This window comes from Tenacibaculum sp. TB-56 (assembly GCF_059716275.2).
Genome location: NZ_CM201367.1, coordinates 718,700 through 949,385 on the forward strand (window position 1 = coordinate 718,700; position 230,686 = coordinate 949,385).

Consider the following 230,686-nt stretch of genomic DNA (forward strand, 5'->3'; position numbering starts at 1 on the left):
TTGTTGGAATTGGACCGCCTTTCGGAACTTCTTGTGCATACAAATGCCATTCGCCCTCAATCGTTGCGGTGCTTACTAAATTATACGTTGTTTCTGAAACCTTTTCGACACTTGTTTTCCATTGAATCGGATCATGGATTTGACCAAGAGCTGAAAATCCAACAGTAAAACAAAGCAAAAATGCTAGTATTTTTTTCATCATGTTAATGGGGTAAGGGGATTAATTTACGTTGAAAACTAATTCTACTTCTTTTGGAGGTAAGCAGTTTTCTCCTGTACAAACCATGTATTCAACAGCTCCTTTAACCGTGAACTTTTCCGCAGTTTTTAAACGGATTTTTTGAGTAAAAACAGCTTTGGTATCGAAGTATTTAATTTTCATTTCAAAAATAGGGTCGTCAACTACATGTCCTTCTGGCTCTGTTGTATTTCCTTTTTTTAAGTAACGTGAGTCACCTTCAAAAGTAAATAACGTCGGAATTGGTCCGCCTTTTGGAATTTCTTGTGAATACAAGTGCCAATCTTTTTGAATCGTGGCAACGGCAATTAACTCAGCTTCTTTATCAGAAATCTTTTTTACTGAAGTACTCCATTTTACAGGATCATGTACCTGTGCGTAAGAAATACTACCGATTGCCAACAACAAGATAAAAAGTATTTTTTTCATTGGTTTTAATTAGTTGTATTATGTTTAATCGGTAAATGTAATGTCTTTATTTACTAAAACACAAAAGATTAAAAAAAGTTTAACATTCATTTATAAATAGTTCAAAACAAAAAAGAGCAACCATTTCTGGCTGCTCTCACTTAGATTCAAAAGATTTACATCTTACTGTATCTTTATCTTCTTTAAAAATTATTCTATAACATACTCTTTAACCTCATCACAAACCGACTTAAAATTTGTAGTATCATATTTTTCTCCTGTTGATTCATTAATCAATGCAAAAGAACTATTGAAAACATCACTTGTAGGGAAATAATCTATAATTTTTGTTTCATTACTTGCAATTACCTCTACAATATTCCCTAAAATATTAACATAATAGTTATTTATACTCTTGTTGGTTATTTTAATAGTTCCCGTCTCATATATACTAAGTCTTAATGTACTTAATTCTCTATCATATGAATCTTTTGGAGTAATAGTATATAATTCCTCAAATCCAAAATCTATACTCAAATAATTATTACTACATCCTTTTGTAACATCTATGTAGTATTTTTGATCAAACCTCACATTATTGGTAATTTCTACTTCACCTTCTTGATCTGTAGTTCCTTCAGCTATTACATTGAATTTATTTTTTAAATCTAATAGGCTTTCATAAACCAAAACTTTGGCATTGGCTACTTTTTCACTTGGAGCAGTATTATCAATCCAAGTGTTCTTTACTTTTACTATTAATTTTGGTCCTCTTTCCTTCTCTAACTCATCTTCACTACTGCAAGACAAAAAAAACAAACTCAAAACAATTAAACTTAAAACTCTTACTTTTTTCATAAAATTTTTATTCATATCTAACTTAATCCTTAAGAACTTTATTAAAGATAATGCTTTCTAAGCTCTTAAATTATATAATAAAAAAAGAGCAACCATTTCTGATTGCTCTTATCTAGTAGCGGGAGCAGGACTCGAACCTGCGACCTTCGGGTTATGAGCCCGACGAGCTGCCTACTGCTCTATCCCGCGATTTGCGTTTGCAAAGATACGTCCTTTTGTTTGTTTTATCCAAATAAAAAAGCATTTATTTTTAAAATATTTTTTAAACCACTCAATAACAAGCTTATAAAATTCAACAATTCTTACTCAAAACAACTTATCTTTGCCCTATGACACATAAAGCAGGATTTGTAAATATTATCGGAAACCCTAATGTTGGGAAATCAACCTTGATGAACGCATTGGTTGGTGAAAAATTATCAATCATTACCTCTAAGGCACAAACTACAAGACATCGTATTTTGGGGATTGTCAATGGTGAAGATTATCAAATTGTGTTTTCTGATACTCCTGGAATCATAAAACCTGCTTACGAGTTACAAGAGTCTATGATGGATTTTGTAAAATCTGCCTTTGAAGATGCCGATGTTCTTATTTATATGGTAGAAGTTGGTGAAACAGAATTAAAAAATGAGGCTTTTTTCAATAAAATCATCAATAGTAAAATTCCTGTAATTTTATTATTAAATAAAGTTGACAAATCTACTCAAGAGGAAGTTGCAACTAAAATTGATTATTGGAAAAAGAAAGTCCCAAATTCTTTTGTGTATGTAATTTCTGCTCTTGAAAACTTTAATGTAGAAAGCGTTTTTTATAAAATCATTGAACTTTTACCAGAATCACCTCCTTTTTATCCAAAAGATCAGTTAACCGATAAACCTGAACGCTTTTTTGTAAATGAAAAGATTCGTGAAAAAATTCTTCAACACTATAAAAAAGAAATTCCTTACTCAGTAGAAGTAGAAACTGAAAGCTTTGTTGAAGAAGATAATATCATCAAAATCCGTTCTGTTATCATGGTAGAACGTGAAACTCAAAAAGGAATTATTATTGGGCATAAAGGAAGTGCCATTAAACGTGTTGGAACTGAAGCCAGAAAAGACCTTCAACAGTTTTTTGACAAGAAGGTATTTTTAGATTTACATGTAAAAATCAACAAAAACTGGCGTTCTAACGAGCGTCAATTAAAACGATTTGGTTATAAAGATTAACGTTCTTTAATGGTTCGTAACAATTCTTTGGTGTACTCTTTTAGTTCATCCATTTGTTTTTTTCCGGTTGATTTTCCTAGGCTCCCCACTAAATAAAGTGCTACCCAAACAATAGGCAATACAACCAACATTACTATGGGCAACATACTAATTTGTTTTAATGACCAATTGCTATAAGCAACGATTCCAAAAATTACAAATGCAGTACCCACCAAAAAGTGTAAAAACATGAAGAAAGTCCACACTTGAGGTTTCGGACCAAATAATCCTTTAATGTGCGAAGTGCTTTCAGAAGTTTCTTCTATTTCAATATGCAGTTGTGGCGACCATAAATGCGACTCTTTTTCGGGTACATCAACCACCACATGATTATCTACAACCTTCATTTTATACTTAGAAACATCGTTTAAGTGCTTCTTAATTTCTTCCAATAAAACCTGAGAATTCATCTCATATTCTAACTGAAATCTAGGTTTTAAAAAAATCTGGTTGTATAATTTATCATCCATTAAAATAAAATATTAAACGCCAACAATATAGCAAAAACTATATACTATCTAAAATTCATTATAAATCATTTGCGAAATTGTATCTTTGCACAAATTTTTTTGCAAAATGAGTATTATTGCGATTGTAGGAAGACCTAACGTAGGAAAATCTACCTTATTTAACCGACTAGTAAAACGTCGTGAAGCTATTGTTGACTCTGTTAGTGGAGTTACTAGAGATAGACATTATGGAAAATCTGAATGGAACGGAAAAGAATTTTCTGTAATTGATACTGGTGGGTATGTAATTGGTTCTGATGATATTTTTGAAGGAGAAATACGTAAACAAGTTCAGCTAGCTATTGACGAAGCTGATATTATTGTTTTTGTAGTTGATGTTGAGCAAGGAATTACTCCTATGGATGCTGAAGTTGCTAAAATTTTACGTCAGGTTGAAAAACCTCTATTTATGGCAGTAAACAAGGTTGATAATGCAATGCGTGATGCTGATGCTGTTGAATTTTACAATCTTGGATTAGGTGAATACTACACAATTTCTTCTATTAACGGAAGTGGAACTGGCGAATTACTAGATGCTATAGTTGAAGAAATTCCTGAACCAGACGAAAACGAAGATAAACAAGACGAATTACCTCGTTTTGCTGTAGTTGGACGTCCAAACGCAGGAAAATCATCATTTATTAATGCTTTAATTGGAGAAGACAGAAATATTGTAACCAATATTGCAGGAACCACTCGCGATTCCATCGATACTAAATATAACCGTTTCGGGTTTGAATTCAACTTGGTTGATACAGCTGGAATCAGAAAAAAATCAAAAGTAAAAGAAGACTTAGAATTCTATTCGGTAATGCGTGCTGTTCGTGCTGTTGAACATTGTGATGTTGCGGTATTGGTTATCGATGCAACTCGTGGATTTGAAGGTCAGGATGAAAAAATATTCTGGTTAGCAGAGAAAAACCGTAAGGGAATTGTAATTCTAGTTAATAAATGGGATTTAGTTGAAAAAGAAACCAACACTATGCGTGATTTTGAGGCTAAAATCCGTCAAACAATTGCTCCTTTTACTGACGTTCCAATTATTTTTATTTCTGCGTTAACTAAACAACGTATTTTTAAAGCTATTGAAACTGCTGTTGATGTTTTTGAAAACAGAAAACGTCGTATTCAAACCAGTAAATTAAACGAAACGATGTTGGAGATTATGGAGCATAATCCACCTCCAGCAACCAAAGGTAAATTTATCAAAATTAAATACTGTATGCAATTACCTACGCATACACCTCAGTTTGCCTTTTTTGCTAATTTACCACAGTATATTAGAGATCCTTATAAGCGTTATGTAGAAAATCAATTACGCGAACACTATAATTTTAACGGAGTACCTATTAGTATTTATTTCCGTCAAAAATAATTTTAACAAAATTTAACTTTCAGAAAGTAGTTTTTTCTCTTTATTTGTAGCCAATTGAAAATCAAATTGCTATAAAAAATGAAAAAACTACTTTTTATTTTTACGCTATTATTAACTAGTTCAATTTTAGCACAATCTTACCAGTTCAAAATTACAGGAACTATAAACTCTGAAAAAGAACAAACACCTATCGACGCTGCCACAGTTCATCTTGAAAGAGTTAAAGACAGCACTATTGTTACCTACACAATTACAAATGACAAAGGAAAATTTTCTTTAGAAGGAAAATCATACGATAAGAATGTAAAACTGTTTATTTCGTATGTGGGAATGGACAGCTATTCAAAACAAATTCAACTTGATAAATCTTCTACTTTGAATTTAGGAACCATTTCATTAAAAGAAGAAAGCAATATTTTAAGTGAAGTTGTTATTCAATCTAGGGCTCCTATCACAGTTAAAAAAGACACTTTAGAGTTTAATGTAAAATCTTTTAAAACTAAAAAAGATGCTAACGTTGAAGACTTGTTAAAAAAACTCCCTGGTGTAGAAGTAGATGAAAATGGTAAAATTACCGTAAACGGAAAAGAAGTAAATAAAATTTTAGTCAATGGTAAACCTTTCTTCGGAAACGATCCTAGTATCACAACTAAAAATCTAACAAAAGACATTATTGAAAAAGTTCAAATTACTGATACAAAATCTAAATCGGAAGCTTTTACGGGCGAAAATGGAGACGCTAACAATAAAACTATCAACTTAACCATTAAAAAAGAAAACAATAAAGGTTGGTTTGGTCGAGTATCTGGAGGGGTAGGTACTGACAAACGCTACGAAGGAGCTGCTATGGTAAATCGTTTTGACAACAATCAACGTTTTAGTGTATTAGCTAGTACAAACAATATTAACTCTCCTGGATTCAGTTTTGGAGAAATTCAAAAAATGTTTGGTGGCGGTGGTAATATTTGGATTGGAGGAAACGGAGGTTTTAGTATTAACGGAAGACGATTTGGTGGTGGAAGTGGAATTATAAAATCGAAAACAGCAGGAGCAACCTATGCTGATGAATTTGGTAAGGGATTAGATGTAAATGCTAACTATTTTTATTCTGGTAGTACTTCTAATAACGAATCAAAAAGCAATAGAGAATACACACTACCTGATAGAAAATATTTTTCAAATTCTACTACTTCTTCTGATGATGAAAACCACAATCATAGTTTTGATACTGAGTTTGATATCGAAATAGACTCTACCTTATTGATTAACATTAGACCTACTTTCGTTTTTAATAAACGTGAAGGTAGTAGTCGTAGGCAAGAAGAATCTTTAGATGAAAATAATACACTTACAAATAACTACACCAGTACAGCTTATGATACTTCCGAAGCTAACAACTTTGAAAACAGGTTAGACATTACAAAAAAGATGGGAAGCAAAGGTTCCTTTATAAAAGCCTCGATCACCAACCGAATTGATAAAGCAGATACAGAAGAAATTAACAAATCTACCATTGAAGTTTTTGGGAGTTCTCCAAGTACAGAAATTAGAGATCAAAAAAGCTCTATTGAAAACAACCTAACGGGAATTACTACACGATTCGTATATCGTTTCCCTTTAGTAGCCAATAAATTCTTTTTAGACGCAAAATACCGCTACCAACGTGATGAACGAGAAAACAAAGAAAACACCTTTGATTTTGACGACACAACACAACAATACAGCAACTTTAATACTGACTTAAGTTCTGACTTTACTTATAACGACATTACTAAAACTCCTGCGGTAGAATTAGTGTATAGAACCAAAAAATGGCGTTTTAATTTCGAAACTGGTTTTGTAAACAGAACATTAGAAAACAACGATCAATTACGTCCTCAATTAAGTTTACAAAAGGATTACAACAACTTAGACCTTAACTCTAGTTTCAGATATCGATTTGACTCTAAAGCATCTGTTTATTTTGATTACCGTTTAAGTAATAACGCACCTAATATAAACCAGATACAACCTTTTTCTGACGTAACCAATCCATCTAATATTACTACAGGTAACCCGAACCTAAAGCCTACTCAAAACCATACGGCTTATATCAATTTTAATAAATTTAATTGGCAAGCACGAACAGGTTTTTGGGTTTATATGAGAGGTAGTCTATACAATGATCAGGTAATCACTAATACATCTATTGATGATGACTTAGTTAGAAATACTACATATGAAAACACAAACGGGGGTTATGATTTTGTAGGAGGAGGTAGCTATAGCAAAAAAATAAAATTAGATTCTATTGTAAGCCTTCAACTTAGAGCTGGTGCACATATTAGAACGGATAAAAACTTCAATATTTTAAATGATATAAAAGAAGGAGCTAAAACAACATCTCTTAGTCCTACGTTCAGAGCGACTTTAGAATGGGATAAAATCGCTTCAATTGAAGGTAGTTACGATATCGATTTTTCAAACACGAAATATGATATAAACACCACACAAAACAGAAATTTCACTAGACATTCTGTTGATATCAGAACCAAAACAAACATTCCGAAGAAATTAGAATGGATAAACGATATCCGTTACACCTACAATCCAAATGTAATTGGTTTTAACAAAGCTTCATGGTTTTGGAACGCTACCCTAGCCTACTCGGTATTAAAAGATCAAGGGACTATTAGTTTAAAAGCTTATGATTTATTGAATCAGAATACCAATGCACAACGTAGAGCAACATCAAACTACATAGAAGATTCTGAAAGCACAGTATTACAACAATATTTTATGTTAGGTTTTAGCTGGAAATTTAATAGCCTAGGAAAAAAAGGTAAAATTCGAGATTATAATTTCAGATTTTAATTTTTAAACAAAACGTAAAGATTATTCTTGATTTTTTGAAAGGGAGTACAACTAAAAACGACTATTTAGTTAGCAATTTCGTAAATTTGTATAGATTCATTTTCTTGCTTTATGAACATAAGACGAACTAGAGATATTCAGAATATAGACCTCCCTTTTAAACTTAAAATAAGTTTTGAAAAGATTGTTGCTTTATTTCAAAAATATGCGGGTGAAGAGTTTAAAGAACATCCATATCATCAATCTTCAATAAATATAGTTCGAGAAACAGAAAAAGCTCCTGAGTTGATTGATGGTTTTTCTGATGAATCTTTATTAGAAAAACACAAGGATACTATTGAGTTACTACTAGAACCATTATTTCCTGAATTACTATTAGAAAATGAAATTAAAGCGGTTAGTATTCCGTTTACTTTTACATCTTTTAAGTTCACTAGCCGTTTTGAAAAAATTTTACAAAATGCTGGAGATGACTACGAATTAAAAGTTCGTCATTTTGAAAGTGATTTAATGTACAAGTATGCCTGTAGTATCATTTTAACTGACGTGTACAACTACTCTATTGATATAAAACGTCCCTTTTATTTTGATATTCCAGATAAAACAACCAACACACTAAAAAAATATCGGGCAGCATTTAATGCTGACTTTATGGAGATTTATCCAACCGAAAAAGCTCCAAAAATAACTGAAGAAGACATTAAGTTTTTACTTGACAACTTTGACGATATTGACGTTTGGAAAGAAAAATTCCCTCCTGAATCCTATATTTTTAAGGGCTTCGGAATCATGAACTTATTCGATGTTACAACCGATGAAATGATTTCAGAAATAAGAACTAGTCTCATAAAAAAAGATGATGACTTAGTTCATACGCTACAAGAAATATTTCGTAGATTCTTTGGAATAAATGATTTGTCTTTAGGGTTTTCCATTTTTGAAACAGACTCTAACAATTTTTCTTCTTCGCATATTAACAAACAAGAAAGTCTAGTTTTAAACTATGAAAAAGATGTTTCTTGCGATTGTATTTTCTGTAATTATCTTTTAGAAAAACTCTTCATAAACAACGAGACTCTTGCTATTTCTGATGTAGAAAAGTATGGTAAAAAAACTGAAAACAAAAACTTTTACCAGCGATTAAAAAACAGAAATATTGGTAGTATTATTTTAGTACCTATACTAGCTTCAGCTAAAAACAGCTTAGCCATTATTGAGCTTGCTTCACCAAGACCTTTTGAGCTAAACTCGATTAATCAAAATAAACTACAAAACTTAATTCCGTTGTTTAAAATAGCGGTTGATCGTTTCTCAGAAGAACATCAAAACATACTTGAAGCTACAATTCAAGAAAACTATACCTCAATTCATCCAACGGTAAAATGGCGTTTTTATGAGGCTGCCGAAAGATTCCATAGAGAATCATATGAAGCCAAGGAAAATGTTAAAATTGAAGATATTATTTTCCCTGACGTTCATCCTTTGTATGGTCAATCAGATATTAAAGATTCATCTACTGCAAGGAATAATGCAATTAAAGAAGATTTAAATACTCAACTTTCTTTAGCTATTTCTGTTTTGTTAGAAGCCTGCAAAGTTGAAAGCCTACCAATTTATAAAGAATTAAGATTTAGAGTTGAAGAATATTTATCTGAAGTAAAAAAAGGATTGAAAGCTGGTGATGAAATAGCCATTTTAGACTTTTTGAAACGCGAAATCTACCCTGTCTTTAATCATATAAAAATGGTTAATAATGATTTAAGTTCCTTGGTAGAATCATATATCAATCGTTTAGACCCTAATTTACAAGTAGTATACGAAAAACGTAAAGCCTATGAAGACAGTGTTACTTTACTAAACGATAAGTTGGCTTCTTTTATTGATGCCAGACAAGAAGAAGCACAACAAATGTTCCCTCATTATTTTGAACGTTATAAAACTGATGGTGTTGAGTACAACATGTATATAGGACAGTCATTAACAAAAGAGAAAAAATATGACGATCTATACTTGTACAACCTTAGGTTATGGCAATTACAAGTAATGTGTGAAATGGAAAACATTGCCTTAAAAGCTGCTGAAAAAATGGAACACAAGCTTAGAGTTGCTTCTTTAATTTTAGTTCACAGTAATCCATTAGCCATAAAATTCAGAATGGATGAAAAGCAGTTTGACGTTGATGGCGCTTATAATATTAGATACGAAATCATAAAAAAACGTATTGACAAAGCTCATATAAAAGGAACCGAAGAGCGACTAACTGTTCCTGGTAAAATAGCAATTGTATATTCTCAAGATAAAGATGCTGATGAGTACAATAAATACATTAAATACCTTCAATCTAAAAAATTATTAGGTAAAGTAGAAAAATTAGAGGTTGAAGACCTACAAGGAGTTTCTGGATTAAAAGCTTTACGTATAGAGGTTATTTATCAAGAAAGTTTTGACGCTAAAAAAACAATAACTATTGATGAGTTAATCCAAGAGTTTAAATAATCGTCTATAACAATCCTGATACTAACTCCGCTACTTTTGAAGCATTATCTTGTATATTAAAGGCTACAGCAAAAGCTATTACACTTACCAAAATACCAATCATAAAAACTGTATAGGTAATTCGTAATAACTTATATTTTCTATTTAAAACCAATCCTAAAAAGTACAAATCTTTAGTTAGTGAACCATACAAATAGTCGCGGTCTTGCATCATTTCACTCATTGCCCACTCAAATTCTGGCAACTTCATTTGATGAAAATTTCCGAAGAATAATAAATTAACTTTTTTATTGGTTACATCTTCTTTTGTAAATTTTCCTTCAGTAACATTTGGTCTGGTTGCTAAAACTGATAAGACTATTGAAATCACTGTAAAAATCACAAAAATTATCGTAGGAATAATTAGGTAGTGATTTGACGGGTTGTCTAACTTAGGAATTAAAGTAGACAAGGTCATTGAAATAATAATTGCATTTACCGAGAGTAAGATATTTGCTTTTGTATCGGCAATATCACTTAATGTTATGTGATTACGCATCGCTACGCGAAACATCGTTTCTATCCCCCTTTCTGGTAGCTCTATTTTATTTTTCTTGTACGCTAACTCTTCTTTTTTCTGTTTTAATTTAGCAGCTTCTTGTGCTTGTTTTTGCTTTTTCTTTAAAAGCTGTGCTATGTTTTTACTTTTTTGTTTTTCCCAAAGTTTAGAAGCTTTACTCGTATAAAAGCGATGTTTAGTTAAAAAATTAAGGTTCGCGTCATCCCATTCAACATCTTTTATTGTTCTACCACACATCAATTCTCTTTCTTTACGTAATAACTCGTTAAAATCAGAATAGTTTTTACTACCCACATGAGAACAATCAGCATCCTTTAAAATCTTTTCTACTTCGGTGCTAGGACTAACTCCCATTTTGGTAATAGCTATCAATCTTGACACCTCATCAATTATCTCTTCTGAAACCCCTTCGTTTTTTAAAAAGTTAGTAGCAATAACTACACTTTCTTCTTCATGATTGTCTGGGTTTACAGTGTATCCTACATCATGAAACCAAGCCGCTAAAATTAACGCTTGCTTCTCTACTTCTGAAAAAGCTTCTCCCTCAATTAATTCAAGTGTTTTTTCAACCACTCGTTGAGTATGCGCAATGTTATGGTATACAAAATTCTTAGCTAAACTTTCATTTAATAAATCCACCACAAACTGCTCTGTCTTTTCTATCAAACTATTCATGAAAAAGGTTTTTGCTAAAATAATAAATTATTAACCAGTATTATTTTTTTAATAACATCATAAAAAAACGTACTTTTAAAAGAGTTTTTCAATATAAAAATGACGCACGAACTTAAAGAAATACTACAACAAGCTACTATAAACCAACAACAAGGAATACAAAATGTACTGGCTACTGTCGTCGATTTAGATGGGTCTTCTTACAGAAAACCAGGAGTTAGAATGTTACTTTCTTCTGACGGAAAAATAATTGGAGCCATTAGCGGAGGCTGTGTTGAAAAAGAAGTACAACGTAGAGCTCAATCGGTTTTTGAAAACAACAAACCTAAAGTAATAACCTATGATGGTCGTTATCGTTTAGGTTGCGAGGGAATATTATATGTTCTTTTAGAACCTTTTAATCTTTCTTCCGAATTTATTCATGCTTTCTCAGAAAACAACATTCAAAGAAAACCGTATAACATCATATCTTATTTTCAAAAAGAAGATGAGTCTTATGGTAATTTTGGTTCTGTAATTCAATTTAACAATCAACAAACCTACTCTTTCAATAAAGAGTTTTATCCTGAAAAAACAGATCAACTGGTTACTTTCCAACAAACTTTACAACCACTATTTCGCTTACTTATTATTGGCGGCGAACATGACGCTGTGAAACTTTGTGCGCAAGCTACCCAGTTAGGATGGGAAGTTGATGTTGTTACTTCTATTAAAGATCCAAAAGAACTATCTGATTTTCCCGGAGCTAAATCGGTAGTTGCACAAACTCCAGAATTAATTCAACTTTCTCAAGTAAATAACAATACTGCTATTGTTATTATGAATCATAATTTCACTTACGATTTACGCTGGTTGATTAAGTTACAAGAACAGAATCCTGTTTACATTGGTATTTTAGGAGCTGCTAAGCGTCGTGAAAAGCTTTTTGATGAGTTCTTTGAATTTTCTCCAAATGTTTCTGATGAGTTTTTAGATAAGATTCATACACCAGCTGGTTTAAATATTGGGGCTGAAACTCCTGAGGAAATAGCTTTATCAATCTTAGCAGAAATATTATCAGTAATTCGTAACAAAGAAGTTTTTTCTCTAAAAAAGATTACTGGACGAATCCACAATTAACACAATGCAAAAAACAGCAATTCTCATACTAGCTGCTGGTAATTCTTCCCGAATGGGAAAAACAAAGCAATTGCTTCCTTATAAAAACGCTACATTATTAGAATGGGCAATTGAACAAGCTCAAAAATCAGTCGTAAAAAATGTATTTTGTGTATTAGGAGCTAATAAAGAAGTGATCGAAAAACAACTCACTTCAAATATTCTTGAAATCATTTACAACCCAAATTATAAAGACGGATTAAGCACTAGCATTGTAAAGGGAATAGAGTTCTTATTGAATTACAACTTTGATAGTGTTTTAATAATGCTAGCGGATCAACCTCATGTTACTTCTGAATATTTGAATTCTTTAATTGAGGTTTCAAAAAATAATCCTTCCAACATAATTGCCTCTAACTATCAAGGCAGTGTTGGAGTTCCTGCTATTTTTCCGAAGAACTATTTTAATGATTTATTGGATTTAAAAGGAGACAAAGGCGCAAAGAATTTTCTACTACAACAAAACAACAATGTTATCAAAGTAAACTCTACTAAAAACTTGCTAGACATTGACACTCTTGAAGATTATCAACATTTATTAAAACAATAATTTTAGCTTAAAAAGCCTTATTTTTACATAACCAAAAAACTGAACATGAACTTAACCAAGTTTTGCATGTATCTAGCTATAATTACTATAGTTAGTGGTTGCGCATCCTATAAAGCTAAGTACGCTGATAAAACCTCTCCTAAAACAATTCAAACAGATAAAGAGCTAATACACTCGTTCTATTTAATTGGAGATGCTGGTAATGCCGAAATGGGGCAAACAACACCTACACTAACCTTTTTTCAAAAAGAGTTAGCCAAAGCTTCTAAAAGCTCGACTACTTTATTTTTAGGAGACAATATTTACCCTTACGGAATCCCCAATAAAGAACATAAAGATAGAGCCTTAGCTGAACATCGTTTGCAAGCACAAATTGATGCACTGCAAGGCTTTAAAGGAAAAACAATTTTTATTCCTGGAAATCATGATTGGTATAATGGTGTTGATGGTTTAAAAGAACAAGAACGATTAGTTGAACAAGCTTTAGGAAAAGATTCTTTCCTACCTGAGGGAGGCTGTGGATTGGATAAAGTAGAAATCAATGATGATCTTACCTTGATTATTATTGACAGTCGTTGGTTTATTATGGATTGGGATAAAGAGCCAAAAATGAACGACAACTGTGAAATTAAAACTCGCGAGCGTTTTATTCATGAAGTTTCTAGTCTTTTCAAAAAAAACAGATACAAAAATGTTGTGGTTGCTGTACATCATCCATTATATAGTAACGGTTCACATGGTGGAAGTTATTCTATAAAAGACCACATGAAACCAGCGCCAATTTTAGGTACTTTGAAAAATGCGCTACGCTCACATGCAGGAATTCAAACTGATATTTTTAATAAAAACTATAGTGACTTCATTAATCAAATACAAGCAGTATCTGATGATTTCACCGATAATATTGTTTTTGTTTCTGGTCACGATCACAACCTACAATACATAGAGCAAGACGGATTTAAGCAAGTAATTAGTGGTTCGGGTTCAAAACAATCAGCTGCTTTAATTGGTTATGGAGCTCAATTTACCTACGGTAACCACGGATATGCAAGATTGAATTATTATAAAGACGGTTCTGCTGTTATTGAATATTATGCTGCCAACACCAAAGATGGACATAAACTCCTTTTTAGTAAAGAAATTGTAAAACCAAAACAAACTAAAACTTATTCTGACTTTCCTGAATATGATGATCATAAAGAATTTATAGAAACTTCTATTTATCCTTCGGAAGCTACTGAAGTAAGCGGATTTCATAAATTTATGTGGGGAGATTTACACAGAGAAAAATATGGAAAAACCATTAAAGTTCCTGTGTTAGAATTAGAAAATGTTTATGGAGGTTTAACTCCTATCAGAAGAGGTGGTGGTAACCAAACCAATTCGTTACGATTAGAAAATCCTGAAGGAAAACAATTCGTATTACGTTCAATGATAAAAGACGGAAGTCGCATTATGGGTGGTATTTTAAAAGGGACGTTTTTAGTTGATGTGGTTCAAGATATTTTTACAATGTCTCACCCATATGCTGCTTTTGTACTTCCTGATATGGCAGACGCTGTAAATATTTATCATACAAATCCAAAGCTATATTACATGCCTAAACAACCTGCTTTAGGAAAACATAACGACATCTTTGGAGGACAATTATACTTATTAGAAGAACGACCTGCTGGTGACCGAAGTGAATTAGACAACTTTGGAAATTCAGAAGATATTATTAGCACATTTGATGTGTTAGAAAAAATCAGAAAAAACGGTAAACACTCTATTGATCAAGAATGGGTGGTTCGTTCACGTTTGTTTGATATGGTAATTGGTGATTGGGATAGACATGAAGACCAATGGCGTTGGGCTTCTTTTAAAACCGAAAATGGCAAAACCTATTATCGTCCTATTCCTAGAGATAGAGATCAACCTTTCTCTAAGTTTGATGGAGTTATGATTCCTTTGTTTCAACAATTTGCACCCTTAGTAAAGAACATGCAAACTTTTGATAACGATATCAAAAACATGAAGTGGTACAACAACTATGCTCGTTTCTTTGATGCTGCTTTTTTAAATCAATTAACACTAGATGACTGGAATAAACAAGCTGAGTACATTCAACAACATTTAACTGATGAAGTAATTGAAAAATCAATTCAGCAATTACCAAAGGTTATTTATGATATTGATGGAAAAGAAACCATTGCTAAAATAAAAGCTAGAAGAGATAAATTAAAAGAAATTGCAACACGCTATTACACCAAACTAAACAAAGTTGTACATGTAGTTGGTACAGATAAAGACGATAAATTCATCATTAAACGTTTAAATGATGACGAAACTAGCGTTACTGTTTTTAGAAAAGAAAACGAAATTTATAACCGTATTTTCAAAACAAAAGAAACGAATGAAATACAACTTTATGGTTTAAATGGAGATGATGAGTTTTTAATTTCTGGTGATGTACACGATGGAATTTTATTACGAATTATAGGTGGTCAAAATCACGATATGTATACAGATAAATCATCCGTTGCTGGATGGAGAAAGAAAACAAAAATTTACGATTTTAAATCAAAGAATAACACCATAAATCCGAGTTCTGAAACTGTAGATTTACGCTCAAACAGCTACTTTAAAAATACTTATAATTTTAGAGATATTAATAATAATACAACAGTAGTGTATCCTAGTTTAGGAAGCAATCCAGATGATGGTTTCTTCTTTGGCGCTTCTGTAACCTATACACAACAAGGTTTTAAAAAACACCCTTTTGCTAGTCAACATACCTTAGCCGCTAATTACTATTCAGCCGTTGGAGGATACGATCTTGAATACAACGGTGAATTTACCGAACTAATTGGTAATTGGAGCTTGCACTTGCACGCTAAAGCTACAAGCGATAATTATTCTTTTAATTTCTTTGGATGGGGTAATGAAAGTGTATACGATCAAAGCTTTGACTTGGATCATTATCGTGTTAAAAAAGAAGAAATAAGCTTCTCTCCTTCGTTATTAAAGCGATTACGAGGAGGAAGTATTTTTAAAATTTCAGGAATTGTTGAAGCTATTGAAGTGGAAGATACTCCAAGTCGATTCATCAATAATTTTGACAATCAACCTACCGCTATTTTTGACACTAATTATTTCTGGGGAGGTGAATTAAACTTTAATCACAACCGAGTAGACAATAGTAGTTTTCCTATCAAAGGGATGAACTTCGATTTGGTTATTGGAGCTAAAGCCAATGCAGAAGATTTCGACAGACGCTTTGGTTACATTAAAAGTTCTTTGGCTATGTATCAAAATTTAGTATCCAATAGCTCCTTAGTTTTTGCTTCTGAAGTTGGAACTCAAATTAATATAGGAAATCGTTTTGAAATTTACCAAGCAGCTACATTAGGTGGTGAACGTAGTTTACGTGGATTTAATAGAGAACGTTTTTCTGGTACCGAAAGTTTTTATCACAGTAACGATTTACGTTTGCGTTTCGGACGCATTCGTACAGGAATTATTCCTGTAAAAATTGGTATTACTGGTGGTTTTGATTACGGTCGTGTATGGTCTCCGTATTCTCCTAATTCAAAGAAATGGCATACTAGTTATGGGGGTTCTATATGGTTAAGCGGAATCGACTTATTCACTGCAAATGTTTCTTATTTCAAAGGAAACTCACAAGAAGACAGAGTAGCTTTAAGTATTGGTTTCTCTTTTTAATTCATTATAAACATGACACAACAAATTGTATTAATAACAGCAGCTTTATTTGGAATGTTTGCTGTGATATTTGGAGCTTTTGGAGCTCATGCTTTACAAAAAATTCTAAACGTAGATCAACTGAAATCATTTGAAACGGGTGTAAAGTATCAAATGTATCATGCACTCGTTTTATTATTCATTGGAAGTTATTTTGAAACACCTAGTTCAGCAATATATTACGCTTTTGTAGTTGGAATTATACTGTTTTCCTTCAGTATTTATGGTTTAGTATTATCAGACGCAAAAGGTAAAAAAATGAAGTTTTTAGGTGCCTATTACTCCTTTAGGTGGCTTGCTACTAATTGTTGGATGGGCACTTTTATTATACAGACTAAGCCAAACCATACATAATTAGCATGTATAGTTTGACTAGCATGGTAAACAAAAAATCATTTTGTTAATCAACACCTTGGGCGTCGCTGATAATTCTATCAATAAATTCAGTTTTTATATACAATTGTCTTGCTAAGTTGTACAACACCTCAACTTCAGCAGCATCTATACTTCCATCAGCATAAGAAATAATAGATAAATCTCTTAGAATATTTAGTTTTTGCATCACAGAAATTACGATATCTAATTCTTTAGCCAAAGCTATAATTTCATCAATAATATCTTGCTCTGTTAATCCTTTAATCGTTAACATACACTGTGCAAAAACTGATGGAGACACCACACTACTCAACGCCTGTATTTCAGAATCATCCACAACGCCATCTGCCTTTGAAATCATATAACCACCTAAAAACATAAAGCGTTGTATTTTTTCTGAATGCTCAGTTTCATTTCCTAAATCTTCTGGCTCCATTAAAGACATAATTCGCTGTATTTCTAGCTCCATCGCTTCTTCTGTTATTTCTCCGTTAATTTCAGGATTGAATAACTCATACGTTTTACTCTTATTGAATAACTCTAACGCTTTAATACGAAGTGGGCTAAACGGATGACTGCTATACCAATCTGATGGATCGTGTGTATCGTCATTTAAAACTTCTTCTAAATCTGAAAATTGATTAATGTACTCGGTTAATTTAAAATCTAAAGAATCAGAAGTTACCCCTGACGATAACTTAAAGAAGGTTCTTGCTGCTGCCTCAAAACTCTTACAACATAATAAACCAGCTCTGTCGGCACTAATTTCTGCATTACGATTCCACGCATATAATTTCATTGCATGAATTGGCGCTAAGTCGTTTGCACCTTCGTCTAAAATATGTTTTACTGGATAATTGAAATGCTCAAATAAAACATGTCCGATTTCATGACCAATAACAAAAGCTAGTTCATCTTTTGTAAAACGTTCTAAAATTCCTGAAGTTAAAATAATATACAATTTATCTTCATCTGGTGGGTAGCATGATGCGTTGAATTTATCTTCCTGGTAAACAAAAAACTCAATATCTGCTTTCAGTTTTAACACCTCTTTACAATGATCTCCAATTTCATGAAGTACAGGCGCTAGCATTTTTGTTAAGCGTAAACTTGATTTTAACAAGTGTCTTCTCGATTGAAAAACTGGATTGTTTTCCTTTATTCTTTCCAACGTTTTTTGAATTAGCTCATCTTCTTGAAACTCCAAAACATAATCTCGATCGCCGTCATACACCAACGCATTTAAATCGATATCTGCTCTCGAATTATCATACACCTCTTGAATGTTTTCAGTAACATTTTTAAGGTTTAACTCGTTAATTTCTTCAATACGTTTAGTGTATTGTTCAGCTAATTCTTTAGCTACGTTTTGAAAATGAACACTTGCTTGGTGAATTAAATCGTTATCCCCGTTTTGTTGTGCAAGGTTTAAGTCATCCATCATTTTATTTTGCGCTTGCGTTAACGCATCTTGATGTTCTTTTTCTAATTCTGATAATGTGGTAGATTGATACATACTTTTTCTTTTTAAGCTCCTACTGGAACTGTTGAGTTAGACAACTTTAATAATCTTCCTTTTAGGTCAAAAATTCCTAAAATTTGATCTTCTCCTTTTTTAGCAACGATATTATTTCCTGATACCTCAACTTCATATCCTTTTTGAACTAAATAACAAAACAATGCGTGCTTGTGTTCAAAATCCATACGAGTAGTTGTTTTTGAGAAGTGTGAACAAATTAAAGCAGGAATGTTTATCTCTTTTTCATCAACTATATCCGTATATAATAATACATACACAGTAAGCCCTTTAAAAGGTAATGGAGCATAACAACTTGCTTGATTTATTCCTGTTGCTACGAATGAGAAATAATGCCCCGGATCGTGTTCTGTTTCTATTTTTGAGGAAAGTAAGTCTTCTATCCCATGTTGCTCTCCTAGAGCTTTCATTTGTAATGAAGCTTCTAAAAATTGTTCTGGAATACCGCTTTGTTTATTTGCCCAAGCCCATAACCAAGATTGCTCATTATGAGAATACGTTCCTAGTACCTGCATTTTAAAGGTAAGACCACCATAAGTCACCGTTCCTTGAAGCATATCACAAATCCAAGGTAAATCTTCAACAATATCAGCTAAATTATCTTGCTTTTCAAAAGCTAAAGCTACATATTGATTGTGCAACTGAGGTAAACTTAATTTTATAGTGTTATCTACCTTTCCTCCTACAATATTATTCGGATTTTCTGTACTCTCAACACTGGCTTCACTTCCTGCAAATTCTTCTAAATGAATTTCTAAAAGATGTACAATTCTTTCTGTTTTCTCTTCAACCTTATCAGCATTCATAATTGGACTATGATTAATGGTTAACACCCCATCTACAAAAGTGATTGCTCTTTCTAAGTTATGTTCGTTATTTTCATTAACAATCTTTACTTCTTTTAATCCATTCTTTAGCAACTCTCCCCCAATTTCATCAATATTAATAGCACTAATTGCTTCTATTAACGGTTGAAAATATATTTTTGGAAACGTATCATTGTAAAGGTGCGAAAACTTATCTTCTACCAGTGTATCCCATGCTATGTTTAGTGATACGTTAAACCCTGCTTTATTGTTTATTTCCGCTTCTAATGCTGGAAATGATTCGTTTTTAAATGTTTGAACTGCTCTTTTTTCTTTAAGACCCATTTTTTAATAATTTTATTATTCTACAATACTTTTTCTATCTTTTCAATAAAAAGATTCTCTAATTCTTTTGGCAATACTTTAGTAATTTCAATACCAATTTTTAATACACTTCCTTCTCTAGTTACCTGTAATGTTCCTGTATTAGTAATAGCAACTGTTTTTATTTCTTTCCATGCTGCTAACCCCATTTCATCCTCTACTATTAATTGTTTTGCTTTTAATAAGCTTGCAATAACATCTTTACAATTTAATCGAGTGTTTGCTTCTTGTAATGCTGATTTTTCAAATGATAAATTAATCGTTGCCTCTAACAAAGGTTCTTGCTCAAGAGTCCATCTTTTTAATTGTAAAACACTTATGGGATCTTCTCCTAATGGACGACTAATATTTCCTTTAGATAATGAAACTGCCATTTTTTTAGGATGCTTAATTCGTAAAACAGATACCTCTTGAAGATCTAAAAACAATACTTCTTGTTCTTCGGTTTTCATACACACAAATGTTTGGTATTCTTCTTTGGTAATGTCTACTATAAAGCCTTCTACATAAAGTCCGTTTTTTAGTGATAAAGCAATTTTTAATTGCTTTTTTTCTCTAAACATACTCTGAATTATAGCTGCTGGTGATTGTGCTTTAAATTGATTAATATAATCTGTTTCCATAGCAATTTTATTTTTGTTATAGGCTACTAGACTATAAGTTGTTCTCTAATAAATCAACAAGCACATCTGTTCTATCCTGAACTTTATCTGCGTTTAAAATTGGGCTATGGTTTACTTGTAAAACTCCTTCTTCAAAGGTGTAAGCATGCGTTGGGTTGTGGTGATCGTCTTTATTGGTAATTACCACTTTTTTTAACGATTCTGACAATGCTTCTTTCCCCATATCATCAGTTGCTATGGCTGAAAAAGCATCAATAAGTGGTTGGAAGTAAATTTTAGGGTAACTGTCATCATATAAGTGTAAAAACTTATCCTCGAACATGGTATCCCATTCTACATCAATTGTTACATCGAAACCTGCTGCATTGTTTATTTGTTCTTTTAATGCAGGATATTTTTCTTCTTGAAAAGTCTTGGTGAATCTTTTTTCTTTAAGTCCCATGGTATGATAATTTGTTTAGGTTTTTAACTATTTACCTCAAATCTACATGGAACTTTTCTTCTCTTTTAATGAGTTTTATATGTGTTACTTCTTATTTTGTATTCGTATTAAAATTCTCTAAAAACTGTTTTAAATACGTTTTCTTTCTTGATGATAAAGGAACATTTTCGCCACTTGACAACTTAACTGTATTAGCACTTACTGAAGCTAAATATTTTATATTAATTAAGTGAGATTGATGCACTCTAGCAAAAGCGTGTGTGCTTAAAATATTTTCGTAATACTTTAAGTTTCGAGCACTCATTATTTTTTTATCTGTAGTATAAAAAAGCGTATAACTTCCGTCTGATTGGCAACGTACAATATCATCTACATGTAAAAAATGTTGCTCTTCGGTAGTTTTAATAAGCAATGTTTTTTGAGCCTCTTTTTTATCAAACTCATTTATTTTACTTAGTGCTTGCGTGTATTTTTTCTCTTTTTCAAAGTCCGCTCTAAAACGTTCTATGCAAGCATTTAATTCGTCAGAATCTATAGGTTTTAATAAATAATCTACCGTATCAAACTTAATAGCTTTTATTGCAAATTCATCGTACGCTGTGGTAAATATCATCTTAAAGTTTATGGTTTCTAAGTCTTCTAATATTTGAAAAGCATTTCCTCCAATCAACTCAATATCTATAAACACTAAATCTAAATCATTGTTACTCAAAAAGTCGATTGCTTCATCTACATTATCAATTTTAGCTACAATTTCTATATCTTTTTGCGTGTATTGCAACAGTTTTGTTAAGGTATTTAATGCATTAAACTCATCTTCTATTATAGCAGCTTTTATCATTTTATAACTTTAATTTAAATACAACTTTTGTTCCTGATGGGTGTCCATCCTTATCGTGTAAATCTTCTATGGTAAAAGATTTTTCTTCTCCTTTATTTCTTATCTGTAATCTTTCAATAAAAATATCGGTAGCGTGTAAATCTTTTGCTATTTTTTCTTGACTCTTTTTTTGCTTCCTTCCTACTCCATTATCTTCAATTTCAAAAAACAGTTCTTCACCTGTTTTTCGAATATTTAAGTTCAATATTCCTCCTGATTTCTTTTCTTTTAAACCATATTCAATAGCATTTTCAACAAAAGGCTGTAACAACATAGGCGGTACTTTTACTTGTTTTGTATCACAGTTTTCAGAAATATGTATATGATAACTAAAACTATTATTGAAACGTAGCTGTTGTGTGTCTATGTAATTAGAAATCATAGCTAGTTCTTCTTCTAAGCTAATTTCTTCTTTTCGAACATAATCAAAATTTTGTCGAATAAGTTTTGAAAACTTAGCTATATAGTTTGAAGATTTTACTGGGTTTCCTTCTAACGTTATATTTTGTATCGCCGCTAAGGTGTTGAATATAAAGTGTGGATTCATTTGGGCTCTAAGCAATCGCTGTTCTAATTTAGATGCTTTATTGGCTGCTCTTAATTTATTATTATATCCAATAAACAATGCTATAATTAAAATAAGTACCAACGATACAATTACACTAATTCCTAACCACCTATTTTGTTTGTTTATTTCTTTTTGATGGGTTAATGCTATTTCTTTTTCTTTAATTTTATAGTTCACATTAGCAAAATGAAGAAGTTTTTGGTTTTGCTTTTTACTCTTAACCACTTCTATACTATCTCGTATTATTTGATGGTTTAATGCTTTTTGGTACTGTTTCTTTAAAATAGCGATGGATATTAACTTATCTCGTATTTCTAATTCTTCTGTAAGATTTTTCTTACTCTTATAAATCGACATGGCTTTATTGTAATTTACCTCCGCCGAATCTAACTTATTCGTTACCAAAAACAAGGTACCTAAACCTTTATATGGAGCTCCATTAAGTGTTTTTATATTTTTGTTAAGTTGTACTGCTCCTCTTAAAAATTTTTCTGCTTCGTCAAACCGTTTTGCCTCTAAATAAGTATAGCCAATATTATTAAGAATGCTTACAATTGTTTTTGGATCTTTAGCAGACTCTCCTAAAGCCAAGGCTTCAGAAAATTGTTGTAAAGCTTTATTGTATTGATTTAATTTTAAATAAACCCCAGCTATATTACCTTTTATTGCAATTATAGAATTAGGATCGTTCGGATCGGTAAATAATTCTTCAGACCTTTTTATGTAAAACAATGCCTGTTCGTAATCTTTTAATATAAAATGAAGATTAAATAGCTGATTATTTGCCTTTGCTTGTAGTCGGGTGTTTTCTATTTTTTCGCCTATTTCTAAAGCCTCTAACGCATACTTTTGAGCATCTTCTAGCTCATTTAGCTTCATACAAGTAGCACTTAATGTTATTAAGCTCCTTCCTTTATTATAATCATCTTTAAGGTTTGTAAATAATTTATAGGTTTCTAAGTGTATGTTTTTTGCCTCTATTAACTTATCGTTCAGGTAAAAAAGTTCTCCTTTGCTAAACAACAATAAAGCCCTGTTTTTAGAATTTTGTTTCTTTTCTAATAAACTATCTATTTTTCTTAATCCTTCTTTTGGTTTTTGTTGAGAAATACTATCAACAGCTAATAAATATTCTTGTAAATCTTTATCTACATCATTTCTTTTACAGGCTGAAAAAACTAAAAGGGTACAGACGATATATAAAAAGTAGCTTCTTTTAAACAATGGCATTTTTTTGTAAGTAATTAGCCAACTAAAATAATTATATATTTTCATTTCACCTCCTTATCCTCCACTTTAACAAAACGTTTATAAAATAATAGTATGCGTTTATAAAACACCTAAAAGCCATCCCCAAATTTCTAAGATATTTGACTAAAAAATTAAATTATTAATAATGAGTACAGTTGAAACTATAGAAGAAGTTATTAAAACAGGATCTTGTAATTTAACGAGTTTTGAAAAGATTGAGGAAATTTCTAAACCAAAAGTTAGTATTGATGGGGCTTATCTTTTAATTTATAATTGGCCAGACGATCCCAGTGGTGCTAACACTACTATTCACGTTGATCTTACCTATTTATTTATCCATAACGATCAAGAATACAAAGCTGTTACAAGAACCAAATTTTATGATTTTGATGTTGCTAAGTTTGAAAACTTACCTAAAAAATACTTTATAACCGAATATCATAAATTGGTAGAGCACGCATTGATACTTTCTAAACAAACAATAGAAGAGAAGCTTGAAGAGCCTTTAAGCTCTGTTATTCCTTTTAACTTTAACCGTCAAGATAGTATATTATTGGCTATAAATGCAGGATATTCTAGACAGATAGATTACGTATAAACACCCAAAATAGGTATTGATGATTCCCCTAACTCTCTCAGTTATCAATGTGCATACATTGGTAACTGATTTTTTAGTCCTTTAATACATACTCATACAATTTACTACTTCCAATTTTGTCCGCTTCATCAGTTATATAAAGCGTTGTATCATCCTTAAAATCAACTCCTTCTTTTTGAGATATATGATTGAATATATATTCTTTTACATCTCCACTAAAAAAGTCGTCTCCCTTAAAATTTGTGAATATTAAGACCGATTGATGTGTTAACAAAGCTATCTTCTTTTTATCTGGAGAAATGGCTGATGCGGTTATTACACAATGAGCATCGCTGCAATTAGTATAATCAGAAATGTATGTCGCTATATGTTCTCCTGTTGTGGCAGGAACTTTATATAAGCTTGTTTTCCCGTATTGATCTTTTACTCTACTTTTTGTGAAAATATATAGAGATCCATCTTTGTAAATTAAGGATTCTGCATCAAAAAAACGATCTTTCTTTTTTGGCGGAAACTTAGTTTGATTAGGATATGAAAATTGTATTTTTTCTACCTCTATATTGTTTCCATTTAGCAAGTCTTCTTTCTTAATTTTTAGAATTACTAAATTCTTTCTTTTATTATCATTATTTCCGAAGTCTGCAATATATAAGTTACCATTATCATCAGAAGTTAAATCTTCCCAATCGTAATTTTTAGCGTTTATTGATATCGTTTTTTCAATTTTACCTTCAGAAGTTACTTTGTATAATTCTGATTTGTTACCACTATCATTTATCATCCAAATTTTATCTGAATTAGCTTCTTTTTCAATTCCAGAAACCTCATCAAGTAACTTAGGTAAATTCGTGACAACCTTAAGCTGTCCATAGTTTTGACAACCTAAAAGAATAAATAAAGAGAAAAATATACTGAGCTTTTTCATGTACAAATTACCAACCTCCTGTGGCACCACCACCACCGAAACCTCCGCCGCCAAAGCCTCCTCCGAAGCCACCGCCACCGAAACCTCCAGACGATCCACCTCCAAAGCTTCCGCCACCAAATCCGCCTCTTCCTGCGTTGCTTAAAATGATGATATCTAGTAAATCTCTAACAGAATCTGTTTTTCTATAATTTCTTCCTCCACCGCGATTCCCCTTATTTCCGCTAGAAATAACAATAAAAAATACTATGAGAATAATTATAAAAACAATAAAGCTAAAACCACCACTTCGTTTGGTTTGTTTTCTACTACCTTTATACTCACCGCTCATTACTTTAAAAATGGCTTCTACTCCGCTATCTAATCCTGCGTAATAATCTCCTTGTTTAAAGTAAGGAATTATGTCATATTCTATAATTTGACGAGAAACATAATCGGTAAGTAAGTGTTCGGTTCCGTAACCTGTTCTAATGGTTATTTTTCGATCATTTTGAGCAAGTAACACAAACACTCCATTATCCTCTTTTTCTTGTCCTATTCCCCATTCATGCGCCCAATTGGTTGCTAAATAGCCTATATTCTCCCCTTCAGTAGAATTAATAATTGCTACTACTACTTGTGTTGAAGTAGTATCTGAATATTTAATAAGTTTATTTTCTAAACTTGCTTTTTGACTTGGAGATAATAAATTAACGTAGTCGTAAACACTTGTTTGAAATTTTGGCTTTTCAGGAATTTGAAAACCTTGTGAAAAAAGAGTTTGTCCACATAAAATTGCAATAAAAAAAAGAACAACTTTTACCTTCTGTAACTTGTTTGTTCTTTTATATAATGACGTTATATTGTTTATCATATTTCTTCCTTCAATGAAGGTTTTAGCCTTTTGATATTTCATTGCTTAGCTCATTCTCATCATCTGTAGTCCATGGAAAGTGAGCTTGTAATTCTTTTCCTGCTTTTAGCACACCATCTATAATACCCTGTTTAAAATTCCCTTGTTTAAACTGATTTTGGATGGCTTCTTTGGTTGTTTCCCAAAAGTTTTCTGAAACAACATTGTTAATACCTTCATCTCCATAAATTACAAATTTATGATCGTCAACGGCTATGTAAAGTAACACTCCGTTTCGTTGTTGTGTATTAAACATTTTAAGCATTTGAAATACTTCTAGTGCTCTATCATAATGAGAAATGGCAGTAGTTTTCTCTATATGTACACGAATTTCACCAGAAGTATTTCGTTCAGCTTGTTGTATAGCTAGAACAATTTCTTCCTCTTCTTTAGATGTAAGAAAATCTTCTACGTTAGACATACATTAGTTTTTAAAATCGAAATCTACGTCTGGTGCTTTTTCTGATCCTGCGTCTGCTTTATAACGTGCCATTTCTGTTAAATTAAACATTCCTGCTAATAAATTTCCAGGGAACATTTTAATATGCTTGTTATAAATATTTACCGCTTCATTATAACGATCACGAGCTACATTGATACGATTTTCTGTACCTTCTAACTGACTTTGTAATTCTAAGAAGTTTTGGTTTGCTTTAATATCTGGATAACGCTCTACAGATACTAATAACTTTGATAAAGCACCGCTTAAACCTGTTTGCGCTTGTTGGAATTGCGCCATTTTTTCTGGCGTTAAATCACCCGCATTTATATTTACAGAAGTTGCTTTTGCTCTTGCATTGATAACCTCTGTTAACGTACTCTTTTCAAAATCGGCTGCTCCTTGAACTGTTTTTACTAAGTTACCTATTAAATCGTTTCTTCGTTGGTAAGAACTTTCTACATTAGACCAAGTTGTTTTGGCGTCTTCTTGATAGGTAATTCCTGTATTATAAAACCCTTTTGCCCATGAGTAAATACCAAATACTAGAACTCCAATAACAATTAAAGGCACTAACCATTTTTTCATAATTTTTGATTTTTTATAATTGATTTTTAATTTTTATTAATTCAGCTTTCACTGCTTCTAATCTACTAATAATTTCCTGATTGCTCACGACTTTCGTCGGATTTTTCTTTAGCTTTTGTTTTGCTCCATCTAAGGTAAAACCTCTTTCTTTCACAAGATTATAAATAATCTTGAAATTGTTCACATCTTCTTTTGTAAACAACCTGTCTCCTTTCGCATTCTTTTTAGGATTGATAATTTCAAATTCTTTATCCCAAAATCGAATTAAGGAACTGTTTACTCCAAAAGCTTTGGCTACTTCTCCTATTTTATAATAACGTTTATCTGGTAAGTCTATGTGCATTTTTCACAGCTTCTATAAAATTAGTCGTACGATTGACCTTTTTGTTGCGAAGCTTTTTGCATAGCTACAAATTCTTCAGGTGTTAAATCTCCGTAGTAATAATAAATCGGGTTTACCGGTCTACCATTTTTATGTACTTCGTAATGTAAGTGAGGTGCTGCTGAACGCCCTGTATTACCAACATATCCTATTAAATCGCCGCGTTTTACTTTTTGTCCTTTTTTGGCTATAATCTTATTCATGTGTGCATAAATAGTTTCATAACCATAACCATGATTGATATACACTACATTACCGAAGGTTGAACTTCTATGGGCTTTCTTAATAACTCCATTTCCTGATGCAAAAATTGGGGTACCTGTAGGCGCAGTAAAATCCATACCATTATGCATACGCCACGATTTTAAAATTGGATGTAAACGCATACCATACCCAGAAGCCATTCGCGTTAGATCTTCATTCTTTACTGGCTGAATTGCTGGTATAGAAGCTAACATTTTTTCTTTAGCTTTTGCTAACTCAACAATTTCATCTAATGATTTTGATTGTACAACCATTTGTTTTGATAAAATATCAAGTTCTTTGGTTGCATTTTTAATCATTGAACTGTTATCAAAACCGTCTAAATGTCTATATCTATTTACACCACCAAAACCCGCTTTTCGCTGCTCTTCAGGTATTGGGTTTGCTTCAAAATACGTTCTATAAATATTATTATCTCTATTTTGTAACTCTCCTAAAATCTCAGCGCTTTCTTCCATCTTTTTAGAAAGTAACTCATAGTGAAGTTTTAAATTTTCTAACTCTCTTTTTTGGGTACGTTCTTTAGGAGACATTAAAAATTGACTAAATCCTATAAAACCAAAAAAAGCAATTAATAAAACACTTAATAACCCTAAAAACGTTTTTTTATACTTTTCGCTTCTTTTTACTTCTATCTTTCGATAGGATAAAGTCTCTGGATCGTAATAATATTTTACTTTTGCCATAATGCTAAATGTACTATTTTTGTGCTTTTTAAATTAAGCATCCTTAAGGGGATGTACAATTTGGAAACTCACAAATTTACAAAATCTTTTAAAACTTCTTTTTTCAAGTAGTTTTTTAGAAATATTTTAACAAAACCCAGACACTAAGAGTTGTATGAAATCTCAAGATATTAGAGCTAAATTTTTAGAATTTTTTAAATCAAAACAACACGATATTGTTCCTTCTGCACCTATGGTGTTAAAGAACGATCCTACTTTAATGTTTACCAACTCTGGTATGGCACCGTTTAAAGAGTACTTCTTAGGAAACGCCACTCCAAAAAACAATAGAATAGCCGACTCTCAAAAATGTTTACGTGTTTCTGGTAAGCATAACGATTTAGAAGAAGTTGGTTATGACACCTACCACCACACCATGTTTGAGATGTTAGGTAACTGGAGTTTTGGTGATTACTTTAAAAAAGAAGCTATTGCTTGGGCTTGGGAATTGTTAACTGAAGTTTACAAAATAGATAAAGATATTTTGTATGTAACCGTTTTTGAAGGAGATGAGAAAGATGGTACAAAAATGGACCAAGAAGCATATGACATTTGGAAACAATACATTTCTGAAGATCGTATCTTAATGGGCAATAAAAAAGATAACTTCTGGGAGATGGGAGATCAAGGTCACTTGTGGTCCATGTTCAGAAATCCATGTAGATATTCGCTCAGCAGAAGAAAAAGCTAAAATTGATGGAAAATCGTTAGTAAACGAAGATCATCCTCAGGTTGTTGAAATCTGGAACTTAGTTTTCATGCAATACAACCGTAAAGCTGATGGTTCGTTAGTTGAACTTCCTGCAAAACATATTGATACAGGAATGGGATTTGAACGTTTATGTATGGTACTACAAGGGGTTCAATCTAACTACGACACAGATGTTTTCACTCCATTAATCAGAGAAATTGAAACAATTACAGGTATTGATTACGGTAAAGACGAAAAAATAGACATTGCTATTCGTGTTATTGCCGATCACGTTCGTGCTGTAGCTTTTGCCATTGCAGACGGTCAATTACCAAGTAATAACGGAGCAGGATATGTAATTCGTCGTATTTTACGTCGTGCAGTTCGTTATGCGTTTACTTTCTTAAACAAAAAAGAGCCTTTTATTTATAAGTTAGCTGAAACATTGGCTCACCAAATGGGAGATGCTTTCCCTGAAATTAGAAAACAAAGTAATTTAGTTAGTAATGTTATTAAGGAAGAAGAAAGTTCTTTCTTACGTACCTTAGATCAAGGTTTATTATTACTAGACCAAGTTATTGAAACAACCAACGGAAAAGTAGTTTCTGGTAAACGTGCTTTCGAGTTATATGACACTTACGGATTTCCTTTAGATTTAACACAGTTAATTGCTCGTGAAAAAGGATATGAAATCAATGAGGAAGAATTTAATGCAGGAATGAAAGCTCAAAAAGAGCGTTCTCGTGCTGCTTCTGCAAGTGAAACTGGTGATTGGATTGTTTTAATTGAAGATGATGTTGAAGAATTCATCGGATACGACCTGTTAACAGCTAATGTAAAATTAACGCGCTACAGAAAAGTTACTACAAAAAAAGACGGAGATCAATACCAACTAGTATTTAACATGACTCCTTTTTATCCTGAAGGAGGAGGACAAGTTGGTGATAAAGGATACATTCAAGCTCCTAATGGAGATATTATCCATATTCTTGACACTAAAAAAGAAAATAATGTAATTATTCATTACGCTAAGAATTTACCTAGTAATTTACACGAAACATTCAAAGCAATTGTTAGTGGTGAATTTAGAAGGTTATCAGCAAGTAATCACTCTGCTACACACTTGCTACACCAAGCGTTACGTACTATTTTAGGAGAACATGTAGAGCAAAAAGGGTCATTAGTAAATCCTAACTACTTACGTTTCGATTTTTCTCATTTTTCTAAAGTTGACAACGATCAATTAGAAGCTATTGAAGAGTTTGTAAATGCTCGTATTCGTGAAAATCTTCCTTTAGAAGAAAAAAGAAACGTACCAATGCAACAAGCTATTGACGAAGGTGCTGTAGCTTTATTTGGTGAAAAATATGGTGATAGTGTTCGTACCATTCGTTTTGGACAATCAATGGAATTATGTGGTGGTACACACGTACAACAAACAGGAGATATTTGGTATTTCAAAATAAAATCGGAAGGAGCTGTTGCTGCTGGTATTCGTCGTATTGAAGCAATTACAAATGTTGCTGTTGGTGATTATTTTGAAGATGTTGAACGCAATTACGATGCTGTAAAACAGTTATTAAAGAATCCTAAAGATGTAACCAAGTCAGTTAGTAGCCTACAAGATGAAAATACCGCTTTAAAAAAGCAAGTTGAGCAGTTACTAAAAGATAAAGCTAAAAACATGAAGGGAGACCTTAAAAACCAATTACAAGAAGTAAATGGAGTTCAGTTTTTAGCAACAAAAGTAGATTTAGATCCAAATAGCATTAAAGATTTACTATTTGAATTAGGAGGAGAAATAAACAATTTATTTGTGGTATTTGCTACTGCTCCATCAGAAGATAAAGCAATGCTAACTTGTTATATTTCTAAAGAATTAGCGAGTGAAAAAGGGTACGATGCAGGTAAAGTTGTTAGAGAATTAGGAAAACTAATCCACGGCGGTGGTGGTGGACAAAATTTCTTTGCAACTGCAGGTGGAAAAAACCCTGGAGGAATTCCAAAAGCATTAGAGAAAGCAAAAGACTATATCGCTTAATATATACTAAAAAAGGTTCAGAAAATTCTGAACCTTTTTTTTATTGTAACGCTTTCTTATAGGTATCAATTGCTCGCTCTCTTGCAAACTTATGCTCTACCATAGGTTGTGGATAGGTGAGTTCATCGAAGTCTTTCACCCATTTTCTAACATAGTGTAAATCTTTATCAAACTTTTTGAGTTGTTCTGCTGGATTGAAAACTCTAAAATACGGAGCTGCATCGCAACCCGTACCTGCTGCCCATTGCCAATTTCCGTTATTTGCTGACAAGTCATAATCCAACAGCTTTTCTGCAAAGTACGCTTCTCCCCAGCGCCAATCAATCAATAAATGCTTACATAAAAAACCTGCGGTTATCATACGAACTCTGTTATGCATGTATCCAGTTTCATTCAACTCTCGCATGCCCGCATCAACCATAGGGTACCCAGTTTTACCTTCACACCATTTTTTAAATTCTTCTTCGTTATTTCTCCAAGGAACAGCATTATATTTTTCTCGAAAATTCTCAGTAACTACTTTCGGGAAATGATATAAAATTTGCATAAAAAACTCACGCCAAATTAACTCACTTAAAAAAGTTTGATTGGTTTTTAACGCAAAACGAATCATTTTTCGTGTACTTACCAATCCGAAGCGCAAGTATGGCGACAAGTATGACGTTTTATCTTGCGAGGGAAAGTCTCTCACCTCATCATACGAATCCAAACTAGATAGGTTGTATGGTTTTACTTTAATCGTACTTTCTTTAAAACCTATGGAAGCTAAGGACGGAAACTCAAAAGTGAATTGATAGAAGTTAGTAAAATTTATGGTAAACTCTTGTGTATCTTTCTTTTCTGAGAAGTTTTGTAACCATTTATTCTTATACGGAGTAAAAACTGTATACGGAGTTCCATCATTCTTTAAAACTTCGTTTTCTTCAAAAATTACTTGATCTTTAAAAGCATTATATATTATTCCTTTTGATACTAAAAAGTCTTGTACTTCCTTATCTCTTTTAGTCGCGTAAGGTTCGTAATCTTTATTTGTGTAAACTGCTTCAATTATAAATTCTTCAGTTAGTTTTTTCCAAATTGCTAATGGTTTTCCTTTTTTAACTACCAGAGAAGATTGATGCTTTTTCAGCTCTTTATCTAAGTTTTGCAAGGTTTCGTAAATAAAAGTTACTCGAGCATCATTTTTAGGAAGGCTTTCTAAAATATCTTCATCAAAAACAAATAACGGAACTACTTTATTACCTGATTGTAGCGCTTCATGCAACCCATTATTATCTTCTAAACGTAAGTCACGACGAAACCAAAAAATCGATACTTTATTTTCCATTAAATAGTTTTTCTAACGTACTATAACGATGTTCAAAAATTCCTTTTAACTGCCTTTTTATAAAGATTGATTGGGCGATATGCCCTAAAAAACCAAAAGGTATTTTGTATGATATTTTATCTTTCATCAATGTTTTTCCATTTGGCAACTCTTCAAACCAGTGTTCGTGATGCCACATGCTATAAGGACCAAATCGCTGTTCATCTATAAAAAATTGTTGTTCTTTTACTTGTGTAATTTCGGTAACCCAACTAGACTTAATACCTGGTAAAATTCCTACTTTGTAGGTAATTATTTGTCCTGCATAGGCTTTTTTATCAACCTCTGAAGTAATTTGAAACCCCATATGTGAAGGGGTTATTTTTTGCAAATTTCCTGGAGCACTGAAAAATTCCCATGCTTTTTCTAACCGAACGTTTAATATTTGTTCAGTAGATAAGGTATAAATACCCGAATGCTTTTTAAATAGTACCATTGTTTATTTTACTTTTTTCCAGACTTTGTCTGAGTTAAGTTTAAAACTACCTACAAAATTGAAACCACATTCATTAGGGCTTAATATTGATAAAAATAACGTGTTTTTTTCTTTTCTATACAAATGATAGACCTTACCTACAATTGGCTCAAAGTTAAATTTAGCACTATAAATAAGCTCATTATATTGATACTCTTTTACAAGATTGTTGTATTGTTGTTTTATTTCTTCAAAAGATGCTAAAAATTGAGCATTTGCCTGGTAAATGTTTTGTTTTTTCCAGCTTATTGAATTACTTTCTTTAATAACTGGTGCTGTAAAATTAGTTGCATATGGTTTTAAATACGCATCATATTCATTTGTTTCCTCATTAAAAACTACATTATCTGGTTTTTTCTTCATTTTTATATTAATTTGGTAATTTTCTTACTCATTGGTTTGGTTATTGAGTAAAAAACATCAATTAACTTTCCTTCTTCATCTACCAAGTATTTTTGAAAATTCCATTTTACTGAAGAACTCATTTTTCCATTTTTATCTTTTTGTGTTAACCATTGATATAAGGGGTGTTGATTTTCTCCTTTAACTTCAATTTTTTCTGTCATAGGAAAATCTACTCCATAGGTTACACTACAAAACGATTGAATTTCTTTTATTGTTCCTGGTTCTTGGCCTCCAAATTGATTACAAGGTAATCCTATGATTACTAATTTATCTTTGTGTTTTGAATACAGTTCTTGCAAACCTTCATACTGATTGGTAAAACCACATTTTGATGCTACATTTACAAATAATATTTTTTTCCCTTTAAACTTGTTAAGGTCTAAGTTTTCTCCATTAATACCTTCAATATTTATGTCGTATAACGATTCTTTAGGAGTTACTGTTTGCGCTTTACCTGATAAACTAAATAGTGCCATAATTAAAAATATTTTTACTGTGTTCATTTTATTGAATTGCTATTTTTATGATTTCTAACGAAAAGTTTTCGTCCTTTTTATTTCCTATTAAAATTGCTACCTCTTCTATTTGGTTATCAGAGAAATTACCAAAATTTAACTTTCTACCCCTAAAGGTAGGATAAAATCCTGTTAATGGTAATGTAATTTCTTGTTCTTGTGTATTTGTTCTAAATGCTTGTACATATGAGTAACGTTGAGACTCATTTGATTTTAATCGTAGTTGATATTGTTTACCATCTCCTTTTACTTTTAATACAATTTTTGAATGTTGTTTGTTTAAACCTATGGCTATTGGCATTCTCGTCATCGAAAATCCACCATTATTTTCAGTAGATACTTTCCCCGAAAAGATTAAGTTTCCCTTATCATTAATTTTTACAGCTGATGTAGAAATTCCTCCCATCACAGTATCATTAACAACATACCAATTTTGAGTGTTATTATCTTTATCAAAAATTATAATTTCATCATTTAAACACATAAGAAAACTTAAAATTAAAAGCCATTTCATTATTTACTTTTTAAATTTTTACACTTACAATTCCGGCATCTACTGGAATTACTTGTCCAGTAATTGCTGATGCTTCGTCTGAAAGTAAATAGGTAGCTAAACTAGCTACTTCTTCTGCTTTTAGGTATTTTTTTAATGGGTGTCTGTTCTGCATACTCTCTTGTTGTTTTTCATTTCGTAATAAGCGAGCTGCTAAAGGTGTATCAGTAACCGTAGGAGCAATTGCATTGAATCTAACTTTCGTAGCGTATTCTGCTGCCAACGATTTGGTTAACCCTTCTACTGCTGATTTACTTGTCGCGATACTTGCATGAAAAGGCATTCCTAAAAACGAAGCTACCGTACTAAATAGCACAACGCTTCCGTTATTTTTTGCTAACGAGCTTTCGTAAGCTTTTAAAGTTTTAATTGCTCCAAGAACGTTGATATCTAAATCGGATTGAAAGTCTTCTAATTTTAATCTTGAAAAGGATTTTAGATTGATACTACCAGGACAATAAACTAATCCGTGAACTTCTTCTAATTCTGGAAGCTCCTCTTTGGTAACATCGCATGCGTAATGTTTTATATTTTCAATATTAGACGGTGCTGTTCTACTAATGTTAATTATTTTATGTGTGTGTTTTAATTTGGTTATTATCGCCTTACCAATACCACTACTACCACCAACTACAACAATTGTTTTCATAATCGTCCTTTTAATCGTTTTTCTACTTTTTGTTTAATAGTTGTTATGCGTTTCATAACATCCATCAACTGTTTATCTTTACTCTTTTTATACACTTCATTAATTGATAAAATAATTTCTTTCGCTTTCCTTGATGCTAAAATTTTTTCATTTCTTGTTTTAAAAGATTTGTAATTTTTCTCAAATTCTAAAGCTTCTTGAAGTAAGTTTATTGTACTCATTTTAAATAATTTTGAAGTTCAACAATTTTTTCTGAGGTATTAAAAATGCCTCCATAAAAACAGGTAACTGTTGATGACGAATCATCTTTAACTCCTCTAGAAGAAACACATAAATGCTTTGCATCTATAATTACAGCTACGTCTTCTGTTTGTAATATCTCTTGTAAATCTCTGGCTATTTGATTAGTTAAGCGTTCTTGTACTTGGGGTCTTTTAGCATAAAACTGAACAATTCTGTTTAATTTTGATAAGCCTATAACTTTTCCTGATGAAACATAAGCCACATGTGCTTTTCCTATTATTGGTACAAAATGATGTTCGCAATTAGAATAAAACTGTATATCTTTTTCTACCAACATTTGGTTATATTGGTACCTATTTTCAAACAATGCTATTTTAGGCTTATTGGCTGGATTTAAACCTGAAAAAATTTCATCTATATACATTTTAGCTACTCTTTGTGGAGTACCTTTAAGAGAGTCATTATTTAAATCAAGCCCAATAGTTTGCATTATTTCTGAAAATAATTGTGCTATTTTTTCTTTTTTTTCCTCATCAGAAATTAAAAAAGCATCTTCTACCATAGGCGTTTCAATTCCTGTATAAATATGATCATCTCCAATTTCTTCAACCGATAAGTTCTTTATATTATCGCTAACAGGGGTATTCAACAAAGTTTCTAGGTGTTTCATAAAGTTTTATTTTAATTTCTAAATGATTATTTATCACTAACCTTAGTTTGTTATAAATTACAATTGCTATATTTTCTACTGTTGGATTGAGTGTTTTAAATTCTTCTACTTCTTTATTTAAGTTTTTATGATCTAAACAATCTATTATTTCTTTTTGTATATGGTTAGATAAAACTTTTGTATCAATTACATATCCTGTGTTTTCATCTACTTCTCCTACAATAGTTACTTCTAACTCATAATTATGGCCATGAAAATTTGGATTATTACATTTGCCAAAAACTTCTTTGTTTTTTGCTTCAGACCATTTCGTATTATGCAACCTGTGGGCTGCATTAAAATGTTCTTTTCTCGTAATAGCCACCTTTGCTTGCTTCATTTATCGTTTTGCTATTTTATTATTACTTATACTTCTTTGTCTGGTACATTTAAACCTTCCTTTATTAAATATTCTTTTTGCTTGATGTTTTGTTCTTCTACCCTGTACTCTTTTCCTCCATAATTTAAAACTTGATGATTTTAATTCTCTTCGCATTAAATTAATTACTTCTTGTTCTTTTAAGTCAAATTGAAGTTTTATAGCGTCAAAAGTTGTTCGATCTTCCCAAGCCATTTCAACAACTCTATCTATCTCTCTTAATGTCATAAAAAATAACTTTGTGTTGATGTCATTTTCAAATCCATCATTTTTTTTATAAATTTTTTATTCTGATTATATTTATTATCTTTTCTAAACCTAATAAAGTGGTTATCGGAATGAATACTAAAGAATTCATGATTAAAAACCACTATTTTATAAAAAGGTATTACCCAACAAAAGCGTTGTAATTTATTAGTTATGTAAACTATAATTCCTTTAGGACGTATTTCTATACTTCCATAATTTAAATCGCTAATTGTTGTTAAAATACTTTTAAAGCTTTCACTTACTCCTTCAACAATCATTCTACTCGAACCAACTCCTTTAATTTTTATAGATTGTAAAAAAGACATAGGCTCACCTATTAATTCATTGATTTTTAATACACTTTCTTTATTATTGTATGTTATATCAAACAACATTTTTTTATTTAACTACATGTTTGTTTAAAATTCTATAGCTTTCTTTTATCACCTCTGGATCTTTACGCATTTTCCAAATAGTATCTGAGGCATTTTTTCTAGTTACACCTATATCTACTATTGGTTTTGGGTAATCATTACCAAGAGTAAACCCATACATTTTTTGTTCTAAAGCTGTCATTTTGTATGGTTCGTGCTTAAACGCTAATGGTAATTCTTTAAGTTCTGGTATCCATTTTGAAATAAAAACTGCTTCAGGATCGTGCTCTAAACCATTTTTTACTGGGTTATAAATTCTAATCGTATTAATTCCAGTTTCTCCTGCCTGCATTTGCAACTGAGGAAAGTGAATTCCTGGTTCAAAATCTAAAAACAATTTTGATAAATATTTTGATGCTTCTTGCCATGGTTGCCAAAGATTATGTGTAAAAAAAGACACTAACATAGCTCGCATTCTAAAATTCAAATATCCTGTATGAATTAAACAACGCATACACGCATCAATAAATGGAATACCTGTTTTTCCGTTTCTCCATGCATATATGTATTTTTTAATAATATTTTTCTTTAACTTATGAAACCCTTTATTGATACTTTCTTGTTCCATTATACATTCCATTTCGAATTTCTGGATGAAATGTGCCTGCCATTTAAGTCTTGAAATGAAAGCATCTATTGCTCTTTTATTTCTTGAACTAGAACGAATACTTATTGCTAACTGATACACCTCTCTTACTGAGATATTCCCCCAAGCAATATAAGGTGACAGCCTGCTACAGCTCTCTCTTGCTTCTGTTGGTTTTGAAATATTTTTTGCATACCCCTCATACCTTTTGTTAAAAAAACTATGTAAATACTTAAGAGCCGTAGCTCGTCCTCCTTTTTGAAATAGCTTTTCTTCTTCTGTATCTAAATTTACAATTGTCAAGTTTTTTGCTATTTCTTTTATTTCTGTTATTGTTACAAAAGAAACATTTGTTGAATCAAATATTATCTGACTTGATTTCATGTAGTTTTCCCAATCCTCTTTCCAACCTTCTCTGTTTTCTCGCCCTCTAAATACTCCATTATGAATATTTTCTTTCCATTCTATTACATTATTCTTACAAAACCTTTTAAAGGTTTTATCTCTATTATAAGTTGCAAGAATCCCTGTTTCTATATGAGAGTAGACATTAGTAACATTTGACACCGACATTAAATACCTAAAAAAAGAAAGTACCTCTGAGTTTACTGTTAAAACCTGTGTATTATACAGCAATAACTCTTGGTTTATATCTCGTATAGATTCTTTAACAAAATCCCAATGTCTTTTAGAATAATGTTCGTCTTGTATAATGCTTTCTTCAAAAATATAAACAAATAATATTTTCTTACCTGAAGTTATTGCATTAAAAACAGCCTCGTTATCCTGCAACCGAAGATCTCTTTTAAACCAAACTACTGTTATTTCTCCTGTTATTTTCAATCCAATGTGCGCTTTGAATCAAAAATACAATTTTTGTTTAACTAATAAAAGAAATAATTAAACAAAGAGTTAATAGCTATTAATTTTTTGCTTAATTGTTTTTGCTTTTTCTAGAATTTCTGAGAAGTCTTTTGATATTTCCATTTTTTGCAATAAAGTATACATCATACGCATTCGGTGGTTATTTTTCAACTTCTCTTTATTTTTATAAAGAAACTCCCAATACAAAGTATTATACGGACAGGAATCTTCTTCTGTTTTTGTTTTGTAATTATAAAAGCATTCTTTGCAATAATTACTCATTTTATTAATATAACTTGCGCTAGATACATAAGGTTTTGTGGCCACTATCCCTCCATCCGCGTACTGACTCATCCCTCTTGTATTTGGTAATTGCACCCACTCTACAGCATCTATATATACTCCTAAATACCAAGCATCTACCTCATCTGGATGAACCTCTAACAATAACGCTAGGTTACCTAAAATCATAAGACGCTGTATATGATGCGCGTATGCGTTATTTAACGAGTTTTTTAGCGATTGCTTCACACAATTCATTTTTGTTTTTCCTGTCCAAAAAAAATCTGGCAATGAAACTTTATTATTAAAAAAATTCTTTTTTTTAAAATCTTCTCCTAATTGCCAATAAACACCTCTCATATACTCTCTCCATCCTAATACTTGACGAATAAAGCCCTCTGCCTGAGAAACGGCTATTGAAGGTTTCTTATAAAACACATCAACAACCTTCTCTACAACTTCTCTCGGGGTTATTAATTTTAAATTAAGGGCAAATGATAATCGAGAATGAAACAGAAAATCTTGTGATGAATGCATTGCATCTTGATAATCTCCAAAAAACTCTAACAAGTTGTCACAAAAAAAATCTAGTTGCTTTATTGCTTGTTCTCTATTTATTGGATAAGTAAAAGTTAATGTTTCTTCTCCAAATGTAACCACTTCTGCTTCGTTAAGCTCTTTTAATAATGCTTTACAGTCAATATTAGTCTCATAAGGCAAAGGAACTAATTCATCTTGATTCCATTTTTTTCTGTTAGATGCATCATAATTCCATTTACCGCCAACTGGTTCATTATTTTCTACAAGTATCTTATGCTTTTTCCTCATATAGCGATAAAAATCTTCCATAACTGTTTTCTTTCTACCTTCAAAAAACTCTTTTAACTCATTCCTTGTAGTGTAAAAATGTTCTGTATCATACGATTTAATTGGTATCTGTAAGTTCTTGAGTTCATTTTTAAATTGCACATCTAAACGAAACTCGTCAGGCAACTGGTATTCAATTTTTTTAATTGAGTATTTTTTTTGTAATACTTTAATATTTTTTATAAGATTGTGCGTGTTATGCGAATCTGATATTTTAAAATACTCTACTGCGTGACCTTTCTCTTCTAGTTTTTTAGCAAAACTCCTCATTGCTAAGAAAAACCCTACAACTTTTTGTATATGATGTTTTACATACTCCGTTTCTTGCTTCATTTCAAACATAGCATACACTACTTTTTTGTTTTTTTGCTTAAACCAGCTATGAGATTCGTTTAACTGATCACCTAAAAGCACTCTAAGTATTACGTCCACTACTTATCAATCCATTTAGCTCTAAATTCCCCATACTTATCATATGTATTAGCTTGCCATTCTATATCAAACTTTTTACTCTCAGAACTATTTCCTACTCCTGCTATATACATCCAGTTACCATAATTACTGTGCGGATCATAATCTACTAACAAAGATTCAAAGTAGGCTGCCCCAATCCTCCAATCTTGCTGTAAGTTATGTACAAAATAAGATGCTACGTTTTGCCTTCCTCTATTACTCATCCAACCTGTTTTTCTTAACTCTATCATATTAGCGTTTACAAAATCAGATGTAGTATTACCTAAAACCCAATTTTTTATCACCTTATTATCATGAATACTTAGTATCGTTTTTTTCTGAATCCCCCCTAATTTGAAGAAGTTATTTTTGTGATAACGAACTGCATGTTTAAAGAACTCTCTCCATAACAACTCAAAATACACCCAATATGTTGATGAATTTGCCTCATATTCGTCTTCAAATCTCTTTAGTTCTTTATAAATTGTTTTTACACTAATAGATCCATTAGATAACCAAGGTGAAAATTTTGTACTACAATCTATTCCTAATAAATTATTTCTTGTTTTCTTGTAGTCAATCACTTTTTTTGTTTCAAAAAAATAACTTTTCAACCTTACTAACGCTTGCTTTTCTCCTCCTTTAAAAGGAAAAGAATTTCCTAAAACTTTTTCTGCACGAGAACAGTTTGGTATTTCAAAAAATACCTGAGAATATATATCCTGATAGGGTAAATGATAATTTAACTCTGTGTCTATATCTAATTTTTTTTCAACTTTATTTCTAAAAGATGAAAAAGACAACGGGTATTTTTTGTTAAATAACGTATCTATTTGATGTGGCTCATACAAATATTGATTTGTTACCCTTATCTTTTTTACCTTACTACCAACTACTTTTCTTACTCTCTTTTCTATATCTTTTTCATCACTAGTTTCATCTTCTTGATAAACTAGCGTAGTAATTAAGAAATCGTTTTGAATCTCTCTAACAACGGTTTCTGTTTTTTTAACCCTACATAAAAAGGTATATTATATTTAGCTAAATTCTCTTTTAATTCTTTTAATGTTTCAATTAAAAAACGAAGACGGAATTTTCCTGTTCTCTCAAAAGAATATTGACGTTTAAAAAACACAGGATCTAACGCATAAAAAGCCACCAAATAACGTTTAGTCGCTATTGCTTCTTTTAACAGTTTGTTATCACGAACTCTTAAATCGTTTCTAAACCAAATTAAGGTGCATTCTTGTTTTTGTTTTTCCTGCATTTTTTACTACAGTATTTTACTTCACTCCAACTAGCTTCCCATTTCTTCCTCCATGAAAAAGAAAGCCCACAAACTTTACAAATTTTGGTTGGTAAGTGCTGTTTTTTCAATTTTAAACAAATTATTTTGACAAAAAATTAATGAGTTGCTTAAATATAAGTCCATGAAACGGTAAAACAGCAAACCAATAAACTCTACCCCATATTCCTTTAGGTCTGAATACTGCTTTTTGATAAAGTAAGCCGTCTTTAATAACATACTCTAACCATGCCTCTCCTGGTAGTTTCATTTCTGCAAAGAGCAATAAACGTTTATTATCTTTATCCGCTAATAACACACGCCAAAAGTCAAGCGCATCTCCTGGCTCTAACTCAGTCGGATCTCTTCTTCCTCTTCTTAAACCTACACCTCCAAAAAGTTTATCTACATATCCTCTTATCTTCCAAAGAAAATTGAACTTATACCATCCTGATTCTCCTCCTATACTCCAAATTTTATGTAATGTTTCTGTTTCATTTTGCACTTCTCTAACTCTAATATCTTTAAAACATCCGTATTGAGGTATTTGAATATGTTTTGCTAGTTGGTCATGAAAAACACCACTACTCATTGCATCTTTCCAACTAGAAATTACTTCGTTTTGTTCTATTTTTTGAAAAGCTAATGCTACCGCTTCTTTATAGGTTATTGGCGCTACATTAAGTAACATATTAATAGCACTTGGTTTTGCGATTACTTCAACCTTCATACTATCCACTAAGGCTTGCGCCAGATTAAAAGAGGTTGATGTTACAAAATATAACCAATAGGAAGACAGCTTTGGTGTTAAAACTGGGAGTGTGTAAATATATCTTTTAAAACCTCTTACCTCAGCAAACTGCAATAACATTTCTTTATAGGTTAATATTTCAGGACCGCAGATATCAAAAGATTTATTGTGTGTTTCTTTAACCTGTAAACTATTTTCTAAAAAAGCTAATACGTCTCTAACCGCAATAGGTTGTGTTTTCGTTTTTAACCATTTAGGAGTTACCATTACTGGAAGTTTTTCTACGATATCTCTTATAATTTCAAAAGAAGCACTTCCGCTTCCTACAATAATTCCTGCTCTAAAGGTTGTTAATGCATAACTGTTTGATTGTAGCTTTTTTTCTACTTCGTATCTTGACTGCAAATGTTTAGATAATGAATTATCATTTACAATTCCGCTTAAGTATACAACTTGTTTACAGTTGGTAGGCTCTATCAAACTTTTAAAGTTTTCTGCACAGGTTAACTCTAAGTTTTCAAAGTTTTCTGATGTCGTAGCCATCGAATGTATTAAATAATACGCAGCATCGATATCTTTAGGAAAACTTGTATTTTCTATATTTAAAAAATCAACTTTTATAAAAGTAACATTCGAATTGTTTTCAAACTCATCTGGTATTCTGTCTAAATCACGAACACAACAAACTAACTGGTGATTACTTTCTAGTAACCTAACAATTAATCGTTTTCCTATATAACCTGTTGTGCCTGTAACTAAGATTTTCATTCCTTTGGTCTTTGATAAGACAGTCTTTTATAATTCTCTGCTACCATATAGGTATCCAACCCATTAATGGCAGCTACTTTTTCAGTAGACAAGTTTAACAAACCATCTTCTGACAACATAGAGTCTTTAAAATACAAATCAGTTACTTCACCTAACACTAAAATAGTTCCGTTAGCTTTTATATGATGCTCTTCTAAAAACTTCATTCCTATTTGTAAGGGTGACTCTGCTACAAATGGAGCATGGAAGTTATTTTTAAATTCTTCCGAAAGTGTTGTTTTATCAAATTCTGAAATTTCCGAAGGATATTTAGCCGAAGTATGATGCGCTTCCTCAATTATTGATTCATTAATAGCATTGATTGTATAATATCCTGTTTCTTTTATATTGTTATACGTATTTCTAACAACGGTTGTAGGACGTAATACAAACCCTAAAATTGCTGGACTTGAACCATAATGCACCACCGAACTAAAAACTGCAACATTGGTTATATTATCAGTTGATTTTGTTGCAATAAGGTTTGCTGGTTTATAACCAGAAATACTGTTCATCAAATTTATTTTATACAGATGAGGAAACTCGTCTATTTGTTGACGTGTAATGTGCATTATATCGTATTAAAATTATTGATTTTTACCTTATTTGCTTTTAAATCGTGCATTAGGTTATACAAACCAAAAAATGTTCGGTTGATATAAATGAAGTGTTTTGAACCTCTGTTTCCGTTCATCTTTTTTAGTTCTGTACTCTTGGCATATTTCTGACCTAAATCTGCTATTTTCCCGAAGAACTCCTCATCTGAAAAATCAAATTCTTCTTGCTGAAAAGGCTGTGTAAAAAGTGATAACATTTCATAAAATAATGCTTTAAAAAAGGTTATTTCTTCTGGTGTATCATCTTTTCTCAAGATTTCTAACTCATAGAGTTTACTTTCAAAAAAAGCTGGATTATCTATATTTTCTCTTTTCGCTAGTTCGAAATAAGGCACATAAAAACTTTCAGGAACTTCTTTCATACATCCAAAATCGATAACAATCAATTCATTTGATTTGGATACTAAAAAATTCCCTGGATGCGGATCTGCATGTACCTTTTTTAGCTTGTGCATTTGATACATGTAAAAGTCCCACAAAGCTTGCCCTAGTTTATTTGCAACATCTTCAGGTTGCTCATTTTTAGTAAACTCTGACAGGTGAACTCCATCCATCCAATCCATCGTTAAAATTCTATCTGATGACAAATCTGAATAGTATTTTGGAAATTTTAAGTTTGGAATATGTTTACAGGCATCTGCAATTTCATTACTCTGCGCAAGTTCTAATTCGTAATTAGTTTCTTCCAAAAGCTTTTCTTCAACTTCTTTAAAATATTCATCTGAACCTTCTCCTCTAATGTTAAACATTTTCATCGCAATAGGTTTCACCAATGCTAAATCGGTTGAAATACTATCAGCAACCCCTGGATATTGAATTTTTACAGCTAGTTCTTTTCCATCTTTAGTGGCTTTATGAACTTGTCCTATACTTGCTGCATTTACTGATTCTGCTGTAAACGTATCAAAAACTTCGTTTGGTGTTTTACTGAAGTATTTTTTAAACGTTTTGATTACTAAAGGTGCCCTGATAATGGTGGAACTGAAAACTGTGATAATGAGAATTTTTCCACATAAGCATTGGGTAAAATATTTTTTTCCATGCTTAGCATTTGTGCTACTTTTAATGCTGACCCTTTTAGTTCTTTTAATCCATCGTAAATATCAGCAGCATTATCTTCATTGAGCTGTTTTTTTGCTTCTTCTTCTGATTTGGTGATTTTATTTCCGTAGTATTTAGCATAATTTACACCAACTTTCACTCCTGTTGAAACTAACTTAGTAGCTCGTTCTATTTTTGACGTAGGTATTTTGTTTAAGGTTTTCATGTCATTGGTGATTTTTCTTTCCACAAAAATTTCGCTAAATCAATCACACTTTTTACAGGTGCTATTTGTTGAATATCAAAACTTGCCTTTACTGACTTCTCTATAAATAGATCTGTTTTCTCAAAGTTTGGCGACTCATCTTCTACCCAAAATCTTAGAATGAGCAATAGCTGCATCCAATACCCTTCTGCAATAGTTTTATCTTGAATTTTGTTGATTTTATCATTTTTAAAATCAATTTTTTCAAGGCTTATTTCATCTGCAAAATGAATAAACTCAGTACGCAGTTCTTGCAATACTTTTAATTTCGAAAAATCTGTTTTTATTCTTTTTAACTGTGCCAACACATACGACCTGTTTACTGTCAACAATTCAAAAAAGGTAAAATAAAAGCTCAGTAGTTTATCTTTCGATGAATAGTCTTTATAAGCTTCTGTTTTGTGTAGTAAATGAATGGTTTCTTTAGCGAAAATTCCGAAAACAGCTTTTTCTAAGCTTTCAAAGCTTGAAAAGTGTTTATAAAATTCCGCTTCTTCAAAGTTATTTTCTTTCGCAAAAGAAAATATTGAATTCGGTTGACCTGATGATAGTACCGTATTCATATACCATTCTATTATTTTCTCTTGTGTTATATTCTTTTTTTTTGCCATAGTTTAATTATTTAATACAATATATGCGTTGAGACTAGTTGCAATCGTCATCCATATTAAATATGGAAGTATAAATAGCGTATACCACCTTACTTTTTTTACATACTCAAAAGTGAAATAACCAATAAGTAGCCATAATAAAGCGATTACAACCAAGCCTAATTTTGTTAAATGTTGATTAAAGAAAATATAGTTCCAGCTTACGTTTAAAACCCACTGATCTATATACAAAATGAGTACTTTTTTATTTAAAAACTCATACTGAAAACTCACTTTAGTCATATATACAGAAAACAACACCATAATGGTTGTCCATGCTGCTCCAAAAACCCAACCTTCTGGTGTCCATGGAGCTTTATTTAAAGACAAGTACCAATCTGTTCTTGGTCCTTCATTCATTAACCAAGCCCCAATAGCTAAAGCTGAAAGGTTAGCTATTAGAAATATTAAAAACCGTATGTATTTATTTTCTTTCAAGTTTTTTCCCTTTTAAATAGTTGAAGATTAACTGTGCCGAAAACAACATTGTAAATGCATAAAAAGCATCTTCAATAGGTATGGTAAAAATTCTAAAATCTAAGTTTTCAGCATTATTGTACCAAACTACTGGTTCTTCTATAAAACTTCCTGTTAAAATTCCGTTGACAAGTAAAAAAGGAATTAATATCACCAAGAAACTAGGGTAGTATTCTTGCAATGTGTTTAAATGATTCTTTAATGCATAACCTAACAATAGTAAAAACAGCACAAAATTTACTGTGGTATACCACTTTCCGAAGTTAAAAATCAACAACAAACTCGCTAAAACAATGAGGAAAAAGCTTACAATTACTGTCGCGGATTTTGACATTTTAAACTTTGGATATAAAAATTTTAATGCTTCATGTGTAAATAAACATGCATAAGGAATACAAAAGAAAAACATCCATTCTTCTATTGGCATGTGCAGTAGTTTTAGCGACAAATGATAGTCTGGATTAAACCCCCAAACTCCCATTTGTGTAAACCAACTGTCCCAAATCAAAAAAAATAAAGCAACTGATAAAATACTAATAGCTGCTTGTTTGAAATATTGTATAAAGTGTAGTTTTTTTTCAAAAATACTATACAGTAATGGAATACTTAAACTTCCTAGATTTAATATTAAATATAAATACTGACTCATTGTCTTTTATTAAAATATTTAAAGGGCACAAACAACATTCCGAAACATTCTCCGTCGTGTTTTCCCAAATGCTTATGATGAATTTTATGTGCTTTTCGTAATCCTTTTAAGTATTGATTATTTGTTTTGTCGAACCACTTGAACCTTCTGTGAATTAATACATCGTGTACCAAGAAATAAGCAATACCATAAAATAATATTCCCAAACCAATAAAGAACAAAACATTTAACTCTGGTCGAATTCCGAAGTAGAATAATAGAATGCTTGGAATTGCAAAAACCACGAAAAAAGCATCGTTTTTTTCAAAAACATGTGGATATCCTGGTTGATGGTGATCTTCATGTAAATACCAGCCGAAACCGTGCATCACATATTTATGTGTGCACCAAGTAACACCTTCCATAACAATAAACGTTAGTGTAGTTACTGCTATGTAAATTGCTATATTCATAATGATGTATTGTTAATTATATATGTATGTAAATAACTTAAACTGTCTTTTTTTTGAAGCACTTCTTTTAAAAACTGCTTGTCTTTTTTAATAGAAGATGTATATCCTAAAATACCTGGTGTGTTTTCTTGTATTACTAACCTTATATACCTTAAATGGACATTGTTAGGATTCTTTAAAATCAACTCTTCTAATTTGTTTTTATTAGTGTTAAAAACTTTTAGTTTACTCCAAGGCATTGTTTTATATTTTGCCTGTTTCATTTGTAAAGAAACTACATAGGCTTGTATACTTACTTCTTTACTGTTTTTATAGTTGGCTATGTAAGCTAATTCAGCTTCTTTAGTAGCTAACTCATGGTATTCTATAACAAAATCAGGTGCATTATTGAAGCCTATAATCGACATAAAAAACAGTACTCCTAAGATACCACTTTTAATCATATTAAATTCAATTTATACCTTACATAACTTCTTGCTAGAAGATTAATTTTCATAGGGTTTGAAATTCGAACTCTAGTATCCATGATTTTTGTTGAAGGTGTGTCTTTTAGCTTTTTTAATAGTTTTTTGTAATACCTGTATGCCATATACACTCCAAATTTTGCTTCAACTGGTAACTTTAAAATTCCGTTTTTATAAGCAAAGTCAAAATCGTCTTCTATTTCTTTAATAATTGTATTTTTTCCTTCCGCACTTAAATCCCCAAAATTGATATTTGGAAAATAAGATCTATTCAATTCGTTAAAATCTTCTTTTAAGTCTCTTAAAAAGTTTACTTTTTGAAACGCTGACCCTAAACGCATTGCGGGCTCTTTTAGCTCCTCATATTTTTGTTCATCTCCATTTACAAAAACCTTTAAACACATTAACCCAACAACATCTGCAGAGCCATATATATATTCATTATACTCTTCTGTAGTTGTATATGCTCTTTTGTACAAATCAGCTTTCATACTTTTCAAAAACGACTGTACTAAATCATCAGAAATTTTATACTTGTTTACAGTGTGTATAAAAGAGTTTAAAATAGGGTTCAAGCTAATTCCTCTATTCTTAGACTCGTAATAATCTCTTTCAAATTTTAGTAATAATTGCTCCTTATCATATTCGTGAAAGGTGTCTACTATTTCATCTGCAAAGCGTACAAAACCGTAAATATTATAAATATCTGTACGTATTTTTGGTGATAACATTTTCGTAGCTAACGAAAATGAGGTACTATACTTTTGAGTTACCAACTTACTACATGCGTAAGAAACCTCATCAAACAATTGTTTCATCTTTGTACGTTTTTAAAATTAAATCTGAAGCTATTTTTCCTGAAATTAAAGACGGGGGAACTTCCTGGTCCTGGTACCGTTAATTGTCCTGTAAAAAACAAATTCTTCACTTTTTTACTTTTTATCTTAGGTCTTAAAAATGCCGTTTGTGTTAAAATATTAGCTAAACCATAAGCATTTCCTTTGTACGAATTATACTCTTTCACAAAATCATTTACACAAAAACTTTCTTTAAAAAGCACATGCTCTCTTACTGATTGGTTTGTTAATTTTTCTAACCTCTCTATTATAATGTTGAAATAACGCTCTCTTAACTCTGGAGTATCTTCTATACCTGGCGCTAATGGAATTAAAAAAGTAGCAGCTTCTTTCCCGTTAGGCGCAAAAGAACCATCTGTAATTGAGGGAAAGCTCGCATAAAACAGAGGTTCTTTAGGCCAACTAGGAGCATCATATATTGTTTTTGCATGTACATCGAAGTCTGTATCAAAAAATAATGTGTGATGACATACATTTTTTAATTTCTTATCAAAACCTACATAAAAGAGTAATGATGAAGGTGCAAATGTTTTTTTATCCCAATAACTTTCTGAATATTGTCTGAGGTATGAAGGCAACAAGGTTTCTGTATGATGATAATCTGCTCCACTTAACACTATATCAGATTCCATTAGTTTTCCATCTACTGCAACACCAATTGTTTCTCCTTTATCATTTACTACAATCTCTTCAACATTTGCATTAGTTTGAAACGTTACTCCTAAACTAGTAGCTAGTGTAGTCATAGCCTCAATAACTTTGTACATTCCTCCTTTTGGATGCCATGTACCCAAGCCAAAATCAGCATAATTCATAAAATTATAAAAAGCAGGTGTATTACTAGGCTTAGCACCTAAAAACAATACTGGGAACTCTAAAATTTGAATTAGCTTTTTACTTTTTATTTTCTTTCTTACTTCATGTCTAATTGTAGAGAAAAACTGAAATATTTTCCCCATAGTAACGGGAGTAACCAGCTCTAAAGGAGAAATTCCTGGTTTATAAACTAAGTCGTTTATAGAAACATCGTAATTATATTTTGCTGATTTTAAAAAAGACTTCAGGTGTTTTGAGCTTCCTTTTTCTTCTTTTTCAAAAACCTCATAAATCTCTTCTAATGTTCCTGGAATTACAATTGAGTCTTTCTCTCCAAAGTATACCTCATAAGCAGGATCTAACCTTTCTAACTCGTAATAATCTGAAGGTTTTTTACCAAAATCTGCAAAAAACTTTTCAAAGACATCTGGCATCCAATACCATGTAGGCCCTATATCAAAAGTAAAACCATCTCTTAATAGCTGTCTTGCTCTACCTCCAATTATTGCATTTTTTTCTAGCACGATTACATTATATCCTGCTTTTGCTAAATAACACGAGGCCGATAAAGAAGAGAAACCTGAACCTATTATATATACTTTTTTTTTCAAAATATTTCTTATAAATATAATTAAAATAATCATAAGCGAGAAATTAATCTCGCTCACGATCAACTGTTTAACCTAAATATTATGGTAAAAGAACACTGCTCACTACGTGAACCACCCCATTTGTTCCTTGCACATCGGTTAAAGATATTGTTACTGATTGCCCCGAAGTTGTTTCTAGCTTAGCTCCGTTAGTCAAATCAACAGTCACTATGTTTCCATCAAACATTGTGATTTCCTGATTATCGGTTAATTCATCTGATTGCACATTTCCTCCAGCAAATACATGATATTTCAATACTGCTTCTATTGTTGCGATTGGAATATCTGCTAACGAGTTCCAAGAATCATTACTATCTAACAATTCTTGAAAAGCATCATTTGTTGGAGCGAATATTGTATAAGGTCCTTCTTGACTTAATAAAGAAACAAAATCCGTAGTATGACGATCATCTGTTAATGCTGCTACTAAAGAAGTAAAACCACTATTATTTAATGCTAAAGTCACTACATTAGGAGGTAACATCACCTTATCGATTGTATGAATAACCCCATTAGAAGCCATAATATCTGTAGCAATCGGTTTAGAATCTCCATTAAACTCTACTGCTCCATCAACTTCTACTTGCAATGACAACTTCTCATCATTTGGACCTGTTGACAACGTTTTTACATAGGCATTGGATAAATCGGCTGCTTTTACTTCTCCACTTATCACATGAAACAACAACACTGATTTTAATGTTTCTACCGGAATATCATCTAAAGAACTCCATGAGTCATTACTATCTAACAACGCTTGAAATGCTGCATCTGTTGGGGCAAAAACCGTAAATGGTCCTTCGGCTTGTAAAGCGGATACTAAATCAGCCTTTTGTAAAGCAGATACAAGAATACTTAAATTGGAATCTGCAACTGCTACATCAACTATAGTTTTAGGCTTTTCTATCACCGGATCATCATCATCACTACATGACGTTAACATACCAAAACTTAAAAACAATCCTAAAAACAACAATGAAGTTAAATTCTTAATTTTCATAATTACACACTTTAAATTAATGCTTACTCTTTTTACTTTTTATAGTCTATTTTTCAGCTTCGATAGACTTTGTTTATTTTTTTAAAAAAATAGTTAAACAAAATAAGTTTGACTAAAAAAATATGCCTTGAAAACCAAAACATTATCCAAAATTACATTTTTTGTTTAATAAAAACAAAAAATAAATAAACAAAAGTTGATTAGGTAAAATTTTTTAATATTTATTTAAGAACTCTTTTAAAGAAGGATGAACTGATATTTTTGCTTTAAAATCAACATTATCAACAGTCATAGCTTTATTCCCTATTGCTATTAACTCATGTTCTGTATTCATAAGCGCTCTTTCAATTTCTGAAAAATATTCTTGCACCTTATCATCATAGGGTTGAACTGTCATAGAAGTAATAAAACAAATTTTCGCATCACTTTTAAAAAAGTGATCTAAATTATCTAAAGGCAAACTCTGTCCTAAATAAATTGTATTATACCCCCTTAATGTAAGTTCATAATTTAGATATATTAAACCTAATTCGTGCACTTCATTTTCTGGCAAGAACAACACATAAGTAACTTCCGAATTGTTATTAGAATACTCTAACTTCTCTATATTGATTTGTATTTTTTGAACAATTAAGTTAGAAATAAAATGCTCATGCGCCGGTAATAAAGTATCTGTTTGCCACAAGAGCCCTATATGATTTAGAAAAGGAACAAAAACATCTTTAAAAATCTCTCTAAATGTTTTTCTTTTCAACAAACTGTTGTAAGTATTATTAAACAATGTTTTATCGAACTGAAACATTGCCATTTTAAAGGAATTTATTGCCTCGTCATTTACCGCCATTTTAAAAGCCAACTCTCTCGCCTTTAAAATTATAGTATTATCAGACATTTCTGCTATCTTGGAAATTTTGATATTGTTTTGATTCAACAAAACAACATTTAAAAGTTTCTGTAAATTCTCAGAAGAATAGTAACGAATATTTGTATCAGTTCTTTCAGGCGACAGCAAATTATAGCGCTTCTCCCAAATACGGATTGTATGCGCTTTGATTCCTGAAATATTTTCTAGGTCTTTAATCGTAAATGTCGACTTAATATTGTTCAATGCTTTTTGTTTTCTATTAAACAAATATACAAATTTCTTTAAATTAAGAATCAATACTCTACTTCTGAACTATATTATCACTATTTTTGATTAGATTTTTCACAATTTACCTATGATTTTTCAAACTCATATTCCTTTAAAAAAACAAAAAAACCATTTAATTAATTACAATTCTAAACTGTTATTGTTAGGGTCTTGTTTTTCTGAAAACATTGGTAATAAATTGTCGTATTACAAGTTTCAAACACAACAAAACCCTTTCGGAATTTTATTTCACCCCAAAGCCATTGAGACCTTCATTACAAAAGTCATCAATGAAGAGAAGTATACCGAAAGTGATGTCTTTTTTCACAATGAACGCTGGCACTGTTTTGATGCACATTCGGTAGTGAGTTCGACTTCAAAAGAGGAATTATTAAATACTCTTAACACCAATATTAACTCTACATATCAGCATTTAAAAAATACTTCTCACATAATTATTACATTAGGAACTGCATGGGTATATCGTGAAATAGCTACAGATACATTGGTTGCTAACTGCCATAAAATTCCGCAGAAAAAATTTTTGAAAGAATTACTAACTGTTGAAGAGGTTTCAGAAAGCTTGGAAGCGATTAATTCTTTAATCAAATCTATAAATCCAGAAACAACAATTATTTATACAGTTTCACCCGTTCGTCATATTAAAGACGGATTCATAGAAAATCAACGTAGTAAAGCGCATTTACTTTCGGCTATTCATCAAGTAGTTGAATCAAGAAACAATACTCATTACTTTCCCTCGTATGAAATTATGATGGATGAATTGCGTGATTATCGTTTTTATGCTGAAGACATGATTCACCCAAACCAAACAGCAATCGATTATATTTGGGAAAAATTCTCAGAAGTTTGGTTTAGCGAGCAAGCTATAGAAACTACGAAAGAAGTTGAAACTATTCAAAAAGGATTAACGCACAGACCTTTCAACCCTAATTCTGAAGCGCATCAATTATTTTTAAAAAAATTACAACAAAAAAAGGAAACACTTTTACAAGCATTTCCTTTTATGAATTTTTAGTTCGTTTGTTACTTACTCACTAAGTATTGATCTACATTTTGCCATGGACCACCGTTAATTACATCTACTCCATGATTTTGTAAAAACTGAGTTGCTTGTCCGCTTCTACCACCACTTCTACAAACTGCAATTACTGGTTTATTCCACGATTTAATTTCATCAACATTTAAAGGAATTGTTGCTAACACGATGTGTTTAGCTCCTTCACTATGCCCTTCATTCCATTCTGCTAAAGTTCTTACATCTAATACTACCGCTCCTTTAGCTAAATATTCCTGTATTTCGTTACTCATATCTTTCTTTCTAAATAAATTAAATAATCCCATGTTATGCTTCTTGGTAATTTTCCAACAAAAGTAAGCCGTTTTCAATTAACGTTGTGTAACTCTTGTTACTTTTCATCGATTCAAGGTAGTTACGTAACGTATCTTTTATTGAAAAATTATTCATTACGGCTAACTCCAACAATTCTAAAGGCAGTAACCAATCGTTTTTAAACTGAGAGCTTACTTCATTTAAAATTCCTTGAACTTTCTCCTCAGAAACTGTACCAGCCTCTCTCATCATCCTCACTTCATTATACAAACTATATAATTTTTTATCTGATTCTGAATACTGAATCTTATGAGTTTTTGTTTCTGACACTTTTCCTACATCACCAAACGAGGTTATATCTGCAGGTCCTGCAAAAGCAGAAACGACATCAACTCCAACCGCCATATCATACACTCCCCAATCTGGATGAAACAATACAGTATCACCATGAGTTACGGTACAGTCTTTAAAAGATATCAATAAAATTCTACCTCGTAAATCTCTGGTTCCTGTAATTACTTCTCCTTCTACTTTTATTCCGCCTTCAAACTCTAAAGTAACCTGCTCTCCTTCATAAATCCCGTAGGCTTTCAAATCACGAGGACTCATATTTTCTATCGGAATATTAATTCCTTTTAGCTTCCCTATCGGACTTCCAAAACCTTCTGCGTGGTAATTTATTCCGTGACCTATTAATTCTTTATCTCTATTTGCTAACGCAGTAGGACCTGTTGTTTGTATATAAATGGCTTTATTATTCTCATCAGTTATTACATTAGAGAAAACTCCAGACACTTGAATACCTGTACTTAACTCGATAGTTCCTAAATTTTTAGAATCAATCAGTTTTTCAATTCCTTTCAACCCTCCTGTTCTGATAGCCATTTTATTAGCAAATTGCTCCAATACTAAACTTAAATGAGCAAAATCTGGCGTTACAAATAATTGAGGTTGCGGCTTCGTGATATCAAAGTTTACATTAGCAGCATCTAATGTATATGCTACTTTTTCTACCTCATCTTTCATACACCATTTACTCTCTCCTATTGAAGATAACAATCCCGCTCCATAAATTTTCGGATTTTCGAGAGTCCCTATCAATCCATACTCTACTGTCCACCAGTGAAGATTTCTAATCTGAGCCATTTCCGAAAGCTCTCCCATATTATCTTGTAACCATTCTACTTTCTCTTGCGCTTCATCAATCTCTTCTTGGGTAGAATTTGGATCTTCCTTTAGAATAGATAATAAACGAATAGCTTCATACATTTCATAGTCTTTCGCTGATGAAATTGCCTTGGCTCCTATTTCACCAAAGCGACGTAAATACTCTGCATATTCTGGATTTGCAATAATAGGTGCATGGCCAGCTGCTTCGTGAATAATATCAGGTGCCGGTGTATATTCTATATGGTCAATCGTACGCATATCTGATGCGATTACCAGTACATTGTATGCTTGAAATTCCATAAAAGCATTTGGCGGAATAAATCCATCTACCGATACTGCCGCCCAACCTATTTCTTTCAAAATACGGTTCATTCCTTGCATATGAGGAATTTTTTCAACTGAAATTCCTGTTTTTTTCAGTCCATCTATATATGAAGCATGCGCTACTTTACCAAGGTAATCTACATTCATTCGCATTACATAACGCCATACGGCTTGGTTTTGCGCAGTGTACTCGTCATATGGTTGTTTTACTACGAATTTATGTAAGTGCTTGGGTAGCTTTTTGGTAACTTCGTTTAATTCAAAATGAGGTTCCATAATGTTGTTTGTTTTGCTCTGTAAATTTAGGATTTTTATAGTTTACAAAAAATTGATATCCGTTAAATTCTAAATTTCTTATATTTACTAATGCACAGTAGTTCTAAAAAAAATTAGAACCTACTATATTTAACAGTTAAAACAATTTGCTATGGGTTTTGGAGGATCAGTATCAGCAATGATAACCAGTTTAAAAAACAACAAAAGAAAAAGAGTAAGTGCTTTTGAAAAGCTTGAACGATTTCAAAAAGAAAATAATGATACGCTACACTTTAAAAAATCTGCTAGTAAAAAGCAACTGGAAGAAATCCGTATAAAAACAAAAAGAGAAAATCAGATTGTATGGATAAAAAACCTCGTTTTTCTAGTTGTCATCTTTTCAATATTGTTTTACCTTATAAACCTACTATAATAAAAAAGTGACACCTGCTAGCAAGTGTCACTTTTACTTTTATTTATCTAACTGTATTATTTACCTTGAACGATATTATAGTTAATTCCAATTCCAATCGAAGTCGGCTCAATACCATCTGTAGCTACACTTTGGTAGTATCCGTAAATATTCCATTCGTCATCATGGTATCCTATTTCTGGTCTGTAATAAAAACCTCCTTCATCTCCTTCGGTTAAGAAACCATAACCAATATCGGTTCCTAAGAAAAAGTTTTCTGTAGGGTAAAATCTGAACAGACCTGCTAATGGAATAATTCCCATATCTGAAGCTTCAACTAACCCAAAATCTTTACCAAAATAATGAGTATATCCTGTCGATACTCCAATAGCAAAACTTTCAGTATCTAAGAATTGGTATTTTAAATCTGCTCCTAATGCAAAAGACGAAATATCAGACATATCACCTACTGGTAAACCACCATGAATACCCATCTTTAACCAATTTGTTCCTTCTCCTACCTGAGCTTTTACCATTGTAAAACTTGTTATTGCTACTACTAATAAAACTATTTTTTTCATAATATTGTTTTTAAGTTACACCGCAAAACTACATAGGTAACAACTTCACGATTATCTCTTTTCATTCAAATATTAACTCAAATCATTTTTTATGTTTAATACATATTCATTACAGGTATTTTAATTCAAAGAAGTAAATTTGCAACATGAACAAGAAAGTAATACTTATGATTTTGGACGGTTGGGGAATTACCCAAGATCCAAAAGTTTCAGCTATATACAATGCTAAAACTCCTTTTATAAATTCTTTATACGATAAATTTCCGCATGCACAATTAAGAACTGATGGTGAGTATGTTGGTTTACCTGAAGGGCAAATGGGAAATTCGGAAGTAGGCCACATGAATTTAGGAGCTGGTAGAATTGTGTATCAGAATTTAGCTAAGATTAATAAAGCAGTAAAAGAAGGAACACTTGCCAAAGAAGCCGAATTAGTAAATGCTTTTGAATATGCAAAAGCAAACAACAAAAACATTCACTTTTTAGGATTAGTTTCTAATGGAGGAATTCACTCACATATAGATCATTTAAAAGGGTTGCTAACAGCGGCAGATAATTATGGTTTAAAGAATGTGTATTTACATGCTTTTACTGACGGACGTGATTGCGACCCAAAATCAGGAAAATATTTTATTAACGATATCCAAGAACACATGCAAGAAACCACAGGTGAGCTGGCAACAATCACTGGTCGTTACTATGCGATGGATCGCGATAATCGTTGGGAACGCGTACAGCTTGCTTACGATGCTTTAGTTAACGGAAAAGGCTCACTTTCTTCAGATGCTATAGCAAGTATTCAACAAAGTTATGACGCTAATGTTACCGACGAATTCATCAAACCAATCATAATGGTTGACGAAAACAATAAACCAAAAACAACCATTAAAGAAGACGATGTTGTAATCTTCTTCAATTTTAGAACCGATAGAGGTCGTCAATTAACCGAAGCCTTAAGTCAGAAAGATTTCCCTGAATTCAACATGAAAAAATTACCATTGTATTTTGTTACACTAACAAATTATGATGATACTTTTAAAAACATCCATGTTGTTTACGACGGAAAAAATATTGAAAACACCTTAGGCGAAGTCTTAGAATCAGCAGGAAAGAGTCAAATTAGAATTGCTGAAACAGAAAAATATCCACACGTAACTTTCTTTTTCTCTGGCGGAAGAGAAGAAGAATTTAAAGGTGAAAAACGTTTGCTATGTCCATCACCAAAAGTGGCAACCTACGATTTACAACCAGAAATGAGTGCTTATGATATTCGTGACGCCATTGTTCCTGAATTACAAAAAGGCGATGTGGATTTCGTTTGTTTAAATTTTGCCAATGGTGACATGGTTGGACACACAGGTGTTTTTGATGCGGCTGTAAAAGCTTGCGAGGCTGTTGACGCATGTGTAAAAGATGTGGTAACTACTGCTCTCGATAACGATTATACAACAATTTTAATTGCCGATCACGGAAACTGTGAAACAATGATTAATCCAGACGGAACACCACATACAGCGCACACTACCAATCCTGTCCCTATGATTTTAATTGACAAGGAGTTAAAATCAATAAAAAGTGGTATTTTAGGCGATGTTGCTCCAACTATTTTGAAACTAATGAACGTTGAGCAACCTGAAGAAATGACACAACATTCGCTTATTTAAAATATATTTTATGAACAAAATCGTGTATTTGCTTATTACTGCTTTAGTAGTATCATGTGCATCAGCACCTAAAAATCTTGCAACCAAAAACGAAAATGGAAATTTAGTAGGCATTGCTACAAAACAAGATTTTCAGCAAGAACCATACGGCAGTGAATGGTTTAACGATTTTTATTCCTATTACGAAACTGACAAGAATACGGTTGAACAACTAAAACCGTATTTGAAAGATATAAAAATCAAAGCTTTTATGGGAACTTGGTGTGGTGATAGCCAAAGAGATGTTCCTAACTTTTATAAAATTTTAGACGAAGCTAACTTCAACTATAAAAATCTTGAGTTAGTTACAGTAAACCGTCAGAAAAAAGCAAACGGATTAGAAGAAGGATTCGATATTACTCATGTTCCAACCTTTATTTTTTATAAAGAAGGAAAAGAAATAGGTCGTTTTGTAGAACATGCTTTAGACGACAGCTCTGTTGAAGAAGATTTCTTAAAAATACTTTCTGGTCAAGAATACAAACATCCATATCAAAAATAACCGTAAATTTGCGCCTCAATATTTTTAACATGATTATTCAAAAAACTAGAGAAGAAATAGAATTAATGCGCGAAAGTGCTTTAGTAGTATCAAAAACCTTAGGTATGCTTGCCAAAGAAGTAAAACCTGGAGTTACTACATTATATCTTGATAAACTTGCTGAAGAATTTATTCGTGAGCAAGGTGCTATTCCTGGTTTTTTAGGCTTGTACGATTTCCCAAACACGCTTTGTATGAGTCCTAACTCTCAAGTAGTTCACGGAATTCCAAACAACACGCCATTACAAGAAGGTGATATTATTTCTATTGATTGTGGCGCTATAAAAAATGATTTTTATGGAGATCACGCTTACACATTTGCTGTAGGTGAAGTATCACCAGAAGTACAAAAATTATTAGACGTTACTAAAGAAAGTTTATACGTAGGTATTCGTGAATTTAAAGTAGGAAATCGTGTAGGCGATGTAGGATTTGCGATTCAAAACTTTACCGAAAAACATGGCTATGGAGTTGTTCGCGAATTAGTAGGACACGGATTAGGTCGTAAAATGCACGAAGATCCTGAGATGCCTAACTACGGAAAAAGAGGTCGTGGTAAAAAGTTTGTTGAAGGTATGGTAGTTGCTATTGAACCAATGACAAACTTAGGTACTCAAAAAATTCGTCAACACAGTGACGGATGGACTATTACTACTTTAGACAACAAACCTTCTGCACACTTTGAGCACGATGTTGCCATTATTGACGGAAAACCTGAGTTATTATCAACCTTTAAGTATATATACGATGCATTAGGTATTGAAAGTAACGAAGAGGATGAATTCAGACAACAACCTTTAGTTATATAATTTGTGTCTTTATTCAAAACGATACTAAATACCATCCCAAGACCAATTTTAATTAAAGCTAGTTATTTAGCTAGACCTGTAATTACTTGGTGGTTAAAAGGAGATAAATTTACTGATCCTATTGATGGAAAATCGTTTCGTAAGTTTTTACCTTATGGATATGGTGTACAACGAGAAAACGCACTTTCTCCCTCAACTCTATCGCTAGAAAGACATCGCTTACTATGGCTTTTTTTACAACAAGAAAGCAACTTTTTTTCTTCAGAGAAAAAACTAAAAGTATTACATATTGCTCCTGAACAATGTTTTTTTGATCTTTTTAGAAAACAACAAAATCTAGAATACATTACTTCCGATTTAGAATCACCTATTGCAGATGTAAAAGCAGATATTTGCGATCTTCCTTTTAAAGACAACTCTTTTGATGTAGTGTTTTGTAATCATGTACTAGAACACATCCCTGATGACACTAAGGCAATGCAAGAATTGTATCGAGTAATGAAAGTTGGTGGATTTGGAATTTTTCAAATTCCGCAGGATTTATCTAGAGAAATCACTTTTGAAGACGATTCAATAACCAACCCTAAAGAACGTGCAAAAATCTTCGGTCAGTACGACCATGTTCGTGTGTACGGACGTGATTACTTTAATAAGTTACGCTCTATAGGATTTACAGTTGATGAAATAGACTACACAAAAAAAATCGCTCCAGAAAAACTAGAACGATTTGCTTTAATGAAAGGCGAAATTTTGCCTGTATGTTATAAAAACTAGTTTTCATATTCTGCTAGTTCATCTGTATCGCTATGATACAACAACACTACTTTTAATTCTGGATGTTCTTTGAGAAACTCTTTTGTTTTTTCTAGTCCCATTGCTAAAAAAGCAGTTGCATACGCATCTACATCCGCACAATCTCCTTTTAAACGAACTGACACACTTAACAAATTACTTTCCTCTGCTAATCCTGTTTTTGCATTTACAGTGTGTACTATTTTTTTCCCTTCAGCATTTACCTTATACTTTCTGTAATTACCCGAAGTAGCCATAGATTCATTATCTAAGTCAATTATTTTTTGAACAGAACGTGTTCCGTCAACGTTAGGTTTTTCAATAGCCACTTTCCATAAACTGCCATGTTTTGTTCCTCTAGCTCTAATCTCACCTCCTATTTCCACCAAGTAATCATGAATGTTTTTTGACTCTAAAAACCTTCCAACAACATCTACTCCGTAACCTTTTGCAAAAGCATTTACATTAAACTCTATGTTTTCACTTTCTCTGTAAACCCTTCTATCTTTCAACGAAACTTTATCGAATCCAACATTCTCCATCAAAGCTGCAATTTCTTCCGAAGTTAAATCTTTCTTTTCTTTTCCTGAACCGAATCCGTAAGCATCTATCAATCTACCAATCGTCGGATCAAAATACCCGTCAGTCTCTTTGTATATTTTTTTAGCTTTTTCAAACACTTCAACAAACATGTCATCAACCACTACCGTAGTATCACCTTGATTAATTTTTGAAATATCAGAAGTGGGCATGTAAGTTGAAAGTGACTTATTGACTAAATGAAACAAACTATCAATAGATTTTTGATAATTTTCACTGCTCATGTAGGTTATATGATACGTGGTTCCAAAAACACCACCTTCTAATTTAGTCTCCTCTATTTTTTTTTCTTCTTTACAAGATGTAAACAACAATAATGAAACTATTATAAACGTTACTTTTTTGATCATGGTTAAAAATTTTGCCACAAAATTAGTGCTTTCAATCTTCATAAAAGATTGTTAATTCTCTTTTTTGTGTCTTCATTTTTATAAATTTGCTCAACTATTAATTATTAATAATACATCTAAAACATAGAATCAAAATGAAAAAAGTATTCTTATTCCTTAGTGCCGCTCTTTTATTAGCATCGTGTGCTTCTACAAAAGAATTAGAGGCTGTTAAGGCTAAACATGAACAAACGAAAGAAGAATTATTAGCGGTAAAAGCTAACTTAACGAAGTGCTTGGTTGAAAAAGAAAATTGCGAAGAAAAAGCGTTCTCTTTAGAATCTAGAGTAACTGAATTAAAGAAAGACAAAGAAAACACTTTACAACAAGTAGAAAACTTAACTGTATTAACAAAAGGAGCTAATGACAACATTAAAGAAACCTTATCTCAGTTAAGCAAAAAAGACAAGTACATCAACAAAATTAGGGAGGCTGCTTCTAAAAAGGACTCTTTAAATTTAGTCGTTGCATTCCACTTAAAGAGAGAATTACAAGACGGTATTGATGACGAAGATATTGAAGTAAATGTAGAAAAAACAGTAGTATTTATTTCAATTTCTGATAAATTATTATTTAAAAGTGGTAGCTATACAATTAACGACAAAGCTTCTAAAGTGTTAGAAAAAGTTGCAACCGTAGTTAACGGACAACCTCAAATGGATGTAATGGTAGAAGGACATACTGATAACACTCCTGTTGCTGCTGGTTCTGCATTAAAAGACAACTGGGGATTAAGTGTTTTACGTTCTACTGCTATTGTTCGTGAATTACAAGGAAAGTACAATGTAGCTCCTGAAAGATTAATTGCTGCCGGTAGAAGTAGCTATGTTCCTTTAGTAGAAAACAACAGTCCTGAAAACAAAGCTAAAAACAGACGTACAAAGATTATTATTTTACCAAGATTAAATCAATTCTTTGATTTGTTAGATCAAAAAGTAGAATAGTCTTTAAAAACATATTTATTAAAAACGTGCTTAAAGCACGTTTTTTTTATGCTTTAAAATACAGGATATTAAAAAAGAAAAAAATTAAACTAACACGCTATTTGTCAATCAAATAATTAATTGTACATTTGCAGACCTTTTTAAAGGACAAAAAATTATTAATTATAAACAAAAACTAATCGTGTAATTATGAGCACATTAAGTTACAAAACAGTATCGGCTAACAAGAACACTGTAAACAAAGAGTGGGTTTTAGTTGATGCGGACGGGCAATCATTAGGTCGTCTAGCTTCTAAAGTTGCAAAACTTATTAGAGGTAAGTACAAGCCAAATTATACTCCTCACGTAGATTGTGGAGACAACGTTGTAATCATCAACGCTGAAAAGATCAACTTAACTGGAAACAAGTGGGCTGATAAAACTTATATCCGTCACACAGGCTACCCAGGAGGACAAAGATCATTAACTGCTACAGAAATGTTTCAAAAAGATCCTACAAGACTTATTGAAAAAGCAGTAAAAGGTATGTTACCTAAAAACCGTTTAGGTAGCGCGTTATTCAAAAATTTATATGTTTACGCAGGTACAGAGCACGGTCAAGAAGCTCAAAAACCTAAAGCTATTAACCTTAACGATCTTAAATAATTATGGAAACTGTACACAAAATAGGTAGAAGAAAAACAGCTGTTGCTCGTGTTTATGTTTCTCAAGGAAGTGGAAACATCACTATCAACAAAAGAGAGTTTAAAAACTATTTCACTACACCAACATTACAATACAAGGTTCAACAACCTTTAATGTTAACTGAAAACCTTGACGCTTACGATATTAAAGTAAACGTTTACGGTGGTGGTGTAACCGGTCAAGCTGAAGCTATTCGTTTAGCAATTACTAGAGCTTTAGTAGCTATTAACGAAGAAAGCAAAGCGGTATTAAAACCAGAAGGATTATTAACTCGTGATCCAAGAATGGTTGAGCGTAAGAAATTCGGTCAGAAGAAAGCACGTAAGAAATTCCAGTTCTCTAAACGTTAATCGTTTATTGGAACTGTTATTTATAAATCAATTTTTAACAGTTTAGTATCTAAATATTTCAGACTTAATAACTACTGAAATATTGCGAAAACAGAACGTAAACACATTTATTAAAATGGCAAACATTCAAGAATTATTAGAAAGTGGTGTTCACTTTGGACATTTAACTAGAAAATGGAACCCAAACATGGCTCCATACATCTATACAGAGCGTAATGGTGTACACATTATCGATTTGTATAAAACTTCAGCTAAAATTGACGAGGCTTCTGCTGCGTTACAAAAAATAGCTAACTCAGGGCGTAAAATCTTATTCGTTGCAACTAAGAAGCAAGCTAAAGATATCGTTGCTGAAAAAGCGAAAGCTGTAAACATGCCTTACATCACTGAAAGATGGCCAGGTGGTATGTTAACAAACTTCGTTACTATTCGTAAAGCCGTAAAGAAAATGGCTTCTATTGATAGAATGAAGACTGATGGTTCTTTCGACGCTTTATCAAAAAGAGAAAAATTACAAATCAACCGTCAACGTGAAAAATTAGAAAAGAACTTAGGTTCAATTTCTGATATGACTCGTTTACCAGGAGCTTTATTTGTAATTGACGTAAAGAAAGAACACATTGCTATTGCTGAAGCACAAAAATTAAACATTCCAATCTTTGCAATGGTTGATACAAACTCTGATCCAAGACCGATTGATTTTGTAATTCCTGCAAACGATGACGCTTCAAAATCTATCGATAAAGTATTATCGTATGTAACTGATGCAATCGCAGAAGGCTTAACTGAAAGAAAAGCTGACAAAGAAAAAGCAAAAGCTGATAAAACAGTTGACGCTCCAGCATCTGAAGAAGCATAATAATTTTAATTTAAAGGTTTCATTACATTGAAACCTTTAAATTTTTATACCTTACAACAATTAATTACAATTAAAAAATAACGATAGAAATGTCAGTAAAAATTAGCGCTGCAGACGTAAAAAAATTAAGAGAAACTACCGGAGCTGGTATGATGGATTGTAAAAAAGCATTAGTAGAAGCAGAAGGTGACTTTGATAAAGCTATTGAAATTTTACGTAAAAAAGGACAAAAGATCGCTGCTAAAAGAGCAGATCGTGAGTCTACTGAAGGTGTAGCTATTACAAAAATTAGCGATGACAATACTTATGGAGTTGCTATCGTATTAGCATGTGAAACAGATTTCGTAGCTAAAAATGATTCTTTCAAAGAATTAGCTCAAGAATTTGTAGACATCGCTTTTAACTACAATACAAAAGAGGAGTTTTTAGCTGCTGATTTTGGAGGAATGACTGTTGCTGAGAAATTAATCGAGCAAACAGGAGTTATCGGTGAAAAAATCGATATCACTGCTTTCGAAAAAATCGAAGCACCATACGTAGGAGCTTATACTCACGTTGGTAAAATTGCTGCAATGGTAGGTTTAACTGCTGCTGTAGATAACGCTGCTGAATTAACTAAAGACTTAGCTATGCAAGCTGCTTCAATGGGAGCTGTTTCATTATCTTACAAAGATTTTGATCCTGCTTATGTAGCTTCTGAAACTGAAGCTAGAATCGCTGCAATTATTAAAGATAACGAAGAGTTAGCTCGTTTAGGTAAAACCTTAAAGAACGTACCTCAATTCGTATCTAGATTACAGTTAACTGATGAAGCTATGGCTGAAGCTGAAAAAGAAGCTAAAGAGCAATTAAAAGCTGAAGGTAAACCAGAGCAAATTTGGGACAAAATCTTACCAGGTAAAATGGAAAGATTTATCTCTGATAACACAACTTTAGATCAAGAACAATGTTTATTAGATCAAAAGTTCATCAAAGATGAAAAGAAAACTGTTGCAGAATATGTTTCTTCTTACGGTGACGTTGAAGTTAAAAACTTCGTAAGAGTTACTTTAGGTTAATTCTCAACAATCATATTATAGAAAACCATCCATTATTTGGATGGTTTTTTTGTACCGCTAATTTAGATTCATTTTCAATTCAATTTTAAATACATTAGCGCTTCATCTAAAAAAACAGCTATGACAAGAGAAGAACATTTAAAATTTTGTAAAATTTGTAATAATCAAAAATTTGATAGTCAAAAAGGAATTATTTGTGGACTAAGAAACTCTATTGCGGATTTTGAAAATACTTGTGAATCATTCGACGAAAACACACAGCTAAAAGAAAAACTTTTAGCAAAAAACAGTAAAAATGAATTAGACAGTCAAATTGCGAGTCAAGGTACGCGCTTTGCTAATTATCTTCTGGACAGAATATTCATATTAATAATCAGCTTTTTCATAGCTTTTTTACTTACTCTTGTTCTTGCTCTTATTTCTCCAACTTCTGTAGGGTATTTTGATCAAATCGGAAAATTAGAAGAATATATATGGGCATTTATTATAGGAATGTTTTACTATTCTTTTTTTGAAGCTTTAACAGGTAGATCAATTGCTAAATTTATAACAGGAACAAAAGTTGTAGATGAAAACGGTAACAAACCTACATTTGACGCTATTATATTAAGATCATTATGTAGATACATTCCTTTTAATGCTTTCTCATTTTTAGGTTCTGATGCAGTTGGTTGGCATGATTCTTTATCAAAAACACGTGTTATCAAAATTAAACAAAGAGAGTAGCACAATACTTACCCTCCAACATTTTCCACATAAAACTCTCAAAAAAAATATGTAGCTTTGCACAACTTTCAACAAAACAAATGCAATACAAAAGAATCCTTTTAAAATTAAGTGGTGAAGCACTTATGGGAGAGCGCCAATACGGTATAGACCCAAACAGACTTAAAGAATACGCTCAAGAAATTAAACAAGTTATAGATAAAGGTGTAGAAGTTGCCATTGTAATTGGTGGTGGAAATATTTTTAGAGGAGTTGCTGGCGCTAGCCAAGGTATGGATCGCGTTCAAGGAGATCATATGGGTATGTTAGCAACTTGTATTAACGGTTTAGCCTTACAAAGTGCTTTAGAAGACGAAGGTATTCACACCCGTTTACAAACCGCTATCGAAATTAAAGAAATTGCAGAGCCTTACATTAAGCGTCGTGCAAACAGACATTTAGAAAAAGGACGTGTTGTTATTTTTGGTGGAGGAACTGGAAACCCTTACTTTACTACAGATACAGCTGCAGTTTTAAGAGCGATTGAAATTAATGCTGACGCTATTTTAAAAGGAACCAGAGTAGATGGTATTTACAATGCTGATCCTGAAAAAAATAAAGATGCTGTTAAGTATGAAAACATTACCTTTAAAGACGTTATTGATAAAGGCTTAAAAGTAATGGACATGACAGCTTTCACTTTAAGCGAAGAAAACAAATTACCTATTATTGTTTTCGATATGAACACGAAAGGAAACTTATTAAAGTTAATTTCTGGTGAAAATATTGGAACAATAGTTGATAACGAATAAACTGAAAAATTACCCTCATACTGTTTGAGGTTTTAAATACGAACAAAATGACTGAAGAAATTGATTTTATTTTAGATTCGACCAAAGAGGCAATGAATGCTGCTATTGAGCATTTAGTAAAAGAATTGCGTAGTATTAGAGCTGGTAAAGCATCTCCTGCCATGTTAGCAAACGTACAGGTAGATTATTACGGATCAGCAACTCCGTTAGGACAAGTTGCTAACGTAAACACACCAGACGCTAGAACAATTTCTATTCAACCTTGGGAAAAAAACATGTTACAAGAAATAGAAAAAGCAATTATGCTTGCTAATCTTGGTTTTAACCCAATGAACAATGGAGAAAATATTATCATTAACGTTCCACCATTAACAGAAGAGCGTCGTAAAGATTTAGCGAAACAAGCTAAAGCCGAAGCTGAACATGCTAAAGTAGGAGTTCGTAATGCTCGTAAAGAGGCGAATAACGATATCAAAAAATTAGACGTTTCTGATGATATGAAAAAGAATGCTGAAGCTGATATCCAAAAGTTAACTGATAATTACGTAAAAGAAATTGACGAGAAATTTGTAGTTAAAGAAAAGGAAATTATGACCGTTTAATTTCTTTTTGAAAATAATAGAAAAAAGGGCGTTTTAAAACGCCCTTTTTTCGTTTAATTAGTTCATTTAGCATAAATTTGCTAAAATTTTTTTTGGATGACTTTTTGGACTAAAATCGCAGGATTCATATTGCGAAATCGTTACTTAGTTTTACTTACTATTGCTCTTATAACTGGGTTCTTAGTCACCCAAACAAAACACATGCGCTTCTCTTATACAGAAGCCAATTTACTTCCTACCGATCACGAAGCAAATATTGAGTACAATAAATTTTTAGAAATTTTTGGTGAAGAAGGAAATCTAGTAATCTTAGGAGTAAAAGATTCTACAATTTTTACTCCTGAAAAATTCAATGCTTGGAATAAACTTGTAAAGGATTTAGACAGTTTACCTCAAGTAGATTTCACGGTTTCTGTAGCCGATGTTCAGCAATTAAAGGCAGACAGAAAGCAACGTAAGTTTGTTATTGAACCTTTATTTGATAAAGCACCCACTACCAACGAAGAAGTTACAGAAATTAAAAACCAGCTTTTTGAGAAGCTTCCGTTTTACAATAATTTATTATACAACGACAAAGGTGTTTTGCAAACCGCTATATACCTAAATAAAGATATCGTTAACACACCTGTTCGTAAAGATTTTGTTATGGATCTTTTAATTCCAACAGTTGAATCTTTCGAAAAGAAACATAGTGTAGATGTTCGCATTTCTGGTATGCCCTATATACGAACTTTAAACTCGCAGAATATTACAGATGAAATGGGAATTTTTGTAGTAGGTGCTTTACTTATTACAGCCATTATTTTCTTCTTTTTCTTCCGTTCGTTTAGAGCAACGTTCATCACTTTACTTGTTGTTGGTATTGGTGTTACTTGGGCTTTTGGTTTTATCGGTCTTTTAGGATATGAAATTACGGTTTTATCTGCTTTAATTCCTCCGTTAATTATTGTTATTGGAGTACCCAATGCTGTATTCCTCATCAATAAATACCAACAAGAAGTAAAAAAACACGGTAACCAAGCAAAGTCATTACAACGTGTTATTTCAAAAGTTGGAAATGCTACTTTGATGACTAACATTACTACCGCATCTGGTTTTGCGACCTTTATTTTTGTAAAGAGTCAATTAATGCGTGAATTCGGAATTTTAGCTTCAATAAACATCATCAGTATTTTTATTTTGGCTTTATTAATCATTCCGATTATATACAGTTTCATGCCGCTTCCAGAACAAAAACATTTAAACCATTTAGAGAAAAAATGGATGGAAAATGTAGTAAACTGGATGGAAAATATGGTAAAAAAACAACGAATTGCCATTTACATTACTACAGTTTCTATTATCATCTTCAGTATGATCGGAATCTACATGATACGTATTTCAGGTAGTTTGATTGAAGATATGCCTAAAGGAAAACAATTCTATAAAGACATTAAGTTTTTCGAATCTGAGTTTGGAGGAATCATGCCCTTAGAAATTTTGATTGATACCAAAAGAGAAAAAGGTGTGATGAAACTTTCTACCTTGAAAAAGATGGAAGAGCTAAATGAAGCTATTGAAACTTTCCCTGAACTTTCTAAGCCAATATCGGTAACCAACTTGGTAAAATATTCAAAACAGGCATACTATAACGGTAATCCAAAGTACTATCAATTGCCAACAGGTCAGGAAAAGAGTTACATTTTTGCCTACACAAAAAATTCAGATAGCAACTCTGGAATGCTAAAGAATTTTGTAGACAGTACTGGGCGCTATGCTCGTATCACTACTTTTATGAAAGACATCGGCACTGACAAAATGGATGTTATTCAAGAGCGACTACAAGCTGTTATAAAAAAACAATTCCCTGATGAGAACTTCAATGTTTCACTAACTGGTAAAGCCTTAGTTTTCTTAAAAGGAACAAACTATTTAATTAAAAACTTAGTTGTTTCATTATCGTTAGCGATCATATTAATCTCAATTTTTATGGCGTGGATGTTCCGTTCGCCTCAAATGATATTAATTTCATTAATACCTAACATGCTTCCCCTATTAATTACAGGTGGATTGATGGGCTTCTTAGACATTCCTATAAAACCATCAACAATTTTAGTATTTAGTATTGCTTTTGGTATTTCTGTAGATGATACCATTCACTTCTTAGCTAAATATCGACAGGAGTTATTAAGTAACAATTGGAAGATTAAACCCGCTGTATATTCTGCTTTACGAGAAACAGGTGTGAGTATGTTTTATACTTCAATCGTACTTTTCTTCGGATTCTTAGTGTTTACAGTTTCTAGTTTTGGAGGAACCATAGCATTAGGTGGATTAGTATCGGTGACCTTATTATTAGCGATGGTTTCAAACTTATTATTGTTACCTTCTCTTCTTCTTTCTTTTGAAAAGAAAATAGCGAACAAAAAAGTTTTAAAAGAAACTAAGTTTAAAATTCTGCCTCCGAAAGACGAAGATAAGTAAACATCCAGCATATTCTTACCCTGTCTTCATTGCTCAATTAATAGCAAAAAAGTATCTTTGCTTGATTTTATTTAAGACTTAAACGTCGATGACGTAGGTAATTATAAAACACACAGTGAGATGATTAAATTTCACTGTCGATACATCAACAAATTATCATATTTAAAACAGATGAAAAGAAGTAGCATTAAAGAATTATTACAATCTGACAAGATTTTACAAGAAGTACACGTAAAAGGATGGGTAAGAACTTTTAGAAGCAATCGTTTTATTGCTCTAAATGATGGTTCTACTATTAATAATATTCAGTGTGTTGTAGATTTTGAAAATGCTGACGAAACTTTATTAAAAAGAATAAACACAGGAGCTGCAGTAAGTATTCATGGTACATTAGCTGAAAGTCAAGGAAAAGGGCAATCTGTAGAAATTCAAGTAACTAATTTAGAAATTTTAGGAGATTCTAATCCTGATGAGTATCCTATTCAACCTAAACAACATAGTTTTGAGTTCTTACGTGAAAATGCACATTTACGTGTAAGAACCAATACATTCAGTGCTGTAATGCGCTTACGTTCTGCATTATCGTTTGCTGTTCATCAATACTTTCAAAAAGAAGGTTTTTATTACGTAAACACACCAATCATTACAGGTTCGGATGCTGAAGGTGCTGGTGAAATGTTTAAGGTTACCAATTTTGAAGCAAACAAAGCTCCTTTAAACGAAGAAGGAAAAGTTGATTATACCAAAGATTTCTTCGGAAAAGAAACTAACTTAACGGTTTCTGGACAATTAGAAGCTGAAACCTATGCTATGGCATTAGGTAAAGTATATACATTTGGCCCTACTTTTAGGGCTGAAAACTCAAACACTACACGTCACTTGGCTGAATTCTGGATGATTGAACCAGAGGTTGCTTTTAACGATTTAGATGCAAACATGGATTTGTCTGAAGACTTTATCAAGTATGTATTGCAATACGTTTTAGATAACTGTCAAGACGATTTAGCCTTTTTAGATAGTCGTTTAGCACAAGAGGAGAAAAAGAAGCCTCAAGCTGAACGTAGTGAAATGGGCTTACTAGAAAAATTACGATTTGTAGTTGACAACAACTTTAAACGTGTAAGCTACACAGAAGCTATTGAAATTTTACGTAATTCTAAGCCAAATAAAAAGAAGAAATTCCAATTCCCAGTAAACGAATGGGGAGTAGATTTACAATCTGAACACGAGCGTTATTTAGTAGAAAAACACTTTAAATGTCCGGTAATTTTATTTGATTATCCAGCAAACATTAAAGCATTCTACATGCGTTTAAATGAAGATGGAAAAACAGTTCGCGCAATGGATGTATTATTCCCTGGAATTGGTGAAATGGTAGGAGGATCGCAAAGAGAAGAGCGTTTAGAAGTTTTACAAGAAAAAATGGCTGCCTTAAATATTCCAGAAGAAGAATTATGGTGGTATTTAGATACTCGTAAATTCGGAACTGCTGTTCACTCTGGTTTTGGTTTAGGTTTTGAGCGTTTAGTATTATTTACCACAGGTATGAGTAACATTCGTGATGTTATACCTTTCCCAAGAACACCGCAAAACGCTGAGTTTTAAAAAAATCATAAAACTTATAAATAAGAATCGTCATTCCTCAGCGGATGGCGATTTTTTTGTCCTATTTCATATCTTTGTATATATGCTAAAACAAAGTTTACATCAAAAATTACTTCAAAAATTATCTCCACAACAAATTCAGTTGATGAAGTTAATTCAATTGCCTACGCAAGCTTTTGAAGAACGTTTGAAACAAGAAATTGAAGAAAATCCTGCTTTAGATACAGGTAAAGATGAGCCAGAGAATTTTGAAGATACTTTAGCCAATGATATTGATTATGACGATTCGGGCAATGAAAAGATTGACACCGATGACATTAATATTGATGAATATTTAAGCGACGACGAATATCCTAGTTATAAAACGCAAACGAATAACTATTCTTCAGATGATGAAGAAAAACAAATCCCATATGCAGCTGGCACTAGTTTTCATCAATCATTAAACAATCAATTAAACACCTTTAGAATTGATGACGATGAACGTGCTATTGCCGAATTTTTAGTAGGTAGCATAGACGATAGTGGTTACATTCGTAGAGATATTATTGATTTAGTTGATGATTTGGCTTTTACTCAAAACATTTTTACTACGGAAGAAAAAGTTAAAGATGTTTTAGTCAATGTTGTTCAAAAACTAGACCCTACAGGTGTTGGTGCTTTAGACTTAAAAGAATGTTTAATTATTCAGTTAAAGTCGAAAACTGAAACTGAAAGCAGAGCTTTAGCAATTCGAATTTTAGAAGAATCTTTCGACCATTTCGTTAAAAAACACTATCAAAAATTATTAGAAAAATATAATATTTCTGAAGAACAGCTTAAAGATGTTATTCATGAAATAAGTAGATTAAACCCGAAACCAGGAAGTTCTTACGCAGGTAACAACAAAATTGCTGAGCAAATAGTTCCTGATTTTTCAATCAGAATTATTGATGGAAATTTAGATTTAACCTTGAACTCTCGTAACGCTCCAGAACTACATGTTTCTAGAGAGTATAACAACATGTTAAAAGGGTATCAAGATTCTAAAGAGAAAACCAAGTCACAAAAAGATGCAGTGCTTTTTATCAAGCAAAAGTTAGATGCTGCAAAGTGGTTTATTGATGCTATTAAACAGCGTCAACAAACACTTTTAGTAACGATGAATGCAATTATGCACCGTCAAAAAGAATATTTTTTAACAGGTGATGAGCGCAAGCTAAAACCAATGATTTTAAAAGATATTGCTGATGAAATAAACATGGATGTATCTACAGTTTCTCGTGTAGCTAGCAGCAAGTATGTATCTACGCCTTACGGAACGAAGTTAATTAAGGATTTTTTCTCTGAGTCAATGAAAAACGACCAAGGAGAAGATGTTTCTACCAAAGAGATTAAAAAGATTTTAGAAACGGTTATAAGTGAAGAAGACAAGCGTAAGCCTTTAACAGACGAAAAACTTTCTAAAATTTTAAAAGAGAAAGGATACCCTATTGCAAGAAGAACGGTAGCTAAGTATAGAGAGCAATTAGACATTCCTGTGGCTCGTTTACGTAAAGAAATTTAATGCGTTGGCATAAATTCATATCAACCATTTTACATCCAATTGTAATGCCTACTATAGGCATTCTTTTGTATTTTGTATTTTCACCTATAGCACTCAATAAACAACAACAATTTACGGTTGTTTCTGTAGTGTTTGTTGCTACTTATCTAATTCCGCTGTCATTACTTGTGTTTCTTAAATCCATCGGATATATAAAAACATTTAGAGTACATAGTATAGAAGAACGAAAGTTTCCTGTGTTTTTAATGATGATTTTATTTATGTTTTTAGGAAAACTATTCTCGAATATGAGTATCGTTAAAGACTTAAGTTATTTATTCTACGGAACTGTTTTCGGACTTGGTTTTATTTATATGCTATTTCCGTTTAAAATAAAAGGCAGTCTACATTTATTATCTATGGGGATAGCTATCGGGTACTTTTTACTATTTCAACAATTACAAGCAGTACAAATACTTCCTGTTATAACTACTCTAATGTTACTTTCTGGACTATTAGCAAGCTCTAGATTGCAATTAAAAGCTCACTCGGCAAAAGAAGTATATGTAGGCTTTTTTATTGGCTTATTTAGCCCTTTTTTAGCTTACTATATCTTATAACAGATAGAAACTTAGCCCTACTTTAACTATTCTACTATCAATAGAATCACCATTTAGTGTCGCGTTTTTAAACATAGGGGTCAAACCGTAATACACATGAAAATTGAAAGTACCATAACCTGCAGATAATGTTAAACCTGTTTGCCATTTATTATAGTTTTCTAAATTGGAAAAACTAAAACTTTCATCTATTATCTTGTATCGGAATTCGTTACTCAAATTGTATATTATTTTAACTCCAGCATAAAATCGCCAAAAAGAATAGGTGTTAGCATCAGAAGAACGCCATCGAAATTGAATAGGCATTTCTAGATTGTGAAGTTTAATTTTATTTGAGCTTAAATCAGGGTCTATTTCATAATCTCCATTATCATCTAAAACCTTTAAATCATGATCAAATGAATCGTAACTATAACCTAAACCGACAGCAAAAGCATTTCTTCCGCTTCTATTAAGTGGTATATCTCTCATATATCCTAAAGCCAGACCATATGAAAAACCTGTATCTCCTAACTCTTTTGGTTGATTAGTTAACAAGTTATACGTTATATTAATATACAACTGATCTTCTAAATACTTATCTCCTATTTGCAAAGAGTCTTTTTGAGAAAAAGCAGTCAAAGAAATGAGTATTGCTAAAAATGTAAATACTTTTTGTTTCATCTTAATTCTTTAACGATAAAGATAACTTTTTGGTATAAAAAAAGAGCAACCTTATGATTGCTCTTTTCTCGTTTATTTAAAAGTAATTATTTATTAATTACACTTCCTTTATGCGTAGATAAACTTAATTTAAGAGCGTTTACATCTCTTAATTTTTCACGAATATCGGCTAAAGTACCTACACTCGATTCTTTATCTGCTTTAATAGAAGTTGTCATAAATGGTACTTCTGCTTCAGAAACGTTATCTCTTTCAAGATAAATGAAAGAAGGTACATCATCTGGTGTAGCAATCTTATCGTTTAACTGAATTCTGTTATATCCTGTACCATACTTTGGGTCTTTTGCTTTACCAACATAAATTGTACTCACTAAACTTTTACGCTCAAGTTTCTTAACTTCACTTGCACTAGGTAAACGTGGTGAGTCAATTAATAAATCTGTTTCTCTCATGGTAGTAGTTACCATGAAGAAGAATAATAACATGAAAACAATATCTGGTAAAGACGCCGTAGATAAAGCAGGCATCCCTTTCTTCTTTTTTCTAAACTTAGACATAATCTTATATTGTTTTATTAGTTAACATTAGTTGGGTCGGTGTCAGAAATAATCTGAGGGTAACTCGTCTTAATATCTTCTACCTTCTTTCTTAAAGACTCATCTTTTCTTGCGCCTTCAACAAAGGCTTTTTCAAGTTCGTCAAAACTCATTCCGTATTTTTCAAGACACAATCTGTTACGTAACTCAGTATAAGCTCTTAACAACTCATTCTGTACTGCAACATAAGTACCGTATTCTGTACCTCTGTCACTTTCTACTGAGATAATTGCCTTGTTAGGATGATCTGATGACTCAGGGTCTTTTGCTCCTTTACAATAGTCACAAGCGGCTCCTGCTTCTTTTCCAGGCATTGGGTTACCAATACCTCCACCATTATCTATAAATTTTATAGCCGCATCTTTTAAGTCTTTTAACTCCATAACTTCATTTTCAACTAAAAGTTGGTTGTTACGGTTAATACTTACTTGAAAAATGTTTTTCTCTTTAACGATTGGTGGTTCAACTTCAGTTTTTTCAGCTAATTTTTTAGGAATACCTGAATCCACATCCATCGTTGTTGTTACAAGGAAAAAGATAAGTAGCAAGAAGGCAATATCTGCCATCGAACCTGCATTAATTTCTGGGTTTTCTCTTCTTGCCATAATACTCTACGATTTAATTAATCCTTTTAATAAATCCCACACGAAGAAACCTCCTGCGATCAGTATTAATATAACACTTAACCAAATACCTGTACTAGTATTTTTAGATACACTGCTTCCTGCTGCCGCAATTACTTTTTCGTTTGCGTCAATAACTTGTCCGTCTGCTGATAAGATATAAGAAACTACTAATAATACCCCCATTCCTAACAATCCAATTAATGCTTTTTTTAAAGCTGCTGGATTTTTAAACAAACTTAAGATAGAAGCTAATACTGTTACACCTGCTGTTAATCCTAATAACACTAAAGAGTATGTTACTAATGGAGAAACTGCACTTGATATTGCAACAGGATCTTCTGCATCTGCTCCCATAGCCACCATAAATAAGACTATACCAACTAAAGAGAGTAATGCTACAAAAATTGTTATTAATTTATTGTTCTTCATACCTCTTCTTATTTTTTATACTTAGCTAATAAGTCGATTAAAGAGATAGAAGCATCTTCCATGTTGTTTACGATACTATCTACTTTAGAAATAATGTAGTTGTAGAAAATTTGTAAAATAATAGCTACTACTAAACCGAATACAGTTGTTAAAAGAGCTACTTTAATACCACCTGCTACTACCGCTGGAGAGATATCGTTTGCTACTGCAATCGCATCAAAAGCTCCAATCATACCAATTACAGTTCCCATGAACCCTAACATCGGTGCTAAAGCGATAAATAATGAAATCCAAGAGATGTTTTTCTCTAATAATCCCATTTGCACTCCTCCATATCCTACTACAGCTTTTTCAGCAGCATCTAAACCTTCATCAGCTCTTTCTAATCCTTGATAAAAGATAGAAGCAACAGGTCCTTTTGTGTTTCTGCATACTTCTTTAGCAGCTTCTACTCCACCTGAACTTAAAGCTTCATCAACACTAGCAATTAATTTCTTAGTATTGGTTGTAGCCATATTTAAATAAATAATTCTTTCAATTGCGATAGCTAAACCTAAGATTAAAGCTACTAATACAATTCCCATAAAACCAGGACCACCTTCAATAAAATATCTTTTTAAAATTTGGTGGAAAGTTTCTGATCCTTCTGCCGCCGCTGCGTCTTGAGCATAAGTTGATTGAATAGCTCCTAAAAACATAAATCCTGCAATAGTTAGGATATTTACTACTTTTTTCATTTTGTTATAATTAATTTTAAATAGTTAACGGGTTAAAAATACAAATTTTACTGCGAAAAACTTATTTTTTTATAAATAAGTAATGCTTTTCTTGTACTTATTACGTTTTTAATTTTTTCAGAGTGGCAAGTAACAAAAAAATGTTGGGAGATTAAAAAAAATCTATAGTATTTCTATTACCTACCAGTTTTTTAACGCTTTCCCTTAGTAATTCAAGGAGTTACAACGCTAAATTTAACAATTTATTTACAAATCATGTCATTTCTCCCCTAAGAGGTTTCTCAAAATAATGCTTAAATTCTTCTTTTGACAGCTTTTCCCCTAGTAAATACATCATTTTTGCAACTGCTGTTTCGGTGGTAATATCCTTACCATCAACAATACCTATGCGTTTTAATTCTGAACTTGTTTCATAATGTCCTAAAATTACGCTTCCTCCTTTACATTGTGTTACATTAACAATGTATATTCCTCTTTTAACAGCTTTTTCTAATAAATCTACAAACCAGGTTTCGGTAGGTGCATTTCCTGATCCGTACGTTTCTAAAATAATTCCTTTTAAATCTGGAATGTTCATAAAACTTCTTACTACCGATTCTGTAATGCCTGGGAATAGCTTTAAAATTGCTACATGATTATCTAAATTCTTCCTTACCACTAAATCTTTGTCTCCCCCATTAGATTTTAATAGTAACGGATAACTAAAGTTTAAATGCACTCCACTCTCTGCCAAAGGCGGATAATTCATCGAGGCAAATGCTTCAAATTGTTCTGCATTTATCTTAGTAGTTCTATTAGCTCTGTACAATTTATATTCGAAGTACAACCCTACTTCTTGTATTACTGGCTTGCCATTTTCATAGGCTGACGCTACTTGAATCGAGGTTATTAAATTTTCTTTAGCATCGGTACGTAAATCACCTATTGGTAACTGAGATCCTGTAAAAATTACAGGTTTTTGTAAGTTTTCAAACATAAAACTTATTGCTGATGACGTATACGACATCGTGTCTGAACCTGTTAGTACAACAAATCCGTCAAACTTGTCATAATTATCAGAAATTATATCTGCTATTTGAATATAATACTCCACACTCATATTTGATGAATCAATCGGTTCATCAAAAGAAATGGTAGAAATTTCACAGTTTAGTTGTTGTAATTCTGGAATCTTACTAGAAATCTGACTAAAATCGAAAGCCTTTAAAGCTCCAGTATTGTAGTCTTTAACCATACCAATGGTTCCTCCTGTATAAACTATTAAAATTTTAGGTTGTGTTGTCATTTTGACATTTTTAATTTCCTTAACTAATTTGGAATAATTTATGTTGTAAATTTATCCAGCAAAAATGATACAAAATTTTAAAACTATATAAATTATGATCGGATTTTATGTACTGATAGGTATAATATCTTTATTCAGTTGGTTAGTAAGTAATACTTTACAACGTAAATTTAAAAAATACTCGCAAGTTCACTTACGTAATGGTATGAGCGGAGCAGAAATTGCTCAAAAAATGTTAGCAGATCATGGTATTTATGATGTTCAGGTAATTTCTACTCCTGGTAGGTTAACCGACCATTATAATCCTCAAAACAAAACAGTAAACTTAAGTGAAGCCGTATACAACCAACGCAATGCAGCTGCAGCTGCTGTTGCTGCTCACGAAGTTGGACACGCTGTACAACACGCTACCGCTTATCAATACTTACAAATGCGTTCTAAATTAGTTCCTATGGTAAGTATTACTTCTCGTTTCTCTCAGTGGATGGTAATTGGTGGTATTGCTTTTGGGGCTGCTTCTGGAAGTACAGGTATCGGGTTTTATATTGCTTTAGCTGGTTTAGCTTTTATGGCTTTAGGTACAATTTTTAGTTTTGTTACTTTACCTGTGGAATATGACGCAAGTAATAGAGCTTTAGCTTGGCTAGAAAACAAGAACATGGTAACTCGTGAAGAGCTAGCAGGATCAAAAGATTCTTTAAAATGGGCTGCAAGAACTTATTTAGTTGCTGCTTTAGGATCGCTTGCTATGCTATTATATTGGGCGCTACAAGTTTTAGGAAATAGAGATTAACTTTCTAAAATCACAACAATAAAAAAACCCGTTTTGAAGAAATCAAAACGGGTTTTTCTATATTCTATGCTCTAGTTTCTGAGAAAACTTAGTCATTCAGTTTTAATACAGCCATAAACGCTTGCTGTGGAATTTCTACGTTTCCTACTTGACGCATACGTTTTTTACCTTTCTTTTGTTTTTCTAATAACTTACGTTTACGAGAAATATCTCCTCCGTAACACTTAGCTGTCACATCCTTACGTAAAGCTTTTACCGTTTCACGAGCAATAATTTTAGCTCCAATAGCTGCCTGAATTGGAATATCAAACTGTTGACGTGGAATTAATTCTTTTAACTTCTCACAAATACGTTTTCCTATTCCGTAAGCATTATCAGCATGTAATAATGCTGAAAGTGCATCTACTGCTTGCCCATTAAGTAACATATCAACACGAACCAACTTCGATTCCTTCATTCCTATTGGATGATAATCGAACGATGCATATCCTTTAGAAACTGTTTTTAATCGATCGTAAAAATCGAATACAATTTCTGCTAATGGCATATCAAAAATTAATTCAACTCGCTCAGGAGTTAAATAAGTTTGATTTACAATTTGCCCACGTTTTTCTATACAAAGTGACATTACCTGACCTACAAAATCAGCTTTGGTAATAATTGAGGCTTTAATAAAAGGCTCTTCAACTCTATCTAATCTTGACGGATCTGGTAAGTCAGATGGATTATTTACAATAATCACCTCATCAACATCTTTCTTAGTAAATGCATGGTAACTTACGTTAGGAACCGTAGTAATTACCGTCATATCAAACTCACGCTCTAAACGCTCCTGAATAATTTCCATGTGTAACATCCCTAGGAAACCACATCGGAAACCAAATCCTAATGCCGCAGAACTTTCTGGTTGAAATACTAATGAAGCATCATTTAACTGCAACTTTTCCATTGAAGCACGTAGCTCTTCATAATCTTCAGTGTCTACAGGATATATTCCTGCGAACACCATTGGCTTTACATCTTCAAACCCTTCAATTCTTTCGGTTGTTGGGTTCGCAAAATCAGTAATCGTATCTCCTACCTTTACTTCTTTTGCTGCTTTAATTCCTGTAATTAAATATCCAACATCTCCGGTTTTAATCTCGTTTTTTACAACTTGATTTAACTTTAAAGTTCCTACTTCGTCAGCTCCATACTGTTTACCCGTTGCCATGAATTTTATTTGTTGATTCTTTTTAATAGAACCATCAATTACTCTAAAGTAGGTTTCAATTCCGCGGTATGAGTTATACACCGAGTCAAAAATCAATGCTTTTAATGGTGCATCGGGGTTTCCACTTGGCGCAGGTATTTTATCAATAATTGCTTTTAAAATATTATCAACTCCAAAACCTGTTTTTCCACTTGCATGAATTACATCTTCAGGATTACACCCTAATAAATCAACAATATCATCAGTTACTTCTTCAGGATTTGCTGAAGGTAAATCTACTTTATTTAAGACAGGAATAATTTCCAAATCGTTTTCTAAAGCTAAGTATAAGTTAGAAATCGTTTGTGCTTGAATACTTTGTGCTGCATCCACAATTAACAACGCTCCTTCACAAGCTGCAATAGAACGAGAAACTTCATAAGAAAAATCTACGTGACCTGGAGTATCGATTAAGTTTAGAATATAATTTTCTCCTTCATAAATATAATCCATTTGAATAGCATGAGATTTAATAGTAATCCCACGTTCGCGCTCTAAATCCATGTTATCTAGTAACTGGTTTTGTTTTTCACGCTCAGTAACTGTTCCAGTAAAATCTAATAATCTATCAGCAAGAGTACTCTTACCATGATCAATATGTGCAATAATGCAAAAATTTCTAATGTTCTTCATCAATAAAAAAATTTCTCAAACCATTATAGACACTTAGGAAATCCGTTTTAACAAAACCGCATTATTTACTAAATACCCATTATGGGTTCATTCGTCGTAATCTAACTACTTGTGACTTGCAAAGATACTTCTTTGAAAAACGATGTACAATTAAAAATTTACACAATAAAAAAATAAAAAGTAACTTTGCAGCATGGTAAAAATAGGTAACATAGAACTTCCTGATTTTCCGCTATTATTAGCGCCGATGGAAGATGTAAGTGATCCACCATTCAGAGCTTTATGCAAAGAAAATGGTGCTGATGTAGTGTATACTGAATTTATTTCTTCGGAAGGGTTGATTCGTGATGCGGCAAAAAGTGTAATGAAGCTAGATATTTACGAAAAAGAACGCCCAGTAGGGATTCAAATTTTCGGTGCCAATTTAGATTCTATGCTGAAAACTGTTGAAATTGTTGAAAAATCAAATCCTGATATTATTGACATCAATTTTGGTTGCCCTGTTAAAAAAGTAGTTTCAAAAGGCGCTGGAGCAGGAATTTTAAAAGATATTGATTTAATGGTTTCTCTTACCGAAGCCATGGTAAAACACACTAAGTTACCTGTTACTGTGAAAACTCGTTTAGGTTGGGATCATGATTCAATTCGAATTCTTGAAGTTGCTGAACGTTTACAAGATGTTGGTTGCAAAGCCATTTCTATTCACGGTCGTACGCGTGCGCAAATGTATAAAGGTGAAGCTGATTGGGCACCTATCGCTGAAGTTAAAAACAATCCAAGAATGCACATTCCTGTATTTGGAAATGGAGATGTTACTTCTCCTGAAAAAGCGATGGAAATGCGTGATGTATACGGATTAGATGGCTGTATGATTGGTCGTGCATCTATCGGATATCCTTGGTTTTTCAACGAAGTAAAACACTACTTTAAAACAGGAGAGCATTTACCGGGACCAACTATTTCTCAACGTGTTGATATGGCACGTCGTCATTTAGAAATGGCTATTGACTGGAAAGGTGAACACCTAGGTGTGGTAGAAACTAGAAGACATTATACCAACTATTTTAAAGGGATTCCTCATTTTAAAGAACACCGAATGAAAATGGTTACTTCGGATGATCCTAAAGATGTTTTTGCTGCTTTTGACGAAGTACAAGCTAAATTTGGAAATGCAACGATTCCTGAAATAGGGTAAATAAAAACTTATCGTTCAATAAAACTTTTTGAAATTCTTGAACTTGCAATTTTTGCTGCTAAATAACCCAAAGCTGAAATCGTTACAAGTACCACGAGTAGGTTTATCAACCTAAATTCAACTGGGTAAGCTAAACTTTCCGTAATCATTAGTAATTCAAATCGTTGTTGAATTAACACTAACAACATTCCTAAAACCAATCCAATTCCCATTCCTACCAGGGTTAATAAAAACCCTTGGTAAATGAATATTTTTTTAATTTCATCTATACTACAACCTAAATTAAATAACGTTTTTAGGTTTTGGCGTTTATCAATAATCATCATTATTATTGAGCCTATTACATTAAATAAAGCGATCGCTACAATCAAAGTGAATATTAAGTACGATATAAAATTTTCGGTATTGATTACTTTATAATACAAGGTATTTAACTGTGCTCGGGTTTGTACTTTAAAATCCTCTCCTAAAGTTTCTTGTAATTTTTCTTGAAACGAATCTAAATCAACTCCTTTTTTAAGGGCTAATTCTACTCCAGTTATTTGATTCTCTTTATACCCTAACAACTCTTGCGCTGACAAAAGCTCGGTAAACACATATTTATTTTGAAACTCTTCTGAACCTGTATATACACCAACTACTTGTGTAGAAATTGATCGAAAAGCATTGTTCGCATTTATAAATCCTTTTCCTGGCTTTGGAACTAAAACCTGCAATGCTTCACCAAAATTAAAAATTCCTAATGATAACTTATATGAAATTCCGTAGCCAATAACCGCTGTGTTTTTATACTGCTCGTCTATCCAAGTTCCAACGGTTAGTATAGAATCTGTAGGAATTATAGATGAGTAGTTAGTATCTACTCCTTTTATTTGAGCAATATGATCTCTGTCTTTATATTTTAAAAAGACTCTTTCTTCTACAACTTTTGAATATGCTTTTATAGCTTCTTCTTGTTGAAGAATTTCATGAAGTTTTGTTGAATATTCAAAAGATTTTCCTTGAGCCGCTGTTATTTTTATATCAGGATCTGATGCATTTAGCAAAGAATCACTAAAAGTTTTTAAACCAGAAAAGCCTGATAAAACGACAAACAAAGCCAAAGTACCCACTACAACACCAAAAACAGCAATTGCTGTAATGATATTAATTGCGTTGGTACTTGTTTTTGAAAATAAGTACCGTTTAGCTATGTATAGTGAAAAATTCAACCATTAATAAATTTAGCTAGCCAAAGTAAAGAAAATTTATTAACGTTTTTGGCGACGAGGTAAGATATCTGGGTTTTTTATTGGATCGATGTCTTCTCCTTTTAAAGATTTATCAATATCTTCAATATAATCTAAACTATCATCTCCAAAGAATAACAGTTCTGGCATTCTTCTAAGTTGATTTTTTGTTCGTTGTGCTAATTCGTGACGGATTAAAGGAGTATTAGACTTCACCCCATCAATAATCTCATCTCTTTTTTCTGAAGGAAATACACTTAAGTACACTTTAGCTACTCCTAAATCGGCAGTAACCGAAACTTTAGATACCGATATAATCACTCCCTTCATTCCATCTTGCGCAGCACGTTGTAAAACGTCTACCAAGTCTTGTTGCAATACTCCTGCAATTTTTCGTTGTCTATTTGTTTCTTCCATGCTGCAAATTTAAGCATAAAATTACGGAGTATAAATTTTATTTTTTATCGCGTACATTACCAATCCTACTCTGTTTCTTACGTTTAATTTTGTAAATAAACTATCGCGATAACCGTCTATCGTTTTCGGGCTTAAAAACATTTTTTCGGCAATTTCTTTATAGGTTAACTCTGAACAAGCCAACTTCATAAAAGTAATTTCATTCTCTTTGAATGCGAGATTATTTCTTTCTTTTTTACCAGAAACTGAATCTAATAATAAAGTAGTAACATTTTTGGTGTGATAAAAACCATTATCCATCATTTCAAGAAGGGCCTTTTCTAAGATTTCTTTTTTGGTATCTTTTAACAAATAACCAACAGCTCCTGCCTTTAACATTTTTAAAATAGTGCCATCGGCATCTTCAACGGATAAGGCCATAACATGCACTTGTGGATAATTTTCCACAATCCATTCAGTAGTTTCAATACCATTCATCACAGGCATATTTACATCTACTAGAACTAAATCAGGTATATTTCTAGGTGAGGCAGAAAATTTTTCTTCAACCTCTTTTCCGTTTTTACAAGTGTAAAGCACTTTGAATTTATCAAAGGTGTTTACCATACCTTCAATAGCCTGTGATAATAACGTATGATCATCTACAACAACAACTGAGTATTTCATAGTTTCAATGAGTTAGGTTAGTATTTGTTGTTGGGGGATATACACTAAGGCTCGTTAAATATAATAATTTATTATTAAACAAGTTCCTTTTTTAGGTGCTGATTTAAATTTTGCTTCTGCATTTATCAATTTTGCTCTTGCTTTTATATTCTGCAAACCTATACCTTTTAAACCTACTCTTACCATATCAAAACCTACACCATTATCTTGAGCTTTAATTTCAACAAAATCATCTTTGTAATTTAAAAAGACATCTAACTTAGAAGCTTTTGAATGTTTTATAGTATTAGAAAAAAATTCTTGAAGTATTCTAAAAATAATGATTCCATGTTTTTGATTAATTTCTTGCTCTGAACCTGTTACTTCTAAACTTGCTTCAATATAATTTAATCTATTAAAACGGGCTATTTCTAATTCTAATGCTTTCTTTAGCTTTACATTATTAATAAAATCTGGATTAATTACTTTTGAGAGTGCTCGTACTTCTTTTAAACTCTTTGTAATAATTTCTGAAATTTCTCCCATATTTTCAGGCGAGGCGTGTTGCAATTGTATGTTAGCTAAAGTTAGGAGTTGACCAATATTATCGTGCAACTCCCAGCTAATGTTTCGTAAAGTTTCTTCTCGTATTTCTATTTGAGTTTCAGCGATTTCTCGTTCATACCGCTTTTTATTTTTAGCACGCTCTAATAATAATTTATTCTTACGATTTTGAAATACAGTAAACAACACCACTAAAAAAACAACTCCCAAAATTGTTAAGATTGTGGCTATTATAACAATTATTATTCTACTTTCTTCCAACTCCATATCAAACCTATTATAACACAACTATGCAAGAAAATAGTTACTACAAATTGTATGTTGTGTATTTGAAAAAAGGCCATTCCCTTTTCCATAAAACTATATATTGCCATAAGAGGTATCGATCCTAAATAATACAGCAGCAATCCAGTAGTAATCCAAAATATTACATCTGTTTTGTAATTTACTATTTTATCTGACAACAAAAGTTCTCTCAATGATAAAAATAATATTGTCGCCATTAAAAATGCACCAAGTACAATAACAAATGAATTAAAAAGAGAAAAATTAAAATCATGGTACCAAAACCACCCAAAACTTATTACATTAAACAATGTAAGTGAACTTATTATAGTCTTTTTTGTAATTTTATCATTAGATACTTCATAGTAAAACATGAAGAGTAAATTAAACTCAATTAAACTATATGCATTATATATATAGTTTGTATTATGAACACCAATATTTATTACAAAATTTATGATAGCTTCTACCAAAGCCGTTAATATTAGATATGCTAAAAAAAACCTTGTTTTTTTTAAAGCTGAATCTTTAACATACCTGTATGTATATAAAATTGAAGAGATACTAATAAATATAAGACATAAATAATACATACTTTATTAACCTATTAATATGGAGGTGTTGGTTTTAACCTATTAGCCCCTGAACTATCTTCTAAATCATCTTGCATTGAATTAAAATTCATTATTCCTGCTTTTTGCGCTTCTTTGGAAACTCTACTTTTGTCATAAGACCAATGATACCCTCTTTTCGCTAAAATAGATTTAAAAGTTGTAGGTACTCCTTTTTTAGACTTTAACGGATCGAAGGTTACAAACTCTTCACCATCAATAGTTGTCGTTGGCATAAAAATTAGTGTTTGATAACCTGCCGATTTAGATCCAGAATGATTTTCAGGATAAGCAGCCGAAATAATATTAATTCCCGTTAATGGAATTTCTTTTTCTGCACACAAACTCTCTATATACCCCAAGTAATCTTTTAATTGTTGAATTGGATAACTATTTACTCTTGTATCTTCAAATCCTAACGATTTCTCTAATACTTCTTTTCTAGTTTCATCATACGATTCAAGCATGCTTATAATTTCTTTATACTTTAACATGTTTGAAGGTCTTCCTTGATTTGCATAACAAAATGTTCCTTCAGGCACTTGAGATTGCCAATCGTCACAATCACATTTATGATTGATATTATCACATGAAACTGCAACACTCATCATCACAGTTAAAAATAGTAGTTGTAGTAGATTTATTTTTTTCACAAAAAAAGTTTTAAAATTTCTTAAATATAGGAGGTTAATTTTTAATAAAAAAAGCTATTCTTTTAAAAAAACCTCATTAAAAACTATGTTTTCAACCTTTTAACAACACTCACAATACTTACAAAAGGGAAAAACACCCTAAAAGCTTCAATATTTAAACTGTTTATTTTCCGTGTCATATACTCTTGTTTTTTATGAAGCTTTTAAGAATAGTTTTTTATACTTTTACCCTATGAACAAAATTGAACATATTGGTATTGCCGTAAAGGACCTGGAAAAATCGAATGCTTTATTTGCTTCTCTTTTTGGTGAATCTCATTACAAAATTGAAGAAGTTGCTAGTGAAGGAGTAAAAACCTCTTTTTTTAAATCGGGGCCTAATAAAATTGAATTATTAGAAGCTACAAAGCCTGATAGCCCTATAGCCAAGTTTATAGAAAAAAAAGGAGAAGGAATTCATCACATTGCTTTTGCGGTTGATAACATAAAAGAAGAAATTAAACGTTTACAAAATGAAGGCTTTATAGTTTTGAATGAAACTCCTAAAAAAGGAGCCGATAATAAACTAGTAGCTTTTTTACATCCTAAAACTACTAATGGTGTACTTATAGAGTTATGTCAAGAGATAGAAGAATAGGAAGTATTTAAAAATTAAATATTTGTATCTTGCAACGCCTTAAAATCAGTATTTACTAATGACAACCTCTTTTGATTCTTTTCAAAAACGCCGATTACAATCTTCATACATATCAGTAGTAGTAAGTATTGCACTTGTACTTTTTATGATTGGTGTTTTAGGTTTAGTTCTTTTAAAATCAACAAAAGTTGCGAATCACTTTAAGGAAAAAGTAGTTATGACGCTTTTCTTAAAAGATGAAGTAGCTGACAAAAACATTAAAAGTCTTAAAGAAGCTATTAAAAAAGAAGAGTTTGTTAATAAGGTGGTTTATATTTCTAAAGAAGACGCTGCCAAAGAATATAAAAAAGATTTAGGCGAAGATTTTTTACAGTTTTTGGGAGATAATCCGTTAAAAAATGGAATAGACATTTATCTGAAAGCAGATTTTGTAACTCCTGAAAAAATGAGTGAGCTTGAAAAATCTTTTGATAAAAACAAATTTGTAGCTGAAGTAAGTTATGACAAACCATTAGTACAATTGCTTACCAAAAATATTCAACGTATTAGTTTTTGGCTGTTAGTATTGAGTGGTTTTTTTGGGTTAGTTGCTATTATTTTAATAAACAGCTCTATCCGATTGTCTATTTACTCAAAACGATTCAATATAAAAACCATGCAAATGGTAGGCGCTACAAAAAGCTTTATTCGCAAACCTTTTATTTGGCAAAGTATAAAACTAGGATTATTAGGTGCTTTTATAGCAATAAGCGGATTAGGTATTTTAATTTATTATGTAGACAAATACATCCCTACATTAGAACTACTTAAAGATTACGTTGCTTTAGGATATGTAGCTGGTGGAGTTATATTGGTTGCATTTTTTATTACATGGATTAGCACCTTCTTTGCTACACAACGATTCTTAAATTTACAAACTAACGATTTGTATTACTAAAATATTTATGGAAAAAGACAATTCACCAAAACAAGAATTTCTATTCGGTAAACGAAATTATATCATTATGCTTATTGGTATCGCTGTAATTGCCTTAGGATTTATTTTAATGGCAGGTGGCGGTAGTGACGATCCTAACGTTTTTAATCCTGATATTTACAACTGGCAAAGAATTCGCTTAGCTCCTACCTTGGTAATTATCGGATTGGGTATAGAAATTTATGCTATTTTTGCCAATCCTAAAAAATAAGCATGGATTTATTAGAAGCGATTATCCTTGGAATTATTCAAGGACTTACTGAATTTTTACCAGTATCTTCAAGTGGACATTTAGAATTAGCCAAAGCCATTTTTGGAGACACCTCTGTTCCTCAAGAAAGTTTAACTTTTACAGTAGTATTACACGCTGCAACTGCACTAAGTACTATTGTCGTATTTAGAAAAGAAATTGCTGAAATTTTCAGAGGTCTTTTCCAATTTAAATGGAACGAGGAAATGCAATTTTCGGTAAAAATCATCTTATCGATGATTCCGGCTGTAGTTATTGGACTTGCTTTTGAAAAAGAGTTAGAAAGCTTTTTCGGTGGAAAAATTTTATTAGTAGGATTCATGCTTTTAGTAACTGCTGTATTACTTTTATTAGCAGACAAAGCTAAAAACACCAACAAAAGTGTTTCTTTTAAAAACGCAGTAATTATTGGTATTTCACAAGCTATTGCTATGTTACCTGGTATTTCTCGTTCAGGAGCTACGATTTCAACTTCAGTATTGTTAGGAGTAGATCGTACCAGAGCCGCTCGCTTTTCCTTTTTAATGGTGGTTCCTTTAATTTTAGGAAAGGTTGCTAAAGACATTTTAAGTGGAGATATTAACTTTCAAAGTTCAGAAATCATACCACTTTCAGCAGGATTTATCGCTGCTTTTATATCTGGATTACTTGCTTGTACATGGATGATTGCTTTGGTTAAGAGAAGTAAATTATCATACTTTTCTTTATACTGCGCTATTGTAGGTTTAATTGCCATTGGCTATTCTTTATTTTTCTAAATGACTGCGGAAGATTACAAAAACGGACAAATTTTATTGATTGACAAACCATTAGAATGGACTTCTTTTCAAGTGGTAAATAAGCTTCGTTGGCATATTCGTAAGCACTTTAATATTAAAAAAATTAAAGTAGGACATGCAGGAACTTTAGATCCGTTAGCTACTGGTTTATTAATCATTTGTACTGGTAAACAAACCAAAAACATTAACGAATATCAAGGTCAGATAAAAGAATACACAGGTACTGTTGTTATTGGTGCTACCACACCTAGCTACGATTTAGAAACTGAGATTAACGAGACGTTTCCTACGAAACATATAACAGAAGAATTACTTCATAAAACTACTGAGCGGTTTATAGGTAAAATTCAGCAAAAACCACCTATTTTCTCTGCGATTAAAAAAGACGGAAAACGTTTATACGAACTTGCTCGTAAAGGTGAAACTACTGAAATCAAAGCTCGTGAAGTAGAAATCAATGAATTTGAAATCACTAGAATTGATTTACCTAACGTAGAATTTAGAATTGTGTGCAGCAAAGGAACCTACATCCGTTCTATTGCCAACGATTATGGAGAAGCCTTAAATTCTGGAGCACATTTATCCGTATTACGAAGAACCAAAATTGGAGATTTTTCGGTAGACAATGCGCAGAGTGTTGATGAGTTTGTAGAAAGCTTATAAAAATCGATTGTACCAGCTTTCAGTAATAGGTACTTCCCAGTAATTTTCTAATTCGCCTTTTGTTTGTACTAAATTATCAAAAACAACTGTTTTAGCGGATACTGACTTCTTTTTAAGCAATGTTTTAAACTCTTTTACATCTTTGTATTGGATGAACTCTCCTTGCTTAAAACACACGTTCATTTTGTCTAGCAACTCAACTTCATATTCTTGCTGTAGTTGCAAAATAAAAGCAACTTGTTGGTCAATGTCTGCATTGGTTAATTGAGCATCTTCTTCCGCAGAAAAAACAATAAAACGATCGTATTTCAATTCAAAAGAAGCTTTAAAATCAGCATCATCTTGTTTCCATGCTTCTACAAAGCTTTGCAATTTTTCTTTTAATTCGTCAATTTCTTGAGGATAAAATTTTCGGCTTGATGGATATACCCATACTTTGGCTTCTTCTGATAAGGTATTGAATTCTACAAACATATTAATTCGTTATGGGCGCAAAGATACAGAAAACAAATCCCCTTCTTGAATAAAATCAAAAAGGGGAATTATTTATTTTTTTCCTATTTTTTATTGAAGCATAGAGATAATATCTTCTTGTGTATTTTCTCCTTTGTTTTTATTGTACCAAACTTGTAAATCTTCTTTAAATTCGGCATCTAAACTTCCTTTTTTTGCTTTGTAATCAGCTACCATTTGTGTAGCTATTGTTGGTCTTGGTCCCCAAGTATTAATCACTTCTTTCTCTTCATTCAAAGCAATCAATTTTGGAATGGATCTTCCACCGTTGGTTAAAAAAGCATCCATCAACTCTAAATTCTCATCTCGTAAAACCAATTTAAAATTGATATTCGGATTTTCAGCGGCGATTTTATGAATTACAGGGATGTTTTGTGCTGCATCACCACACCAACCTTCGGTTAACACCAACCAAGTTTGCGGTTCTTTTACATCTTTAATTTTAGCGATGGTTTCCTCAGTAAGTTGAATCGTTTTGTCCAAACGCTTCATACGTTTGTCGTTTAACTTACTGTAGTTTAACAAATCTTCTGACTGATTAGGTCCTGTAGATTTCCCTTCAGTTAACAAAGTACTTACCAAGTTTCTATACTCAGTATATGACAATGCTCTTTCTAAGCTTTCTTCAATAATTTTTTTCATTGGTAGTATATTCTATTGCAAAAATATTTCTTCTATAACACAGAATTCGTAACCTAAGTTACACTTTACTATAAAACTTGAATACCATAGACGAAAGAAAGATTGTAACCTTACACCTCAGCTGATTCTTCGGCTTTAGCTTGTAAACTCGTAATAATATCTTTAGTCATTGAGGCTAAATCGAACTGATGTCTCCATCCCCAATCTTTTCTTGCTGCCGAATCGTCTATTACCTGAGGCCAACTATCAGCAATCGCTTGTCTAAAATCTGGGTTGTACGTAATGGTAAAATCTGGAATGTATTTTTTAATTTCAGTAGCTATTTCTTTTGGCGTAAAGCTAATTGCTGCTAAATTATATGAAGTTCTTGTTTTAATCTTTTCAGCATCCGCTTGCATTAATTGAATGGTTGCATTGATAGCGTCATCCATATACATCATTGGCAAGCGAGTGTTTTCAGATAAAAAACATTCGAAAGTACCTTTTTCTAAGGCATCAAAGTAAATATCAACAGCATAATCCGTAGTACCTCCACCTGGTAGTGTTTTCCAACTGATAATTCCCGGATAACGAATACTTCTTACATCTACACCGTACTTATCGTGGTAATAATTACACCAATGTTCTCCTGCAACCTTACTAATTCCATAAACGGTAGAAGGCTCCATAATGGTTTGCTGTGGCGTATTCATTTTTGGTGAAGTTGGACCAAATGCCGCCATAGAACTAGGCCAATATACTTTTTCTATATGTTTTTCTTTTGCTAACTCTAACACAGCTAACAAAGAAGTCATGTTTAAGTCCCAACCTTTTAACGGATACTTTTCTGCTGTTGCAGATAACATAGCAGCCATTAAATACACTTGGTTTACTTTATATTTTTGGATGACACCTAAAATTTGCTCTTGATTTGTAGCATCAATAATTTCAAAAGGACCAGCACTCATCATTTCTGCATTTCCTTCTCTAATATCTGAAGCTATTACATTATCTTTACCGTAAATAGAACGTAATTTTTGGGTTAATTCTGTTCCTATTTGCCCGCAAGCTCCTAAAATTAATATGGTATCACTCATTTTTAATTGTTCAAAAATATATGCTGGCAAAGTTATTAAATTTAAGATTTCGCAAAAAGTATTTATTCTTTTTTAACTATCTACAATACAGAATGCTAACCTACTGATTTCAAACTTCTAATTTAAATCTACAGATAATACCAAGTAAAATATGTACTTTTATCGCTTTAATTTTTCAAATAAAATGAGTCGTTTTTTATATGTTACCGCTTCGTTAATTCTTTTAGTTTCTTCTTGTCAAAAAAAGGAAGAACAAAAAACAGAATTACCTACAAAAACTGAAATGCATGTTTCGGTTAAGCATTCAGATTACTCAAAAATAAACGACGATTATTTAAAAGAAATTAAACCTTGGAAAGAGTATTTTACCGTTGAAGATTTTTTACATGAGTTAAAAAACACGACACCTACTGAAGCTTTAAACAACGCTGTAGAACTGAAAAAAATATCGAAACAACTAAAGGATAGCTTAAACATTGAAGCACTTAAAACTCCTGCTTTTAAGGCTCGCATTAATGTTTTTGAAAACGAAACGTTACGTTTAGCCGATATGACGTTGATTCCGTCTATTTCTGCTAGTGAAGTAAATAATCAAGTAGAAAAAATTATGGTGATTTTTGGTAGCGTTAACGACAAAATAAATACTGTGTACGCTAAGAAAAAATTCGATACAGAAATTAATCTGGATAGCTTATTTAAGAATCAATAGTTTTTAACGCTTCGTATACTAAATTACTTTCAAAACCACGGTACAATAGGTAATCGGCTATTTTCTTTTTTCGCTTGAAGTAATTGGTTTCAGTAACCGATGCATTCTTCTTTTCTACTAATTCATATAAGGTTTTGATATATTCTTCTTCATCAATTTCTTTCAATGCTGATTTTATATTGTAAGCAGATATATCTCGAAACTTTAACTCTCTAACAATTCGTTCTTTTCCCCATTTTTTTATTCTGAACTTTCCTCTTGCAAAGCTTCTTGAAAAACGTTCTTCATTCAAAAAGTTATGTTCTAACAAGTGTAATAAAATATGCTCTCTCGCTTCAGGGATTAAACGATATTCTCTTAGTTTCGCTTCTATCTCTTTATGACATCTGTCTTGATATACGCAATAGTGCTCCATCTTTCGCTTAATCTCCTCAACTGTAAAAACCTGTTTATTCATACTACGAAAATATAAAAAAGGGTTAAAAACGTATCGCTTTTAACCCTTTTTACAGTTAACAAAAAATCAATTATAGAACGCTACGTAGCCACATTTTAAACTTAGTGACTAAGTAGAATAATATCGGTACTACTATTAGTGTTAAGAAAGTAGCAATGAATAGTCCGTAAATAACTGTCCATGCTAAAGGTGCCCCAAAACACTACGTTATCTCCCCCTACATATATGTGCGGATTTAACTCACTTGCCAATGTAAAGAAGTTAATGTTTAACCCTGTTGCTAACGGGATTAATCCTAAAATGGTCGTAATCGCCGTTAATAATACTGGACGTAAACGTGCTTTACCTCCTCTAATTACTACTTCTCCTAAAGTACGCACATCTACATATTCATCAGGAGCAAGTCCTTGCTCCACCTTTTTACGATCTATTAATAATTGTGTATAATCTAGCAGTACCACTCCGTTATTTACCACAATACCAGCAAGGGAAATAATACCCATCATCGTCATCATAATTACGAATGGTTTTGCCGTAATGATTAATCCTCCAAAAACACCAATTAAGCTCAAGAAAATAGCTAACATGATGATTCCTGGTTTTGAAACCGAATTGAATTGAAATATCAAGATTAAAAAGATTAACCCTAGTCCGCCAAAAAACGCTTTCATTAAGAAAGCCATTTGTTTATTTTGCTCTTCGATTTGCCCTGTATAATCCACTTTTACTGAATCTGGTTTTTCAGTAAACGATTTCATTTCTTGCTGAATTTTAGATACAATTGCAGCCGCATCTGTATAACCAGGAGCTAATGCTGAATAAACTGTTACCACCCTTTTAACATCTTTGTGCTTAATGGCGCTAAAACCTGAAGTATTAGTTTGTTCTGCTACTGCAGATATCGGAATTTCTTTAATGGTTCCTGTAGCCATATCTCTAAAAGTGATCTTCTGATTGAAAACAGCACTTTTGTTATATCTATTTTCTTCATTAAAGCGAACGTAAATATCGTAATCATCTCCGTCTTCTTTGTAAACTCCTGCTTTCGAACCAAAAATAGCATTACGTAGCTGATTACCTACTTGCGATGAACTCACTCCTAATTCTCCTGCTTTTTTACGATCAACATTTACCAACATTGATGGTTTCGATTTGTTTACATCAATCTTTAACTCATCAATACCTGCGATACTTTTAGTGTTGATAAATTCACGCATTTTTTCAGCAGTGGTAATTAATTCTCCGTAATCGTTTCCTTCTAACTCTATATTGATTGGATACCCTACAGGTGGTCCTACAGCTTCTTTTTCTACTGAAATTTCTAATCCTGGATAAATTCCACGTAAGGCTTCGGTTACTTTTCTTTGCAACTCCTTACTATCTGCCCCTTCACGATATTTATATTCACGCATAGACGCCGTTATTTTACCTTTATGCGGCATTTCTGCAGTTGAACCTCCATCAGTTTGCGGATTTCCAGAACCTGCTCCTACTTGAGAAACCGCACTTTCTACCATGAAATTGTACCCATTATTCACATATTCAGGTGCGTTTAATATTTTATACACACGCTCTTCTATATCTTTCATAATCAGATTTGTTTTTTCTATATCGGTTCCTTGCGGATACTCGATATATACAATAATCTGATTCGGAGTATTATCTGGGAAGAATTCTACTTTTGTACGTTGGCTTCCTACTGAAGCTCCAAAACCTCCAAAAGCTATAAATAATAAAACTAATGTTCCTAAAGAAATAATATAAGGTCTCCAACCTTTTAAAGCTGCGCGAAGTGTTTTTTCATACATACGTTCCCAACGTGGCAACACGCTGTTTTGAAAAGCGTTTGCCCAAGGTCTAAGAAACAATCGGTACATCCACAACATGATTGCTGTAAAAATCATTACAGTTCCTAATGCTCGGTAAGTTCCGCCTAAAAATGCTATTAATAATCCTATCACTGCCATTACTGATGATAAGATGATAATACGTCTTAACGGCATGTTTTTATCTTCAACACTCATAAATTGTGATACCAACACTGAGTTGAAGAAAATAGCTACAAATAATGATGAACCTAATACTACAGATAATGTTACAGGGAAGTATATCATAAACTGCCCCATCGTTCCTGGCCACATTCCTAACGGAATAAATGCAGCCACAGTTGTTGCCGTTGAGATGATAATTGGAAATGCGATTTCTCCAATTCCTTTCTTTGCTGCCTCAATCCTTGGCATTCCTTCATCCATTAAACGGTATACGTTTTCTACAACTACAATACCGTTATCTACCAACATACCTAATCCCATAATTAATCCGAAAAGAATCATGGTGTTCATGGTATATCCTAACCAACTCAATATCATTAATGACATGAACATTGACATTGGTATTGCAAATCCAACAAATAAGGCATTTTTGAACCCTAAGAAGAACATTAACACTAATACTACCAGAATTACCCCAAAAATGATGTTGTTTACTAAATCATCTACCTGACCAATAGTTTTTGAAGATTGATCGTTAGCAATGGTTATTTTTAAGTTACTTGGAAAAACATTTGCTTTAGCTTCTTCAACAATTTTCTGAATTTTTTCAGCAGCTTCTACCATGTTTTTTCCTGAACGCTTTTTCACGTCTAGCATCACCACAGCTGCTCCGAATTCGCGAGCATACGTAGTTTTGTCTTTGTCTTTAAAAGAAACCTTAGCAATATCTTTTAAGTAAATAGAATTTCCTTTTTCAGATTTCACAACAAAATCTTGTAATTCTTGCGGATTTTCAATCTCTCCTAAAATACGCACTGTACGTCGTTGACCACTGGCAATTAAATTACCTGCCGACATGGTTAAGTTTCCTCCGTTAATGGAATTGATAACGTCTTGAAAACTTACTTGAGCTGCCATCATTTTGTAAATATCTACAGCTACCTCAACTTCTTTTTCTTCAGCACCACGGATATCTACTTTTTTTATTTCTTGTAAATCTTCAATCTCATCTTCTAAATATTCACCAAATTCTTTTAATTTATCAACAGGATAATCTCCAGAAATATTGATATTTAAAATTGGCATTTCTTCAGAAAGACTCAATTCAAAAACATTCGGTTCTACTTTAGCCCCGTTAAATGTAGGCCAATCTTCACCAGATGTTTCTTGATCTATTTCGTCTTTTACCTTTTGTTTTGCTTGATCAACTGTAATGTTTTCATCAAATTCAACTACTACCATCGAGTAATCTTCTTGTGATGTAGAAGTAATTTCAACCACATTACTCACCGTTTTTAGTCTATCTTCTAACGGATCGGTAATTAGTTTTTCAATATCTTCTGCAGTGTTCCCTGGATATAAAGAACTAACATAAATTTTGGTTTCTTTAATTTCAGGAAAGCTCTCTCTTGGCATACTTAAAAATGCCGAGATACCAGAGATAAATATCATAACCATCATTACATAGATGGTTGTTTTGTTATTTATTGCCCAAGAGGATAAACCAAATTCTTTATCTACTTGTTTTTTTTGTTTGTTATCAGCCATTAGACTTTAGTTTTTAGTCATTAGTGTTTTTAAGATACTTTTGAAGACTACTTATCATTTTTAATAATTCTTCTAGTTTTTCTCTTAAATTACTTTCTTCCTTTGTTGAAATATATTTTTGATTTTTAGCTATTGTTACACACACCACACATTCTTTAACAGAACCTAGTGCTATTTGTAAAAACCTAGAAAACTGAGGATTGGTATCTCCTGAACCTTCAGCAATATTTAATGCTATTGAAGTTGCTGCACGAATAAACTGTGATGTTAATCGGTAGTTTTCCTCTTTAGGAAAAGAATTACTTATTTGATACACAACATCAACAAAACTTAGTGCTTTTTGATACACTTTTAAATCTTCAAACTTAAATTTAATTTCCTCCATTCTATTAGCTAATAGCTACTGACTAACGTCTAGTATTTTAACCTCTTGTCCGTTTTTAACACTACGCGCTCCTTCATCAATAATTTTTGTCCCGCTTTCAATACCGCTCAACACCTCAATAATATCTCCTTGTGTTTTTCCTGTAGTTATAATTGTTTGTTTAGCAGTCCCTATTTGATCTTTGATATCTTCTACTACGTACACATATTGTTCGCCATTCGCATTTTCTGAAATAATACTTTGTGGTATTAGAATTGCCTTTTCGTTAGAATAATCATTGATTTTTAACTTCGCTGTTAAATTTGGCTTGATGTTTCCATCTTTATTAGGAACCTCAACTTCTACTTTAAATGTTCTGTTTGCTGGATTGATAAAATTACCTGCTTGACGAATTTTAGAAGTCAATTTTTCTCCTAATACAGGAAACTCAACTTCTACATTTTTCCCTTTTTTAATAGACGTAATATAGCTTTCAGGTACATCGGTTTCGATATACATATTTTTTAAGTTTACTATTCTAAAGACTTCTGAACCCATGCCTGGTGCTACCACTGTTCCTTGCTCTTTTATTACATCATCAATTACTCCTGAAAAAGGCGCAGTAATTACCGACTTTGCCAATTGTCTTCTTAACTGACTAACAGCATTGGTTTGTGCTTCGTAATTTGTTTTTGCTTGTAAATACTGAATTTCTGATCCTATTTTTTGATTCCATAAACGCTCTTGACGTTTGTAGGTTGTTTCTGCTAAAGCTGCTTGCGCTTCAATTTGTGCTAATTGATTAGCCAAACCTCCATCATCAATCTTTGCTAGGGCTTGTCCTTTATTAACATACTGTCCTTCTTTTACGTAGATACGCGTTAAAAGTCCAGGCATTTCAGGATAAATTAGTACATTTTGTTTTGTTTGAACAGCTCCTTGTAGTTCTAAATAATGGTCAAACACTTCTTCTTTTGCTGAAAGAACAGTGATTAAAGGAACTTTTTTATTGGTATCTAACTCAGATATTTTACTATTTAAAAGTTTAATATCTTCAGTTAATACTTGTATTTTATCTTCTAATGTTGCTTTTTTCTCTCGAATTTTAGCTAAGTCGTTAGATGTAATTACATCTTGTACCGATTGCTCTTTTTTGCCTCCACAAGAAGCCAAAAGCAATGTAATTGCGAATAGTGAATATATTTTTCTCATTATAGTTGATTTTGTTTTAGTGGTAAATTTAATGCGTTTTCTAACTGTGCTTTTTTGGCTATTACGTTCAACATTGATTGTACATAGTTGTTTTGTTGTGTGTATAGCTGGTTTTGTGCTTGTAACAAATCGAAACTTGAAGAAATTCCTTCAAAAAACTTTACTTGTTGCTTTTTCTCAATGCGCTCTGCTAAGGCTAAATTTTTCTTAGCAGTTTCATAGCTTTCTATTCCTAATTGATATTCGCTCTTAGCGGTTTCAACTTGGAGATTTAATTTTTGCTTCGCTTCTTCTAATCGGATATCAGCATTCTCTAATTCTATTTTAGCTTGCGCTGTTCTTGAACTTCTTCCGAAAGAACTAAAAATAGGCACGTTTAAACTTACTCCGAATAAAGAGTAATCATACCATTTTTGGTCGCTATCTAAAAAGTTAAAATCATCTGAGTTTGCATTTGCCCCGTAGTTTATAAAAGCAGATAAACTTGGCAGAGCCTTACTTTGCTCTAACCTCATTAACAAACGCTTACTTTCTCTGTCGTTTTGAGCAATTCTAAAATCAATATGATTATCAATATTAAACTGGCTTGCCAACAAACTTAAATCAGTATTCTCTACAACTAAATTATCTAAAGTAGAGGTTAAAGTTAGCTGAGTATCAATTGAATTTCCTAGTGAAACATTCAGCATTTGATATGCTATTTCTTTTAGTCTTTCTGCATTTCTTAAATTACTTTCTACATTTCCTAAAGTAATTTGAAGTTGTTCTACGTTTTCTAACTCAGTTAACCCATTATCGTATGTTTTCTGAGTTTCATCTAAGTTTTTTTCAAGTATAGCTTTATTTCTTTTTAAGATTTCTATTGATTTTTCATTAACCAATACGTTTCCATAAGCATTAACTACAGCTTCACGAGTTGCTAATTCTGTTTTCTCTTTAGCTTGTTCTGAAATTTTCAAATACGTTTTTGCTGATTGTAATCCTACCAAATACGAACCATCAAAAATTAACTGAGTAAGTGTTACAGAGGCGTTCATGGTTTGTTCTGGGACAAATGTTACTGGTTCAAAAGTACCTGGTTCACCTCCTGTGAACTCTGCTGGTAAAAATGAAACTTGTCGTTTTATCCAGTTTTGATACTCTACTTTTCCATTAATTTGTGGTAAACCAATTGTGGTTGTTTCCCATTTTTTCTTTTTTGCTGCCTCAATATTATTTAAAGAAACTTTGTTCTCGTAACTGTTTTTTATAGCATAATCAATTGCTTCTTGCATTGATAAGCTCATTTCTTTTTCTTGTTCTTGGGCTATAATACTCCCTATAAAAAAGAATATAAATACACTACTTATGTATTTTTTCATTGTTTTTAATTTTGATTCGTAATTTTTAGTTGTTTTTCTAGTTCTTTTACTCCTTTCTCAGTGGCAATTGCTCTGATATGATATTCTAATATCTCATATTCAATTTTCATTATTTCTTGAACTTCATCTCCATATAATTCGCTTTCAAAAACTCCAAAAACCAAGGTAAAATAAAAATTCACCATTAGCTCTTTGTCAATATCTGCTCTATACAATCCTTGTTCAATTCCTTTGGTTAAATTACTTACAATACAATCTCTAAACATACACACCTCACGTTCCATTAACTTTGCATAGGTTTCTGGGTAGTACTTTTTAAGCTGATACATAGGTGATGCTTTTGAATTTTTAAGCATCTCTTTAAAAATTGCTTTTACAGCAAATTCTTCTTCTACAGCATTATAATTTTGACTTTTAACTGCGTTAATTGTTTCACTAATTGTGTTATGAACTGCCTCAGTACTTACATCTACCAAAGACGTTTTATTAGGAAAGTACTTGTATAATGTCTTTTTAGACATCCCAAGCTCTTTCGCTATATCATCCATCGTTGTGCTTTTAAACCCTAAGGTTAAAAACATTTCTCCTGCTTTATTAATAATTTTATTTCTCATAATCGAGGGCAAAAATACAACAGGAAACTTTAGAAACAAAAAAAGTTTCCTTAGTTTTAGTCTTTTTTTAACACAGACTTACCATTAGAATTTTTGTTTACCGTATTTTTACAAAAATTTTCAGATTTGGACATATTATCATATCAATCAGACTTTATAGCTTATTTAGAATCTCATAAATTTTCTAGAGAACCTAAAAACCTTTATGAACCAATTGATTATATACTTCAATTAGGAGGAAAAAGAATTCGCCCAATGCTTACTCTTATTGCTGCTGATATTTTTTCGGGCAATTACAAAGAAGCATTACCTGCCGCATTAGCTGTTGAAGTTTTTCACAACTTTACTTTAGTGCATGACGATATTATGGATGATGCTCCTTTACGTAGAGGAAACGAAACTGTTCATGAAAAATGGGATATCAATACAGCTATTCTTTCTGGAGATGCTATGCTGATTTTGGCTTATCAATATTTTGAAAATTATGAGCCTACAGTATTTCAAAAACTAGCACAGTTATTCAGCAAAACTGCTTTAGAGGTTTGCGACGGACAGCAATTGGATGTTGATTTTGAAACAAGAAATGATGTAACCATTGAGGAATACATCAAAATGATCACCTTGAAAACATCTGTTTTAGTTGCTGCTGCGTTAAAAATGGGCGCTATTGTAGCTAAAGCTGATGAAAAAGAGGCACAACATTTATATAACTACGGTTTAAATTTAGGTATCGCTTTTCAGTTACAAGATGATTATTTAGATACTTTCGGAGATCCTGAATCATTTGGAAAACAAGTAGGTGGTGACATTATAGAAAATAAAAAGACTTACTTATACTTAAAAGCTTTAGAAGTTTCCAATCCTAACGATAAAGAAAGTTTATTAAATTTATATAACGGACAAGAAAAAAACAATACAGAAAAAATAACTACTGTTTCTACCATTTTTAGAAACAACAATATTCCTGAAGAAACTTTTAAACTTATTGAGTACTACACAAATAAGGCTTTTGAATGTCTTGAACACTTAAATATTAGTGAGCAACAAAAAGAGGGTTTACGCGTGTTCGGTGAAAATTTAATGAGTAGAAAAGTGTAAAAAAATAGCTGTTTATTTAAAAAAGTTTTTATTTTTGCATTCCAAATAAAACAGGTCCTATAGCTCAGTTGGTTAGAGCACCTGACTCATAATCAGGGGGTCCATGGTTCGAGCCCATGTGGGACCACTTTAAAAGCTTATAATCTACTGATTATAAGCTTTTTACATTTTAATACATAATTTTTGTGTCAGTATTTGCGTCAGTATTTTTCGGAAAATTAATGTATAAATCGCTTAGAAGATTCCCTTTATTTGGTAGCTTTCTAACTTTACCAAATAAAAAAAGCGACTAAATAAAGAGAGTTTTCTTAGGTACAATTCCTAGTGCCTCTATAAAGTCGCAGAGTAAAAATATAAAAAATAAACCAAATTCACAAAAACTAACTTTGCGTTTTGCGTTGTTAAATTATAAAAACAAAAAGCCTTCATTTCATTACCCCTCTATCCAATCGGGGTAAATCAGACAAACAAAAGACATAATAAATTTATATATATAAATATTTTGCGTTTTTTTGCGCTGCTTTTTTTGCGCTTTAATAATAAATTCAAACAGCTTTGATTTTTACCTTTTTTTTAGACAAGAAAACTATACCGACATTAAATTGCATTCTGCACAATTACGCAATTTCTAGCAAAAGATATTAAATAAAATGTATTTTAGTCACAAAGTTCAAAATGCATGAAAAAAAAGAACCTGTCTGAATCTGACATAAAAGCCAAATATATCACACCTGCTATATTAAAATCAGGTTGGGATGAGCAAACACAATTAGGACGTGAAATTTTCTTCACAGATGGTCGAATCCATGTAAGAGGAAGGGTTCATACTAGAGGAAAGCGAAAATTTGCGGACTATATACTTTTCTACAAACCGAATGTTCCGATTGCCATAATAGAGGCAAAAGACAACAAACACAGCGTAAAAAGTGGAATTCAACAAGCGCTTGGCTACGCCAATACCTTGGATATTCCTTGTGTGTTTAGTAGTAATGGAGATGGATTTTATTTTCACGACAAAACAGCAACAGACGGAGAAATTGAAAAAGAACTGACTTTAGACGAATTTCCAAGTCCTGAAATGCTTTGGCAGAAATACAAAAAATACAAGGGAATTGAAACCGAAGAAGTTGAAGAAATCGCCAAACAAGATTATTTTCAAGATGGTTCTGGTCGTAGTCCAAGATATTACCAACAAATTGCAGTAAATAGAACAACCGAAGCAGTTGCAAAAGGTCAAGACCGAATTATTTTGGTAATGGCAACTGGAACAGGAAAAACTTATACAGCTTTTCAAATCATTTATAGACTTTGGAAAAGTGGAGCAAAAAAGAGAATTTTATTTTTAGCAGACAGAACTGCATTAATTGACCAAACAGCTCGTGGCGATTTCAGACATTTTAAAGATGCGCTAACAATCATAAAACACAAGAAAATTGATACGGCTTACAATATTTATTTAGCATTATATCAAGGGTTATCGGATAGTAAATCCGAAGATGCATATAAAAAATTCAGCCCTGATTTTTTTGATTTAGTAGTTATTGACGAGTGTCATAGAGGAAGCGCAAAAGAAGATAGTAAATGGCGTAAGATTTTAGCTTATTTTGACAAAGCAACTCATATAGGTTTAACTGCAACACCAAAAGAAACCACCGAAGTTTCAAATATTGATTATTTCGGAGAACCAATTTACACCTATTCGTTAAAACAAGGAATTGATGATGGTTTTCTTGCGCCTTACAAAGTTGTAAAAGTCACCTTAGATATTGATGCGGAAGGTTGGCGACCAACACAAGGTTTTGTGGATAAAAGCGGAAATCCAGTTGAAGATAGAATTTACAACAGAACAGATTTCGACAAAAATATTGTCGTTGAAGAACGCAGAAAATTAGTAGCAAAAAAGATTACCGAATTTTTAAAAGGTTATGACCGATTTGCAAAAACAATCGTTTTCTGTATTGATATTGAGCACGCAGAAGGAATGCGTTCCGCATTGGCTAACGCCAATGCCGACTTATTTGCCCAAAACAATAAGTATGTTATGCAAATTACTGGCGATAACGAAGAAGGAAAACGTGAGTTAGATAGTTTTATCAATCCAAGTGAACCTTATCCAGTTATTGCAACCACTTCTAAATTAATGACTACAGGAGTTGATGCTCAAACGTGTAAACTCATTGTTTTAGATAGTAATATTGGTTCAATGACCGAGTTTAAACAAATTATTGGTCGTGGAACGAGAATAAATGAGGAATATGGTAAAACCTATTTTACCATTATGGATTTTAGGAATGTAACCAACCTATTTGCTGACCCTGATTTTGATGGCGACCCAGTAATGATAAAACAAGTTGGTGAAGATGATGATTTATCTGGAGCAGAAGATGAAACCACAGATGAAGTTATCACAGACATTTTAGATGGCGAAGAAGTAGAATTTCCAGACATTCAAGGCGGCGGAGAAATTGAAGAAGATACAAGAAGAGAAAAAATTCGAGTAGATGGCGTTCAAGTAAAAATAGTCAATGAACGTGTACAGTATTTAGGAAATGATGGTAAAATCATTACCGAAAGTCTAAAAGACTACACCAAAAACAACGTGACAAAGCAATATCAAAGTTTAGAAAAGTTCTTAAGTACTTGGAACAATGCAGAAAAAAAAGAAGCGATTATCAAAGAATTAGAAGAACAAGGCATTTTCTTTGAGGCGCTTAAAGATGAAGTTGGTAAAGATTTTGACCCTTTCGATTTAATCTGTCACGTAGCTTTTGAAGCAAAACCATTAACCAGAAAAGAACGAGCAAACAACGTAAAAAAGAGAAACTATTTCACCAAATATGGAGACAAAGCACAAGCGGTTTTAAATAGTTTACTCGATAAATATGCAGAAGATGGTTTATTAACCATTGAAAGTACAGAAGTATTAAAACTTGACCCTTTAAATAAATTAGGTACAGCAATGGAGCTTATTAAATCTTTTGGTGGTAAACCAGAGTATTTAAAAGCTTTAAAGGAATTAGAAAACGAATTATACAACACAACCGCATAAATGGAACAACGCATAGAAATAATTAATAACTGGAATTTAAAAAAAGTTTTTAATGAATTAGAAAGTGGAAATATGAAGATTCCGCGCTTTCAGCGTGGATATGTATGGGAACGTTCCAAAATTGTAAAACTCTTAAATAGCATTTACGCACAATACCCAATCGGTTCATTCTTTTTATGGATGGCAAATAAGGAATACAAAAATTTTTGTCGTGAAATAGAAGAATTAGATTTTCCGAAAGATCCAGAGTCAAATTTATATAGCTTTATTCTTGATGGACAACAACGTATTACATCTTTATACGTCGCATTAAATGGCAAAAAATTGAACAATACAGATTACGCTTCTATTTGCTTTAATGTTGAAAAGAAAATATTTCAAATTCCTCGTTTAAAAACAGAGCAACACAATGTACCTGCCTGGAAATTATTTAACACAGCAGAATATGGTAATGTTTTAAAAGAATATACGCTGTACGATGTAAAAAATGAAACTGATTTATCTGGAAATTGGAGTGCCTGCCATCAAGTATTTAGCGACTATCCTATTAGTATTATTAAAACACTAAAAATGGAACTAGAAGAGGTTGTTGATATCTTTGAACGGATAAACCAAGGAGGGAAAAGACTATCATTGTTTGATTTAGTACACGCCAGTGCTTGGTCACCAAATTTTGATTTGAGAGATAAAATAAAAAGATTCAATAATGAAGCCAATGTCAGAGTGTTTGGTGGTTTAGAAAACGAAATATTTACGCAATCTTTAGCGCTTAATATTTATGGGGATTGTACTAATAAAAATCAATTAAAACTAACAGCGACAAACTGTAAAGACGCTTGGGATAAAACAACGGAGTCAATAAGAATAGCAACTGATTTTGTAAAATCATTCGGAGTGCCTTTTATTTCGTTTTTGCCCTACAACTCTTTTATGCCTATACTACAACTTTATTTTTACCATTCAGGTTTAAAAAGTGTAAAGAACGAACATAAAAAATACATTGAAAATTGGTTTTGGACAGCAACTTTTTCAGCACGTTTCTCTAGTTCCAGTTTAACTAAAATGACTGAAGATGCCAATTGGATAAAATCCTTAATAGACACCCAGCCTAAAGATAATGTATTCCCTGTAACGCTAACCTTAAAAGAATTAGTTAAAGTTAGAATGCAAAACAAATCGGTTATAAAAAATGGTGTATTATGTTTAATGTCATTAAATAAACCAGTGGATTTTGACAACGGGCAAACGGTAATATTAGACAAAACCAACATATCAAAATCTAACGGAAAAGAAAACCATCACTTCTTCCCATATTCATTAAAAGATGATTTTGGTGTATCTGCCAGAGAAATAAATTCATTATTAAATTTTGCGCTTATTTCGGGTAGATTGAACAGAGAAATTTCAAATAAATTCCCAAAAAATTATTTAAATGAATATGCCTTACAAAACCATGATATTTCTGAACATTTAAAATCACATTTTATAAATGAAGAAGCATATAAAGCATCTCTAGAAAATAATTACAGTAAGTTTTTAGAAGAAAGAGGAAAATGTGTAATGGTAGCAATTGATAAGAAAGTGAAAGTTGCAGAATATGCAAATAATCAGAACAACAATGAGTCTGAAATTATTGATGAAAACATTGAATTTGAAGACGAACTAATAAACGAAACTAATTAAATGGCAAACGTAGCAGCAGTAGTAAGCAGCATAAGAAATATAATGCGTCAAGACAGAGGTATCTCTGGTGATGCACAACGATTAGAGCAATTAGGCTGGATGCTCTTTTTAAAAATTATTGACGATAAAGACCAAGAATTAGAAATATTAAAAGACGATTATCAATCTGTCATTCCAGAGAAATTTCAATGGAGAACTTGGGCAAGCGACCCAGAAGGAATTACAGGAGAAGATTTATTAGAATTTATAGATAGTAACGCACAAAGCAACAGAGGTTTGTTTGCAACCTTGCGTATTTTAACAAGCGTAAATAACCCAAAACGTGCTGCCATAGTTAAAGAGGTGTTTGATGGTTCTAACAACTATATGAAAAGTGGTTACGAAATGCGTAAAGTCATTAACAAGCTTAACGAAATTGACTTTAACAATTCTGACGACAAACACATTTTTGGCAATATTTACGAAAGCATTTTACAAGAATTGCGTGATGCAGGAAACAAAGGTGAATATTATACACCAAGAGCAGTTACGCAATTAATGACACAAATGACCGACCCAAAATTGGGAGAAAAAGTGCTTGACCCAGCAGCAGGAACAGGCGGATTTTTAACAGCAGCAATAGACCACGTTAGAGAACACTATGTAAATACAGTTGATGACGAACACACCTTGCAAAATAGCATTACAGGTTGGGAATTAAAACCTGTAGCTTATGTGTTAGGATTAACCAACTTAATATTACACGAAATGGATGTTCCAGACTATCATTATATTGATAGTTTAAAAAAGGAATACAACAGTATTGGACGTAAAGACCAAGTAGATGTTATTTTGGCAAATCCACCTTTTGGTGCGAGTATAGCAGATGGTGTAGAAACCAACTTTCCTGCAACGTATAGATGTAAGGAATCTGCCGATTTATTTGTGATTTTAATGTTGCAACTCTTAAAACCAAAAGGGCGTTGTGCCATTGTTTTGCCTGATGGTTCAATTACTGGAGATGGTGTAAAAGCAAGAATTAGAGAAAAGTTATTGACTGATACGAATTTGCACACCATAATTCGTTTACCACAAACTACCTTTTTTCCTGCAACTGTTAGTACCAATTTATTATTCTTTGAAAAAGGAAACAAAACCAAAGACATTTGGTATTACGAACATAAATTACCAGAAGGACAAAAAAGTTATTCTAAAACAAAACCCATACAGTTTAATGAGTTTGAACCTTTAATTAAATGGTGGAATAACCGAGAAGAAAACGACCAAGCTTGGAAAGTAAATATTAACGATTTAAAAGATTGGGATTTAGATATTAAAAACCCAACGAAAGAGGAAGAGGAAGAAATTTTAACTGTAAATGAAACATTGGAAAAACTTGAAAAGTCATTTTCAATTTCCAATAATTTATTCTCTGAAATTAAAAGCAGTTTATAATGTGGAGAGAATTATTTTTTAAGAATATAAGTACTTATATAGCATTAATCAATGAATATTTATCTGAAGAATATAAACCTAAACCATTAAGTGAATATTTTAAAATTGTTGGTGGTTATGCTTTTAAATCAAAAGAATATCAAGAAGAGGGCATTCCTGTCATACGGATTTCAGATTTTCAAAATGAAAAAATTGTTTTAGATAATGTTAGATATTATCAAGAGTCAGAAGATTTAGAAAAATATGAATTATTTGAAGGAGATATAATTATTGCAATGACTGGTGGAACTATTGGAAAATTAGCAATAGTAGAAAAAGGGTTAGGTAAATTATATTTAAATCAGCGAGTAGGTAAATTTGAGTTAAAGGATAATAGTTTGTTTTATGACAAATATGTTTATTGGATAGCACGAGGAGTTGAAGAAAAAGTTAAGTCCTTGGCTTGGGGAGGTGCACAACCTAATGTAAGTAGCAAAAAGATTGAAGGAATGGAATTTCCTGTTCCTACAGTTGAAATTCAAGAAAAGATTGTAGCTTTTTTATCAGATTTTGAAAAGAATCAAATAAAAAATATTACATACTTTAATGAATTTATTGAAAATAGAATCTTTGAAATCCAACAACACTGTGTCAAAATTTCTTCATTAGATTCTGAAATCCAAACCCAAAAACAACTCATTTTTCAACTAAAACAAGCCATTTTACAAGAAGCCATACAAGGTAAACTGACACAAGAATGGCGAGAAGAAAACCTTAATACAGAACCTGCAAGCGAATTATTAAAACAGATAAAAGAAGAAAAACAACAGTTAATAAAAGAAAAGAAGATTAGAAAGGAAAAACCATTACCACCAATTACAGAGGACGAAATTCCTTTTGAAATTCCTAAAAATTGGACTTGGTGTATTCTTGATGAAGTCACATTATTTAAAAATGGAAAAGCTCACGAACAATTTGTTGATGCTGATGGTAAGTATGTGTTAATCAACTCAAAATTTGTATCAACAAATGGCGAAAAAGTTAAATACACAGGTAACCTAATGATGCCAATGTTTGTAGATGAAATTGCAATAGTTATGAGTGATGTTCCAAATGGTAGAGCATTAAGTAGATGTTTCATAATAGACGAAAATGACAAATACTCATTAAATCAACGAATTGGAGGTATAGTTCCAATAAACGGTATTTACCCAAAATATCTATTGTATTTATTAGACAGAAATAAACATTATTTAAGTTTTAATGATGGTAAAAAACAAACGAATCTGAAAAAGAGTCAAATAATGACTTGTCCTGTTCCTTTACCACCATTTGAAGAACAAAAAGCAATAGTTGAAAAAGTAGAAGCCTTAATGCAAAAATGTAGTACCTTAGAGCAAGAAATTACCCAAAGCGAACAACACGCCAATATGCTAATGCAAGCAGTTTTAAAAGAAGCGTTTGAGAGTAAAACTGAAAAGGTTTTGGCTTAAACAGCTTTAATACATTTACTGCACTTTCTGCACTTTACTAATTTATTGTGCAGAAAATGCAGATAGTGCAATTGTATTAATATAGTTTTTTATACTTTCCGTGATCTAGTTTTGTGAAAAGAACATCTATTTTATTTTTTAAAAAATCTTTAGTTGTTCTTTCAGGAATACCTAATTCATTACCAATTTTTACCATATCCTTTGTTTGAAAGACATACTCTAACTTTTTATAGAGTGTATTTTGTTTTTCATTTAATTCTTTTAGCGGGTCTTTATTATGAATTAAATTATGAACACGAATTGCGTTTTCAAAATAATACTCTACAATTTTTATTGCGCTATGAATAGTAAACAAATCTATTTTAAGCATATCCTTATTACAGTAATAAGAGTAAATAGCTTTTAAAATTATTGAGAATCTTAAAACATACACTTCATACTTTGCTAAAATAGCCGTATGTATTGGCAGGTTTGCGTAAAAATACTCTTTGCGTTTTGCGTTTTGCCAATCAATTAAATAATCTTTTGCTTCTTTAGTAAGTGTCATATATTCTATAGACCCCTTATCTAAAAACTCTTTTGTGTACAACGAATAAATAAAGTTGCTATACAATTTCATCAAAGAATCATCAATATCATTTTCATTCCATAAAAGAGGCTTGGGACTTCTATTTAATACAAACAACATTCTTTCTATAAAACCATTACTATCTCTATTATCATTTTTCAAGTTTGACAAAAGCTTTGTTTGTAAAGTCCCTATCAACCCAACAAAAGTATTATCAATCCTTACAGGCTCATCCCCTTTTCTATCAACTGTTATAGAATCACCACTCCATAAACTTAAATACATTTCTTGCTCTCCTGAACTTTTACTATACCTTCCAAAACTGTTTATCCAGCCAAATAACTCATCTACCACAATATTAACTCCCTTTAAGTTTAATGAATGAATTTTAAGCAATGACTCTGGGGTAAAGTCTTTTAAAACAGATTTTATATAAACTGGCTTATCTAATTGTTTTTTATTTTCATCATCTTGTAATTCATACTCCTTTAACTCATTCTTATATTTATCATACAATAAACTCTCCATTTCATATACTGGCTTAAATGCAAGCTTTAATGGATGAGATTTTCCATCACCTGCATCACCAACCAACGCAAAAAACAGATTACACTTTACATGAAAATTATCTTTAAGTCTTAATTGGTACTTGTTACCAATAGCAATTGAAGTTGCTGAAAAAATGGAACTAGCAAAGTACTCAACTGAACAATTCAAATACTCATCTGCCTCTTGAATTAACCTAATCAGATACTCTGGTAAAACCTCAATAGGAAAAGAACTATTAGCTTGATATTCCATAAATACAAGACTTAAAGTTTGTAACATTCTCTTCTTTGAGATCATTAAAAATCAATTTAATGTTAACCCCTACAAGGTTTTTATCTAGCTGATACAAACTATCTATACTTTGTTGTATTAGCTGCCACGGAAGTCTTGGGTCATTTTCAATAATTCGCTTTAGATTTTCAAAATCTCTCAATAACGAATCATTTTCCTTTATCAAGAATGGGTCTGACAGATAATTATACCTCCTCAATAAGCCTACTTGAAAATTATCAGCAACAATCAACAGATTATCATTAATAGAATTAGTATATTTACTTAGATTTTTACCTGAATTAGGTGCTCCTAGAGCGCCTTTTTCTTTTTTAGAGAATACTTTTTCCATCTATCCTCTAATTTTAACCAAAGCATTTTCTACTTCATTGCGCTTAAATCTTTTTTTATTTCCAATTCTATAAGCTACAAGAATTCCTTTTTTAGTCCAATCATCTACAGTAACTATTGCGATTGATAAAATTTCAGAGACCTCTTTTCTACTTACCCAAACAGTAGATTCTTTAGGTTGAAAATGCTCTTTAAAGGAGTTTAATTTTTCTTCTACTCCGTCTAAAATAGATTGCGTTAAATCTTGCGTTGTTGTGTGTAAAACTTGCGTTACTTTTTGCGTATTCATAATTTACTGTTTTAAATAATTATGATGCAAAAGTTTGAAAAAGTTAATTCGTTAAAAATTCGATTTTTTTCGTTTATTACGAATTATGTTAAAAATCTTTAGACTCAAGTAATAATTCAACCTCTTTTGATATGGTTTCAGATAGATGATTTCTACTTGCCATTTTATCTGGGTTTTTAATTTTTATATAATATTTATCTTCTAAAAACAATGCAAAATCTTTTAGAGTTACTTTTTTCTTAAATACTCTACCTCTTAGAGCTTCCTTTATACAAAAAAAATTATAAGCAACTGTTTGAAAACCTCTTTTACTTTCACCCTGTTCAGTAATTACATTTTCATTCAACAAAATCTTATGGAACAAATCTTCATATTCTTCCTCAACAAAAATTGTATGGTTTGAATCGTTTTTTTTATGCCATAGAAACTCTAAAATGAATTCTTGTGCTTCCAAAACCTCATTCATTCTATTATAGTCTCGAAAAAGATCAAATGATCTGCCTTGTAAAATTTTCCTAAAATCCCCTATAGATAAAGTTAAAAATGATAACACCAAATAATAATCTCTCTTCATAAGACTCAATATGTATTCATCTAAATCATTAAAACCTATAACTTTAATATCACCTTCTAGTTTATATCCCTTATAAATATCTGAATAGCTATCAAGCTCCTCATAGAACTCTTTACTAACTTTGTTCAAATAATTAATTTTTTCTTTTCTATTAGTTATTCTTGAAATCTCAGCTTTTATCTTAGGGATTTTAAGTTTGGGGATAGCCTCATAATTTTTCTCATCATATAACTCTTGTAAAATTTCTTTTAATATTTCGTCTTTAAAAGCCAGCCTATAATCACCCGATATATATCGTTCAGACCCTACATGGCACAATCCTTTATCAAGAAGAAAACTATTAAGCAATTCTCTATCTCTTCTTGTGTCTTCATCTATTTTTAAAAAATTAGAATATTTATATGTATTATTTCTTTTCATTAAAAAAATTATTATTTGCAATTTTCAACGCACGTTCTTTCTCTCCTATCTTTATGTAGTTTAGAAAAACTTGTTCTGAGGTATGACCACTTATAGCCATAATATCAAGAGTTGGCATATTATTAATATAGGCATTTGTACAAAATGATCTTCTTGCGGTATGATTAACAATCATATCGTACTTAAATTTTGTTTCAGAAACTTCTTTACCGCCTTTAACCTTTGTAAAAGTTAGCTTCTCTTTAATTTTTGCTTTTTCTCCAATAGTTTTAAGTGCTAAATTTATATGCTGGTCAGGCATTTTCTTTGGGAAATTACCTTTATACTTTTTAATCACTTCTTCAACCTTAGGGTGAATAGGTATAGAAATACTTCTATTCGTCTTTTTAACAATAAGTTTAAGTATTTTTCTCCCTTTGTAAACTTCAATATTATCTTTACTCAAGCTATTAAAATCTGAAACTCTCAAACCTGTATAAGCACCAATAATGAACAAATCTCTAGCAGTATCGAGAACTTTATTTTTTGATAAATCTAATTTCACCATGCGCTCTAGTTCTTCTTCATTCAAATAAATTTGAAATGAATTTTCACTTGGTCTAGTAAATTTCTTGCTCCTAAAAGTTAGATTATTATTTAGCCCTTGTTCGGTAGCTTCGTTTAAAAACACTTTTAAGATTTTTATAAACTTACCAATGGTATTTAAAGAATAATCTTTCTCTTCTAAGTAACTCAAAAAGCTATAATAAAAATCAAAGGTTATCGTATCAAAACTTAGCTTATAGTTTTCTGCTTTTTCAAACTCTTTTAGTAAATCAAGAGTTCTTTTATAATCTTTAATAGTTCTTTCAGATAAAGGTTTATTATTTACACTTGAAACCCTCCCTTTCGACTGGTCTATAAACTTTTTTATAAATTCATAAAACGTTAATTTTTTCTCAACTTTCTTTTTACCTAGATAAATTAAAATATCTTCTTTAAGCAATTCAATTATTTCATCTGTAGCATTGGTATCATAACTGTTTATTTTTTGAAAAATATACTTTTCAAAATCTACAAGCTTATTATTGATATAATCTTTAATTTCTGACACCTCTGTTCGATTGCGTACTTTTTGCTTTTCTTCATCCCAAAATTTAGGTTGAATTTTAAAAGAAGTCGATCCTCTCAACTTTTGCGTTGCAGAAAAATTAATACGATAATTTATAGAAGTTTCTTTTCGAGACTTTTTGTCCCGAATATAATATTTAAGTGTAGCCAATAAATTTGATTTTTACCTAAGCCAAATATATAAAAACCTTTTTTTGTGTCAGTATTTGTGTCAGTATTTTTTATAAAAGTCCGTTTTTAGTCATTTTTAAACAAAACACAAACCCTTTAAAAACAAGCTACACAAGCAATATTTAAGCGGGTTTTGTTATATTTAATAATATTTATACTGAGTTCATGTGGGACCACCTTTAAAGCTTCACTTTTTGTGAAGCTTTTTTGTTTCGTAAAAACCACAAAAACAAACACTTCCCTTACAAACATCAATAAAACTAACATTATTAGAAACCTCCTTTGCTTATCGGCACCCCCAAACCACTACCAAAAAACTAAAGGAAAATAGTTTTTGCAAGTAACTCAACGATAATATTATTCCTCCTTTTTTGATTGATTACTTTTAAATCCAATTCTCCTTCTTGACTCTTGATCTTTTTTTTCTAATTCCGCCTCTAATCTTTTATACCTACTTATATCTTTAATAGTTACAACAACGGCGGCTATATTGTTTTCATTATCTATTATAGGCCTTCCACTCAGTAAAACTCTCCTAATAGCATTCGTCTCTTTATTCAATAACAATACATCAATATCCTTGGTGATTTTACCTAGTAAAGCTAATTCTACAGAAAGATTTTGTGCTGGAAAAACTTTTCCATCATATGGATTTAACACTTTAAAATAGGTATGCAATATGAAAATTGGAAATTTGATTTAGAATTAGTAGATACAAAAAGAAGTTACGAAATTTACAAATACATAAAAAGAGATATTACAGAGATAAATAATAAACAAGTAACATTTATATTTTGAACTGAATATATTATTTAAAATCAAGATTCAAACGTCAGCTAATCTATATACTCTATTATGTTAGTAAAAGTAAAAACAGCTACAATTTTTCATATGTATCTACAAAAAAAATCACTATAAATAAGCTCTTTAACAAGTGGTTAAAAATCAATAAGTTTTTTCCGAATCCTTTACAAGTATGAATTACTTGGCATAGCAAATAACAAATTAATCGATTTCCTGTGTTTAGGAGTTAATAAAAACATCTTCACCTCTTTTGTTCGTACATAAAAAATGGTACAGATGCCCTATTTTTTAGCATTACATTTATGTGTAATATTGCTACACAAAATCTAAAAATAATTATGAGAACAAAATTATTTATATTAATGCTAGGCTTAGGCTCTTTACTCACTACTAATTCTCAAAATTTGGGAGACTTTGAACCCAAAGAACAACGCGGTGCTTACGGCTCTAGAAAATTTAAATCTAAAGATGTTTATATCGCTAATTTTTCAGTAAACTATCAGCTATATAATCTAAAAACTACAGAAACAAATGGTGGTTTTATGGGGAGAGCATTATCTGGTAAAACAAAAGCTTCTTTAGCTGTAGGTATGGATATTCCTGCTACTACACTGCAACAAATAACAGATGATGCTTACCAAAATTTTATACAAGATTTAAAATCAAAAGGATTTAATGTACTGAATGGAGATACAGCCGCAAACACAAAGTATTATGAAGGGTATCAACGTTTTGAAAATATGGAAATGAGCCTATCAGAGGTTCCTGGTATGATAACTGTTTACCCTAAAAATACTGTTTTTTTTGTAAAAGGATTTACCAATGACGGTAAGAAAAAGCAAGGTGGATTTTTAGGAAGTATCAATAGATTAAAAAATGATGACGGACGTAATAGCATTACTAGTGAAATACGTACATATTCAAAATTATCGTCAGAATTAAATGATGCTACCATTATTAATGCAGATGTATATGTGTTATTTCTTGACGTAAAAAAACCATATCAAGGTAGGGGAGCAAAGATTACTGCTAACACCAATTTACGTATTGCTGCGTATGAGCATGTAAAAAGTAGAGTAAAAAACAAATCGTTTACTACCAAAATAGGATTGACAGGAAAATCAAAGGAGAAAAATTACTTGTGTGTTTCGGCAATAGATTTTGTGTCAGGAAAACATAATATTGGTAGTTCGCCACTTGGTACGTACACGGGAGTACTAAAAAAAGATCTACAAATAAATGACGTAGTAGGTAAAGAAAAAATACAAGCTTTTGCAAAAACCGACACAGATTATATAGGCATAGAAACTGCTTTTGGAAAAATGTATAGAGCAGATAATATTTCGGTAGAAAACACTGCATTAATAAAAGCAAACGCTAATAAATACGAAAAAGGTGTAGCACAAGCTATTACAAAGTTTTTAGAACATCATGTGAATGAGTTTAACCGAAAGTTTTTTTAACATTAGTGTTTGTTTTTTAAGACTCTATATAAATAATATTCAAAAAAATCAATTATTATGAAAGTTAAAATTAAGGAGGCATGCATATTGTAGCTTATTTTTATAATAAGCACAAGTTATGCATCGCAAGAATTCCGTAAGCATATTAAGAAAAAGATTTAAAAAAAACACAGAATAACATTCGAGTCTTTTACTAATGGTAATGGTGATCTCCTATGATTTTAAGCTAATCAAGTCTTACTAGTGGGGCCTAACATGGTAATACAATCAGGCGGAACAAATACATATCAAACATATAATAAAAAGCATCTAATTGACGGTACTGCAATTAAAATAAGTAAACAAACTGGTAAAATTGAAATGCTTATTTACAGAGACGGCCCTGTTTTAACTTAATTAACCACGTTACTTTAGATTCATTAAGCCAATTTAAAATAAGAGTCAAAAATAATTTGCTACCGTTACTTAAAGAAGCACATCCAGAACTCAATAACAATTACAAAAAAACAATACCATTTAGTGATAATTGGAAAGTTTGGAACATGGAATTCACCCCAAACGAGCTACAAAAAGTAGAAGTGTATTTCATTGTAAACACCAACAATGCAAGAGTAAAGAAAGGTTATGAAAGCGAAAGTAAAAATGCATTTATTTATCTGTTAGAAAGCGGAAGTGTATGGAAAAACCCCATAAAACATGGTGATTTTTACATTGAATTAATGGACGAATTAAACGATTCTGATATAAAAGGACTTTCCTCAGGATTTGATTTTCGTTATAATGAAACACATAAACTATACACAGGCACAAAGACTAATTTTTCTCCTACACCAAAAGACAATTTAGTTATTACATATCACCAAAAAGAGGAGGCCTTTTCTTTTGAAAATATTTTATTAGAAGCCGAAAATTTATTTATAACTGTTGATAAATTAGCTATTATACCTTTAAATAACTTAACATACAACCCAATTGAAATTAAAAGCCCTTATGATGTAAAAGACTCTTATTGGATTAGTTTTCCTACTTTATTAGTTCTTTTTGTTACCTATTCACCCATTATTATAATAAGTATTTTATTTATCATTATAATTTGGGCAACCATAAAATGGTTAAAAATAAAAAGAAGAAAATAATAATTTTAAATATATGATTGCACTTACTCTTTTATTTATACTAATTTTTTGTTCTTTAGGTATTACTATAAAGCTACTTCTAATTTTTTTTCCGAATACAATAATCTTCATCTACTTAACAACAAAGAACTACAAAACCACTTTAAAGTTCTAAACACAAAAACTCTAGAAGACAAAATAAAAACCGACACAATTATTAACAAACAATTGATAGAAATTGAACAAAAAATTTCTGCCTTCAAAAATAAAAAAGAGTTAGAAATAGTGGTCGACTCTCTTAAACAACTACTCATAACCTCATTAAAACTACTTAAAAACAAATAGTTAATAATGAATAAATTAATACATTTACATAAAATAAACTAATGTATTTCATGCAATTAAAAAAGATCATAACGATTATTTTTATAGTTTTTTTCTCACTGAATTTACATTCACAAAGATTAACCTTATTAGATAGTATTAAACTAACTGTACAAAAAGAACCTAACTACAACAAAAAAATTAACCTTCTACAAGAAAACATTAAGAAAATATATACAACAAAATTTGATGAATCTATACAGTTAGCCCATTTTGGTTTAAAGCTTGCTAACAAAAACAATGACAAGATTAATAAGGGAGATTTTTTAAGAACAATAGGTCTTTCATTAGGAAAAAAAGGAAATATAGATAGTGCTTCCGTTTATTACCATAAAGCTTTAAAAGAATTGGAACAAAGTAATGATAACAAAAAGTTAGGGCTGTTATACGATGATATGGCTAGAATGTACAGAAAATTACAACAATCAGATAGGGCTTTATATTTTTATGACAAAGCATTAACTTTATATCAAAACGATTCTAATTTAGAAGGAATTGCCCGAATTAACAATGAAAGTGGAGCGGTTTTTAATGCTGAAGGAAATTATACAGAAGCTAATAAAAGATTTCTAAAATCACTACAAATACAACAGCAAAGAAACGATTCTCTTGGCATAGGTTACTCGCTAGAATTTCTTGGTAATAATCAACTCCTTATTAAAAACTATAAAAAGGCTGAAAGTTACTTACAACAAGCCTTAAAAGTTCGTCAAAAAGGAAAAGATGAATTTGCACTAATGCTTAATTATACTGCTTTAGGTGAGTATTACAAAGAAGTAAAAAAACATAAACTTTCTAATAATTATTTTGAAAAAAGCAACACTATTGCAAAAAAAATTAAATTTCCAGACATACAACGCTATAACTATCAGCAAATGATGAAAAACTATGAAGATGTTAATAATTATAAAAAGGCTTTTAATAACCTTAAAGCATTTAACATTCTTAACGATAGTTTATACAATATAGAAAAATTAAAAAATATAGAAGAAATTACAACTAAATACGAAACAGTTGAAAAAGAAAATCAAATACTACAACAAAAAGCTGAAATTGCAAAAAATAAACTTCATTTAAAAAATAGAAATTTATGGATTTTCGGGTTAACTACTTTAGCGGTAATTATTAGTGTCATTGGCTTTTTATTATACAAACAACAAGTGCTAAAAAATATTAAACAACAAAGAGAAAATGAACTAAAACTTGCTATTGAAAAAATAGAACATCAAAACAAATTACAAGAACAAAAATTATCTATTTCAAGAGATTTACACGATAACATTGGAGCTCAATTATCTTTTATTGTTGCTGCAATTAATACTATTAAATATTATCTTTCTGACAAAGATGAAAAATTAACTAGCAAATTAGATACTATAAAAGATTTTGCAAAAGTAACTACGCAAGAACTACGAGATACCGTTTGGGCAATGAATAAATCAGATATTTCTATTAAAGATTTACACTCTCGAATTGCAAATTTTATCGAAAAAGCGAAACAATCACAAAATAAAACTAATATAACTGTTAATGTAGATGAAAATTTTCCTGAAGATGTAACCTTTACATCCTTACAAGGACTGAATGCATTTCGCATTATTCAAGAGGCTACCAATAATGCTCTTAAATATGCAAAAGCTTCACAAATAACCATCCATATTTATAAAAAAGAAGATAATATATGTTTCTCTGTAAAAGATAACGGCAAAGGCTTTATAGAAAAAAACGTAGAATTAGGCAATGGATTATTGAATATGAGAAAACGATCCATAGAATTAAAAAGTCAACTCAACATACAAACTGAACTAGAAAAAGGGGTTGAAGTTTCATTTTGTTTTATAATTCCAAAAACAACAATACATAAGGTATGAAAACTAGAGTAGCCATTGTAGATGATAATAATTTTTTAATAAAAAGCACCAAAGAAAGCCTCTCTTTTTTTGAAGATATAAGCATCGTATTTACAGCCAACAACGGATTAGAATGCTTACAAAAACTTAGCGAAAATAAAAATACTGACCTGATATTAATGGATATTGATATGCCCAAACAAAATGGCATAGAAGCCACTGCATTAATAAAACGAAAATATCCGCAAGTAAAAATAATTATGCTTACTGTTTTTGATAATGACGAACAAATTTTTAATGCAATACAAGCAGGAGCAGATGGTTATTTATTAAAAGACGACGAACCAAAAACTCTTTATAATGCTATCACAAAAACCCTTACTGGTGGCGCTGTTATGACTCCATCTATAGCTCTTAAAGCACTAAATCTTTTACGCACTCCTTTATCTTTACAAAAAAATGAAGAAGAAAATGTAAAACTAACAAGTAGAGAAATTGAAGTCTTAGAACAATTAGCAACAGGGTTACCATATACCTCAATAGCTGAAAATTTGTTTATCTCACCATCAACAGTTAGAAGGCATATTGAAAATATATATAAGAAGCTACAAGTACACTCAAAGATTGAAGCGATTACCTTAGCAAAGAAGAAACGCTTAATATAAAACTTTAATCTATAGCAATATTTATAGGCATAAGATTCGTTACAAACTAATGCTTATCTTAATTTCACAATCCTTAATTTATATAAGAAAAATAGATGTTTTACATAAATTGCAACAATTACATACTTACATAATATTTTAAAACGCCTGCAACATTTTAAAGATTATATAAAGTAAAATGAAAGTAAATAAAAACCGAGATAAAATTAATCTTCAAAAAAACAAACACTTCCCTTGTAAACATCAATAAAACTAACATTATTAGAAACCTCCTTTGCTTATCGGCACCCCCTAACCACTCCCAAAAAACTAAAGGAAAATAGTTTTTGCAGGTAACTCAACGATAATATTATTCCTCCTTTTTTGATTCATCACTCTTAAATCCAATTCTCCTTCTTGACTCTTGATCTTTTTTTTCTAATTCTGCCTCTAATCTCTTATACCTACTTATATCTTTAATGGTTACAACAACGGCTGCTATGTTGTTTTCATTATCTATTATAGGCCTTCCACTCAGTAAAACTCTCCTAATAGTATTCGTCTCTTTATTCAATAACAATACATCAATATCGTTGGTAATTTTACCTAGTAAAGCTAATTCTGCAGATAGATTTTGAGCTGGAAAAACTTTTCCATCATATGGATTTAACACCTTAAAATGATCTGAAAAATCAATTGATATTTGAGAGTCATCTTCAATACCAAAAAGCTCGTTAGCAACCTCATTAGCTAACACAACTTGCTTTTCAGCATTAGCCACCAATACTCCATCACTAATATTTTCTATAATCATATTCAACTTTTGCTGATTCTCATACAAATCATTCATTCTTCTTTCATTCTCTTCTTGCAGCAACAAATCATTTGTAATATCTCTAACCACAGCATATAATGTTCCAGTAGCCGTATCAGAAGTAGCATTCCAAGACAGCCACTTAATACTTCCATCCTTACAAATCCAACGATTTTTAAAACTTACTAAATTCACTCCACCTTCTAACTTTTTAATCGCCTCCTTTGTCATTTCAATATCTTCAGGGAAGACATAAGTAGCGAACGGGTTATTCAACAATTCTTCATTAGTATACCCTAAAAGATTACTTAAAGAAGGGTTGACTCTTAAAAACCTTTCTTTAGATGCTATCACCAAACTATCTATTGAAATGTTAAAAAAAGTATCTGCCGCCTTTTGCGACTCCGTAATCATTTTTCTTTCTGTAATATCTGTAGATATACTTCCTATAGCATATACCCTATTAGAAATATCAAACAAAGGAAACTTTACCGATAAATATGTATGCTCTCCATCAGGCTGTTTAATTACCTCTTCTACTTGAATTTCTCTTCCCAACTTCATTGCCTCTAAATCGGCATCAAGATATTTATCAGCTAATTCTTCTGGCAAAATATCATGATCGGTTTTTCCTATTAAATCTTTATCATAGGCTTCAAAAATTGATTGATACTTCTTATTCACCAACATATACTCACCGTTTATTTTTTTCACGGAAATAGCATTGGTTGTATTTTCTATTATTGAGTGCAGTAATTTTTGACTTTTTAACAATTCTTCTTCCGATTTCTTTTTTGCTTTAAGCTGTGTTCTTAAAATAAAAAACACAGTTGTTAACATCCCTAAAATAACAACTATTAACCCCAGTGAAATCCAATTCCACAAACTATCATCCGTAGTGTTATTCATCTGTTTTAAGTAAACAACACCAAGTGCTACAACCATAAGACTATTTATAATATAGCCATACAAATTCTTTCTTTCCATTGAGGTTTTCATCTATACACGATATTTAATACACTAATATATTGAAATTTAAAAACATAAAATGATAACCCCTTATTTAAAATATTAAAAGATAAGCCTTCATAAAAAACGGAGCTAACAATTAGCTCCGTTTTTTTTGTTACTCAATTCTTTTTTTCTCTGATTTTGCGATTTCTTTCACAGTATTAAAGAGAGTTTCTTTTAAGCATCGATATCCTTTTAAGAACTCACTTACTTCAATAATTAATCTTCGGTGTTCATTTTTATAAACTTCTTCCTCTATTACTTGATCTACTCCATCTACCATTACTTCTAACCCTCTTTCATGAGCCTCTACAAGCTTAATTAATTCGTCTGTTTTTTTTCTAGATTTCCCTAACTCTTCAACTATTTTAGTTGTTCCCTTAAATTGATCAGGAGCTATTAATTCAAAAATATACTTTCTAATTAAATCTTCAAAAAAGAGTTGTTCATCTTTCAAAAAAGAAAGTTCAGACAGCCATTGTTTTGAGGTTGAATGCATATCTTCTGCACTCAACCACTCAACATATTTCACATATGTGTTTGTTGTTTTCATTGAGCTAGCTTTTACGATTAGACATTTCGTTTTATATCATTAACTCTTTTATAGCATGTAATTTTGGAATACAAACATTCCAATTTTTCTCTTTTTGTATTTTCACCCTAAAAGCATCTAAAGCTGTTTGTTCTCCATGAATAAGAAACACTTCTTCTGGTATGTTTTTTATCTCACTTAACCAATCTAACAAGTCTTGCTGATCTGCATGAGCAGATAAACTTTCTATACTTTTAACTCTTGCCTTTACAGGAAAATATCGTCCAAAGAACTTTATTTCATGACATCCTTCTTGTAATTGTCTTCCTCTAGCTCCTTCTGCCTGATACCCAACCAACAGAATCGTCGTAGTAGGATCATCAATCATTTGTTGTAAGTAAGTTAAAACCCTACCACCAGTTACCATACCGCTTCCTGCAATTATTATTTTAGATCTCGGATCATCAATAGTTTCCCAAGTTTCTCTATACGATTCTACAATAGTAATGTGATTACACATAGCTACATATTCATCCATCGGTAATTTATGCCATTGCGGATATCGTTTAAAAACCTCTAAAACATTATTCCCCATCGGGCTATCTACAAAAATGGGAATGTTTGGGATTTTATTTTTCTTATACAACTTCCATAAAACATACATTAACATTTGTAAACGCTCAACAGCAAAACTAGGAATGATTAAGCTTCCTTTTTGCACAATGGTTTTTTTAATCGTTTCTGATAAAATTTCTTCTATATCTTCTGTGGGATGCAGTTTATGACCATAAGTACTTTCTAAAAAAAGATAATCTGCCCACTCAGGTTTTTTGGGTTTTTCTAACAAATAATCATTTTGCCTTCCAATATCTCCAGAAAACACAAATCGCTTTTTGTTGATATTTAATTCTATGAAAGTAGCTCCTATGATATGTCCGTTATATTGAAATCTATATAATATTTCATCTGAAAAAGAAATCCATTCTCCTTCCTCTACAGCTTCAAATAAGGTTATTGTTTTTTCAGCTTCAGCAATTGTATAAAAAGGAAGTACAGGATTATGTTTACTATAATGTTCTAGAGCTGCTTTTTCTGCTTCTTCTTCGTGAATCTTTGCGCTATCTTTTAAAATAATTCCTGCAATCGCTAAAGTAGGGGCTGTTCCAACAATCCTTCCTCTAAATCCTTGTTTGTACAATCTTGGCAAAAACCCTACATGATCTAGATGCCCGTGTGTTAATAGTACTATATCGATTTGGTTTACATCTACAGGAAGTTCTTTCCAATTTAACTCTCTAAGCTCTTTGAGTCCTTGAAACATACCGCAATCAATCAAAATTTTCTTACCGTACGCTTCGAGCAAAAACTTTGATCCTGTAACTGTACCTGCTGATCCTAAAAAATGAACTTTAGCAAAATTAAGCATCATTACTTGTTTTAAGCGTTACACAATTGTTGTATTTCTGCAAGAATTCTTTTCTTTCTAGTATCAGAAACCCCTAAATGATCTAAGTAAAAGCTATCTTTTATTAACTCTCTGCACAGTACTACATCTCTATTTAATAAAAACTGCTTTTCTCTATTTGTCAGTAAAGTTGAAACCGTAATAGGGTACAGTCCTAAACGATCAATTATATCCTTTAAACTATTTTCCAGAGGATAGTCCCAACTTAACAGGTATAATCCAGCACAATTACCATACTGAGTTGCATCTTTAGTAAACCTTGTATTTGTTACAACCCAACCTTGAGTCAAAGTTGTATCGTGTTTTTTAAATGTATTCCAATGGTTTTTAACATCGCGATAACGAGAATGAACATACAAAGGAACTTTAACATTACAAACGAGACCTTCCTCACTATGAAACTTACACTCTACAACGGTGGTTTCATTATTCTTATGTGCTATTATATCTACTTCGTGTTGTACACATTCACCTTGTAAAATTTCTCCCACAGCTACCTTATACCCTGAATATTTTAAAATAGCTCCTATAAAATGTTCAAAAGGAAAACCAGTGGGACCTAACTCATATATAGCCTTCTTTAACTTATACCTTGAAGCAAATACATTTTTCTTTTTCTTCAATAAAGCAAAGGCTCTATTATAAATTTCTTTTGTGGTTATTCCTTCATACAATTCATCATGAACGGTTTCTAAAATAGAAGCTACCACTTCATCATCGGCTCCAGTTCGTTTTAAAGATTTTTTCAACTTGGTGAGTGAAAACTGCACTACTTCTCCAGAACTCTTTACTATTGAAATTTTATCAGTATTCATTTTCATATTTAATGCAAATTCAGTTTAAAAAGGCACTATTCCGTAGGCTTCATTCAACAAAAACAATCCTAAAAAGAACAATAAAACATATATAGCTTGTATAAACTTTAAATTGGTTTGTTTTAATAAGTTGATGGTTTGTTTTGGAAAAGTGAAGAGAATAATTCCTTTAATTAAGGCTAACCAACCAAATAAGGTTATTAATAGTTTAATGTTTGGTTCCCAAATATTATGAGCTAAGACATTAAGTAACCCTATAATAATTGCAAAAAGCGAAAGGATAATTAAGAATCGGGCATCTTGTAAGTTATCTACTATTTGTTTTACCCTTTTCGGATTAAAACTCAAAACAAAGAAGAAAATAATACAATACCAGCCCCAAAATTTCAACAAAAAAACCGATATATCCATAACTTATAGCTTTATACACTTTCTCAAAGATACGAATATAACACGCTGATTTTCATGATTTTTGTCATGAAAAAAGAAAAAACCATAAACATATCGAAATATATTTATGGTTTTTATAATTATTGGAGGTTTTCTCCTATTATCTAAACTGAGTTAACCTAGCAACATACTTTCCTATAACATCAAACTCTAAGTTTACTTTGCTACCAATTGTAAAATTTTTAAACGTAGTATGCTCAAAGGTATAAGGGATTATTGCCACACTAAATTCATCTTTTTTAGAGTTTACAACTGTTAAACTCACTCCGTTAATGGTAATAGAACCTTTTTCAATCGTTACATTACTTCCATCAAAATCGTAAGAAAACGTAAAAACCGTGCTCCCATCAGCATCTTCAATATTTTTACAAACCCCAGTTCCGTCTATATGTCCTTGTACAATATGACCGTCTAAACGAGCACCTAATTTCATCGCTCTTTCAAGGTTCACCTCTTCACCTACTTGTAAATCGCCAATATTGGTTTTGTCTAAAGTTTCTTTTATTGCTGTTACTGTATACTCATCATTATTAATTGCCACTACTGTTAAACAAACTCCATTATGAGCCACACTTTGATCTATTTTTAACTCGTTGGTAATTGTACTTTGAATTGTAAGGTGTAAATTTTCTTTTTCACGCTCTATTCCTTTAACCGTTCCAAGAGTTTCTATTATTCCGGTAAACATTCTATAAAAATTTAGTTACTTTTGTTAGCATCAAAAATACAACTTTACCTACGAAAGTAAACTATGGATAAAGCAAACAAAATTATTGTTGGAATTTCAGTTGGAGACATCAACGGAATTGGTATCGAAATTATTTTAAAAACTTTTGAAGACAAACGAATGTTAGATTTCTGTACCCCTGTGTTGTTTGCTTCAAACAAACTGATTTCATACCACAAAAAAGCGTTGAATCTTAATAATAGTGTCCACGGAATTACTTCGATAGATAAATTAGTTCACGGAAAAATCAATTTACTGAATGTTTGGAAAGAGGAGGCTAAAATTGATTTAGGTAAAATTACTGAAGAAGGTGGTAAATATGCTTTAAAATCTTTGCAAGGAGCAGTAGCTGCTTTAAAGAAAAATCAAGTTGATGTTTTACTTACCGCTCCTATTAGTAAAGAGAATATACAATCAGAAGAATTTAACTTTCCAGGTCATACAGAATACTTGGAAGAGAACATAGACGGAAAAAGCTTGATGGTTTTAATGACGGATGAATTGCGTATTGGTTTAATAACAGGACATATTCCTGTTTCAAAGGTTGCCGAAACCATTACTCCAGAGCTTATCAAGTCGAAAGTTGACATCATGTATAATTCATTAAAGCAAGATTTCAACATCAACAAACCTAAAATTGCCATTTTAGGACTAAATCCTCATTGTGGAGATAACGGAATTATAGGTACTGAGGACGATGAAATTATTCGCCCAACGATTGCCGAAATTAAAGAATCTGGTAAGTTAGTTTTTGGGCCGTATGCAGCTGATGGTTTCTTTGGCTCTAAAACTTACGAACAATTTGACGGTGTTTTAGCCATGTATCACGATCAAGGGTTAGCTCCTTTCAAAGCTTTATCGTTTGGAAATGGTGTAAATTTCACCGCAGGGTTAACTAAAGTAAGAACCTCTCCAGATCACGGAACGGGATTTGATATCGCAGGTAAAAATAAAGCAAATGAAACGTCGTTTAAAGAAGCTTTATTTACCTCATTACAAATATTTAAGAACCGAAAAGAGTATCAAGAACTTACTAAAAATGCTTTAAACATAAAATAGTGCATTTTTTTTACACAAAATATAAAAGTAAAAACATTTTTTATATCTTTGCACGCTCAAATTGATAGTTGTAGATGAAAGACTTAAAACAATTCAACATACCTTTTGTAGGTTTAAAAGAAGGAAGTCATTTATTTGAATATCAAATTGACAAAACGTTCTTTGAAGCTTTTCAGTTTGATGAATTTAATGACGTAAACATTAAAGCTGATATTACTTTTGTAAAAAAGAGCACTTTATTTGAGCTTAATTTTACCATAACCGGAACCGTTAATGTTCCTTGTGATGTCACTAATGAATTGTTTGACTTACCTATTGATGGTAGTTTAGACTTAGTTGTTAAATTTGGCCCTGAATTTAATGACGAACACGATGAAATTTTGATACTTCCACACGAAGCATATCAAATTAACGTTGCACAATATCTATATGAATTAATTGTGTTATCGGTTCCAACCAAAAGAGTACACCCAAGTGTAACTGATGGTTCAATGCAGTCAGATGCTTTAAAGAAATTAGAAGAATTAAGAATAAACGAAGAAAAAACTGTTGAAGAAGACTCAACAGACCCAAGATGGGATAAATTAAAGGATTTACTAACAGATAAATAAGACATAAAATGGCACATCCAAAGAGAAAAATATCTAAAACTAGAAGAGACAAAAGAAGAACTCACTATAAAGCTTCTGTTCCTCAAATAGCTGTTGATCCTACAACTGGAGAAGCTCATTTATACCACAGAGCTCACTGGCATGAAGGAAAACTTTATTACAGAGGTCAAGTAGTATTAGAAAGCGCTGCTGCTGAGGCTTAAGAACTAGTTTAAAAAATTAAAAAACCCTCTATTTTGAGGGTTTTTTTATGTTTTTACGTCAAAAAATGTATTTTTTGATGTTTTTTTCTACAAAAAAGTGAAATAATTTTCATTACTTTGAAAACTCGTTTTACTACAAAACAAACAACTATGACTAAAATAACTGCAGCTATATCGGCGGTAGGAAAATATATTCCCGAGTACGCTCTAACTAACAAAGAGCTAGAAACAATGGTAGATACCAACGATGAATGGATTACCAGCAGAACAGGAATCAAAGAACGAAGAATCTTAAAAGGAGAAGGTCTTGGAACTTCTTACATGGCTATTAAAGCAGCCGAAGATTTACTACAAAAATCAAATACAAACCCTGAAGAAATAGACATGGTAATCGTAGCAACCGCTACACCAGATATGCCAGTAGCTTCTACAGCTGTATATACTGCCTCTAAAATTGGAGCAGTTAATGCTTTCTCATACGATTTACAAGCTGCTTGTTCTAGTTTCTTATATGGTATGTCTACTGCTGCTAGATATATTGAAAGTGGTCGTTATAAAAAGGTATTATTAATTGGTGCTGATAAAATGTCATCAATTATTGATTATACTGATAGAGCTACTTGTATCATTTTTGGTGATGGTGCAGGCGCTGTTTTATTTGAACCAAATAATGATGGTTTAGGATTGCAAGACGAATACTTAAGAAGTGACGGTATTGGTCGTGAATTCTTAAAAATTGATGCAGGTGGATCAATCTTACCTCCATCAGAAGAAACCATAAAAAACAAGCAACACTTTGTTCACCAAGAAGGTAGAACAGTATTTAAGTTTGCTGTATCAAACATGGCAGATGTTTCTGAAAAAATGTTAACCAGAAACAACTTAACAAAAGAAGATATTCAGTGGTTAGTTCCACATCAAGCTAATAAAAGAATCATCGAAGCTACTGCTAACAGAGTTGGCTTAGAAGATGACAAAGTAATGATGAATATTCACAAGTACGGAAATACTACTTCTGCTACTTTACCGTTATTACTTGCCGACTATGAAAAAGAGTTGAAAAAAGGAGATAATTTAATTTTTGCTGCATTTGGTGGTGGTTTCACTTGGGGAGCTATCTACTTAAAATGGGCATATAACTCATAAACTAAACAACTAAAATTTAGGAAAATGGACATTAAAGAAATTCAAAGTCTTATAAAATTTGTAGCAAAGTCAGGTGCAAGTGAAGTAAAACTAGAGATGGAAGATATTAAAATCACCATTAAAACTGGAGGCGAAGCTGCTGAAACTACTATTATTCAAGCTGCTGCTCCTATGGCTCAAGCTCCTCAAATGATGGCTCAAGCTCCTGTTGCTCAACCAGCAGCACCAGCTGCAGCTGCTCCTGCTAACACTGAAGACGACTCAAAATATGTAACTATAAAATCACCTATCATTGGTACTTTCTACAGAAAGCCTTCTCCAGATAAACCTAATTTTGCTGAAGTAGGAACTGAAGTAAAAGTTGGTGATACTGTTTGTATTATTGAAGCAATGAAATTATTTAACGAAATTGAATCAGAAGTATCTGGTAAAATCGTTAAAGTATTGGTAGATGACTCTTCTCCAGTAGAATTTGATCAACCATTATTCTTAGTAGACCCATCATAATTTTTGGTTTAGAAGTTTTAAGTTTAGAAGTTTAGTACATAACTAAACTCTTAAACACCTAAACCCAATAAACTCATAAACTAAAAGACATGTTTAAAAAGATATTAATTGCCAATAGAGGCGAAATCGCGCTACGTGTAATTAGAACCTGTAAAGAGATGGGTATTAAAACAGTGGCTGTTTATTCTAAAGCAGATGCTGAAAGTTTACACGTACGATTTGCTGACGAAGCGGTTTGTATTGGACCTGCTCCAAGTAGCGAATCATACCTAAAAATGGATCGTATCATTGCTGCTGCTGAAATTACAAATGCTGACGGAATCCACCCAGGATACGGTTTCTTAGCCGAAAATGCTAAGTTTTCAAGATTATGTGAAGAGCACGATATTAAGTTCATCGGAGCTTCTCCTGAAATGATTGACCGTATGGGAGATAAAGCGAATGCTAAAGCTACCATGAAAGCTGCGGGTGTACCTTGTGTACCAGGTAGTGACGGTGTTATCACCACTTTTGAAGAATGTGAAAAAATCGCTAAAGAAACAGGATATCCTGTAATGTTAAAAGCTTCTGCTGGTGGTGGTGGAAAAGGAATGCGTGCTGTTTGGAAAGCAGAAGATTTAAGAGATGCTTGGGATTCTGCAAGACAAGAATCTAAAGCTGCTTTTGGAAATGACGATATGTATATGGAGAAATTAATTGAAGAGCCTCGCCATATAGAAATCCAGGTAGTAGGTGATGCTTACGGTAAAGCTTGTCACTTATCTGAAAGAGATTGTTCAGTTCAACGTCGTCACCAAAAATTAACTGAGGAAACTCCTTCTCCATTCATGACAGAAGAATTACGTGATGCTATGGGAGCTGCTGCTGTAAAAGCTGCAGAATACATTAAGTATGAAGGTGCTGGTACAGTTGAGTTCTTAGTAGACAAACACCGTAACTTCTACTTTATGGAGATGAATACTCGTATTCAAGTAGAGCACCCTATTACTGAAGAAGTAGTAGATTACGATTTAATTCGTGAACAAATCTTAGTTGCGGCTGGTGTGCCAATTTCTGGTAAAAACTACAAGCCACAATTACACTCAATTGAATGTAGAATTAACGCAGAAGATCCTTATAACGGATTTAGACCTGCTCCAGGAAAAATAATTTCTTATCATGCTCCAGGTGGTCATGGTGTTCGTATCGATACTCATGTATACGCTGGGTATATGATTCCTCCAAACTACGATTCTATGATTTCTAAGTTAATTGTTACTGCACAAACTCGTGAAGAAGCAATCAACAAAATGAAACGTGCATTAGATGAGTATGTTATTGAAGGTGTAAAAACTACAATTCCTTTCCACAGACAATTAATGGATCATCCAGATTACGTAGCGGGTAATTATACCACTAAGTTCATGGAAGATTTTGAAATGGAAAAACAATCATAAAAAAAAGCCTAATGTTTAAAAACATTAGGCTTTTTTAATGTAAAAGGTTCTACTACCTCCTATTTTTCAAAACTCGATTTTTCAGGCAAGATACTCTCAAAAGCATCGTGTATTTCTTGCATTACTTTATCGTAGTTTCTTATGTGTATATTATCGTTTAAACAAACCAGTTTATACGATTGTTCTCTAACAGCCTTAATTGCTTGTTTCGACTTTATAACCAAAGAAAACATCTTAGTATCTTGATACGTATTATACGGTATAAAGTTAGATTTACATATCTGCCAAGTCTTAAATAACTCAGGCGTGTAGTCGTTATCGCTTCTAAATCTGTGTGTAGACATTCCTGTAAGTTCATTTCCACAGTGTTTCCAAACATCTTCAAAAGTAGACTTTAAAAAAGGCTGTGCGTTGTGTGGTGTACGAAGAGTTACAAACTTGTTGTAGTACTTTAATAGTTTTGTAATTCTTGCTCGTGAACCATATGAAGGGTGAAACCATTTATCGTGATCTCTTTTAAAAACTTCTTTCTTATCAAAATGTTTATTGATAAGTCGAATGTTATTTTTTAACATTTTCTCGAATTGAGAAATACCTGTATTGGTTCTAAAAGTGGCAATATCTTTTGGTAATCCATTTTCAAAAAAACGCGTTTCAGGAATATCATTTATGATAAAAAAGTCGTCGTTGAAATACACAAATTGCTCTGACAAATCAGGAATTTTGTGCATATAAATCTCAATTAAATTAGAGTTAAAAACTGGTAAATATTCCTCTGGAATAAAATCAGAATGACTTACTAAATTAATCTTAGGATGATTTTCATCTAACCATTCAGGTTTCTGTCCGCTAGTTACAAAATGAATTTTTCTAACCCAAGGAGCAAACTTCTCAACACCTCTAAACCAATATTTTAAAAAACCGTGATCACGAAAACGTGCTTCTGATTTTTCGTTAACAGAATTATCTATTTTATCAGAAAATTTTGAAAACTCTTTAATCCATTTAGGGTCATCCATATCAACCCAAGTAACCACAAAATCTATTCCCATCTTATACTAAAATTAAGTAAACTTTCTAGGGTTCAAAAGTACTTCTTTTTAAATAAACTCTCTAAATTATTGAAAAATATAGATCGTGTAATCTTACCATACAAACGTTAAAACAAGAATTATCCGTTATATTTGCACTTTATAAAACAACTCTGTTAAATGGATTTTATCTTACAACCTTGGCCTTGGTATGTATCTGGACCACTTATTTCGTTGATACTTTTCTTATTTTTTTACTTCGGAAAAAACTTTGGCGTATCTACTAACTTAGAAACCATGTGTACTATGGCTGGTGCTGGCAAAGTATCTGATTATTTTAAAAAAGACTGGAAAGAACGCGATTGGGCTATTGTATTTTTAGTTGGTTTATTAATTGGAGGATATATAGCAATTAACTTTTTATCTGCTACTCCTGGAGTTGATTTAAATCCTACCACCGTTAACGAATTAGCTGAATTAGGTTTTGCTGATGCTGGAAAAACGTATGTACCAAATGAAATTTATAGTATAGAAAACATGTTAACCTTAAAAGGTTTTGCCATTTTGTTAGTTGCCGGAATTTTAATTGGTTTCGGAACGCGTTATGCTGATGGTTGTACCTCAGGACACGCTATTACAGGATTGAGTAGCTTTCAGTTACCTTCTTTAATTGCTGTAATTGGTTTTTTTACAGGTGGTTTAATTATGATTTGGGTACTTTTCCCTTTAATATTTGGTTAAGATGAAGAATTTGAAATTTTTAATTATTGGTATAGTTTTCGGAATTATTTTATCAAAATCAGAAGCTGTTTCTTGGTATCGTATTTATGAAATGTTCAAATTTCAATCATTTCATATGTACGGAATTATTGGCTCTGCCGTAGCTATTTCTGCAGTTTTTATGTATTTCTTTAAAAGTGGAAAAATTAAAGATTACTTAGGTAACCAAATCAATATTAAAGAAAAGAAAAAAGGCTTTATTAGAACTTTAGTTGGAGGTACAATCTTCGGGTTGGGTTGGGCGTTAGCAGGTGCATGTCCTGGTCCTATTTTTGTGTTAATCGGACATGGAATAGCACCAATGATTATTGTGCTTTTAGGTGCTCTTTTAGGTGCGTTTATTTATGGATTGTTGAGTAAGAAATTACCTAATTAAGTGTTCTAACATGAAAAAACTAATTTGAGCATTTTTTTAGCCTTCATTTTATTTTAAAAAACACATTGTTTCATTTACAATGAAACAATTTCTAAACTATTTGTGCTTTGCAGTAGGCTCATGTTTTTTTCTTTTTTCAAGTCTTTTATCTCATTTTTAAGCCTATTATTTTCTTTATTTAAAACCTTAAACTCTTTGAACGAATTATAGCCTATTCCTCCAACCAATAATAATAGTAATAAAAAAATCCAAGCTGACCTATTTTTTTTAAAATCGAAACCTCTTGTAGAAAACAATATCAAAACCACAAAAATCCCCATAGCTGAAGATAGCGTCAACATAAACAATAAAGATTGTGTAATAGTTTCCACAAACTTAAACGTTGGAATTGTCGAAAGAACAAAAGTTACTATAGCTGTAAAAATTCCAATTATTTCAATTGACTTAAAATCCTTTTTTTGTATTTCTTCTTTTAAATTATTGATTTTTTTTATTTCACTAGAAAAATACTCCACAGATTCAGTGTAAGAAGAAATTTTCCCAACATCTTTTTTTATTTCTTTATATTGTTCTTCCATCTCTTTTACAGAAGGAGGCAAGGAGAATGAAGAAGCGAAAAATACTTTATAAGTTTTATTGTCAATTTCAAAAGGTATTAAAGATTCATTAAATGGAAGTGCAAATATATAATTCAACTCTTTAATAGACCACTCAACATTTTTTGAGTATGACTCAAATATACCTTCACACTCATTTACAATATCTTTATATTTATTAATAAAATTTTGCTTTTCTTCTTCAATTTTCGGCATTAATAATTTTAACACCCTATTTAAAAACTTATACTCTAAAAAATAATTATTGTTTAACCCTACAATATTACTTTTAGTAAAATCAAATTTCTCTTTTATCTCATTAATATCACTCTTATTTTCAATAAACTTAGAGAAATTATTATTCAATGTATAATTCACAAAAACCCTTAAAGAATGCTTATCATAGAAATTATCTTCTTCAATAATTTTATTCTTTAAATGTTTTGCTATCTCCTCTATTCTTCTTTGGTTAGGCTCTACGTCTTTAAAACATTTAATTAACTGATGAATTTGAAAATGTTTTAAACCCTCTAATTCTTTATTCTTATAATTTCTAACTCGATTATTTATTATGTAGTCTGTTGATGTAGATATTCCATACTGAGTATTAAAAACTTCAAGCCAATTATTCAAATCTTGGTTATCTGTTTTAAAATCTTGAATAATTCTTTCTTCTCCATCTTCAGTATAAACTGAGTGATAAGGGTTTTCTTGAAGTCTTCTTTCCTTCCATTTATACTGAAGAAATTCTATCTTTGTTATAATAACTTTATTCATCTCTAAAAAAGAAGGTATATTTACATCCTCAATTCCTTCTTTTATTTTATAAAGCTTTATAAAATGTTCATTATCATTCTTTGGAAAATGATCTGTATTAGCTAAAACTATAACTGTATTAAAGTAATTAATTTTATCTTCTAAGGATTTATCATGAATACTTTCTTTTTTTAATTCATTCTTTAATTGTTTATTACTAATAAAAACATAATCTCTCCTGTCTTCAGAATAATAATTTTTTATTCTATTATAAAAATCTTTATATAATTCTAATGAAATAAAAACTGATGAAGAGAATTGAATTAAATCGTCATGAGTTCTTAAAGGGAAACTACTAAAGTCATCAAAAAGATCTTCTGTTTTATCAACAATTTGCTTTAATTTAACTAAAAAATCAATATCACTTATATACTCAGCACATAAAACAGATAGAGAAAGAAGTTTTATGATATCTGTAAAGGCATTTTCAATCCTTAATGAAACATGTGCTATTACATCTTCAGGTAACTCTGTGTCTTCATACTCATCTCTAATCTCAGCTATGTCTGGTAATAAGTCAATAACTTTAGACACAGGAGTAATAACAGAAAGGTCTTCCTTGACATCTTTAATATATTTAAGTATTTCATCTAAATTATTAGCCATAAACACAAACTAATTAATCAAGGTGAAATATTTTTTCTTCTGATTTAATTATATTAACAGGTATTTTCTCACTGTAACTATTATTATTTCTAGCTTTATTATAGTAATATTTCCACGAAAACCAATTATGACTGAGTTCAACCAACTCAAAAGAGTTCATTTTAATTAAGTTATTATTAATTTCTTTAAGTTTTTCAATAGAGGCATCCAGAGATAATTTAATATTTTCGTCTAAAGTATCAAACCCTAAACCTTTTTCAGTAGTATTGATTTCAGCTTTTTTGTTGTTTATAGTATAATTAAGTTCGTTTCTTCTTATGAAATTATATACCTGACTTTCAACATGACCATATGGCATAGCGTAAAAACTATTAAAAACCTCATCTAACAAAGTACTATTTTGATCTTTTTTTGAATTAACAGCACTACTAAAAAACAATAACTTAAGAACTTTCAATGTGCTTAAATCATTACTCTCATTAAACTCTCCCCATTCAATGAGTTTAGAAACAAAATAATTTGTAGCTTTCTTTTTTTCTTCAAGACTAATCATAAGTATTTTTTATAGCTTTTATTTTGCGGATGCAAATGTACAAATTAACCCTTTGTAAATATACTTTTTTTTACTGGTATATTTAGTGTAATATACTAATATATATCTTAAACACAAACCACTCCATTAAACACCTCACTCATCTCTAAGATAAAACACCTTCTTATTTACAGTACTTTAGGCTTATCAAGAGATAAGCAAACAAGTAATGAAATCCAAATACTTTATAAGTTATAGAATATAGCTCATCATGCCCCTTAATAAACATATTGGTTTAGCAAAAATTGAAATAATAAAATCTTATTTTTAGTATTTGTTATTGATTGTAAATAAAATTAATTCTCAACCAATAACTCTTCAAACATTCCTAAATTGGTATTATCAACCACTTTCCAGTTGTAAATTTTAGAGAGCTGGTAAATTTTCGATAATTCTTCAAATAACCGTGTTTTAGCGTCTTTTTGTAGTCGAGATACTGTAATTGTCGATTGAATCTTTTCAATGGCTTTAGCATTAAGCTTATTCAATTCTTGTTTAGAAAATGTATTGAACTGACTTTGTTGTAAATCGAAGTATTTAATATCAGGAGAGATGAGAATTTCTTCTTCAGGAATTTTATTGATAATGATTTGTTTCCCTACACTATCTATCTGAATTTCTAATTTTGATAAGTCATAACCAACCTCAACCTTTGCATTCACAGAAAGCATTGCTTTTTTTTCAAACGTAAGATATCCGTAAAAGTATTTTTTGGCATCTGTAAAGCTATACATTTCAGAAAAATTTCCTTCTGAAACCACTAGCTTACTCAGGTTCTGAATTCCATTTAAAACAACTTGAATTTCTTCTTGTTCATACTTTTCCTCTTTCTTTTCATACCAAAATTTTGCAATTAAAAATCCTAGTACAAAAACAGCGAGGTATTTTAGTAAACGCATAGTTTTCTTTTTCTATAAATATAAAAAAAGTAAATGAAAGTGAGGTTTATGAAACCTTCTTTGTTTCTTCTTCCTCCTTTGGAAATGCTTGCTTATTGAATATGAATAATAACGCAACTCCGATGGTTATCCAAGAATCTGCTCCGTTAAAAATAGCATTGAAAAATGTAAAGTTTTCTCCTTGATAAATTGGGAAATACAACATATCAACTACTTTACCGTGAAATAATTCTCCGTAAGGATTATCAGAAAAAAGTGTAGCAACATTATGGTAAGAAGAATCGAAAATTACTCCGTAAAAAACAGAATCGATAATATTACCCACTGCTCCCGCTAAAATTAGTGATATTGCTATAATTACTGCTGTATGTGTTTTTTTCTTAATGGTTTGCCACAACCAATACACAATACCGGTAACCGCAACTATTCTAAACAATGTTAAAAATAATTTCCCTCCTTTTCCACCGAATTCAAATCCCCAAGCCATACCATTATTTTCGGTAAAATGGATTCTGAACCAATCGTTAAAAACAATGATTTCTTCTCCTAATTGAAAATGGGTTTTGATGTATATTTTACTTATTTGGTCAATTAAAATTGCCAAAACTACGGTAAGTATTGCGATGTATTTTTTAGACATTATTTCAAATTAATGGAAACAAAAATAAGAAAACTATTCTTATGTTTTTTACAGTTATCTTTTAGAAAAAAGACCCGTATGCTTTTCGTTATATTCGTCTTTATATAGTTTGAAAGAGGTAGTTTTTTTTTAATCAAACTTATATTAATCCATTCTTTTCACAGTAATATTAGCATGAATAGAATTTACGGTAAATATTTTGGATGATGATGAATTTTGCTTTAGAAATGGAGAAATTTTCTTTTCGTCATTAACTAGAATTACTCCTTTATTTGTAGTTAAGTTTAAATCTGTTTTAAATGCATCAGCAAATACATTTCCTTGAAAAAGGTGTGCTTTTATATTTCCAGAAATGGTATTCAGTTTTATATTTCCTCTTTCAATATACACTTCTAAATCTCCTTCATAGCTTTTTGAAGTCACTCCTATAGTTTTACCATGGATTGTAATATGCTTATTTTTTGGAACTTTTATTACTACTCGAGCTCTTTCAAGTCTTCTGGTTATGTACTTTCTAAAAACTTCATCTTGAAGCGGGGGAATACTCAGTTCAAAACTTACTTTTAAGACTCCTTCTTCCTCATTAAAAAGGATATTATGTGTATGCGGATTTTCATCAAACAGAGTTACCTCTAACTGATTATTTTCAGAATTTTCTACAACAACATCATCTAATCCGTAAGTAAGCACTTCAAGTTCATGCACCAGCATACTTCTTTTCTGCACTACTTTTTCTTGACTAAAAAGAAGTTGATTACCGACTATAAATAATAAGAACACATATTTCTTCATACAAAAAAAGCCTCTTAAAAGAGGCTTTATATAAATTTTCTACGGTTTATTGCTTGCGTTTTGCTTCAATACTTAACGTAGCATGAGGCACTAATTTTAAACGTTCTTTTTGAATTAACTTACCAGTAACTCTACAAATACCGTAGGTTTTATTTTCAATACGAACTAAGGCGTTCTTTAAATCTCTAATAAATTTCTCTTGACGAATAGCTAATTGCATGTTTGCTTCTTTAGCCATTGTATCCGATCCTTCTTCAAACGACTTAAATTGCGGAGAAGTATCATCGGTACCGTTATCAGATCCGTTTTTGTAAGAAGCTTGTAATAATTTTAAATCTTCTTCTGCTTTTTCAATTTTCTTTAAGATGATTTCTTTAAATTCTTGTAAATCACTATCTGAATATCTTATTTTAACATCATCCATAATGCTATATTTTTTCAATTAACATTCTACTTTTAATGGTATCAAACTCAATTTCTGTACCATTCTTTAAATCATCAACAAAAACTAACTCGTTTGTTAATGTTTCTGCTTTAATGTAGTTTTCATTTGCCAATACCGATTCTTTTAAATCGTCAGCTTGCAAAATGGTTAATTTAATTTTATCGGTTACTTCTAAACCTGTGTCTTTTCGTGCGTTTTGAATTCTATTTACTAACTCTCTAGCCACACCTTCTTTACGTAATTCATCGTTTATTGTAACATCTAAAGCTACAGTTAACCCCTCTGCATTTGCTACTAACCACCCTTCGATATCTTTTGATGAAATCTCTACATCTGCGGTTTCTAAAGTAATCATTTTACCATTAATTTCCACAGAAATTTCTCCTTCTTTTTCAATTTTTAAAATATCTTCTTGATTGAAATTTTGTATTTGACTAGCAATCAGCTTCATATCTTTACCAAATTTCGGACCTAAAGCCTTGAAGTTTGGTTTGATTTGTTTCACCAAAATTCCTGAAGCATCATCTAATAACTCAATCTCTTTAACGTTTACTTCTGACTTAATTAAATCTGCAACTGCTAAAATTTCTTCCTTCTGAACTGCATCTAATACTGGAATCATTATTTTTTGTAATGGTTGACGTACTTTGATTTTTTCTTTAGCTCTAAGAGATAAAACTAATGATGAAATCGTTTGTGCATTTTCCATTTTACGCTCTAATGATTTATCTACTAAATCAGCATTATACTTAGGGAATTCTGCAATATGTACACTTTCAAAATTCTCTACTCCTGTAGCATTCACTAAATCTTTATATAAACGATCCATAAAGAAAGGTGCTACTGGAGATCCTAATTTAGCCACCGTTAACATACATGTGTATAACGTTTGGTATGCAGAAATTTTATCTTGTGCATACTCTCCTTTCCAAAAACGTCTTCTACATAAACGCACATACCAATTACTTAAATGATCTTGTACAAAATCAGAAATTGCTCTGGTTGCTTTGGTTGGCTCATAATCTGCATAGAATTTATCAACCTTATCAACCAACGTATTTAATTCAGATAAAATCCAACGATCAATCTCTGGTCTTTCGTTAATTGGAATTTCAGCTTCGCTATACGTAAAATTGTCAATATTCGCATATAATGAGAAGAATGAATAGGTATTGTATAAAGTTCCGAAGAATTTACGTTTTACCTCTTCTATTCCTGCAATATCAAATTTTAAGTTATCCCAAGGATTAGCATTTGAAATCATATACCAACGCGTAGCATCTGGACCAAATTCTGACAATGTAGTAAACGGATCTACCGCATTTCCTAAACGTTTTGACATTTTTTGTCCGTTCTTATCTAACACCAATCCGTTAGATACAACATTTTTATAAGCTACAGAATCAAACACCATCGTTCCAATTGCATGTAACGTATAGAACCATCCACGAGTTTGATCTACTCCTTCTGCAATGAAGTTTGCTGGATAACTTTCTTTGGTATCGATTAATTCTTTATTTTCAAACGGATAATGCCACTGTGCATAAGGCATAGAACCTGAATCGAACCATACATCAATTAAATCACTTTCGCGCTTCATTGGTTTACCTGATGTAGAAACTAAGGTAATTTTATCGACTACATTTTTGTGTAAGTCTATTTTATCATAGTTCTCTTCAGACATGTTTCCTACTTCAAAATCAGCAAAAATATCTTCAGTCATTACGCCTGCATCAACTGACTTTTGAATCTCTTCTTTTAATTCAGCTACAGAACCGATACAAATTTGCTCTGTTCCATCTTCAGTACGCCAAATAGGTAATGGAATTCCCCAAAAACGAGAACGTGATAAGTTCCAGTCATTCGCATTTTTTAACCAGTTACCAAAACGTCCTTCTCCTGTCGATTTTGGTTTCCAGTTTATCGTTTCGTTTAAATCGAACATCTTATCCTTTACATCGGTTACCTTGATAAACCAAGAATCTAATGGATAGTATAAAATTGGTTTATCGGTACGCCAACAATTCGGATAACTGTGTACATATTTTTCAACCTTAAAGGCTTTATTTTCTTCTTTTAATTGAATCGCTAACTCAACATCTACTGATCTTTCAGGAGCTTCTCCATCAGCATAGTACTCGTTCTTCACATATTTACCTGCAAATTCTCCCATTTCTGGACGGAACTTCCCTTGTAAATCTACTAAAGGAACTGGATTCTCATTTTCGTCTAACACTAACATTGGTGGCACTTCTGGAGTTGCTTGTTTTGCAACCAACGCATCATCAGCACCAAACGTAGGTGCTGTGTGTACAATACCTGTACCATCTTCGGTAGTAACAAAATCTCCTGAAATTACCCTAAAAGCATTTTCTGGATTCTGATATGGTAAAGCAAATGGTAATAATTGCTCGTATTTAATACCTACTAAGTCTTTTCCTATAAATTCTTTTACAACTGCATATGGAATTTGCTTATCTCCCTCTGCATAATTTGCTAATTCAGCTACATCTTCAACTTCATTAAACTTCTTTCCAGCAAATTGTTTACCTACCAGGTTTTTCGCTAACACCACTTGAATTGGTTCAAATGTGTATTGATTGAATGTTTTTACTAAAACATACTCAATCTTTGGACCAACCGTTAATGCTGTATTCGATGGAAGTGTCCATGGAGTCGTTGTCCAAGCTAAAAAGTGTACATCTCCATCAACTTGTAAAAAGTCTGGTAATGTTTCTTTTATCGTTTTAAACTGAGCTACTACTGTAGTATCTGTAACATCTTGATACGTTCCTGGTTGATTTAACTCGTGCGAGCTTAATCCTGTTCCTGCTTTTGGTGAATACGGTTGAATAGTATATCCTTTATACAGTAAATCTTTATCATAGATTTGCTTTAACAACCACCAAACCGATTCCATATATTTTGGTTTGTAAGTAATATATGGATCTTCCATATCTACCCAATATCCCATTTTTTCTGTTAGGTCGTTCCAAATATCGGTATAACGCATTACCGCTTTTTTACACGCTTCGTTGTATTCTTCAACGGTAATTTTTGTTCCAATGTCTTCTTTAGTGATTCCTAATTCTTTTTCAACACCCAATTCTACAGGTAACCCATGCGTATCCCAACCTGCTTTACGCTTAACTTGGTATCCTTTTTGGGTTTTATAACGACAAAAAATATCTTTAATGGCACGTGCCATTACGTGGTGAATTCCTGGTAAACCGTTTGCTGAAGGTGGTCCTTCAAAAAACACAAATGGTTCATTTCCTTCACGTGTAGTAATACTTTTTTCAAAGATGTTGTTTTCTTCCCAATAGTTTAATATTTCTTCTGCTACTTTTGGTAAATCCAATCCTTTGTATTCAGTAAACTTCTTACTCATTTTGTCGGTTTATTAATTGAATGTGCGAAATTACGTATTTTCTTGTAATTGTTGAATTTGAGATATAAAAAAACACCTCAAAATTGAGGTGTTTTTATTGTGAATTCTATTTTTAAGGAAACAAACTAATTAATTCCTCGTTCTTTTTTAATTTGTTCGTAAGCTGCTTGAATTTTTTGAAACTTTTCGTTAGCTCCATTTTTATGCTCTTCTCCTAAGTTTTGCAATTTATCTGGATGGTGCTTTTTAGCCATTTTTCGATACGCTTTTTTCACCTCATCATTAGTAGCTTCTTTTGTTATTTCTAGCATTTTATAAGCGCTATCAGACTCATCATAAAACATTGCTTTTATTGATGAATAATCGTATTCATTAATGTATAAATAACTTGCTATTTTTCTAATTTCTTGCTCCTCATTACTCGTTACTTGTCCATCAGCTTGCGCTATTCCGAATAAAAAATGAACTAACTGTAATCGCGTAGCATGCGACATGTACTGACGAATTTGTAAACAAACTTGACGTGTAGAAATTTGCTTTTTAATAATTCCGTTGAACAATTTAAATGCATGATTTGCTCTTTCTTTACCGTACATTTTCACAAAATACGTACGAACATAATCTAATTCGCGTTGATCTATTCTCCCATCTGCTTTTATAACTACCGATGCTAAGATTAATAAGCTAATTTCAAAATCTCCTGAAGTAGCTCTTCCTCTTGTTCCCTCATGTTGTCTTTTTTGATATTCTTGTTGTTCTTCTTTAAAATCTTCTACTGAAATTCCATCAATAAAACTCCCCACAACAAATCCTACAATAGCTCCAATAGGCAACCTCCTAACGTAAAGCCTGCTCCAGCCCCAAGCCATTTTGCAAATTTTCCCATTTATAAAATTTAAAAGTGCAAAGATAAAATTTTAAGCAACTACAACCATAGCTATTTGAAGTTGATTGTTGCCATGAAAAACAGTATCTTTGCTTTAAATTTAATTCAAAAATATGTATCCAGAAGAATTAGTAAAACCAATGCGTGACCAATTAATCAACGCTGGTTTTGAAGCTTTATATACTGCTGAAGATGTTGACAATGCTTTAGCAAAAGAAGGAACTACGTTAGTAATGGTAAACTCAGTTTGTGGATGTGCTGCAGGTACTGCAAGACCAGGAGTTATTGCTTCTTTAGGGGCAGATAAAACTCCTACACATTTAACAACTGTTTTTGCAGGGGTAGAAAAAGAATCTACTGCGAAGGCAAGAGAATATATGATTCCTTTCCCTCCATCATCACCTGCAATCGCCTTATTTAAAGACGGAAATTTAGTACACATGTTAGAGCGTCATCATATTGAAGGGCGTTCTGCTGAAGCAATTGCTCAAAACTTAGCAGCTGCTTACGACGAGTTTTGTTAGGCTGTAGGCTAAAAATAAAAAAATCTGGAAAATTTCCAGATTTTTTTATTTTTGATTTTTTCACTTATCGTCTTGACTCTTTTATCTAACAGCGAAGCGGTCTCTGTTCGCTTCTACACTTTTTTAATCACATTGGTGACAATTCCCCAAATGATAAAATTATTTTCTTCAGTGATTTTTATAATAGGATAATCTGGATTTTCAGGTTTCAACCAAACTTCTCCTCCTTCAACTCGCAAGCGTTTTACCGTAAACTCTCCATCTAAAAAACAAACCGCTATCTTATTATTGGTTGGCGGAATACTTCTATCAATCACCAACAAATCATTATCATCCAAACCAGCACCAATCATCGATTGACCACTTACTCGTGCAAAAAAAGTTGCCTCTTTATTTCTAATAAGCTCCTCATCTAACGAAATACGAGTTTCTCTAAAATCATCTGCAGGAGAAGGAAATCCAGCAGAAATACCTATATCCATAAAGATAGCACCTTCGCTTTCATTTAATTCTTTCGGTAAAAAAAATGTCAATGCTTCTGATGCTTGTACTTGTTTTAATTTTCGTAACATCTTATTGTTTGTTGTTTAACTAAACTTACTTTACCTTGATAATATCGTTAATATTAGTTGTGTACTTGGGTGATAATCGTTCTTGACGCATCTTCCAAGTACGCCGTAAATCTTGATTGGCTAATTTAATCTTATCTGCTTTATAAGTCTGATTAATTTTATCAATCGCACTCATTAAAGAAGCGTGCTTCGGATTTTCACTTGCAAACATATCTAATTGATAATTATCTGAAGGCACCAATCCTGTTACAATAACTCCTGCTCTTTTGTAGTGTATTCCTTCTTTAAAAATAGTTATTACTGCTTGTACCGCGCTTTTACAAATTGTTAATGTTGAATTGGTCGGATACGGAAACACTACTGTTTTACTTACACGATGTTGCTCTGTGTCTTTTTTATGATAATCGCTACGCAACAATACAATTACCATATGGCAACTAGAATTTTGCTTTCGTAATTTTTCTGCACAACTTGCTGCAAACGTAGAAATTCTTTCTTTAATATTATCTAAATCTGAAAATGTATATTCAAAACTTCGGGTTGTTGCTATTGCTTTTTTGTTGGCAGGTTCATCTAATTCAATTTTCGAATCTCCTTCTAAGTCTTTTTTTAACTTCCAGCCTGTAATGGATAAATTTTTCAGCACCCAATCATCATTTAACTGTGTAAAATCATACGCTTTTACACATCCTTTAGCTTGTAGTCTTTTTTGTATACCTCTTCCAATTCCCCAAACACTTTCAATAGGAGTCCATTTTAACGCTTTGATTCTTTTTTCTTCGGAATCTATCACATAGACTCCTCCTGTTTCTTTCGGAAACTTACGTGCTATTTTATTTGCTACTTTACTTAATGCTTTTGTAGGTGCAATTCCTACACAAGTTGGAATACCTGTCCATTGTAAAATTCTACTTCTTATTTCAGTTCCATAAGAATTCAAATTATACTCATCAAAACCTTTGAATTGTAAAAAAGCTTCATCAATAGAATACACCTCTACATCGGGCGAAAATTGTTCTAAAATTTTCATCACCCGCGCACTCATATCACCATACAACGGATAATTTGATGACAGCACCGAAATTTGATTGTCTTTGCAAAACTGATCCCACTTAAAAATTGGTGCTCCAAATGGAAGTTGTAACTTTTTTGCTTCATCACTCATTGAAATAACACACCCATCATTATTACTCAAAATAGCCACTGGTTTTCCTTGCAAATTCGGATTAAAAACCCGTTCGCAAGAAGCATAAAAGTTATTACAATCTACCAACGCATACATAATTGTAAAGGTACAGAATCTTCTGTTTTTACTCCTCTACAAACTCTAAAATATCTGCGGGTTGGCAATCTAATGCTTTACAAATAGCTTCTAGTGTTGAAAAACGAATAGCTTTAGCTTTTCCTGATTTTAAGATGGATAGGTTTGCTGTGGTAATTCCTACAATCTCTGCCAATTCTTTACTTTTCATCTTGCGTTTGGCAAGCATTACATCTAAGTTTACAATGATTGGCATACCTTATATTGTTAAGTCGTTTTCTTGTTTTAATTCTTTTGACACTCTAAATATCTCTGAAAGCACCAAAAAGAAAAGTCCAAAACAGATACTTAAATAATGAGCTCCAATTCCAAAATCAAAATTTATAGTTGATGTTGTTGTTAGCTTTAAACCAATTCTAGCAACAATCATCAAAACACCTGAAATAAGTAATAAATTTCCTGCTCCCTTTAAATTCTTAATTACTTTTTCTGAAAACATCTTAGTTCTAACAAATTCTGTTAACACTACTCTAAACTTATAAATTGCATTATAAACTAGTACATACACCAATAAAAAAATTGCTACAAATACTTTTGAAATTATGCTTGTTCCTACATTAAAGTCTAACCCCATAATTTTAAAATTACCTTGTTCTGTTACAAAAAATATAAGAGGAATACCTATAACAAGAAAAGGAACTATAAGACTATATACAATAAAAATAAAGTCTATTAAGCTTTTTAAAATTTTTAATTTTCTCATAATTAGTTTATATGGTTAGGTCGTTTTCTTCTTTTAGCTCTCTCCCTCTTTTAAACACTTCCTTTAAAATATAAAAGAAGATAATGGCTAATGGATAGTATATTATAAAATCTAATGTTACTCTTTCTTTTGTCACAAAATGCGGTATATCTGTTTCATTAAAAACCATTGATATTGGTTCTAACGTAAATCCTTTTAAAGCAAAATCTATTATAAAAAGTGCTATTATTAATAATATAATTTTGTTTAATATTTTAATATTAGAGCCAAAAAACAAATCATAACTTTTTGTATTCTTCAAAAAAAGGTTTAAAAGATATAGTATAAAAAAGTATCCTAAAAACTTTATAACTTTTGTCCATATGATATAAAATTTAGAATAGTCATTTAATAAATTATAATGTATAAACTTTTCTGTAGCCTCCCATTGCTCATAAGTTTCTGGTACTTTTTCAATACCATGGTTAAAAACCAATCTTCTACTTTCATCAATAATTAGTGAGTTATATTTTTCAGGAGATACCATAGAGTCAAAGTATATAAACACTAATCCTACACATAGAATTATTTGTATTAACATTATAAACTTCAAGAAAAGTGATCCATTTTTTAAAATCTTTTTTGTCTCCATAACATTTTATATTTTTTATTTCTTGCACAAATATATTAAAATTATTGAAAAACAATAATTTTTTATTTTTATATGATAATTAAACTTTTGCTATTTTTGTTACATGGCAAAAAAATTGAAAATTGACGGAATAGATAAAATCATTATCAAACGATTGGTAAATGATGCAAGAACTCCTATTTTAAGTATTGCTCGCGAAGTAGGTATATCAGGCGCTGCCATTCATCAACGGTTACGTAAATTAGACGAATCTGATTTGATTGAAGGCTATAAAATGGTATTAAACCCTAAAGCGCTAGGGTATACTACCACCGCTTTTGTTGGAGTGTTTTTAGATTCTGCCAGTTTATACTCTTCAGCTATTAAACGTTTAAAAGAAATTCCTGAAATTGTAGAAAGTCATTACACCACGGGCAACTATGCTATTTTTATTAAAATACTGTGTAAGAACAATGAAGATTTAATGCACTTGTTAAATAAGGATATTCAAACCATAAAAGGGGTTTCAAGAACCGAAACTTTTATATCTTTAGACCAACAAATAGATCGACAAATAAAAATTTAGAACCCCGAATGAACGATTTTATCTTCTACTTTAAAATGGGCTTGTTTCATGTACTTGATTTTAAAGCCTATGACCACATTTTATTTTTAATCGTATTAGCTGTTGTATATCAATTTAAACAGTGGACAAAAGTTTTATGGTTAATCACTTTATTTACCATTGGACACTCAATAACGCTAGCACTTTCTGCCTACGGAATTTTAAATGTACGAGCAGATTTAATCGAATTTTTAATTCCGTTAACTATTTTTATTACAGGGTTAATGAATGTATTAACTGCCAAAAAAGCATCGGTAGGAAAAGAAAATCAGAATTTATTTTTTGCGCTTTTCTTCGGATTAATTCACGGACTTGGTTTTTCCAACTATTTTAAAATTATGATTGGTAAAACTTCTGATAAATTCTTACCTTTAGTTGAGTTTGCTTTAGGTGTAGAAGTAGCACAAATTATTATTGTTTTAGGTATTTTATTAATCGGCGCGTTAGTACAATCAATCTTTAGTGTAAATCGTCGCGATTGGATTTTAATCATGTCGTCTATCGTTATCGGGTTCGCTTTACAAATGATGTTCGACCGTGTTTTTTGGTAAAAAATTAACGCCTAACTAATTCAAATCTAACTACCTTAGCTTAACTAAGAAAAAATCACACGAAACATTTTGAAGAAAAAACAATTAAAATATGACATTGCCTATTTAAAAATGGCGAATGAATGGGGACAACTTTCACACTGTATTCGTAAAAAAGTAGGTGCTTTAATTGTAAAAGATAGAATGATTATTTCTGACGGTTATAACGGGACTCCTTCTGGGTTCGAAAACTTTTGTGAAGATGAAGAAGGTTACACTAAATGGTACGTATTACACGCCGAAGCCAATGCTATTTTAAAAGTAGCATCTTCAACACAATCGTGTAAAGGCGCTACCTTATACATAACTTTATCACCTTGTCAACAATGTAGTAAATTAATACATCAAGCAGGGATAAAACGTGTAGTATATTCACAAGCATACAAAGACCGATCAGGATTAGATTTTTTAGAAAAAGCAGGTGTTGAATTGACATATTTACCAAATGAACAAGAATAATTTACCTATATATTTCTCTATCGCAGTAGTTTTCGGTATTCTTATTGGAACTTTTTTTAGCGGTGGAAACTCAAGCAATTTTATTAGTAAAAGTACTTCTAGTGAACGTAAAATAAAACGTTTGATTGATTATATTCAAAGTGATTATGTTGACAACGTTAACACTGATGAATTATTAGATGGTGCTATTGCTGAAATGCTAGGTAAATTAGATCCGCACTCTGTATATATTCCGAAGGAAAACTTACAATTAGTTACCGAAAACATGCAGGGTAACTTTGTAGGTATTGGTGTTCAATTTCGTATGATTGGTGATACGATTACCGTTATAGAACCTATTAAAGGTGGCCCAAGTATTGAAGCTGGAATTAAAGCTGGAGATAGAATTTTACTCGCAGACAAAGACACTCTTTATGGAAAAAACCTACAAACTTCCCAAATAATGAAAGCCTTAAAAGGGAAGCCAAATACTAAAGTTGATTTACAGGTTTATAGAAAAACCAATGACAGTGTTTTTGATATTACCATTAATCGTGGTAAAGTAAATATTAAAAGTGTTGACGTTGCTTACATGCTAAACGACAGTGTTGGTTATATAAAATTAGATCGTTTTGCTCGTAACACTTATGTAGAATTTAAAACTTCTTTAAACAAATTACTTACGAAAGGAATGACCGACTTAGTGTTGGACCTTCGTGGAAATGGTGGTGGTTTTATTGATATTGCTAATGATATTGTTGACGAATTCTTAGAAGACAAAAAACTTATTGTATTTACTAAAAATAATAAAGGAGATGTTGTTGAATCTTTCGCTACAGATAAAGGTGATTTTGAACACGGTGGTTTGTATGTTCTAATTGACGAAAACTCTGCGTCTGCTTCTGAAATTGTAGCAGGTGCATTACAAGATAATGACAAGGGAATTATCATCGGACGTCGTTCTTTTGGTAAAGGGTTAGTACAACAAGAAATGGATTTGGGTGATGGTTCTGCAGTGCGATTAACTACTGCTCGCTATTATACTCCTACAGGTCGCTCTATTCAAAAGCCTTACAAAGCAGAAGCTGACTCTGAAGAATACAGTCACGATTTTGAGCATCGTATAGAAAATGGTGAATTGTTCAATAAAGACAGTATTAAAACAGTAGATAGTTTAAAATACACAACACCTAAAGGAAAAATAGTGTATGGTGGTGGTGGAATTATCCCAGATCATTTTGTTGCGGTAGACACCTCTTCTTACATTCCTACGATTTTCTTCCGTCCTTTAAACGATTTTGCTTTTTCATATGTAGATGATAATCGTAAAAAATTAGCGTCTATAACGGTAGATGATTTTATTAAAAACTTTGATAAAGACCATAGCGTTTCTAACAAATTTCTAGAAGAAATTAAAGATTACAGACTTTCTGAAAGAACAAAAAATCAACTTCGCAGCAATTTGAGAGTATTAATTGCTCGTGAATTGTTTAGTGATGAAGGTTTATACAAAGTAGATCAGCAAGACGATAAAATGCTGCAAAAAGTGTTTGAACTGGAAGCTAAGTAAAACTTACATTCCTTTTTTAGTTCTTTTTTCAGCGTACACTTCAGAAATCGTTGGGTTTTGGGGGCAGCTTTTTATTTGCTCAAACTCATCACCTGATTTCACAAAACCTGTTTGCAATATTTTAAAATAAACTCCTGGTAAATCTTGCTGCCAAAACTGTTTTACAATTTTCATATCATTAAAACGTACCCCAAGTTTCATACAAGGTTGACGCGGCTTCGTTACTTCAATTACAACCTCTCCAACTTTAAAAGTATCGCCAACATGTAATTGACTTTCATCTAAATCAGAAACAGTTAGATTTTCACCAAATATTCCGTATTCCCAATCTAAATTAGGATACAATTCTTTCCAGTATGAATAATGATTTTCTGAGTAAGCGTAAACTGCCTGATCTATTCCTCCATGATGCTCTCTGTCACAAATAGCATCGTCTTTTACTTTTTCAACATCTAAGAAAATAGGTTTGTCAACAGGAAACTTAAAAATACCTGTAGTAACGATTTTTCCTTTCCAATCGATTTCTTTTCGCTCTCCTATATTAGTTGCTACAATTTTCATTAAATACAAGTATTAAGAATTTCAGATATTGCATAAAAATCTACAGCTAAAAAAATAAAAATAATTTGAGTTTTATGATAACACCATGTAATCTTACCTAAAAAATCACTTCTCTCCTTTAACAATTTTAACCTCTGATCAAACTTCTCTATATCATCTATTAAATCAAGATTAAAGTCGTTATCATATAAAAAAGAAATCATTATAAAATCAGAAAATCCCTTTTTAAGTTTAGTTGTTCTTATTCTTTTAGCTTTTCTATTATAATTATCAAAATATTTACTCTTTGCCTTAACTATATTTCTTGTTATTCTAAAATCAGTTAATCTACTTAAAACACTATATACCCCAAACATACACCCTAGAACACTAAAAATTAATGAGGAATAAAAAAATATCAAAACCCAATCTATTTTTAAATCAAAATCAATTACAATTTTCTTTAATAAATCGTTTTGATTAACCAAGTAACCTACAAAAGCTATAGACAAGCTTGTAAATAAATTAATCGAATAACCTGTTTGAGTTAGAGACTTGTCAATCCAAAATCTTCTTCTTTCCTTATAATTATCTTTTTCATTCATTAAAATTCAATTATTATTCTACTAAAAAATTCTGCAATACATCCGCTATTTTTCGGTTATCTGATAATTGTGGAATTTTATTCTGACCTCCGAACTTACCTATAGATTTCATATACTCATGAAAACCTCCCTTTTGTACTTTTCTAATAATTAACGGACGTAAAACTTTACCCGTAATTAAATCGAAATAATACACATTTTGCTCTTGCATAGAAGCATCAATTTTAGCAGCCAACTCCTCTAAATTCTCTGGTTCATTTTCAAATTCAATAAACCATTCATGATATGGTAATCCTCTTTCTGGATTTACCTGCGGAGCTACGGTAAATTCACTTATGTTAATATCAGTTCCTTTAATAGCATCATTCAACGCTTTTTCTACTTCTTTACCGATTACATGTTCTCCAAAAGCAGAAATAAAATGTTTGATACGTCCTGTTACTTTTATTCTATAAGGCTTTAAAGAAGTGAACTCTACAGTATCACCAATATTATAACCCCATAAACCAGCAGATGTATTTAAAATGATTACATAGTTAACCCCTAATTGAACATCTTTTAACGAAATTCTTGTTGGGTTTTCATCAAAAAATTCGTTTGCTGGAATGAACTCATAAAAAATCCCTGAATTCAACTGCAACAACATTCCTTTTTCAGTTTGAGAATCTTGATAAGCAATGAATCCTTCTGATGCAGGGTATAACTCTACATAATCTATTTTTTTACCAATTAACGCTTCAAACTTATTCTTGTACGGTTCAAAATTTACTCCTCCGTACACAAAGAAATTGAAGTTTGGGAAAATTTCGGAAACCGTTTTCCCCGTCTTTTCAATCAGTTTTTCAAAATACATTTGTACCCAAGACGGAATTCCGCTAATCACCGTCATATTTTCCGGTAGCGTTTCTTCAACTACTTTATCAACTTTCACATCCCAATCTTCAATACAATTGGTTTCCCAACTTGGTAAGCGATTCTTTAATAAATAATTTGGAACATAATGAGCCGCTATTCCGCTTAAACGCCCTAGCTTCACACCGTTTTTATCTTCTAAAACTGGACTTCCTTGTAAAAAAATCATCTTTCCATCCACAAAACTAGCATCATTTGTTTCTGCTATGTAAAACAACAAAGCGTTACGTGCCGCAGAAATATGTGTTGGCATTGATTCTTTACTAATTGGAATATATTTTGCCCCAGAGGTAGTTCCTGAAGTTTTAGCAAAATACAACGGTTTTCCTTTCCACAAAACATCTTCCTCTCCTTCAACTACTCTATCTACATAAGAACGTAATCCTTCATAATCATTAACAGGAACACGTTTTTTAAAGTCTTCATAGTTATTGATTGACACAAAATCGTGGTCTTTACCAAAAGCTGTTTTGCATCCTTCTGTAACTAAATACTGAAATACCTTTTCTTGTGTTTTATGTGGATCATTTGCCCATTTGTACACTTGCTTTCGTACAATTTTTGCAAATGGAATTGCTAATATTGATTTAATGCTCATTCTTTTTTAGATTGTTAGATTTTTAGATGATTGGATTGTTAGACAACCTCTCTTTTCTCTTCTCTTTACTACTGAAAATCTATATAATTGGTAGGGTTTACTGGAAACCCGTTATTCCATAACTCAAAGTGTAAATGCGGTCCAGTAGTTAACTCTCCTGTTGATCCCACACTTGCAATAGCCTCACCTGATTTTACTACATCACCTTGCTCTTTTAATAAAGTTCCGTTGTGCTTATACACAGAAATAAACTCATTAGAATGTTGAATCGTTATCACATATCCTGTTTCTGCTGTCCATTCTGCTAAAATTACTGTTCCGTCCGCGACAGCTTTTACAGGAGTGCCTGTTTGCGCCACAATATCAATTGCGTAATGCTTTTCATTCAAATCAAAAGGCTGAGAAATAGTACCCGTTAAAGGTGAAAAGAATACATTTTTAATTCTGTTCTCTCCCCCTTCATACAACGGAAAAAGATCTTTATTATCTATCTTCTCTCTAAAAAGTGAATCTTGTTTCGTTGCCTGCAGTTTAGTTTCATCAACTACAATTGTTTGCATTTCGGTTGTTATAGAATCTATTTTTTCAGGTTCTATATCACCAGTTAACACGGGCTTTAACGCCTTTGTGTAACTTTCTATAATTGCTAACCTGTTTTTTAAAGAATCCGCTTCATAAGTTAACCTAGTAGCTTTCCTTTTTAATGCGGTTGAAGAGTAACCAGGAATATACTCTCGTATTCCAGTAAATGCAATTAATAGCGTTGTTAAAACTATAAGAAGTATTGAAAACACTCCACTAAAAACAAATACGTTTAACCTTGATAGTTTTAAAGAAAATCGTTCTTGAAATGTATCTTCATTTAAAATTACCAGTCTGTACTTATCTGTAAGCTTCTGTTTAAGCTTTCTTTTTTTCTTGTTTTTTGACACGTTTTATACTTGTTTGGGATTCAAATATACAACGAAAAAGTGGCGAAACTATTTTTTATAAAAGTTCATCTCGTCTATATACTTCCAAACTTTATACGGTAGCAAAGGTTTACAGTTTTTTTCTTCTTTTATCGCTTTTCGTATCATGGTTGAAGAAATTTCTACTATTGGAGCATCAACTCTATGAATCTTCTCGTGATTCTTGAACTGATTTTCTACAATTCCTTCAGAAACTCTAGGGTATACATATATGTGATAATCTTCTAAAATAGCCTCATAGTTTTTCCACTTATGCAAGCTTTTCAAATTATCCTCACCCATGATTAAACTAAATGTATAATTTGGGTGTTTTTCAGAAATATGTGCTAATGTGTTAATTGTATAATTTGGTTGAGGAAGCCTAAACTCTATATCTGACGGTTGGATTTTTTCATACTCTTCAGTGGCCAAATACACCATATCTAAACGATGATGATTATCTAACAACGAATTTTTCTTTTTAAATGGGTTGTGAGGTGTTACCACCATCCAAATTTCATCTAAGTCAGAATACTCAACCATGTGATTGGCTATGATTAAATGCCCTATATGAATTGGATTAAAAGTTCCGAAGTATAATCCTATGTTTTTCATATTTAAAAATACTAGAACCTAGACCTAAATACTAAGTTATTCTTTAATTACTTTTTTTATTCCCAAAAAATCGTCTACTAAATCTTCTGCTTCTTGTAAAGCTACTGGTAATTCGTAGTTTTTAATGATTTTATCAAACTGTGGTGCTGTAGCTAATTCTACCGAAGCTTTTGCTATACGCATATTGATTTTATCTTCGCTTTCGGTACTTCTTTTCTTTAAGCGAATTTTTAGCTCATCAACACTTGGTGGCTTTACAAAAACAGCTAAAGTTTCTTCTGGAAATTTCTTTTTAATACGTAATCCTCCAACAACATCAATATCAAAAATTACGTGTTTCTTTTGAGCCCAAATACGTTCTACTTCGGTTTTTAATGTTCCATAAAAATTGTCACGATATACTTCTTCCCACTCTAAAAACTCGTCGTTTTTTATTTTTTGTTTGAACTCTTCTGCTGAAATAAAATAATAATCTTTTCCATCAACTTCTTCACCTCTTGGAGCTCTTGAAGTCGCAGAAATTGAAAACTCTAAATTAAAACGTTCTTGAGCCAATAAGTGACGTACAATTGTGGTTTTACCTGAACCTGACGGTGCTGAAAACACAAATAATTTCCCTTTAAATTCTTCCGACATTTTTATAAAACGTTTAAAATTTGCTCTTTTATTTTTTCTAACTCGTCTTTCATTTGAATGACTAATTTTTGTATTGGTGCAAAATTAGCCTTAGACCCTGTAGTATTAATCTCTCTACCTATTTCTTGTACGATAAAACCTAATTTTTTACCATTAGAATCTGACGTTTCTAATTGTTGTAAAAAATACTCTAAATGGTTTGCCAAACGTACTTTTTCTTCGTTAATATCTAATTTTTCTAAATAGTAAATTAACTCTTGTTCAAAACGATTTTCATCTACTTCAACTTTTAAGTCAGTTAATGCTTTTTGCAAACGCTCTTTTACATGAGCTATTCTATCACCATCTAACTTTTTAACTTCCTCTAAAGCTGTTTGAATATTCGTTATTCTCGTTTTAAAATCTTCTTCTAACGACTGTGCTTCATCTATTCTATATTGAATAATTTCTTTTAAAGCTTCATCAATATGAGCATCTATTTGATTCCACTCTTCTTCATCTAACTCTTCACGTTCCGTTTTTAAAGCATCTGGCATTCTTACTGCCATTTTCATCAATTCAACATCATCAGAAGAACCTACTTGCGTTACATTTCTTAACTGTTGCATATACTCTCGTACGACACCAGTATTTACTGTTGTTGAAGTTTCATCCGCAGTCATTTCTACATAAATAGAAAAATCTACCTTACCTCGTACCAAACTACTTGCTAGTTTTTTACGAACATCTAGTTCTTTTTCTCTATAGTAAGAAGGAATTCGAGTGTTTAAATCTAAATTTTTACTGTTTAACGATTTAACTTCAATCGTAACTTTTTTAGAAGGTAGATGTAGTACAGATTTACCGTACCCCGTCATAGATTGTATCATAACTTCGGTTTAATAATCCGCAAAGATACATTTATTTATTCGGAGTTTCAGCAGGACGTTTTGTTACTAGAAACACTCCAAAAAATATCAATAATGCAGCACCTATTTTAACCATATCTAAATGATCACTCCCTACTATTAATGCGTAAATTGCTGCCACTACTGGTTGCAAATATATAAAAACACTTACCGTTGTGGGTTTTAATTTAGACAGCGCAAATAAGTTGAACAAATAAGTTATACAAGTGGTAAACAATACCACAAACCCTGCTTTTAAATAAATATTTGTTGGCATTGTTTGCCATTGAACCTCTAATAGCTCAGAAATTCCGAAAGGGAACACTAATAACAATCCGAAGAGATACAACCACTTTACAAAAACAATCGGGTTGTATTTTTCAATAAGTTTTTTAACAATAACTAAGTACATTGCATACGATGCTGCATTGATAAATACTAAAAAATTTCCTAGCATTATATTAGAAGCATCTCCTTTCAACGGATTTCCGTAAGCAATTAAAATCACAGCTCCTATTAAACCAACAACAACTCCTGCTATTTTTCTAAGAATTAATTTCTCTTTAAGAAGTATACTTGCAAAAATTAACACTAAAATTGGTGTGGTTACCATCATTACCGATGCACTTATAGGCGTAGTATAACTTAGTCCTTTAAAAAAAGTAAGCATATTTAAAGCAATACCAAAAAAAGCCGCCATTGCTACATTTTTATAGTCCGATTTTTCTATTGAAGGAGCTTTTACAAACAACCCTAACAACCAAAAAACCGTAGCAGCACCTCCAACACGAAGCAATATAAACCCAAACGGTTGTATATGTTCTTCCATTACTTCTTTAGCTACCGTAAAAGTTACTCCGTAAATAAGTGTTGCAATAGATGTTGCTGTTAATGCCAGCGCTCTTTGATTCATTTTTTAGTGAGTTTGAAAACAGTTGCAAAGATGACAATTAATTTCTTGTTTTCTGTTACTTTATTATCCTAAACACTTCTTTTAATAGCATATTATTCAACTAAAAAAGCACCGTATATACGGTGCTTTTTCCTTTGGTTGATTAACTTTTGATTAGTCCACTAAAGGTGGTATTCTTAATACTTGCCCTGGATAAATTTTATCTGGGTGTGTTAACATTGGCTTGTTTGCTTCAAAAATTACAGGATACTTCATTGCATCACCATAAAACTCTTTTGCTATTTTACTTAATGAATCTCCACTAACTACAGTGTGAAATTGTGCCATAGCAGCTTCTTCGATAACTTCAACTTCTTTAACAGTCATGTTATCTTCTACAGAAGCAATTCCTTCAGTATTTCCTACTACTAAAACTACTTTTTCTTTTGTTGCTAAATCAGCCGCTTCACCTGCAACTGTAGCTTTGTCATCATCTACATTAACCGCTAGATTCTCAACAGAAAGCTCTAATTTATGTACAGCGTCTACTAATTTAGCAGCTTTTTCTGCCGCTTCTTCTTCAGTTGTTTTTCCTACACCAAAAACTTTAGCTCCGGCGTTTTTAATAAATGAAAAAATTCCCATTTTCTTTTTGATTTTTTTGTTAATATTCAATTTTCTGTTTGACCAAGATACAATTTTTATACCAGAATAAACACTCAACAACAATTTAAAGACGCTATTTTTTTAAACTAAAAAAGCACACTGATTAAATGTGCTTTATAAAAAATATTTTTTCTTCTTTTACCCTTTGAAGGAATTCCAACCTTGCGCTTTTAATTCAATTTCTTGATTTGCACGAGTTACTAAATTTATTCCCTGATCTTTTTCTGTAATATGACCAATCACTGTTAAATTCGGGTTTCCTTTTATCTTATCATAATCATCAATTGACACTGTAAACAACAATTCATAATCTTCTCCTCCACTTAAAGCAATCATCGTTGAGTCCATATTAAACTCTTCAGAAGTTGCAATTACTTGTGGATCTAATGGTAATTTATCCTCATAAATCTTACATCCTGTTTTACTTTGCGTACAGATGTGCATAATTTCAGAAGACAATCCATCTGAAATATCTATCATAGAAGTTGGTTTTACCTCTAACTCTTTTAACAACTCAGGAATATCTTTACGTGCTTCTGGCTTTAATTGACGCTCTATGATATACGTATAATTATCTAAATCAGGTTGATTTTGAGGGTTCACCTGAAATACTTGTTTCTCTCTTTCTAAAACTTGCAACCCTAAATACGCTGCACCTAAATCTCCAGAAACTACGATTAGATCTGTTGGTTTTGCTCCATTTCTATATACAATATCCTCTTTTTTAGCAGTTCCAATAGCCGTAATAGAAATTAGTATTCCTTTTGTCGATGAAGTCGTATCACCTCCAATTAAATCAACCTTATAAGTATTACACGCTAACTGAATTCCGGCATACAACTCTTCAATAGCTTCTAACGGAAAACGATTAGACACCGCTATCGATACAGTAATTTGCTCTGCAGTTGCATTCATTGCATATACATCTGACAAATTCACCATCACCGCTTTGTATCCTAAATGTTTTAGCGGCATGTAACTTAAATCAAAATGCACACCTTCTACCAGCAAGTCTGTAGTGATTACAGTTTCTTCATTTGAAGATTTAATAACCGCTGCATCATCTCCAACACCTTTTACTGTTGAAGAATGGTACATTTTAAAATGCTTTGTCAAATGGTTGATTAATCCGAACTCTCCAAGTTCAGCCAACGAAGTTCTTTCTTGATTTTTATCTTCTAACATGCTGCAAAGATAATGACAAGTACATAAACAACCTTACTTAACCTAAGTAATCATTCATTTTGATTTTCAACACCTAAAATCCTCTGTAATATAAACGAGTAAAACGGCATTAAATACAAGAGGGTTTATTATTTTTGTCATGATTAATGATTCTTGTACACATTATAAAAAACGTGTTTATTTTCATTGATTTTTAATAAAAAGCACATGAAATATTTTTTAACGCTAACTCTTAGCTTACTTCTTTTTTCTTGCAGTTCAGATAATGATGAACTAATAAAAGATGTATCGGTAAAACTAAAATTCACTCAAAATTGGGATGGTACTTTAATTGATAAATCTGACTTAAACAATACTGAATTTACGAACAAATTAGGAGCTAAACTTACAGTAAACAAGTTACGTTATTTAATTTCAAATGTTGCTCTTATTAATGGAGCTAATGACACAACAAAGTTTGAGAGTTACAAATTAATAGATATTAATAATACGGATAGCCTAACCTACACGTTACCCCGAAAAATTTCTGAAGGTGCTTATAAATTATTTTTCACTTTTGGTTTTTCTGGAAATGATAATATTAGCAATGCGTATAGCGACTTAACCACCGCTTCTTGGAATGTACCCGACTCATTAGGTGGTGGATATCATTTTATGCAATTAGAAGGACAATATAAAGATACATTAGGAGTACAAAACCCTTATAAATTTTATACTGCAAGAGCTTACGATAAAGAAAAAGATTCTATTCTCGATACTTCTTTTTCAATCGAAACAGGCTCTATTTTATTAAAAAATGACGCTACTATAGAACTTAAAATGAATGTTGCTGGCTGGTTTAAATCCCCTAATGATTGGAATATTTATGAGAAAAATAATGAGTTAACTTCAGATTTTGAAGCTCAAAAACTAATATCTGAAAACGGAAAATCTGGAGTTTTTAGCTTAGGAGCTATTTCTCAATAAGATATTATAAAAACTGATCTAAAAAACCGCCTGCTTTTTAGATAAGAATTTTATAAACAATCCTGATTTTCAGCAATAATATAACAACAATTTACTGCAGGTTTTAAGGTATAGGCAAAATTTATTGTTTAATAACTATATTCATTTCAAAACATGATATAAATCATATTTTGTCATTATCTTTGCAATTCACTTAGATTTAATCTATTTAAACGATGATAAAAGTTTCAGACACAGCAAAAAAGAAAGTCATTGAATTGATGACAGATGATGGATTTGATACTACAACCGACTTTGTTCGCGTTGGAGTAAAAAGTGGTGGTTGCTCAGGATTATCATACGACTTAACTTTTGACAAAACCCAACAGGAAAACGATAAAGTTTTTGAAGACAATGAAGTAAAAATTGTTGTTGACAAAAAAAGCTTTTTATACTTAGTGGGTACAACTTTAGAATATTCTGGAGGTTTAAACGGTAAAGGCTTTGTGTTTAACAATCCTAATGCTAACAGAACTTGTGGTTGTGGAGAAAGCTTTTCTCTATAATTGAAAAGTTAGAAAGTTGAAAGTTGAAAAGTTAAATAGCTATGGGAAAATTTAATTCTTTTGAAGAAATTATTTCTTGGCAAAAAGCAAGAGAATTAAACACTGAAATTTATAAAACAACCAATTCTAGTAATTTATTTTCGAAAGATTATGGATTACGAGATCAAATAAGAAGAGCGAGTATTTCTATTTCTTCAAACATAGCTGAAGGATTTGAAAGACAAACAACAAAAGAATTTATTCGTTTTTTATATATAGCAAAAGCATCAGCAGGAGAAGTTCGCTCCCAATTGTATGTTGCCTTTGACATTAACTATATATCAAAAGACGAATTTGAACATTTAAAAATAAAGGTCAATGAAGTTTCAAAGCTAATTAGTGGGTTATTAAAATACCTGCATTCTACTTTGTAACTTTTAAACTAAGAACTTTATAAACTATTATGAAGTATACAGAGGACGATTTAAGAGAAGAGTTAAAAACTAAAGAATACGAGTACGGTTTTTATACTGATATTGAGAGTGAAAAGTTTCCTAATGGGATAAACGAAGATATCGTTCGTGCCATTTCTAAAAAGAAAAACGAACCAGAATGGATGACTGAATGGCGTTTAGAAGCTTTTAGAATTTGGGAACAAATGGAAGAACCAGAGTGGGCAAACGTTACCTATAAAAAACCAAGTTTTCAAGATATTTCTTACTACTCAGCTCCTAAACAAAAACCTAAATTAAACAGTTTAGACGAAGTAGACCCTGAGTTATTGGCTACTTTTGAAAAACTAGGAATTTCTTTAGAAGAGCAAAAAAGGTTAGCAAATGTAGCAGTTGATATTGTAATGGATTCTGTTTCGGTAGCTACTACTTTTAAAGAAACCTTGGCTGAGAAAGGAATTATTTTTATGCCAATTTCTGAAGCTATACAAGAGCACCCAGAATTAGTAAGAAAATACATCGGTTCTGTTGTTCCACCAACTGACAACTTTTACGCTGCATTAAACTCTGCTGTATTCTCTGATGGATCTTTCTGTTATATTCCAAAAGGAGTTCGTTGTCCTATGGAACTATCTACGTACTTCCGTATTAACGAAGGAGGAACAGGGCAATTTGAACGTACTTTAGTTGTTGCAGATGAAAGCAGTTATGTTTCTTACTTAGAAGGATGTACCGCTCCTCAACGTGATGAAAACCAATTACACGCAGCAGTAGTAGAGCTAATTGCTTTAGACGATGCCGAAATAAAATATTCAACAGTTCAAAACTGGTTCCCTGGAGATTCAGAAGGAAAAGGTGGTGTTTTCAACTTTGTGACAAAAAGAGGATTATGCGAAACCAATGCAAAAATTTCTTGGACACAGGTTGAAACAGGTTCAGCAATTACCTGGAAATATCCAAGTTGTATTTTAAAAGGGAACAATTCTGTTGGAGAGTTTTACTCAATTGCAGTTACCAACAACCATCAGCAAGCAGATACTGGAACTAAAATGATTCACTTAGGAAAAAACACTAAGTCAACTATTATTTCTAAGGGAATTTCTGCTGGAAAATCACAAAACAGTTACCGCGGATTGGTACAAATCAATTCTAGAGCAGAAAACGCACGTAACTTCTCACAATGTGATTCTTTATTAATGGGTAATGAGTGTGGTGCACATACCTTCCCTTACATTGAAGCAAAAAATAAATCAGCTCAAATAGAACACGAAGCTACCACCAGTAAAATTGGCGAAGACCAATTATTCTACTGTAACCAACGTGGTATTGATACTGAAAAAGCCATTGCGTTAATTGTAAATGGATTTAGTAAAGAAGTACTAAATAAATTACCAATGGAGTTTGCTGTAGAAGCTCAAAAATTATTAGAAATTAGTTTAGAAGGAAGTGTTGGATAATTAACGAATACGTTAATTTGAAAACTTCAAAATAATAAAAAATGCTTTTTGATAAAAAAAGCGAAATAACATAGAAACATGTTAAAAATAGAAAACTTACACGCACAGGTAGAAGATAAAGATATTCTTAAAGGAATTAATTTAGAAGTAAAAGCAGGAGAGGTTCATGCAATTATGGGACCTAACGGTGCAGGTAAAAGTACCTTATCATCTGTAATTGCTGGTAATGAAACTTACGAAATGACTGCTGGTTCTATTGAATTAGAAGGTGTAGATATTAGCGAATTAGCTCCTGAAGAAAGAGCTCACGCTGGAGTATTCTTATCGTTCCAGTACCCTGTAGAAATTCCTGGGGTAACTGTTACGAACTTTATCAAAACTGCGATTAATGAATCTCGTAAAGCTCAAGGTTTAGAAGAAATGCCTGCTAAAGACATGCTAAAAAAGATTCGTGAAAAATCAGAATTGTTAGAAATCGATCGTAAGTTCTTGTCTCGTTCTTTAAATGAAGGATTTTCTGGAGGTGAAAAAAAGCGTAATGAGATTTTTCAAATGGCAATGTTAGAGCCTAAACTAGCTATTTTAGATGAAACAGATTCTGGTTTAGATATCGATGCACTACGTATTGTTGCTAACGGAGTTAACAAATTAAAATCTAAAGACAACGCTGTAGTAGTTATTACACACTACCAACGTTTATTAGATTATATCGTTCCTGACTATGTACACGTTTTACACGATGGAAAAATCGTTAAAACAGGAGATGCTTCTCTTGCTTTAGAGCTTGAAGAAAAAGGATACGATTGGATTAAAAACGAATTAGCGTAATTAAATTTTTAATTACTGCTAGGATGTAATGATAGCAAGAAACAATGGAGTTAAAAGAAAAAATATTATCATCATACGTAGCTTTTGAAAACGGTATAAATATCAACTCTGATTTACACGAAATCAGAACAAAAGCACTGCAAAACTTTGAAAAGTTAGGATTTCCTACTAAAAAGTTAGAAGCTTGGAAATACACCTCTTTAAATTCAATTTTAAAAGAAGATTACAGCATATTTCCTGATCGTGAAGCTGCGGTTGAGTTAGCAGATGTAAAGAAATATTTTATTCATGAAATAGACAGCTACAAAATTGTTTTTGTAGACGGTAAATACAGTTCTTTTTTATCAAGTACTACTCATGATGGAAAAGATGTTTGTTTATTATCAGCTGCTTTTTCAAAAGATAAATACAAACCTGTAATAGAAAAGTATTTTAATAAAGTTGCTAAGCAAGACAATTTAACTTCTTTAAACACAGCTTTTGCTTCCGAAGGTGCTTTTATTCACATTCCTAAAAATGTTGAGGTTGAAAAACCTATTCAAATTATCAACTTTAACACAGGAAAAGAAAATGCAGCAATGTTACAACCTCGTAACTTAATTGTTGTTGAAAAAAACGCACATGTTCAAATTATAGAACGTCATCAAAACCTTAACAGTAATGCTGTTTTAACGAATTCTGTAACTGAAATTTTTACAGATACGCATTCAACAGTAGACTATTATAAGATTCAAAATGATAACGAAAATGCTTCTTTAATTGACAATACTTACATTGAGCAACAAAAAGAAAGCACTTGTTCTGTACACACCTTCTCTTTTGGTGGAAACATTACTCGTAACAACTTAAATTTCTATCAGAAAGGAGAGCATATCAACTCTATTTTGAAAGGAATCACTATTATTGAAGGTAAACAACACGTAGATCATCACACTTTAGTAAACCATATAGAGCCTAATTGTGAAAGTCATCAAGACTATAAAGGTATATACGGAGATCGTTCAACTGGTGTATTCAACGGAAAAGTTATTGTTGAAAAGGAAGCTCAAAAAACCAATGCGTATCAACAAAACAACAATATTTTAATTAGTGATAAAGCTACAATAAATGCTAAGCCACAGTTAGAAATTTTTGCTGATGATGTAAAGTGTTCACATGGTTGTACTATTGGTCAATTAGACGATCAAGCATTATTTTATATGCAACAAAGAGGTATTCCTAAGAAAGAAGCCAACGCTTTATTAATGTATGCTTTTGCTAACACTGTTTTAGAAAGTGTTAAAATACCTGAAGTTAAAAAAAGAATTACCCAATTAATCGCCAACAAATTAGGCGTTAATATCGGTTTTGAACTATAAGTTGTTTTTTCATATCTTTATGAAAAACAATTAATTATGAGCAAAAACTTTAGATCGATAATACTAATAGCTGGAATCGTAATTATAGCTTACGGAGTTTACACCCTTGTACAACCAGAAACACAAGTCTCTATCGGAGATGTAGATTTAATAAAAGTACAAGACAACACTAATTCATACATTACAATAGCCGTTGGTGTTATAGCAATTGCCTTAAGTTCTTTTGCTGGTAAAAAATAAGAATTATCACTTTAAAAGATAAAAAACGGAAAATCAAAATTGGTTTTCCGTTTTTCATTTATACATGCTGGTCTATTAAAATCGTGTTTCCATCAGGGTCAAAAAAAACAATGCTTCCAGGACCTGAAGTATCCGATGCAACTTCTCTTTTTAATTTGATGTGATTTGCTTTTATATGCTGTTGAATCGTTCTTACATCGTCAAAATCATCTAGTTTGTTGGCGCTTTCATCCCACCCCGGGTTAAATGTTAAGATGTTGTTTTCAAACATTCCTTGAAATAAGCCAATTAATGAATTACCATTTTTCATAATTAAATAATTCTTTTCTACTTGTCCTGCAAAAACAGTAAAACCTAACATTTCGTAAAACTCTTTCGATTTATCAATGTCTTTTACTGCCAAACTGATTGAAAATGCCCCTAGTTTCATAATTAAATTTTTAATTTCTTTTTTCAAAAGGAATAATAATCCCTTTTTCAACATAGTTTTTAAGTCCGTTTAATAACAACGCCCAACAATACGATGAGTGTTTAAAATGATCGTTTTATTCTATCCATCCTTTATGAAAAAAATGCACCCAAGTAACTCCATCATCCTTTTCATACAAATCAAAACCAAATGTTGTAGGATTCCAATCTTTATCAGATTTGGTCATTTTTATGTAAAAAGAAGAATGCTCTTCACATTTTATTACTTCACCATACCAATTGTAAGACTCACCAAAAAAGAAGTTGTATTCAGCTCCTATTTTATGCGCTCCAGAACATTTAAGTGACCACCAATGTACCAATTCTTCAGGATTAGTAATTGCCTTAAAAACCTCGTTAGACAATGCCTTTATAGGGAAATTATGATAAACGGTAAATCCTTCTTTAATAACTTTCACAATCACCTGATTTTATAGCTATTAAAGTTAGTGATTTTTTTGTATAAAAAAATCCCACACTTTCGTGCAGGATTTCAATATCTAAAAATCTAATTGTCTAAATTTCTAACAATCTCGACTTACATTTCTAAGGCTTTCTTAGGATTGTTATCCATTAATAATTCTACTGGATTTTCTAATGCTTCTTTTACAGCAACTAAGAATCCAACAGACTCACGACCATCAATAATTCTGTGATCGTATGATAACGCCACATACATAATTGGTTGAATAACTACCTCACCATTTACCGCCATTGGACGATTAACGATGTTGTGCATTCCTAAAATTCCACTTTGTGGAGGGTTGATAATTGGTGTAGATAACATAGAACCAAATACACCACCGTTAGTGATCGTAAATGTACCTCCTGTCATTTCATCAACCGTAATTTGTCCATCGCGAGCACGTAATGCTAAACGCTTTACTTCGCTTTCAACTCCTCTAAACGTTAAATTTTCAGCATTTCTAATAACAGGAACCATTAATCCTTTAGGACCTGATACTGCAATAGAAATATCTTGGAAATCGTGGCTTACTTTGTAATCTCCATCAATCATAGAGTTTACGTCTGGATACATTTTTAATGCTCTTACCACTGCTAAAGTAAAGAATGACATAAACCCTAAACCTACACCGTGTTTCGCTTTAAAAGCATCTTTGTATTCGTTACGTAAATCGAAAATTGGTTGCATGTTTACCTCGTTAAACGTAGTTAACATCGCAGTTTCGTTCTTTACAGAAACTAAACGCTCTGCAACTTTACGACGTAACATAGATAATTTCTTACGCTCACTAGTACGAGAACCTGTTCCTGGAGTTCCCATTGATGGAACCGCATTTACAGCGTCTTCTTTAGTTACACGACCATCTTTACCAGTTCCTTGAACGTCAGCTGCACTCATTCCTTTTTCAGCTAACACTTTCTTAGCTGCTGGAGATGCTGTACCTGTTGCGTATGTTTCTTTAACTGGCTCAGCTTTAGGCGCCTCTTTTTCTCTTCAGCTTTAGGTGCTTCAGCTTTTGGCGCTGCTGCTCCGTCAGGTTTTGCTGCACTCATATCAATATGACAAACTACAGCTCCTACTGCTACTGCATCACCTTCTTCAGCTTTTAAAGTGATTATTCCGCTTTCTTCCGCAGGCAATTCTAACGTTGCTTTGTCAGAATCTACTTCGGCAATCGGTTGATCTTTCTCAACGTAATCACCATCTTCAACTAACCAAGTTGCGATTTCTACTTCTGTAATTGATTCCCCCGGAGAAGGAACTTTCATTTCTAAAACCATCAGTTCTAAATTTTATATATCTGAATTATTTTATTTCTTTTATTTGGGCGTTTCCCTATCGGGTCGGGCTTTACGCGCTACACGGTAGCTTGCTTCAATCCCTAACGCATTTATTTTTTAATCAAAAACCTTATCAATAATAGCTTGATGACGTCTTCTAAATCGTGCTCCTGAACCTGCTGCTGGTGATGAACGGTACTCTTCTGAAGCACATTCTAATCTAGCCAATTCAAAACGTTCTAACATATAACTCCAAGCTCCCATGTTTTTAGGTTCTTCTTGTGCCCAAACATAACGCTCTACATTTGGATACTTATCCATCACCTCTTTGATTTTATCATTGTGTAATGGGAATAACTGCTCTATACGAATTAAAGCTACATCTTCTCTACCAAGCTTTTCACGCTCCTCTAGTAAATCATAATAGAACTTACCTGTACAGAACACCATTTTTTTCACTTTAGAAGTATCAATAGTATCGTCAATTACTTCTTGAAAAGTTCCGTTCGCTAAATCTTCAATAGGATTTACTGCTTTTGGTAAACGTAATAAACTTTTTGGGGTAAAAACAACTAACGGTTTTCTAAAATCACGCTTCATTTGACGACGCAAAATGTGATACATGTTTGCTGGCGTAGAACAGTTTGCAATTGTCCAGTTATCAGTTGACGATGATTGTAAGAAACGTTCAATTCTTCCTGATGAGTGCTCAGGCCCTTGACCTTCGTACCCATGAGGCAGTAACATTACCAATCCGTTTTGTAACTTCCACTTATCTTCTGCCGAAGAAATATATTGGTCGAACATAATTTGTGCTCCGTTAGCAAAATCACCAAATTGAGCTTCCCAAATTGTTAAGGTATTTGGAGCTGCCATCGCATATCCGTAGTCGAAACCTAATACCCCATATTCTGATAAGTGAGAGTTGTAAATCGTCATCTCTCCTTTATTCTTAGGATTTGTATTTAATAAGTTTACACGATCTAAGGTATCTTCATCACGCATAATTGCATGACGGTGAGAGAATGTTCCTCTTTCTACATCTTCTCCAGAAATACGAATATCGTAACCTTCTTCTAATAAAGTACCGTATGCTAAGTTTTCAGCAGTACCCCAATCTAACAAGTTATCTTCAAAAACCATTTTTTCACGACCGTGTAAAATACGCTCTGCTTTACGAACAAACTTGTGTCCTTCTGGAGTTTTAGAAATAACTCTTGCAATATCTTTTAAACCTTCTACCGAGTAGGTTGTATCTACAGGTTGCAACATATGTTGTAACTGCTTACGTACAAATCCTTCCCAAACATCAGGCATGAATTCTTGAATTTTTGCTGTTTCTTTCTTTTTAGATTCAGCGAACTCAACTTCTAAATGCGCTTTGAATTCTTCTGTAATCTCTTTTAAGTAGTCAGCAGTAATACTTCCTTCAGCAATTAATTTATTTGCATAAATTTCTCTAGCATTTTTATGCTTAGAAATTGCTTTGTATAATTTAGGCTGCGTAAAACGAGGTTCATCACCTTCGTTATGACCGTATTTACGATACCCTAATAAATCAATAAAAATGTCTTTGTTGAATTTCATACGATATTCAACAGCCATTTCCATTGCGTGACAAACAGCTTCTGCATCATCAGCATTTACATGTAATACTGGTGATAACGTTACTTTAGCAACATCTGTACAATACGTACTTGAACGCGCATCTAAGTAATTGGTTGTGAAACCAACTTGGTTATTTACCACAATATGGATAGTACCTCCTGTTTTGTATCCGTTTAACTGTGCCATTTGCACAACTTCGTATACAATGCCTTGACCTGCAATTGCAGCATCTCCGTGTACTAAAATTGGAAGTACTTTATTTTCGTTCCCTTCGTAATCTTTATCTATTTTAGCTCTAACAATTCCTTCTGCAACTGCATCAACTGTTTCTAAGTGAGATGGATTTGGAACTAAATTCATTTTCATTTTTTGACCTCCTTGATACTCTTTGCTTAAGGTTAACCCTAAGTGGTATTTTACATCCCCATCAATATCTTGGTCTTCAAAATCTTTTCCTTCAAATTCACTAAATAAATCGCGAATTGGTTTTTTAAAAATGTTTACTAAAGTATTCAAACGCCCACGGTGTGCCATTCCTAACACACACTCTTCTACTCCATACAACTCAGCTGCATCTCTAAGCGCTACACTTACCCCAGGAATTAAGGTTTCACCACCTTCAACAGAGAAACGCTTTTGCCCAACATATTTTGTTTGCAAGAAACTTTCAAAAGTTGAAGCTTGGTTTAATTTGGTAAGAATATACTTTTTAGATGCTACATCATAACTAGGATGGTTTGCGTTTTTATTTAAACGCTCATTCCACCACTTTAACTCTTCAGGGTTGCGTACATACATATACTCAACTCCGATGCTCTCACAGAATACAGATTTTAAATAATCTATAATCTCAGCTAAGCTTTTAGGGCCTATACCTAAAATTTCACCTGCATTAAAAACTGTGGATAAATCTCCTTGATTTAAACCAAAGTTCTCAATTTCTAAAGTTGGCGTGTAAGTCCTTCTGTTACGAACTGGGTTTGTTTTGGTAAACAAATGCCCACGTGTGCGGTAACCGTTGATTAAATCGATTACTAAAAATTCTTTACGTACTTCTTCAGGGACTTCTATCGAAACTTCTTCATCTGTTAATGAATAATTCTCGTTAGCCAAATCATATCCTTGAAAAAAACTTCTCCAACTTGGTTCTACCGCATCAGGATTTTTTTGATATTGTTCATACAAATCACCTATAAAACCTGCGTGTGCTGCGTTTAAGAACGAAAACTTGTCCATATATTTTGTTATACTTTTCTATCTATAAGAATAATGTTGACAAAAGTACAACTTTTACCAAAAATAGCACTCCTTTTTAGCCTAATTTTAAACTCTTTAACGAGTTTTTAGTTTTTGTTAAGTTTGCGTTAAGCACGCTTCTTTTTATTAAAATAAAACACTGAATTTCAGCATCAAGAAAAATAGTTTTATTTTTTTTTAAAAAAATAATTTGCAGATATAAAAAAAGGGGTTAAATTTGCACTCGCATTTTAAGACAAGTACATCTTAAATTCCTCAATAGCTCAGTTGGTTAGAGCATCTGACTGTTAATCAGAGGGTCCCTGGTTCGAGTCCAGGTTGAGGAGCCAAAGGCAACGTAGAAGCCGATAATTTCTACAACATATATAGATTGTTCTACATGAACATTCCTCAATAGCTCAGTTGGTTAGAGCATCTGACTGTTAATCAGAGGGTCCCTGGTTCGAGTCCAGGTTGAGGAGCCAAAAAAATCCGATTTACTTACGTAAATCGGATTTTTTATTTCACCTAAACTTAAAATTACACAAAAGCCCAACTTACTAACAAGTAGTAAGCCAGACTTCTACTCTTGTATATACTAAATTAATGAAACAAAGTTTTCATTACAGATTACTGCGCACTCCAACCTCCATCTAAAGCAAATGAAGTTCCAGTAATAGTTGATGAAGTGTCTTTTGCCAATAACAGAGCCATATCAGCAATTGTTTCCAACGGAACAAACTGTTTTACCGCCTGTTTTTTCAGCATTACTTTTTCAACAACTTCTTCTTCTGACATCTGATGTGCTTTGGCCTGATCTTTTATTTGCCCTTCTACTAAAGGTGTTTTTACATACCCTGGACAAATTGCATTACATGTTATATTATAAGGCGCACCTTCTAAAGCCAGAACCTTTGTCATACCTATTACACCGTGTTTTGCTGTTACATAGGCTGTTTTAAACTCAGATGCCCTCAAACCATGAACTGATGAAACATTGATAATCCTACCGAATTTCTGATCCTTCATAAAATTCCACGCTTTTTTTGAAGCATAGAAAGCAGCGTTCATATTAATAGCAATAATACTTTCATACTTATTATTCGGAAAATCTTCTACAGGAGAAACATACTATATCCCTGCATTATTAACCAACACATGCAATGCATCGAACACTTTTATTGTTTGCTCTATTAATTCTTCAACCTCATCTGTAACCAACAAATTTGCATTTGAAAAAGAAACCTTCACATTATACTTATCTCCTACGCTTTTTGCTATTTTAGCACCATCCTCCTCCAAACCATGAAACATAATATTGTAACCTGCTTTGGCAAAAGCCTCTGCAATACCTAAGCCGATACCGCTAGTGCTTCCTGTTATCAACGCTACTTTATTCATGATTCAGAAAATTTTCAAGCACTTTATTAAAAGCTTCAGGTTGATCTATTACCGCTCCATGTCTTGAGTTTTCAATTACAGACAGTGTTGCATTCGGCATTCTTTTCAGTAAAGCTGATAAATTTAACCTTATTTAAGTGAGACTTTTATATAAAACCCATTAAAAACTTTAATTTTAACTAAAAACATAAGGAAATTAAAAATGAGACTTAAAAAAACAAACACTTTTACCTTTAAAAGATTTCTAACTAAATAGCTACGATATTAAAAAGCGCTTCTTTATTTTTACAGTATGCAATTTCCTAAGAAACTACATCAAAAAATTATACAACGAGAGACACAAAACTCTCTGAGAAAACTTGATAAAGAAAATTCACTTATTGATTTTTCTTCCAACGATTATTTAGGATTTGCTAAATCGGAAATTATCTTTGACAAAACACATCAATATTTAATTGATAATAATAGTAAGATTAACGGAGCAACAGGTTCGCGTTTACTTTCTGGAAATCACAAACTATATACAATAGTTGAAAAACAACTTGCTAATATTCATAACTCAGAAACTTCTTTGATTTTTAATTCTGGTTATGATGCTAATATTGGTTTTTTTGCTTCGGTACCTCAACGTGGTGATATTATTTTATATGATGAACTTATTCATGCATCCATAAGAGATGGAATTCAATTATCTAATGCAAAATCTTTTAAGTTCAAACATAATGACACAAAAGATTTAGAAGAAAAAATACTTCGGTTTACTCAGAATAACGATTCAGAAATTTATGTGATTACCGAATCTGTTTTTTCTATGGATGGTGATTCTCCCGATTTGGTATCGATATCTCAAATTGTGGAAAAACACACTAATGTTCATTTGGTAGTAGATGAAGCGCACGCTTTGGGTGTTTTCGACTTCGGATTAATTCAAAAACTACAGTTAGAAAACGCTGTTTTCGCTCGAATTATTACCTTCGGAAAAGGTTTAGGGTGTCACGGATCAGCTATTTTAGGATGCAAGCAATTACAACAATACCTCGTTAATTTTGCGCGTAGTTTTATTTATACCACAGGTTTATCTCCTCATACGTTAGCTACTATAAAAGTTGCTTATGATGTGTTATCAAACTGTCATTCTAGAGAAAAATTAGAGCAAAACATTCAACATTTCATTTCAGAATCAAAAAGGTTACAATTACATTTTATTGAGAGTGCTTCTGCTATTCACTGTTGTATTATTTCTGGTAATGAACGTGTAAAAAACATCGCTTCTCTATTGCAACAAAAAGGATTTGATGTAAAACCTATTTTATCACCAACCGTTCCATTAAATCAAGAACGTTTGCGTTTTTGTTTGCACTCCTATAATTCTAAGGAAGAAATCACCAATGTTTTAGAGAACCTTGCTACTTTTGTAGTATCATGAAACAGCAAAAATATTTTATTACAGGAATTTCAACAGAAGTAGGTAAAACAGTGGCTTCTGCTATTATAACCGAAGCCTTACAAGCCGATTATTGGAAACCTATTCAATCAGGAGATTTAGACTATTCCGACACTCATAAAGTTCAAAAACTCATTTCAAATACAAAAACCGTTTTTCATCCAAATTCATATGCTTTACAGACTCCTATGAGTCCGCATGCAGCTGCTGAAATTGACGGAATTACCATTGAAATTGACAACATCAAAGAACCTGTAACCGAAAACCACTTAGTTATTGAAGGTGCTGGTGGATTATTGGTTCCTTTAAATGATAAAAACACCCTACTTGACGCCATAAAACCCGGTTATAAAGTAATTGTAGTGTCTCGTCATTATTTAGGAAGCATCAATCATACACTACTAACAGTAAACTTATTGAAAGAAAAAGGCTTTGATGTTTCGTTGATTTTCTCAGGAAATGAGCATAAAACTACCGAGGATATTATCAAAAAAATGACTGAAGTTCCTGTAATTGGTCGTATTGAAGAAGAGCCTTATTTTGATCAAAATGTAATTAAAGAATATGCAGATAAATTCAAAGAAAATTTATGACTTTAACCGAAAGAGATAAAAAACATTTGTGGCATCCGCTAAAACAACATCAAACACATCCAAATAGTTTAGGAATTGTAAAAGCAAAAGGATGCATACTAACCGACGAACACGGTAACGAATATATCGATGCTATTTCGTCTTGGTACACCTGTATGTTTGGGCATTGTAATGATTATATCACAAGCAGAGTTTACCAACAAATGCAAACATTAGATCAAATAATGTTTAGTGATTTCACCCACGAACCTGCTGTAAAATTATCAGAAGAATTGATTAAAATTCTTCCTGAAAATCAAAACCGAATTTTCTTTAACGATAACGGTTCTACCGCTGTAGAAGCGGGAATTAAAATGGCATTACAATACTATTTTAATAAAGATGAAAAGCGCACAACTTTTATTGCTTTTGAAGATGGTTTTCATGGTGATACCTTCGGAGCGATGTCTGTTTCTGGATTATCAGTATACAACGGTCCGTTTGAAGATTTTTTAATGGATATTCAACGTATTCCTGTTCCAAACGGAGAAAACAATGACCTCATAGCAGAACAACTACAACAAATTATTTCAGAAAATAAGGTTGCGGGATTCATCTACGAGCCCTTAGTTCAAGGAGCGGCTGGAATGAAAATTCACCAAGCTGAAGATTTAGATAAAATCCTAGAAACTTGCAAAAAGAACGACATTTTAACTATTGCTGATGAGGTTATGACTGGTTTTGGAAAAACAGGTAACAATTTCGCTTCTGATGAAATTACCACCAAACCAGACATCATGTGTTTAAGTAAAGCGTTGACTGCTGGATTGGTTCCTATGTCAATTACTTCATGCACCGAAGAGATTTACACGGCTTTTTTAGACAATGATATTTCTAAAGGTTTTTTCCATTGCCATACATATTCTGCAAATCCGATAGCTTGTAGTGCTGCTTTGGCTAGTATTGAATTGTTACAGACACAAGAAATTCAAAAGAATATTCAATCTATTGAAAGAAATAATAAAGCCTTTGCTGAGAAAATAGAAAACCACCCAAAAGTAAGTTCAACAAGATGTAAAGGTGTCATTTTAGCGATTGATTTAAACACCAATTCCGGTCGCTATGGAACGCTTCGCGACCAACTTTTAAAATCTTTTATGGATGAAGGTGTTTTCTTACGTCCGTTAGGAAACACTATTTACATTCAACCTCCTTACGTAATTACGCAAGAGCAACTTGAAAAAATATATACAACTATTAAAAAGGTTCTAGATACTCTCTAGAATCTTTTCTTTTTCTAACAAATTAATCTCTTCTTGGGTATCTCTAATTCGAACGTACAAATCTTCATAAACCCATTCGCCATCTATTTTAATTCCTCTAACAACTAAAGTTCCTTCTCCTATATTTCCTCTTATTGGAATAGAAAAATCAACATCTCCATCATCATTTGTAAGCGAAATATTTCCTGAAGGAATCCCGTATTTCTCTATAGGTTCTCCTAAGTTTTTAATAACTAATTCATTTTTGGCTGCTAGCTCTATCGCATATTCTACAGGAGTTGCGTTATTTATCATGTTTGACACTCCAAAAAACGCAGCACCAAGACCTAAAACAATCAGTAAAATAAACCCTAAACACCCTGTTAGTGGAATAAACCACAGCCAATTTCTTCCAAACCAACTTTTCTGACCTTGTTCGCTCATTACTCTAAATTTTCATCTAAGATAAATATTTTTATTTTCTTTAGAATCCCTGATTTTACCTTTATTTTTGCTGAAATTTTATAGTGTTGAAAGAACCCATCTCAATAACGTCTTTTGCATCCGTTTCCGCTTTAGGAAGCTCTTCTGAAAATATCTGGAAAAACTATTTAAACGACCAGCATTTTTTAACTTTAAAAGAGTTTGAAAACTTTAAAGCTTGGGTTGCACAAATATCTCAAGATGATAAGATTGCTATTGAAGAAGTTCAAAATTCAGATAACAAGTATAAAAACTTAGACCCGTCTGTTTTATATACCTTATTTGTTGCTCGAAAAGCAATAGAGCAAACCAATTGGAAAGCTTCTGACAACTTCGGAATTAACATCGGTTCTTCTCGTGGAGCTACTTCTTTGTTTGAAAAATACCATAAAGAGTTCTTAGCAACAGGAAAATCATCTACCTTAAGTTCTCCAACCACTACTTTAGGAAATATTTCCTCTTGGATAGCTCACGACTTACAAACCAACGGACCAGAAATTTCACATTCTATAACCTGTTCAACCGGATTACATTCTTTGTTAAATGGTGTCGCTTGGTTACAATCTGGAATGTCAGAAAAATTTATGATTGGTGCTAGTGAAGCTTCATTAACCGACTTTACTATTGCTCAAATGCAAGCATTAAAAGTATATTCAAAAGAAAAAAACGGATATCCATGTAAAGCATTCGACCTTAACAAAACCAAAAACACCATGGTATTGGGTGAAGCTGCTTCTGTTTTTTGTTTAGAGAAAGGAACTAAAGAAAATGCTTTGGCATTTATTGAAGGAGTTGGATATGCTACTGAGGTTTTAAAACACAATACTTCTGTTACCACCGATGCTGAATGCTTTCAAAAATCAATGAAAATGGCATTAGGTACTGTTTCTCCTAATGAAATTGACGCTATTGTAATGCATGCTCCAGGAACAATCAAAGGAGATCAATCAGAAATTAATGCGATTCAAAAAGTGTTTTGTAACAAAATCCCTTTTTTAACTACTAATAAGTGGAAACTTGGTCACACTTTTGGTGCTTCTGGCTTGTTAAGTTTAGAGTTAGCAATCTTAATGATACAACATCAACAAGTAATTGAAGTTCCTTTTGCTGAGCCTCAACACACTCCAAAAAAACTCAATAAAATACTAGTAAATGCTGTTGGTTTTGGTGGAAATGCAGTTTCTGTTTTAATAACAAAATAAAAATTGTCGATTTCAGGCAATTTATATACTTTTAGTAACTCATTTAAATAATTGCTTTATGATGGAATGGTTTTCTGAATTAACCGCTTTTCAACAAGTTTATTGGGGAACAGCAGGTGTATTTACACTAATTTTTGTATTTGTTCTTATTGGCAGCTTTATAGGCGCCGATACTGATGATATTGGTGATATTGATACTGAGATAGATGCCGACACTGGTGCTGGATTTCAATTTTTTACCTTTAAAAATATGGTTGCATTTTTCACCATTTTTGGGTGGAGTGGTATTGCTAGTATGGATGCTGGTAATTCAAACACAATCACGCTACTTATTTCTGTGATTTGCGGATTGATCATGATGACTATCATGGCAACCTTATTCTACTATATTAGTAAACTAACAGATAGCGGTACCTTACAAATGAAAAATGCACTAAATCAAATTGGCGAAGTGTATTTAACCGTAGGAGCAAATCGCTCTAAAATGGGAAAAGTGCACATAAAAGTACAAAACTCACTTCGTGAACTTGATGCCTTAACAGATAATGATACCGACTTAACACAAGGCATGGTTGTTAAAGTAATCGAAGTTACCTCAAACGGAATATTAATTATTGAATCTCAAAAATAAAAATTGACTATGTTAAAAGTTACTTTATTACAAATTGATGGCTTTGGATTTGCAGGCCCTATTGGACTTGTTATTGCCATTCTATTTATTTTTATCTTACTAATAACTTTAATAAAACGCTACAAAAGATGTCCTTCTGACAGAATTTTAGTAGTGTATGGTAAAGTTGGTGGCGGACAATCAGCGAAATGTATTCACGGGGGGGCTGCGTTTATTTTCCCTGTAATTCAAGATTACGAATTTTTAGATTTAACACCAATTTCTATTGAAGTAAACTTAGTAAATGCACTTTCTAAACAAAACATTCGTGTAAATGTGCCTTCTCGTTTTACCATCGGGGTTTCTACCGAGCCAGGAGTAATGCAAAATGCTGCTGAACGTTTACTTGGTTTAGCAATGAACGATGTTCAAGAATTAGCCAAAGAAATCATTTTTGGTCAATTACGTTTAGTGGTTGCTTCTATGGATATTGAAGAAATCAACTCTGATAGAGATAAGTTTTTAACTAACATTTCACAAAGTGTTGAGTCGGAATTAAAAAAGGTTGGTTTAAAATTAATCAACGTAAATATTACTGATATTGTTGACGAATCAGGGTATATCGAAGCATTAGGTAAAGAAGCTGCTGCACATGCAATCAACGCTGCACGTAAATCAGTTGCTGAAAAAAACAGAGATGGTTCTATTGGGGAAGCAAATGCTGTACAAGATGAAAGAACTCAAGTTGCTGCTGCTAATGCAAAAGCTGTTGATGGTGAAAACACTGCAAAAATTGAAGTAGCAAACTCGAATGCATTAAGAAGACAACGAGAAGCAGAAGCAGAACGTTCTGCAATTGCATCAGAAAAAGTACAATCGGCAAAAGCATTAGAAGAAGCCTATGCTGCAGAACAAGAAGCTGAAAAAGCCAGAGCTGAAAGAGAAAGAGCTTCTCAAATGGCAGATATTATTGTACCTGCAGAGATTGATAAAAACAAAGTAGAAATTGATGCGGAGGCGGAAGCAGAAAGAATTCGTAGAAAAGCAAAAGGAGAGGCTGATGCTATCTTATTTAAAGCACAAGCAGAAGCACAAGGTCTATACGAAGTATTAACTAAGCAAGCTGCCGGTTTAGATCAAATAGTAAAAGCTGCCGGAAACGATTCGCAAAACGCAGCCTTATTATTAATTGCTGATAAATTACCTGAACTAGTAAAATTACAATCAGAAGCTATTAAAAATATTAAGATTGATAAAGTTACTGTTTGGGAAAACGGAGGAGGAAAAGATGGAAAAACCTCAACATCTAACTTTATTTCAGGAATGTACAATGCAGTACCGCCATTACAGGAAATGTTTAACATGGCAGGCATGCAATTGCCCGATTATTTAAAAGGGAAAGAACTTCCAAATAGTGATGAAAAAGTAATCGATCAAGGCGATTCTCCTTCCGAAGAAAAATAAGACTCATAAAATTCCGCTTTCGTAGCGGAATTTTTTATTTTTACCACCACAAACAACTCGAATTTATGAATGAAATTAGACACGATTGGACGAAAGAGGAAATTCTAGAAGTATACAATAAGCCTTTAATGGAGCTTTTGTACGAAGCTTCAACTATACACAGAAAATATCACGACCCAAACACAGTACAGGTAAGCACCTTAATCTCAATTAAAACTGGTGGATGTTCAGAAGATTGTGGATATTGTCCGCAAGCAGCACGTTATCATACCAATGTTGAAGGAAATGATTTGATGACTGTAAACCAAGTTAAGGCACAAGCTTTACGTGCCAAAGAAGGTGGATCATCAAGAGTTTGTATGGGTGCAGCTTGGAGAAACGTAAAAGACGGACCAGAATTTGACCAAGTGTTAGAAATGGTGCGTACTATTAACAAGCTAGACATGGAAGTTTGTTGTACCTTAGGTATGGTTACCGAAAATCAAGCAAAACGTTTAGCCGAAGCTGGTTTGTATGCTTATAACCACAATATTGATACTTCAGAAGATTATTACGATGATGTAATTTCTACACGTGCCTTTAAAGATAGAGTAGACACTATTGAAAATGTACGTAAAACCAATGTAACGGTTTGTTCTGGAGGAATTATTGGTATGGGAGAATCGTTAGAAGACAGAGCTGGAATGCTTGAAACGTTAACTCGTTTTTCTCCACACCCTGAATCTGTACCAATTAACGCATTAGTTGCCGTTGAAGGTACTCCGTTAGAAGAGCAACCTCCTGTAAACATTTTTGAAATGGTTCGTATGGTAGCAACTGCTCGTATTGTGTTACCAGACTCACAAGTACGTTTATCAGCAGGTAGAACTCAAATGAGTAGAGAAGGTCAAGCAATGTGTTTTTTTGCTGGAGCAAATTCTATTTTCGCTGGAGATAAATTATTAACAACTCCGAATCCTGATATTAATGAAGACATGAAAATGTTTGAAGAGTTAGGATTGAACACACAAAAACCATTCTTTAAGCACGAGCAAAGAGAATCGGTTGAAGCTAAAGATTCTCAATTTGAAGCTTTAGGTGAAAATCCTAAATCGAACCAGACCTGAGCATAAAATTGAGCGTAACGAACAAAAAAAGCAAGAAGCTAAAGCTTTAAGAAGTTAATTCTAAGCTAGCGACAACATATAAAATAGCCATCAAGTACTTGATGGCTATTTTTTTATCATTTTTATAAACAATTCCATTCCTTGTCTAGTTTTTGAGGAATTGTAGCAAGCCTCCATTTTATCTATAGTAAAATAAGGTCTAAAATATTCCTCATATTCTTGTTTACTACCTCCAAAAGGTGGATGATCTTCATTCAATTGAGCATCAAACAACAAGCCAACTAATTTTCCTTTTTCAGTAAGTAATTCACTTGTTTTTTGTGCATATTCTGCTCGTAATTCTGGGTTGATAGCACAGAAGAAAGTCTGTTCTATGATTAAATCAAAAGCGCTTTCTAACTCAAAAAAATTAGCATGAATCAGGTTTTCCTTTGGAAAATTAGGAACTCTTTTTTGAATTCTCTTTAAAGGTTCTTCGGCGATATCAACCACATAAACATTGGTAAAACCTAAGTTGAACAAATATTCTGCTTCATAAGAATTTCCTCCTCCAGGAATCAGAATCCGTAAACTTTTATCTTCTAACTGATTAAAATACTCTTTTAATGGGTTAGAGATTTCTCCTAAATCCCACCCTGTTTTATTATTCAAATATTTATTATTCCAAAAAGTCTCAGATAATTCAATCATTGTATTAACTTTATTATACCACAAATTTAAGAATAAAGTGTCATAACGATTTCTTAACTTTGCTCTTTTAAACAACATGTTATGGGATTAAATCTTTCTCAAATTGAAAGAGTCGAAACAATTACCAAAGAAGACTTTATCAAGAATTATTTTAAACCGCAAAAACCTGTGGTTATTGAACGTTTTATTGAAGATTGGCCAGCCTATTCTAAATGGTCTTTAGAATACATGAAAGAAGTAGCAGGCGATAAAACGGTACCTTTATACGATGACAGACCTGTTGATTATAAAGATGGTTTTAACGAACCTCATGCGACCATGAAAATGAGTGAGTATGTTGATTTATTAAAACGTGAACCAACTAAATTTAGGATTTTCTTATGGAACATTTTAAAAGAAGTACCTCAATTACAAAAAGACTTTAAATTTCCTGATTTTGGTCTAAGTTTAATGAAAGGCTTACCGATGTTATTTTTTGGCGGACGTGATTCGTACACCTTTATGCACTATGATATTGATTTAGCTAACATTTTTCACTTTCACTTTGAAGGAAAAAAGAAGTGTATTTTATTCGATCAAAAGCAAAACAAATACTTATATAAAATTCCGCATTCATTAATTACTCGTGAAGATATTGATTTTAACGATCCTGATTTTGAAAAATGGCCTGCATTAAAAAATGCCAAAGGTTATGTTGCTGAATTAGAGCACGGAAATGTTTTGTATATGCCTGAAGGATATTGGCATTATATGCGCTATGTAACCCCAGGTTTTTCAATGAGTTTACGTGCCATTGCTCGTAACCCTAAAAACTTAGGAAAGGCTGTTTATAATGTATTTATTATGCGTACAATAGATAATGTGATGCGTCGTATTAAAGGTCAAAAATGGATTGATTGGAAAAACGAACAAGCCATTATTAAAACAAACAAAGCAAATAATATTGCCTCATAAAAAAAGCGCCTAATAGGCGCTTTTTTATTATTTCTTTCCAAAAAGTCGTTGAAAAAAACTTTTTGTTTTGGTTTTAGTTTCTTGAAATTCTTCTTTAGCATCTTCTGCAAAATCGGCTAGATGTTCACTAGCTTCTCCTGCAACTTCTGAAGCTTTTTCAGTTATATCTTCTAATACTTCTTTTGCTTCATTGGTTAATTCATTTGCTTTTTCTTTAGCTTTCTGAATTGATTCATCGGAAATAATTTCTTCAACTTTTTCTTTTACATCTTCTACTATATCTACTAAATGTTCACCAGCTTCTCCTGCTAAATTACTTGACTTTTCTGTTATATTATCCATAACTTCTTTAGCTTTATCTAGCCCTTTGTTTAGGCTATCATTGGTGTTTTTATTTTCAGACATAGTATTAAAAATTAAAAAAGAATGTTTAGAACCAACCTCTATGATTTACTTGATATGTTTCAATAAAATCATCATCTGATTTTGTTAAATAAATGATTCCTTCAATAAAAGGAATAATTCCAGCAAACCCACAAGTTATAATCGTAGCTATAATTTGTATGATACCTTCTTTAGTGTACCCTAACACAAATTTGTGTATTCCAATTGATCCAATTAGAATAGCTAAGATACCTGCTAACACTCGCTTACTTTCTTGATTAGGAACAGTATTCCCATTTTCGTCAATTACATTCATTTTTTTAATTTTTTATTTATTAGACGGTGCTAAATTTATAAAAAAGCTTCGTCTTTTGGCTCCCATAACTCAATTTTATTTCCATCTAAATCTACAATCCATCCAAACTTTCCATAATCATACTCTTCTATCTTATCCATTACCTTAACCCCCTTTTCCTTAAGATCTTCTAATAATTCAACTAAATTTTCTACCCGATAGTTAAACATAAAATCTTTTTTAGATGGCTCAAAATAGTTCGTGTCTTTTGTAAACGGGCTCCATTGTGTAGATGCTTTTTTGTCTTCATTATCTTTCCACCAAAATGTACAACCCCAATCATCTGTATTAAAACCTAAGTTCTTCTTATACCAATCTTTTGTTGCTTTTGGGTCTTCTGTTTTAAAGAAAACACCTCCTATACCAGTTACTTTACCTTTTTTCTTCATCTTATTTCTTTTTTTCAACTGATTCATAAGTAGAAACCCATTCATCAACAGACATTTTAGTACACAATTCAGCAATTAATTCATACGGAATGTCATCCAGCTTTTTAAAACGTATACAACTTTTACCCATGTCTAATTTTCGTTTCGCATGTTTTGGGTATTCAGCTACAAACCAATCGTGTAAATCTTTATTTGCATAGATTCCACTATGGTATAAATTCACTGAATTCTTCTGCGAAGCTAAATTCATAAAAGGTAACGGAAGTTTAGGGTCACAATGATACCCGTCCGGATATATTGAATGCGGAACATAATACCCAATCATCTTATAATTGATTCCTTCTTCAAAACCTTCAGGTAAGTTTTCCTTAATTATATTTCGTAGTTTTTGTAAAACTTCTTGACGTTCTTCAGGAAGTTGAGAAATATATTCTTCTACTGTAGATGCTTCATACTTCATGTTACATGAATTTAAAGCTACAAGTTAGCAAAATTTCTCTCTAATTTTATCAACTATCGTTTGTGCTAGTTTTTCTTTACTTTCTATAGTCCAACCTGCTACATGAGGAGAAAGCAACACATTTTCAGCATTGATTAAATATTTAAAAGCTTTTGGTACTTCGGCTACGCTCAGCACCCCATCTTTTGTTTTAAACAGGTTTTCGAAAGATTTTTTCTCATACTCCAATACATCCAATCCTGCACCTAATACTTTTCCTGATTTTAAAGCCTCAACCAAGTCTTTTGTTACTACAGATTTTCCTCTCGCCGTATTTAACAACCAAAAAGGAGTTGAAAAATTAGCTATGAATTCCGCATCAATTATATTTGTTGTTAATGCTGTTTGTGGAGTATGCAAACTTAGAACATCTGCTCTTTTTTGTAGTTCTTCTAAAGAAACTTGAGCACAGTTTTCATCACCAACATTTGGTTTGATATCGTAACAAATAACATTTACATCAAAACCTCTAAGCTTTTTAGCAAATGCCTTACCCATATTACCATAACCAATAATTCCTACGGTTTTTCCGTCTAACTCAATTCCTCGATTTTCTTCTCGTAACCATTTACCTTCGCGAACTTCTTTATCTGCCTTGTTCAATTTATTAAAAAGCGATAGCAACATTCCTAACGTATGCTCTCCAACTGCATTTCGATTACCTTCTGGGGCAGAAATAAGCACTATTCCTTTTTCTTCAGCATATTCACAATCGATATTTTCTAAACCAGCACCTACTCGTCCAATAAACTTCAAGTTTGTTGCTTTGTCTAAAAACTGCTTATCAATTGTAAAACGACTACGAATTATAATTCCATCGTACTCATGAATTTTTGCTTCAATTTCTGATTTACTAGAAGTATAATCCTCGTGATTTTCAAAACCTAACTCTTGAAGTTGTTTTATTAATAAAAGATGGTTTGTATCTAAATGAAGTATTTTCATTAAAATAGATTTGTTGGATTTTTAGATCTTTAGATTTTTGGATAGTTTAATGGCTGGATCTAGACTAATGTTGAATTGAATTTAGACATCATTTTCACTATACTCATAAGAATTTCTGTATGTTTTTCTAAATCATTTGAAGAAATAAAACCCAAATCATAACTAAGTAATAATTGAGTTTCAACCTCATAACATGAACCTAATGCAATGACCAAAAATCTAGAAAAATCTTTATTGGATGTTCTTGAGCAACCTTCAGCTATATTTGAAGGAATTGACACAGAAGCTCTTCTTAATTGAGATACTAATAAATACCTTTACAAAAAGACCTGCTCACTTGCCAAAATTTAAAATCCTTGTATCTGTGCATCTCTTAACTTCTAGAAATTGAATAATCCAACTATCTAAAAATCCAATAATCTAAATTAATATTGTTCGTTTTCGTTTGGAAAGTCCTTGCTTTTTACATCAGCTATAAACTGTTCAAAAGCATTTGTCATTTCGGTATGTAAATCTAAATATCTACGTAAAAAACGTGGATTAAATTCGTGAGTCATACCTAACATATCATGCATTACCAATACTTGACCATCTACTCCACCACCGGCACCAATTCCTATTACAGGAATCGTTAATGCTTCTGCTACTTTTTGAGCCAATTTAGCTGGCACTTTTTCAAGTACTATTGCAAAACATCCTAATCTTTCTAACATTAAAGCATCTTGCATAAGCTTTTCTGCTTCTTCCTCTTCTTTTGCTCTTACTGTATAAGTACCAAATTTGTATATAGACTGTGGAGTTAATCCTAAATGCCCCATTACTGGAATTCCTGCATTTAAAATTCTTTTGATTGAATCTTTTATTTCTTTTCCTCCTTCTAATTTAATCGAATGCGCTCCACTTTCTTTCATAATTCGAATAGCAGAACGTAATGCTTCTTTAGGGTCAGATTGATAGCTACCAAAAGGTAAATCAACCACAACCAAACAACGGTCAATTCCTCTTACAACAGAACTTGCATGGTAAATCATTTGATCTAAAGTAATAGGCAATGTAGTTTCATGACCTGCCATTACATTGGATGCAGAATCACCTACCAAAATCACATCAATCCCTGCTCCATCAACAATTTTTGCCATGGTATAATCGTATGCCGTAAGCATCGATATTTTTTCTCCGTTGGCTTTCATCTCAACAAGAGATTTTGTAGTAATTCTTTTATATTGTTTTTTTGCTGCTGACATTTCTTTTGTTTTATAGATTGTAAAAATACACAATTATTCACTGGTTTTATTTATTACATTTTTATAACCTGTTTAATTCTCTTTTTTTTAACGCCGTTAATCTTGTGTTAATTAAATTTTAGCCCTTTATTTTTTTAATAGCTTTACCTAACTAAATCAAACTAAAATGCAAAAGATATTCACTTTACTTATTGTTTTTGTAATTTCTACTGTTGTAAATGCTCAAGAAGATCTTCAAGAGAAAGCCATAAAAAACACCGTTGAAACCTTTTTTGAAGGCTTGCATAAAGGTGATAGTACAATCGTAAGTTCTACTTTACACCCAACAATTACTATTCAAACTACATTTACCAATAAAGAGGGGAAAAATGTATTAGTTACCGAAAGTAAAAACAAGTTATTAACTAGTATCGCTAATAAAAAACCTGAACATACTTATTTAGAAAAGTTACTATCATGGGATATAAAAATTGATGGAAATTTAGCTTCTGTATGGACTCCTTATGAATTTTATTTAGACAATAATTTTAGTCACTGCGGAGCAAATTCATTTCAACTTTTTAACAACAACGGTAAATGGGAAATTATTTACTTAGTTGATATGAGACGTAGAAGTGATTGTGAAGCTAATAAACAATAAATACATGAAAAAGTTCAGTTTATTTTTCTTACTTTTTTCTTGTTTCAGTTTTGCTCAAGAATCAAAATTATTTCATCCAGAATTGTTTAATGGTTTACCAAACGTCAGAGATTTTTCAATGAGTAAAAATCAAGATGAATTTTATTTTACCGTTGAAAGCTACTTGAAAGAATACTCATTTATAGCTTATTCAAAAAAAGTAAATGGAAAATGGCAAAAACCTGAAGTTGCTAGTTTTTCTGGGCAGTATAAAGATTTAGAGCCTTTCCTTTCTCCTAACGGATTACAACTCTTTTTTGCTTCTAACAGAAAAGACAACTCCTCTGGCGAAATAAAAAATGACATGGATATATGGTATGTTACAAGAAATTCTTTGGAGGATGCATGGTCAGAACCTATAAATATTGGAACGCCTGTAAACACAAATGCCGATGAATTTTATCCCTCAGTAACCGAAAAAGGCAATTTATTTTTCACTGCAGAATACAAAGACAACACCACAGGAAAAGAAGATATTTACGTAAGTAGATTGGTGAATGGAGTATACACAAAACCAACTCCACTAAGTTCAGGAGTGAATTCAGATAAATATGAATTTAATGCCTTTGTTGCACCTGATGAAAGTTTTATAATTTTTACCTCTTACGGTAGAAAAGATGATTTAGGCAGAGGTGATTTGTACATCAGTAAAAAAGGAACCAATAACGAATGGTTACCTGCTACTCATTTAACAAGTATTAACTCTAATAAACTAGACTACTGTCCGTTTGTCGATTTACAAACGAATACCTTGTATTTTACTTCTAGTACTTCTTCTATTCCTAAAGTGCTTCCTGAAAAATTGACTTTGTCAGAATTTAAAGAGTATTTGAATACTAACCCTAATGGATTGAGTAGAGTTTATGTTAGTCCTTTCAGTAAAAAATAACCTATCTTTGAAAAGATGAGCCAATCGAATCCTACAAATATTTTATTTCCTAATAAATGGGTAGACAATTATGCTGATTATTTGTTTAATTACGCTATTGCTCGTGTAAACAACTCAAATATTGCTAAAGATTTAGTGCAGGAAACTTTTTTTGCTGGATTAAAATCTGCTAAAAATTTTGAAGGAAAATCTAGTGAAAGAACCTGGTTGGTTTCCATTTTAAAAAGAAAAATTATTGACTATTATCGAAAAATAAATTCTAAAAAAGGACAAGCTGAAATTAGAATGAGCTTTTATGATAGTGGTGATAATGAAGGAAATTGGATTGAAGAACGCGTTCCTCAATCATGGAATAATGAAGCTGAAAAGAACATTGAAAATGAAGAACTAAAAAATCAGTTAGATAAATGTATTGATAGCCTTCCTGAAAAATATGCAATGGTTTTTAAAATGAAAACTATTCAACAATTTGAAACAGAAGATATTTGTAAGGAACTAAATATTACTCCGTCAAACTTATGGGTAATGATACATAGAGCAAGAACACAACTAAGAAACTGTATGGAGCAAAACTGGTTTAATAAGTAAAAAGATGTTTAAATTTTTTAAAATTACATGTGATGAAGCCACTACTATTTGTGATAAAAGCCAATATGGTGAAGCCTCAATATATGAAAGAATTCAGCTTAGTTGGCATTTAGTAGTTTGTAAAATATGCATTTTGTACTCTAAACAAAACAGAAAAATGTCTGATATTTTAAAACTAAAATCAGGCAATTGTAAAAAAAATAACCCTTGTTTTTCTCAGAAAGAAAAAGAAGCTTTAAAAGAACAATTAAATAACTTTAATTAATAAGTTTGGTTTTTATAACCAATTTTTGATTTTTTGTTAGATTGAAACGGAATTTATTGTAGCGATAAATTCCGTTTTTTTAATTTTGCCACAGAAAAAATAATCACATGCACTTTTTACCAGAAAAACTAGATAATTACGTTGTTGAGCATTCTCAAGCTGAACCTAAACTACTACAAGAATTAAGTAGAGAAACTTGGCAAAAAGTATTAAATCCGCGTATGCTAAGTGGTGCTTTTCAAGGTAGAGTTTTATCAATGATTTCTAAATTAGTACAACCAACAACTATTTTAGAGATAGGTACATACACTGGGTATTCTGCTTTATGTTTAGCTGAAGGACTTTCAAAAGATGGAATGATTCATACGATTGATAAAAATGAGGAATTGGAAGAATTGCAACACAAATATTTTCAAAAATCAGAATACAAAGATCAAATAACTCAATATGTTGGAAACGCCATAGACATTATTCCTACAATTGATGCTAAGTTTGATTTGGTATTTATTGATGCCGATAAATCTAATTATGTAAACTATTTTCATTTGATTATCGAAAAAATGAACAAAGGAGGTATCATTTTATCTGATAATGTGCTTTGGAGCGGTAAAGTAATTGAGGAGCTAGATCCTAAAGATATAGACACAAAAGTGCTTCTTGAATATAATAGACTTTTAAATGAAGATAGCCGCTTAGAAACGGTTTTATTACCTATACGCGACGGATTAACAATTAGTAGAGTTATTTAAAACAAAAAGGTAAATCATATGATTTACCTTTTTGTTTTTATGAAAAGATGAAATTAAAATTTAATTACATGTTAATCTTTCTGCAATAAATAGTTCTTTTTTGTAATCTTCAATAAAAGCATCTATTTGCCATTCTTCAGTTCCTGGAACACATATAATATGCGCCATATCATTTTCTGAAGCTAACTGATACTTTTTACATAAAATATCTGAAGGTTTATCTAACACAACAGTTAATGCTTCATTATTTCTCCATGCATTAACACCTATCTCTTTTAACTTTTGTTCTGTATAAGCAGCCAATTCTTGTGATTTTTTTGTTCTTGAAATTAACCCTTCTTTTCCGTGCTTTTCTATAAAAGCCCATAATAATAAAGGTGTTAATCCATTTCTTGATCCTGTAATTGTAGTATCTAAAGTTCCTACATACGAAACTGAGTTCACAATTCTATCTCTATGTTTTCTCTTTGCTAAAACTATTCCACAAGGTATTGGCTCCTCCAATGAATTTATGTCCAGATATAGAAATACTATCAATCCCTTCAGCAAAGTCAAATTTTGGTTTTGGTTCAACAAAAGGAGCTATACATCCTAAAAATGCAGCATCACAATGAATATAATAATCTTTGATAGCGTACTTTTTAATAATTGCTTTAATTCTATCTAAATCATCAACAGCTTCTGTCATGGTAGTTCCAATATTTAAAAAGAAAACTGCTGGTTTATCTCTGTGTAATGTTATCAAATTCTCTAAATCTTCATAATCCATTTCTCCATTATCTTGACTTCTAACAACGATATTCTTTAAGTTTAATAAGTGTAAATTCTTTTTAACACTATAATGTGTAGATTCACTATAATAAACTACCGGATTATTAAAACTCTCACGTGCTAAATAAAGACCATATAGATTTCCTTCAGTTCCTCCATTCGTTACATAACCCCATACATCTTTGGTTGAAGATGATAATATATCAGCAAAAAAACTAACTACTTCTCGCTCTATATCTTTTGTATCAATAGATAATGTAGAAGGAGATTCTGGATCACCCACATTGTTTATACATACATTTAAAAAAGGTGCAAATTCGCTGTAATTGAAATCCTTTGCTAAAGGATACCCAAGAAAGTTAGCTGAAGCATCACTAATTCTGTCATAAATGTCTTTTATTCTACTCATAACTACCTATTTTTAAATATTAATAAATTACTTAACAAATATATTCTTAAAGTATAAAAATCTGCAACAACACTACCAATAAAGAAAAAACACCTATTTTTAACCTTTAAAAAGATTAAATTTCTTTTTAAATTCTGAAAATCATTTTAAAACAGAAAAACATACCATGCATCAACTAGATAATGTAGATAAAAAGCTATTAGAAGAATTGCAAAATGACTGTAAGCAATCTATAAAACAACTAGCCAACAAGGTAAACCTATCTATAACACCTACTCACGAACGTGTAAAAAAGATGGAGGCTAACGGAATTATAGATAAATACGTGGCTTTAGTAAACTTGGAAACTATTAATAAGAGTTTAATTGTTTATTGTCAAGTTACTTTAGTAAAACATCAAGAAAGTGCTTTTAAAGAATTTGAAGAGTACATGTCTAAAATAGATGAAATAGTAGAGGTGTCTTATATAGCTGGTGTGTATGACTTCTTGTTAAAAGTTGTTTTGAAAGACATGAATGAATATCAGGATTTTGTGCTAAAAAAATTATCGCAGTTAGAAATAATATCGAATATTCAGAGCTCATTTGTAATGAAGCAAGTTAAGAACACTACAAAAATAAAATTGACATAATTCTTAGGAAGTATGTCAATTTTATTGATTTAACGGCTTCTTTTTATAGGGCCTGTAAAATCATCAATATTATCTTTTACTTCGTTAATTTCATTGTTTATGTCTTTAACAAAGTCTGTATCTATACCTTGATTTTTTGCACTGTCATTAATCTCTCGCTTAATGTCGTTTGTTGCATCTTTAATTTGACGCATTCCCTTTCCTAGCCCTCTTGCTATTTCAGGAATTTTATCAGCCCCAAATAACATAACTACGATTAACAAGATTACAAAAATCTCTGGTTCATCCAATAAATAAAAATATTCCATTCATCACTGCAAAGATAGTTAAATTCAATGTCCTATACTTTATTGAATAAAAAAAAGCAACCAAATTGGTTGCTTTTTTATTTTATATAAAATGCATTAGTCTGCAAGAATAATCACTTTATTATCTTTCATTTCAAGAGTTCCTGATTTGATTTTTAAAGTTAATACTTTATCATCTTCTGGTAATCTTTCAATGTTTGCATGTAAATCATCAAAAACTAAATGAGTTTGAGTGTGTACATGTACTTTTATTCTTCCTTCAGTTAAAATAGACACTACTGGTGCGTGATTATTTAACATCTGAAATTCTCCATTTACACCTGGCACTGCTACAGAATCAACTTCTGATGAAAACAAGATAGCTTCTGGTGTTACAATTTCTAAATACATATTTTAATGCTTTAGGGCTTTAAGCTATTGCTTAAGGCAATTAATTACGCTTCTGCTAACATTTTCTCTCCAGCATCGATTGCTTCTTGAATCGATCCTTTTAAGTTGAATGCTGCTTCAGGATACTTATCTAATTCACCATCCATAATCATGTTGAATCCTTTGATCGTATCTTTAATATCTACTAACACCCCTGGAATTCCTGTAAACTGCTCTGCTACGTGGAATGGTTGAGATAAGAAACGTTGTACACGACGTGCTCTGTGAACTACTAACTTATCTTCTTCAGATAATTCTTCCATACCTAAAATGGCGATAATATCTTGTAATTCTTTATAACGTTGTAAAATTTCTTTTACTCTTTGTGCACAGTTATAGTGCTCATCTCCTAAAATATCAGCAGTTAAAATTCTTGATGTAGAATCTAATGGATCAACAGCTGGGTAAATACCTAACTCGGCAATCTTACGAGATAATACTGTAGTAGCATCTAAGTGAGCAAACGTTGTTGCTGGTGCTGGATCCGTTAAATCATCCGCAGGTACGTAAACCGCTTGTACAGATGTAATAGATCCTTTCTTAGTAGAAGTAATACGTTCTTGCATTGCTCCCATCTCTGTTGCTAATGTTGGTTGGTAACCTACCGCAGATGGCATACGACCTAATAATGCCGATACCTCAGAACCTGCTTGTGTAAAACGGAAGATATTATCTACGAAGAATAACACATCTTTTCCTTGTGCTTCACCTGCTCCATCACGGAAATACTCAGCAATTGTTAATCCAGATAAAGCTACACGAGCACGTGCTCCTGGTGGCTCATTCATCTGACCGAATACAAAAGTTGCTTTAGAATCTCTCATTCCTGGCTTATCAACTTTAGATAAATCCCATCCTCCGTCTTCCATAGAATGCATGAAGTCATCACCATATTTGATAATTCCAGACTCTAACATCTCACGTAATAAATCGTTTCCTTCACGAGTTCTTTCACCTACACCAGCAAATACAGATAAACCTCCGTGTCCTTTTGCGATGTTGTTAATTAACTCTTGAATTAATACAGTTTTCCCTACTCCTGCTCCTCCAAACAATCCAATTTTACCTCCTTTTGCATAAGGTTCAATTAAATCGATTACTTTAATTCCTGTAAATAGTACTTCGGTAGAAGTTGATAATTCTTCAAATTTTGGTGCTTGACGGTGAATTGGCAAACCTGCATCACCTTCTTTAGGTAAATCTCCTAATCCATCAATAGCATCACCTGTTACATTAAATAAACGACCGTAGATATCATTACCTATTGGCATTTGAATTGGGTTACCAGTAGCAAATACTTCTTGCCCTCTTTGTAAACCATCAGTTGCATCCATAGAAATGGTACGAACTGTATCTTCACCAATGTGTTGTTGAACTTCTAAAACTAAAGTTGAACCGTCTGCTTTTTTAATTTCTAACGAATCATAAATCTTTGGCAATTCAGCATTTTCTGTATTAAACTCAACATCGATTACTGGACCAATAATTTGAGAAACTTTACCTGTTATTGTAGACATTACTATATGTAATTAAAGTTATTTTATTTACTATATGAGTTTTAACTCATTTTTTCAAGGTGCAAAGGTAATTTTTTTAGTGGAATTTAAAAAACCTTTCGAAGTATTTTTCCATAAAAAAAAGCCTCACGAATGTGAGGCCTTTATTGATGTTATAATTGTAACTAAATTACTTTACTAATTTAATCTCAACACGTCTGTTTTCAGCTCTACCAGCTCTTGTTTTGTTATCAGCGATTGGGTAGTCTTCACCAAATCCAGCAGAAGTTAATCTTTTTGAATCAATTCCTCCTTTAGTGATTAAGTAATCTAAAACAGCTTTAGCTCTTTTTTCAGATAATCTTTGGTTTAAAGAGTTAGATCCTGAACTATCAGTGTGACCTTGAATGCTAAAGTTAGCTTTAGGGTACTCCTTCATAATCCCTGCAATTAAATCTAATTTACCTGTAACTCCTTTTCTGAATGAAGCTTTCCCTGAGTTAAAGTAGATAGCTCTTGCAAACTCGTTTAATTGCTTAACAGCTTCTTTCTTGATTACTACTTCAGGACATCCGTTGTTAGATGCTACACCTGCTTCGTTTGGACATTTATCGTCTTTGTCTAATACTCCGTCTCCGTCAGTATCTGGCCAAGGACATCCGTTGTTAGCAGCTGAACCAGCAGTGTTAGGACACTTATCTTTTCCGTCTACAACACCGTCTCCATCAGCATCAGGACATCCGTTGTTAGCTTTAGTTCCTTTTTCAGTTGGACAAGCATCATCTTTATCAGCGATACCATCTCCATCTGCATCAGGACATCCGTTTAAAGCAGCTAAACCAGCAACTTCTGGACATGCATCGTCAGAATCTTTGATTCCGTCTCCGTCAGTATCAGGACATCCGTTGAATTCTTTTAATCCAGCAACTTCTGGACAAGCATCTTCTTTATCGTATACTCCGTCTCCGTCAGTATCTTTTCCTCCGAATTTGAATACTAAACCGATTGAGTGTTGGAAATGATCTTTTACTTTATCAGCAAACTCTTTCTTACCTCCTGTTTGGAAGTTTAACCCTAAGTTGTCGTTAAACCAAACGTTGAATCCAGCACCAGCATTTAACATACCTTCACCTAAATCATCAATAGAAGTATAACCTCCACCAACATATACATAAGGATCCCACCATCCAGTGTGTCCAAATAAGTTGTTCATGTCATACTTTACGTTAGCATCAATAGCCCAGTAAAGCATATCTGAATCATTCTCTGTGTAAACAGTTTCAATTTTGTTTAAAGACCCTGCTAATTGTAATGTAAACCCATCGTTTAAGTATCTATCAACAGTTACTCTTGAGATAGATGGTAAGATGTTCCAGTCACTAGTACCGATATAATCTTTAGCATAATCTCCAAATTTAGAAGGGACTCTAATGTCTACTGCATTAACCCCGAAACCAACCGCCCAAGGGTTGTCTGAATCCTGCGCGCTTACGTTTACAGAAGCAAACGCAAATAAAGCCATCACAGCTAATTTTAATTGTTTCATTATTAAAAATTTAAATTAAAAGTTCGTTTATATATTACGCAAATGTAAGTTGTTAAAACTTATTTACAAAAACAAATCTACAAAAACTTACAACAAATGCAAGTTTTTGAACGACTAATTTATATCACTTTAAGCTCTTTTCCAACCTTGATAAATGCGTTTATTGCCTTATCTAAGTGCTCTTTTTCATGAGCTGCTGATAACTGTACTCGAATTCTTGCTTGTTCTTTTGGCACTACTGGATAAAAGAAACCTATCACATAAATACCTTCTTCTAATAACTTATTCGCCATTACTTGCGATAACTTTGCATCGTATAACATTACAGGCACAATAGCAGCATCAGCTCCTACTAAATCAAAACCTGCTTTTTCCATTTCTGTACGGAAATAGTTGGTGTTCCACTCTAATTTATCGCGTAACGATGTATCGTTTGATAATAAATCAAATACCTTTAAAGACGCTCCTACAATAGCAGGCGCTAATGAGTTTGAGAATAAATACGGACGAGAACGTTGGCGTAAAATTTCAATAATTTCTTTTTTACCTGTTGTATATCCTCCCATTGCTCCTCCAAGAGCTTTCCCTAGAGTTCCGGTAACGATATCAACACGATTCATTACATTTTTTAACTCTACTGTTCCTCTACCTGTTTTTCCAATAAATCCAGCGGCATGACATTCGTCTACCATTACCATAGCATCGTACTTATCAGCTAAATCACATATTTCATCTAACTTTGCTACGATTCCATCCATAGAGAAAACACCATCAGTTACAATAATTTTAAAGCGATGACCTTTTTTATTCGCTTCAATTAATTGCTCTTCTAATGAAGCCATATCATTATTATTATATCTGTAACGTGCCGCTTTACACAAACGTACTCCATCAATAATAGAAGCATGGTTTAAACTATCAGAAATAATAGCATCTTCACTTGTTAATAATGGTTCAAAAACACCTCCATTTGCATCAAAAGCTGCAGCGTATAATATAGTGTCTTCCGTAGTATAAAAATCAGCAATCTTTTTTTCTAATTGCTTATGAATATCTTGCGTACCACAAATGAAACGTACAGATGACATTCCAAAACCATGAGTATCCATAACATCTTTTGCTGCTTGAATTACTTCTGGGTTATTCGACAACCCTAAATAATTATTAGCACAAAAGTTGATTACCTCTTCTCCTGTAGAGATTTTAATAACCGCATCTTGCGACGAAGTAATAATGCGCTCTGATTTATATAATCCAGCATCTTTAATATCCTGAATTTCTTGTTGTAATTGTTCTTTAATTTTTCCGTACATAATTTATGTTTGAAAGTTGTTTGCTATGAGAGGTCAAAGTTAGGTTTTAAACTTCTTCAACCAAAATTTCTTCATCAATATATATGAGGAGTTTCTTCTGAACTTTAAAATTCATCGTTTGCAATACTCTTGCATACTTTAATAATTGTTGATGATATACTTTGGAAGGCTTTCCTGTTTTATAATCAATAATCACTACTTCATTATCTTGATTAAACACCAATCGGTCTGGAATTACAATTTGACCATCGACATCTACAATTTCACGTTCATTATAAACTGTTACCTCATCCGAAAAATAATCTTGTAACAATGGATGATTTATAATTTGCCGAATCTTTTTAGTTATTTCTTTTGTTTTTTCTTTCGGAAGGATTCCTTGCTGTTCATACCTTAAAACTACTTCATTAATATCTTCTTTGGTCATCACTTCCGCCATCATTTCATGGATTAAGTTACCAAACTCAATGGCTTTTCCTTGTTCAGTATCCCATAATTTAGAAGCACTAGCCAACATTTGAATATTGTGCTCTTGCCAAGGAGTAGAAATAAACGTTTCTTGAATTTCAGTTGCGTTATTCTGTTCTTTGGATTCACTTACTCTTTCATGAGTACCAATAGTATATTCTAGCTGATCATCAATCCATAAATTTTGAGATTTTAAGTAATTAATAAAAACCCCTGAGTAAAAATTCGTATTCTCTTCTCCTTTCGAAGAAATTTTCTTTTCGGTTATAACATGCAATTGCTCTACCGCTCTTGTCAATGCAACATATAACAAATTAAAATTATCTAACTCTAACTCCTCTCGCTGTTGCTGATAAATCTCCGAACCGCGGTCGTTTACATAGTTCAAATCTTTATTGAAGGGAACTAATAATTCTTTAAATCCATCAAAATTATCGGGTAATTCATCTAACCAAACTTTCGGATTGACTTGTCGATACACATCTAAATCATAGGGAAAAATTACCACCGGGAATTCCAATCCTTTTGATTTGTGTATCGTCATCACTTGTACCGCATTTCCACTCTCTGGAGCCACAATACTCAACTTATCTTTTTTATCTGACCAAAAGTCTAAAAACTCTTGAATACTTGTTCCTCTTCGTTGTTGTTCCAACACCACATCTAAGAAAAATTGCACATAGGCATCTGAAGAAGTAATTAATTGAAAACCTCTGATAATCTCTTCTACTTTTTCATAAAAAGGTAGCTGATGAAAAGTTGATAATTCAAAAGTAGTTCCGTAGTTTTTTAACTGTTGAAAAATGGCTTCATTAGGTTGACTAATCGACTCGGCAATAAACGAATGTTTATGTTCTGTAACTTTTAAATGTTCTTGCAAAAAATAGAGCATTTCTAAGCATGTTTCTTTATCATTCGGATGTTGAATTACCTGTAAAACATCCATAATAAACTTGACTTTAGAACTATTTTCTAACAATAAAGTTTCTGAAGAAATGATATCAATTCCATTTTCTGACAAATAATTTGCAACCGCAATTCCATCTTTCTTTTTTCGAACCAGAATACAAATTTCATTCAGCGAAAACTCTTTTTCTAATCTTTTGACAAGCTCTAGAACTTTCTTCGGATATTTTATCTGTTCATCTTCTTTTTCATCTTCTTTTTCCAAAAAAGTCAGCGATACACAACCTCCTTTTTTTGAGTTTTCTAACTGCTTATTTCCATCAATAAACAATTGTTTATAGGATTCATTTTGCAAGAAATTTGCTGTATGTTGAAAAAACTGATTGTTAAAATTTATTACCTCAGCATAACTCCTAAAATTAGTTTCTAAAGTTTTTACTTCTTTCGAAATATGAAACGGATTGTCTTTTTCTGATCCTAAACCAATAAATTGTTCAGACTTTCCTCCACGCCAACGATAAATTGCCTGTTTACCATCACCTACCAACAACAAATTACTGTTTTCTTGCGCCAGCGCATTATCAATCAGCGGAATTAAATTTTGCCACTGCAAAGTGGAAGTATCTTGCATTTCATCAATAAAATAATGCATGAATCGTTGCCCAATACGTTCGTAAATAAATGGTGCAGGTTGGTCTTTAATATTATCAGAAATCAACTGATTGAACTCTGCGTTTAGTCGTAAGTTATTTTCTTCTTTTAAGTGTGAAAGTTCTTGATTGATATTGTTTAAAACCGCTAAAGGAATCAAACTTTTTAATGCCAAATTATTCATCAAAAATTGCTGATATAACCTTTCCGACTCCATATACAATTGAAGTAACTCTGGCAAAATTCCTTCGATAGCTGCTTTTATATCCTCTGACTTTGACTTGGCATAAAAATTATTTTCTTCAATTCGTTCTCGAAGAGCACTTTCGTCAAAAAACTTCGCTTTTTCAGGATTTTGAGATAACGCTAAAAAATGATTAGGCAGCATTGAACGATAAAAGTCATTATGCACTAAATGCATACTTTCAATCATTTTTAACGCTTCTTCTCCAATTTCTTTCCAACGTTTTTTTATTTCTTTTTGATGTTTGGATAGTTTTGTTTTTAAATTGGTAAAATCAGCGAGCTGTTTATCTGCTAATTTTCTAAAATGCTCTGTATCGTCTTCATTCAATAAAATTTTAGAAAACTCATTTAGTTCACGAGAAATATCCCACGATTTATCATCATCAGCTTTATCTAATGAAAAATCAATCAACAACTTTGTTAAAGCTTCATCGGTTCCAATTTTTGAAATGAGTACATCTACCGCTTCATTTAACAATGAAACTGCATCCATCTCAACTTCAAAGTTGAGTGGCAGCCCCAAATCGTATGCGAAACTCTTGATGATTTTATGCGTAAAACTATCAATCGTAGTGATTGAAAACGCGGCATAATTCCGAAGAATTTCGTCTAATATTTTTTTACTTCGATCTTTAACAACAGTTCTGTCAAGCGAAGTTTCCTTCAAAATTACCTCTAACAAATCGTTATTTTCTCCTTCTGAAAAAACTTCTAAGTTTTGCAACACACGCTCTTTCATTTCACCGGCAGCTTTGTTGGTGAATGTAATTGCCAATATTTTTTGAAAACGGAAAATATCTTCAGATTGCAGCAAAACTTTTAGATACTCTTTTACTAAAGTGAATGTTTTACCGCTACCTGCCGAAGCGTTATATACCTGAAAATTTGATGGATTTTGCAACAAAATGAAAATATAATTGAGCTAGCAATTTAACCAAAAAAAAGATTCCCGCTTTCGCAAGAATCATAATTTTGTGCTTATCAAAATAGCTTACACTCTAGCCAAGACCGACATCTAACGACATCATAACAATAAATCCGCCAATAAAACCGAGTGTAGCAATATCTGTATATTTATCTCGTTGAGTTTCAGGAATTACCTCTTCTACAACCACAAAAATCATTGCTCCTGCAGCAAATGCTAAAGCATACGGTAAAATTGGTGTAAAAAACGATACCGCTACCGCTCCTAAAACAGCTGCCATTGGCTCTACAATTGCCGACATTTGACCATACCAAAAACTTTTAAAACGACTTACTCCTTGTCTACGAAGCGGCATTGCCACTGCAAATCCTTCAGGGAAGTTTTGAATCCCAATACCAATGGCCAATGAAATTGCTGCAATTATCATTTCAGTTTGCTCTACTCCTACCATTGTTGATGCTGCTCCAAACAATACTCCCACTGCTAATCCTTCCGGAATGTTATGTAAGGTTATTGCTAAAACTAACAAAGTTGTTTTATGCCAGCTCGTCTTAACACCTTCAACTTCATGTTCTTTAAAATTAATATGTAAGTGTGGTAATAATTTATCCATTCCGAATAATGCTAAAGCCCCTAAAGCGAATCCAATTGCTGATGGAATTACTTTTACGAACCCTTCCCCTGGACTATTATCAATTGCTGGCGATAACAAACTCCAGAAACTCGCTGCAACCATTACCCCTCCTGTAAAACCAAGCATTCCATCTAAAACTGCTCGGTTCATTTTTTTGAAAAAGAACACTAAACTAGCTCCTAAAGCTGTTAATCCCCAGGTAAAAAGCGATGCATATAATGCTGCTTGAATTGGGTGTTCCTTCCCAAATTCTACTAATTGATTAAATAAATCCATCTATAATACTATCTCTTATTAGTTGTTTAACGTGATTTTTGAATATATAAGTTACTTGCTATTTTATTTGAAACAGACAGTGTTTTTCCATCCATTTCTATAACTAGAGAACCATCAAAAGGTTCTTTTTCTACTACCTTTATTTGTTTTCCTAAAGCAACTCCTTGTTTATCTAAAAAGCGTAAAAATTCTGAAGAACTATCATCAACCCCTACACAAACTCCTATTTCATTTTCCTTCAACGTTGATAATAAACTTTTTTCTATAATCTGTAAGTTACCTTCTTTATCTGGAATAGGATCTCCGTGTGGATCCCTCTTAGGATACTCTAAAAAAGCATCTAGCTCGTTGATTAATTTGGGAGATTTAATATGCTCAAGCTGTTCTGCTACCTCATGAACTTCATCCCAAGAAAAATTTAATTTATCCACTAAAAAAACTTCCCATAATCGATGCTTACGAACAATATTAGCTGCTGTTTTTTTTCCAAAATCAGTCAAAGTTACTCCTTGATATTTTTTATAAGTCACAACATCTTTTTCAGATAGTTTCTTAATCATATCTGTTACCGATGATGCTTTAGTATCTAACTTTTTAGCTATAGCATTTGTACTGATTCCTTTTTTAAAATCAGCTTCTAAATGATAGATCGTTTTTATATAATTTTCTTCAGATTGACTAAACATCATATTCTTTTTTAGATGTACAAATATATAAACTTTAGTTTAATCAAATATATTTTTAGGTTAACCTAAAAATATATTTATATTTGTATCAAATTTTATTTAGAAACCACCACAACAAACTATTTTCAAGATGAAAAATCTAGTTTCTTTCACAATTCTATTGCTATCAAATATTACTATCGGACAAACTATTAAAGGAAAAATCAGCACATCATCAGGCGATATAGTACCATTTGCTAGTGTATTTATAAAAGGAACAGAAAAAGGAACAACTACTGATGAATATGGAAACTACAAGTTAAAAACCACTAAACGTAAATTTGTTTTGGTTGCATCTTCCTTAGGTTTTTTATCTGAAAGAAAAACAGTAACCTTAAACTCTTCCGAAGAAAAAATAGTTGATTTTATATTGACTGAAACCGCAGAAATTTTAGACCAAATAACCATTACGGGAACACGCACAGATAAACGTAGAACCAATAGCCCTGTGATTGTAAATGTTATCAATAGTCAAACTTTAGCAGATGTTCAGGCATGTAATTTATCTGAAGGATTGAAATTTCAAACAGGTTTACGTGTAGAAACCGACTGCCAAACTTGCAACTACACACAACTTCGCATGAATGGTTTAGCTGGCGGATATTCACAAATATTAATTAATGGTCGTCCAATTTTTAGTCCATTAACTGGTTTATACGGATTGGAGCAAGTACCTACCAACATGATTGAACGCATCGAGGTAGTTCGCGGTGGAGGTTCTGCTTTGTACGGTTCAAGTGCGATTGGAGGGACAGTAAATGTCATTACTAAAATTCCAAAGAAAAATAATTATAGTATAGGTTACACTTATCAGAATATAAAAGGAGTTTCTGACCATATTATTACTGGAAATGCAACCATAGTTAATGAAAACAGAAATGCAGGTGCTTCATTTTTTATCAACAACCGAAGAAGGGCCATGTATGATGCTAATGGTGATAACTTTTCTGAACTTCCTGAGTTAAAGAACAACTCTTTTGGAACAAACCTATTCTTCCTTCCAACTGAAAATCAAAAAATAGAAGTCAACTTCAGTAAAATGAATGAATATCGTTATGGTGGAGAAATGATTGATAATGCTCCGCATTTTGCAATGCAATCTGAAGAACGCGTGCACGATGTGTATGTAGGGAATGTTGATTATCAAATTAATTTTAACGATGATAAAAGCTCAATCATTACCTATTTTGCTACACAATATACCGGAAGAGAACATTATACAGGTATTCGTCCAGATATTGGCACTACTGAAGACACAGCACATTTAGCAAATCCCCCGTATGGAAATTCAACCACAACCACCTTTCAAGGAGGACTACAATTCAACCACAAATTAGAAAAATTTCTTGGAGGTAACAAAGAACTGAGGTAAAAAACAAGTAAATTTTATACTTTTTTAAACCAAAGTACTTTTATAATTTGCATCATAAGGCAAACCACTTTTTATTATTGCAAAAGCTTGTTTTAGTAGCTTATTACACACCGCTATTAAAGCAAGTTTTTTACTCTTACCCCTAGCTACAATTCGGTCATAAAGTTCTCTACATGCTTTGTTGTATTTACAAGCATTAAAACTACACATAAACAATAAATTTCTAAGCTTTGGATTACCCATTTTACTTATTCGAGGTCTTCCTTTTATACTACTGCCTGACTCTCTAATAACAGGAGTTATACCTGCGTAACTGCACAGCTCCTTTGCCGAAGTAAAGCGCTTAAATCCATCGGTAAAAACTAATAACATTAATGCTGTTTTACCTCCTATTCCTGGAATTGACTTTAATAAAGTCACTTCTTCTTGATAGCTCTTTTTTACATTCTCTAGCAACAAATCTTCAAATTTAACCATCTCTTTTTGTATATTTTTTAGTTGCCTTTTTAAGGAACTAACTACCAATTTCGATGGAGTTCCTAATACTGATTCGCCATGAAGCTTATTCTTTAATTGAGTAGATTGTTTCGTGTAAACACTCAACAAACGTACTATTTGTAAACATTCTTGTTGATCCTTGCTTTCTCCTTTCCATATAGAAGGAGCTTGACTTACGCCATAATTATATAACTGTTTTGCATCACTCTTATCCGTCTTTACTTTTGATAAACTCATTTGAATAAAACGTTTTATCTTCAACGGATTTTCTACTGATACCAAAACTCCTTTTTCTGTTAAAAAATAAGCTAATCGTACATGATAATACCCTGTGGCTTCCATTATACAATGAGTTAAATCACTTGTGATTAACAACAGCTCTTTAAAGCCTGATGTATCATTTTTAAACTGATACCAATTACCTTGATAATCATACACATCTAAAATATCTTTACTTACATCGATTCCTAAAAATTGTTTATTTTTACTCATAAGAAAAAAGGATTGGAAAGAAAAATAACTACTATCAATTCAACAACTTGAAATCGAGATCTTGGTCTCACAGAACTGAACGAATTTAAAGTAGTAAAGCGTAGGGATTATCAATGTTGACGAAATCTAGGTTTCAACGTATATCATAACCTTACTCTACGCTTTTTTCTTTCTGGTTTTTATTACTAAATTTAAACAATTGCTAACTTAAGACGTACTTACACTAGGAAGTGAATTTGTACAAGACGATGTTTTTGATGTTATTGATGCATACCAATACAAAGTAGATCAACTTACTAAAAACTACGGATTCTTTTTTCAAAGTGATTGGGAAATTTCAGATAAGTTAAATTTACTATCAGGAATACGATATGACAACCATACATTAAACACACTTAAAACAGATGGTACTCAAAAAAACATTACGAACAATGTTGCGAGTCCGAGAGTATCTTTATTATTCAAACCATTTGAAAATACTCAAATCAGAGGAACTTGGGGCACTGGTTTTAGGGCTCCGCAAGCTTTTGACACCGATTTACACATTGCTTTTGCTGGTGGAGGAATATCACGAGTTGTATTAGCTGATGATTTAAAAAGAGAGCGCTCTAATAGTTATACCCTTTCCTTTAATTACGACAAACCTACAGAACATTATATATATGGTTTTACCATTGAGGGTTTTTACACCAATTTAAAAGATGCTTTTTATTTAGAAGCTATTGATAAAGATAATTTTGGAGAAATTTTTGAAAAAAGAAATGGAGACGGAGCTGTTGTACAAGGAATTACTTTAGAAACCCGTTTAAATTACGATGGAATTTTTCAGTTAGACGCAGGATTCACATATCAATCTAGTAAATTTGATACAGCTGTTGATAATTTTCACAATCTATCACCCAAAAGAGAGTTTTTACGAACACCCTCAACTTACGGATACGCTACAGCGACCTATACCCCTAATCAAAAATTTAAAGCTGCTTTAAATTTAGTATACACAGGACAAATGGATGTTTTACACATTATACCTAATCCTGATTTCAATCCACCAACTGATAACAGTGAAAATATTGGTGAATATTTAAGCTCTCCTTCGTTTTTTAACTTAGGTGTTAACACTAGTTATACTTTTAATGTAGAAAAACTTAACACCAATATAGAGCTTAACGCTGGTATTAAGAACATTTTAGACGATTATCAAAGTGAATTTGACAAAGGAAAAGACAGAGATAGCAACTTTATTTTTGGCCCTGCAACCCCAAGAACCTTCCTTTTTGGAGTGAAATTTACAAGTAATTAACATTTAAGTAACATAATCGAGTCTAGTTAACATTAAACAAACATTCTAATAATATAAACGTAATTCCTACATAACATTAGCTTTACTGTTTAACTTGAATTTTGCGCCATAAATAAACAGAATTCAAAGATTAGAATGAAAAAAATATTATTTATAGCTTTTTTAAGCTTATGTAATTTAGCATTTTCTCAAAGCAAAGGTACTGTAAACGGTACTGTTACTGACAAAGAAATGAGCGGTGAAGCATTGCCTTTTGCTAATGTTTTTATTAAAGGAACATCTATTGGTGCTACTACCGATATGGAAGGTAAATACACTTTAAGTGTTCCAGCAGGAAATCAAACTATTGTTTTTAGTTTCGTAGGATACCAAACAGAAGAAAGAGCTATAGTTGTTAAAGCAAACGAAACACTTGTAGTAAACCAAGAAATTGGAGCTAACCAAGGAGTTGCTTTAGATGAAGTAAAAATTAACGCAACAGTTAGTAGAGAGAAATCTAGTGCTTTACTATTAGAGCAAAAGAAAGCTACCGTAATTAAAGAAAGTATTGGGGCTCAAGAATTAGCTCAAAAAGGAGTTTCTGATGCAGCTGCTGCCACTACCAAAATTTCTGGTGTTAACAAAAGTGAAGGATCTGGAGACATATACATTCGTGGTTTAGGTGATAGATATTTATCTACAACAATGAACGGTTTACCAATCCCTTCTGATGATGTAAGTAACAAAAACGTTAACTTAAGTTTATTCAGTACTAATGTTATTCAAAATGTAGGAATTAGTAAAACATACGCTACTTCAAGTTACGCTGATCAAGCCTCAGGAAATGTTGATATTTCTTCTAAAGAATACACAAAAGATATGTTTTCTATTGGTGTAAGTGGTGGTGTTAACACAAATGCGATCGAAGTAGACAACTTCAGACAAACTATTATAAGTGATGATGTAACTTTTGGATTCTACAAAAAACAATTTGCTCTTCAAAACCTTATGACTATCCAAGGATGGGATACTAAGAAAGCTGAAACACCTATTAACTATGGAGCTTCATTATCAGGAGCAAAAAGGTTTAACTTATTTAACAAAGAATGGAAAATATTAGCTTCTGCATCTCACTCTAAGTCTTCAGAATACAGAAATGGTATTTTTAAATCTTATAGATCAAACGTATTAAATAATTCATTTACTGATGTTGAAAACTTTATCGCTAAAACAAACTCTACAGGTTATGTTAGAGTTGATTTAAAATTAAATGACAACAACAAATTAAAGTATAACACTTTATTTGTAAACAAAGGTGAAGACGGATTATACGAACAAGGTAGAAATGGTGAAGGATATGTATTCGACCAAGACCCACAAGAAAATGGGGCGTTTGTGAGAGACCAAAACTTTAAACAAACTACTATGTTTGTTAACCAATTAATGGGTGAACACAAATGGAACAAAAACAACCAATTAAATTGGGCTGCTGGATATAACTTTGTATTAGCAGAAGAACCAAACCGTATTAGAAACGAAGTAAATATTTTAGATATTGATTCTAGTCCTTTAATCCAGTTTGCACACGTTGGAGATTACCAACAAAGAAAATCTTCTCAGAAAATTGAAGATACTGAATACAATGCTTTTGTTGAAAACCAATGGTCTTTAGGTCAAACAGCAGATGAGTATGAAGACAAACCTTACAAATTAAACTACGGTTTAAACTTCCGTAAAAAAGAAAGAACTTTTAACTCTTTATTCGTAGGTTTCAGAGCTAAAGATTTTACTGCACCTTCTGTTGATGAAATCTCAGGAACTTTACAACAAGGAACAAACTCTGGTTTAATCTTAAGAGAGCAACAACCAGATTTATATAAAGGTGAATTATTCGTTTTAGCTGCTTACACTAATTTCGATTTTAAATTTGACAATAATTTATCTGGTAACATTGGTTTACGTTTTGAAAGAGATGAAATTGATATGGCTTGGAATGTGGGGAACCGTCCAGGAAGATTTGGATCAACAAACAAAACATATCAAAGTTTATATCCAAGTGTAAACTTAAAGTATGAATTAAACGATAGAAACTTTATCCGTTTTGCTTCAAGTGTAACACAAACTTTACCTGAGTTTAAAGAATTATCTCCTTTCGAGTATGTTTCTCCAACAGGTCGTGTAATTGGTGGTAACGAAGACTTAGAAAAATCTGATGTTTATAATATTGATTTAAAATGGGAATTTTTCCCAAGCAGAAGTCAGTTATTATCGGCTACAGCTTTCTATAAACAAATCAACAACCCAATTAACTTAACACAAGACCAAGGTTCATCAGGTTACTTCAAATTTTTTAACACAGGAGATCAAGCCAATATATTAGGTTTTGAGCTTGAAGGTAGATTAGACATCTTAAAAAATGAAGATGATAAAGCTATATTAAATGCTACAGCGAACTTAACTAAAATGTGGTTTAACCAAGATTTATTCCCTAAGTATCAATTCAAAGGAAAATCTGAATCTGAATTACAAGGAGCTTCTGACTTTATTGTTAACGGATCTTTAAGCTATTCAGACCATAAAGAAAATGCGTTTTCAGCTACATTAACAGGTAACTATGCTTCTGATAAAATCTATGCATTAGGTGCTCCAGAAGATTTTAACAACAGTACAACACTTTACAATGATGAAATCATTGAAAAAGGGTTTGTTACTCTAGATTTTGTTGTTAGTAAACAAATTTTTAGAGGATTTACTGCCAAGTTAGTTGGTAAAAACTTATTAGACCCTAAAATTAAACAAACTCAATTAGTTAGAGACCTTAACACCTTAATTGAGACTAATGAAACTGTATTATCATACAAAAAAGGAAGACAACTTACTTTAAGCTTAAATTATAATTTCTAGTAGTTAACCCTAATTTAATATTACTTGCTTTATATAACAATCAATTAATATTCAATTAAAAGAAACACAAAATACAGGTTATTAATTTGCCTAACGAAAATTAAACAAAGAAATAAAAAAATGAAAAGACCTTTTAAATTTTTAAGTATAGCAGCTTTATCTGTAGCAGCTTTAACTTTTACAAGTTGTGGTAGTGATGATCCTGCAATTTTACCTCCAGATGTTTCTGATGTTGTAGAAAAATTACAAAGCGGAATCATGAGTGGTGAATTAGCTGAAGATTTTACATTAACAAATCCTTCATATGCATTAACTAGCTCATTCATTATTAAAGATGGTGCTACATTAACTATTCCTGCAGGAACTAGTATTGTTGCAGACGCTAAAGGAACTGATGTATATATCGCAGTTTTACAAGGTGGTAAAATCAATATTAACGGTACAAACTCTAGTCCTGTAGTTATGAGTTCTTCTGAAGGACAACCAGGAGACTGGGGTGGTTTAACAATCTGTGGTAAAGCTACGACTACCGCAGGAACAAATGTTACTGCTGAAGTTGGTGGATTCATCTATGGTGGTACTCAAGATGATGATAATTCAGGTGTTATCAAAAACTTAGTAATTAAAGGTACTGGTGCTCAAATTAACACTGAATCTCAGTATAACGGAGTTTCTTTCTATGCTGTAGGATCTGGTACTACTGTTGAAAACATTGCTGTTTTTGACGGAGCTGATGATGGTGTTGAATTCTTCGGAGGAACTGTTTCTGCTAAAAACATCTACTTAGAAAACTTAGAAGATGATGCTATTGACTGGACAGAAGGGTGGAATGGTACTGTTGAAAATTCTTATGTAGTAAATACTAAAGCTGGTTTCTCAACTGTTGTAGAAGCTGATAAAGACAACAAAAACCCTAAGTTAATTAACTTAACAGCTAAGTCTATTGTAGGTGGTACTGCTTTACAATTTAAGAAGCAATCTGGTGCTACAATTACAAACTTACACATAGAAGGATATGACAAAAACATCGATATGAAAGATGATGGTCCTTTAGCAAACGTTATTATCGATGGTGAAGCTGCTCAAGTAGATGCTGAGTATACTGCTGGTACTAAAGTTGATATTTCTTCTTGGTCTTTCATTAACGGAGAAATTGTTGAAATTACTCCTTTAGTAGGAGAGGTTACTGGTAACGTAACGTTAACTGCTGATAAGACTTATAACTTAACAGGGTCTTATATCGTAAAAGATGGGGCTACTTTAAATATTGAAGCTGGTACAAAAATTATCGTTGACCCTAAAGGAACAGATGTATATATCGCTGTTTTACAAGGTGGTAAAATTAACGTAAATGGTACTGCTGAAGCTCCTGTAGTAATGACTTCTGCTAACGGACAACCAGGTGACTGGGGTGGTTTAACTATTTGTGGTAAAGCTACTACAAGTGCCGGTGTTGGTGTAACTGCTGAAGTAGGTGGATTTATCTACGGTGGTTCTGATGACACAGATAACTCGGGTTCTATTGAATACTTAGTAATCAAAGGAACTGGTGCGCAAATTAACATCGACTCTCAATATAACGGAGTTTCATTCTATTCTGTTGGTTCTGGTACAACGGTTAATAACATCGCGGTTATTAACGGAGCTGATGACGGTGTAGAGTTTTTCGGAGGAACTGTTTCTGCTACAAATTTATACTTAGAAAACAACGAAGATGATTCAGTAGATTGGACTGAAGGATGGAATGGAAAAGTAACTAACACTTACATTTCTCACACTATTTCTGGTTTTTCAACTGCTTTTGAAGGTGACAAAGTAAATAACAACCCACAATTCGAAAACTTAACTGCAATCTCTACTGTTGGTGGTACTGCATTACAGTTTAAAAAGACTTCTGGAGCTACTATTACTAACATTTGGTTAGAAGGATATGATAAAAATATCGACATGGTAGACGGTGGTGCTTTATCTAACGTTCAAATAGATGGAGCTGACGCTTCAACTACTGCTGATTATAAAACAGGAACTAAAGTTGATATCTCAACTTGGTCTTGGAGACAAGCTGGATTATAGTAGTCAAGCATTATAAAACTAAAAACCGAGCAAATTGCTCGGTTTTTTTATTCCTTTATATTAGAAATACTGTAAAGTAAATCTTCTATCTTTTTTAATTCTGTTGAGGGATTTCCTGCATCAAACGTAATCGATTTATATTCCTTATCTCCTATTTTATGGTGAATTCTGTATGTAAGGCTCCATCAGTTATTCTTTTTTCACTCGGTGCAATTAAGCGCTTCCTATTTCTTCTATATTTAACTCATCTACTACTTTTTTTAACTCTTTAAGTTGTTCTTTTGAAAGTTCTTTTGTTTCATTTTCTTGATTTGTTTTATAAGTTACCTTATTATCATCAACAGTTATTTGTATTAAACTACCTCTTGTTTGCGCTTCATAAGCGATCGTATAAAAGTTTTAAAGATGTTTTGCACTACACGATTCATCATACATAAAAAGGTCTTAGAAATGATTATTAGGTTTTTCATAATAATTACTTCTTTAATTATAAACATAAAAAAAGACGCCTCATTAATAATGAGACGTCTTATATTTATCGCTTTGTAAGTGTTCTTACTTAAGCTTTTTCTTCACTGCTACTTCAATGTAAGCTTCTATAACATCACCTTCTTGAATGTCGTTATATCCTTTAATTTGAAGACCACAATCGTATCCTTTCGTTACTTCTTTAACATCATCTTTAAAACGTTTTAACGAAGTTAATTCACCATCATGAACAACGATTCCTTCTCTAATAATACGAACTTTAGAATCTCTTGTAATCTTACCAGACATCACCATACATCCTGCAATATTACCAACCTTAGAAATTTTATAAACTTCTCTAATTTCAACATTACCAAGAACTTCTTCTTTCATTTCAGGAGACAACATTCCTTCCATTGCATCTTTCAAGTCGTTGATTGCGTCATAGATGATTGAGTATGTTCTGATATCTACTTCTTCTCTATCGGCTACGGCACGTGCATTTCCTTGCGGACGTACGTTAAACCCAACGATAATTGCATCAGATGCAGTTGCTAATAATACGTCAGACTCTGTAATTGCTCCAACTCCTTTATGTATAATATTTACTTGAATTTCTTCAGTAGATAACTTTTGGAACGAATCTGTTAAGGCTTCTACCGAACCATCTACATCTCCTTTTAAGATGATGTTTAATTCTTTAAAGTCTCCTAATGCAATACGACGTCCAATCTCTGCTAATGTTAATGTTTTCTGCGTTCTTACAGATTGCTCACGTTGTAATTGAGAACGTTTAGCAGCAATTTGTTTTGCTTCACGCTCATCATCAAATACATTAAACTTATCACCTGCTTGTGGTGCTCCATCTAAACCTAAGATTGATACCGGCATTGAAGGTCCAGCTTCTTTTACTTTTTTACCTTTATCATCAAACATAGCTCTTACTTTACCACTATGTTTTCCTGCTAAGATATAATCTCCAATTTTTAAGGTACCTGCTTGTACTAAAATCGTAGAAACATATCCTCTACCTTTATCTAATAAGGCTTCTACTACAGCTCCGTTAGCATTTTTATTAGGGTTTGCTTTTAACTCTAATACTTCTGCTTCTAACAATACTTTTTCTAGTAAATCATCAACTCCTTGTCCTGTTTTTGCAGAAATCTCTTGAGATTGAATATTACCTCCCCAATCTTCTACTAATAAGTTCATAGAAGAAAGTTGTGTTTTAATATTGTCTGGATTTGCGTTTGGCTTATCTATTTTGTTAATCGCGAATACAATTGGTACTCCTGCTGCTTGTGCGTGAGCAATTGCCTCTTTTGTTTGTGGCATTACATCATCATCGGCAGCAACTACGATAATAACTAAATCGGTAACTTGAGCTCCGCGGGCACGCATTGCTGTAAAGGCCTCGTGACCTGGTGTATCTAAGAATGTAATTCTTTGATCTCCTACTTTTACAGAATATGCACCAATGTGCTGTGTAATTCCTCCAGATTCTCCTTCAATTACATTAGCTTTACGAACGTAATCTAGTAACGAAGTTTTACCGTGATCTACGTGACCCATTACGGTTACAATCGGTGCACGAGTAATTAAATCTTCTGGACTATCTTCTACTTCTTCAATTGCTTCTTCTACTTCTGCACCTACGAATTCTACTGTGTAGTTAAATTCTTCTGCAACAATTGATAAAGTTTCAGCATCTAAACGTTGGTTCATTGTTACCATCATTCCTAACATCATACAGGTAGAAATAATTTGTGTAACAGGAACATCCATCATCGTTGCAACTTCACTAACAGTAACAAACTCAGTTACTTTTAACACTTTGCTTTCTGCTTGTGCTGCTTGTAATTCTGCTTCTGATTGTTGACGGTGTGCATCTCTCTTATCACGACGATACTTGGCACCTTTTCCTTTTTTAGATTTTCCTTGAAGTTTTTCTAAGGTTTCTCTAACTTGCTTTTGGATTTGTGCTTCTGTTAACTCTTCTTTCGGAGCTACATTTTGCCTTCCTCTTGCACCACGTTGTCCACCACGGTTTTGACCTCCACGACTCTGACCCCCACGATTTTGACCTTGGTTTGGTCTTGATGCGTTGTTACCAGCTCCTGTTGTTCCAGCAGGCTTACTTATTCTTTTACGCTTTTTCTTATCTGCATCATTTGTAGCAGCGCCTTTATTTTCTGGCTTTTTCTTCTTAGGTCTTTCAAATTGTTTTAAATCAATTTTTTGACCTGTAAAGTTAGGACCTTCTAATTTCTTATACTGAGTTTTAATTTTTTCAGCATTTTCTGGAGTAATTTCTACTTCTTTTGTAGGTTGCTTTACTTCTTCCACCTTTTTTTCAACAGGCTTCTTTTCTTGCTTAGGCTCTTCAGCTTTTACTTCCTTTTTTGGAGTTTCAACTGGCTTCACTTCTTTAGGCTGCTCTACTTTTTGAGACTCTGGCTTTTTTTCTTCAGCTTTAACTGGTTCTTCTACCTTAACAGGCTCTTCTTTCTTAGGAGCTTCAACCTCTTTCTCTACTACAGTTACAGGTTCTTCTTTTTTAGGAGCTTCAACCTCTTTTTCTACTACAGGCTCTTCTACTTTGTCTTCTACAGCCTTACCTGTTTCAACATCAATTTTACCTACAGTTTTAATCTCTAGTTTTTCAGCTTTGGCTTTTAAAACTTCTTGTTTTTTAGCTTCCTCCTCTAATCTCTTCTTTTCTTGCTCCTCTTCTAATTGCTGACGAATTGCCTCTTTTTCTTTTCTCTTTTCTTCGCTTACTTCTTTAGAGGCCACCTTCTTAGATTTATCAGTTTGAAATCCATCAAATAAAATTTGATATTCTTCGTCTGATATTTTGGTAGTAGGGCGAGCTTCTATATCATGACCATTTTTAGCCAAGTGTTCTACAGCTCTATCTAAAGAAATGTTTAATTCTCTTAAAACCTTATTCAGTCTTAATTTTTTGCCTTCAGCCATATATTGTTTTATACTTTTTTATTGAAAAAACACACTTTACACGCAAAACGTATAGTTATGCTCTTTTTCTACTTTTTGCCAGATTTTATGTAGCAAATCTACAAAGGATACTGGCTTCCTCTTTATTATTTATATGTTAATCTTCGAATTCTTCTCTTAAAATTCGTTGAACATCTAAAATAGTTTCTTCTTCTAAATCGGTTCTTTGTACTAACATTGAGACGTCTTTTTCTAAAACGCTCTTCGCCGTATCTAAACCTATTTTCTTGAATTCTTCAATTACCCAAGCTTCGATTTCATCAGAGAATTCTGTTAATTCTACATCTTCTTCTTCGATTCCTTCTCTCTTAACGTCGATTTCGTAACCTGTTAATTCACTGGCTAAACGAATATTAACCCCAGCTCTACCAATTGCTTTTGATACTTCTTCTGGTTTTAATAAAACCTCTACACGTCCTTTTTTACCATTCTTCTCTTCGTCAAACATTTCAATCTCTACAGAAGTTACTTTTGCAGGACTTAATGCTCTTGCTACGAATAACTGCTCGTTCTTAGTGTAATTAATTACATCAATGTTTTCGTTTCCTAATTCACGAACGATACCGTGAATACGAGAACCTTTTACACCAACACAAGCTCCAACAGGATCAATTCTATCATCGTACGAATCTACGGCGATCTTTGCTTTATCCCCAGGTATTCTTGCTACTCCTTCAATAGTAATTAAACCGTCAAAAACTTCAGGAATTTCTTGTTCAAATAACTTTACTAAGAATGCAGGCGAAGTTCTAGATAATATAATTGCTGGTTTGTTACCTCTTAATTCTACTGATTTAATAACTCCACGAACAGCATCTCCTTTTCTAAAGAAGTCAGAACGAATTTGTTCACTCTTTGGTAAAACAATCTCATTTCCTTCATCGTCCAACAAAATTACAGCATTATGACGAATATGATGTACTTCTGCACTATAAATTTCTCCTTCTAAGTCTTTAAAATGCTTAAATACATTCGTACTATCATGCTCGTGTATTTTAGAAATTAAGTTTTGGCGTAATGCTAAAATAGCACGTCTTCCTAAATCAATTAACTTAACTTCTTCAGATACGTCTTCACCAATTTCAAAATCTGGTTCTATTTTTCTTGCTTCAGAAAGTTCTATTTCCTCATTATCATCTTCAGACATCCCATCTGCCACAACTACACGGTTTCTCCAAATCTCTAAATCTCCTTTATCAGGGTTGATGATGATATCAAAGTTATCGTCTGACCCAAACCTACGTTTTAAGGCTGCACGAAATACTTCTTCTAAGATAGACATTAGGGTTACCCTGTCTATACTCTTATTATCTTTAAACTCCGAAAATGATTCAATTAATGCAATATTTTCCATTTCATTCTCTAATTAAAATATGATCTTCACTTTTGCTTCTTTAATATCTTCATACGCTAGTGTTTTTGTTTTTTCTACCGTATGCTTTCCTTTACCTACTGGTTTAGGCTCTCTTGCTTTCCAATATAACGTAATGTTGTCTTCTGTTACTTCGGTTAACGTTCCTTCGAACTCTTCTTCTGTTACTGTTTTAACAGCAAGAATCCTGTTGATGTTCTTTTTATACTGACGCTTCACCGTTAACGGGCGTGCAATATCTGGTGTGGTTACCTCTAACGAAAAATCTTCTTCTTCTCTATCTAAATTGTGCTCAATTTTTCTACTGATACGAATACATTCGCTTAAAGGTACACCTGAATCTCCATCTACTATTACTTTTATTTTATTGTCTGACAAAAACTGTAAGTCTATTAAATATAATGACTCGTTTTCTTGTAAGGCTTCTTGTAATAATTCTTTAACTCGTTCTTGATTCATACTAGGTATAAAAAGAGGGGACTCTCGTCCCCTTCATCTATCTGATTAATAAATTTGCTGCAAATATAGTAAGTTATTCATTAACACACAAATATCTTTCCTTTTTACGCTGATTTTTTGTATATTTAAGAGACTATCTCTCTTTAAATCTTCTTATTATGAAAAAAATACTCGTACCCACCGATTTTTCGAAGCCGTCTGAGTATGCTTCGAAACTAGCATCGAAACTAGCTGAAAAAGCTAACAGCGAAGTTCATCTTTTACACATGGTTGAGCTTCCTACTGGAATTATTGACATGGGAGCTGGAACTAACTTTAGTATTCCTGAAAGCATGTTATACATTAGAAAAGTTCGTGACAGACTTATTGATTACAAACAGCAATTTTTCTCAAGGAATGAAATTGTTAAACACGCTATTCGTTTTCAAAATCCTTATGATGGTATTAGCGACTACGCAAAAAAACACAATATTGATCTCATTATTATGGGAGCCAAAGGGCATACTAACCTAGAAGAAATTCTTATCGGTTCTAATACTGAAAAAATTGTAAGAAATTCTGAAATACCCGTTATAGCAACTAAAAAGAACGGAGAAAATTTTGACCCAAAAAACTTTGTTTTTGCTTCTAGTTTTAAGCCTGAAAAAAACCAAGCTTTTGAACGTTTTTTAGAATTTGCTAGTAATTTTGATAGCAAAATTCATTTATTGAGAATAAACACACCTCAAAAATTTGAGAACACACAAGAAACAAACCAACGCATTAAAAACTTTATTAAAAAATATGATTTAAAAAACTACACTATTAACGTTTACAATGATTCTTCTATCGAAAAGGGAATTCTAAATTTTTCTAATAAAATTAATGCTGATATTATTGCTCTAGCTACTCACGGCAGAAGTGGTTTATCACATATTTTTAACGGAAGCATTACCAAGCATTTATCGAAAAAATCGATTAAACCTATGCTTACTTTCAAAATTTAAAAAGGAACAACAAATACAAAACCGCTAAGAATTAAATCTTAGCGGTTTTTTTATTTTAAAATTTCTAATATTCCTTTTACTTTTAGAATAAGTTTAGAGGAGCGTGATTTCTTACTCCTCCAAACTATTCCTTTTATAATTCAGATTACTTTTTCTTCTTAGGACGCATTGCTATAATTTTCTTATTAACAACGCCTTTGCTTGTAATCATTCTTACAATTAAAGCTTGATTTTGTACATCTGATAAATCTATTTTTATTTGTTCTGAAGTTCCTTTGATGTAAGAATTATTTTCAACTCTCTTAATCAAAATACCATTCATACTATAAATCTCAATAGCTACATCTGTATCAAACTTATAATTATACTCAAGTGTTAACTCATTCTCAAACGGAACTGGGTATGCACTAAAGCTTAATGGTTCTTGTTGAACTGGCTCTAACATCTCTTCTTGACAAGGCTCTACTGAACCGCTTGGAGTGAACGTTCCGCCATCATCAACTGACTCATGACATCTACAAACCTCTTCACAGGTTACTGCATGGGCAATTACATAAATTGGTCCGCTAGCTTCAATAGGTCCTACGGTGTAATTAGATGCATAATCTAATTTTTTAGTATTGAAATTAAATTGTCCTGGGGCTACCGTTTCTTTACCTTTCTTGGTAGGATACTTCTCACATCCTACGTACACATGAGCTACATTCATTACATATCCTTCAAACAGGTTGTACTCAACTGTTACATACCCATCTAGATACGTAACTGTAACCTCTCCAGATTGTACTCCTTTAGAAACATCACATTGTGCTGCTCCTGAATATAAAGGAAGCGTATATGTACCTTCTTCTGCAAAGTAATTTGTCCAACCCCAACGGTTAAAGCCGTCGTCTAAGAAACAAGTATAGTTATCACCTCTTGCAAATGCTGTTTCACAATTTTCAAATAAATCAGTTTTATTTGACATTGTCACTGTTTCAGTAACACTATTACCACAATCATCCGTTGCTGTGAAAACATAATCTGCATACTGAATACAACTTTCTTCTCTATAGTTAGTAGGATACGCTACCAGATCACCGCCTGCTGCACAGTTATCTGTCCATTTTGCAGTTAGCATTTCAGGTAATTCTCCATCACATAACTCAAGGCTTTCTGGTAAATCAGTTATCACAGGATTGGTCATGTCGTAATCTCTTGATACTAATGTAGTCTCAGTATCACTATTACCACAATCATCGGTAATTGTAAACGTGTACAGTCGGTATTGTGTACATCCATCGGCACTATCTGGTTGGTTCACTCCTCCATCAGACTGGATACCTTGTCCGCCTGCTGCACAGTTGTCTGTCCAATCTGTCGTTAAGTTTTCTGGCCATGGTGTGTTACAACCTTCTAGTTTATAATCTGGCACATCTACAATCTCTGGATTGGTCATATCGTAATCTCTTGAAACTAATGTAGTCTCAGTATCACTATTACCACAATCATCGGTAATTGTAAATGTGTACAGTCGGTATTGTGTACATCCATCGGCACTGTCTGGTTGATCCACTCCTCCATCTGACTGGATACCTACTCCGCCTGCTGCACAGTTGTCTGTCCAATCTGTCGTTAAGTTTTCTGGCCATGGTGTGTTACAACCTTCTAGTTTATAATCTGGTACATCTACAATCTCTGGATTGGTCATGTCGTAATCTCTTGATACTAATGTAGTCTCGGTATCACTGTTTCCACAATCATCGGTAATTGTGAATGTGTACAGTCGGTATTGTGTACATCCATCAGCACTGTCTGGTTGATCCACTCCTCCATCGGATTGAATACCTACTCCGCCTGCTGCACAGTTGTCTGTCCAATCTGTCGTTAGGTTCGCTGGCCATGGTGTGTTACAGCCTTCTAGTTTATAATCTGGTACATCTACAATCTCTGGATTGGTCATGTCGTAATCTCTTGAAACTAATGTAGTCTCGGTATCACTATTACCACAATCATCGGTAATTGTAAATGTATACAGTCGGTATTGTGTACATCCATCGGCACTGTCTGGTTGATCTACGCCACCATCTGATTGAATACCTACTCCGCCTGCTGCACAGTTGTCTGTCCAATCTGTCGTTAAGTTTTCTGGCCATGGGGTGTTACAACCTTCTAGTTTATAATCTGGCACATCTACAATCTCTGGATTGGTCATGTCGTAATCTCTTGAAACTAATGTAGTCTCTGTATCACTGTTACCACAATCATCCGTAATTGTAAACGTGTACAGTCGGTATTGTGTACATCCATCGGCACTGTCTGGTTGATCCACTCCGCCATCTGACTGAATACCTACTCCGCCTGCTGCACAGTTGTCTGTCCAATCTGTCGTTAGGTTCGCTGGCCATGGTGTGTTACAGCCTTCTAGTTTATAATCTGGCACATCTACAATCTCTGGACTGGTCATGTCGTAATCTCTGGAAACTAATGTAGTCTCGGTATCACTGTTACCACAATCATCCATAATTGTGAATGTGTACAGTCGGTATTGTGTACATCCATCGGCACTATCTGGTTGATCCACTCCTCCATCAGACTGAATACCTACTCCGCCTGCTGCACAGTTGTCTGTCCAATCTGTCGTTAGGTTCGCTGGCCATGGTGTGTTACAGCCTTCTAGTTTATAATCTGGTACATCTACAATCTCTGGATTGGTCATGTCGTAATCTCTTGAAACTAATGTAGTCTCGGTATCACTGTTACCACAATCATCCGTAATTGTGAATGTGTACAGTCGGTATTGTGTACATCCATCGGCACTGTCTGGTTGATCCACTCCACCATCTGATTGAATACCTACTCCGCCTGCTGCACAGTTGTCTGTCCAATCTGTCGTTAGGTTCGCTGGCCATGGTGTGTTACAGCCTTCTAGTTTATAATCTGGTACATCTACAATCTCTGGATTGGTCATGTCGTAATCTCTGGAAACTAATGTAGTCTCTGTATCACTGTTTCCACAATCATCGGTAATTGTGAATGTGTACAGTCGGTATTGTGTACATCCATCAGCACTGTCTGGTTGATCCACTCCTCCATCGGATTGAATACCTACTCCGCCTGCTGCACAGTTGTCTGTCCAATCTGTCGTTAGGTTCGCTGGCCATGGTGTGTTACAGCCTTCTAGTTTATAATCTGGTACATCTACAATCTCTGGATTGGTCATGTCGTAATCTCTTGAAACTAATGTAGTCTCGGTATCACTATTACCACAATCATCGGTAATTGTAAATGTATACAGTCGGTATTGTGTACATCCATCGGCACTGTCTGGTTGATCTACGCCACCATCTGATTGAATACCTACTCCGCCTGCTGCACAGTTGTCTGTCCAATCTGTCGTTAAGTTTTCTGGCCATGGGGTGTTACAACCTTCTAGTTTATAATCTGGCACATCTACAATCTCTGGATTGGTCATGTCGTAATCTCTTGAAACTAATGTAGTCTCTGTATCACTGTTACCACAATCATCCGTAATTGTAAACGTGTACAGTCGGTATTGTGTACATCCATCGGCACTATCTGGTTGGTTCACTCCTCCATCAGACTGGATACCTTGTCCGCCTGCTGCACAGTTGTCTGTCCAATCTGTCGTTAAGTTTTCTGGCCATGGTGTGTTACAACCTTCTAGTTTATAATCTGGCACATCTACAATCTCTGGATTGGTCATATCGTAATCTCTTGAAACTAATGTAGTCTCAGTATCACTATTACCACAATCATCCGTAATTGTGAATGTGTACAGTCGGTATTGTGTACATCCATCGGCACTATCTGGTTGATCTACGCCTCCATCAGACTGAATACCTACTCCGCCTGCTGCACAGTTGTCTGTCCAATCTGTCGTTAGGTTCGCTGGCCATGGTGTGTTACAGCCTTCTAGTTTATAATCTGGTACATCTACAATCTCTGGATTGGTCATGTCGTAATCTCTTGAAACTAATGTAGTCTCGGTATCACTGTTACCACAATCATCCGTAATTGTGAATGTGTACAGTCGGTATTGTGTACATCCATCGGCACTGTCTGGTTGATCCACTCCACCATCTGATTGAATACCTACTCCGCCTGCTGCACAGTTGTCTGTCCAATCTGTCGTTAGGTTCGCTGGCCATGGTGTGTTACAGCCTTCTAGTTTATAATCTGGTACATCTACAATCTCTGGATTGGTCATGTCGTAATCTCTTGAAACTAATGTAGTCTCGGTATCACTGTTACCACAATCATCCGTAATTGTGAATGTGTACAGTCGGTATTGTGTACATCCATCGGCACTGTCTGGTTGATCCACTCCACCATCTGATTGAATACCTACTCCGCCTGCTGCACAGTTGTCTGTCCAATCTGTCGTTAGGTTCGCTGGCCATGGTGTGTTACAACCTTCTAGTTTATAATCTGGTACATCTACAATCTCTGGATTGGTCATGTCGTAATCTCTTGAAACTAATGTAGTCTCGGTATCACTATTACCACAATCATCCGTAATTGTGAATGTATACAGTCGGTATTGTGTACATCCATCGGCACTATCTGGTTGATCCACTCCGCCATCAGACTGGATACCTACTCCGCCTGCTGCACAGTTGTCTGTCCAATCTGTCGTTAGGTTCGCTGGCCATGGTGTGTTACAACCTTCTAGTTTATAATCTGGCACATCTACAATCTCTGGATTGGTCATGTCGTAATCTCTTGATACTAATGTAGTCTCAGTATCACTATTACCACAATCATCGGTAATTGTAAACGTGTACAGTCGGTATTGTGTACATCCATCGGCACTATCTGGTTGGTTCACTCCTCCATCAGACTGGATACCTTGTCCGCCTGCTGCACAGTTGTCTGTCCAATCTGTCGTTAAGTTTTCTGGCCATGGTGTGTTACAACCTTCTAGTTTATAATCTGGCACATCTACAATCTCTGGATTGGTCATGTCGTAATCTCTTGAAACTAATGTAGTCTCGGTATCACTGTTACCACAATCATCCGTAATTGTAAATGTATACAGTCGGTATTGTGTACATCCATCGGCACTATCTGGTTGATCCACTCCGCCATCTGATTGAATACCTACTCCGCCTGCTGCACAGTTGTCTGTCCAATCTGTCGTTAGGTTCGCTGGCCATGGTGTGTTACAACCTTCTAGTTTATAATCTGGCACATCTACAATCTCTGGATTGGTCATGTCGTAATCTCTTGAAACTAATGTAGTCTCTGTATCACTATTACCACAATCATCGGTAATTGTGAATGTATACAGTCGGTATTGCGTACAACCATCTGCACTGTCTGGTTGATCCACTCCGCCATCTGATTGAATACCTACTCCGCCTGCTGCACAGTTGTCTGTCCAATCTGTCGTTAAGTTTTCTGGCCATGGTGTGTTACAGCCTTCTAGTTTATAATCTGGTACATCTACAATCTCTGGATTGGTCATGTCGTAATCTCTTGAAACTAATGTAGTCTCGGTATCACTATTACCACAATCATCGGTAATTGTAAATGTATACAGTCGGTATTGTGTACATCCATCGGCACTGTCTGGTTGATCTACGCCACCATCTGATTGAATACCTACTCCGCCTGCTGCACAGTTGTCTGTCCAATCTGTCGTTAAGTTTTCTGGCCATGGGGTGTTACAACCTTCTAGTTTATAATCTGGCACATCTACAATCTCTGGATTGGTCATGTCGTAATCTCTTGAAACTAATGTAGTCTCTGTATCACTGTTACCACAATCATCCGTAATTGTAAACGTGTACAGTCGGTATTGTGTACATCCATCGGCACTGTCTGGTTGATCAACTCCGCCATCTGACTGAATACCTACTCCGCCTGCTGCACAGTTGTCTGTCCAATCTGTCGTTAGGTTCGCTGGCCATGGTGTGTTACAGCCTTCTAGTTTATAATCTGGCACATCTACAATCTCTGGACTGGTCATGTCGTAATCTCTGGAAACTAATGTAGTCTCGGTATCACTGTTACCACAATCATCCGTAATTGTGAATGTGTACAGTCGGTATTGTGTACATCCATCGGCACTATCTGGTTGATCTACGCCTCCATCAGACTGAATACCTACTCCGCCTGCTGCACAGTTGTCTGTCCAATCTGTCGTTAGGTTCGCTGGCCATGGTGTGTTACAGCCTTCTAGTTTATAATCTGGTACATCTACAATCTCTGGATTGGTCATGTCGTAATCTCTTGAAACTAATGTAGTCTCGGTATCACTGTTACCACAATCATCCGTAATTGTGAATGTGTACAGTCGGTATTGTGTACATCCATCGGCACTGTCTGGTTGATCCACTCCACCATCTGATTGAATACCTACTCCGCCTGCTGCACAGTTGTCTGTCCAATCTGTCGTTAGGTTCGCTGGCCATGGTGTGTTACAGCCTTCTAGTTTATAATCTGGTACATCTACAATCTCTGGATTGGTCATGTCGTAATCTCTTGAAACTAATGTAGTCTCGGTATCACTGTTACCACAATCATCCGTAATTGTGAATGTGTACAGTCGGTATTGTGTACATCCATCGGCACTGTCTGGTTGATCCACTCCACCATCTGATTGAATACCTACTCCGCCTGCTGCACAGTTGTCTGTCCAATCTGTCGTTAGGTTCGCTGGCCATGGTGTGTTACAACCTTCTAGTTTATAATCTGGTACATCTACAATCTCTGGATTGGTCATGTCGTAATCTCTTGAAACTAATGTAGTCTCGGTATCACTATTACCACAATCATCCGTAATTGTGAATGTATACAGTCGGTATTGTGTACATCCATCGGCACTATCTGGTTGATCCACTCCGCCATCAGACTGGATACCTACTCCGCCTGCTGCACAGTTGTCTGTCCAATCTGTCGTTAGGTTCGCTGGCCATGGTGTGTTACAACCTTCTAGTTTATAATCTGGCACATCTACAATCTCTGGATTGGTCATGTCGTAATCTCTTGATACTAATGTAGTCTCAGTATCACTATTACCACAATCATCGGTAATTGTAAACGTGTACAGTCGGTATTGTGTACATCCATCGGCACTATCTGGTTGGTTCACTCCTCCATCAGACTGGATACCTTGTCCGCCTGCTGCACAGTTGTCTGTCCAATCTGTCGTTAAGTTTTCTGGCCATGGTGTGTTACAACCTTCTAGTTTATAATCTGGCACATCTACAATCTCTGGATTGGTCATGTCGTAATCTCTTGAAACTAATGTAGTCTCGGTATCACTGTTACCACAATCATCCGTAATTGTAAATGTATACAGTCGGTATTGTGTACATCCATCGGCACTATCTGGTTGATCCACTCCGCCATCTGATTGAATACCTACTCCGCCTGCTGCACAGTTGTCTGTCCAATCTGTCGTTAGGTTCGCTGGCCATGGTGTGTTACAACCTTCTAGTTTATAATCTGGCACATCTACAATCTCTGGATTGGTCATGTCGTAATCTCTTGAAACTAATGTAGTCTCTGTATCACTATTACCACAATCATCGGTAATTGTGAATGTATACAGTCGGTATTGCGTACAACCATCTGCACTGTCTGGTTGATCCACTCCGCCATCTGATTGAATACCTACTCCGCCTGCTGCACAGTTGTCTGTCCAATCTGTCGTTAAGTTTTCTGGCCATGGTGTGTTACAGCCTTCTAGTTTATAATCTGGTACATCTACAATCTCTGGATTGGTCATGTCGTAATCTCTTGAAACTAATGTAGTCTCTGTATCACTATTACCACAATCATCGGTAATTGTGAATGTATACAGTCGGTATTGTGTACAACCATCAGCACTATCTGGTTGATCTACGCCACCATCAGACTGGATACCTACTCCGCCTGCTGCACAGTTGTCTGTCCAATCTGTCGTTAGGTTCGCTGGCCATGGTGTGTTACAACCTTCTAGTTTATAATCTGGTATATCTACAATCTCTGGATTGGTCATGTCGTAATCTCTGGAAACTAATGTAGTCTCTGTATCACTATTACCACAATCATCGGTAATTGTGAATGTATACAGTCGGTATTGTGTACAACCATCAGCACTATCTGGTTGATCTACGCCACCATCAGACTGGATACCTACTCCGCCTGCTGCACAGTTGTCTGTCCAATCTGTCGTTAGGTTCGCTGGCCATGGTGTGTTACAGCCTTCTAGTTTATAATCTGGTATATCTACAATCTCTGGATTGGTCATGTCGTAATCTCTGGAAACTAATGTAGTCTCGGTATCACTATTACCACAATCATCGGTAATTGTGAATGTATACAGTCGGTATTGTGTACATCCATCGGCACTATCTGGTTGATCCACTCCGCCATCTGACTGAATACCTACTCCGCCTGCTGCACAGTTGTCTGTCCAATCTGTCGTTAGGTTCGCTGGCCATGGTGTGTTACAGCCTTCTAGTTTATAATCTGGCACATCTACAATCTCTGGATTGGTCATATCTGGTGTTACTGTAAAAGTTTTTTCACAAGTTTTCACCTGTTCACATTCATCAGAAACCTCATATTTTACAGTAATACTTCCACCACACGCGTCTGGTGCTTGAAGAGTATTAATATCTACCTCTAGATCACTAACATAATATTTCTCAACAACGGTTCCATTTCCTCCAGAATAAGAGAACCCAGATAACCATGTACTAAATTCACTATTTATACTTTCTTGTGATGTACATTCCGGAATTGTTTTATCTTCAGAACATTCTATATCTAACGGAATTAAAGGTTCTCCCTCTACTACAAAGTCATCTTCTGCCGTACAACCTACAACACCTGGTGCAAACGTTAGGGTTGCTGCTACACTATAGGTTCCTGCTTCACTTACTTCTAAGGTACTTCCTGTTTCTCCTTCTAGCTCCTCACCATCTTTATACCATACATAGGTAAAGGTATTCCCCGCAGGAGTTGCTGTTGTTGTAAGTGTAATACTGTCTTCTGTACACGCTATATCTTCACCTTCTATCTCTACAGTTACCTCTGGGGTATCTGCTAAACTAAATGGTCCTGCTAAATCTTTTAACTCAGCAGTAAAAGAATCAGAAGATCTTGTTTTTACAATTACACTTCCTAATGGACTAACACAATCTATACCTGGAGAGCTACTAGAATCAAAACCTAATGCTGAAGCATTGATTGCTATTTCCGCAAACGTTAATTCTGAATAATCTGGTACTATATTTCCTCCTTTACTGATTGTTCCCCAAGTGACCTGCTGGTACTGGACCTCCATCGTTTACTTGAGAAAATACCGCTTCAAGACCTGGTATATCACTTCTAAGTTGAATTTCAGCATATCCATAGTTTCCTGCTCCATTACCTCCTGAATATTGTACATATCCGTTATTATCTTCTACAAATTCAAAAGGTCTTCCCCCTTTTGCATTTTGTGCATCAAAAAAAGAATCAGGCACCCCTACTAATTCAACCCAAACATATAATTTAACAATTGCATTAGCTCCTCCATTTGCATAGTTAATAGAAAGAATGATGTCTCCATGTTGAGCTACCTCACCTGTTACAGGATCAAACAAATAAGGAGTTCTACCTCCTGTTGCTGATAAATCTTCAACCGATTCTATAGTTCCATTTACTAGATTTACTTTCTTTCTAAAGTATTCAAAATCTAAATAACTATCTCCACTATCGTTTCTTGTTGATGCTCCTAAAAAGGTCCATTCGTCTGTCCCCACTGTTGCTCCTTCTCTTCTTAGATGCCCGTAAACATCTATAATATCATTTTTTTGCGGAACCGAAGCATCTGTAATTGTCCAAGTGTCTGGATTGTCATTATTTTTATCTGAACCTCCTGTAAATACATTTGAATCTGAATTATTTCCTTGCGCATTTTGATCTCGAATAAATACAGCATCAATCCAGAGTCTTCCATCTACAACTGAGTAAATAGGATAACTCATTCTTATTTCTGCTGAAGCATTATCGTCTACTAATAAACTCGCTGTAGTTGCAGTAGCAGTTTCATCAATAACTCCTTTCCCTGAGGTTCCTAAAAACCAATCATCTGTTCCAAACGGGAAGACTGCTCCATTTGGAAAGGATACTATTCCTGAATACACATCTGCATCAACACCAAAGTTCGCATGAACACTTGTTTCGGTATTTACTGTTTGTGCATTCACTGCATTAATTGAAAATAAAAAAAGTACGACAAGAAACCCCGCCATACTATTTCGGCATCTTTTTAAATTTTTAGTAATGCATTTTTTTAACGTGTTAAACCTCGTCTGCCAACAGACAGGTTGTGTTTCATTAAGCAACATATTGTAATATTTTACATAGTATTATTCTTTAATTTATACAATTAAAAGGGTTACTCATCTAGCCAACAAAAATTATATTGGTTGTAAAATATCTTTTGAAAGGTTATTAAATAACTATTTTAAGTTTAAGAGAGGTAACACGTAATAGTGTTTAAGAGAGGTGCGAGGGCCGTCCAATTTTTAAGAGGTAAGAACTCAACCTAAGGAGCTTGAGCCGATGTAAAATTAAGCATTTAACATAGGTTTAACAACCTAAAATCCTTATACTTTACATAAAAAAGGGTTTTTACCCATAAGAGAATTATCGTCCTACAAGTGGTTTAAATCTTGCGGAGCTTTGAACTTATTTTTAATCGCTATTTTTTTTCAGGGAAAAACCCTTAATTAAGTCAGGTTCTACTATATTTTTTAACATAAAAAAACCATCACCTTTTAATTATAAAGATGATGGCTTTTTGCTTATTTATAAACAAATGTTTATGCTTTCTTATGCAAATCTTCTTTCTATGATTTCTAATAACCTGTTTTCATATTCTTCTTTAGCTGACCAATCATAATCTGGTTTTATCATTTTAGTGATAAACTTTTTCGCTTCTTTTTCTGTTTTAAATGTGTTTAATTGAGAAATAACTCTATTAAAATCGTTTTGATCACCATCAAATAAATGTTTTACAAAAGCAATTCTATCGTTTAAATCAATTTGTATTGTTTTTTGAAAATAGTCATTTACCGTTTTTTTAGGCTCTACTTTCGTAAACAAATCGGTCATTACATCTACCGAAATAGTGTCTTGCAATTCATCTTCTAGAGTTGGTGTTTTTCGTTCTCCAACATCCTTTGGGTCATTTTTCACATCGCTATCACCATGCAATAACACTTCTAGTTCATCAAAAGGTTGTTCTATGATTTCTTCTATAATCGTTTCTTCTTCTATCGCTTCAATAATTTTATCCGCTATTTCATCTGCTTCCTGCTCTAACTCTTCTTTTAGAGCTTCTTCTAAATGATGAACAGCTCTTTCCTTTTCTATAGGTTCTTCTACAGATTTCTCTACATTCAATTCTTGAACAGCTTCTTTTACTTCCTCTTCAACAACCTCTGTAGTATCTTCTTTTGCATCAGGAACAACTATTTCTTTTACTGATGAATTATTAGCCAAAACTTCTTCTTGTTGCTTTTCTTCAGCCAACACTATATCCTGCAACAACTCTTCTTTAGATTTTAATGGATTAGGAGTATTATTTATATACTCTTCTACATACGCTAAAACCGAAAGTTTTTCGTAAACTTCATATGCCTTTTGCTTTAACTCAAACACATCTTCTTTATTTTTCATTTGTAAGATACTGTGTGCTAAACTGGTTAAATCTGATGCTAGTTTTTTGTGCATAAGTTGTCGTTTGATTTGAATTTTTGCTATTAAAATTTAATAAATTTGTTCCTCGTTCGAAAGTAATACAAAAATCAATAATTAGAGCTTAAAATTACAAAATGTTTCTTGAAAATACAGTAAATCACACAGAACAATTTGGTTGGATTGAGGTAATTTGTGGCTCAATGTTTTCGGGTAAAACCGAAGAATTAATTCGTAGACTTAAACGTGCTCAATTTGCTAAACAGCGAGTTGAAATTTTTAAACCTGCAGTTGATACTCGTTATGATGACGAAGAAGTAGTATCGCACAATGAAAATAGAATTCGTTCTACACCAGTTCCTGCATCCTCTAACATTCGTTTATTAGCTAACGATGTTGATGTGGTAGGTATAGATGAAGCGCAATTTTTTGACGATGAAATAGTTGCCGTGTGTAACGATTTAGCTAATAGAGGAGTTCGTGTTATTGTTGCTGGTTTAGATATGGATTTTAAAGGAAAACCATTCGGCCCTATGCCTGCATTAATGGCTACTGCTGAATATGTTACCAAAGTACATGCTGTTTGCACTCGTACAGGAAATTTAGCCCACTATAGTTATAGAAAAGCACAAAGTGATGACTTAGTATTTTTAGGTGAAACCCAAGAATACGAACCATTAAGTAGAGCTGCATATTACAAAGCCATGAAAGAGCAACAAGCTCGTAATAAAGAAGAAGACACCAATAATGAATAACAATCACGTTACCGTTTTAGAAATTGATTCGCAAGCTGTACTACACAATCTTGCTTATTTTAAACAAAAACTACAACCTCAAACCAAAATTTTAGCGGTTGTTAAAGCGTATGGCTATGGAAGTGAATCTGTAGAAATTGCCAAAATCGTACAAGATCAAGTTGATTATTTTGCAGTAGCATATTCAAATGAGGGAATTGCTTTACGTGAAGCAGGAATAACAACTCCTATTTTAGTGTTGCTGCCACAAATTCAGAATTTAGAGGAAATTGTAAAATATCGACTTGAGCCTAGTTTGTATAGTTTCAAAATATTTGATGCTTTTATGAAACTAGCCGATGAAACTCCTTTAATGAATTACCCTATTCATATAAAATTTAATACTGGATTAAACAGATTAGGATTTTGGCATACTGATGTTCCTGCTTTAATTGCAGAACTAAAAAAATCAAACAACGTTAAAGTAGAATCTATTTTCTCTCACTTAGCAGCTAGTGAAGATCCTTATGAACGAGATTTTACGGTTGGACAAATTAACAACTTTGCCTACATAGTAAAACAAGCATACAAGCATTTAGGTTACGAACCTATGATTCATATTTTAAACACTTCTGGAATTATCAATTACCCACAAGCGCAATTTGATATGGTTCGTTTAGGAATAGGATTGTACGGATTTGGAAACGATGAGCAAGAAACCGCTCAATTAAAAAACACCCATACGTTAAAATCTATCATTTCTCAAATTCACTTGATTCAGCCTGGTGAAACAGTTGGTTACAATAGAGCTTTTGTTGCGAATCAAACCACTAGAAGTGCCACAATTCCTATTGGTCATGCGGATGGTATTTCGAGAAGATTAGGTAATAAGAATGGATTTGTTTTCATCAACAATCAACCAGCTCCAATTATCGGAAATGTATGTATGGATATGATTATGGTTGATGTTACAAAAATTGATTGTAACGAAGGAGATGAAGTTATAATTTTCAACCATCAACAACATGTGGAATATATGGCTCACAAGAGTGTAACTATTCCGTATGAAATACTTACTGCTTTATCGCAACGTATAAAAAGATTGGTAAAACGCTAATTTTTTTATACTTTTCAATTCAATTAACTATTAAAATCAAATATATGGGAATGCTTAAAGAGTTTAAAGACTTTGCAATGAAAGGTAATTTAGTTGACATTGCAGTAGGTTTTGTAATGGGTGCTGCTTTTAACAAAGTAGTTGCTTCGTTTACAGGAGGAATCGTTTCTCCATTAATTGGCTTATTATTCAATGCTGACTTTAAAGACTTAAAATATGTAATTAAAGATGGTGTTGCTGATGAAGCTGGAAAAGTAACAGGAGAAGTTGCTGTAATGTACGGTGAATTTTTAACCAATGTTATCGACTTTATTATTGTTGCCTTTGTTATGTTTATGATTGTGAAGGCTGTAAACGCAATGAAGAAAAAAGAAGAACCTGCTCCAGAAGCTCCAAAAGGACCTAGTCAAGAAGAATTATTAGCTGAAATTAGAGATTTATTAAAAAAATAATTCAGTTAAATACTTAATAAAAAAGCTCGCAAATGCGAGCTTTTATTTTTATATATGCTTCCCTTGAGTCCAACCATGTTTTCCTAAATACTGTTCTCCACTTTCAACAGCGCCTTCTTCAATACTTGTTCCCATAGAGTCATTCCATCTATTCAAATATCCGAAGAGAGAAATCACTCCCAGCATCTCAACTATTTCACCTTCATCCCAATACTTATACAACTCTTCTTTTATTTTTTCATCTACCATATTTGGAACCATCGAAGCTGCCAATGAAAAGTCCAACGCAGCACGTTCCGCATCAGAAAATGCTGGATGTGTTTTATACTCCCAAATATTATCTAATTGTTCTTGTTCTGCACCATAACGTTCTGCTGCACGAATAGCATGAGCTTGACAATAGCGACAACCTGTAGCATTACTACTTACCCAAGCAATCATCCGTTTTAAAGCAGAAGTTACGCGACCGTGGTTAGCCATTACCGCTTTATTTAAATTGATAAATGCTATGGAAATTTCTGGTCGTCGTTGCATGGTTAACACTGAATTCGGACAAAAACCTAAGGTTTCATTATAAAAATCAGACAACTGTTTTGTTTCTGCATCATGATTTGGATCTAAAGGAGTTACTAAAGGCATAGTTTTATTTTTTAAGTTTTTAATACTAACTTTTTACTGTAAGTTTGTGTTACTATTTAAACACATAAGTCGAAATACGCATCGGCTTATTGATGCAATAAACAAAAAATTATCAAGATATGGCAACAAACACAGTTACAACCGTTTGGAAAGAAAACATGCAATTTGAAAGCGACAACCCAAGTGGGCATTCAATCGTAATTGACACTTCTGAAGAACATGGAGGAAATAATACTGGGTTACGACCTAAAGCCATGATGCTTTCTTCATTAGCAGGTTGTTCTGGTTTAGACATCGTTCCTATGTTAGAAAAAATGCGTGTAAAAATTGATGATTTTAAAATTGTTGTTACTGGTGAATTAACCGAAGAGCATCCAAAATATTACCATAAAGTTTTAGTGGATTATCATTTTTACGGAAGTGATTTAGACGAGAAAAAAATTAACAAGGCAGTAGATTTATCAATTGAAAAGTACTGTGGCGTTATGGAAATGTTTAGAAAATTTGCTGATGTAACTACCGCTATTCATTTAAATAACAACTAATTTATTTTTGATCAAATTGCTATGCGCTGGACACTAAAACCGCAACCAGATACCACTAAAGTAAAACAATTAGCCAAAGATTTAGCTATAGATACTACCTTGGCTAAAATTTTGGTGCAACGCGGTATTGAAACTTTTGATGAAGCGAAACTATTTTTTCGTCCATCATTGAGCGATTTACACGATCCTTTTTTAATGAAGGATATGGAGCTCGCAGTACAACGTATAGAAAGAGCTATTACTAACAACGAAAATATCTTGGTTTTTGGTGATTATGATGTTGACGGAACTACGGCTGTTTCTTTGATGTCTTCTTACCTAAAAACAATTCACCCTAATATTGCAACCTATATTCCTGATCGTTATGATGAAGGCTATGGAGTTTCTTTTCAAGGGATTGATTTTGCTGAAGACAATGGTTTTTCGCTTATCATAGCTTTAGACTGTGGAATTAAAGCTATTGATAAAGTTGCCTACGCTACTGAAAAAAATATCGATTTTATTATTTGCGACCATCATAAACCTGGAAGTGAAGTTCCAAAAGCTGTGGCTGTTTTAAACCCTAAGCAAGTAGACTGTAACTACCCTTATGATGAGCTTTGCGGTTGTGGTGTTGGTTTTAAATTGATTCAAGCCTTAGCTTCAAAAAGAAATCAAACGATTGAAGATTTAATTCCATATTTAGATTTAGTTGCCACCGCAATTGCCGCAGATATCGTTCCGATGACTGGTGAAAATAGAGTATTAGCGTATCACGGATTACAAGTCATCAATTCACAACCTAGAAACGGTATTAAGGCTATTATTCACCAGTTACAAAAAAAAGAACTTACCATTACTGATGTAGTTTTTATCATCGCTCCGCGAATCAATGCAGCTGGACGAATGAAACACGGAAACTATGCTGTTGAATTGTTAACCGAAATGGATTTTGATTCAGCGATTGAGTTTGCTTCAGCTATTGAAAAATTTAATTCAGACAGAAAAGAACTAGATAAAGCAATTACCCAAGAAGCTTTAGTACAAATTGAAAATAACAACGAACAAGAAAATTACACCACAGTTGTTTTTGATAAAAGTTGGCACAAAGGAGTCATCGGTATTGTAGCCTCTCGTTTAACCGAAACTTACTATCGACCTACGTTGGTTTTTACTAAGAGTGGTGAAAAATTAGCTGCCTCAGCTCGTTCCGTAAAAGGATTTGATGTATATAATGCTTTAGAAGAATGCGCTGAGTTTATCGAACAATTTGGCGGACATAAATATGCAGCGGGGTTAACCTTGTTACCTGAGCAATATCAAAACTTTAAAAATAAGTTTGAAGAAGTAGTTAAAGCCACCATTGATAAAGACTTGTTAACTCCAGAAATTACTATTGATGCTGAGATTGATTTATCAGAAATTACTCCGAAGTTTTTCCGCATCATCCAACAAATGGCTCCGTTTGGCCCACAAAACATGAAACCTGTTTTTACCACAACTGCCGTTAGGGATAATGGCTACGGAAAACAAGTTGGAGCTGACAGTAGTCATTTAAAATTGAATATTATTTATGGTACTGATCAAAAAACATACAATGCAATTGGGTTTGGCTTGGGAGATAAAATAACGTCAACACAAAACGATTTTGATATTGCCTACACTTTAGACGAGAACACTTGGAATGGATATACATCTATTCAACTCATGTTAAAAGATTTGAAATAGTAAAATTCTTATTTTTTATTATTTAGAATAATTCCAAATAAACTTTTATATTTGTTATCAAATAAATATGGTTATGGACGGAATTACTAAAATATACGACAACAGCATAGGTGTTTCTTTTTACTGGGAAGAAAACAAGTCTAACTTGGTTCAATTAATATTTAGAGATGTTGGTTTTCACTTAACAGAACCAGAAATAGAGTTATTCTTAGATAAAGTCACCGACTCAAAACTTCAGAGAAATTGTGGCACTTGCGAGAGAGGTAAAGACTGTAGATCTATTCTACTTCAAACACCTTCTAACAAAGTTAGTATGGCAGTTTCTGCAATTGAATTGTGGCAAATTGATGATCTTTTAAAAGGCACTTTATTTCAATTAAGAATGAACAACTATTTAAACGATATATGTAAAAATTAAAAAGGCTTGCAATTGCAAGCCTTTTCTATTATTTATCTTCTTTAATTAAGTACATGTATACTGGGTAGTGATCACTGTATCCTCCTGTATATCTTCCGTAAGAAAAACTTCTAAAAGGATATCCTTTATATCGACCTTTCTTTTCAGTTAGAAAACGCTTATTGAAAATCCCTGACTTAAACATTTTATAAGTACTAAAATCCTTCTTATCTTCTTTATCAAGCAAAGGAGAGGTAAACATAATTTGATCAAATAAATTAATATTATCTCTATATCCTAACGTATTAAATCCACGACGGAACATATCTTCATACGGATTGTAAATATCTCCTTCTTTTACATTTTTCTTTTTACTCTTGGTTTGTAGAACCGATTTAAAACTAGAATTGATAGGATCGTCGTTAAAATCACCCATAATTAACACCTTCGGGTTTGGGTCATTCTCTTTAATCTTTTCGATAATTTGCTTCACTTTGTAAGCCGCTTTTTCACGTAACGGTCTACTTTTAGCTTCTCCTCCTCTACGAGAAGGCCAGTGGTTTACAATAACGTGAACTAACTCATCATCTAAATAACCTGACACCAATAAAATATCTCGTGTATGAACTTTATAATTTTGATCATAAATATTTGGGTCAAAAGCCTCAAAGTGTATTGGTTTAAAATATCTTGGTTGGTATAAAAGAGCTACATCAATTCCTCTTTTATCTGGTGAATCGAAGTGGA

At 32.5% G+C, this 230,686-nt stretch carries 219 protein-coding genes, 4 tRNA genes and 11 pseudogenes (2 of these 234 cut by a window edge); 94 read left to right on the forward strand and 140 right to left on the reverse strand.

Annotated features, from left to right (window positions below; translation table 11 throughout):
- From AC3VI6_RS03485 to AC3VI6_RS03500, 4 genes and pseudogenes are all read right to left on the reverse strand, one after another.
- Positions 1-199, reverse strand: a pseudogene (locus AC3VI6_RS03485) (protein-disulfide reductase DsbD family protein); it reaches 1,792 nt to the left of the window's first position.
- Positions 200-220: 21 nt separating this feature from the next.
- Entirely contained in the window at positions 221-667 is a 447-nt protein-coding gene (locus tag AC3VI6_RS03490; protein ID WP_497705180.1) for a protein-disulfide reductase DsbD domain-containing protein, read from the reverse strand.
- 189 nt (positions 668-856) lie between these two features.
- Complete coding sequence (locus AC3VI6_RS03495) at positions 857-1,504, reverse strand: hypothetical protein (protein WP_435255566.1); 648 nt, start codon at positions 1,502-1,504, stop codon at positions 857-859.
- Positions 1,505-1,620: 116 nt separating this feature from the next.
- A tRNA-Met gene (locus AC3VI6_RS03500) sits at positions 1,621-1,693 on the reverse strand.
- A gap of 140 nt (positions 1,694-1,833) precedes the next feature.
- Between AC3VI6_RS03500 and era the strand changes: the two genes are divergently transcribed.
- Positions 1,834-2,715 (forward strand): GTPase Era, encoded by an 882-nt coding sequence (gene era, locus AC3VI6_RS03505; RefSeq protein ID WP_299001427.1) that lies wholly within the window; start codon positions 1,834-1,836, stop codon positions 2,713-2,715.
- On the opposite strand, the gene AC3VI6_RS03510 is transcribed toward era, so the two are convergent.
- Positions 2,712-3,224 (reverse strand): GTP-binding protein, encoded by a 513-nt coding sequence (locus tag AC3VI6_RS03510; RefSeq protein WP_435255567.1) that lies wholly within the window; start codon positions 3,222-3,224, stop codon positions 2,712-2,714. The genes era and AC3VI6_RS03510 overlap by 4 nt on opposite strands.
- 106 nt (positions 3,225-3,330) lie before the next feature.
- On the opposite strand from AC3VI6_RS03510, the gene der reads away from it, so the two are divergent.
- The 3 genes from der to AC3VI6_RS03525 all read left to right on the forward strand — a co-directional run bounded on the left by der (position 3,331) and on the right by AC3VI6_RS03525 (position 9,987).
- Positions 3,331-4,638 (forward strand): ribosome biogenesis GTPase Der, encoded by a 1,308-nt coding sequence (der, locus tag AC3VI6_RS03515; protein ID WP_038005898.1) that lies wholly within the window; start codon positions 3,331-3,333, stop codon positions 4,636-4,638.
- Positions 4,639-4,716: 78 nt separating this feature from the next.
- Positions 4,717-7,491, forward strand: coding sequence for an outer membrane beta-barrel protein (locus tag AC3VI6_RS03520; RefSeq protein WP_497705181.1), 2,775 nt, complete (start codon positions 4,717-4,719; stop codon positions 7,489-7,491).
- A gap of 111 nt (positions 7,492-7,602) precedes the next feature.
- Positions 7,603-9,987, forward strand: coding sequence for a GAF domain-containing protein (locus tag AC3VI6_RS03525; RefSeq protein WP_497705182.1), 2,385 nt, complete (start codon positions 7,603-7,605; stop codon positions 9,985-9,987).
- 4 nt (positions 9,988-9,991) lie between these two features.
- On the opposite strand, the gene AC3VI6_RS03530 is transcribed toward AC3VI6_RS03525, so the two are convergent.
- Positions 9,992-11,221: a Pycsar system effector family protein gene (locus tag AC3VI6_RS03530; protein WP_497705183.1), complete on the reverse strand. Its 1,230-nt coding sequence runs from the start codon at positions 11,219-11,221 to the stop codon at positions 9,992-9,994.
- A 99-nt stretch (positions 11,222-11,320) separates the two neighbouring features.
- Here AC3VI6_RS03530 and AC3VI6_RS03535 point away from each other — a divergent pair, with 99 nt between their 5' ends.
- The 4 genes and pseudogenes from AC3VI6_RS03535 (at position 11,321) to AC3VI6_RS03550 (ending at position 17,031) form a co-directional block, all read left to right on the forward strand.
- Positions 11,321-12,340: an XdhC family protein gene (locus AC3VI6_RS03535; RefSeq protein WP_497705184.1), complete on the forward strand. Its 1,020-nt coding sequence runs from the start codon at positions 11,321-11,323 to the stop codon at positions 12,338-12,340.
- Between the two features lie 4 nt (positions 12,341-12,344).
- Positions 12,345-12,929, forward strand: coding sequence for a nucleotidyltransferase family protein (locus AC3VI6_RS03540; protein WP_497705185.1), 585 nt, complete (start codon positions 12,345-12,347; stop codon positions 12,927-12,929).
- Positions 12,930-12,995: 66 nt separating this feature from the next.
- A complete protein-coding gene (locus AC3VI6_RS03545; RefSeq protein WP_497705186.1) occupies positions 12,996-16,634 on the forward strand; it encodes a ShlB/FhaC/HecB family hemolysin secretion/activation protein in 3,639 nt (1,212 codons plus the stop codon).
- Positions 16,635-16,646: 12 nt separating this feature from the next.
- A pseudogene (locus AC3VI6_RS03550) lies at positions 16,647-17,031 on the forward strand (DUF423 domain-containing protein).
- A 42-nt stretch (positions 17,032-17,073) separates the two neighbouring features.
- On the opposite strand, the gene AC3VI6_RS03555 reads toward AC3VI6_RS03550, so the two are convergent.
- From AC3VI6_RS03555 to AC3VI6_RS03580, 6 genes are all read right to left on the reverse strand, one after another.
- Positions 17,074-18,564: a M48 family metallopeptidase gene (locus AC3VI6_RS03555; RefSeq protein ID WP_497705187.1), complete on the reverse strand. Its 1,491-nt coding sequence runs from the start codon at positions 18,562-18,564 to the stop codon at positions 17,074-17,076.
- Between the two features lie 11 nt (positions 18,565-18,575).
- A complete protein-coding gene (locus AC3VI6_RS03560) occupies positions 18,576-19,736 on the reverse strand; it encodes a DUF6882 domain-containing protein (RefSeq protein WP_497705188.1) in 1,161 nt (386 codons plus the stop codon).
- A 20-nt stretch (positions 19,737-19,756) separates the two neighbouring features.
- Entirely contained in the window at positions 19,757-20,398 is a 642-nt protein-coding gene (locus tag AC3VI6_RS03565) for a hypothetical protein (RefSeq protein ID WP_497705189.1), read from the reverse strand.
- 31 nt (positions 20,399-20,429) lie between these two features.
- The gene (locus tag AC3VI6_RS03570) at positions 20,430-20,840 is read right to left on the reverse strand and encodes a hypothetical protein (RefSeq protein WP_274633299.1); all 411 of its coding nucleotides are present in this window, start codon (positions 20,838-20,840) and stop codon (positions 20,430-20,432) included.
- A gap of 91 nt (positions 20,841-20,931) precedes the next feature.
- Positions 20,932-21,681 (reverse strand): LytR/AlgR family response regulator transcription factor, encoded by a 750-nt coding sequence (locus tag AC3VI6_RS03575; RefSeq protein WP_497705190.1) that lies wholly within the window; start codon positions 21,679-21,681, stop codon positions 20,932-20,934.
- 1 nt (position 21,682) lies between these two features.
- The gene (locus AC3VI6_RS03580; RefSeq protein WP_497705191.1) at positions 21,683-23,518 is read right to left on the reverse strand and encodes a tetratricopeptide repeat-containing sensor histidine kinase; all 1,836 of its coding nucleotides are present in this window, start codon (positions 23,516-23,518) and stop codon (positions 21,683-21,685) included.
- Between the two features lie 166 nt (positions 23,519-23,684).
- Here AC3VI6_RS03580 and AC3VI6_RS03585 point away from each other — a divergent pair, with 166 nt between their 5' ends.
- Positions 23,685-24,137 (forward strand): hypothetical protein, encoded by a 453-nt coding sequence (locus AC3VI6_RS03585; RefSeq protein WP_274633301.1) that lies wholly within the window; start codon positions 23,685-23,687, stop codon positions 24,135-24,137.
- A gap of 73 nt (positions 24,138-24,210) precedes the next feature.
- Here AC3VI6_RS03585 and AC3VI6_RS03590 read toward each other — a convergent pair whose 3' ends face one another.
- From AC3VI6_RS03590 to AC3VI6_RS03615, 6 genes are read right to left on the reverse strand one after another with little or no spacing between them, the layout of a single operon-like run.
- Complete coding sequence (locus tag AC3VI6_RS03590; protein WP_497705192.1) at positions 24,211-25,062, reverse strand: YjiK family protein; 852 nt, start codon at positions 25,060-25,062, stop codon at positions 24,211-24,213.
- Between the two features lie 7 nt (positions 25,063-25,069).
- A complete protein-coding gene (locus AC3VI6_RS03595) occupies positions 25,070-25,957 on the reverse strand; it encodes a TPM domain-containing protein (protein ID WP_497705193.1) in 888 nt (295 codons plus the stop codon).
- Positions 25,938-26,375: a TPM domain-containing protein gene (locus AC3VI6_RS03600; RefSeq protein ID WP_408036687.1), complete on the reverse strand. Its 438-nt coding sequence runs from the start codon at positions 26,373-26,375 to the stop codon at positions 25,938-25,940. The genes AC3VI6_RS03595 and AC3VI6_RS03600 overlap by 20 nt, the downstream gene beginning before the upstream one ends.
- A gap of 3 nt (positions 26,376-26,378) precedes the next feature.
- Positions 26,379-26,981: a LemA family protein gene (locus tag AC3VI6_RS03605; RefSeq protein WP_497705194.1), complete on the reverse strand. Its 603-nt coding sequence runs from the start codon at positions 26,979-26,981 to the stop codon at positions 26,379-26,381.
- A 13-nt stretch (positions 26,982-26,994) separates the two neighbouring features.
- Entirely contained in the window at positions 26,995-27,324 is a 330-nt protein-coding gene (locus tag AC3VI6_RS03610) for a MerR family transcriptional regulator (protein ID WP_028892328.1), read from the reverse strand.
- Positions 27,325-27,344: 20 nt separating this feature from the next.
- Entirely contained in the window at positions 27,345-28,313 is a 969-nt protein-coding gene (locus AC3VI6_RS03615) for a M23 family metallopeptidase (RefSeq protein ID WP_497705195.1), read from the reverse strand.
- Between the two features lie 154 nt (positions 28,314-28,467).
- Here AC3VI6_RS03615 and alaS point away from each other — a divergent pair.
- Positions 28,468-31,084 (forward strand): annotated as a pseudogene (gene alaS / locus AC3VI6_RS03620) (alanine--tRNA ligase).
- A gap of 40 nt (positions 31,085-31,124) precedes the next feature.
- On the opposite strand, the gene AC3VI6_RS03625 reads toward alaS, so the two are convergent.
- From AC3VI6_RS03625 to AC3VI6_RS03755, 27 genes and pseudogenes are all read right to left on the reverse strand, one after another.
- Positions 31,125-32,411, reverse strand: a complete 1,287-nt coding sequence (locus tag AC3VI6_RS03625; protein ID WP_497705196.1) for a cryptochrome/photolyase family protein — start codon at positions 32,409-32,411, stop codon at positions 31,125-31,127.
- A complete protein-coding gene (locus AC3VI6_RS03630; protein ID WP_497705197.1) occupies positions 32,401-32,886 on the reverse strand; it encodes an SRPBCC family protein in 486 nt (161 codons plus the stop codon). The genes AC3VI6_RS03625 and AC3VI6_RS03630 overlap by 11 nt, the downstream gene beginning before the upstream one ends.
- A 3-nt stretch (positions 32,887-32,889) precedes the next feature.
- On the reverse strand, positions 32,890-33,288 hold the full coding sequence (locus AC3VI6_RS03635; protein ID WP_497705198.1) for a DUF2452 domain-containing protein: 399 nt from the start codon (positions 33,286-33,288) through the stop codon (positions 32,890-32,892).
- A gap of 2 nt (positions 33,289-33,290) precedes the next feature.
- On the reverse strand, positions 33,291-33,806 hold the full coding sequence (locus AC3VI6_RS03640) for a glutathione peroxidase (protein WP_240805752.1): 516 nt from the start codon (positions 33,804-33,806) through the stop codon (positions 33,291-33,293).
- Between the two features lie 28 nt (positions 33,807-33,834).
- Positions 33,835-34,359, reverse strand: a complete 525-nt coding sequence (locus AC3VI6_RS03645; protein WP_497705199.1) for a CIA30 family protein — start codon at positions 34,357-34,359, stop codon at positions 33,835-33,837.
- Between the two features lie 10 nt (positions 34,360-34,369).
- Complete coding sequence (locus AC3VI6_RS03650) at positions 34,370-35,047, reverse strand: SDR family NAD(P)-dependent oxidoreductase (RefSeq protein WP_497705200.1); 678 nt, start codon at positions 35,045-35,047, stop codon at positions 34,370-34,372.
- Positions 35,044-35,259, reverse strand: a complete 216-nt coding sequence (locus AC3VI6_RS03655) for a hypothetical protein (RefSeq protein ID WP_274633380.1) — start codon at positions 35,257-35,259, stop codon at positions 35,044-35,046. The genes AC3VI6_RS03650 and AC3VI6_RS03655 overlap by 4 nt, the downstream gene beginning before the upstream one ends.
- Positions 35,260-35,264: 5 nt before the next feature.
- The gene (gene folE, locus AC3VI6_RS03660; RefSeq protein ID WP_047790030.1) at positions 35,265-35,960 is read right to left on the reverse strand and encodes a GTP cyclohydrolase I FolE; all 696 of its coding nucleotides are present in this window, start codon (positions 35,958-35,960) and stop codon (positions 35,265-35,267) included.
- Positions 35,923-36,339, reverse strand: coding sequence for a 6-pyruvoyl trahydropterin synthase family protein (locus AC3VI6_RS03665; RefSeq protein WP_047790029.1), 417 nt, complete (start codon positions 36,337-36,339; stop codon positions 35,923-35,925). The genes folE and AC3VI6_RS03665 overlap by 38 nt, the downstream gene beginning before the upstream one ends.
- Positions 36,340-36,606 carry a TIGR03643 family protein gene (locus AC3VI6_RS03670; RefSeq protein WP_497705201.1) on the reverse strand — a complete coding sequence of 89 codons (267 nt, stop codon included), beginning with the start codon at positions 36,604-36,606 and terminating at the stop codon, positions 36,340-36,342. It lies immediately after the preceding gene.
- Positions 36,603-37,022, reverse strand: coding sequence for a hypothetical protein (locus tag AC3VI6_RS03675; RefSeq protein ID WP_497705202.1), 420 nt, complete (start codon positions 37,020-37,022; stop codon positions 36,603-36,605). Before AC3VI6_RS03675 ends, AC3VI6_RS03670 begins: the two co-directional genes overlap by 4 nt.
- Positions 37,023-37,026: 4 nt before the next feature.
- Positions 37,027-38,490, reverse strand: a complete 1,464-nt coding sequence (locus tag AC3VI6_RS03680) for a cryptochrome/deoxyribodipyrimidine photo-lyase family protein (RefSeq protein ID WP_497705203.1) — start codon at positions 38,488-38,490, stop codon at positions 37,027-37,029.
- 69 nt (positions 38,491-38,559) lie between these two features.
- A complete protein-coding gene (locus tag AC3VI6_RS03685; RefSeq protein ID WP_497705204.1) occupies positions 38,560-40,092 on the reverse strand; it encodes a cryptochrome/photolyase family protein in 1,533 nt (510 codons plus the stop codon).
- Positions 40,092-41,380: pseudogene (locus tag AC3VI6_RS03690) on the reverse strand (DASH family cryptochrome). Before AC3VI6_RS03690 ends, AC3VI6_RS03685 begins: the two are co-directional and overlap by 1 nt.
- On the reverse strand, positions 41,347-41,490 hold the full coding sequence (locus AC3VI6_RS03695) for a DUF2256 domain-containing protein (protein ID WP_073182036.1): 144 nt from the start codon (positions 41,488-41,490) through the stop codon (positions 41,347-41,349). Before AC3VI6_RS03695 ends, AC3VI6_RS03690 begins: the two are co-directional and overlap by 34 nt.
- Before the next feature lie 11 nt (positions 41,491-41,501).
- A complete protein-coding gene (locus AC3VI6_RS03700) occupies positions 41,502-42,917 on the reverse strand; it encodes an SDR family oxidoreductase (RefSeq protein ID WP_497705205.1) in 1,416 nt (471 codons plus the stop codon).
- Complete coding sequence (locus AC3VI6_RS03705) at positions 42,914-43,471, reverse strand: flavin reductase family protein (RefSeq protein WP_497705206.1); 558 nt, start codon at positions 43,469-43,471, stop codon at positions 42,914-42,916. The genes AC3VI6_RS03700 and AC3VI6_RS03705 overlap by 4 nt, the downstream gene beginning before the upstream one ends.
- A gap of 56 nt (positions 43,472-43,527) precedes the next feature.
- Positions 43,528-44,840 (reverse strand): annotated as a pseudogene (locus AC3VI6_RS03710) (ABC1 kinase family protein).
- Entirely contained in the window at positions 44,837-45,490 is a 654-nt protein-coding gene (locus tag AC3VI6_RS03715) for a TetR family transcriptional regulator C-terminal domain-containing protein (RefSeq protein ID WP_497705207.1), read from the reverse strand. The pseudogene AC3VI6_RS03710 and the gene AC3VI6_RS03715 overlap by 4 nt, the downstream one beginning before the upstream one ends.
- 3 nt (positions 45,491-45,493) lie before the next feature.
- The gene (locus AC3VI6_RS03720; RefSeq protein ID WP_497705208.1) at positions 45,494-45,967 is read right to left on the reverse strand and encodes a TspO/MBR family protein; all 474 of its coding nucleotides are present in this window, start codon (positions 45,965-45,967) and stop codon (positions 45,494-45,496) included.
- Positions 45,954-46,655: a lycopene cyclase domain-containing protein gene (locus AC3VI6_RS03725; protein WP_497705209.1), complete on the reverse strand. Its 702-nt coding sequence runs from the start codon at positions 46,653-46,655 to the stop codon at positions 45,954-45,956. The genes AC3VI6_RS03720 and AC3VI6_RS03725 overlap by 14 nt, the downstream gene beginning before the upstream one ends.
- A complete protein-coding gene (locus AC3VI6_RS03730) occupies positions 46,652-47,107 on the reverse strand; it encodes a sterol desaturase family protein (protein WP_299001489.1) in 456 nt (151 codons plus the stop codon). Before AC3VI6_RS03730 ends, AC3VI6_RS03725 begins: the two co-directional genes overlap by 4 nt.
- Positions 47,104-47,550: a hypothetical protein gene (locus tag AC3VI6_RS03735; RefSeq protein WP_497705210.1), complete on the reverse strand. Its 447-nt coding sequence runs from the start codon at positions 47,548-47,550 to the stop codon at positions 47,104-47,106. Before AC3VI6_RS03735 ends, AC3VI6_RS03730 begins: the two co-directional genes overlap by 4 nt.
- Positions 47,547-48,389, reverse strand: a complete 843-nt coding sequence (locus tag AC3VI6_RS03740; RefSeq protein WP_497705211.1) for a phytoene/squalene synthase family protein — start codon at positions 48,387-48,389, stop codon at positions 47,547-47,549. The genes AC3VI6_RS03735 and AC3VI6_RS03740 overlap by 4 nt, the downstream gene beginning before the upstream one ends.
- Positions 48,373-49,855, reverse strand: a pseudogene (crtID, locus tag AC3VI6_RS03745) (bifunctional phytoene desaturase/3,4-desaturase). The gene AC3VI6_RS03740 and the pseudogene crtID overlap by 17 nt, the downstream one beginning before the upstream one ends.
- Positions 49,856-49,934: 79 nt before the next feature.
- Positions 49,935-50,894 carry a fasciclin domain-containing protein gene (locus AC3VI6_RS03750; protein ID WP_497705212.1) on the reverse strand — a complete coding sequence of 320 codons (960 nt, stop codon included), beginning with the start codon at positions 50,892-50,894 and terminating at the stop codon, positions 49,935-49,937.
- Positions 50,895-51,108: 214 nt separating this feature from the next.
- Positions 51,109-52,002, reverse strand: a complete 894-nt coding sequence (locus AC3VI6_RS03755) for a MerR family transcriptional regulator (RefSeq protein ID WP_274633324.1) — start codon at positions 52,000-52,002, stop codon at positions 51,109-51,111.
- 112 nt (positions 52,003-52,114) lie between these two features.
- On the opposite strand from AC3VI6_RS03755, the gene AC3VI6_RS03760 reads away from it, so the two are divergent.
- Entirely contained in the window at positions 52,115-53,065 is a 951-nt protein-coding gene (locus AC3VI6_RS03760) for a GSCFA domain-containing protein (RefSeq protein WP_497705213.1), read from the forward strand.
- Positions 53,066-53,073: 8 nt separating this feature from the next.
- Here the strand turns inward: AC3VI6_RS03760 and AC3VI6_RS03765 are convergent, their stop codons facing one another.
- Both AC3VI6_RS03765 and AC3VI6_RS03770 read right to left on the reverse strand, forming a co-directional pair.
- Positions 53,074-53,358, reverse strand: a complete 285-nt coding sequence (locus AC3VI6_RS03765; RefSeq protein ID WP_274633326.1) for a rhodanese-like domain-containing protein — start codon at positions 53,356-53,358, stop codon at positions 53,074-53,076.
- Between the two features lie 34 nt (positions 53,359-53,392).
- Positions 53,393-55,150, reverse strand: a complete 1,758-nt coding sequence (locus AC3VI6_RS03770) for an aromatic amino acid hydroxylase (RefSeq protein WP_497705214.1) — start codon at positions 55,148-55,150, stop codon at positions 53,393-53,395.
- 151 nt (positions 55,151-55,301) lie between these two features.
- On the opposite strand from AC3VI6_RS03770, the gene AC3VI6_RS03775 reads away from it, so the two are divergent.
- On the forward strand, positions 55,302-55,562 hold the full coding sequence (locus AC3VI6_RS03775; RefSeq protein ID WP_274633328.1) for a hypothetical protein: 261 nt from the start codon (positions 55,302-55,304) through the stop codon (positions 55,560-55,562).
- A gap of 56 nt (positions 55,563-55,618) precedes the next feature.
- Here the strand turns inward: AC3VI6_RS03775 and AC3VI6_RS03780 are convergent, their stop codons facing one another.
- On the reverse strand, positions 55,619-56,122 hold the full coding sequence (locus AC3VI6_RS03780) for a hypothetical protein (protein ID WP_299032218.1): 504 nt from the start codon (positions 56,120-56,122) through the stop codon (positions 55,619-55,621).
- A 146-nt stretch (positions 56,123-56,268) separates the two neighbouring features.
- Here AC3VI6_RS03780 and gpmI point away from each other — a divergent pair, with 146 nt between their 5' ends.
- Genes gpmI through AC3VI6_RS03800 form a run of 4 tightly spaced genes read left to right on the forward strand, consistent with a single transcriptional unit; the run spans position 56,269 to position 59,949 of the window.
- Positions 56,269-57,786: a 2,3-bisphosphoglycerate-independent phosphoglycerate mutase gene (gene gpmI / locus AC3VI6_RS03785; RefSeq protein WP_497705215.1), complete on the forward strand. Its 1,518-nt coding sequence runs from the start codon at positions 56,269-56,271 to the stop codon at positions 57,784-57,786.
- A 10-nt stretch (positions 57,787-57,796) separates the two neighbouring features.
- Positions 57,797-58,327 (forward strand): thioredoxin family protein, encoded by a 531-nt coding sequence (locus tag AC3VI6_RS03790; protein WP_497705216.1) that lies wholly within the window; start codon positions 57,797-57,799, stop codon positions 58,325-58,327.
- A 29-nt stretch (positions 58,328-58,356) separates the two neighbouring features.
- Positions 58,357-59,175, forward strand: a complete 819-nt coding sequence (map, locus tag AC3VI6_RS03795) for a type I methionyl aminopeptidase (protein ID WP_274633332.1) — start codon at positions 58,357-58,359, stop codon at positions 59,173-59,175.
- Between the two features lie 3 nt (positions 59,176-59,178).
- Positions 59,179-59,949, forward strand: a complete 771-nt coding sequence (locus AC3VI6_RS03800; protein WP_497705217.1) for a class I SAM-dependent methyltransferase — start codon at positions 59,179-59,181, stop codon at positions 59,947-59,949.
- Here AC3VI6_RS03800 and AC3VI6_RS03805 read toward each other — a convergent pair.
- A complete protein-coding gene (locus tag AC3VI6_RS03805; RefSeq protein ID WP_497705218.1) occupies positions 59,946-60,917 on the reverse strand; it encodes an FAD:protein FMN transferase in 972 nt (323 codons plus the stop codon). The genes AC3VI6_RS03800 and AC3VI6_RS03805 overlap by 4 nt on opposite strands.
- 134 nt (positions 60,918-61,051) lie before the next feature.
- Between AC3VI6_RS03805 and AC3VI6_RS03810 the strand changes: the two genes are divergently transcribed.
- From AC3VI6_RS03810 to AC3VI6_RS03865, 12 genes are all read left to right on the forward strand, one after another.
- Complete coding sequence (locus AC3VI6_RS03810; RefSeq protein ID WP_497705219.1) at positions 61,052-61,900, forward strand: OmpA/MotB family protein; 849 nt, start codon at positions 61,052-61,054, stop codon at positions 61,898-61,900.
- Between the two features lie 189 nt (positions 61,901-62,089).
- Positions 62,090-62,545, forward strand: coding sequence for a 50S ribosomal protein L13 (rplM, locus tag AC3VI6_RS03815; RefSeq protein WP_497705220.1), 456 nt, complete (start codon positions 62,090-62,092; stop codon positions 62,543-62,545).
- Between the two features lie 2 nt (positions 62,546-62,547).
- On the forward strand, positions 62,548-62,934 hold the full coding sequence (rpsI, locus tag AC3VI6_RS03820; protein ID WP_497705221.1) for a 30S ribosomal protein S9: 387 nt from the start codon (positions 62,548-62,550) through the stop codon (positions 62,932-62,934).
- A 115-nt stretch (positions 62,935-63,049) separates the two neighbouring features.
- Entirely contained in the window at positions 63,050-63,793 is a 744-nt protein-coding gene (gene rpsB, locus AC3VI6_RS03825) for a 30S ribosomal protein S2 (protein WP_299001514.1), read from the forward strand.
- Between the two features lie 89 nt (positions 63,794-63,882).
- The gene (gene tsf / locus AC3VI6_RS03830; RefSeq protein ID WP_274633338.1) at positions 63,883-64,851 is read left to right on the forward strand and encodes a translation elongation factor Ts; all 969 of its coding nucleotides are present in this window, start codon (positions 63,883-63,885) and stop codon (positions 64,849-64,851) included.
- Between the two features lie 120 nt (positions 64,852-64,971).
- Positions 64,972-65,577, forward strand: coding sequence for an RDD family protein (locus AC3VI6_RS03835; RefSeq protein WP_497705222.1), 606 nt, complete (start codon positions 64,972-64,974; stop codon positions 65,575-65,577).
- 80 nt (positions 65,578-65,657) lie between these two features.
- Entirely contained in the window at positions 65,658-66,368 is a 711-nt protein-coding gene (pyrH, locus tag AC3VI6_RS03840) for a UMP kinase (RefSeq protein WP_497705223.1), read from the forward strand.
- A 47-nt stretch (positions 66,369-66,415) separates the two neighbouring features.
- Positions 66,416-66,970 carry a ribosome recycling factor gene (gene frr, locus AC3VI6_RS03845; protein WP_299001522.1) on the forward strand — a complete coding sequence of 185 codons (555 nt, stop codon included), beginning with the start codon at positions 66,416-66,418 and terminating at the stop codon, positions 66,968-66,970.
- Positions 66,971-67,066: 96 nt separating this feature from the next.
- Complete coding sequence (locus AC3VI6_RS03850) at positions 67,067-69,433, forward strand: efflux RND transporter permease subunit (RefSeq protein WP_497705224.1); 2,367 nt, start codon at positions 67,067-67,069, stop codon at positions 69,431-69,433.
- Positions 69,434-69,604: 171 nt separating this feature from the next.
- Positions 69,605-71,038 (forward strand): asparagine--tRNA ligase, encoded by a 1,434-nt coding sequence (asnS, locus tag AC3VI6_RS03855; protein ID WP_274633343.1) that lies wholly within the window; start codon positions 69,605-69,607, stop codon positions 71,036-71,038.
- An 82-nt stretch (positions 71,039-71,120) separates the two neighbouring features.
- Positions 71,121-72,584 carry an RNA polymerase factor sigma-54 gene (gene rpoN, locus AC3VI6_RS03860; protein WP_497705225.1) on the forward strand — a complete coding sequence of 488 codons (1,464 nt, stop codon included), beginning with the start codon at positions 71,121-71,123 and terminating at the stop codon, positions 72,582-72,584.
- Positions 72,584-73,183: a hypothetical protein gene (locus AC3VI6_RS03865; protein WP_274633345.1), complete on the forward strand. Its 600-nt coding sequence runs from the start codon at positions 72,584-72,586 to the stop codon at positions 73,181-73,183. The genes rpoN and AC3VI6_RS03865 overlap by 1 nt, the downstream gene beginning before the upstream one ends.
- Here the strand turns inward: AC3VI6_RS03865 and AC3VI6_RS03870 are convergent.
- From AC3VI6_RS03870 to AC3VI6_RS03895, 6 genes are all read right to left on the reverse strand, one after another.
- A complete protein-coding gene (locus AC3VI6_RS03870) occupies positions 73,178-73,846 on the reverse strand; it encodes a porin family protein (protein WP_497705226.1) in 669 nt (222 codons plus the stop codon). The two genes, AC3VI6_RS03865 and AC3VI6_RS03870, sit on opposite strands and share 6 nt — an antisense overlap.
- A gap of 86 nt (positions 73,847-73,932) precedes the next feature.
- On the reverse strand, positions 73,933-74,403 hold the full coding sequence (locus tag AC3VI6_RS03875) for an ExbD/TolR family protein (protein WP_274633347.1): 471 nt from the start codon (positions 74,401-74,403) through the stop codon (positions 73,933-73,935).
- A 17-nt stretch (positions 74,404-74,420) separates the two neighbouring features.
- On the reverse strand, positions 74,421-75,047 hold the full coding sequence (locus AC3VI6_RS03880) for an ExbD/TolR family protein (RefSeq protein WP_497705227.1): 627 nt from the start codon (positions 75,045-75,047) through the stop codon (positions 74,421-74,423).
- 6 nt (positions 75,048-75,053) lie between these two features.
- Positions 75,054-75,497: a hypothetical protein gene (locus tag AC3VI6_RS03885; protein ID WP_497705228.1), complete on the reverse strand. Its 444-nt coding sequence runs from the start codon at positions 75,495-75,497 to the stop codon at positions 75,054-75,056.
- 8 nt (positions 75,498-75,505) lie between these two features.
- Complete coding sequence (locus tag AC3VI6_RS03890; RefSeq protein WP_274633350.1) at positions 75,506-76,234, reverse strand: MotA/TolQ/ExbB proton channel family protein; 729 nt, start codon at positions 76,232-76,234, stop codon at positions 75,506-75,508.
- Positions 76,235-76,487: 253 nt separating this feature from the next.
- Positions 76,488-77,519, reverse strand: a complete 1,032-nt coding sequence (locus tag AC3VI6_RS03895) for an asparaginase (protein WP_497705229.1) — start codon at positions 77,517-77,519, stop codon at positions 76,488-76,490.
- Between the two features lie 94 nt (positions 77,520-77,613).
- On the opposite strand from AC3VI6_RS03895, the gene AC3VI6_RS03900 reads away from it, so the two are divergent.
- Positions 77,614-78,312, forward strand: coding sequence for a zinc metallopeptidase (locus tag AC3VI6_RS03900; RefSeq protein ID WP_299032248.1), 699 nt, complete (start codon positions 77,614-77,616; stop codon positions 78,310-78,312).
- A gap of 88 nt (positions 78,313-78,400) precedes the next feature.
- On the opposite strand, the gene lepA is transcribed toward AC3VI6_RS03900, so the two are convergent.
- Entirely contained in the window at positions 78,401-80,197 is a 1,797-nt protein-coding gene (gene lepA, locus AC3VI6_RS03905; protein ID WP_497705230.1) for a translation elongation factor 4, read from the reverse strand.
- 193 nt (positions 80,198-80,390) lie between these two features.
- Between lepA and dusB the strand changes: the two genes are divergently transcribed.
- Positions 80,391-81,392, forward strand: a complete 1,002-nt coding sequence (gene dusB, locus AC3VI6_RS03910; protein ID WP_435253692.1) for a tRNA dihydrouridine synthase DusB — start codon at positions 80,391-80,393, stop codon at positions 81,390-81,392.
- A gap of 8 nt (positions 81,393-81,400) precedes the next feature.
- Here dusB and AC3VI6_RS03915 read toward each other — a convergent pair whose 3' ends face one another.
- The 6 genes from AC3VI6_RS03915 to AC3VI6_RS03940 form a co-directional block, all read right to left on the reverse strand.
- Entirely contained in the window at positions 81,401-82,603 is a 1,203-nt protein-coding gene (locus AC3VI6_RS03915; protein WP_497705231.1) for an ABC transporter permease, read from the reverse strand.
- Between the two features lie 39 nt (positions 82,604-82,642).
- Complete coding sequence (gene rbfA / locus AC3VI6_RS03920; protein WP_497705232.1) at positions 82,643-83,038, reverse strand: 30S ribosome-binding factor RbfA; 396 nt, start codon at positions 83,036-83,038, stop codon at positions 82,643-82,645.
- A 21-nt stretch (positions 83,039-83,059) separates the two neighbouring features.
- Complete coding sequence (locus AC3VI6_RS03925; RefSeq protein WP_274633359.1) at positions 83,060-83,704, reverse strand: response regulator transcription factor; 645 nt, start codon at positions 83,702-83,704, stop codon at positions 83,060-83,062.
- 54 nt (positions 83,705-83,758) lie between these two features.
- Positions 83,759-84,514 carry a sensor histidine kinase gene (locus AC3VI6_RS03930; RefSeq protein ID WP_497705233.1) on the reverse strand — a complete coding sequence of 252 codons (756 nt, stop codon included), beginning with the start codon at positions 84,512-84,514 and terminating at the stop codon, positions 83,759-83,761.
- A complete protein-coding gene (locus AC3VI6_RS03935) occupies positions 84,490-85,005 on the reverse strand; it encodes a hypothetical protein (RefSeq protein WP_274633361.1) in 516 nt (171 codons plus the stop codon). The genes AC3VI6_RS03930 and AC3VI6_RS03935 overlap by 25 nt, the downstream gene beginning before the upstream one ends.
- 134 nt (positions 85,006-85,139) lie before the next feature.
- Positions 85,140-85,796, reverse strand: a complete 657-nt coding sequence (locus tag AC3VI6_RS03940; RefSeq protein WP_435253694.1) for a hypothetical protein — start codon at positions 85,794-85,796, stop codon at positions 85,140-85,142.
- Positions 85,797-86,028: 232 nt separating this feature from the next.
- Here AC3VI6_RS03940 and mce point away from each other — a divergent pair, with 232 nt between their 5' ends.
- From mce to truB, 5 genes are read left to right on the forward strand one after another with little or no spacing between them, the layout of a single operon-like run.
- Entirely contained in the window at positions 86,029-86,433 is a 405-nt protein-coding gene (gene mce, locus AC3VI6_RS03945) for a methylmalonyl-CoA epimerase (RefSeq protein ID WP_497705234.1), read from the forward strand.
- Between the two features lie 58 nt (positions 86,434-86,491).
- A complete protein-coding gene (locus AC3VI6_RS03950) occupies positions 86,492-87,370 on the forward strand; it encodes a cell division protein FtsX (protein ID WP_299011142.1) in 879 nt (292 codons plus the stop codon).
- 7 nt (positions 87,371-87,377) lie between these two features.
- Entirely contained in the window at positions 87,378-87,620 is a 243-nt protein-coding gene (locus AC3VI6_RS03955) for a DUF3098 domain-containing protein (RefSeq protein WP_299032273.1), read from the forward strand.
- A gap of 2 nt (positions 87,621-87,622) precedes the next feature.
- A complete protein-coding gene (locus tag AC3VI6_RS03960) occupies positions 87,623-88,417 on the forward strand; it encodes an undecaprenyl-diphosphate phosphatase (protein ID WP_299001545.1) in 795 nt (264 codons plus the stop codon).
- Positions 88,418-89,101, forward strand: a complete 684-nt coding sequence (truB, locus tag AC3VI6_RS03965; RefSeq protein ID WP_497705235.1) for a tRNA pseudouridine(55) synthase TruB — start codon at positions 88,418-88,420, stop codon at positions 89,099-89,101.
- On the opposite strand, the gene AC3VI6_RS03970 is transcribed toward truB, so the two are convergent.
- The 3 genes from AC3VI6_RS03970 to AC3VI6_RS03980 form a co-directional block, all read right to left on the reverse strand.
- A complete protein-coding gene (locus tag AC3VI6_RS03970; RefSeq protein WP_299011148.1) occupies positions 89,096-89,575 on the reverse strand; it encodes an ABC transporter ATPase in 480 nt (159 codons plus the stop codon). The genes truB and AC3VI6_RS03970 overlap by 6 nt on opposite strands.
- 90 nt (positions 89,576-89,665) lie before the next feature.
- A complete protein-coding gene (locus AC3VI6_RS03975; protein WP_497705236.1) occupies positions 89,666-90,256 on the reverse strand; it encodes a thioredoxin family protein in 591 nt (196 codons plus the stop codon).
- 110 nt (positions 90,257-90,366) lie between these two features.
- Positions 90,367-91,332, reverse strand: coding sequence for an NAD-dependent epimerase/dehydratase family protein (locus AC3VI6_RS03980; RefSeq protein WP_497705237.1), 966 nt, complete (start codon positions 91,330-91,332; stop codon positions 90,367-90,369).
- Between the two features lie 184 nt (positions 91,333-91,516).
- On the opposite strand from AC3VI6_RS03980, the gene AC3VI6_RS03985 reads away from it, so the two are divergent.
- Positions 91,517-92,041 carry a hypothetical protein gene (locus AC3VI6_RS03985; RefSeq protein ID WP_497705238.1) on the forward strand — a complete coding sequence of 175 codons (525 nt, stop codon included), beginning with the start codon at positions 91,517-91,519 and terminating at the stop codon, positions 92,039-92,041.
- On the opposite strand, the gene AC3VI6_RS03990 is transcribed toward AC3VI6_RS03985, so the two are convergent.
- The 6 genes and pseudogenes from AC3VI6_RS03990 to AC3VI6_RS04015 all read right to left on the reverse strand — a co-directional run bounded on the left by AC3VI6_RS03990 (position 92,028) and on the right by AC3VI6_RS04015 (position 99,588).
- Positions 92,028-92,498 carry a regulatory protein RecX gene (locus AC3VI6_RS03990; protein ID WP_497705239.1) on the reverse strand — a complete coding sequence of 157 codons (471 nt, stop codon included), beginning with the start codon at positions 92,496-92,498 and terminating at the stop codon, positions 92,028-92,030. The genes AC3VI6_RS03985 and AC3VI6_RS03990 overlap by 14 nt on opposite strands.
- 70 nt (positions 92,499-92,568) lie before the next feature.
- Positions 92,569-96,037: pseudogene (locus tag AC3VI6_RS03995) on the reverse strand (efflux RND transporter permease subunit).
- 13 nt (positions 96,038-96,050) lie between these two features.
- Positions 96,051-96,422: a four helix bundle protein gene (locus AC3VI6_RS04000; protein ID WP_497705240.1), complete on the reverse strand. Its 372-nt coding sequence runs from the start codon at positions 96,420-96,422 to the stop codon at positions 96,051-96,053.
- A gap of 15 nt (positions 96,423-96,437) precedes the next feature.
- Positions 96,438-97,613, reverse strand: coding sequence for an efflux RND transporter periplasmic adaptor subunit (locus AC3VI6_RS04005; RefSeq protein ID WP_497705241.1), 1,176 nt, complete (start codon positions 97,611-97,613; stop codon positions 96,438-96,440).
- Positions 97,613-98,974, reverse strand: a complete 1,362-nt coding sequence (locus AC3VI6_RS04010; protein ID WP_497705242.1) for a TolC family protein — start codon at positions 98,972-98,974, stop codon at positions 97,613-97,615. Before AC3VI6_RS04010 ends, AC3VI6_RS04005 begins: the two co-directional genes overlap by 1 nt.
- Positions 98,975-98,979: 5 nt before the next feature.
- Positions 98,980-99,588: a TetR/AcrR family transcriptional regulator gene (locus tag AC3VI6_RS04015; protein ID WP_299032291.1), complete on the reverse strand. Its 609-nt coding sequence runs from the start codon at positions 99,586-99,588 to the stop codon at positions 98,980-98,982.
- Positions 99,589-99,714: 126 nt separating this feature from the next.
- Here AC3VI6_RS04015 and AC3VI6_RS04020 point away from each other — a divergent pair, with 126 nt between their 5' ends.
- The 6 genes from AC3VI6_RS04020 (at position 99,715) to AC3VI6_RS04045 (ending at position 108,324) form a co-directional block, all read left to right on the forward strand.
- Entirely contained in the window at positions 99,715-100,686 is a 972-nt protein-coding gene (locus AC3VI6_RS04020; RefSeq protein ID WP_497705243.1) for a polyprenyl synthetase family protein, read from the forward strand.
- A gap of 53 nt (positions 100,687-100,739) precedes the next feature.
- A tRNA-Ile gene (locus AC3VI6_RS04025) sits at positions 100,740-100,813 on the forward strand.
- Positions 100,814-101,365: 552 nt separating this feature from the next.
- Positions 101,366-103,735, forward strand: coding sequence for an EcoAI/FtnUII family type I restriction enzme subunit R (hsdR, locus tag AC3VI6_RS04030; protein WP_497705244.1), 2,370 nt, complete (start codon positions 101,366-101,368; stop codon positions 103,733-103,735).
- Complete coding sequence (locus AC3VI6_RS04035) at positions 103,736-105,418, forward strand: DUF262 domain-containing protein (protein WP_497705245.1); 1,683 nt, start codon at positions 103,736-103,738, stop codon at positions 105,416-105,418.
- Complete coding sequence (locus AC3VI6_RS04040) at positions 105,419-106,852, forward strand: class I SAM-dependent DNA methyltransferase (RefSeq protein ID WP_497705246.1); 1,434 nt, start codon at positions 105,419-105,421, stop codon at positions 106,850-106,852. It abuts the gene before it with no gap.
- On the forward strand, positions 106,852-108,324 hold the full coding sequence (locus AC3VI6_RS04045) for a restriction endonuclease subunit S (RefSeq protein ID WP_497705247.1): 1,473 nt from the start codon (positions 106,852-106,854) through the stop codon (positions 108,322-108,324). The genes AC3VI6_RS04040 and AC3VI6_RS04045 overlap by 1 nt, the downstream gene beginning before the upstream one ends.
- Before the next feature lie 76 nt (positions 108,325-108,400).
- Here AC3VI6_RS04045 and AC3VI6_RS04050 read toward each other — a convergent pair whose 3' ends face one another.
- The 6 genes from AC3VI6_RS04050 to AC3VI6_RS04075 form a co-directional block, all read right to left on the reverse strand.
- Complete coding sequence (locus AC3VI6_RS04050; RefSeq protein ID WP_497705248.1) at positions 108,401-109,693, reverse strand: DUF3987 domain-containing protein; 1,293 nt, start codon at positions 109,691-109,693, stop codon at positions 108,401-108,403.
- Positions 109,677-110,063, reverse strand: coding sequence for a hypothetical protein (locus AC3VI6_RS04055; protein ID WP_497705249.1), 387 nt, complete (start codon positions 110,061-110,063; stop codon positions 109,677-109,679). The genes AC3VI6_RS04050 and AC3VI6_RS04055 overlap by 17 nt, the downstream gene beginning before the upstream one ends.
- Positions 110,064-110,351: a helix-turn-helix domain-containing protein gene (locus AC3VI6_RS04060; RefSeq protein ID WP_497705250.1), complete on the reverse strand. Its 288-nt coding sequence runs from the start codon at positions 110,349-110,351 to the stop codon at positions 110,064-110,066.
- A gap of 88 nt (positions 110,352-110,439) precedes the next feature.
- A complete protein-coding gene (locus tag AC3VI6_RS04065; RefSeq protein WP_497705251.1) occupies positions 110,440-111,345 on the reverse strand; it encodes a hypothetical protein in 906 nt (301 codons plus the stop codon).
- Positions 111,332-112,606, reverse strand: coding sequence for a tyrosine-type recombinase/integrase (locus tag AC3VI6_RS04070; RefSeq protein WP_497705252.1), 1,275 nt, complete (start codon positions 112,604-112,606; stop codon positions 111,332-111,334). Before AC3VI6_RS04070 ends, AC3VI6_RS04065 begins: the two co-directional genes overlap by 14 nt.
- A gap of 377 nt (positions 112,607-112,983) precedes the next feature.
- Complete coding sequence (locus tag AC3VI6_RS04075) at positions 112,984-113,286, reverse strand: hypothetical protein (protein WP_497705253.1); 303 nt, start codon at positions 113,284-113,286, stop codon at positions 112,984-112,986.
- Positions 113,287-113,768: 482 nt separating this feature from the next.
- Here AC3VI6_RS04075 and AC3VI6_RS04080 point away from each other — a divergent pair, with 482 nt between their 5' ends.
- From AC3VI6_RS04080 to AC3VI6_RS04100, 5 genes are all read left to right on the forward strand, one after another.
- Positions 113,769-114,893 carry a hypothetical protein gene (locus tag AC3VI6_RS04080; RefSeq protein ID WP_497705254.1) on the forward strand — a complete coding sequence of 375 codons (1,125 nt, stop codon included), beginning with the start codon at positions 113,769-113,771 and terminating at the stop codon, positions 114,891-114,893.
- 255 nt (positions 114,894-115,148) lie between these two features.
- Positions 115,149-115,289 carry a hypothetical protein gene (locus AC3VI6_RS04085; protein ID WP_497705255.1) on the forward strand — a complete coding sequence of 47 codons (141 nt, stop codon included), beginning with the start codon at positions 115,149-115,151 and terminating at the stop codon, positions 115,287-115,289.
- A 56-nt stretch (positions 115,290-115,345) separates the two neighbouring features.
- Complete coding sequence (locus AC3VI6_RS04090; protein WP_497705256.1) at positions 115,346-116,029, forward strand: hypothetical protein; 684 nt, start codon at positions 115,346-115,348, stop codon at positions 116,027-116,029.
- 374 nt (positions 116,030-116,403) lie between these two features.
- Positions 116,404-118,263: a tetratricopeptide repeat-containing sensor histidine kinase gene (locus tag AC3VI6_RS04095; protein WP_497705257.1), complete on the forward strand. Its 1,860-nt coding sequence runs from the start codon at positions 116,404-116,406 to the stop codon at positions 118,261-118,263.
- Complete coding sequence (locus AC3VI6_RS04100; protein WP_299001590.1) at positions 118,260-118,907, forward strand: response regulator; 648 nt, start codon at positions 118,260-118,262, stop codon at positions 118,905-118,907. Before AC3VI6_RS04095 ends, AC3VI6_RS04100 begins: the two co-directional genes overlap by 4 nt.
- Before the next feature lie 349 nt (positions 118,908-119,256).
- Here AC3VI6_RS04100 and AC3VI6_RS04105 read toward each other — a convergent pair whose 3' ends face one another.
- From AC3VI6_RS04105 to AC3VI6_RS04130, 6 genes are all read right to left on the reverse strand, one after another.
- Positions 119,257-120,699: a PAS domain-containing protein gene (locus AC3VI6_RS04105; RefSeq protein ID WP_497705258.1), complete on the reverse strand. Its 1,443-nt coding sequence runs from the start codon at positions 120,697-120,699 to the stop codon at positions 119,257-119,259.
- 127 nt (positions 120,700-120,826) lie between these two features.
- Complete coding sequence (locus tag AC3VI6_RS04110; protein WP_497705259.1) at positions 120,827-121,264, reverse strand: hypothetical protein; 438 nt, start codon at positions 121,262-121,264, stop codon at positions 120,827-120,829.
- A 31-nt stretch (positions 121,265-121,295) separates the two neighbouring features.
- Complete coding sequence (locus AC3VI6_RS04115; RefSeq protein WP_497706567.1) at positions 121,296-122,669, reverse strand: MBL fold metallo-hydrolase RNA specificity domain-containing protein; 1,374 nt, start codon at positions 122,667-122,669, stop codon at positions 121,296-121,298.
- A gap of 11 nt (positions 122,670-122,680) precedes the next feature.
- The gene (locus AC3VI6_RS04120) at positions 122,681-123,523 is read right to left on the reverse strand and encodes a restriction endonuclease (protein ID WP_497706568.1); all 843 of its coding nucleotides are present in this window, start codon (positions 123,521-123,523) and stop codon (positions 122,681-122,683) included.
- A gap of 24 nt (positions 123,524-123,547) precedes the next feature.
- Positions 123,548-123,934, reverse strand: coding sequence for a hypothetical protein (locus AC3VI6_RS04125; protein ID WP_435253723.1), 387 nt, complete (start codon positions 123,932-123,934; stop codon positions 123,548-123,550).
- A 139-nt stretch (positions 123,935-124,073) separates the two neighbouring features.
- The gene (locus tag AC3VI6_RS04130; RefSeq protein ID WP_497705260.1) at positions 124,074-124,661 is read right to left on the reverse strand and encodes a riboflavin synthase; all 588 of its coding nucleotides are present in this window, start codon (positions 124,659-124,661) and stop codon (positions 124,074-124,076) included.
- Positions 124,662-124,724: 63 nt separating this feature from the next.
- Between AC3VI6_RS04130 and pdxA the strand changes: the two genes are divergently transcribed.
- The 6 genes from pdxA (at position 124,725) to accC (ending at position 129,662) form a co-directional block, all read left to right on the forward strand.
- Entirely contained in the window at positions 124,725-125,759 is a 1,035-nt protein-coding gene (gene pdxA / locus AC3VI6_RS04135) for a 4-hydroxythreonine-4-phosphate dehydrogenase PdxA (RefSeq protein ID WP_497705261.1), read from the forward strand.
- 74 nt (positions 125,760-125,833) lie between these two features.
- Entirely contained in the window at positions 125,834-126,370 is a 537-nt protein-coding gene (locus AC3VI6_RS04140; RefSeq protein WP_497705262.1) for a YceD family protein, read from the forward strand.
- Between the two features lie 8 nt (positions 126,371-126,378).
- Positions 126,379-126,573, forward strand: coding sequence for a 50S ribosomal protein L32 (gene rpmF / locus AC3VI6_RS04145; protein WP_047789948.1), 195 nt, complete (start codon positions 126,379-126,381; stop codon positions 126,571-126,573).
- A 150-nt stretch (positions 126,574-126,723) separates the two neighbouring features.
- Complete coding sequence (locus AC3VI6_RS04150) at positions 126,724-127,719, forward strand: beta-ketoacyl-ACP synthase III (protein WP_274634965.1); 996 nt, start codon at positions 126,724-126,726, stop codon at positions 127,717-127,719.
- Between the two features lie 24 nt (positions 127,720-127,743).
- Positions 127,744-128,226: an acetyl-CoA carboxylase biotin carboxyl carrier protein gene (gene accB, locus AC3VI6_RS04155; protein WP_028892217.1), complete on the forward strand. Its 483-nt coding sequence runs from the start codon at positions 127,744-127,746 to the stop codon at positions 128,224-128,226.
- Positions 128,227-128,315: 89 nt separating this feature from the next.
- Complete coding sequence (gene accC / locus AC3VI6_RS04160) at positions 128,316-129,662, forward strand: acetyl-CoA carboxylase biotin carboxylase subunit (RefSeq protein ID WP_497705263.1); 1,347 nt, start codon at positions 128,316-128,318, stop codon at positions 129,660-129,662.
- A gap of 59 nt (positions 129,663-129,721) precedes the next feature.
- Here accC and AC3VI6_RS04165 read toward each other — a convergent pair whose 3' ends face one another.
- A complete protein-coding gene (locus AC3VI6_RS04165; RefSeq protein WP_497705264.1) occupies positions 129,722-130,714 on the reverse strand; it encodes a stealth family protein in 993 nt (330 codons plus the stop codon).
- Between the two features lie 159 nt (positions 130,715-130,873).
- On the opposite strand from AC3VI6_RS04165, the gene AC3VI6_RS04170 reads away from it, so the two are divergent.
- Together AC3VI6_RS04170 and AC3VI6_RS04175 are read left to right on the forward strand one after the other, a co-directional pair.
- Entirely contained in the window at positions 130,874-131,434 is a 561-nt protein-coding gene (locus AC3VI6_RS04170) for a YeeE/YedE family protein (RefSeq protein WP_497705265.1), read from the forward strand.
- Between the two features lies 1 nt (position 131,435).
- Positions 131,436-131,849: a DUF6691 family protein gene (locus AC3VI6_RS04175; RefSeq protein WP_497705266.1), complete on the forward strand. Its 414-nt coding sequence runs from the start codon at positions 131,436-131,438 to the stop codon at positions 131,847-131,849.
- 74 nt (positions 131,850-131,923) lie between these two features.
- Here the strand turns inward: AC3VI6_RS04175 and AC3VI6_RS04180 are convergent, their stop codons facing one another.
- From AC3VI6_RS04180 to AC3VI6_RS04215, 8 genes are all read right to left on the reverse strand, one after another.
- Positions 131,924-133,867 (reverse strand): hypothetical protein, encoded by a 1,944-nt coding sequence (locus tag AC3VI6_RS04180; protein ID WP_497705267.1) that lies wholly within the window; start codon positions 133,865-133,867, stop codon positions 131,924-131,926.
- A gap of 13 nt (positions 133,868-133,880) precedes the next feature.
- Complete coding sequence (locus AC3VI6_RS04185; protein WP_497705268.1) at positions 133,881-134,420, reverse strand: type II toxin-antitoxin system antitoxin SocA domain-containing protein; 540 nt, start codon at positions 134,418-134,420, stop codon at positions 133,881-133,883.
- Positions 134,421-134,755: 335 nt separating this feature from the next.
- Positions 134,756-135,358 carry a DUF4230 domain-containing protein gene (locus AC3VI6_RS04190; protein ID WP_497705269.1) on the reverse strand — a complete coding sequence of 201 codons (603 nt, stop codon included), beginning with the start codon at positions 135,356-135,358 and terminating at the stop codon, positions 134,756-134,758.
- Positions 135,359-135,404: 46 nt separating this feature from the next.
- Complete coding sequence (locus tag AC3VI6_RS04195) at positions 135,405-135,998, reverse strand: lipoprotein signal peptidase (RefSeq protein WP_497705270.1); 594 nt, start codon at positions 135,996-135,998, stop codon at positions 135,405-135,407.
- 144 nt (positions 135,999-136,142) lie between these two features.
- The gene (locus AC3VI6_RS04200) at positions 136,143-136,790 is read right to left on the reverse strand and encodes a hypothetical protein (RefSeq protein ID WP_497705271.1); all 648 of its coding nucleotides are present in this window, start codon (positions 136,788-136,790) and stop codon (positions 136,143-136,145) included.
- 46 nt (positions 136,791-136,836) lie between these two features.
- Complete coding sequence (locus tag AC3VI6_RS04205; protein WP_028892210.1) at positions 136,837-137,214, reverse strand: TraR/DksA family transcriptional regulator; 378 nt, start codon at positions 137,212-137,214, stop codon at positions 136,837-136,839.
- A gap of 4 nt (positions 137,215-137,218) precedes the next feature.
- Positions 137,219-140,626 carry an isoleucine--tRNA ligase gene (gene ileS / locus AC3VI6_RS04210; RefSeq protein ID WP_497705272.1) on the reverse strand — a complete coding sequence of 1,136 codons (3,408 nt, stop codon included), beginning with the start codon at positions 140,624-140,626 and terminating at the stop codon, positions 137,219-137,221.
- Positions 140,627-140,751: 125 nt separating this feature from the next.
- Complete coding sequence (locus AC3VI6_RS04215) at positions 140,752-141,495, reverse strand: TerB family tellurite resistance protein (RefSeq protein WP_497705273.1); 744 nt, start codon at positions 141,493-141,495, stop codon at positions 140,752-140,754.
- A 130-nt stretch (positions 141,496-141,625) separates the two neighbouring features.
- Here AC3VI6_RS04215 and AC3VI6_RS04220 point away from each other — a divergent pair, with 130 nt between their 5' ends.
- A complete protein-coding gene (locus AC3VI6_RS04220; protein WP_497705274.1) occupies positions 141,626-142,036 on the forward strand; it encodes a BrxA/BrxB family bacilliredoxin in 411 nt (136 codons plus the stop codon).
- A gap of 113 nt (positions 142,037-142,149) precedes the next feature.
- Here AC3VI6_RS04220 and AC3VI6_RS04225 read toward each other — a convergent pair whose 3' ends face one another.
- Genes AC3VI6_RS04225 through AC3VI6_RS04245 form a run of 5 tightly spaced genes read right to left on the reverse strand, consistent with a single transcriptional unit; the run spans position 142,150 to position 145,158 of the window.
- Positions 142,150-142,608, reverse strand: coding sequence for a LexA family protein (locus tag AC3VI6_RS04225; protein WP_274633842.1), 459 nt, complete (start codon positions 142,606-142,608; stop codon positions 142,150-142,152).
- 25 nt (positions 142,609-142,633) lie between these two features.
- Positions 142,634-143,890 carry a Y-family DNA polymerase gene (locus tag AC3VI6_RS04230; RefSeq protein ID WP_497705275.1) on the reverse strand — a complete coding sequence of 419 codons (1,257 nt, stop codon included), beginning with the start codon at positions 143,888-143,890 and terminating at the stop codon, positions 142,634-142,636.
- A 28-nt stretch (positions 143,891-143,918) separates the two neighbouring features.
- Complete coding sequence (locus AC3VI6_RS04235; RefSeq protein WP_047789930.1) at positions 143,919-144,125, reverse strand: helix-turn-helix domain-containing protein; 207 nt, start codon at positions 144,123-144,125, stop codon at positions 143,919-143,921.
- Positions 144,126-144,128: 3 nt separating this feature from the next.
- Positions 144,129-144,632 (reverse strand): DUF2975 domain-containing protein, encoded by a 504-nt coding sequence (locus tag AC3VI6_RS04240; protein ID WP_497705276.1) that lies wholly within the window; start codon positions 144,630-144,632, stop codon positions 144,129-144,131.
- Positions 144,633-144,639: 7 nt separating this feature from the next.
- A complete protein-coding gene (locus AC3VI6_RS04245) occupies positions 144,640-145,158 on the reverse strand; it encodes a DUF2975 domain-containing protein (RefSeq protein WP_497705277.1) in 519 nt (172 codons plus the stop codon).
- Positions 145,159-145,366: 208 nt separating this feature from the next.
- On the opposite strand from AC3VI6_RS04245, the gene AC3VI6_RS04250 reads away from it, so the two are divergent.
- From AC3VI6_RS04250 to AC3VI6_RS04265, 4 genes are all read left to right on the forward strand, one after another.
- Positions 145,367-145,828 carry an Lrp/AsnC ligand binding domain-containing protein gene (locus AC3VI6_RS04250; protein WP_120186168.1) on the forward strand — a complete coding sequence of 154 codons (462 nt, stop codon included), beginning with the start codon at positions 145,367-145,369 and terminating at the stop codon, positions 145,826-145,828.
- A gap of 8 nt (positions 145,829-145,836) precedes the next feature.
- The gene (locus tag AC3VI6_RS04255; RefSeq protein WP_028892203.1) at positions 145,837-146,418 is read left to right on the forward strand and encodes a HupE/UreJ family protein; all 582 of its coding nucleotides are present in this window, start codon (positions 145,837-145,839) and stop codon (positions 146,416-146,418) included.
- 66 nt (positions 146,419-146,484) lie between these two features.
- The gene (locus AC3VI6_RS04260) at positions 146,485-146,916 is read left to right on the forward strand and encodes a deoxycytidylate deaminase (RefSeq protein ID WP_120186167.1); all 432 of its coding nucleotides are present in this window, start codon (positions 146,485-146,487) and stop codon (positions 146,914-146,916) included.
- Positions 146,903-148,465, forward strand: coding sequence for a S41 family peptidase (locus AC3VI6_RS04265; protein ID WP_497705278.1), 1,563 nt, complete (start codon positions 146,903-146,905; stop codon positions 148,463-148,465). The genes AC3VI6_RS04260 and AC3VI6_RS04265 overlap by 14 nt, the downstream gene beginning before the upstream one ends.
- Positions 148,466-148,468: 3 nt before the next feature.
- Here AC3VI6_RS04265 and AC3VI6_RS04270 read toward each other — a convergent pair whose 3' ends face one another.
- From AC3VI6_RS04270 to thiL, 10 genes are all read right to left on the reverse strand, one after another.
- Entirely contained in the window at positions 148,469-149,026 is a 558-nt protein-coding gene (locus tag AC3VI6_RS04270; protein ID WP_497705279.1) for an MOSC domain-containing protein, read from the reverse strand.
- The gene (locus tag AC3VI6_RS04275) at positions 149,026-149,610 is read right to left on the reverse strand and encodes a hypothetical protein (RefSeq protein ID WP_299001621.1); all 585 of its coding nucleotides are present in this window, start codon (positions 149,608-149,610) and stop codon (positions 149,026-149,028) included. The genes AC3VI6_RS04270 and AC3VI6_RS04275 overlap by 1 nt, the downstream gene beginning before the upstream one ends.
- 13 nt (positions 149,611-149,623) lie before the next feature.
- The gene (locus AC3VI6_RS04280; protein WP_497705280.1) at positions 149,624-151,120 is read right to left on the reverse strand and encodes a GH3 family acyl-acid amido synthetase; all 1,497 of its coding nucleotides are present in this window, start codon (positions 151,118-151,120) and stop codon (positions 149,624-149,626) included.
- A 68-nt stretch (positions 151,121-151,188) separates the two neighbouring features.
- Complete coding sequence (locus AC3VI6_RS04285) at positions 151,189-152,052, reverse strand: M23 family metallopeptidase (protein ID WP_408036804.1); 864 nt, start codon at positions 152,050-152,052, stop codon at positions 151,189-151,191.
- 48 nt (positions 152,053-152,100) lie between these two features.
- Positions 152,101-152,685: a nicotinate (nicotinamide) nucleotide adenylyltransferase gene (nadD, locus tag AC3VI6_RS04290; RefSeq protein WP_497705281.1), complete on the reverse strand. Its 585-nt coding sequence runs from the start codon at positions 152,683-152,685 to the stop codon at positions 152,101-152,103.
- 36 nt (positions 152,686-152,721) lie between these two features.
- Entirely contained in the window at positions 152,722-153,321 is a 600-nt protein-coding gene (gmk, locus tag AC3VI6_RS04295; protein ID WP_274633833.1) for a guanylate kinase, read from the reverse strand.
- 2 nt (positions 153,322-153,323) lie between these two features.
- Positions 153,324-154,190, reverse strand: a complete 867-nt coding sequence (locus tag AC3VI6_RS04300; protein ID WP_299001623.1) for a YicC/YloC family endoribonuclease — start codon at positions 154,188-154,190, stop codon at positions 153,324-153,326.
- A gap of 31 nt (positions 154,191-154,221) precedes the next feature.
- Complete coding sequence (locus tag AC3VI6_RS04305) at positions 154,222-155,121, reverse strand: DMT family transporter (RefSeq protein ID WP_497705282.1); 900 nt, start codon at positions 155,119-155,121, stop codon at positions 154,222-154,224.
- A 153-nt stretch (positions 155,122-155,274) separates the two neighbouring features.
- Positions 155,275-155,745 carry a peptidoglycan-binding protein LysM gene (lysM, locus tag AC3VI6_RS04310; RefSeq protein ID WP_497705283.1) on the reverse strand — a complete coding sequence of 157 codons (471 nt, stop codon included), beginning with the start codon at positions 155,743-155,745 and terminating at the stop codon, positions 155,275-155,277.
- A 159-nt stretch (positions 155,746-155,904) separates the two neighbouring features.
- Positions 155,905-156,951, reverse strand: coding sequence for a thiamine-phosphate kinase (thiL, locus tag AC3VI6_RS04315; RefSeq protein WP_497705284.1), 1,047 nt, complete (start codon positions 156,949-156,951; stop codon positions 155,905-155,907).
- Between the two features lie 207 nt (positions 156,952-157,158).
- Between thiL and AC3VI6_RS04320 the strand changes: the two genes are divergently transcribed.
- The 7 genes from AC3VI6_RS04320 to AC3VI6_RS04350 all read left to right on the forward strand — a co-directional run bounded on the left by AC3VI6_RS04320 (position 157,159) and on the right by AC3VI6_RS04350 (position 162,776).
- The gene (locus AC3VI6_RS04320; protein ID WP_497705285.1) at positions 157,159-157,917 is read left to right on the forward strand and encodes an MbnP family protein; all 759 of its coding nucleotides are present in this window, start codon (positions 157,159-157,161) and stop codon (positions 157,915-157,917) included.
- A 215-nt stretch (positions 157,918-158,132) separates the two neighbouring features.
- A complete protein-coding gene (locus AC3VI6_RS04325; protein WP_028892188.1) occupies positions 158,133-158,462 on the forward strand; it encodes a HesB/IscA family protein in 330 nt (109 codons plus the stop codon).
- Between the two features lie 41 nt (positions 158,463-158,503).
- Positions 158,504-158,875 (forward strand): four helix bundle protein, encoded by a 372-nt coding sequence (locus AC3VI6_RS04330; RefSeq protein ID WP_497705286.1) that lies wholly within the window; start codon positions 158,504-158,506, stop codon positions 158,873-158,875.
- 29 nt (positions 158,876-158,904) lie between these two features.
- Entirely contained in the window at positions 158,905-160,350 is a 1,446-nt protein-coding gene (gene sufB / locus AC3VI6_RS04335) for a Fe-S cluster assembly protein SufB (RefSeq protein WP_497705287.1), read from the forward strand.
- Positions 160,351-160,428: 78 nt separating this feature from the next.
- Entirely contained in the window at positions 160,429-161,178 is a 750-nt protein-coding gene (gene sufC / locus AC3VI6_RS04340; RefSeq protein WP_408036817.1) for a Fe-S cluster assembly ATPase SufC, read from the forward strand.
- Positions 161,179-161,222: 44 nt separating this feature from the next.
- Positions 161,223-162,536 carry a Fe-S cluster assembly protein SufD gene (sufD, locus tag AC3VI6_RS04345; protein ID WP_497705288.1) on the forward strand — a complete coding sequence of 438 codons (1,314 nt, stop codon included), beginning with the start codon at positions 161,223-161,225 and terminating at the stop codon, positions 162,534-162,536.
- 36 nt (positions 162,537-162,572) lie between these two features.
- Positions 162,573-162,776, forward strand: coding sequence for a hypothetical protein (locus AC3VI6_RS04350; protein ID WP_497705289.1), 204 nt, complete (start codon positions 162,573-162,575; stop codon positions 162,774-162,776).
- A gap of 58 nt (positions 162,777-162,834) precedes the next feature.
- Here the strand turns inward: AC3VI6_RS04350 and AC3VI6_RS04355 are convergent, their stop codons facing one another.
- The 4 genes and pseudogenes from AC3VI6_RS04355 to AC3VI6_RS04370 all read right to left on the reverse strand — a co-directional run bounded on the left by AC3VI6_RS04355 (position 162,835) and on the right by AC3VI6_RS04370 (position 167,834).
- Positions 162,835-163,206, reverse strand: a complete 372-nt coding sequence (locus tag AC3VI6_RS04355) for a VOC family protein (protein ID WP_497705290.1) — start codon at positions 163,204-163,206, stop codon at positions 162,835-162,837.
- A 115-nt stretch (positions 163,207-163,321) separates the two neighbouring features.
- Positions 163,322-163,663, reverse strand: coding sequence for an SRPBCC family protein (locus AC3VI6_RS04360; protein WP_497705291.1), 342 nt, complete (start codon positions 163,661-163,663; stop codon positions 163,322-163,324).
- A 119-nt stretch (positions 163,664-163,782) separates the two neighbouring features.
- A pseudogene (gene odhB / locus AC3VI6_RS04365) lies at positions 163,783-164,990 on the reverse strand (2-oxoglutarate dehydrogenase complex dihydrolipoyllysine-residue succinyltransferase).
- Between the two features lie 117 nt (positions 164,991-165,107).
- Positions 165,108-167,834: a 2-oxoglutarate dehydrogenase E1 component gene (locus tag AC3VI6_RS04370; protein ID WP_497705292.1), complete on the reverse strand. Its 2,727-nt coding sequence runs from the start codon at positions 167,832-167,834 to the stop codon at positions 165,108-165,110.
- Positions 167,835-168,107: 273 nt separating this feature from the next.
- Here AC3VI6_RS04370 and AC3VI6_RS04375 point away from each other — a divergent pair.
- Positions 168,108-168,184, forward strand: a tRNA-Asn gene (locus AC3VI6_RS04375).
- Positions 168,185-168,242: 58 nt separating this feature from the next.
- Positions 168,243-168,319, forward strand: a tRNA-Asn gene (locus AC3VI6_RS04380).
- Positions 168,320-168,464: 145 nt separating this feature from the next.
- Here AC3VI6_RS04380 and AC3VI6_RS04385 read toward each other — a convergent pair.
- A pseudogene (locus tag AC3VI6_RS04385) lies at positions 168,465-169,235 on the reverse strand (3-hydroxybutyrate dehydrogenase).
- A gap of 292 nt (positions 169,236-169,527) precedes the next feature.
- Here AC3VI6_RS04385 and AC3VI6_RS04390 point away from each other — a divergent pair.
- The 3 genes from AC3VI6_RS04390 to bioA are packed head-to-tail and all read left to right on the forward strand — an operon-like array spanning position 169,528 to position 172,534.
- Positions 169,528-170,661, forward strand: a complete 1,134-nt coding sequence (locus tag AC3VI6_RS04390) for an aminotransferase class I/II-fold pyridoxal phosphate-dependent enzyme (RefSeq protein WP_497705293.1) — start codon at positions 169,528-169,530, stop codon at positions 170,659-170,661.
- Positions 170,658-171,272 (forward strand): dethiobiotin synthase, encoded by a 615-nt coding sequence (gene bioD / locus AC3VI6_RS04395; protein WP_299003149.1) that lies wholly within the window; start codon positions 170,658-170,660, stop codon positions 171,270-171,272. Before AC3VI6_RS04390 ends, bioD begins: the two co-directional genes overlap by 4 nt.
- On the forward strand, positions 171,269-172,534 hold the full coding sequence (bioA, locus tag AC3VI6_RS04400) for an adenosylmethionine--8-amino-7-oxononanoate transaminase (protein ID WP_497705294.1): 1,266 nt from the start codon (positions 171,269-171,271) through the stop codon (positions 172,532-172,534). Before bioD ends, bioA begins: the two co-directional genes overlap by 4 nt.
- On the opposite strand, the gene AC3VI6_RS04405 is transcribed toward bioA, so the two are convergent.
- Positions 172,520-172,957 carry a cytochrome c oxidase assembly factor Coa1 family protein gene (locus tag AC3VI6_RS04405; protein WP_274633807.1) on the reverse strand — a complete coding sequence of 146 codons (438 nt, stop codon included), beginning with the start codon at positions 172,955-172,957 and terminating at the stop codon, positions 172,520-172,522. The genes bioA and AC3VI6_RS04405 overlap by 15 nt on opposite strands.
- An 86-nt stretch (positions 172,958-173,043) precedes the next feature.
- Here AC3VI6_RS04405 and AC3VI6_RS04410 point away from each other — a divergent pair, with 86 nt between their 5' ends.
- From AC3VI6_RS04410 to bioB, 4 genes and pseudogenes are all read left to right on the forward strand, one after another.
- Positions 173,044-174,198: a beta-ketoacyl synthase N-terminal-like domain-containing protein gene (locus AC3VI6_RS04410; protein ID WP_497705295.1), complete on the forward strand. Its 1,155-nt coding sequence runs from the start codon at positions 173,044-173,046 to the stop codon at positions 174,196-174,198.
- Positions 174,199-174,256: 58 nt separating this feature from the next.
- Positions 174,257-174,829 (forward strand): hypothetical protein, encoded by a 573-nt coding sequence (locus AC3VI6_RS04415; RefSeq protein WP_497705296.1) that lies wholly within the window; start codon positions 174,257-174,259, stop codon positions 174,827-174,829.
- 9 nt (positions 174,830-174,838) lie between these two features.
- The gene (locus AC3VI6_RS04420; protein ID WP_299003160.1) at positions 174,839-176,272 is read left to right on the forward strand and encodes a flotillin family protein; all 1,434 of its coding nucleotides are present in this window, start codon (positions 174,839-174,841) and stop codon (positions 176,270-176,272) included.
- A gap of 65 nt (positions 176,273-176,337) precedes the next feature.
- A pseudogene (bioB, locus tag AC3VI6_RS04425) lies at positions 176,338-177,436 on the forward strand (biotin synthase BioB).
- Positions 177,437-177,483: 47 nt separating this feature from the next.
- Here bioB and AC3VI6_RS04430 read toward each other — a convergent pair.
- Positions 177,484-178,065, reverse strand: coding sequence for a methyltransferase domain-containing protein (locus tag AC3VI6_RS04430; protein ID WP_497706569.1), 582 nt, complete (start codon positions 178,063-178,065; stop codon positions 177,484-177,486).
- Between the two features lie 84 nt (positions 178,066-178,149).
- On the opposite strand from AC3VI6_RS04430, the gene AC3VI6_RS04435 reads away from it, so the two are divergent.
- Positions 178,150-179,022, forward strand: a complete 873-nt coding sequence (locus AC3VI6_RS04435; protein ID WP_299003168.1) for a cupin-like domain-containing protein — start codon at positions 178,150-178,152, stop codon at positions 179,020-179,022.
- A gap of 27 nt (positions 179,023-179,049) precedes the next feature.
- Here AC3VI6_RS04435 and AC3VI6_RS04440 read toward each other — a convergent pair whose 3' ends face one another.
- From AC3VI6_RS04440 to panB, 7 genes are all read right to left on the reverse strand, one after another.
- Complete coding sequence (locus AC3VI6_RS04440; protein ID WP_274634372.1) at positions 179,050-179,427, reverse strand: hypothetical protein; 378 nt, start codon at positions 179,425-179,427, stop codon at positions 179,050-179,052.
- A gap of 25 nt (positions 179,428-179,452) precedes the next feature.
- Positions 179,453-179,722, reverse strand: coding sequence for a TM2 domain-containing protein (locus tag AC3VI6_RS04445; RefSeq protein WP_299003174.1), 270 nt, complete (start codon positions 179,720-179,722; stop codon positions 179,453-179,455).
- A 35-nt stretch (positions 179,723-179,757) separates the two neighbouring features.
- Complete coding sequence (locus tag AC3VI6_RS04450) at positions 179,758-180,150, reverse strand: VOC family protein (RefSeq protein ID WP_497705297.1); 393 nt, start codon at positions 180,148-180,150, stop codon at positions 179,758-179,760.
- A 1-nt stretch (position 180,151) separates the two neighbouring features.
- The gene (locus AC3VI6_RS04455; RefSeq protein ID WP_497705298.1) at positions 180,152-180,610 is read right to left on the reverse strand and encodes a DUF1801 domain-containing protein; all 459 of its coding nucleotides are present in this window, start codon (positions 180,608-180,610) and stop codon (positions 180,152-180,154) included.
- Positions 180,611-180,634: 24 nt separating this feature from the next.
- Positions 180,635-181,594 carry a 2-hydroxyacid dehydrogenase gene (locus tag AC3VI6_RS04460; protein WP_497705299.1) on the reverse strand — a complete coding sequence of 320 codons (960 nt, stop codon included), beginning with the start codon at positions 181,592-181,594 and terminating at the stop codon, positions 180,635-180,637.
- A gap of 59 nt (positions 181,595-181,653) precedes the next feature.
- A complete protein-coding gene (locus AC3VI6_RS04465; RefSeq protein ID WP_497705300.1) occupies positions 181,654-181,875 on the reverse strand; it encodes a four helix bundle protein in 222 nt (73 codons plus the stop codon).
- Between the two features lie 144 nt (positions 181,876-182,019).
- Positions 182,020-182,838 carry a 3-methyl-2-oxobutanoate hydroxymethyltransferase gene (gene panB, locus AC3VI6_RS04470; RefSeq protein WP_497705301.1) on the reverse strand — a complete coding sequence of 273 codons (819 nt, stop codon included), beginning with the start codon at positions 182,836-182,838 and terminating at the stop codon, positions 182,020-182,022.
- Positions 182,839-183,004: 166 nt separating this feature from the next.
- On the opposite strand from panB, the gene AC3VI6_RS04475 reads away from it, so the two are divergent.
- From AC3VI6_RS04475 to AC3VI6_RS04495, 5 genes are all read left to right on the forward strand, one after another.
- Positions 183,005-183,478 carry a nuclear transport factor 2 family protein gene (locus AC3VI6_RS04475; RefSeq protein WP_497705302.1) on the forward strand — a complete coding sequence of 158 codons (474 nt, stop codon included), beginning with the start codon at positions 183,005-183,007 and terminating at the stop codon, positions 183,476-183,478.
- A 4-nt stretch (positions 183,479-183,482) separates the two neighbouring features.
- Positions 183,483-184,406 carry a TolB family protein gene (locus AC3VI6_RS04480; protein ID WP_497705303.1) on the forward strand — a complete coding sequence of 308 codons (924 nt, stop codon included), beginning with the start codon at positions 183,483-183,485 and terminating at the stop codon, positions 184,404-184,406.
- Between the two features lie 15 nt (positions 184,407-184,421).
- Positions 184,422-184,994, forward strand: coding sequence for a sigma-70 family RNA polymerase sigma factor (locus AC3VI6_RS04485; RefSeq protein ID WP_497705304.1), 573 nt, complete (start codon positions 184,422-184,424; stop codon positions 184,992-184,994).
- A gap of 4 nt (positions 184,995-184,998) precedes the next feature.
- Positions 184,999-185,259 carry a hypothetical protein gene (locus AC3VI6_RS04490; RefSeq protein ID WP_274634381.1) on the forward strand — a complete coding sequence of 87 codons (261 nt, stop codon included), beginning with the start codon at positions 184,999-185,001 and terminating at the stop codon, positions 185,257-185,259.
- Between the two features lie 107 nt (positions 185,260-185,366).
- The gene (locus AC3VI6_RS04495) at positions 185,367-186,008 is read left to right on the forward strand and encodes an O-methyltransferase (protein ID WP_299004493.1); all 642 of its coding nucleotides are present in this window, start codon (positions 185,367-185,369) and stop codon (positions 186,006-186,008) included.
- 60 nt (positions 186,009-186,068) lie between these two features.
- Here AC3VI6_RS04495 and AC3VI6_RS04500 read toward each other — a convergent pair whose 3' ends face one another.
- Positions 186,069-186,452 carry a PLP-dependent aminotransferase family protein gene (locus tag AC3VI6_RS04500; protein ID WP_497705305.1) on the reverse strand — a complete coding sequence of 128 codons (384 nt, stop codon included), beginning with the start codon at positions 186,450-186,452 and terminating at the stop codon, positions 186,069-186,071.
- 10 nt (positions 186,453-186,462) lie between these two features.
- Entirely contained in the window at positions 186,463-187,188 is a 726-nt protein-coding gene (locus AC3VI6_RS04505) for a histidine decarboxylase (RefSeq protein ID WP_497705306.1), read from the reverse strand.
- A gap of 166 nt (positions 187,189-187,354) precedes the next feature.
- Between AC3VI6_RS04505 and AC3VI6_RS04510 the strand changes: the two genes are divergently transcribed.
- Positions 187,355-187,819, forward strand: coding sequence for an Lrp/AsnC family transcriptional regulator (locus AC3VI6_RS04510; RefSeq protein ID WP_435253774.1), 465 nt, complete (start codon positions 187,355-187,357; stop codon positions 187,817-187,819).
- A gap of 29 nt (positions 187,820-187,848) precedes the next feature.
- Here the strand turns inward: AC3VI6_RS04510 and AC3VI6_RS04515 are convergent, their stop codons facing one another.
- From AC3VI6_RS04515 to AC3VI6_RS04550, 8 genes are all read right to left on the reverse strand, one after another.
- On the reverse strand, positions 187,849-188,127 hold the full coding sequence (locus tag AC3VI6_RS04515; protein WP_497705307.1) for a Sec-independent protein translocase subunit TatA/TatB: 279 nt from the start codon (positions 188,125-188,127) through the stop codon (positions 187,849-187,851).
- 96 nt (positions 188,128-188,223) lie between these two features.
- Positions 188,224-188,517 (reverse strand): FoF1 ATP synthase subunit delta/epsilon, encoded by a 294-nt coding sequence (locus tag AC3VI6_RS04520; protein ID WP_274634385.1) that lies wholly within the window; start codon positions 188,515-188,517, stop codon positions 188,224-188,226.
- A gap of 44 nt (positions 188,518-188,561) precedes the next feature.
- Positions 188,562-190,073 carry a F0F1 ATP synthase subunit beta gene (gene atpD, locus AC3VI6_RS04525; protein WP_408026155.1) on the reverse strand — a complete coding sequence of 504 codons (1,512 nt, stop codon included), beginning with the start codon at positions 190,071-190,073 and terminating at the stop codon, positions 188,562-188,564.
- A gap of 169 nt (positions 190,074-190,242) precedes the next feature.
- Complete coding sequence (locus AC3VI6_RS04530; RefSeq protein WP_497705308.1) at positions 190,243-191,598, reverse strand: OmpA family protein; 1,356 nt, start codon at positions 191,596-191,598, stop codon at positions 190,243-190,245.
- 119 nt (positions 191,599-191,717) lie between these two features.
- Complete coding sequence (gene kbl, locus AC3VI6_RS04535) at positions 191,718-192,911, reverse strand: glycine C-acetyltransferase (RefSeq protein ID WP_497705309.1); 1,194 nt, start codon at positions 192,909-192,911, stop codon at positions 191,718-191,720.
- Positions 192,912-192,957: 46 nt separating this feature from the next.
- A complete protein-coding gene (locus AC3VI6_RS04540) occupies positions 192,958-196,083 on the reverse strand; it encodes a UvrD-helicase domain-containing protein (RefSeq protein WP_497705310.1) in 3,126 nt (1,041 codons plus the stop codon).
- A 97-nt stretch (positions 196,084-196,180) separates the two neighbouring features.
- Positions 196,181-197,017, reverse strand: coding sequence for a ZIP family metal transporter (locus AC3VI6_RS04545; RefSeq protein ID WP_274634389.1), 837 nt, complete (start codon positions 197,015-197,017; stop codon positions 196,181-196,183).
- 26 nt (positions 197,018-197,043) lie between these two features.
- Positions 197,044-197,703, reverse strand: a complete 660-nt coding sequence (locus tag AC3VI6_RS04550) for a metal-dependent transcriptional regulator (protein WP_299003363.1) — start codon at positions 197,701-197,703, stop codon at positions 197,044-197,046.
- 130 nt (positions 197,704-197,833) lie between these two features.
- On the opposite strand from AC3VI6_RS04550, the gene AC3VI6_RS04555 reads away from it, so the two are divergent.
- Positions 197,834-199,114 (forward strand): TonB-dependent receptor, encoded by a 1,281-nt coding sequence (locus AC3VI6_RS04555; RefSeq protein WP_497705311.1) that lies wholly within the window; start codon positions 197,834-197,836, stop codon positions 199,112-199,114.
- A 24-nt stretch (positions 199,115-199,138) separates the two neighbouring features.
- On the opposite strand, the gene AC3VI6_RS04560 is transcribed toward AC3VI6_RS04555, so the two are convergent.
- Positions 199,139-200,104 (reverse strand): IS110 family RNA-guided transposase, encoded by a 966-nt coding sequence (locus AC3VI6_RS04560; RefSeq protein ID WP_497705312.1) that lies wholly within the window; start codon positions 200,102-200,104, stop codon positions 199,139-199,141.
- 241 nt (positions 200,105-200,345) lie between these two features.
- On the opposite strand from AC3VI6_RS04560, the pseudogene AC3VI6_RS04565 reads away from it, so the two are divergent.
- The 3 genes and pseudogenes from AC3VI6_RS04565 to AC3VI6_RS04575 form a co-directional block, all read left to right on the forward strand.
- Positions 200,346-201,404: pseudogene (locus AC3VI6_RS04565) on the forward strand (TonB-dependent receptor plug domain-containing protein); the annotation flags it as partial.
- A 135-nt stretch (positions 201,405-201,539) separates the two neighbouring features.
- Positions 201,540-204,287, forward strand: coding sequence for a TonB-dependent receptor (locus AC3VI6_RS04570; protein ID WP_497705313.1), 2,748 nt, complete (start codon positions 201,540-201,542; stop codon positions 204,285-204,287).
- A gap of 120 nt (positions 204,288-204,407) precedes the next feature.
- Entirely contained in the window at positions 204,408-206,360 is a 1,953-nt protein-coding gene (locus AC3VI6_RS04575; RefSeq protein WP_497705314.1) for a beta-helix domain-containing protein, read from the forward strand.
- A 555-nt stretch (positions 206,361-206,915) separates the two neighbouring features.
- Here AC3VI6_RS04575 and infB read toward each other — a convergent pair.
- The 3 genes from infB to rimP all read right to left on the reverse strand — a co-directional run bounded on the left by infB (position 206,916) and on the right by rimP (position 211,677).
- Positions 206,916-209,807 carry a translation initiation factor IF-2 gene (gene infB, locus AC3VI6_RS04580; RefSeq protein ID WP_435253781.1) on the reverse strand — a complete coding sequence of 964 codons (2,892 nt, stop codon included), beginning with the start codon at positions 209,805-209,807 and terminating at the stop codon, positions 206,916-206,918.
- Positions 209,808-209,943: 136 nt separating this feature from the next.
- Positions 209,944-211,200, reverse strand: coding sequence for a transcription termination factor NusA (gene nusA, locus AC3VI6_RS04585; RefSeq protein ID WP_120186099.1), 1,257 nt, complete (start codon positions 211,198-211,200; stop codon positions 209,944-209,946).
- 12 nt (positions 211,201-211,212) lie between these two features.
- Positions 211,213-211,677 (reverse strand): ribosome assembly cofactor RimP, encoded by a 465-nt coding sequence (gene rimP, locus AC3VI6_RS04590; RefSeq protein WP_497705315.1) that lies wholly within the window; start codon positions 211,675-211,677, stop codon positions 211,213-211,215.
- Between the two features lie 158 nt (positions 211,678-211,835).
- On the opposite strand from rimP, the gene AC3VI6_RS04595 reads away from it, so the two are divergent.
- Positions 211,836-212,663: a universal stress protein gene (locus AC3VI6_RS04595; RefSeq protein WP_497705316.1), complete on the forward strand. Its 828-nt coding sequence runs from the start codon at positions 211,836-211,838 to the stop codon at positions 212,661-212,663.
- Between the two features lie 145 nt (positions 212,664-212,808).
- On the opposite strand, the gene AC3VI6_RS04600 is transcribed toward AC3VI6_RS04595, so the two are convergent.
- The 3 genes from AC3VI6_RS04600 to AC3VI6_RS04610 all read right to left on the reverse strand — a co-directional run bounded on the left by AC3VI6_RS04600 (position 212,809) and on the right by AC3VI6_RS04610 (position 224,384).
- Positions 212,809-221,946: a T9SS type A sorting domain-containing protein gene (locus tag AC3VI6_RS04600; protein WP_497705317.1), complete on the reverse strand. Its 9,138-nt coding sequence runs from the start codon at positions 221,944-221,946 to the stop codon at positions 212,809-212,811.
- Positions 221,903-222,853 carry a hypothetical protein gene (locus AC3VI6_RS04605; RefSeq protein WP_520436370.1) on the reverse strand — a complete coding sequence of 317 codons (951 nt, stop codon included), beginning with the start codon at positions 222,851-222,853 and terminating at the stop codon, positions 221,903-221,905. Before AC3VI6_RS04605 ends, AC3VI6_RS04600 begins: the two co-directional genes overlap by 44 nt.
- Positions 222,854-223,481: 628 nt before the next feature.
- Complete coding sequence (locus AC3VI6_RS04610) at positions 223,482-224,384, reverse strand: DUF8457 domain-containing protein (protein WP_497705319.1); 903 nt, start codon at positions 224,382-224,384, stop codon at positions 223,482-223,484.
- A gap of 101 nt (positions 224,385-224,485) precedes the next feature.
- Between AC3VI6_RS04610 and AC3VI6_RS04615 the strand changes: the two genes are divergently transcribed.
- The 3 genes from AC3VI6_RS04615 to mscL are packed head-to-tail and all read left to right on the forward strand — an operon-like array spanning position 224,486 to position 226,651.
- Positions 224,486-225,103, forward strand: coding sequence for a thymidine kinase (locus AC3VI6_RS04615; protein ID WP_274635301.1), 618 nt, complete (start codon positions 224,486-224,488; stop codon positions 225,101-225,103).
- Positions 225,096-226,199, forward strand: coding sequence for an alanine racemase (gene alr, locus AC3VI6_RS04620; RefSeq protein ID WP_497705320.1), 1,104 nt, complete (start codon positions 225,096-225,098; stop codon positions 226,197-226,199). The genes AC3VI6_RS04615 and alr overlap by 8 nt, the downstream gene beginning before the upstream one ends.
- Positions 226,200-226,249: 50 nt before the next feature.
- A complete protein-coding gene (gene mscL / locus AC3VI6_RS04625; RefSeq protein ID WP_274635303.1) occupies positions 226,250-226,651 on the forward strand; it encodes a large-conductance mechanosensitive channel protein MscL in 402 nt (133 codons plus the stop codon).
- Positions 226,652-226,699: 48 nt separating this feature from the next.
- Here the strand turns inward: mscL and AC3VI6_RS04630 are convergent, their stop codons facing one another.
- A complete protein-coding gene (locus tag AC3VI6_RS04630) occupies positions 226,700-227,290 on the reverse strand; it encodes a carboxymuconolactone decarboxylase family protein (RefSeq protein WP_497705321.1) in 591 nt (196 codons plus the stop codon).
- Positions 227,291-227,409: 119 nt separating this feature from the next.
- Between AC3VI6_RS04630 and AC3VI6_RS04635 the strand changes: the two genes are divergently transcribed.
- The 3 genes from AC3VI6_RS04635 to AC3VI6_RS04645 all read left to right on the forward strand — a co-directional run bounded on the left by AC3VI6_RS04635 (position 227,410) and on the right by AC3VI6_RS04645 (position 229,960).
- A complete protein-coding gene (locus tag AC3VI6_RS04635; protein ID WP_497705322.1) occupies positions 227,410-227,835 on the forward strand; it encodes an OsmC family protein in 426 nt (141 codons plus the stop codon).
- A gap of 21 nt (positions 227,836-227,856) precedes the next feature.
- Positions 227,857-229,542, forward strand: coding sequence for a single-stranded-DNA-specific exonuclease RecJ (gene recJ / locus AC3VI6_RS04640; protein WP_497705323.1), 1,686 nt, complete (start codon positions 227,857-227,859; stop codon positions 229,540-229,542).
- Between the two features lie 73 nt (positions 229,543-229,615).
- Entirely contained in the window at positions 229,616-229,960 is a 345-nt protein-coding gene (locus tag AC3VI6_RS04645) for a hypothetical protein (RefSeq protein ID WP_408036943.1), read from the forward strand.
- A gap of 28 nt (positions 229,961-229,988) precedes the next feature.
- On the opposite strand, the gene AC3VI6_RS04650 is transcribed toward AC3VI6_RS04645, so the two are convergent.
- Positions 229,989-230,686 carry the 3' portion of an endonuclease/exonuclease/phosphatase family protein gene (locus tag AC3VI6_RS04650; RefSeq protein WP_497705324.1) on the reverse strand. The gene runs 358 nt beyond the window's last position, so 698 of the gene's 1,056 nt are visible here — the last part of the coding sequence; its start codon lies off the right edge, out of view; it ends in the stop codon at positions 229,989-229,991.

Excerpts from the sequence above, each read along its gene's own strand:
- AC3VI6_RS03490 (WP_497705180.1), bottom strand. The coding sequence starts at position 667 with ATGAAAAAAATACTTTTTATCTTGTTGTTGGCAATCGGTAGTATTTCT.
- AC3VI6_RS03495 (WP_435255566.1), bottom strand. The coding sequence starts at position 1,504 with ATGAAAAAAGTAAGAGTTTTAAGTTTAATTGTTTTGAGTTTGTTTTTT.
- era (WP_299001427.1), top strand. The coding sequence starts at position 1,834 with ATGACACATAAAGCAGGATTTGTAAATATTATCGGAAACCCTAATGTT.
- AC3VI6_RS03510 (WP_435255567.1), bottom strand. The coding sequence starts at position 3,224 with ATGGATGATAAATTATACAACCAGATTTTTTTAAAACCTAGATTTCAG.
- der (WP_038005898.1), top strand. The coding sequence starts at position 3,331 with ATGAGTATTATTGCGATTGTAGGAAGACCTAACGTAGGAAAATCTACC.
- AC3VI6_RS03520 (WP_497705181.1), top strand. The coding sequence starts at position 4,717 with ATGAAAAAACTACTTTTTATTTTTACGCTATTATTAACTAGTTCAATT.
- AC3VI6_RS03525 (WP_497705182.1), top strand. The coding sequence starts at position 7,603 with ATGAACATAAGACGAACTAGAGATATTCAGAATATAGACCTCCCTTTT.
- AC3VI6_RS03530 (WP_497705183.1), bottom strand. The coding sequence starts at position 11,221 with ATGAATAGTTTGATAGAAAAGACAGAGCAGTTTGTGGTGGATTTATTA.
- AC3VI6_RS03535 (WP_497705184.1), top strand. The coding sequence starts at position 11,321 with ATGACGCACGAACTTAAAGAAATACTACAACAAGCTACTATAAACCAA.
- AC3VI6_RS03540 (WP_497705185.1), top strand. The coding sequence starts at position 12,345 with ATGCAAAAAACAGCAATTCTCATACTAGCTGCTGGTAATTCTTCCCGA.
- AC3VI6_RS03545 (WP_497705186.1), top strand. The coding sequence starts at position 12,996 with ATGTATCTAGCTATAATTACTATAGTTAGTGGTTGCGCATCCTATAAA.
- AC3VI6_RS03555 (WP_497705187.1), bottom strand. The coding sequence starts at position 18,564 with ATGTATCAATCTACCACATTATCAGAATTAGAAAAAGAACATCAAGAT.
- AC3VI6_RS03560 (WP_497705188.1), bottom strand. The coding sequence starts at position 19,736 with ATGGGTCTTAAAGAAAAAAGAGCAGTTCAAACATTTAAAAACGAATCA.
- AC3VI6_RS03565 (WP_497705189.1), bottom strand. The coding sequence starts at position 20,398 with ATGGAAACAGATTATATTAATCAATTTAAAGCACAATCACCAGCAGCT.
- AC3VI6_RS03570 (WP_274633299.1), bottom strand. The coding sequence starts at position 20,840 with ATGGGACTTAAAGAAAAAAGATTCACCAAGACTTTTCAAGAAGAAAAA.
- AC3VI6_RS03575 (WP_497705190.1), bottom strand. The coding sequence starts at position 21,681 with ATGATAAAAGCTGCTATAATAGAAGATGAGTTTAATGCATTAAATACC.
- AC3VI6_RS03580 (WP_497705191.1), bottom strand. The coding sequence starts at position 23,518 with ATGCCATTGTTTAAAAGAAGCTACTTTTTATATATCGTCTGTACCCTT.
- AC3VI6_RS03585 (WP_274633301.1), top strand. The coding sequence starts at position 23,685 with ATGAGTACAGTTGAAACTATAGAAGAAGTTATTAAAACAGGATCTTGT.
- AC3VI6_RS03590 (WP_497705192.1), bottom strand. The coding sequence starts at position 25,062 with ATGAAAAAGCTCAGTATATTTTTCTCTTTATTTATTCTTTTAGGTTGT.
- AC3VI6_RS03595 (WP_497705193.1), bottom strand. The coding sequence starts at position 25,957 with ATGAAATATCAAAAGGCTAAAACCTTCATTGAAGGAAGAAATATGATA.
- AC3VI6_RS03600 (WP_408036687.1), bottom strand. The coding sequence starts at position 26,375 with ATGTCTAACGTAGAAGATTTTCTTACATCTAAAGAAGAGGAAGAAATT.
- AC3VI6_RS03605 (WP_497705194.1), bottom strand. The coding sequence starts at position 26,981 with ATGAAAAAATGGTTAGTGCCTTTAATTGTTATTGGAGTTCTAGTATTT.
- AC3VI6_RS03610 (WP_028892328.1), bottom strand. The coding sequence starts at position 27,324 with ATGCACATAGACTTACCAGATAAACGTTATTATAAAATAGGAGAAGTA.
- AC3VI6_RS03615 (WP_497705195.1), bottom strand. The coding sequence starts at position 28,313 with ATGGCAAAAGTAAAATATTATTACGATCCAGAGACTTTATCCTATCGA.
- AC3VI6_RS03625 (WP_497705196.1), bottom strand. The coding sequence starts at position 32,411 with ATGGAAAATAAAGTATCGATTTTTTGGTTTCGTCGTGACTTACGTTTA.
- AC3VI6_RS03630 (WP_497705197.1), bottom strand. The coding sequence starts at position 32,886 with ATGGTACTATTTAAAAAGCATTCGGGTATTTATACCTTATCTACTGAA.
- AC3VI6_RS03635 (WP_497705198.1), bottom strand. The coding sequence starts at position 33,288 with ATGAAGAAAAAACCAGATAATGTAGTTTTTAATGAGGAAACAAATGAA.
- AC3VI6_RS03640 (WP_240805752.1), bottom strand. The coding sequence starts at position 33,806 with ATGGCACTATTTAGTTTATCAGGTAAAGCGCAAACAGTAACTCCTAAA.
- AC3VI6_RS03645 (WP_497705199.1), bottom strand. The coding sequence starts at position 34,359 with ATGAAATGGCTTTTAATTTTAAGTTTTCTTATGTGTTTAAATGATGAA.
- AC3VI6_RS03650 (WP_497705200.1), bottom strand. The coding sequence starts at position 35,047 with ATGAAAACAATTGTTGTAGTTGGTGGTAGTAGTGGTATTGGTAAGGCG.
- folE (WP_047790030.1), bottom strand. The coding sequence starts at position 35,960 with ATGAAACACCTAGAAACTTTGTTGAATACCCCTGTTAGCGATAATATA.
- AC3VI6_RS03665 (WP_047790029.1), bottom strand. The coding sequence starts at position 36,339 with ATGAAGCAAGCAAAGGTGGCTATTACGAGAAAAGAACATTTTAATGCA.
- AC3VI6_RS03670 (WP_497705201.1), bottom strand. The coding sequence starts at position 36,606 with ATGACATTAAGAGAGATAGATAGAGTTGTTGAAATGGCTTGGGAAGAT.
- AC3VI6_RS03675 (WP_497705202.1), bottom strand. The coding sequence starts at position 37,022 with ATGTTGTTTGATATAACATACAATAATAAAGAAAGTGTATTAAAAATC.
- AC3VI6_RS03700 (WP_497705205.1), bottom strand. The coding sequence starts at position 42,917 with ATGAAAATCTTAGTTACAGGCACAACAGGTTATATAGGAAAACGATTA.
- AC3VI6_RS03705 (WP_497705206.1), bottom strand. The coding sequence starts at position 43,471 with ATGAACAGTATTTCTGGTTATAAACCAGCAAACCTTATTGCAACAAAA.
- AC3VI6_RS03715 (WP_497705207.1), bottom strand. The coding sequence starts at position 45,490 with ATGGCAAAAAAAAAGAATATAACACAAGAGAAAATAATAGAATGGTAT.
- AC3VI6_RS03725 (WP_497705209.1), bottom strand. The coding sequence starts at position 46,655 with ATGAGTCAGTATTTATATTTAATATTAAATCTAGGAAGTTTAAGTATT.
- AC3VI6_RS03730 (WP_299001489.1), bottom strand. The coding sequence starts at position 47,107 with ATGAATATAGCAATTTACATAGCAGTAACTACACTAACGTTTATTGTT.
- AC3VI6_RS03735 (WP_497705210.1), bottom strand. The coding sequence starts at position 47,550 with ATGATTAAAAGTGGTATCTTAGGAGTACTGTTTTTTATGTCGATTATA.
- AC3VI6_RS03740 (WP_497705211.1), bottom strand. The coding sequence starts at position 48,389 with ATGAAACAATTGTTTGATGAGGTTTCTTACGCATGTAGTAAGTTGGTA.
- AC3VI6_RS03750 (WP_497705212.1), bottom strand. The coding sequence starts at position 50,894 with ATGAAAATTAAGAATTTAACTTCATTGTTGTTTTTAGGATTGTTTTTA.
- AC3VI6_RS03760 (WP_497705213.1), top strand. The coding sequence starts at position 52,115 with ATGATTTTTCAAACTCATATTCCTTTAAAAAAACAAAAAAACCATTTA.
- AC3VI6_RS03765 (WP_274633326.1), bottom strand. The coding sequence starts at position 53,358 with ATGAGTAACGAAATACAGGAATATTTAGCTAAAGGAGCGGTAGTATTA.
- AC3VI6_RS03770 (WP_497705214.1), bottom strand. The coding sequence starts at position 55,150 with ATGGAACCTCATTTTGAATTAAACGAAGTTACCAAAAAGCTACCCAAG.
- AC3VI6_RS03775 (WP_274633328.1), top strand. The coding sequence starts at position 55,302 with ATGGGTTTTGGAGGATCAGTATCAGCAATGATAACCAGTTTAAAAAAC.
- AC3VI6_RS03780 (WP_299032218.1), bottom strand. The coding sequence starts at position 56,122 with ATGAAAAAAATAGTTTTATTAGTAGTAGCAATAACAAGTTTTACAATG.
- gpmI (WP_497705215.1), top strand. The coding sequence starts at position 56,269 with ATGAACAAGAAAGTAATACTTATGATTTTGGACGGTTGGGGAATTACC.
- AC3VI6_RS03790 (WP_497705216.1), top strand. The coding sequence starts at position 57,797 with ATGAACAAAATCGTGTATTTGCTTATTACTGCTTTAGTAGTATCATGT.
- map (WP_274633332.1), top strand. The coding sequence starts at position 58,357 with ATGATTATTCAAAAAACTAGAGAAGAAATAGAATTAATGCGCGAAAGT.
- AC3VI6_RS03805 (WP_497705218.1), bottom strand. The coding sequence starts at position 60,917 with ATGATCAAAAAAGTAACGTTTATAATAGTTTCATTATTGTTGTTTACA.
- AC3VI6_RS03810 (WP_497705219.1), top strand. The coding sequence starts at position 61,052 with ATGAAAAAAGTATTCTTATTCCTTAGTGCCGCTCTTTTATTAGCATCG.
- rplM (WP_497705220.1), top strand. The coding sequence starts at position 62,090 with ATGAGCACATTAAGTTACAAAACAGTATCGGCTAACAAGAACACTGTA.
- rpsI (WP_497705221.1), top strand. The coding sequence starts at position 62,548 with ATGGAAACTGTACACAAAATAGGTAGAAGAAAAACAGCTGTTGCTCGT.
- rpsB (WP_299001514.1), top strand. The coding sequence starts at position 63,050 with ATGGCAAACATTCAAGAATTATTAGAAAGTGGTGTTCACTTTGGACAT.
- tsf (WP_274633338.1), top strand. The coding sequence starts at position 63,883 with ATGTCAGTAAAAATTAGCGCTGCAGACGTAAAAAAATTAAGAGAAACT.
- AC3VI6_RS03835 (WP_497705222.1), top strand. The coding sequence starts at position 64,972 with ATGACAAGAGAAGAACATTTAAAATTTTGTAAAATTTGTAATAATCAA.
- pyrH (WP_497705223.1), top strand. The coding sequence starts at position 65,658 with ATGCAATACAAAAGAATCCTTTTAAAATTAAGTGGTGAAGCACTTATG.
- frr (WP_299001522.1), top strand. The coding sequence starts at position 66,416 with ATGACTGAAGAAATTGATTTTATTTTAGATTCGACCAAAGAGGCAATG.
- AC3VI6_RS03850 (WP_497705224.1), top strand. The coding sequence starts at position 67,067 with ATGACTTTTTGGACTAAAATCGCAGGATTCATATTGCGAAATCGTTAC.
- asnS (WP_274633343.1), top strand. The coding sequence starts at position 69,605 with ATGAAAAGAAGTAGCATTAAAGAATTATTACAATCTGACAAGATTTTA.
- rpoN (WP_497705225.1), top strand. The coding sequence starts at position 71,121 with ATGCTAAAACAAAGTTTACATCAAAAATTACTTCAAAAATTATCTCCA.
- AC3VI6_RS03865 (WP_274633345.1), top strand. The coding sequence starts at position 72,584 with ATGCGTTGGCATAAATTCATATCAACCATTTTACATCCAATTGTAATG.
- AC3VI6_RS03870 (WP_497705226.1), bottom strand. The coding sequence starts at position 73,846 with ATGAAACAAAAAGTATTTACATTTTTAGCAATACTCATTTCTTTGACT.
- AC3VI6_RS03875 (WP_274633347.1), bottom strand. The coding sequence starts at position 74,403 with ATGTCTAAGTTTAGAAAAAAGAAGAAAGGGATGCCTGCTTTATCTACG.
- AC3VI6_RS03880 (WP_497705227.1), bottom strand. The coding sequence starts at position 75,047 with ATGGCAAGAAGAGAAAACCCAGAAATTAATGCAGGTTCGATGGCAGAT.
- AC3VI6_RS03885 (WP_497705228.1), bottom strand. The coding sequence starts at position 75,497 with ATGAAGAACAATAAATTAATAACAATTTTTGTAGCATTACTCTCTTTA.
- AC3VI6_RS03890 (WP_274633350.1), bottom strand. The coding sequence starts at position 76,234 with ATGAAAAAAGTAGTAAATATCCTAACTATTGCAGGATTTATGTTTTTA.
- AC3VI6_RS03895 (WP_497705229.1), bottom strand. The coding sequence starts at position 77,519 with ATGACAACACAACCTAAAATTTTAATAGTTTATACAGGAGGAACCATT.
- AC3VI6_RS03900 (WP_299032248.1), top strand. The coding sequence starts at position 77,614 with ATGATCGGATTTTATGTACTGATAGGTATAATATCTTTATTCAGTTGG.
- lepA (WP_497705230.1), bottom strand. The coding sequence starts at position 80,197 with ATGAAGAACATTAGAAATTTTTGCATTATTGCACATATTGATCATGGT.
- dusB (WP_435253692.1), top strand. The coding sequence starts at position 80,391 with ATGGTAAAAATAGGTAACATAGAACTTCCTGATTTTCCGCTATTATTA.
- rbfA (WP_497705232.1), bottom strand. The coding sequence starts at position 83,038 with ATGGAAGAAACAAATAGACAACGAAAAATTGCAGGAGTATTGCAACAA.
- AC3VI6_RS03925 (WP_274633359.1), bottom strand. The coding sequence starts at position 83,704 with ATGAAATACTCAGTTGTTGTTGTAGATGATCATACGTTATTATCACAG.
- AC3VI6_RS03930 (WP_497705233.1), bottom strand. The coding sequence starts at position 84,514 with ATGGAGTTGGAAGAAAGTAGAATAATAATTGTTATAATAGCCACAATC.
- mce (WP_497705234.1), top strand. The coding sequence starts at position 86,029 with ATGAACAAAATTGAACATATTGGTATTGCCGTAAAGGACCTGGAAAAA.
- AC3VI6_RS03950 (WP_299011142.1), top strand. The coding sequence starts at position 86,492 with ATGACAACCTCTTTTGATTCTTTTCAAAAACGCCGATTACAATCTTCA.
- AC3VI6_RS03955 (WP_299032273.1), top strand. The coding sequence starts at position 87,378 with ATGGAAAAAGACAATTCACCAAAACAAGAATTTCTATTCGGTAAACGA.
- AC3VI6_RS03960 (WP_299001545.1), top strand. The coding sequence starts at position 87,623 with ATGGATTTATTAGAAGCGATTATCCTTGGAATTATTCAAGGACTTACT.
- truB (WP_497705235.1), top strand. The coding sequence starts at position 88,418 with ATGACTGCGGAAGATTACAAAAACGGACAAATTTTATTGATTGACAAA.
- AC3VI6_RS03970 (WP_299011148.1), bottom strand. The coding sequence starts at position 89,575 with ATGTTTGTAGAATTCAATACCTTATCAGAAGAAGCCAAAGTATGGGTA.
- AC3VI6_RS03975 (WP_497705236.1), bottom strand. The coding sequence starts at position 90,256 with ATGAAAAAAATTATTGAAGAAAGCTTAGAAAGAGCATTGTCATATACT.
- AC3VI6_RS03980 (WP_497705237.1), bottom strand. The coding sequence starts at position 91,332 with ATGAGTGATACCATATTAATTTTAGGAGCTTGCGGGCAAATAGGAACA.
- AC3VI6_RS03985 (WP_497705238.1), top strand. The coding sequence starts at position 91,517 with ATGAGTCGTTTTTTATATGTTACCGCTTCGTTAATTCTTTTAGTTTCT.
- AC3VI6_RS03990 (WP_497705239.1), bottom strand. The coding sequence starts at position 92,498 with ATGAATAAACAGGTTTTTACAGTTGAGGAGATTAAGCGAAAGATGGAG.
- AC3VI6_RS04000 (WP_497705240.1), bottom strand. The coding sequence starts at position 96,422 with ATGGAGGAAATTAAATTTAAGTTTGAAGATTTAAAAGTGTATCAAAAA.
- AC3VI6_RS04005 (WP_497705241.1), bottom strand. The coding sequence starts at position 97,613 with ATGAGAAAAATATATTCACTATTCGCAATTACATTGCTTTTGGCTTCT.
- AC3VI6_RS04010 (WP_497705242.1), bottom strand. The coding sequence starts at position 98,974 with ATGAAAAAATACATAAGTAGTGTATTTATATTCTTTTTTATAGGGAGT.
- AC3VI6_RS04015 (WP_299032291.1), bottom strand. The coding sequence starts at position 99,588 with ATGAGAAATAAAATTATTAATAAAGCAGGAGAAATGTTTTTAACCTTA.
- hsdR (WP_497705244.1), top strand. The coding sequence starts at position 101,366 with ATGAAAAAAAAGAACCTGTCTGAATCTGACATAAAAGCCAAATATATC.
- AC3VI6_RS04035 (WP_497705245.1), top strand. The coding sequence starts at position 103,736 with ATGGAACAACGCATAGAAATAATTAATAACTGGAATTTAAAAAAAGTT.
- AC3VI6_RS04040 (WP_497705246.1), top strand. The coding sequence starts at position 105,419 with ATGGCAAACGTAGCAGCAGTAGTAAGCAGCATAAGAAATATAATGCGT.
- AC3VI6_RS04045 (WP_497705247.1), top strand. The coding sequence starts at position 106,852 with ATGTGGAGAGAATTATTTTTTAAGAATATAAGTACTTATATAGCATTA.
- AC3VI6_RS04050 (WP_497705248.1), bottom strand. The coding sequence starts at position 109,693 with ATGGAATATCAAGCTAATAGTTCTTTTCCTATTGAGGTTTTACCAGAG.
- AC3VI6_RS04055 (WP_497705249.1), bottom strand. The coding sequence starts at position 110,063 with ATGGAAAAAGTATTCTCTAAAAAAGAAAAAGGCGCTCTAGGAGCACCT.
- AC3VI6_RS04060 (WP_497705250.1), bottom strand. The coding sequence starts at position 110,351 with ATGAATACGCAAAAAGTAACGCAAGTTTTACACACAACAACGCAAGAT.
- AC3VI6_RS04065 (WP_497705251.1), bottom strand. The coding sequence starts at position 111,345 with ATGAAAAGAAATAATACATATAAATATTCTAATTTTTTAAAAATAGAT.
- AC3VI6_RS04080 (WP_497705254.1), top strand. The coding sequence starts at position 113,769 with ATGAGAACAAAATTATTTATATTAATGCTAGGCTTAGGCTCTTTACTC.
- AC3VI6_RS04085 (WP_497705255.1), top strand. The coding sequence starts at position 115,149 with ATGGTAATACAATCAGGCGGAACAAATACATATCAAACATATAATAAA.
- AC3VI6_RS04095 (WP_497705257.1), top strand. The coding sequence starts at position 116,404 with ATGCAATTAAAAAAGATCATAACGATTATTTTTATAGTTTTTTTCTCA.
- AC3VI6_RS04100 (WP_299001590.1), top strand. The coding sequence starts at position 118,260 with ATGAAAACTAGAGTAGCCATTGTAGATGATAATAATTTTTTAATAAAA.
- AC3VI6_RS04105 (WP_497705258.1), bottom strand. The coding sequence starts at position 120,699 with ATGAAAACCTCAATGGAAAGAAAGAATTTGTATGGCTATATTATAAAT.
- AC3VI6_RS04110 (WP_497705259.1), bottom strand. The coding sequence starts at position 121,264 with ATGAAAACAACAAACACATATGTGAAATATGTTGAGTGGTTGAGTGCA.
- AC3VI6_RS04115 (WP_497706567.1), bottom strand. The coding sequence starts at position 122,669 with ATGCTTAATTTTGCTAAAGTTCATTTTTTAGGATCAGCAGGTACAGTT.
- AC3VI6_RS04120 (WP_497706568.1), bottom strand. The coding sequence starts at position 123,523 with ATGAATACTGATAAAATTTCAATAGTAAAGAGTTCTGGAGAAGTAGTG.
- AC3VI6_RS04125 (WP_435253723.1), bottom strand. The coding sequence starts at position 123,934 with ATGGATATATCGGTTTTTTTGTTGAAATTTTGGGGCTGGTATTGTATT.
- AC3VI6_RS04130 (WP_497705260.1), bottom strand. The coding sequence starts at position 124,661 with ATGTTTACCGGAATAATAGAAACTCTTGGAACGGTTAAAGGAATAGAG.
- pdxA (WP_497705261.1), top strand. The coding sequence starts at position 124,725 with ATGGATAAAGCAAACAAAATTATTGTTGGAATTTCAGTTGGAGACATC.
- AC3VI6_RS04140 (WP_497705262.1), top strand. The coding sequence starts at position 125,834 with ATGAAAGACTTAAAACAATTCAACATACCTTTTGTAGGTTTAAAAGAA.
- rpmF (WP_047789948.1), top strand. The coding sequence starts at position 126,379 with ATGGCACATCCAAAGAGAAAAATATCTAAAACTAGAAGAGACAAAAGA.
- AC3VI6_RS04150 (WP_274634965.1), top strand. The coding sequence starts at position 126,724 with ATGACTAAAATAACTGCAGCTATATCGGCGGTAGGAAAATATATTCCC.
- accB (WP_028892217.1), top strand. The coding sequence starts at position 127,744 with ATGGACATTAAAGAAATTCAAAGTCTTATAAAATTTGTAGCAAAGTCA.
- accC (WP_497705263.1), top strand. The coding sequence starts at position 128,316 with ATGTTTAAAAAGATATTAATTGCCAATAGAGGCGAAATCGCGCTACGT.
- AC3VI6_RS04165 (WP_497705264.1), bottom strand. The coding sequence starts at position 130,714 with ATGGGAATAGATTTTGTGGTTACTTGGGTTGATATGGATGACCCTAAA.
- AC3VI6_RS04170 (WP_497705265.1), top strand. The coding sequence starts at position 130,874 with ATGGATTTTATCTTACAACCTTGGCCTTGGTATGTATCTGGACCACTT.
- AC3VI6_RS04175 (WP_497705266.1), top strand. The coding sequence starts at position 131,436 with ATGAAGAATTTGAAATTTTTAATTATTGGTATAGTTTTCGGAATTATT.
- AC3VI6_RS04180 (WP_497705267.1), bottom strand. The coding sequence starts at position 133,867 with ATGGCTAATAATTTAGATGAAATACTTAAATATATTAAAGATGTCAAG.
- AC3VI6_RS04185 (WP_497705268.1), bottom strand. The coding sequence starts at position 134,420 with ATGATTAGTCTTGAAGAAAAAAAGAAAGCTACAAATTATTTTGTTTCT.
- AC3VI6_RS04190 (WP_497705269.1), bottom strand. The coding sequence starts at position 135,358 with ATGCGTTTACTAAAATACCTCGCTGTTTTTGTACTAGGATTTTTAATT.
- AC3VI6_RS04195 (WP_497705270.1), bottom strand. The coding sequence starts at position 135,998 with ATGTCTAAAAAATACATCGCAATACTTACCGTAGTTTTGGCAATTTTA.
- AC3VI6_RS04200 (WP_497705271.1), bottom strand. The coding sequence starts at position 136,790 with ATGAAGAAATATGTGTTCTTATTATTTATAGTCGGTAATCAACTTCTT.
- AC3VI6_RS04205 (WP_028892210.1), bottom strand. The coding sequence starts at position 137,214 with ATGGATGATGTTAAAATAAGATATTCAGATAGTGATTTACAAGAATTT.
- ileS (WP_497705272.1), bottom strand. The coding sequence starts at position 140,626 with ATGAGTAAGAAGTTTACTGAATACAAAGGATTGGATTTACCAAAAGTA.
- AC3VI6_RS04215 (WP_497705273.1), bottom strand. The coding sequence starts at position 141,495 with ATGGCTTGGGGCTGGAGCAGGCTTTACGTTAGGAGGTTGCCTATTGGA.
- AC3VI6_RS04220 (WP_497705274.1), top strand. The coding sequence starts at position 141,626 with ATGTATCCAGAAGAATTAGTAAAACCAATGCGTGACCAATTAATCAAC.
- AC3VI6_RS04225 (WP_274633842.1), bottom strand. The coding sequence starts at position 142,608 with ATGTTACGAAAATTAAAACAAGTACAAGCATCAGAAGCATTGACATTT.
- AC3VI6_RS04230 (WP_497705275.1), bottom strand. The coding sequence starts at position 143,890 with ATGTATGCGTTGGTAGATTGTAATAACTTTTATGCTTCTTGCGAACGG.
- AC3VI6_RS04235 (WP_047789930.1), bottom strand. The coding sequence starts at position 144,125 with ATGCCAATCATTGTAAACTTAGATGTAATGCTTGCCAAACGCAAGATG.
- AC3VI6_RS04240 (WP_497705276.1), bottom strand. The coding sequence starts at position 144,632 with ATGAGAAAATTAAAAATTTTAAAAAGCTTAATAGACTTTATTTTTATT.
- AC3VI6_RS04245 (WP_497705277.1), bottom strand. The coding sequence starts at position 145,158 with ATGGTATCTCCTGAAAAATATAACTCACTAATTATTGATGAAAGTAGA.
- AC3VI6_RS04250 (WP_120186168.1), top strand. The coding sequence starts at position 145,367 with ATGGCAAAAAAATTGAAAATTGACGGAATAGATAAAATCATTATCAAA.
- AC3VI6_RS04255 (WP_028892203.1), top strand. The coding sequence starts at position 145,837 with ATGAACGATTTTATCTTCTACTTTAAAATGGGCTTGTTTCATGTACTT.
- AC3VI6_RS04265 (WP_497705278.1), top strand. The coding sequence starts at position 146,903 with ATGAACAAGAATAATTTACCTATATATTTCTCTATCGCAGTAGTTTTC.
- AC3VI6_RS04270 (WP_497705279.1), bottom strand. The coding sequence starts at position 149,026 with ATGAAAATTGTAGCAACTAATATAGGAGAGCGAAAAGAAATCGATTGG.
- AC3VI6_RS04275 (WP_299001621.1), bottom strand. The coding sequence starts at position 149,610 with ATGAATGAAAAAGATAATTATAAGGAAAGAAGAAGATTTTGGATTGAC.
- AC3VI6_RS04280 (WP_497705280.1), bottom strand. The coding sequence starts at position 151,120 with ATGAGCATTAAATCAATATTAGCAATTCCATTTGCAAAAATTGTACGA.
- nadD (WP_497705281.1), bottom strand. The coding sequence starts at position 152,685 with ATGAAAAACATAGGATTATACTTCGGAACTTTTAATCCAATTCATATA.
- gmk (WP_274633833.1), bottom strand. The coding sequence starts at position 153,321 with ATGTCGGAAGAATTTAAAGGGAAATTATTTGTGTTTTCAGCACCGTCA.
- AC3VI6_RS04300 (WP_299001623.1), bottom strand. The coding sequence starts at position 154,190 with ATGATACAATCTATGACGGGGTACGGTAAATCTGTACTACATCTACCT.
- AC3VI6_RS04305 (WP_497705282.1), bottom strand. The coding sequence starts at position 155,121 with ATGAATCAAAGAGCGCTGGCATTAACAGCAACATCTATTGCAACACTT.
- lysM (WP_497705283.1), bottom strand. The coding sequence starts at position 155,745 with ATGGGAATTTTTTCATTTATTAAAAACGCCGGAGCTAAAGTTTTTGGT.
- thiL (WP_497705284.1), bottom strand. The coding sequence starts at position 156,951 with ATGTTAGAAGATAAAAATCAAGAAAGAACTTCGTTGGCTGAACTTGGA.
- AC3VI6_RS04320 (WP_497705285.1), top strand. The coding sequence starts at position 157,159 with ATGAAATATTTTTTAACGCTAACTCTTAGCTTACTTCTTTTTTCTTGC.
- AC3VI6_RS04325 (WP_028892188.1), top strand. The coding sequence starts at position 158,133 with ATGATAAAAGTTTCAGACACAGCAAAAAAGAAAGTCATTGAATTGATG.
- AC3VI6_RS04330 (WP_497705286.1), top strand. The coding sequence starts at position 158,504 with ATGGGAAAATTTAATTCTTTTGAAGAAATTATTTCTTGGCAAAAAGCA.
- sufB (WP_497705287.1), top strand. The coding sequence starts at position 158,905 with ATGAAGTATACAGAGGACGATTTAAGAGAAGAGTTAAAAACTAAAGAA.
- sufC (WP_408036817.1), top strand. The coding sequence starts at position 160,429 with ATGTTAAAAATAGAAAACTTACACGCACAGGTAGAAGATAAAGATATT.
- sufD (WP_497705288.1), top strand. The coding sequence starts at position 161,223 with ATGGAGTTAAAAGAAAAAATATTATCATCATACGTAGCTTTTGAAAAC.
- AC3VI6_RS04350 (WP_497705289.1), top strand. The coding sequence starts at position 162,573 with ATGAGCAAAAACTTTAGATCGATAATACTAATAGCTGGAATCGTAATT.
- AC3VI6_RS04355 (WP_497705290.1), bottom strand. The coding sequence starts at position 163,206 with ATGAAACTAGGGGCATTTTCAATCAGTTTGGCAGTAAAAGACATTGAT.
- AC3VI6_RS04370 (WP_497705292.1), bottom strand. The coding sequence starts at position 167,834 with ATGGACAAGTTTTCGTTCTTAAACGCAGCACACGCAGGTTTTATAGGT.
- AC3VI6_RS04390 (WP_497705293.1), top strand. The coding sequence starts at position 169,528 with ATGCAATTTCCTAAGAAACTACATCAAAAAATTATACAACGAGAGACA.
- bioD (WP_299003149.1), top strand. The coding sequence starts at position 170,658 with ATGAAACAGCAAAAATATTTTATTACAGGAATTTCAACAGAAGTAGGT.
- bioA (WP_497705294.1), top strand. The coding sequence starts at position 171,269 with ATGACTTTAACCGAAAGAGATAAAAAACATTTGTGGCATCCGCTAAAA.
- AC3VI6_RS04405 (WP_274633807.1), bottom strand. The coding sequence starts at position 172,957 with ATGAGCGAACAAGGTCAGAAAAGTTGGTTTGGAAGAAATTGGCTGTGG.
- AC3VI6_RS04415 (WP_497705296.1), top strand. The coding sequence starts at position 174,257 with ATGATGGAATGGTTTTCTGAATTAACCGCTTTTCAACAAGTTTATTGG.
- AC3VI6_RS04420 (WP_299003160.1), top strand. The coding sequence starts at position 174,839 with ATGTTAAAAGTTACTTTATTACAAATTGATGGCTTTGGATTTGCAGGC.
- AC3VI6_RS04435 (WP_299003168.1), top strand. The coding sequence starts at position 178,150 with ATGGGATTAAATCTTTCTCAAATTGAAAGAGTCGAAACAATTACCAAA.
- AC3VI6_RS04440 (WP_274634372.1), bottom strand. The coding sequence starts at position 179,427 with ATGTCTGAAAATAAAAACACCAATGATAGCCTAAACAAAGGGCTAGAT.
- AC3VI6_RS04445 (WP_299003174.1), bottom strand. The coding sequence starts at position 179,722 with ATGAATGTAATTGACGAAAATGGGAATACTGTTCCTAATCAAGAAAGT.
- AC3VI6_RS04450 (WP_497705297.1), bottom strand. The coding sequence starts at position 180,150 with ATGAAGAAAAAAGGTAAAGTAACTGGTATAGGAGGTGTTTTCTTTAAA.
- AC3VI6_RS04455 (WP_497705298.1), bottom strand. The coding sequence starts at position 180,610 with ATGAAGTATGAAGCATCTACAGTAGAAGAATATATTTCTCAACTTCCT.
- AC3VI6_RS04460 (WP_497705299.1), bottom strand. The coding sequence starts at position 181,594 with ATGAAAATACTTCATTTAGATACAAACCATCTTTTATTAATAAAACAA.
- panB (WP_497705301.1), bottom strand. The coding sequence starts at position 182,838 with ATGTCAGCAGCAAAAAAACAATATAAAAGAATTACTACAAAATCTCTT.
- AC3VI6_RS04475 (WP_497705302.1), top strand. The coding sequence starts at position 183,005 with ATGCAAAAGATATTCACTTTACTTATTGTTTTTGTAATTTCTACTGTT.
- AC3VI6_RS04480 (WP_497705303.1), top strand. The coding sequence starts at position 183,483 with ATGAAAAAGTTCAGTTTATTTTTCTTACTTTTTTCTTGTTTCAGTTTT.
- AC3VI6_RS04485 (WP_497705304.1), top strand. The coding sequence starts at position 184,422 with ATGAGCCAATCGAATCCTACAAATATTTTATTTCCTAATAAATGGGTA.
- AC3VI6_RS04490 (WP_274634381.1), top strand. The coding sequence starts at position 184,999 with ATGTTTAAATTTTTTAAAATTACATGTGATGAAGCCACTACTATTTGT.
- AC3VI6_RS04495 (WP_299004493.1), top strand. The coding sequence starts at position 185,367 with ATGCACTTTTTACCAGAAAAACTAGATAATTACGTTGTTGAGCATTCT.
- AC3VI6_RS04505 (WP_497705306.1), bottom strand. The coding sequence starts at position 187,188 with ATGAGTAGAATAAAAGACATTTATGACAGAATTAGTGATGCTTCAGCT.
- AC3VI6_RS04510 (WP_435253774.1), top strand. The coding sequence starts at position 187,355 with ATGCATCAACTAGATAATGTAGATAAAAAGCTATTAGAAGAATTGCAA.
- AC3VI6_RS04515 (WP_497705307.1), bottom strand. The coding sequence starts at position 188,127 with ATGGAATATTTTTATTTATTGGATGAACCAGAGATTTTTGTAATCTTG.
- AC3VI6_RS04520 (WP_274634385.1), bottom strand. The coding sequence starts at position 188,517 with ATGTATTTAGAAATTGTAACACCAGAAGCTATCTTGTTTTCATCAGAA.
- atpD (WP_408026155.1), bottom strand. The coding sequence starts at position 190,073 with ATGTCTACAATAACAGGTAAAGTTTCTCAAATTATTGGTCCAGTAATC.
- AC3VI6_RS04530 (WP_497705308.1), bottom strand. The coding sequence starts at position 191,598 with ATGAAACAATTAAAATTAGCTGTGATGGCTTTATTTGCGTTTGCTTCT.
- kbl (WP_497705309.1), bottom strand. The coding sequence starts at position 192,911 with ATGTACGGAAAAATTAAAGAACAATTACAACAAGAAATTCAGGATATT.
- AC3VI6_RS04545 (WP_274634389.1), bottom strand. The coding sequence starts at position 197,017 with ATGGATTTATTTAATCAATTAGTAGAATTTGGGAAGGAACACCCAATT.
- AC3VI6_RS04550 (WP_299003363.1), bottom strand. The coding sequence starts at position 197,703 with ATGTTTAGTCAATCTGAAGAAAATTATATAAAAACGATCTATCATTTA.
- AC3VI6_RS04555 (WP_497705311.1), top strand. The coding sequence starts at position 197,834 with ATGAAAAATCTAGTTTCTTTCACAATTCTATTGCTATCAAATATTACT.
- AC3VI6_RS04560 (WP_497705312.1), bottom strand. The coding sequence starts at position 200,104 with ATGAGTAAAAATAAACAATTTTTAGGAATCGATGTAAGTAAAGATATT.
- AC3VI6_RS04570 (WP_497705313.1), top strand. The coding sequence starts at position 201,540 with ATGAAAAAAATATTATTTATAGCTTTTTTAAGCTTATGTAATTTAGCA.
- AC3VI6_RS04575 (WP_497705314.1), top strand. The coding sequence starts at position 204,408 with ATGAAAAGACCTTTTAAATTTTTAAGTATAGCAGCTTTATCTGTAGCA.
- infB (WP_435253781.1), bottom strand. The coding sequence starts at position 209,807 with ATGGCTGAAGGCAAAAAATTAAGACTGAATAAGGTTTTAAGAGAATTA.
- nusA (WP_120186099.1), bottom strand. The coding sequence starts at position 211,200 with ATGGAAAATATTGCATTAATTGAATCATTTTCGGAGTTTAAAGATAAT.
- rimP (WP_497705315.1), bottom strand. The coding sequence starts at position 211,677 with ATGAATCAAGAACGAGTTAAAGAATTATTACAAGAAGCCTTACAAGAA.
- AC3VI6_RS04595 (WP_497705316.1), top strand. The coding sequence starts at position 211,836 with ATGAAAAAAATACTCGTACCCACCGATTTTTCGAAGCCGTCTGAGTAT.
- AC3VI6_RS04600 (WP_497705317.1), bottom strand. The coding sequence starts at position 221,946 with ATGGAGGTCCAGTACCAGCAGGTCACTTGGGGAACAATCAGTAAAGGA.
- AC3VI6_RS04610 (WP_497705319.1), bottom strand. The coding sequence starts at position 224,384 with ATGCACAAAAAACTAGCATCAGATTTAACCAGTTTAGCACACAGTATC.
- AC3VI6_RS04615 (WP_274635301.1), top strand. The coding sequence starts at position 224,486 with ATGTTTCTTGAAAATACAGTAAATCACACAGAACAATTTGGTTGGATT.
- alr (WP_497705320.1), top strand. The coding sequence starts at position 225,096 with ATGAATAACAATCACGTTACCGTTTTAGAAATTGATTCGCAAGCTGTA.
- mscL (WP_274635303.1), top strand. The coding sequence starts at position 226,250 with ATGCTTAAAGAGTTTAAAGACTTTGCAATGAAAGGTAATTTAGTTGAC.
- AC3VI6_RS04630 (WP_497705321.1), bottom strand. The coding sequence starts at position 227,290 with ATGCCTTTAGTAACTCCTTTAGATCCAAATCATGATGCAGAAACAAAA.
- AC3VI6_RS04635 (WP_497705322.1), top strand. The coding sequence starts at position 227,410 with ATGGCAACAAACACAGTTACAACCGTTTGGAAAGAAAACATGCAATTT.
- recJ (WP_497705323.1), top strand. The coding sequence starts at position 227,857 with ATGCGCTGGACACTAAAACCGCAACCAGATACCACTAAAGTAAAACAA.
- AC3VI6_RS04645 (WP_408036943.1), top strand. The coding sequence starts at position 229,616 with ATGGACGGAATTACTAAAATATACGACAACAGCATAGGTGTTTCTTTT.